The following is a 229,139-nucleotide window of genomic DNA, read 5'->3' as shown; positions in this document are numbered from 1 at the left end:
GCTGGATTCACGCATCAGCAGGCCGTAAATCAGGCCGCCGACCATGGAATCCCCTGCGCCAACGGTGCTAACCACTTCCATTGACGGCGGTTTGGCGATCCACTCCCCGGAGGCGTTAACCCACAGCGCGCCTTCTGCGCCGAGAGAAATCACCACGTGAGCGATGCCCTGCTCGCGCAGCGCGTGCGCCGCTTCAATCACGTCGCTTAATTCTGGCAGCTTACGGCCGGCCCAGATCTCCAGCTCGCGGCGGTTAGGCTTCACCAGCCAAGGCGCGGCTTTCAGACCGGCGACCAGCGCGTCGCGGCTGCTGTCGAAGATAATGCACGGACACTGGCTGCGCAGGCGGGTCATCCAGTCGGTGAATGCTTCCGGGCTGACGCCGGACGGCAGGCTGCCGCTCACGCACACCATGTCGAACTGGCCCAGCCAGCTCAGGGAGTCCGTCACAAAACGCTCCCAGTCGGCAGGCGTAACTTCAAAGCCGGAGAAGTTCAGGTCGGTCACTTCACCGTCTTTTTCCGTCAGCTTGACGTTGATACGGGTACGGCCCTGCACCACCTGGAAACGGTTGGCAATGCCCAGCTCGCTGAACAGCTGCTGAAATCCGTCCTGGTTGTCTTTACCGAGGAAACCGCCCACGGTGACGTCGATGCCCAGATCCTTCAGCACCTTGGCGACGTTAATCCCTTTACCGGCGGCGTGCAGGCCGGTGGTGCGCACGAGGTTAACCTCACCGCGCTCAATTTCGGGGCAAAAGCCGACCAGGTCATAGGCCGGGTTCAGCGTAATGGTCGCGACGCGTCTGCTCATTATGCGCCCTCCCCTAAGCCTGCCGTGATGGCATCGCCAATCGCTTTCAGCGCCTGTTCAGCATCTGCACCCTGCGCGGTGAAGCGCAGGCGGTGGCCTTTCTTCACGCCCAGCGCAACGACTTTCATCAGGCTGCGGCCGTTGGCCGGCTTGCCCGAACCATCCAGGTTGGTCACGGTGATCTCGCTTTCAAATTGTTTAATGGTATTGACCAGCATGGTGCCCGGACGCGCGTGCAGCCCGTGCTCGTTGCGCACCACGTACTCGGCGCTGAGCAGGTCATCGGTCAGCGCGTCGTCGCTGGTCAGCAGCGCCAGCACGGTCGCCGCGTCGGCGTTCAGCAGTTTTTCAGCTTTATTCTCTAACAGCAGCTCGCTCAGGCGCTTCAGCACCGCGACGGGCTGGTCGTCGGCCATCGCGACGGTCACCAGCAGCGCGGCGCGCTCACCGTCAACCTCAAACGCGGTTGCCGCACGGCTGACGGCGATGGCGCTGCGCAGGTTGCCTTCCGCGCTGTCGTTCAGCCAGATGCCCTGACCCAAGTTCAGCGGCTTGTCGTTGATCGCACGCGCAACAAATGCGGCCTCGACGGCGCCCGCCTCTTTGAGACGCGCGGCGTTCAGCGCCTGCAGCGTCACCAGATCGCCCGCGGCGACGTCCAGCGTCAGCGTGTCGTTATCCAGCTTCAGCGCATCGCTCTGCTTTTCGCCCATCAGCAGGGCGCGCAGCTCTTCCGCCGTCGTGGCGGACTTCAGCTGTTCAGCCACAGCGTCATCGCTCAACACGTGCGTCAGTTGACGCAGCAGGCCTAAGTGCTCATCGCTGCTGGCGGCAATACCAATTGCCACGTACGCTACCTGGCCTTCGCCCCACGTTACGCCCTGCGGGAACTGATAAACCTTAACGCCGGTCTTAAGCACCTGGTCACGCGTATCGGTGGTGCCGTGCGGAATGGCGATGCCGTTGCCGAGGAACGTGGAGGTTTGCAGCTCGCGCGCGAGCATGCCGTCAACGTAGCCTTCCGCCACGTTACCCGCGGCGACAAGCGCGGCGGCAACCTGGCGAATGGCCTCTTCTTTGTTTCCGGCCTGTGCGCCCGGGTGAATATCCTGAACAGATAACTGGAACATGGCTCTCCTCTCCTGCTGAACGTGAATCGTTTCAGCTTTAATGAGAAAAAATGCGCTAACCTGTCCGTCAGTTAAAACAAGCGAGCGCTGAAACGTTTCAATGATTCTTGCCCTTTTCCGCAAAATGTTGCAAGAAAAGTTACATTTCTCGTTTCAGAAGTTAGATATGCAGCACATTTCTTTGTCGTTCAGCAGTCAGCTGCTGAAGTTCAGCAAGCCACTTCAGCAGACTGCACTCCTGCGTATAAACTGAAATGCCATTTTGATTTTTTGTAGCAAAACGCCCTGCCCTGGCTGTTCATTTTCTGACAGGCGGCGTAAACTCCGCGTCTCTCTTAGACACCGCTGATAGTGAATCATGCATAACACCCCCGCAGCCGCCTCGCCAAAGCCCTTTGACCTGACGTCATCGGCGTTTTTGATCGTGGCCTTTCTCACCGGCATTGCCGGCGCGCTACAGACCCCCACGCTGAGCCTGTTTCTGACGAACGAAGTCCACGTGCGACCGGCGATGGTCGGCTTCTTCTTTACCGGGAGCGCGATCATCGGCATCTTCGTCAGCCAGTTTCTCGCGGGCCGCTCCGACAGAAAAGGCGACCGCAAAAGCCTGATCGTCTTCTGCTGCCTGCTGGGCGTGTTTGCCTGCCTGCTGTTTGCCTGGAACCGCAACTACTTCATCCTGCTGTTCGTCGGCGTCTTCCTGAGCAGCTTCGGCTCCACCGCTAACCCGCAGATGTTCGCCCTGGCGCGCGAGCACGCCGACCGGACCGGCCGCGAAGCGGTCATGTTCAGCTCGATTCTTCGCGCGCAGGTCTCTCTGGCGTGGGTGATTGGTCCGCCGCTCGCCTACGCGCTGGCGATGGGATTTGGCTTTACGATGATGTACCTGAGCGCGGCCATTGCGTTTGTGGTGTGCGGCGCGATGGTGTGGTTCTTCCTGCCGTCGATGCGCAAAGAGCCAAAGCTTGCGACGGGCGTGCTTGAGGCCCCGCGCCGTAACCGCCGCGACGCGCTGCTGCTGTTTATCGTCTGCACGCTGATGTGGGGCACCAACAGCCTTTACATCATTAATATGCCGCTGTTTATCATCGACGAGCTGCATCTGCCGGAAAAACTGGCGGGGATTATGATGGGAACCGCCGCCGGGCTGGAGATCCCGACCATGCTGATCGCGGGCTACTACGCGAAGCGCTTCGGGAAGCGGTTTTTGATGCGCGTGGCCGCCGCCGCGGGGCTGCTGTTTTATATCGGCATGCTGACGGCGCACAGCCCGGCACTGCTGCTGGCTTTACAGCTGCTGAACGCCATCTACATCGGCATTCTGGCCGGGATCGGCATGCTCTACTTCCAGGATCTGATGCCGGGCCAGGCAGGTTCTGCGACCACCCTTTATACTAATACCACGCGCGTGGGCTGGATTATCGCGGGCTCCATGGCGGGCGTTGTGGCCGAGCTGTGGAACTATCACACGGTATTCTGGATAGCGCTGGCGATGTGCGTTATGACGATTGGCTGCCTGACGCGGATTAAGGACGTCTAGGGCGCGGTGAGCGCTTCGAGCTCAAGAAGATAGGTTATCGCCTGCGCGCGCGAGCTGCCGCACATTTCGGCCGCGGGCTGAAGCCCGGAGCAGACCTTCGGGCGCAGGGGCGAGCCGAAGATCAGGCACAGATTGTTTTCCGAAAGCTGGACACAGCGGGTATTCGCCGGCTTGCCCTGGGGCATTCCTGGAATGGGGCTTGAAATAGACGGTGCGGTACAGCATGCGCCGCAGTCTGGACGACAATCCATAAATGCTCTCTTTCGCTGATGAATACCCACGCAATCGGGCATCGCGCGCACAGTAACACCTTTTATGTATTGATAGCAAAAGCCGCGAATTCCGCTTGCCTGAAAGGCCGCGCGCGAGTAATTTGGCGCGATATTTTTTACCTCCCGTAGACAGGATTGAAGCAATGCCAAGAGCGAACGAAATTAAGAAAGGTATGGTACTGAATTACAACGGCAAGCTGCTGATTGTGAAAGATATCGATATTCAGGCCCCGAGCGCCCGCGGTGCCGCAACGCTCTACAAAATGCGTTTCGCCGACGTGCGTACCGGCCTGAAGGTGGAAGAGCGCTTTAAAGGCGACGATATCGTGGATACCGTGACCCTGACCCGCCGCTACGTTGATTTTTCTTACATCGACGGCAACGAATACGTGTTCATGGATAAAGAAGATTACACCCCGTACATCTTCACCAAGGACCAGATTGAAGAAGAGCTGCTGTTCATCCCTGAAGGCGGTATGCCTGACATGCAGGTGCTGACCTGGGACGGCGTGCTGCTGGCGCTCGAGCTGCCGCAGACCGTCGATCTGGAAATCGTCGACACGGCGCCAGGCATCAAAGGCGCATCCGCCAGCGCCCGCAACAAGCCCGCTACACTGACCACCGGCCTGGTTGTTCAGGTGCCAGAATACCTGTCCGCCGGTGAGAAAATCCGCATCCATATTGAAGAAAAACGCTATATGGGTCGCGCTGACTGATTGCGGCGTTTGTCGGGTGGCGCTACGCTTACCCGACCTACGAAAAAACCGGCCCTGAAGCCGGTTTTTGTGTTTTTGTAGGCCGGGTAAGGCGAAGCCGCCACCCGGCAATTCCGGTTACAGAAGCTCAGGATACTTCATCATCTTCAGCGTCAGCTCAACGCCGCGCACTTCCGCCATCCCCTTCAGGCGGCCAATCGCCGAATAGCCCGGGTTGGTTTTCTTACGCAGATCGTCCAGCATCTGGTGACCGTGATCCGGACGGAACGGAATTGGACGCAAATCCCCGGCGCGCTTGCGGCGCGCTTCTTCCGCCAGAATCGCATCCACCACCGCAACCATATTCACATCGCCGCCCAGGTGGGCCGCCTCGTGGAAGGTTTTTGGATTATCTTCACGGCAGGTGGCGCGCAGGTGCGTAAAGTGAATGCGATCGCCAAAGGCCTCAATCATCTGCACCAGGTCGTTATCCGCGCGCACGCCGTAGGAGCCGGTGCACATCGTAAAGCCGTTATAGATGCTGTTGACCGTCTCCTTAAGCCACTGCATGTCCTCGATGGTCGAGACGATGCGCGGCAGGCCGAGGATAGGACGCGGAGGATCGTCCGGGTGAACCGCCAGGCGAACGCCCGCCTCTTCGGCAACCGGCACGATAGCGCGCAGGAAGTGGGCCATGTTTTCACGCAGCTGGTTTTTATCGATAGCACCGTATTCCGCCAGGCGCGCGCGGAACTGATCCAGCGTGTAGCCCTCTTCGGCTCCCGGCAGCCCGGCGATGATGTTGCGGGTCAGCTTTTCGATATCCGCTTCGCTTGCCGCGTTAAACCACTGCTGCGCCTGCAGCTGCTCTTCGGGGGTGTAGTCCACCTCTGCGCCGGGACGCTTCAGGATATGCATCTCGAACGCCGCAAACGCGATCTGGTCGAAGCGCAGCGCCTTCGAGCCGTCGGCCATCTGGTATTCCAGATCGGTACGCGTCCAGTCGAGGATCGGCATAAAGTTGTAGCAGACCGTATCAATGCCGCAGGCCGCCAGGTTACGGATGCTCTGCTGATAGTTCGCAATCCAGGTGTCGCACTGGCCGGAGCGAGTTTTGATCTCTTCATGCACCGGAATGCTTTCCACAACGGACCAGGTTAAGCCCTTTTCCGCCAGCAGCGCCTGACGCTGTTGAATTTCCTCAACCGGCCACACCTGGCCGTTCGGAATATGGTGCAGCGCCGTCACCACGCCCGTCGCGCCGGCCTGACGCACGTCATCAAGAGATACCGGATCGTTCGGCCCGTACCAACGCCAGGTTTGTTCCATTGTCCTGCCCTCGCAAGTTGTTATACCAATATTCGTTAACGCAATGACGACTACCATACATGTTTAGCGGGAAGGGTCAATACGGTGCGCCGTTATTGATTGATCAAACTCACAGAACGGGGATATTTACGGCTCACCAATTTTATTTGTTGTCATATAACTTTACACTGCCATTGTTAATTAATGGTTAATCAGGTGTGTACTTCATGAAGACTATAGCCTCCGCCGCGCTTCCTGCCCGCGTTCAGCAGCCTCGCTACGACCGCACGCGCTTACGCTCGCGCATCGTCCACTTTGGCTTTGGCGCGTTTCACCGCGCGCATCAGGCGCTGTTAACCGATCGCGTGCTCAACGTTAAGGGCGGCGACTGGGGAATATGTGAAATCAGCCTGTTCAGCGGCGACGTGCTGATGAGCCAGCTTCGCGCCCAGGATCACCTTTTCACCGTGCTGGAGAAAGGCGCGGAGGGCAACCAGCCGATTATCGTCGGCGCGGTACACGAGTGCCTGAACGCAAAGCTGGACTCGCTTGCGGCCATTATTGAGAAATTCTGCGAGCCGCAGGTGGCGATCGTTTCGCTAACCATCACCGAAAAAGGCTACTGCATCGATCCGGCGACCGGCAGGCTTGACCTGCACAACGACCGCATTCTTCACGATCTGGAAAATCCGACGGAACCGCATTCCGCGCCGGGCATTCTGGTAGAGGCCCTGCACCGCCGCCGCGCGCGTGGCCTGCCCGCCTTCACCGTTCTCTCCTGCGACAATATCCCGGACAACGGCCACGTGGTGAAAAATGCCGTACTCGGCATGGCGATCAAGCGGTCCGCTGAGCTTGCGGACTGGATTGAAGCTCACGTCAGCTTCCCCGGCACCATGGTCGACCGCATCGTCCCGGCGGCCACCGACGCCTCGCTGGCGGAAATTACGCAGGCGCTGGGCGTTGAAGACCCGTGCGCCATCAGCTGTGAACCGTTCATTCAGTGGGTGGTGGAAGATAATTTTGTCGCCGGACGCCCCGAGTGGGAAGCCGCGGGCGTGCAGATGGTGCGGGATGTGCTGCCGTGGGAGCAGATGAAGCTGCGCATGCTCAACGGCAGCCATTCGTTCCTGGCCTACCTGGGGTACCTCGCCGGGTATGCGCATATTAATGAGTGCATGGAAGACGCCGATTTCCGCCGCGCCGCGCGTCGGCTGATGCTGGACGAGCAGGCACCGACGCTGCGCATCACCGACGTTGACCTCACGGCCTACGCCGACAGCCTGATCGACCGTTTCGCCAACCCGGCGCTGCAACACCGGACCTGGCAAATTGCGATGGACGGCAGCCAGAAATTGCCGCAGCGCATGCTGGACGGTATCCGCGTTCATCTCGAGCGTAAAAGCGCATGGCCGCTGCTGGCGCTGGGCGTCGCGGGCTGGATGCGCTACGTCAGCGGCGTGGACGACGGGGGGAAGCCAATTGACGTGCGCGACCCGCTGGTTACTAAAATTGGCGCACTTGTCGCCTCCACCACCGACGAGGATCGCGTTGCCGCGCTGCTGGGGCTGAGCGAGATTTTTGGTCACGAGCTTGCGCGCGACGGCGCGTTCGTCGACGCCGTGAATCAGGCCTACCAGCGCATCGTGCGTCAAGGCGCGCGCCGGGCTGTTATCGAAACGTTAAATCTTTAGCGATTCTTGCCCTTAAGGCGAACGGTATCCGTCTCCGTTCGCCGCCCCTCTTCTCATTACCGCTTTTTTTCGCCAGGATAAGTGATAATTGTTACATCATTACATTTCCCTGGAGCGCATGTGACCAAAACCAACCTGATTACCGGTTTTCTCGGCAGCGGTAAAACCACCTCAATTCTGCACCTGCTGGCGAACAAAGATCCGGCCGAAAAATGGGCCGTGCTGGTCAATGAATTTGGCGAGGTGGGGATTGACGGGGCGCTGCTGGCGGACAGCGGCGCGCTGGTTAAGGAGATACCGGGCGGATGCATGTGCTGCGTAAACGGCCTGCCGATGCAGGTGGGGCTCAACACCCTGCTGCGCCAGGGAAAGCCGGACCGGCTGCTGATCGAACCCACCGGCCTGGGCCATCCTAAGCAAATCCTCGATTTACTCACCGCGCCGGTTTACGAGCCGTGGATCGACCTGCGCGCCACGCTGTGCGTTCTCGACCCGCGCCAGCTGCTGGATGAGAAAGCGGTGAGCAACGAGAACTTCCGCGACCAGCTCGCCTCGGCGGGTATCATCGTGGCAAATAAAGAGGATCGCGCCACGCCGGAAAGCCGCGCCGCCTTTGACGCCTGGTGGCAGCTGAACGGCGGCGAGCGCCAGCGCCTTTACGCGACGCAGGGGCAGATTGACGGCGCGCTGCTCGATTCTCCCCGTCGAAACGTGGCGGAGCTGCCCGCCAGCGCCGCGCATGTCCACCAGCACGGCGCAAAGCAGGGCCTGGCGGCGTTAAGCCTGCCGGAGCATCAGCGCTGGCGGCGCAGCCTCAACAACGGTCAGGGCTACCAGGCCTGCGGATGGATTTTTGATGCGGACACCGTTTTTGATACCATTGGTATACTTGAATGGGCGAGGCTTGCGCCGGTCGATCGCGTTAAGGGGATCATGCGCACGCCTGACGGTTTAGTGCGTATCAACCGCCAGGGGGAGGATTTCTTTATCGAAACGCAGAACGTGGCGCCGCCCGACAGCCGAATAGAGCTGATTAGTGCGGTTAACGCCGACTGGAACACGCTTCAGTCGAGCCTGTTGAAGCTTCGTTTAACTTTCTGAGGCTAACGTTGCCCCTGTTTTTACACTTTGCGGAACGATGATGACAACCCGACTTCCCCTGATTTTGCTGTTGAACGCTCTCGGTCTGGCGATCTTTTTTTCCTGGTATCTGCCGGTAAACCACGGTTTTTGGTTCCCGCTCGATTCCGGGCTGTTCCACTTTTTTAACCAGGAACTGGTCAAAAGCCGGGCATTTTTGTGGCTGGTCGCCATCACCAATAATCGCGCCTTCGACGCCATTTCGCTGCTGGCCATGGGCTGCCTGATGCTCTCATTCTGGCTGAAAGAAGATAAATCCGGCCGCCGTCATATTCTTATTATGGGCCTGGTGATGCTGCTGACCGCCGTCATCATTAACCAGCTGGCGCAGCATCTGATGCCGGTTAAGCGCGCAAGCCCTACGCTCTACTTCACGGATATTTATCGCGTCAGCGAACTGCTGCATATTCCGACCAAGGATGCGTCTAAAGACAGTTTCCCAGGCGATCACGGCATGATGCTGCTTATTTTTTCAGCGTTCATGCTGCGCTATTTTGGCAAAAAAGCCTTCGGCATTGCCCTGATTATTGTTGTGGTGTTTATCTTCCCGCGCGTGATGATTGGCGCCCACTGGCTGACCGATATTGTGGTGGGATCGCTGACTGCGGTATTGATTGGTTTACCCTGGTGCCTGATGACGCCGCTGACCGATCGCCTGATTGCGATTTTCGATCGTTATCTCCCCGGCAATGGCAACAAAATAAAAACAAACTCCTAACGTAAATTAACCACATCCATCAGGGATCGTTCTCGATCCCTGATGATTTCCCCTCGCATTTGTTTTCTGCTGTCATCATTTCGTCATAACATTCATGTTAGAAATGAATCAATTACATGATATAGCGAGAACTTTGGCGCTATTTTAACCGATTGCACAAATTTACTTTCTGTATCACAAATTCTTATAAAAAAGAGGGTATTTTTACTCGCATTGCCCCTTGCAATCAGTTAATCTCAGACTCGTTTTGCCTCACAGAGATAATTATTAACGCGGTGAATAAATTTGTGCGCTGTGCCACAGATTTGGCCTTAAGGAATTGTCTCATTGTGCGCAGGTTATTAGTCTCGTCACGTTTGGCATTTTTATAACGATTTTATCGTTAAGGACTTCAAGGGAAAATAAACAAAATGGTCAAATCTCAACCGATTTTGAGATATATCTTACGGGGCATCCCGGCGATTGCAGTTGCGGTTCTGCTTTCGGCATGTAGCACAACGAACACCGCCAAGAATATGCATCCTGAGACGCGTGTTGTGGGAATAGAAGATTCCTCGTCACTGCAAGCCTCTCAGGATGAATTTGAAAATATGGTACGTAATCTGGACGTGAAGTCCCGCATTATGGACCAGTATGCTGACTGGAAGGGCGTGCGTTATCGTCTGGGCGGCAGCACCAAGAAAGGCATTGACTGTTCCAGCTTCGTACAACGTACCTTCCGCGAACAGTTTGGGTTAGACCTTCCGCGTTCCACGTATGAACAGCAGGAAGTGGGTAAATCGATTTCACGCACGAAGCTGCGTACAGGTGATTTAGTCCTGTTCCGCGCGGGCTCTACCGGTCGACACGTTGGCATTTATATCGGCAACGACCAGTTTGTTCACGCGTCCACCAGCAGCGGTGTGACAATCTCCAGCATGAACGAGCCATACTGGAAGAAGCGCTACAACGAAGGGCGCCGCGTTTTAACCCGCAGTTGATATGACTGTCGTATCGCTGGTTATCCCTTGGCTAGCGATATGAAGAAGAAAGCACTGCTTCGGCAGTGTTTTTTTTTGCCTGCTCATCGGCATACGCCCCGCCCGATTCCAGGCTATAGTCTTGTAATTACGTAAGTTTGGCCGCCCTGTAGATATTCACGGCTTTCCAGGAACAACGACGTCTATGTTCACCCGCTATTTCTCCAGCCACCGGAAAATACTCTTTCTCAGTATTATGACCGGATTAATCGTTGCCCTGCTGCTGGGCACTCTGCAATTTTTCTGGAGCTACCACAAGCGGGAAGTCAAATTCGATACGCTGATTACGGATTTGAGCGTCTATATGGAAAGCTATTTTGACGAGCTTAAAACCTCCATCGATGCGCTCCAGCCGCTCACCCTGGGAAGCTGCCGTGACGTCAGCGCAGAGCTAACGTCGCGCGCGGCGTTCAGCATTAACGTGCGCGCGTTTTTGCTGGTGAGAGACAAAAATGCCTTTTGCTCATCCGCCACGGGGCCGCTACATGCGCCGATGGAAGAACTTATTCCCCAGCTACACATCAGTAAACCCGTGGATATCGTCCTTCTGGAAGGTACGCCCATGCTGCCCGACAGGCCCGCCATTGCCATCTGGTATCGCAATCCGCTGGTGAAGGACGGCGGCGTTTTTACGTCGGTCAATATCAACCTGACGCCCTATATGTTTTACTCGTCGCGCCAGGAAGAGTTTGCCGGCATCGCGGTGATAGTCGGCAATCGGGCGCTAACCACCCTGTCCGGCACGCTGGTTAACGCGCAGGATCTGCATGAAAAACCCGCGCGCAGCGCGACGCTCAGGCACATTCCGCTGACCATCAATCTGTACGCCGAGACCTGGACCAAGGATGAGCTGCTGCTCGCGCTGCTGTTCGGGCTGGTGTGCGGGATCGCGGCCGGTTCGCTCAATTTCTATATCCTGACCATCCGCATAAACCCCGGAAAAGAGATTTTAACCGCCATCAAGCTCGGCCAGTTTTACGTGGTGTATCAGCCGGTCGTGGATGCGAAAGAGCTCAAAATGCGCGGCGCCGAAGTGCTGATGCGCTGGAAGCACCCGACGATGGGGGAGATCCCGCCGGATGCCTTCATCAATTTTGCCGAGGCGCAGAAGCTGATCGTACCGCTCACGCTGCATCTTTTTGATCTGATCATCCGCGACGCGCCGATGCTCCAGTCCGTGCTGCCGCCGGGCGCCAAGCTCGGCATCAACATCGCGCCCGGGCACCTGCACGCCGAAAGCTTCAAGGATGACATGCGCACGTTTAGCGCCTCGCTGCCGCCCGACCATTTCCAGACCGTGCTGGAGATCACCGAGCGCGATATGATTAACCAGCATGAAGCCAGCCCGCTGTTTGACTGGCTGCACGATGAAGGCTTTGAGATTGCGATAGACGACTTCGGCACCGGGCACAGCGCCCTCATCTATTTAGAGCGCTTCACCATGGACTACATCAAAATCGATCGCGGCTTCGTCAACGCGATTGGTACCGAAACCGTGACGTCACCGGTGCTCGACGCGGTGCTGACGCTGGCGAGACGCCTGAACATGTCGACCGTTGCGGAAGGCGTTGAAACGCCGGAGCAGGCGGCCTGGCTGCGCAAGCATGGCGTCAACTTCCTGCAGGGCTACTGGATAAGCCGCCCCATGCCGCTGGAGAAGTTCTGCCAGTGGCAGCCGGATATGCCGCAAGCCAGTGAATAATTTCACAATGCTGCCCGTCTCACTTATTATTCGCACAGCAGAATAAAAGCAGGAATCGCCGGGAGATGTTTATGCGCATCGTGTTAATGCTGTTGACGTTACTATGCCTGCCCGCACTGGCCCAGGACATAAAGGAAAACACCGCGTTCGCCGTTATCGGCGAGCCGAAGTATGCCATTAACTTCACCCACTTCGATTACGCTAACCCCGCGGCCCCGAAGGGCGGAAACGTCACGCTCGCGGCCATCGGCACGTTTGACAATTTCAACCGCTACGCCCTGCGCGGCGTGGCGGCGGCGCGCACCGAATCGCTTTACGACACCCTTTTTGTCACGTCCGACGATGAGCCCGGCAGCTACTATCCCCTGATCGCCGAGAACGTGCGCTATGCGTCCAACTTCGCCTGGGCCGAGGTGTCGATAAATCCGCGCGCGCGCTTTCACGACGGGACGCCCGTCCAGGCCAGCGACGTGGCGTTCACCTTCCACAAGTTCATGACCGAAGGCGTGCCCCAGTTCCGCCTGGTTTATAAAGGCACCACGATGAAAGCCATTGCGCCGCTGACCGTGCGCATTGAGCTTGGCGAGCCGAACAAGGAGAACATGCTGAGCCTGTTCTCGTTGCCCGTCATGCCGGAAGCGTTCTGGAAAAACCACAAGCTAAGCGATCCCCTCTCTACCCCGCCGCTGGCGGGCGGGCCGTACCGCATAACGGCCTGGCGCATGGGCCAGTACGTGACCTATTCCCGGGTCAAGGACTATTGGGCGGCGGACCTGCCGGTGAACCGGGGCCGCTGGAACTTTGACACCCTGCGCTACGACTATTACCTCGACGATAACGTGGCGTTCGAAGCCTTTAAGGCTGGCGCGTTCGACCTGCGCGTAGAGAACGACGCCAAAAACTGGGCCACCCGCTATATCGGCAAAAACTTCGCGAACCATTTGATCATCAAGGACGAGCATAAAAACGAATCGGCGCAGAACACCCGCTGGCTGGCGTTTAATATTCAGCGCCCGGTGTTTGCCGACCGCCGCGTGCGGGAAGCCATCACCCTGGCGTTTGATTTCGAATGGATGAACAAAGCCCTGTTCTACGGTGCCTACAGCCGCGCGAACAGCTATTTCCAGAACACGGAATACGCGGCGCGCGACTACCCCAACGCTGACGAGCTAGTGCTGCTCGCGCCGATGAAGGCGGAACTGCCGCCGGAGGTCTTTACCAGCATATTTGAACCGCCGGTGTCCGACGGCAAGGGGTTCGACCGCAGCAACCTGCTCAAAGCCAGCGGCCTGCTGGACGACGCGGGCTGGGTGCTGAAAAATCAAAAGCGGGTCAACGCCAAAACGGGCGCGCCGCTCAGCTTTGAGCTGCTGCTCTCTTCCGGAGCCAATAACCAGTGGGTGCTGCCGTTCCAGCAGAACCTTAGCCGCCTCGGCATTACCCTGAACATTCGCCAGGTTGATAACGCGCAAATCACCAACCGGATGCGCAGCCGCGATTACGATATGATGCCGAGCCTGTGGTCCGCGCAGCCGTGGCCAAGCTCGGACCTGCAGATTTCGTGGGCGTCCAGCTACATTAACTCCAGCTATAACGCCCCCGGCGTAAAAAGCCCGGTGATCGACGCCCTGATAGCTAAAATCGTGGCGGCGGAGGGCGATAAGGCGAAGCTGCTCCCGCTTGGCCGCGCGCTTGACCGGGTGCTGACGTGGAATTACTACATGCTCCCCATGTGGTACATGGGCGAAGATCGCATTGCGCGATGGGATAAATTCTCGCAGCCCGCGGTGCGCCCCATCTATTCACTGGGTTTTGAAACCTGGTGGTATGACGTCAACAAAGCTGCCAGGCTGCCCCCCGAGCGGCGCTAAGGAAAACCCATGGGTGCATATCTGATACGCCGTCTGCTGCTGATTATCCCGACGCTGTGGGCCATTATCACCATCAACTTTTTTATCGTGCAAATCGCCCCGGGTGGCCCGGTCGATCAGGCCATTGCGGCGATTGAGTTCGGCCACGCCAGCGGCATGCCGGGCGGCGGCGGTGAAAGCATGGGCGCAAGCCACGCCAGAACCGGCGTGGGCAACATCAGCGACAGCCACTACCGCGGCGGGCGCGGGCTCGATCCCGAGGTGATCGCCGAGATCACCCACCGCTACGGCTTTGATAAGCCGCTCCACGAGCGCTATTTCAAGATGCTGTGGGATTACGTGCGCTTTGATTTTGGCGATAGCCTGTTCCGCAGCGCCTCGGTGCTGACGCTGATCAAGCAGAGCCTGCCGGTGTCCGTCACGCTGGGGCTGTGGGGCACGCTGATCATCTACCTGGTGTCGATTCCGCTGGGCATCCGCAAGGCGGTTCACAACGGCAGCCGTTTTGATATCTGGAGCAGCACGTTCATTATCATCGGCTACGCCATTCCGGCGTTTCTGTTTGCGGTGCTGCTGATCGTCTTTTTCGCCGGCGGCAGCTATTTCGATATTTTCCCGCTGCGGGGATTGGTTTCAGCCGATTTCAGCACCCTGCCGTGGTACAAAAAAATCACCGACTACTTCTGGCACATCACCCTACCGGTGCTGGCAACGGTGATCGGCGGCTTTGCGGCCCTGACCATGCTCACCAAGAACGCCTTTCTGGATGAGATCCGCAAGCAGTACGTGGTGACCGCCCGGGCCAAAGGCGTAAGCGAAAAGCAGATCATGTGGAAGCACGTGTTTCGCAACGCCATGCTGCTGGTCATCGCCGGCTTTCCCGCCACCTTTATCAGCATGTTTTTCACCGGCTCGCTGCTTATCGAGGTGATGTTCTCCCTCAACGGACTCGGACTGCTGGGCTATGAGGCCACCGTATCGCGGGATTATCCGGTGATGTTTGGCACACTCTATATTTTCACCCTGATTGGCCTGCTGCTGAATATCATCAGCGATATCAGCTATACGCTGGTCGATCCCCGAATCGACTTTGAGGGACGCTGATGCCGCGTTTAAGCTCCGTCAATCAGGCCCGCTGGGCGCGCTTTCGCCACAACCGCCGCGGCTATTGGTCCCTGTGGATCTTTGCCGTTCTGTTTGTCTTAAGCATGTGCGCAGAGCTGATTGCCAACGACAAGCCTCTGCTGGTGCACTTTAACGACCGCTGGTACATGCCCGTGCTGATGAACTACAGCGAAAGCGACTTCGGCGGCCCGTTCGCCACCCCGGCGGTTTATCAGGATCCGTGGCTACGTGACCAGATTGACCAGTACGGCTGGGCGCTCTGGGCGCCGATTCGCTTTGGCGCGAACAGCATTAACTACGCGACAACCGCCCCCTTCCCCTCCCCGCCCTCGACGCAAAACTGGCTGGGGACGGACGCCAACGGCGGCGACGTGCTGGCGCGCATTCTTTACGGCACGCGGATCTCGCTGCTCTTCGGCATCATGCTGACGCTCTTTTCCAGCGTGATGGGCGTGGTGGCGGGCGCGATTCAGGGCTACTACGGCGGGAAGATCGATCTGTGGGGCCAGCGCTTCATTGAGGTTTGGTCCGGCATGCCGACGCTGTTTTTAATCATTCTGCTGTCGAGCGTGGTGCAGCCCGGCTTCTGGTGGCTGCTGGGGATCACCGTGATCTTCGGCTGGATGGCGCTCGTGGGCGTGGTGCGCGCGGAGTTTCTGCGCACCCGCAACTTTGACTACATCCGCGCCGCGCAGGCGCTCGGCGTCAGCGACCGCGGGATCATCTTCCGCCACATGCTGCCGAACGCGGTGGTGGCGACGCTCACCTTCCTGCCCTTCATTTTGTGCAGCTCCATCACCACGCTCACCTCGCTGGACTTCCTCGGCTTCGGCCTGCCGCTGGGTTCCCCCTCGCTCGGCGAACTGCTGCTGCAGGGCAAAAACAACCTGCAGGCGCCCTGGCTCGGCATCACCGCCTTCCTCTCCGTGGCGGTGCTGCTTTCACTGTTGATTTTTATTGGCGAAGCCGTCCGCGATGCCTTCGATCCCAACAAGGCGGTATAAGATGACGCAGCCTCTTCTGAGTATTGAAAATCTGTCGATTGCGTTTTCGAAGCAGGGCGAGACGCGCACGGTGGTGAGTGATTTATCGCTGCACATCCAGCGCGGCGAAACGCTGGCGCTGGTGGGGGAATCCGGTTCCGGCAAGAGCGTCTCGGCGCTCTCGATATTACGCCTGCTCCCCTCCCCGCCGGTGAGCTATCCGCAGGGCGATATCCTGTTTCACGGCAGCTCGCTTCTGCACGCCAGTGAGCAGACCCTGCGCGGAATACGCGGCAACAGGATTGCGATGATCTTCCAGGAGCCGATGGTCTCGCTCAACCCGCTGCACACGCTGGAAAAGCAGCTCTACGAAGTGCTGTCGCTCCACCGGGGCATGCGCAAAGAGGCGGCCAGAGGCGAAATCCTGGACTGCCTGGAGCGCACCGGCATTCGCCATGCGGCTAAGCGCCTGTCGGATTTCCCGCATCAGCTTTCCGGCGGCGAGCGCCAGCGCGTGATGATCGCCATGGCCCTGCTCACGCGCCCCGAGCTGCTGATCGCCGATGAGCCAACAACCGCACTGGACGTCACCGTGCAGGCGCAAATCCTGCAGCTTCTGCGCGAGCTGCGCGACGAGCTGGACATGAGCCTGCTGTTTATCACCCACAACCTCAGCATCGTCAGAAAGCTGGCCGACAGCGTGGCGGTGATGCAGAACGGGCGCTGCGTTGAGAAAAATGCGGCCTCCGCACTGCTGGCGGCCCCTCAGCATCCCTATACCCAAAGGCTGCTCGACAGCGAGCCCGCGGGCGATCCGGTTCCCCTGCCCGCGAACGGCGCGCCGCTGCTGAAGGTTGACGGGCTGTCGGTTTCGTTTCCGGTCCGTAAAGGGATCCTGCGCCGCGTGGTCGATCGCAATACCGTGCTTAGCAATATCAGCTTCACGCTGCGCCCCGGGGAGTCGCTCGGGCTGGTTGGGGAATCCGGTTCGGGGAAAAGCACCACGGGGCTTGCGCTGCTGCGCCTGATCGCCTCGCAGGGGCAGATTGTGTTTGACGGCATGGCGCTGCACGACCGGAATCGCCGACAGATGCTGCCCGTTCGCCCCCGCATGCAGGTGGTGTTTCAGGATCCTAACTCCTCGCTCAATCCGCGGCTCAGCGTATTGCAAATCGTCGAAGAGGGATTGCGCGTCCACCAGCCCGGCCTGTCGGCGCGCCAGCGGGAAGATGAGGTAATACGGGTCATGGCGGAGGTGGGCCTTGAGCCGGAGATGCGCCATCGCTACCCGGCCGAGTTCTCTGGCGGACAACGTCAGCGCATCGCCATCGCCCGCGCGCTGATCCTCAAACCCGAGCTGATCGTGCTTGATGAGCCCACGTCGTCGCTGGACAGAACCGTACAGGCGCAAATTCTGGCGCTGCTTAAAGGATTACAGGAAAAACACCGGCTGGCGTATATCTTTATCAGCCACGATTTGCAGGTTGTCCGCGCGCTGTGCCATCAGGTGATTGTGTTGCGACAGGGAGAAGTGGTCGAGCAGGGAGAGTGCCAGCGCGTCTTTGCTGCGCCAGCGCAGAGCTACACGCGGCAGCTGTTATCGGCTGACTAGCACTCAGAAGGGGTATTGACCGGAGAAAGGCTCCGCAATCGCCACGCCGAAGTTTTTCAGGCGGCAGGTGGCGGCAAATTCGTCCTGGCTTTTCACAAACAGGCACGGCTCGCCTTCGCACTCCAGCACGGAGCTATCCACTTCGATATCGGTCAGCGCCTGGCTGAGGCGCTCCATGACCGGCCACGCCTCTCCGTCGTTCGGGCTCAGCAGCTTCAGCGCAACCAGGCAATTCTCACCGCCCGCTCCGCTTTGCGGAATCGGTTCAACCTTCGAGCCTGCAAAACCCGCCGACCAGCGATAGCTCTGGGGCAAGCGATGGACAATGGAGAGTTGTAATGTATTCACGTTCGTTCCCCGGAAGCAAAATTACTTCACAATTTATTTACATTTATAGTAACACATCACGGCTAACCTGCCCTGTTTTTGCGCGGTTAACGCGCTAAGCCGCATCATGCGGGCTATTGCGCCTTATTTATCAGGGCTTTTTTAGATGAGTGACAGGTTCGCGTCGGCGCTATATGTACCCGTTTCTGCGATCTAACTCAACCTTTTTAACTACAGTGATGTGACTTTTTACATAAATATATTTTACATAAAAGAAACAAACAAGGGGTAAACGAACGCCATTTTGGTTGATATGCGTCAACAAAAAGGCCCTTTTCGGGCCTTTGCGCGCCTAGCGTGCCGTTTTGCGGGGCCGGCTGGCGTAGAGGTAGAACAGAATGGAGCAGGTTGCGCACAGCGCGATGGCCCACAGCATTGGCCAGGCTGTGCTGAACGTGGCAAGCGACAGCAGCGCCCCCACCACGGCACCGATGCCGAAGCGGAACGTCCCCGCCAGCGACGAGGCGGTGCCCGCCATGTGCGGGAACTCGTCGAGGATCACCGCCATGCCGTTGGACGAGACCATCGACACGCAGCCCACAAACGCGGCAACGCCGACCACCAGCGCCCAGAAGCCGACGCCGAGGAACGCCGTCACCACCAGCCAAATCGCCATCACAAACTGGATCCACAGCCCGGCGCGGAACATATTGAGCGCCCCGACCCGCCGTACGAACCGGCTGTTAATGATGGTCATGACGAACAGAAACACGATGTTCAGGGCAAAGTAGTAGCCGAAGTGCTGCGGCGAGACGTGGTTCAGCTCGATGTAGACAAACGGCCCGGCGCTGAGGAACGAGAACATCCCAGCAAAGCTGAAGCCGCTGGCCAGCATGTAGCTCAGCACGCGCTTGTGGCGAAACAGCGAGGCGAAGTTGCCAAGCGTGGTGCGAATGTGGAATTTCTGGCGACGCTCAGCGGGCAGCGTTTCATCAATAAAGAAGAAGATCATCGCCGACGCCAGCAGCGCCGCCACGGCCAGGATCCAGAAGATGACGTGCCAGCTAAACCACACCAGCACCGCGCCCCCCGCCATCGGCGCAATAAGCGGCGCGATGGTGGTCACCAGCATGACGAACGACATCATGCGGGAGAACTCTTCCTTCGGGTAGACGTCGCGCATCAGGGCATTGATCACCACGCTCGCCGCCGCGGCCGCCAGGCCGTGCAAGAAGCGCATAAAGATGAGCTGGTCAATGGTCTGCGCCAGCGCACACGCCACGGCCGCGGCCGCGAAAATCAGCGTCCCGCCGAGGATCACCGGCTTGCGCCCGAGGCTGTCCGCCATCGGGCCATACAGAAGCTGGCCGATGGCAAAACCGAGAATATAGGTGCTGAGCGTCATCTGCGCGCTGCCCGCCGGTACGCCAAACTGCGCGGAAATCACCGGCAGCGCGGGCAGATACATATCGATAGACAGCGGCATCAGCATGGCCAGCAGGCCAAGAATAAAGACGATTTTAAACGACGAGTGTGGCCTGGTGGTCACAGGGTTCTCCTGAAATTAGCGCGAAGGCAGGCCGACGCTGGCGATCTCTTCCGCCGTTAACGGACGGTATTCGCCGGGAGCCAGCTCCGGGTCAAGCGCGATCGCGCCGATACGCTCACGGTGCAGGCCGACAACGTGGTTGCCTACCGCGGCAAACATGCGTTTGACCTGGTGGTAACGCCCTTCGCTGATGGTGAGACGGACCTCGGTTGGGGTGATCACTTCCAGCACCGCCGGTTTGGTCAGATCTTTTTCATTATGCAGCTGAACGCCTTTGGTAAATTGTTCTGCCGTGTCATCGGCAACCGGCGATTCCAGGGTCACCAGATAGGTTTTCTCGCAATGGTGGCGCGGAGAGGTAATGCGGTGCGACCACTGACCGTCGTCGGTCATCAGCACCAGGCCGGTGGTGTCGATATCCAGACGCCCCGCGGCGTGCAGCTTGTGCGCCACCGGCTCGTCGAGGAAATAGAGCACCGTCGGGTGATCCGGGTCGTCCGTTGAGCAGACGTAGCCTTCCGGCTTGTTGAGCATGAAATAGCGCGGGCCATGCTGCTGGGTCAGCGGGTTACCGTCGTACTCGACCTGGTGTTCAGGCTGGAGTTTGAACGCGGTATCTTTCACAATCTCGCCATCCACGGTAACGCGGGTGGCGCGGATTTCACGCCCGGCAATAGCGCGGCTTACGCCAAGCTGCTGAGCGATAAATTTATCAAGTCGCATGAAATCTAATTAGCCTTTAGGGTGCTGGAAGTCGGACAACGCGTCCGAAAAAGAAGCAGTCAAGAACGGATCAGTATAATGGTCTGGTTGCGCCACTCAAGGGAAAAAGTTTCGTGGCATACTATGTGTGAGTTAATCAATCTGAGAGCCCATGACTTTTACACTTCGTCCCTACCAGCAGGAAGCCGTCGACGCGACCCTCGCCTGGTTTCGCAAACACCAAAAGCCTGCCGCTATCGTGCTGCCGACCGGGGCAGGAAAAAGTCTGGTCATCGCCGAGCTGGCCCGCCTGGCGCGCGGGCGCGTGCTGGTGCTCGCCCACGTTAAAGAGCTGGTGGCGCAGAACCACGCCAAGTATTGCGCCCTCGGGCTTGAGGCCGATATTTTCGCCGCCGGACTAAAACGCAAGGAGAGCCACGGAAAAGTGGTGTTTGGCAGCGTGCAGTCGGTCGCCCGCAACCTGAATCAGTTTCGCAGCGAGTTTTCGCTGCTGATCGTCGATGAATGCCACCGCATCAGCGATGACGACGACAGCCAGTATCAGCAGATCCTCAATCATCTGAAAGAGGTGAATCCTCACTTACGCCTGCTCGGCCTGACGGCGACGCCGTTCCGCCTGGGCAAAGGCTGGATCTACCGCTTCCACTATCACGGCATGGTTCGCGGTGACGAAAAGGCGCTGTTCAGCGACTGCATCTACGAGCTGCCGCTACGCTACATGATTAAGCACGGCTATCTGACGCCGCCTGAACGCCTGGATATGCCGGTGGTACAGTATGACTTCAGCCGCCTGCAGGCGCAGAGCAACGGCCTGTTCAGCGAGGCTGACCTGAACCTTGAGCTGAAAAAGCAGAAGCGCATTACGCCGCACATCATTAGCCAGATTGAGGAGTTTGCGCAGACGCGCAAAGGGGTGATGATCTTTGCCGCCACGGTTGAGCACGCCCGGGAAATCACCGGGCTGCTGCCAGCGGACGACGCGGCGCTGATCACTGGTGAAACGCCCGGCCCCGAGCGCGACAGGCTGATTGAGGCGTTTAAAGCGCAGCAGTTCCGCTACCTGGTCAACGTTTCGGTATTAACCACCGGCTTTGACGCTCCGCACGTCGATCTGATCGCCATTTTGCGCCCCACCGAATCCGTCAGCCTTTATCAGCAAATTGTCGGACGCGGCCTGCGCCTTGCGCCCGGAAAGACCGACTGCCTGATTCTGGACTATGCGGGAAACCCGCACGATCTCTACTCTCCCGAGGTCGGGACGCCGAAAGGCAAAAGCGACAACGTGCCGGTACAAGTGTTTTGCCCTGCCTGCGGCTTTGCCAACACCTTCTGGGGCAAAACCACCGCCGACGGCACGCTGATCGAGCATTTTGGCCGCCGCTGCCAGGGCTGGTTTGAGGACGACGACGGGCACCGCGAGCAGTGCGATTTTCGCTTCCGCTTCAAAAACTGCCCCCAGTGCAACGCCGAAAATGATATTGCCGCCCGCCGCTGCCGGGAGTGCGACGCGGTGCTGGTCGATCCCGACGATATGCTCAAGGCGGCGCTGAAGCTGAAGGACGCGCTGGTGCTGCGCTGCTCGGGCATGGCGCTCCAGCCCGGCGCGGATGAAAAAGGCGAGTGGCTTAAGATCACCTACTACGACGAGGACGGCGCGGACGTTAGCGAGCGCTTCAGGGTCCATACTCCGGCCCAGCGCACGGCGTTTGAGCAGCTATTTATGCGTCCGCACACCCGCACGCCCGGCGTGCCCCTGCGCTGGATAACGGTGGCGGATATCGTTCACCAGCAGGCGCTGCTGCGCCATCCGGACTTCGTTGTTGCCCGCAGGAAAGGCCAGTTCTGGCAGGTACGCGAGAAGGTCTTTGACTATGAAGGCCGCTTTCGTCGGGCAAATGAATTACGCGGCTAGCGGGACTTTTCATTGATGTGAGGGGCAATTGAGTATAAAATGCCGCCCGCTTCACATCCGTGAGGCAGAACACTCACCTGCTGCTGGGTCGCCTGTAGTAGGGTTTTAAATACAGAGAGAAATCAATGTTCACTATCGAAGCAGAAGTACGTAACGTGCAGGGTAAGGGTGCGAGCCGCCGCCTGCGTAACGCTAACAAGTTCCCGGCTATCGTTTACGGTGGCGAAGCTGCTCCAGTTGCAATCGAACTGGATCACGACAAAGTGTGGAACATGCAGACTAAGCCTGAGTTCTACGGCGAAGTTTTGACCATCGTTGTTGGCGGTAAAGAAGAAAAAGTGAAGGTTCAGGCCGTTCAGCGTCACGCGTTCAAGCCAAAACTGACTCACATCGACTTCGTTCGCGCGTAATCGCAAACCGGTCGTAAAAAACCCCGCTTCGGCGGGGTTTTTTTATGCCTGCTATTTACCGCCGGTCGTGCGGCGCTGCAGCTGATCGCGCAGGTTCGGCGGCGTGCCTTTGATCGTCAGCGTATCGGTGGCCGGGTCCCAGAAGATGCGCTCGCCCAGCAGCATGGCGTCGAAGTTGACCGTCAGGCCCCCGCCGCTGCCGGCAAATTTCGTGAGCTGACGCAGCGTGCTGCGGTCCGCCGGGAAGCTCTCTTCCAGCTCGTAGCCTTTCTCCGCGGTAAACGCCTGGAAGCTGACCTCGCTGACGCCCGCCAGCTCTTTTGACAGCGACTCCAGCTCGATCTCCTCGCCCGCCTGAAGCTGCTCGCTGCAGTAGCTGTAAACCTGCTGACGCACGGTCTGGCGCTCGGATTTATCCAGCTGCGCTTCAGCGGTGAAATCATCCACCGCCTGCAGCAGCCCTTTATTCTGCGCCTTGGCGTTGAGGCCCTCGCTGGCACCGAGGAAGTCCATAAAGAAATCGGCCACTTTGCGGCCCACGCGGCCTTTGAGGAACGTCAGGTAGCGGGTGGATTCCGGGTTGGTTTCCCATTCGGTCAGGTCGATGCGCGCCACGATATCGGCGTGGTTGATATCCAGATAGTGCGTCGAGCTGATGTCCAGCTGCTCGTTCACGCGCATGCTGCTCAGGTTGTTGAGCACCGTCACCAGCAGATATTCCACGGCCAGATAGCGATAGTGGCAAAACAGCACGATGCCGCCGTCGGCAAACGGGTATTTCGCCAGCTCGTCGCGCAGGCGGCCGGTGGCGGCGCGGCTGAAGGCCAGGAAATCTTCCTCGCCCTGACGCTGCAGGCGCAGGCTGTCGGCCAGCTCGCTCTCGTCGTTGAACAGGCCGTAGGCTTTATTTTTCGCGCTGTAGACGCGGTGTAGCTCCGCCATCATCTCCACAACGGTAGGCGTTGGTTCCAGTAATGAATCGCGCAGCACCACTTCAAGGGTTTGCTCATCACGCTTGATAAGCTGGTGCAAGGCAATCTGGTTGATTTCCAGACTCATGATAAACTCTCCTTTTAGACCGGGCGGTATTCAACCACCACCAACGCATGTGTGCAACAGAAGATAAAAAAGGGGGAAAAAAAGCTGTTGCTACGGTAATATGTTGCCCTTTCATCAACAAACTGATTTTGAGTTATGCCACAACATTCCCGCTACAGTGACGAACACGTAGAACAGCTGCTTAGTGAGCTGGTCAACGTGCTGGAAAAACATAAAACGCCGACCGATCTTTCCCTGATGGTGTTGGGAAACATGGTCACCAACCTGATCAATACCAGCGTTGCTCCGGCTCAGCGTCAGGCGATCGCCAAATCTTTCGCCCAGGCTTTGCAGTCATCCGTGAGCGACGACAAGGCCCACTAAGGGAAACGAACTACAGTTTATGGTGACGAACCGTCAGCGCTACCGCGAAAAAGTCTCCCAGATGGTCAGCTGGGGGCACTGGTTTGCCCTGTTCAACATGCTGCTGGCCATGGTGCTCGGCAGCCGCTATCTGTTTGTGGCAGACTGGCCTACCACGCTCATCGGGCGTATTTACTCCTGGATCAGCGTCGTTGGGCATTTTAGCTTTCTGGTTTTCGCCACCTATCTGCTGATCCTGTTCCCGCTGACGTTTATCGTCATGTCACAGCGTCTGATGCGGTTCTTATCCGCTATCCTCGCCACCGCGGGGATGACGCTGCTGCTTATCGACAGCGAAGTCTTTACCCGTTTTCACCTGCATCTTAATCCCATCGTCTGGGAACTGGTGATTAACCCCGACCAGAACGAAACCGCACGCGACTGGCAGCTGATGTTTATCAGCGTGCCGGTGATCCTGCTAATTGAGATGCTGTTCGCGACGTGGAGCTGGCAAAAACTCCGCAGCCTGACCCGACGCCGCCACTACGCGAAGCCCGTCGCGGCGCTCTTTTTTGTCTCCTTTATCAGTTCGCACATTATGTACATCTGGGCCGATGCGAACTTCTACCGCCCGGTGACGATGCAGCGCGCTAATCTGCCGCTGTCGTACCCGATGACCGCCCGTCGCTTCCTTGAAAAACACGGCCTGCTGGATGCGCAGGAGTATCAGCGCCGCCTGGTCGAGCAGGGCAACCCGGAGGCGGTCAGCGTGCAGTATCCGCTGAGCGACCTGCGCTACCGCGACATGGGCCGCGGGCAGAACGTTCTGCTGATCACCGTCGATGGCCTGAACTATTCGCGCTTTGAGAAGCAGATGCCAGCCCTGGCTGAATTTGCGGATAAAAATATCGCCTTCACGCAGCACATGAGCTCGGGCAACTCCACGGACGCGGGCATTTTTGGCCTGTTCTACGGGATCTCGCCAGGTTACATGGACGGGGTGCTCTCCGCGCGCATCCCTGCGGCGCTGATTACCGGGCTGAACCAGCAGGGCTACCAGCTGGGGCTGTTCTCATCAGACGGCTTTAACAGTTCGCTCTACCGTCAGGCGCTGCTGTCCGACTTCTCGCTGCCTGCGGCGCAAAGCCAGTCGGACGACCGAACCGCGAATCAGTGGATAAACTGGCTGCAGAACTACGCGCAGGAAGATAACCGCTGGTTCTCATGGGTGGCCTTTAACGGCACCACCCTGGACGACAGCAATCAGAAAGGCTTTGCGCGCCGATATGCGCGCGCGGCGGGCGATGTCGATGCGCAGATTGGTCGCGTGCTGAATGCCCTGCGCGACGCCGGCAAGCTGGAGAATACCGTCGTCATTATTACCGCGGGCCACGGCGTACCGCTGGGTGATGAGAAGAACGACATGGAGTGGTCGCGGCCAAACCTTCACGTTCCGCTCGTCGTTCACTGGCCGGGCACGCCGGCGCAGCGCATCAACATGCTCACCGAGCACAAAGACGTGATGACCACGCTGATGCAGCGCCTGCTGCACGTCAGCACCCCGGCAAATGAATACTCTCAGGGGCAAGACCTGTTTAGCGCAACGCGTCGCCACAACTGGGTGACGGCAGCGGGCAACAACACGCTGGTCGTGAATACGCCGAAGCTGACGCTGGTGCTGAACGGCAACGGAAAATACCAGACCTATAATCTGCAGGGCGAGAAGCTGAAGGATCAAAAACCACAGCTTAGCCTGCTGCTGCAGGTGCTGACGGATGAGAAGCGCTTTATCGCTAACTGATTAATTGTAAACCAGTTAGCGTTCGCTTCCCCTTGCATTCAGCGGGGAATCGAGTACTATCTTTTTATGCGTCGGCACGTAGCGCAGCCTGGTAGCGCACCGTCATGGGGTGTCGGGGGTCGGAGGTTCAAATCCTCTCGTGCCGACCAACTTTTCATATAAAGGACAACAGTTTACGTTGTCCTTTTTCGTATCTGCGATACGCAGACTCTTCGCAAAATGTTTCACAATTTACTCTTTAAATCTCACCGTTTACTGCTAATTATCTTTGGCGGATCCCAACCATTTTTTATCTGATGCCAAATTTACATTCTGCTTATCGAGCAAAAATGTTGTGGCTTTGATATTTAATTTATCAAGTGTAACTTTCCGTTCAGCGCTATGCACATCAACTAAAGCTTTGGATTGCTGTAATTGCTTTGGCACCGCGCAGCTGCAAAGAAGCAGTGTAAACGCCTATGCGAAGAATATTTTATACATTATATTTTGCCTCGCCGTTAATTATTATTACTGCCTAAGCTTTGAGAGCTTAATATTGTTTTTTGAATTTACGGATTGCTGGCACAAGAGTATGTTGCAAACCTACGTAACAGGCTTCAGGAAGGGACTTGTATGTTGCAAGGACGGCTTATACTCAATGACGCAGACTATTCACCCTTTACTCTCGATGGAGTAGGTGTCTTCATGGCATTCTCTGGGAACGGTATTTATCGTAACCACGGTGGATGCAGTGTAATTCCAGACAATGGTCCAATTCCACCTGGGAGGTATTGGGTAGTTGAAAGAGGCCAGGGTGGTCCACTAAGCAGAGCTAACGCTTTTGTTAGAGATAGCATAAATAAGACTTTCTATGATGCAGAATTTAAGCATTCGGAATGGTTTGCACTCTACAGGGATGATTGGGGAATTGACGATGGTACATGGGTCAATGATGTTCATAGAGGTTTATTCAGACTTCACCCTGGAAGGGTTTCAAAAGGATGCATCACCATTGTTCATAATTCAGATTATGCTCTGATACGAAATGCTCTTTTACGAGAGAAGCCTGAGCCAGTCCCATGTATGCGTTCACTAACTGCGAGAGGTCTTATTGAGGTGGCAACTTATGGCACAACATGCCCTTAAAAAGTGGTTGTTGCGATTACTGAAATTTATTCTCTTCATTACATTATTTGTATTAATCGGTAAAACGTTAGGTAACCCTTACAAATGGGTTCCAGAGTCTTTAGCCGATAAAGTGTCTAACCTCCTGTATGGTTATGGCAATGTTGGAGGCGAAGAGATAGACAATGCCTATTTCTACATAGATATAATTACCGTTTTTATACTAACCACCGCAATTTATATTTTGACAGTAAAGTTGATTAATTTTACAAGGAGTAAATGACATGCCTATACCTCCATATCTGTGGCTTAAAGACGATGGTGGCGCTGATATTAAAGGATCTGTTGATGTTACGGACCGGGAAGGTTCGATAGAGATTGTTGGACTGAGCCATGGGATTAATCTGCCCGTAGATACAGCTAATGGCAAAATAACCGGGACTCGAACTCACTCATCTTTCAGATTTGAAAAGGAAGTAGATAATTCAACCCCGTATCTTTATAAAGCAGCTGCTACAGGACAGAACCTGAAGAGTGCTGAGGTACGCTTCTACCATATCAATGACGCAGGACAGGAAGTTTGTTACTACATTGTCCTCATGGAGAATGTCAAAATCACAGGCGTTAACTGTGGCGTTGCGAACTGCAAACTTCCGGGCAATGATAAATTGAATCACATGGAATCCGTCTCCTTGCAGTATGAGAAAATCACATGGCACGTCGTAGATGGGAACATCAAGTTTTCAGATTCATGGAAAGAAAGAAACGCTGAAACGAAGATGTGAGTGCAGTGGGCAGTAAGCCCCTTCATTTATGCTGAGAGAAAATCATTTTTTTTCAGCCCCATGCCGCTACAGCCGCTCTGTCCATTTGCTTATCCGCGACTGCGGTTTGCCGCTGGCGTCAATGGCGCGCCCGTCCGGCAGCCAGCGCTCCGCGTCTCCTTTCATCATCCCCTTTTCATAAACCTGACGCGCTGCCCGCGCGCCGTCCGGGTAGAACTGCTCGCTGACCGCGTGCCGCAATCCATGCTGCCACTGCTCGTGCATCTGTAACTGCCCGGAAGGGTAAAAGCTGCGGCATTCACCGTGCAGCTGGCCGTCGAGCCAGTTTTCTTCGCGGAGCAACGCGCCTTCGCTTGAAAAGTAGCGGGCCACACCGTTTCGCCTGCCGTCGCGATACGCCTGCTGCACGGCAAGCTGACCGTGAGGATGCCAGCACTCCATCACGCCGTTTAGTAAGCCCTGCTGATAGCGCAGCACCGACAGCAGGCGACCGTGTTCTTCGATGCGCATTTCGCCGTTAAGCAGACCGTCCGAGAGCTCCGCCTGAAGCCGGGTGCTCTCCTGCTGATGTTCCAGCACCTCGCGCATCAGTTGATCTTCACCATCCCGCCCTTGATGGTCAGCATCCCGCCGCCGTCCACGGTTTGGGTGGCGCTGGCCTTGCTGGTGAGCGTGGCTTTCGCTTCGTGGGTTATGGTTGCGGCTTTTTGCGTCAGCGAGGCTTTCGCTTCGCTGGCGATGTTCGCGCCGTTAAGCTTAAGGTCGCTGGTCGCACTGGCGTTCAGCGCTGCCCCGCTCTTCACGTTCAGGGTTTTGCCGCTTTCCAGCGTTAGCGTGCCGCTAACCTTGATGGTCAGATTGCCGTCGACGTTGAGCGTATAATCCCCCTTCACCTTGTGCGTCTCGTCGCCGCCTACTGAGTATTCCTGATCGCCCTTCACCGTCACGCTGCGTTTGTCTTTCACCTCCAGCGTGTCGCTGCCCTTCTCGATTTTCACCGTGCGGTTGCCCTTTTTCAGGGTGACGGTTTCGTTGCCCTCTTCAACGGTACGCGTGCGATCGTTTTTGACGCTGTGGATCTCGTCGTGGCTAATCGTCTTTTTACTGTCGTTCAACACCGTAAGCTGGAAATCTTTCTGCGCCTGCATCGCCAGCAGCTCAGCGTCTTTTTTGTCGTCGAAGCGCAGCTCGTTAAAGCCTTTTTCGCTTTTGGTTTTAATGCCGGACTGGGTCTGATTCGCCGGAAGCGCGTACGGCAGGGCATTCGCACCGTTGTACACGCAGCCGGTAATGAGCGGTTTATCCGGGTCGCCGTCGATAAAGCTCACCACCACCTCCTGGCCGATGCGCGGGATAAACTGCGCGCCAAAGCCGTTGCCGCTCCAGGCGGTGGCGACCCGCAGCCAACAGGAGCTGGTTTCGTCGTTTTTCCCCTCTCTGTCCCACGGGAACTGCGCCTTCACCCGCCCGAGCATATCGGTCCAGACCTCTTCGCCGCTTTTGCCGACGACCGCCGCCGTTTGGGTGTGCATAAACGGTTTTGGCGTGCTGCTCTGCGGGCGATACGGCGTGGCTTTCGGGATGGCGGTAAAACGGTTGCGATAGCGCTTTCCGTCGTACTCGTGGCTGACCGCGACGATCAGCCAGTCAATATTTAATGCTTTGTCATCGTGATCGGTCAAAGTAAACCAGTGCCCGGCGGCCAGCGCCGCGCAGTCGCTTTCGCCAACCAGCCGTTTCGCCTGCGCCTTCAGGGCGTTAACTTTCCACGCCGCCAGCGCGTCGCCCTGCGCTTTTTCACTGAATCCGCCGGGATGTGGAGAGTGCATTCCGCCTTTCTTCTCACCCGCCTGGGCAAACAGCGCCGCTTTTGGCTGCTCGTAGTTAAAGTCGCTGCTCTGGAAACCCTGCGAAGTCGCCTGCAAACGCAGCTCCACTGAGCGGATCGCGCCGGTTTCCCGCTCGCCGCTCTGTGCCGCCTGATACGCCACCTTTTTCTCGCCCGTTATCGGCGGGAAGGCGCTGTTGTCATCCGCCAGCACCAGCGTGTGCTTGCCTGCTGCGTGGGTAAAGAACCAGAAAATTCCCTCCTGTTCCAGCAGCCGCGAGACAAAATTAAAATCGCTTTCGTTGTATTGCAGGCAGTATTCGCGCTTTTCTGATTTGGTTTTGAGTTTGAACTGATAGTCGGTAAATCCGGCGTCCTTAAACACCTTCTCGACGATCTCCTGCGCGCTGAGGTTCTGAAACACGCGGTTGTTGCTGGAAAGCGTCAACCACCACAGCCACGGGCGCAGCACAAACTGGTAGCGATCGGCATTGCCGGTCGCCGGAAGCTGGTGCGCCTCGGCAATCAGCCCGTCGTAGTCGGCGTTGTTGATGGTGGCGGTTAGATGGGTCGCCAGCACAGCATCGAGCGTTAACGGCGCGGAGGTGGTTGCCGCGACGGTGGCGGTGGTCAGGCCGTTAAGCGCCGATTCGGTTTGCGCGGTGGTGGCGGTAAGACCGGTCAGGGCTGGGGCGGTGAGTTTTAATACCTTAAAATCAGCCATAAGTTTCTCATTTCTCAATATTTACCAGATAACAATGAATATAATTAATAGGTGAAATGCTTAATCCTATCATCTATTCTTTCCATCTCCATTCATTAACATTCTTAAGAAAGCCTTTTGTTTCTTCAAAACTGGCACCAACTTTTGTTTCATAACAATATTTTCCAAGAGGGCTGCAATCAGCATGGCAATATACTATAACCTTAGTCCCTACTTTAATTCCGGCCCTCCGCATCAATATGGGAACCTGATATGCACACCCGCTATATTCAGATAAGCAAGGGAATAATTTGCAATCGATAACTATATATGCTTTGTCTGATAAAGAAGTTCTCAGTCTTCTTTGCTCCCAAAATAATTGATCAGGATGCTTACCTTTTTTACGTTCTAAACCAGCCCCATCACACTCTTCTGCTATTTTTATCGCGACTTGATCATTTATCCAATGCGCTATATATGCCATTTTTTCATTGTATGAATTCACATTCCCAAAAATAACCATATTTTTATCTCTAACCACTATTGACATAAGATTACCTCTGATTATTTTCCATCACTTCCCCAACCACCAGATTATCAACATCTCTGGCCCCTACTCCCTTACATTTCTCCATTACTCTTTTCACTAAATCACCTTCAATATTTAACCTCTCTCCCGTCGCCACTAAATACCGCTGTGCTAATTTCTCCAGTTTAGCCAGCACAATCCCTTTTAATATTTCCTCATCCAAAGCCCGATACGCCACCGTAGTCATCCGCGCTAAAAACGCCGGGCGGAAATTTTTTAATAACTCCTCGCGCAATGCCTCGTTAAACCGCTCGCTGTTTAATTCAGCCGTAGGCGTGTCGAGAATCAGCTCCGCGCCGACGTTGCTGGTCGCCAGCATCACCGTATTTTTGAAATCGACAATCAGCCCGGTGCCGTCCTCCATTACGCCTTTGTCAAACACGTTATAAAACGCCTCCAGCACGTCCGGGTGCGCTTTTTCGATTTCGTCGAGCAGCACCACGGAATAGGGCCGACGGCGCACTGCTTCGGTTAACGCTCCACCGCTGCCGTAGCCAACGTAGCCCGGCGGCGCGCCTTTAAGCTGGCTGACGGTGTGCGCTTCCTGATATTCGGAAAGATTAATGGTGATCAGATTGCGTTCGCCGCCGTAGAGGGCATCGGCCAGCGCATACGCGGTTTCGGTTTTACCGACGCCGGTTGGCCCCACCAGCAGGAACACGCCGACCGGCTTTTGCGGATCGGTCAGGCCGCTGCGATAGGCGCGCAGGCGTTGGGCGATGGTCTCCAGCGCCGCCTGCTGCCCCATCACCCGCTCGCTCATCCGTTCGACCAGCGTGCGCAGGGCGTGGGCTTCGTCGGTGAGCATCTGCCCGAGCGGAATGCCCGTCCAGCCGCCGATCACCGCCGCGACGGTCGCAGGATCCACGCAGTCCGGCACCAGCGGTACTTCGTCGCGCAATTGCGCGGCGGCGGTTTCCAGCTTGCCGATCAGCGCCGCGCACTCCACCAGCTCCTGCTCAAGCTCGTCGTCGTCGTCCAGCCGCTCGCTAAGATCCAGCATCCGCTGGCGCGCCGCCAGCAGTTCGCCGACGCGCTGACGCTCGTCCTGCCAGCGGCCTTCCACTTCCCGCGCCTGAAGCTGGAGTTTCTCCGCCTGCGCTTCCAGTTCGCACAGCCTGTCGTGATGATCGACGCCCACCAGCAGTTCACGATTCAGACGCTCGCTCTCTTCTTCTATCGCTGCCTGCTGCTGACGAATTTCCTCCAGCGCAGGCGGCACGTCATGCTGCGCCAGCGCCACCCGCGCGCAGGCGGTGTCGAGCACGCTAATAGCTTTGTCCGGCAGCTGACGCCCGGAGATATAGCGCTGCGAAAGGCGCACCGCCTCGCGGATCGCGGTATCCAGAATTTGCACGCCGTGATGCGCCTCCAGCTTGTCGGCCACCGCCCGCAGCATGATCACGGCGCTCGCTTCGTCCGGCTCTTCAATCTGGATGCGCTGAAAACGCCGGTCCAGCGCCGGATCCTTCTCAAAATACTTTTTATATTCCTGCCAGGTGGTGGCGGCGACGGTGCGCAGTTCCCCGCGCGCCAGCGCCGGTTTCAGCAGGTTGGCGGCGTCGCTGCCGCCCTCGGCGCCGCCCGCGCCAATCAGCGTGTGGGCTTCGTCGATAAACAGAATGATTGGCTGTGAGGATTTTTTTACCGCATCGATGACGCCTTTTAGCCGCTGCTCAAACTCGCCCTTCACGCCCGCGCCCGCCTGCAGCAGGCCGAGATCGAGCGACAGCAGCGCCACGTCGCGCAGCGGCGGCGGCACGCTCCCTTCGGCAATGCGTCGCGCCAGCCCTTCGGCCACCGCGGTTTTGCCGACGCCGGGCGCGCCCACCAGAATCGGGTTGTTCTGCCTGCGGCGCAGCAGGATGTCGATGCACTGGCGAATTTCCCCGTCGCGCCCGATGATCGGGTCGATACGCCCTTCTCGCGCGTCGCGGGTCAGATCGTGGGTGTATTGCTCCAGCACCCCGCCGCTATGCGTCGGCGCATCGCCGGACGCGGCATCGCGCTGTTCTTCAACGGAACTGAGGCACCAGTTCCGCCACTGGCTTTCCAACGTTTCCGCGGAGAGCCTCAGCAGCGACGGCATTCCCTGCGCCAGCTGCGCGCGCAGCCGCTCGCGGGTGAGCAGCGTCAGCAGCAGCAGCGCCGAACGCAGCTGCGCACTGCTCTGAAAGACCGCCAGCAGGATCGCGCCTTCCAGCAGTTCGACCAGTTGGACGGAGAAGACCGGCATCCGCGTGCAGCCGGTTTTAAACTGCGCCTGCGCCCGACGGATCTCCTCGCGCAATGCGTCAGCAGCGATCGCCGCGCCGTTCAGGCAGCACGCAACGTCGCCGCGTTCCTCATCCAGCAGCGCCAGCAGCAGATGCTCGGGCTCCACAAACCAGTGTCCCTGCGCCCGGCTGCGTTCGGCGGCCTGTTCCAGCGCCCGCAGGCAGATCGGGTTAAGGCGTTGTACCAGCGCTTTTAAATCCATGTGTTGTTCTCCTGAAGCGACTGTTGGCAGCGAAACGACGCGGGCCTGCGCCCCGTCAGCTGTGCGGTAAAGCCCAGGCGCGGCGGCGCGGCGCGTCTTAAACGATTGTCCAGCGTCAGCGTGCCGTGCATCATCAGCTCAAGCGCTATCCCCGCGCCAAACCAGAGATAACCAAGCCAGGTAAGCTGAATAAACCCAGGCTCGCCGGGCAAAAATGTCCGCCACCGCGCGGCGTCTTTGGCATGCAGATGCACCCGCAGCGCCGCGTGCTGGTTCCAGACCCGCCGTCCGGCCACGCTGTTGCGCCCGAGCCGGCAGCCGGTGCGGCTCTGAGACGCCAGCGGCAAAGGCTGCCAGCGTCCGACAAACTCTTCAGGCTCCACGGTAATGCCGAGCACCTCCGCCACCAGCGCGACAAATCCCGCCGTTGAGCGCCTGCGGTTGATAAGCCCCGCGCAATGCATCAGCGCAGCCTCATGCTTTTTCATCGCCTCCACGTCGAAGCCGCACAGCGCCCGCATCACCGCCAGCCCCGGCGCGTCCTCGCGGCGAGCGTAGGGCGTCGCCAGCCGATACAAACTCAGGCTGCGGCAGTGATGCTGAATAAAGCGCTGTTCAAACAGGTGGATAAAATCCTGCGGCGCGCGGTTTTTATCCTGCGTCGCCTGCTGCAGCCACTCCAGCCAGCCGTAGGGCAGCACGCCGTCCGCGCCGCCCGGCCCCAGGCTGCGCACCTGAAGAGCGTCCTCCTCCAGCGAACTCACTTCTGCCGGACTAAACGCCAGCCCCAGATCGCCCCGCAGCTCGGGCGCTTCACCCGCCGCCTCCAGAATGCGGACGCACTGCTCCAGCGAGAAGCGCCACGGCTCGCGCCTCAGCTGCGCCATTACGCTATCAGCGCGGTTCGGTCGGCTTCTGTCCATAGCGACAGCTCCTCTCCTTCGTCCTGCAATACCGTATGCACAAAACCGTTCGCGGTGGCATTGCGCGCCAGAAAGCGGGCGATAATGCCGGCAAACAGCAGGCGGCAGCTGCCGGTAAATGCCTGCGGATCGAGCTCCAGCGTCACCCGGATACCGTTTCGCCAGCCGCGCCAGGCGTCCCGCCCGCGGTGTTCGCTCACCCGCTGACAGCGCATCCCGCAGATGCCGTTGATGTGCTGCCAGATAGCGGGTGAAGCGGCAGAAGGGGCATACAGCGCCAGCTGCTCCTTCAGCGTCTCCAGCGCCGCTTCCCCTTCCGTCAGCGACAGATGGTTGAGCGCCAGCGTTGAGAGCAGCTTCCAGCGCGCTTCCCGCCGGGAGGCCGGTGCAGAAGGCGCCGTCGGCGTGCCGAGCAGGCAAACCTGCGCCACCGGGCCGGGCTGTTCAAAGGTCAGCGCGGCTCCCGCGCAAAGCTGCGCCGCGCTGTCGCCGTTGGTACACCACAGCTTTGCCGTCAGGCTGGTTTCCTCCGCGCGTTCAAACGGATCGAACCGGCTGTCCACCAGCGTAAGCCACAGTTCGTTCCCCTGAAGGCGATTGCGCCTTACGTGCCAGAACCAGCGGGCATTGCTGTGCCCGCGCGCCGAATAGTACGGCGGGACGCGCCAGGCCTTCTCGCGGCGGCTCATCCACAGCTCCTGCAGACGATAGATCTGCACGTTGCTGTCGTGATGGTCCGCCACCAGCCGATGCTCGCTGCGGGTGTGTTCGGCCAGCAGCGGTTCAGCGGTGCGGGTGAAAAGGTTCACCACCGGCGTGCAGCCCAGGCGGATATCGCCGGGCTGAACGTGCTGCGCGGCCTGCGGCGCCCTGTCGAACGGGATGCAAAGCGTCAGCGTGTCGCCGTCGCCCGTCTCGGGGAGCGGCAGGTCGAAGTACATCAGCGCCTGCGGACAGTTCATCCACGCGCTCAGCGCCAGCGCGCTGGACTCCACGCCCGGTTCGCTGGGCAAAATCTCCCCGGCATTCATTAGCCCCACCGGCAGCGGACGACGCGGGCCCGTTGCGTGGGCGTACAGCAGGTCAAACAGCGCGGCGTTGACTTGCGGCGATCCGCAGAGATGGATCCGCAGGCGGTCTATCGCCAGCGTCGAAAACCGATGCGGCGGCAGGCAGCGCAGCGTGATGCGAAGCGCACCGCGCGCCTGCGGCAGCCCGCTCAGCTGCCGGGCCTGAGCGGCGTCGCACCAGGCAACATCGTCGATAGCCAGCGGCCACAGGGTGTGGGCAAGCGCCGTGCGCCACCAGAGGGTTTCCCCGCCGGCCTTTAGCGCGTAGAGCGGCGTCCCGGCGGGGATCGGATAGCCCTGGCTGAGATCGCCCGCCAGCGGATCGGGGGTAAAACAGGCGGTCGCGCAGGCGGGGAAAGGACGCATGGCGTGAGGAGAGAGCTGCTCCAGCAGCGATTCGCACAGCTCGCCAAAGCCGTCGTCAAGGCGCTGATGCAGCCGGGCGCTTTGCAGCGCAAAGCCTTCCAGCAGCCGCTCGACGTGGGGATCGGGGCAATCGAACTCGCTCAGCCGCAGGCGGGCCGCGACGTGCGGGTGCCGACGGGCGAACTCGCCGCTGGCGGCGCGCAGCCATTTGAGCTCCTGCATATAATCTTCAAGCAATCGATCGTCCATTGATCTTCTCCCGCGGAGGTTACCGCCAGCTGCCGTGCAGATAGGTCAAGTTCAGCGTCAGCGGCCTGTCGTCGTTGTGCAGCATGACGTCGAGATGCAGCGTCAGCGTCTGATGATGCGCCTCTCCGGCACGCACCGTGAGCGCCTGGATGCGCGGCTCATAGCGTAAGATGGCGGCGCGAAGCTGGCGGCAGAACCAGTCAAGCACCCGCTCATCGCCCCCGTTCAGGCCGTGCCACTCCGGCACGCCCCAAGCGAGCAGCGGCGGTAGCGCGTCGGCATCCGCCGGGGCGCGGGAGTTGAACAGTCGGCTCAGCTCCCGGCGCACCGATTCTCGCGGGGCGATCTCCTCATCCTGTAGCCTGTCAAACAGCGCGACCGGGATGGAGGATTTGATCATTTCTTATTCATCGCCATATCCCAGACGGAAGAAACATTGCCCTCTTTCTGCCCCCCCAGTTTCTGAGCGGTGATTTCCCATTTTATTTTGGTGAAGTTCAGCGACATGGTTTCGACCGGTTTACCGCCGGAACCACCGCTAACGCTCAGATGCGAGATAATCACGTTATCCAGGGTGTAAACGATAAATGGCAGCATTTTGGCGTCATCATTACGACATAGCGTCAGCACAGCTGTTTTCACCATCTTTCCGCTACAGCAGTATTCATTCAGTTTCGGCGTGGCAAGATCGACAAACTTAGTCAGTGACATTTCTCCGACATGCGCCCGTCCGGAGGTGCGTTCAGTGTTGCTGACGTCGTTGGTAACCTGCATCGCCACGTTATGGCTGAAGGACATAATTTCGATTTGGTCATTAAATCCTTCAACCTGACTTTCACCTTTAACATCATCGAGCTTTAAAAAAATCGCATCCATGGTTTATTTTCCTTTTTTATCATGCTGTTGCTGGCGGCGGCAGTTCAGCAACCAGGCGGATAGAGGTCGTCAACTCTTCCAGTTGGAAGTGCGGGCGCAGGAACACGACTGCGCGATAAACGCCCGGTTTACCAGGCACTTCACTCACGTCCACCCGCGCTTCGCGCAGCGGATAACGCGCTTTGATCTCCTGCGGGGCGCTGTCAGTCAGTAATACATAATCTGCAATCCAGTTGTTGAGATAGCGATCCACGTCATCGCGGCTCATAAAGCTGCCGACCTTGTCGCGCATAATCACCTTCAGATAGTGCGCAAAGCGGGACGCGGCAAGGATGTACGGCAGCATTGCCGAGATCCGCGCGTTGGCGTTGGCCTCCGGCGTGTTGTAAATCCTGGCCTGATTGGTGGTCTGCCCGCCAAAGAACGCGGCGGTGTTGGTATTTTTCTTATGGCACAGCGCGATAAACCCGAGATCGTTAAGCTCTTTCTCACGGCGGTCGGTGATGGCGATCTCCGTCGGGCAGCGCAGGCTGATGTCGCCGGACGGCGTGGCGAAGGTGTGCGCGGGAAGGCTTTCCACCAGGCCGCCCCCCTCCGCGCCGCGGATCGCCGCACACCAGCCGTACAGGGCAAAGGCTTCGGTAATGCGGTTGGCCAGCACCCAGGCGGCGTTGCCCCACAGGTATTTGCTGGCATCGAGGCCGTCTACGTCCTCAACAAAGTTGACGCCCTCCACCGGCACCGTATCCGGGCCGTACGGCAGGCGCTGCAGGACGTGCGGCAGCACCAGCGATACATAGCGGGAATCGTCGCTCTCGCGGAACGCCCGCCATTTGATTAGCTCGGTGCTCTCGAAGATCTTCGCCAGATCGCGCGGCACGTTCAGCTCGGCAAACGAGCCCATATCAAACAGGCGCGGGCTGGCAGAAGCGATAAACGGCGCATGGGCCGCCGCCGCAACCTGGGAAATTTTCTCCAGCAGCGCCACGTCCTGCGGATGGCGGCCAAACTCAAAATCCCCCACCAGCACGCTGTACGGATTGCCGCCAAAGGTGCCGTACTCGTCCTCATACAGCTTTTTAAACAGCGTGCTCTGGTCGAACTCCACCGCTTTTTCCAGATCGTCCTGAAGCTCTTTGCGCGAAACGTTCAGCAGGCGCAGCTTCAGCCGCGTGCTGGTTTCGGTGTTCATGACAAACTGATGCAGGCCGCGCCAAGAGGCCTCCAGCTTCTGCATATCGGGATGGTGCAGCACTTCATTAAGCTGGTCGCTGATAAGCGCATCGATCTGCGCGATACGGTGGTTAATCATCGCCACGGTGTCGCTCTCTATCGCCATCCCCTCGTCGAGGATCTGCGTCGCCAGCTCTTCCAGCATGTCGCGCGCGTAGGTCTGCTGCAGCTCATCGCGCGCCATTCTTCCTTCCTGGATAATGCGATCCAGCACGCTCAGCGTGACCGTCTGCCCGCCGGTTTCAGCTTGTTCCTGAACATTGTCCATTGCGCTTCTCCTTTCCGTTACGCGTTTTCGGCTGGTTTTTCTTCGGCTGCGAGTCTTAACGTCTGAAGCTCAGCGTTATCGTTGACCACCTGCTGCAACAACGCGTCCAAATCGTCGTTGCCGTCCAGCTTAGTCAGCAGATCGCGCAGGCGCTGCCTGGCCTGCAGCAGACGCTGAAGCGGCTTCACCTGGTTGATGATATTGAGGGGGGAGAAGTCATCAAATTCGCCAAAGTGCAGCTCAATGTTGAGCTTGCTGCCGTCGTTAGCGAGCCGATTTTCAACCTGCACGGCCAGGCGTGGAGAGAGGGACGAGAGCACATCATCAAAATTATCACGATCGATTTCGACAAAACGGCGCTCGCGTAATTTTTCAGGCGGCGATGCGGGCTGCCCGGATAAATCCGCTAAAATTCCCACGACAAGAGGAAGTTCTTTTTTCTCAATCGCGCCGCCCGTTTCAACATCATAGGTTATTTGCACGCGCGGTGGCCTAATACGGTTGAGTTTATGCTGAATGCTCTCTGCCATATTCAATCCTTTTTTAAAGCAATAGTATCCCTGGTGCTAAACCGGCAGCACCATTATTCGAAAACACGGTTTTTCTGAATAACTACGGCTAATATAAAAAACACAGCCAAAAATAAATATCAATCTAATTTTTTACTTTTTACACAAACTAAATCCATTTGATAAAAATCAATTAACTAAAAATTAACCATTAAATTTCAATGAGATATACGCAAACTTACCAACAAAGTTATATTTTCAGCTGAAATCATTCACCCCGCAAATGCTTTATTCTTAACATTTGCTTTCCGGAATATGCAGTGAATAATGATTTGCATCAAAAAACAAAGCGCCGTCATTAATTATCTTTTTTGAAAAGATATATACCCTAATCGACGCTGACAGAGGAATTGTTGGTAATTAACGCATGCCTCATATGAACTATGGCGGGTATAAAAGGATTTTATATGGCAATGGGTCAACGTCATGTAGCCAGATTAATATTCTGCGGTTTCTTAATTTTTCTGAATAGCGGCTGTTCGTTCTGGCAAAACCGGGTTGAATTCAAGGCTGTCGTAATTGAAACCGTTCCAGATGCAAATGATAACGCTCCAGTTGCGGTGGACATTGTCGCCGTTTCCGACCGCGCGCTGATCCCCACCGTGCAGGCGCTTACCGCAGCGCAGTGGTTCAACGCCAGATCGCAGCTGCTGCGCGACGCGCCGGACGGGCTCCGCGTCTGGTCGCTGGAGCTGGTGCCGGGTTCCCGCTTCGTTGCCAATGAAAATCCGCTGCAGGGCGTCCAGGCAGACGCGATCCTGCTGTTTGCCCGCTACCGCAGCGAAGGTGAGCACCGGCTACGCCTGGATAATGCCAATGCTCTGCACCTGTTACTGATGACCGATGAGGCCGTCCTCGCGCCCTGAACAAGGAAGATACGATGAGCACAATTCCGGCAATGGTCTGCTGGTATGAAGGAATGGCAATGCTGCCCCAGCATTTCCAGCTGCAGGCATTGCGTAATGAAACCCTTTCCGCCGCGCTTGCGCACAGCGCCAATCCCTGGTTCTGGGGCGTAAAACGGCTGCAGATCGATGAGGCGGCGCTATGCGCTGGCGTGCTGCGCATACTGCATCTGGAGGCCATCATGCCCGACGGTACGCCGCTCGATTACCGCATCGACGGCGATCCCCCGCTGGAGTTCGACTGCTCGCGCCTGCTCCCGGCGGCGCCGGACAGCGAGCATCGGCTCTGGCTGGCGCTGGCGCCGCACAGCCGCGCCGGAGAGTGGCAGCAGATGAGCACCCGCAACCGCTCCATTAACAGCGCGCCGCTGCCGGACCTGTGCAGCGGTGAATTTCCAGAAAGCATCCCCCTCTGGCAGCCCGCGCCGCGCCTGCTGATGTCGCACGAGCGCGCCGATTTCGTCTGCCTGCCGCTGCTGCAGGTGGTCTACACCGAAGGCGGTTTTCGTCAAAGCGAATGGTTTCCCCCCTCGCCCCGCATCAGCGAAGCGAGCTATCTCAGCCGCCACGCGCGCCAGATATGCCTGCAGGCGAGAGAGAAAATTCTGTTCCTGAGCCGGGAGATGCAGCTGGCGCAGCAAAATCAGCGCGGCGACGACTGGCTGTGGCTGACGCTGTCGCTACAGAGCATTCAGGGAACGCTGCCGCTGCTGGAAACGCTGGTCAACGGCGGTGAGCCGCATCCGCAGGATCTCTGGCGCGCGCTGTGCCTGTTCGTAGGACAGACGGCGATTCTGACCCAGGACAAAACGCTGCCCCTGCTGCCCGCCTTCGATTACCAGAACATGCATCCCGGCTTTGCCACGCTCTTTTCACTGCTGAGCGCACAGCTGGCGCACGTTCATCGCCGCTACCTCCGGCTCAGCTTCAGCAGAGTGGATAGCCACTTTTCCCTGCCGCTTCCGGCGGATGTGCACGCCGGGGAAGAGGTTGTCATCGGCATTCTGATGCCCAACGGCGACGCCGCCCGGGCCGAAGCGTGGCTCCAGCGCAGCCTGATTGCCAGCCAGCCCTTTTTGCCCATCCTGCGCCGTCAGCGAATGCACGGCATGCCTTTCGTCCCGCTGGCGCCACAAAAGCGCGGCGACTGGGAGACCGACGGCAGCATCGCGCTGTTCACCCTGACGCTGGCCCCCCAGTGGTTTGAAAAAGAGGCGCCGCTGGTGGTCGCGCCGCTCCATGAAACGGACGCGATGCCGCAGCAAGTGATGCTTTACCGACAGGAGGATCGCCATGACGCCCGCGGCTCCTGACATGCCCGCCAGCCGGCTGTTTGATGACGCCTTCTCCCGCTGGCTGGTGCAGTTCGACGGCTGGAAAAGCTGCACGCTGCCGCCCGATGCGCTGCATCTTCAGGCGTTTGAATACGCGAATCATCTCGTGGCGGAATACGGCCGACGCCTGACGCGCGAGCTGGGCTCGCCCTTTCAGCAGCAGATTGATGACGCCATTTACGCGCTGGTGGCGCTGATCGATGAAACGGTTCTTTACAGCGACTGGCCCGCGCTCGGCCTGTGGCAAAGCTGTCCGCTGGAATATCATCTGTGGCAAACCCACAGCGCGGGGGATCGGATCCCGCGCAAGATTGACAGCGTGCTCAGCGAGCGTCACCCGGGGCAGCGCGATGTCGCCGCGGTCTGGTTACGCTGCCTGACGCTCGGATTCGGCTCCCGTCGCGAGGATTTTAACGCCTCGTCCCGCCAGGAAACCTGCCGCCTGCTCTGGCTTTTCGCCTTCCAGTGCGACGCGCAGGCCGATGATATCGCCGAGCGCATGGCCTCGGCGTCGCTGGGCTCGCCCCTGCAGCTCCCGGCGCGCCGCCGCCTGCCGGACAATTCACAGCTGCACCTCATCGCCATTATCGTGCTGCTGGCGCTGCTGCTGCTGAGCCAGCGCCTGTGGTTCAGCATTGAAGAGGCGATTGGCGTCAACACGCTGCCGGATTTTCCGATCACCCAGTCCTGCCCGGGGGATGAAAAGTGACGCAACCCTGGCTGACGCTGTTGATTATCGTGCTGGTATTGCTGGCCCTTACGCTCTGGTGCGTCTGGTGGCAGTGGGAGTATCGCAACAATACCTTTATCCGCGCGCAAAAGGAGATCCAGCGCGCCTGCGGCGAACAGGATCCCTATGACGCTATGCGCATCCTGATGCTCGGCAACGAAGAGGACAACCGCCTGCTCTGCCGCAGCTGGTCGCTGACCGACGGCGCGGAAAACTGGTTCGGGCAGTGGTGGTTTAACCCGCAGTGCAGCCTGCTTTGCGTGCCGCAGGCGTTACAAACCGCCGGGAAAAAACGGCTTATCCGCCAGAGTGACTGGCAAAAACTGCTGGCCGCGCTGGTAAAAAGCCGCCCTCAGCGTCCGCTCGATGCCCTGGTTATCACCCTGCCGCTGGAGGCGCTGAACGGCGATGATGTCGCCCGCGCCAGCCTGCTGAACCACTGTCAGCAGATCCAGCAGGTATGCGGGCTGAGCCTGCCCATCTACCTTCTCATCAGCGGCATGGAATCGCTGGACGGCACCGCCGCGCTGCTGGCGCAGCTCCCGCCGGAGGCACGCCGCAGCCCTGTCGGCAGCGCGATCCCCGCGGCGAGGGAAGCGGTCTGGAAGCCGCAGTGGATCGACGATGCGCTGGACAACACCCGGGCTGCGCTGCGCCAGACCGTTACCGAGCTCGGCGCGCTGCAGGGAAATACGCCGCCAGCGCTGTTCCGGCTGCCGGAGTCTATTCCGCCGCTCGCCGCGCCGCTCCACGACTATTTTGACACGCTGTTTAACAGCAACGCCCGCGACGAGCCGCCGCTGCTCAGGGGGATCTGGTTTGTCGCCAGAACCCTGACGGAGGACAAACCGCAGATGCAGTTTTGCCAGGCGCTGCTCGCTGGAAAAATCGCCGCGGAGCGCGGGCTCGCCCTGCCCGTACGCCGCCTGCTGCGCCTGAACCTGCGCCGCCATTTTATTACCCTCGCCTGCTACAGCTGCCTTTGCGTCGCGTGGCTTATCGCCATGATCCTGAGCTGGCGATACCAGTATCCTAACGCCCAGCTGCTGCACGACCGCCTGCAGATACTCGCGGCGCAAACCGTCCGTGCCGATGCCCCCGGCGAGCGCTCCGCCGCCCTGTACTGGCGCGTGCTAAACGCGATCCCGCAATGGCAGTTTCGCTCCGTCGTCTGGCCCGGCTCGCTGTTCAGCCGTACCGATACCAGGCTGCGGGAAACCTTCAACAGCGCCACCCTCAGCAGCCTGCTAGTGCCCGCGACCAACGGCATTTGCCTGCAAAATCAGGAAAACGACGACCGGGACGGGGACGATCTGCTGCCGGAAGAACGCTACCGGCAGATCCAGCACCTTCTGGCTCAGGTAAAGCAGATGGAGTCGCGCTATCTGCCCTTGCTGCAGCTGATGCAGGTAAAAAAACCTACCGTGCAGACGCTTGCGACCGTCAGCGACAGCGTCTGGGGCGTAAGGGTCGACGCCGACTCGCTGCCCTCGCAGGAGGCGCTGAACGCGATGTTCGCGACGCTTAACCTTTCTCGCCTGCGGTTGCCCGATGCCAGCGAACTGACCCAGCGCAACAGCGCGCTGTTTTCCCGCGAAACCCTGCGCTGGCTGGAGCAGAACTATGGCAACACCAGCCTTGATGCCAATGAAGAGCAGCTCGAGCAGCTGCTGACGCTGTTCAGCAACGGCACGCGCGTCACCCCGCTGTTCGTGCGTTCGCTGGTCCGCCAGGTGAGCCGCCTGCAGGGCACGCTGACGACGATCAACAACCTCAGCCGCGACGCCACGCACACGCCGATCCGCCTGCCGCTGGACGAGCTGCTGGCCCAGGCCCGCGCGCTGCGGCTGATCGACAACGGCGTGATTGGGGCGGTACTGCGTCACGAAGCCCTGCTGCGCCAGCGCTTTCTGGCGCAGGTCGACGGCTCCCGGCTGCACTTTTCCTCCCTGACCGAGCAAACGCCGGAAGGCGATTTCAACGTGTCGCCGGATATTCTGGCGCTGCAAAAAAGCCTGCGCGATCTGCTGAATCAGCCCTTCTGGCAGCAGGGCGTTAACCCGGATACGGAACCTGACGCCGGATATCCTGGCAACCTGCAGCTTCAGCAGGCGCAGGCGCTGTACGCCGGGTATGAGCGCTTTATGCAGCAGCTTCCGGACAGCGTCTGGCGCCCGAGGCTGGCCCAGCTGGCGCAGCAGGCGGCGGAAAACGCCATGCGCCAGGCGCTCTACGCGGGCGCGGCCAGCGTGGCGCAAAGCAACGCTATCAGCACCGCCAGCGCGGACCGGGTTATTGACGCGTTCGGCCAGCTTAATCGCCCTCAGGCCGCCGACGCGCTGCGCAGGCAAATTGCCGCCCAGGTGATAGCCCGGGTGCGCCAGGACGGCAGCGCGCTGCTTCCGGCGGTGGATCCCCCGGCCGTCAGCTACGCCACCGCCGAACAGGCGCAGGCCAGCGGGCAGAAGGCGGCAGGCTGGGCCGCCGCGCAGGCGGAGCAAATCACCGCGGCGTTGACCCGCTATCAGCAGGACATTGACTGGCTCGACAGGCAGCGCGGCTGGCTCGCGCCGGAGGAGAATCAGCCGATCGCCCGCTGGAGCAGCTCGCTTCGGGCCATGCGGCGCATGCAGGAGCAGGATCCGGGGAGCCCGCCGGCCCAGATGAACGCCCTTGCCGCCGCGCTCCCGACGATGAGCGCGCAAAACTGCCGGGACGAACTGGCGCAGTACGGCGCGTCCGGCGGCAATGATTTTTACAGCCAGTCGCTGAACGCGCTGGTTAACGCCTCGCAGCAAAAGTGCCGTCAGCTGCGCCAGCAGGCGAGCATCGGCGCGACGCAGAAAATTTTCACGCTCTACAACGTCTGGCTGTCGGGGCGGTTTCCCTTCACCGCCGTGCCGCACGCGCCGGATGCGGACGTCGACCGGGTGCGAGAGCTGAACGAGCTGCTCGCACAGCTTCCGGCGGAGGCGCTATCCGAACAGCCGCCGCTGATTCAGCAGCTGGCGGCGGCACGGCCGCTGCTCGCCGCGCTGGTTGCGCCCGAAGGGGTGACCGTGCGGGTTATCTGGCGAACCTCGCGCCAGCGCGAAAGCGGCGCGGACCAGATAGCCGACTGGCGGCTGAGCGGCAATCAGCAAAGTATCAGCTATCCGGGGGGAGCAACCGATCTCCAGTGGCGCAGCGGCGATGGCCTGAGCTTCAGCCTGCGCTGGGCCGCGAACTCCGCCTGGCGGCCACTGCCGGGCAGCGCGCAAGCCAGCGTGACGGTAAGCGGAGATACGGGCCGCTGGCGCTGGCAGGGGGCGTGGTCGCTGCTGAGAATGATTGGGGAACAGCGCGTGGGCGGCGCGCTGGCGCAGCCTCTGCCGCTGCGCTTTACGCTTCCGGTGGGCGAGGGTCATCAGCAGATGCAGGCGACCGTCTTTTTGCAGATCGCCCTGCTGGATAGCAAAGAAAAGACGCCGCTACCGTGGATCCCCCTAACCGAACAGGGATTATCAGGAGGACAATGATGGAACATATCGAGGCGCTGCTGGCGCCCATTGCGGCAGATAACCGCTGCGGAGATCCAATCCGCTACTCGCCGGCGTTCGACAGGCTGGTCGCCGCCCGGCAGCAGGATGACGAAACGCTGCCCACCGGCGTCTGGCAGAGCACGCCGCGGCGCGCCGACTGGGAGAACGTTGCGAGCATCGCCGTTGAGCTGACCGAAACGCTGAGTAAGGATCTGGTGATTATGGGCTGGCTGGGCGAAGCGTGGATCCGAACGCGCGGGCTGACCGCCCTGCCCGACGCGCTGGCGCTGGCGACGCTGGCGCTTGAACGCTACCCGGAGGAGCTGCATCCGCAGATCAAAGAGGGGGATTACGACTATCGCGCCGCGCCCCTGCGCTGGATGGCGCAGCACTACGCCGCGCTGATTGCCGAGGCTCCGCTCTTTTGCGTCAACGGGGAAAACGTCTCGTTAGCGCAGTGGCAGCAGGGCAAGGTTGCGGCGATCCCACTGCCCGGCGCAGACGCCGCGCAGGTTCAGGCGTTGACGGAAAGCCTGGGGTGGCTTACGCGCCTTAATGCCGTATGCCAGAGCTGGCCCGCCGCCTCGGCCCCCTCCTTCAGCGCGCTGGAGCAAAAAATCAAAACGGGCCTGCAGGCGCTGGGGAGCGCTGCGCCGCAAGCCCCACCGCCGCTGGCAACGGAGACGCCGCCCGCGGCCAGCGAGGTTATAGCGTTTGCGGATCGGGAACAGGCCTATCGGGTGATGAAGCAGGTGGCGGATTACCTGGCGCGCACCGAACCGCACAGCCCGGTACCCTATTTGCTGTACCGCGCCTTTGCCTGGGGGCATATGCCTCTGCCGGAGCTGCTTTCGGAACTGATTAACAGCGATGAATCCGCCCGCCGACTGTGGCGGCAAATGGGGGTGTTACCATGAGTTGTCCAGGAGTCTGTACCGGCGCAGTCATGCAGTGTTCATTCGGCGTCGCGCCCGCCACGCTGAACGTCCTGCCGGTCAGCCGAACCATCGTCAACAACATGCCGATGGCAAATATTATGGATAACAAGCCGTTTATCAATATTTTGCCCTTCGGGATGTGCAACAGCATCGCCAACCCGACCGTAGCCGCGGCCACCGCGGCGGCGCTTGGGGTTCTGACGCCGATGCCGTGTATTCCATCGACCGTTGCGCCCTGGATGCCGGGCTCGCCAACGATAGTGGTGGGCAATGCGCCCGCCCTCACCGCGCAGTCACAGCTAATATGCATGTGGGGCGGCGTGATTCAGATAAGCTTCCCGGGGCAGGTCACGACGGTGGTGGCGTAGACGAGGTGCCGACGCTCTTCAGGGGTGAAAGGCGTCGGCGTCGTTCAATACGCTCAGTGCTTGTCGCGCCCGCCGAGGAAGAAGATGCCCAGCGGAATGGCAAGAAGAACGGTGAAGACCAGGCTGTAAACAAAGATCATCGCGGATTGCAGCACGAACATGCTGGTCGTCCACTGCGACAGCGGAATGTTGTACTGTTCAATCACGCCAACGATGGTTGCCCGGCCAACGCACGCTGCGGCAATCATAAAGACCACCAGCAGAGCGAGGAGAAATTTGCGCCCTTCGGGCGTTTTCAGTTTTTCGCGAACCATGTCTCAATTCCCTTTACAGATGAATAACAATATCTGGCGCTTAAAATAACACGATCCTTCCCCTGACTCCACATCAGCACAAACCACCAAACAACGCCATGACAGGCAGTGCATCACGCTATTCATTTCGAAAATATAAGTAAATCACTCCAATCATTCATATGGGTTATGCTAGTCTGAATCCGTTCGTTTTAACAAAAAGGAATAACTGTGAAAAACGCCCCTAAATTTGCCATTGCCCTGATTGCCGCTGCCGTGAGCGTCAGCGCGTTTGCTAATGACGCTCAGAAAGAGCAGCCGCTGGAAAAGGTCGCGCCGTATCCGCAGGCGGAGAAAGGCATGAAGCGCCAGGTGATTCAGCTGCCCGCTCAGCAGGACGAAGGGAACTTCAAGGTCGAGCTGCTGATCGGGCAAACGCTTGAAGTGGACTGCAACCAGCACCGCCTGGGCGGCCAGCTGGAAAGCAAAACCCTGGAAGGCTGGGGTTATGACTACTACGTCTTCGACAAAGTGACGTCTCCGGTCTCCACCATGATGGCCTGCCCGGACGGCAAAAAAGAGAAGAAATTCGTGACCGCGTACCTGGGCGACAATAGCCTGCTTCGCTACAACAGCAAGCTGCCGATCGTGGTGTATACGCCGGAAAACGTGGACGTGAAGTATCGCGTGTGGAAGGCGGACGAGACGGTCGGTCAAGCGGAAGTACGTTAAGAATAAGTCGGGTGGCGGCTTCGCCGGGCCCTCACCCAACGCTCTCCCACCGGGAGAGGGAGAAAACACTAAAAACGGTAACGGATGTTACCGTTTTTCTTTTACCCTACAGCGCGATATCCGCCACCGGCTTGTTTTCCGGCTGAGGCTTCAGCTCCGCTTTTGGCGCAGCGTCTGCCGCCTGCGGCTTGATGTACTGCAGCTGCAGAACGCGGCTGGTATACTCCAGCTCCTGCTCCGTGGCGTCGACGTTGCCGTTCAGCTTCGTGCCGTAAGACGGAATAATGGTTTTCAGCTTCGCCTGCCACTCCGGGCTGGCAACTTTATCTTTAAACACTTTTTCCATCAGGTGCAGCATGATTGGCGCAGCGGTTGACGCGCCCGGTGACGCGCCCAGCAGCGCGGCAATGGTGCCATCCTTATCGCTCACCACTTCCGTACCCAGACGCAGCACGCCGCCCTCTTTCGGATCGCGCTTGATGATCTGCACGCGCTGGCCCGCCTGCCACAAACGCCAGTCCTCTTTCTTCGCCTGCGGATAGTACTCTTTCAGCGCCGCAAAGCGGTCGTCGTCAGAGAGCATCACCTGGCTAATCAGGTATTTCACCAGATCGAAGTTATCCAGACCCACGTCCACCATCGGCTTGAAGTTGGAGGTGGTGGTCGCGCTCAGCAGGTCGAACAGCGAGCCGTTTTTCAGGAACTTCGTTGAGAAGGTGGCGAACGGCCCAAACAGCACCACGCGCTTGCCGTCCAGCATGCGGGTATCGATATGCGGTACGGACATCGGCGGCGCGCCGACGGAGGCCTGGCCGTAGACTTTTGCCAGATGGCGGTTCACCACTTCCGGGTTTTCAGACACCAGGAACTGGCCGCCCACCGGGAAGCCCGCGTAGTCGTCAGCTTCAGGAATACCGGTCTCCTGCAGCAGCTTCAGCGCCGCGCCGCCCGCACCGATAAAGACAAACTTCGCCTTGATGACGCGCTCGGCATCGTTGTTTTTCAGATCGGCAACGGTCACGCTCCAGCTGTTGTCCGCATTGCGCTTGAATCCGCGCACCTCGGTGCTGAGCTGCAGGTTGAAGTTCTCTTTCTTCTTCAGAGCGCCCACCAGCTGGCGGGTGATTTCACCGTAGTTCACGTCGGTGCCGATTTCGGTACGCGTGGCGGCCACCTTCTGGTTCGGATCGCGTCCTTCCATGACCAGCGGCGCCCACTCTTTGATCTGCGCGTGATCTTCAGAATACTTCATGCCGCGGAACAGGGTGCTCTGCTGCAGGGCCGCGTAGCGCGCGCGCAGGAAGTTAACGTTCTGGTCGCCCCACACAAAGCTCATGTGCGGCACGGTGTTGATGAAGGAGTGCGGATCGTGCATCACGCCGCTGTTCACCTGGTGAGACCAGAACTGGCGGGAGATCTGGAAGGCTTCGTTAATTTCAACCGCCTTTTCGATACTAATGGAACCGTCCTTTTTCTGCGGCGTATAGTTCAGTTCCATGAGTGCCGAATGGCCGGTACCGGCGTTGTTCCAGCCGTTAGAACTCTCCTGCGCCACGCCGTCGAGGCGCTCGACCATGGTCATCGACCAGTCCGGCTGCAGCTCTTGCAGATAGGTTCCCAGAGTAGCGCTCATGATGCCGCCACCGATTAAAAGGACGTCCGTTTCCTGCTCTTTTGGCGTTTCCGCTTTTGCCGCCATGGAGACGGCGTTCAGCCCCACGGCCAGGGTAAAGAGCATGGCAGTCATTTTTTTCATAATTTATGCCTTCGTTGAAATGTACTTGTGCGTGGAAATTGCAGGTGAAAAAAACTGCGGGGGCAACGGTAGCAACTTTTAAATATTGTTTAAAGGTTACGAAATTATTGTAATTGTGAAATTTAATGGTGGAATGTTTGTGTGGCATTCCGCCTGCGGGTAGTAAAGCGCGCGGATTGTGGCTACTATGCTGCACTTTGTGATCGCGCGCACGGAAGCCTGCCCTAACCTGCGAACTGCTATGCCTTTAACTCAATCTCAAGATCGCGTTGCCAACGTGATTCGTTCCCCTTCTCGCCTGATGCGCGAAACGCTGGCGGGCGTAATTACCGCCCTCGCCCTGATCCCGGAAGTGATTTCGTTTTCGGTGGTCGCGGGCGTCGACCCGAAGGTCAGCCTGGTTGCCTCCGTGGTGCTCTGCTTTGCGCTCTCCGTGCTGGGCGGCCGCCCGGCGATGGTAACCGCGGCCGCGGGCTCCGTCGCGCTGGTCATCGGGCCGATGGTGCACCAGCACGGCGTTCAGTACATTCTTCCCGCCGTGATGATGGCGGGCGTCATTCAGATCCTGTTCGGCGCGCTGGGAATGGCGCGGCTGATGCGCTTTGTGCCTCAGCCGGTGATGACCGGGTTTGTTAACGCGCTGGGGATCCTGATTTTCTTCGCCCAGGTTCCGCATTTCTGGAGCCGCAGCCCGCTAATTCTCGGGCTGTTCGTCCTGACGCTGCTGATCGTGCTGTGGGTGCCGCGCTACGTTAAAAGCGTGCCGTCGCCGCTGATCGCCATCGTGGTATTAACCCTGTTCACCGTCACCACCGGGCAGGTTCTGCCGACCGTGGGCGACGAAGGCTCCATGAGCGGCGGCCTGCCGGGGCTGACGGAGCTGCTGGTGCCGCTCAACCTTGAAACGCTGAGCATCATCTGGCCCTGCGCGCTGAGCATCGCGTTTGTCGGCCTGCTCGAATCGCTGCTGACCGCGAAGCTGGTGGACGAGCTGACCGCCACGCCGTCAAGCAAGCGTCGCGAGAGCATTGGGCTGGGCGTCGGGAATATTCTGGCCGGATTTTACGGCGGCATTGCGGGCTGCGCGATGATCGGGCAAACCATCGTCAACGTGGAGATGGGCAAAGGCCGCAGCCGCGTCTCCACGATCGCCGCCGCCGCCGTGCTGCTGGTGCTGGTCACGGCGCTGAGCGAGGTGATGGCAAAAATTCCGATGGCCGTGCTGGCCGGGATTATGGCCATCGTAGCGGTGAAAACGTTCAGCTGGCACAGCGTTCAGCCCGCGGCCCTCAAGCATGCGCCCATAGCCGAAACGCTGGTGATGCTGGTGACGGTGGCCGCCACCGTCTCAACCGGTAACCTGGCGATTGGGGTGCTGGGCGGGATCGTGGTGATGGTCATTCTCCCCGCCCGGCTCAGGCGCGCGCGCCTGGCTAAAGAAGAAACACCGTCGCCAGACCAAGGAAAATAAAGAAGCCGCCGGTGTCGGTAATGGCGGTGATCATCACGCTCGACCCCACCGCGGGGTCGCGCTTCAGCTTAGTCATCGTCAGCGGGATGATGACCCCCATCATCGACGCCACCAGCAGGTTCAGCACCATCGCCAGCATCATCACGCCGCCCAGCGCCATATCGTCGTACAGCCACCAGGTGATGCCGCCCATGATCCCGCCCCACACGAGGCCGTTAATCAGCGCCACGCCCATCTCCCTGAAGATCAGGAAGGCAAAGTTGCCGGGCTGAATGTTCTCCAGCGCGAGGGCGCGAACGATCATGGTGATGGTCTGGTTGCCGGTGTTGCCGCCAATGCCCGCCACGATCGGCATCAGCGAGGCCAGTGCCACCAGCTGGGAGATGGTGTGCTCAAACCCGTCGATGACGCGCGAGGCGATAAACGCGGTGCAGAGGTTGATCGCCAGCCACGCCCAGCGGGTTTTCACCGCCTTGCCCACCGAGGCGTGTACGTCATCTTCCGCGCTGATCCCGCCGAGGGCGCGCAGGTCGTTGTCGGTTTCTTCGTAGACCACGTCCACGATCTCGTCGATGGTCAGACGCCCCATCAGCTTGCCGACGGAGTCCACCACCGCGGCGCTGACCAGGTCATCACGTTCGAAGGTACGGGCCGCTTTCTCAGCGTCATCTTCCGGGGAGAAGACCATCGGCTCGGTTTCCATCACCTCGCTCACCCGCCGCTGCGCGCTGTTGAGCAAGATGGTTTTCAGCTCCAGCTCGCCGAGCAGGGTTTTGTCCCGCGAGGTGACGAACAGCTTATCGGTGTTGTCCGGCATCTTGCCCAGCCGGCGCAGGTAGCGCTGCACGGTGCCGAGCGTGACGTCCGGACGCACCATGATGACGCCGAACTCCATGATCGCGCCGACGCTGTTTTTCTCGTAGTGCATCACCTGGCGCACGCGGGCGCGCTCGTCGGCCGGCAGCGAGGCCAGCAGGCGTCCCGTCAGGTTTCGCGGCAGGTGCTGCACGAGGTAAATCTGCTCGTCGATGTCGAGCGTCTGAACCGCATCGAGGATGTCGCGGTCGCTCATCTCGTCGATCAGGTCGTCCCAGACGTTTTCAGAGGCTTCGAGCAGAACCTGCCCGCGCTCGTGGTCCTGCACCAGGCGCCACAGGGCGTGACGCTCCTCGGACGGCAGGGCTTCAAGCGTATCCGCCAGATCGGGCGGCGGCAAATGGGCGACCAGCGCACCTACCTCAGCAATATCGTCGGCTAACGTGCCGACATCATATTGCTCAGCCAGGGTCAGTTTGCCCAGTAGCGAAGAGGTGACCGCTTTATCGGTCGTGAGGAGCCAGATGAGGCGCGCACGCTCCTGATCGCGCAACCTTGCGCTGTTTTTTTTCAATACCGACATTAATCATAAATCCATGAAATGAGATGGCACTAAGCATAGCGCGGAGATATGTAAATAAGAATAAACAACGGCGGGAGATGGAGAAAAAAACGGCATACGGACCGCAATTTGTTCCCTCTCCCGATGGGGTGAGGGATTCCCACAAATTTCAGCCAGGCACAGAATACACCCTCTCCATTCAGGGAGAGGGTTGGGGTGAGGGCTTCAGGCCGTGCGCGCCACCGCATCACGCGACGCGGCGTCGCGCTCGTCACCGGTCAGCTCGCTCAGCCTGCCGTCGCGCATCTCCAGCAGTCGATCGGCATGGATGAAGTAGTGGTCGTCGTGGCTGATGGCAAAGATGGTCTTGCCCATCTCCTTCATCAGCGGCAGCAGCACCTGATAGAACTCGCGGCGGAAGTGCGGGTCCTGATCCGCCGCCCATTCGTCCAGCAGGATGATATCGCGCTCCTCAGCCAGGGCCAGCAGCAGCGCCACGCGCTTCTTCTGCCCTTTAGAGAGCTTAAGATTGAGGATCCTGCCGTCCTGCAGCTCCAGCTTGTGCGACATCTGCAGATGCGCCAGCCACTTCTCCACCAGCGCCGGATTGGCCTCCTGCCCTTCCGGGCCGAGCAGCCTGTCGAAGAGCCAGACGTCCGTGAACACCGCCGAGAACAGCTTGCGGTAGTCCTCCGGTTTCTCCGCGCTCAGCGCCTTGCCGTCGAGCAGAATTTCCCCCGACTGCGGCTGATACAGCCCGGTCAGCAGCATCGCCAGCGTCGATTTTCCGCTGCCGTTGCCGCCAATCAGGAACAGCAGCTCGCCGCGGTGCAGGGTCAAATTAATCGGCCCCACCGAGAAGGCGTTGTCCTGGTAGCGGAAGGTCACGTCGCGCAGCTCAAGGGTTTGCCAGTTCGGGAACGCCTGCGGGCGCGGGAACTCGGCCCTGAACGGCGCGAGGTCAAACTTCCTGAGCTTGTTAAAGGCCACCTGGGCGCTGAGCAGCGTGGGCAGCGCGCCGACGGCGGACAGCAGCGGCGTGCGCAGGAACAGCAGCGTCAGCGAGTAGGTCGCCGCAACGTTGGTATCGGCCCAGCCGAGGCTGTTTGCCATCCAGAACACCAGCCCGATGGCGCCGAGCATCATAATGTTCGACCAGTTCACCGCGCTCAGGTGGAACGTATCGGCGCGAATAATGTGGTGACGGTATTCGCGCGCGTCCGGGATGTAGAGGTGGTTATAAATATGCTCGGCGCGCTCGCGGTTCAGCGTCAGCTCCTTGCGCCCTTCCAGCACCGTCTGATAGTCGTTATAGAGCTTATCTTCCGTTTCCCGCAGCACCGCCATGTGCTTATAGACGCGCGACACCAGCAGGAATCCGCCCCAGATGGTGATGACAATCCACAGCGCGGTCACGGCCAGCATTTTCGTGGAGAGCCAGGCCAGATAGGCCGCGGAGCCGAAGGTCAGAATGATCCCCTGCACCAGCTCCGGCAGGCGCACGAACGCAATGGTGATGGCGCGCACGTCGCTGGTCAGCCCCGCCAGAAGGGAGGCGCTGCCGAGCTGCTCGATCCGCTCTACCTGGGTATCGAGGATCCGTTTGATAAACTCGCCGCGCAGGCGGAAAACGAAGTGGTGGCCCAGCGCGGTCAGGGCGAGCTGCGAGCCGAGCGTCACGGCCATCAGCAGCAGGAGCAGCCCAAGAAACTCCGGCAGAACGGAGAGCGAGGTGTCGACCATTTCGATAAGCCGCACGTTGATAAACGCAATCAGCCCAATACCCAACGCCGCGCTGGCGAGGCTGAGCGCCATCACCGCGATAAATGGCCAGCGGTACTGACGCCAGACAAGAAGAAGTAGTTGCATGCAAAGCAATCCGAACAGGAAAAAACAGCCAGCAGTGTAAACTGCCTTACGCGCACATCAAGAATAATTCTTATTTTTATTCGCTATTCCCGCCTGGCGGAACGTCAGGTTATAGCGGAACTCGCCCGTCAGGGGGTGATCGCCGGGCTTAAGCGGCTGAATACCGTGGTAATACAGCCGCGACTCCCGGCCCCAGACCACCACGTCACCGTGCTCCAGCATCAGGCGCTTCAGCGGATCGTTACGCCGCAGGCCGCCAAACTGGAAGACGGCAGGCAGGCCGAGCGAGACGGAGACGATCGGCGCGTGCAGGTCCGGCTCGTCTTTGTCCTGGTGCAGCGAGAGCTTCGCGCCCACCGCGTAGCGGTTGATAAGGCAGGCGTCCGGCTGAAAATCAGGGTAGCCCGCCTCAACCGCCGCGTCATGGCACAGCGCCGCAAACAGCGATGGGATCGGCGGCCAGGGCCTGTCGGTCACGGGGTCGGTTTCGGCGTAGACGTAGCCGCGCGCGTCCGTCGCCCAGCCCAGCGTGCCGCAGTTGGTCATCGCAACCGACATGGTGTAGCCTCCCGGCGTCACCATATGGCGAAAAGGCGAGACCGCCGCGACCGACGCGATCGCGTCAAACAGCGCCGCCGCGCGCGACAGCGCAAAGCGGCGCAGGATTGTCGCCCCCGGCGCGAGCGGTTCCTGCCAGGGTTCGGCGTCGGCAAAGAGATCGAGCATTAGTCCTCCTGCGTTTTGGCTTCGCGCCGTAAAAGCTGCGCTTTACGCGCCGTTCCCCAGCGGTAGCCGGACAGCGCCCCGTCGTTTCTGACTACGCGATGGCACGGAATAACAATCGCCAGCGTATTTGCCGCGCATGCGCCCGCTACCGCGCGCACGGCGTTCGGTTTGCCGATGCTGCGCGCCACCTGCTGGTAGCTTGCCGTCTCGCCGCAGGGGATCGCCCGCAGCGCCTGCCAGACCTGCTGCTGAAAGGCCGTTCCGCGGATATCCAGCGGCAGCGTCAGGGGCACGCCTCGGCCGTCGATGCTGGCGATAACCCGTTCAATCCGCTGGGCAAATTCCCCCAGAACCGGCTCAGGCCGCGCGTGGGGGAACACCGACGCCAGTTCATTTATTAACGCGCTGTCGTCGTCACCCAACAGTATCGCGCAGATCCCACGCTCGCTTTCCCCCACCAGGCAGCGGCCCAGCGAGCAGTCACCGATGGCGTAACGCACGGCAGCGTCGCCCTTGCGATACTGTTTTGCGGTCATCCCCAGCGCGGCGTCCGCTCTGCGATAGTAGCTGCTGCTGTCCGGAAACCCCGCCGCCAGCACGGCATCGGTAACGTTGTCACCGTGCGCGAGCGCGCTGCGCAGGCGTTTTTCCCGCGCCGCCTGCTGCCAGGCTTTGGGCGTCATGCCGGTGATGGATTTAAACAGGCGGTGGAAGTGGAAGGGACTCATGGCCACCTGCCGGGCCAGCCGTTCCAGCGTCAGGGTTGGATCGTCTTCCAGCAGGCGGCAGGCCTGCTCCACCTTCGCCAGCTTTTGCTCCTGCGGATCGATTTTGTCCGGCATGCAGCGCTTGCACGGCCTGAACCCGGCCTCGATTGCGCGCTGCGCATCGGGATAAAACCGGACGTTTTTGCGCAGCGCGTGGCGGGCGCGGCAGGACGGGCGGCAGAAAATGCCGGTCGTTTGCACGGCAAAGACAAACTGATTATCCGCGTGCGGATCGCGGGCCAGCACGGCCAGCCAACGATCCTCATCGGTACTCAAGGCTACATGTTTCATCATCGACTCCTCCTACAAGCATATGCATACCTTGCCCGAGCGCCAGCGAAGAAAAACCCGCAACCTTGCTTTTTAATTTTTATCGCTCACCAGGAAGCTCTGAAACTGCGGCGAGCGCCAGGTTTTAAACCCGTCCGCCTCTTTAGTGATCATATAGACCGCCAGCCCCTCCTGGCGCACCACTTCCTTGGCTTTTTCCGTTCCCAGCACCATCAGCCCGGTATCCCAGGCATCCGCTTCCAGCGCCGTCGGCGCGATAACCGTTACGGAAACCAGATTATGCTCGATAGGGCGACCCGTCTGGGGGTCGATCACGTGCGAAATGCGCTTTCCGTCAAGCTCGTAGTAGTTGCGGTAGCTGCCCGAGGTGCTGATGCCGTGACCGTTAATGTCCACCACCGCCTGCACCGCGTTTTGCCGATCGGTAGGCTGCTGGATCGCCACCCGCCACGGCTTGCCGCTGGCGTTCATGCCGCGGCTGACTAGCGCGCCGCCAACGGACACCAGATAGCGTGAGATCCCCTCTTCTGCCATCAGCGCGGCTAAGTGGTCTGCGGCATATCCTTCCCCTACGGTCGAGAGATCGACAAACAGGTCGGGAATGTCTTTTTGCAGATACTGCTGGCCGTACTGGTTGATTACCGTCAGGTGCTGCAGGCCCGTGCGGGCGCGGGCATCGTCAATGGCGGCCTGGTCGGGGGTTTTGACCGGCTGCCTGTTGGGGCCAAACCCCCAGAGGTTCACCAGCGGACCAACGGTGACGTCCATCGCGCCGTGCGTTTTATACCCCACGCGCATGGATTCGGTCACGATGTCCGCCATGGCCTCGCTCACCGGCCACAGCGAGGTGCTTTTCGAGAGGTTGAAGCGCATCAGCGCGGAGTCGTTTTTATAGGTCGAAAGCAGCTGATCGTCCGCGTCCAGCTGCGCCTGAATTTTGTCGCGCAGCTCGCTAGCCCGCGCGCCGTCGAGGTTCATCACGCTGACGCGCCAGAAGGTCCCCATGGTTTTCCCTTCCAGCACCGTCGCGGCGGGCGCGTCGGTATTAGCGGTTTGCGTGGAAGAGTCGCACGCGGTCAGGAAAAAAAGCGTTGCCAGAAGGCTGGCGCGTAAAAAAGTCATGTCCATTCGTTATTATCCTCATGCCAGGGCGGCAAGAGTACACCAAAAAAGAGGTTTTTAAGACGCTAAAAGGCATGAAAAAAGGGGCCAAATGGCCCCTTGCAATACTGTGTAACGAATTAGAACTGGTAAACCAGACCCAGCGCTACGATGTCATCAGTACCGATGCCCGCCTGACGGGTGAACTCGTTTTCATCAACCAGGTTGATTTTGTAATCAACGTAGGTAGACATGTTTTTGTTGAAGTAGTAGGTCGCGCCAACGTCAACATATTTCAGCAGGTCCTGGTCGCCGTAGCCGTTGTCCAGGTCTTTACCTTTAGACTGCAAATACGCCACGGATGGACGCAGGCCGAAGTCGAACTGGTACTGAGCAACCACTTCGAAGTTCTGCGCTTTGTTGGCCCAGCCCAGGTTACCGGCGCGAGTTGCGTTGTAGGTCTGGGTGTACTGCGCTGCCAGGTAGATGTTGTTCGCGTCGTATTTCAGACCGCCGGTGTAGGTTTCAGCGCGGTCGCCGTTGCCGTAGGCCAGGTTGTTCTGCGCGTCAGTACGCTTGGAGCTGGTGATAGCCGTACCGATACCGAAGCCTTCGCCCAGATCGTAAGTGATAGAACCGCCGTAGCCGTCGCCGTTCTGACGCAGTTCGTCACGGCCGTTGTTGGTCTGGCCTTCACCGCTGGCGCTGCCGTTTTTACCCTGATACTGCAGAGCAAAGTTCAGGCCGTCCACCAGACCGAAGAAGTCGGTGTTACGGTAGGTTGCCACGCCGTTTGCACGGGACTGCATGAAGTTGTCAGAACCGTAGGTGTCGCCGCCGAATTCTGGCAGAACGTCGGTCCAGGAGGTCACGTCGTACACAACGCCATAGTTACGACCGTAGTCGAAAGAACCGGCATCGCCGAATTTCAGACCGGCAAACGCCACACGGGTCCAGGAGTTGTTTTCGTTTTCTGCGGAGTTACCCTGAATCTGGTATTCCCACTGGCCGTAACCGGTCAGCTGATCGTTAACCTGCGTTTCGCCTTTGAAGCCCAGACGCATGTAGGTCTGGTCGCCGTCTGCGCTCTTGTCATCAGAGAAATAGTGCAGACCATCAACTTTGCCGTACAGATCTAATTTGTTGCCGTCTTTGTTGTAAATTTCAGCCGCATTCGCTGCGCCTGCTACCAGCAAAGCTGGTACCAGGAGGGACAGTACTTTAACTTTCATTTTTTAACCCTCTGTTATATGCCTTATTATTTACCACTGCTTACTGGTCAACCCTCTTAACCAGTCGGCGTTTTCATTGTCCTTAAAAATACAGAATAATCCAACAGGAATATGATACGAAAACTTTGAAGATGTTTCATTTATCCATAAACATGTTTCCAATTGTAAATTTGAGGGAACTTTCACAAAGCACGCAAGGATTAAAAATACCGCACGGATAATCAATAAAATTAAAAAAACCTTTAATATCAATATAATGTAAGGCGCAATTTTAGAGCACTGAATGACAAAACAAAATCGCTTGATTTCTCTAAAATAACTCTCGCTATCATCATTAACTTTATTTATTACCGTCATTCAGTTTTGAATGTCTGTTTATCCCTAATTGAGCCGAATGCCCTGCATTCGGTTTTTTTTTACGCTTCTTTACGTAAAATGACTTTTTTTATGCTACAGCGATGAAATTATAATGACTATTAACTAAATCACTCCCCCGCGCGGTTCGTGATTAAAAGTTTGCCAGAAAACTTAATTTCTTGTTTATTCGTGCTATTCCTACCCCTTGATTGCCAATTATTTGTACGGTTAAGCCGCCGTTGTACACATTTAAACCGCTGTGGAAGCAGCATAATTCCTGCGGAAAAAGTCCTGAGTCACCCACTATGGCGCTGGAATTTCAGGTATTACCCTTTATACTGCCGTATCCCCTTACCGCGCGGCCACTATGGGTTAAACATATCAATGAGTCAGACTGAAACTCCCGCTCCGGGCAAATTCTCTCTTTTACCGGGAAGTATTACCCGTTTCTTTCTTCTATTGATCGTGGTGCTGCTCGTCACAATGGGGGTGATGGTCCAGAGCGCGGTGAACGCGTGGCTCAAGGATAAGAGTTATCAAATTGTCGATATCACCCATGCGGTGCACAAGCGCATCGACACGTGGCGCTATGCCACCTGGCAGATTTACGACACTATCGCCGCCGCGCCCGCTACGGCGTCCGGAGATGGCCTGCAGGAGACGCGCCTGAAGCAGGACGTCTATTACCTCGAAAAGCCTCAGCGCAAGACGGAAGCCCTGATTTTTGGCTCGCACGACAGCGCAACGCTTGAGATGACGCAGCGTATGTCCTCGTATCTCGACACCCTGTGGGGCGCAGAGACGGTGCCGTGGTCGATGTATTATCTCAACGGTCAGGACAACAGCATGATCCTGATCTCCACCCTGCCGCTGAAAGACCTGTCGTCCGGCTTTAAGGAAACGACCATCGGCAGCATCGTGGATTCCCGCAGAGCGGAAATGCTGCAGCAGGCGAACGCGCTGGACGAGCGCGAAAGCTTTTCTTCCCTGCGCCGTCTCGCCTGGCAAAACGGGCACTATTTTACGCTGCGCACCACCTTTAACCAGCCGGGACATCTGGCGACGGTCGTCGCGTTTGACCTGCCGATTAACGACCTGATCCCGCCGGATATGCAGCTGGACAGCTTCCGCCTGGATCCTGACAACACCACGCAGAATATGCGCACGCCGCCAGATAAAGAGGGCGCGGAAAGCGTTTCGATTTCCTTTAACGGCTCGAAGATTGAAATTTCGTCCTCGCTAAACTCAACCGGCATGCGCCTGGTGTGGCAGGTACCATTCGGCACCCTGCTGCTCGACACGCTGCAAAACATCCTGCTGCCGCTGCTGCTGAATATCGGCCTGCTGGCGCTGGCGCTGTTTGGCTACAGCACGTTTCGTTTCCAGACGGGGCGTCAAAACGAATCCTCGTCGGTATCCACCGGCACCAGCAACGAGTTGCGCGTGCTGCGCGCGCTTAATGAAGAGATTATCTCCGCGCTGCCGCTGGGCGTTCTGGTCCACGATCAGGAGGCCAACCGCACGGTGATGAGCAATAAAATCGCCGATCACCTTCTTCCGCACCTGAATCTGCAAAACATCACCACCATGGCGGATCAGCACCAGGGCGTGATTCAGGCGACGATCAACAATGAACTGTACGAAATCCGCCAGTTCCGCAGCCAGGTCGCGTCGCGCACGCAAATCTTCGTCATCCGCGATCAGGACCGCGAGGTGCTGGTGAATAAAAAGCTTAAGCAGGCGCAGCGGCTGTACGAGAAGAACCAGCAGGGCCGCGCCGCGTTTATGCAAAATATCGGCGACGCCTTCAAGCAGCCGCTTAAGGCGCTTGCCGAGCGCGCCGCCGCCCTGAGCACGCCGGAAGGCCATCAGCTGGCTAACCAGGCTGACTCCCTGGTTCGTCTGGTGGACGAAGTTCAGCTCGCCAACCAGCTAGAAAACGACGGCTGGAAGGGAACGCCTACCCTGTTCTCGATTCAGGATCTGATCGACGAAGTGGTGCCTGAAGTGCTGCCCGTCACCCGCCGTAAAGGGCTGCAGCTGCTGATCAACAACCATTTATCCGCCACCGATGAACGCCACGGCGATCGCGAAGCGCTGCGGCGGATCTTGCTCATGCTGATCCAGTACGCGGTGATCACCACCCAGATAGGCAAGATCACGCTGGAAGTCAGCACCGATGAGTCTGCGGAAGATCGCCTGACGTTCCGCATTCTGGACACCGGCGAAGGCGTGACCGTCAGCGAGATCGATAACCTGCACTTCCCGTTCCTGAACGACACGCAGAGCGACCGCTACGGCAAGGCCAACGCCCTCACCTTCTGGCTGTGCGATCAGCTGGCCCGCAAGCTTGGCGGCCACCTGAACATCAAGACCCGCGAGTCGCTCGGCACCCGCTATTCTCTGCACGTGAAAATGGCCGCCAACCCGCAGGAAGAAGACGAAGAGCGTCTGCTGGACGACGTGGTCGTGATGGTTGACGTCACCTCGAATGAGATTCGTCATATCGTGGTACGTCAGTTAGAAAACTGGGGCGCGGCCTGTATCACCCCGGACGAAAGGCTATCAAGTCAACAATTTGATCTGTTTTTAACGGATAATCCGTCTAATCTTACTGCCTCGGGCTTGCTTTTAAGCGATGATGAGCCAGGCGTGCGAAAAATCGGCCCCGGCCAGATGCGCGTCAACTTTAATATGAGCAATGCGATGCAGGACGCTGTACTCCAACTGATAGAGGAACAGCTGGCGCAGGAAGAGATTCTGGAGTCTCCGTTAGGCGGCGATGAAAATGCCGAGCTCCATGCCAGCGGATACTATTCACTCTTTGTTGATACAGTTCCAGATGATGTTAAGCGGTTGTATACTGAGTCCGCCGCGAATGATTTTGCGGCGCTGGCACAGACAGCACACCGGCTTAAAGGGGTGTTTGCCATGCTTAATCTGGTTCCCGGCAAGCAGTTATGTGAAACGCTGGAACATCTAATTCGTGAGAAAGATGCCTCTGGCATTGAAAAATACATCAGCGACATTGACGCCTACGTCAAAAGCTTGCTGTAGCAAGGTAGCCTTATACATGAACAATATGAACGTAATTATTGCCGATGACCATCCGATTGTACTGTTCGGTATTCGCAAATCACTTGAACAGATCGAGTGGGTGAATGTAGTCGGTGAATTTGAAGACTCAACAGCACTTATCAATAACCTCCCAAAACTAGACGCACACGTGCTCATTACCGACCTCTCCATGCCTGGAGACAAGTACGGTGATGGGATTACGCTTATTAAATACATTAAGCGCCATTTCCCGGACATCTCGATCATTGTTCTGACCATGAACAATAACCCGGCGATTTTGAGCGCCGTACTGGATCTGGATATCGAAGGGATCGTCCTCAAGCAGGGCGCGCCGACAGACCTGCCAAAAGCGCTGGCCGCGCTGCAGAAAGGTAAGAAGTTCACGCCGGAAAGCGTTTCCCGCCTGCTGGAAAAAATCAGCGCTGGCGGTTACGGCGACAAACGTCTCTCTCCGAAAGAGAGTGAAGTGCTGCGCCTGTTCGCTGAAGGGTTCCTGGTAACCGAAATTGCCAAGAAGCTGAACCGCAGTATCAAGACCATCAGTAGCCAGAAGAAGTCAGCCATGATGAAGCTGGGCGTGGATAACGATATTGCGCTGCTGAACTACCTCTCCTCCGTAACGCTGAGCGCGACGGACAAGGATTGATCCCCACTGTAAATGCCGGGTGGCGCTCGCGCTTACCCGGCCTACAAAACCCGTAGGCCCGCGCAAGCGCAGCGCCGCCGGGCAAATAAAAAGGCCCTTCCGGGCCTTTTTTATATCCGCGTTTTCCTCACGCGATCCGCGTAGACAGACAATGTTTGCTTCAGCACGTCCAGCGTAACCGGTTTAGACAGGCAGCTGTCCATGCCCGATTCAATACACCGCTGCTTTTCTTCCGCCAGCGCGTTTGCCGTTACCCCAACAACCGGAAGCGTCAGGCCCAGCTGGCGAATGCGCTGCGTCAGGCGGTAGCCGTCCATATTTGGCATGTTGACGTCGCTCAGGACGATATCAATGTGGTTCTTGCTCAGCACGTTAAGAGCGTCTACGCCGTCATTCGCCGTCTTGCACTGGTAGCCCAGCGAGCCAAGCTGATCCGCCAGCAGCCGACGGTTAATCGGATGGTCATCCACCACCAGGATCATCATGTCGTCGTTAACCGAAGCCAGCGATTCCGGAGAAGGCAGCGCCGCCGCGCCCTCGCCTTCGTCAAGCGCCACGCTGTAAATGCGTGCCAGCAGCCCCAGCAGCTCGTGCGGGTTGGCCACGCTGTGAACCCATTCACCCGGTGAACGCTCAACGGGGATCCCAATGTGGCGGCGGCAGAAACGCACCACGCCCCGTCCGGCCCACGCCTGCTCCAGCTCCGCGTCGGTGATAAGCATATCGTCAACGTCCGGGGTCTGACCTTCATAGCGCGATACGCGAAGGCCGCTTTGGCCGAGCAGAGACGTCAGGAAATCAAACAGGGACGCATTGTTCACCGCCAGCCAGCAGCGTTTATCGCTCAGCCCTTCCACCGTTGCTTTCGCCGGATACTGCGCCGAGTATAGCGGAATGCGGATGGTGAACTGGCTGCCCATGCCGGGCTCCGTGTCCACGCAGATATCGCCGTCCATCATGCTGATGAGCTTTTCACAAATCGCCAGGCCCAGGCCGGTGCCCTGGAAGTTGCGCTGCACGCCGGTGCCGACCTGGAAGAACGGATCGAACAGGCGAACGACCTCTTTCGCCGGTATCCCTACGCCCGTATCCCGCACGCGAATGCTCAGGTAATCCCCGGCGCGGCAAACGTGCAGAACGATACAGCCGGTGTCGGTAAATTTAATCGCGTTGCTGAGCAGGTTTGAAATGACCTGCTGCAGTCGCATCGGATCGCCGTGCAGCGTGAGCGGCACGTCCGGCTCGATAAAGCAGTAAAGCCCAAGCTGCTTGCGCACCACCAGCGGCAGATAGTTGGCGCTGATGTGGTTCATCACTTCGCGCGGCGCGAACTCGCGCGGCTCAATTTTCAGCTGTTCCGACTCAATCTTCGAGAAATCAAGAATATCGCTGATGATTTTCAGCAGCAGGCTGGACGAGTTGTTCATCGCCGTCACCAGGCGATCGACCCCTTTCGGCAGCTCTTTGGTCTGCAGCAGATCGAGGTTACCGATAATCCCGTACAGCGGGGTGCGCAGCTCGTGGCTGACGGTGGCCAGGAACATGGATTTCGACTGGCTGGCCTGCTCCGCCGCCTGCGCCATCTCCTGCAGCGACTCTTCCATCTTCACGCGCGCCGACACGTCCACCAGCACGCAAATCGCCACGTTCTCGTTGCGATAGCGCGAGTGGACAAAGCTAATTTGCAGGTTGGTGTGGGTGCTGGTCAGCACGTCAACGAAGTTAACCTGCTGCCCGCAGATAATCTGCGTCAGCCGCTGCCTGTCCTCATGCGTCAGCATATTCAGATAGTTATGCGCCAGCTCGTTGCTGAGGATGTTGGTGCCGTCCTGGGTGCGCAGGATGCAGATCCCCACCGGCGCGGAGGCGACGATTTTACGGTTAAACTGCTCGTGCTCTTCCAGCCGCTGGGCGTCGCTTTCGGCTGGAATAAAAATCCGGCGCTCGTACATGCGCGCCAGCATAAACAGCGCAACGCCCACCAGCACGTTCAGCAAGATGGCGTTGAGGATAAGAATGCGGATCCGCTCCAGCACCATGTCCACCGGCACCGAATAGACAATGCTGAGCGAGGACGGCGGCAGGCTTTTTTTCAGCACCAGCTCGTGGAAACCCGACGTGTAGCCAAACCACGAGCGCTCCTGCATCCAGCGCGGATCAACCTTCAGGCGGTTATCCGGCCCGGCCAGTGAAATCAGCGGGTGGCCGTTTTCATCCAGCACGGTCACGCCCATCGGCAGGCTTCCCGGCGTGAAGAAATTCTCCATGCGCAGCGTTTGCTCAACCCCCAGCAGCGCCTGCAGACGGTTGCCAAGATAGACCGGCGTCAGCGCGTAGAAGTAGCCCACGCCCATGCGCGGCCCCTGGCTTATCCAGAACAGATTATTGCCGCGCTCGTCCTGCGGGGCATTGCGGTATTTCAGAATGCGCTCGTGCAGGCTTTTCAGCGCGTCGTCGCGCTCGACGGGCATATCGCGCAGGCCGAAATCGGCCATGCAGAGGTTTTCGCTGCCGATGAGGAATACGCGGTTGAGATCGTAAGCCGCAGAAAAGTTGTCTCGCCAGTAGCGCATAAACCAGGCGAGCGATTCCAGCGAACCGCGCCAGGCGCTGCCCATCGCAGAGCAATCGGAGTCCGGGAACAGCGGCTCGAAGTCCGGCACGTCGGTTTTATCGTTACGACCGCGCAGGGCAAGTACGCCGTTTTCCGCGCTCAGGCGGTTTTCGGCAATGTACTTGAGCTCTTTCATGACGTCAGACGTGCGCTGAATGTAGCGCTGGGCCTGATCGGAGCTGAGATTAAACTCCTGGCGGATCTCCGATTCTTTCTGGTGCAGCGCATTAACGATGTAAAACACCGAGAAGAGCGCAACCAGCAGCCAAAGCAGCAGCGCCAGCGCCCGAAACAGATAGCGAGAAACTTTTAGCGTGGTACGAAAGGAGACGAGGTATTTCAAAGGGGCGAGGCTCCGCCGTCGGGGTCAAAAGAATGTGGTTAAGGTAGCGGTAAACGCGGCTTGCCGCAACGTTCACTTGTCTGCTTCTGAAAATGAAAAGGGCCGGAAACCGGCCCTTTTGACGTCAGGAGACGTTACTCGTCAGCGTCATCCGCGACGTCATCGTCGGTGTCCGCTTCCGGCGCGATTTCATCATCACCTTCCGCGACGCTGCCGTCGATAGAGTCGAGCTCTTCGTCATCAACCGGCTCGGCAACGCGCTGCAGGCCCACCACGTTTTCATCTTCCGCAGTACGGATGAGGATAACGCCCTGGGTGTTACGACCCACCACGCTGATCTCGGACACGCGGGTACGCACCAGCGTACCGGCATCGGTGATCATCATGATCTGGTCGGCATCGTCTACCTGCACCGCGCCAACAACGGAACCGTTGCGCTCGGTCACTTTGATAGAGATAACGCCCTGCGTGCCGCGCGACTTGGTCGGGTATTCGCTTTCCGCCGTACGTTTGCCGTAGCCGTTCTGCGTCACGGTCAGGATTGCACCTTCGCCGCGCGGAACGATCAGGGAAACCACAACGTCTTCACCCGCCAGCTTGATGCCGCGAACGCCGGTCGCCGTACGACCCATTGCGCGCACCGCGTTCTCTTTAAAGCGCACCACTTTACCGGCGGCAGAGAACAGCATCACTTCGTCAGAACCGGAGGTCAGATCCACGCCGATCAGCTCGTCGCCTTCGTTCAGGTTGACGGCAATGATACCGGCAGAACGTGGGCGGCTGAACTCGGTCAGCGCGGTTTTCTTCACGGTACCGCTGGCGGTCGCCATAAAGACGTTCACGCCCTCTTCGTACTCGCGCACCGGCAGGATGGCGGTGATACGTTCATTCGCTTCCAGCGGCAGCAGGTTAACGATTGGACGACCACGCGCGCCGCGGCTTGCTTCCGGCAGCTGATAGACCTTCATCCAGTAGAGACGACCGCGGCTTGAGAAGCAGAGGATCGTGTCGTGGGTGTTGGCCACCAGCAGGCGGTCGATAAAGTCTTCTTCTTTAATACGCGCGGCAGATTTGCCTTTACCGCCACGACGCTGTGCTTCGTAGTCGGTGAGCGGCTGATACTTCACATAGCCCTGGTGAGACAGGGTGACCACCACGTCTTCGCGGTTGATCAGATCTTCGATGTTGATATCAGAGCTGTTCGCGGTGATTTCGGTGCGACGCTCGTCGCCGAACTGATCGCGGACCAGCTCCAGCTCTTCGCGGATCACTTCCATCAGGCGATCGGCGCTGCCCAGAATGTGCAGCAGTTCAGCAATCTGTTCCAGCAGCTCTTTGTACTCGTCGAGCAGTTTTTCGTGCTCAAGGCCGGTCAGCTTCTGCAGACGCAGATCCAGAATCGCCTGGGCCTGCTGTTCAGTCAGGTAGTACTGACCGTCGCGCACGCCAAATTCAGGGTCCAGCCACTCGGGACGCGCGGCGTCATCGCCCGCACGTTCGAGCATCGCAGCAACGTTGCCCAGCGCCCACGGTTGAGCAACCAGGCCGGCTTTTGCTTCTGCCGGGGTCGGCGCGCGGCGGATCAGCTCGATAATCGGGTCGATGTTCGCCAGCGCAACGGCCAGTGCTTCAAGGATATGCGCACGATCGCGCGCTTTGCGCAGCTCAAAGATGGTACGACGGGTCACCACTTCGCGGCGGTGGCGCACGAACGCGCTCAGGATCTCTTTCAGGTTCATGATCTTCGGCTGGCCATGGTGCAGCGCAACCATGTTGATGCCGAAGGAGACCTGAAGCTGAGTCTGGGAGTACAGGTTGTTCAGCACAACCTCGCCCACCGCGTCGCGTTTGATTTCAATCACGATGCGCATGCCGTCTTTGTCAGACTCGTCGCGCAGCGCGCTGATGCCTTCAACGCGTTTTTCTTTTACCAGCTCGGCGATTTTTTCAATCAGACGCGCCTTGTTCACCTGATACGGGATCTCGTGAACAATGATGGTTTCGCGGCCGGATTTGGCGTCCGCTTCCACTTCCGCGCGGGCGCGAATGTAAATCTTGCCGCGTCCGGTGCGGTACGCTTCTTCGATACCACGACGACCGTTGATGATCGCCGCCGTTGGGAAGTCCGGGCCCGGGATGTGTTCCATCAGCCCTTCAATGCTGATCTCTTCATCGTCGATATAGGCCAGACAGCCGTTAATCACTTCGGTGATGTTGTGTGGCGGAATATTGGTTGCCATACCGACCGCGATGCCCGACGAACCGTTAACCAGCAGGTTCGGGATCTTGGTTGGCATAACGTCAGGGATGCGTTCGGTGCCGTCGTAGTTATCGACGAAATCAACGGTCTCTTTTTCCAGGTCGGCCATCAGCTCGTGGGCGATTTTCGACATACGGATTTCCGTATAACGCATCGCCGCCGCGGAGTCACCGTCAACAGAACCAAAGTTACCCTGACCATCTACCAGCATGTAACGCAAGGAGAATGGCTGCGCCATACGCACGATGGTGTCGTACACGGCGGTATCACCATGCGGGTGATATTTACCGATGACGTCACCTACGACACGGGCAGATTTTTTATAGGCTTTATTCCAGTCATTGCCCAATACGTTCATGGCGTATAGTACGCGACGGTGTACCGGCTTAAGGCCATCGCGGACGTCCGGCAGCGCACGGCCAACAATGACCGACATCGCATAGTCCAGATAGGAGCTCTTCAGCTCTTCCTCGATGTTAACCGGTGTAATTTCTCTCGCAAGGTCGCTCATCTAACCGCTATCCCTCTACTGTATCCCGGATTCAAAGGTCGCAAATTATAACACAGCCGCGATGAGAGAGGTAAACCAATACCGTTTATTCATGCCAGTCTGCTGATATACTCCTAAGTCATGCTAAATAAGGAGTAAAAGCGCCCATGAATGCCGAAAAATCCCCGGTGGCTCATAACGTTGACCACGAAGAGATTGCCAAATTTGAAGCGGTGGCCTCCCGCTGGTGGGATCTCGAAGGTGAATTTAAGCCCCTGCACCGTATCAACCCGCTGCGTCTGGGCTATATCGCCGAGCGTTCCGGCGGCCTGTTCGGCAAAAAGGTGCTCGACGTCGGCTGCGGCGGCGGCATCCTCGCTGAAAGCATGGCGCGCGAAGGGGCAACCGTTACGGGCCTGGACATGGGCTTTGAACCGCTGCAGGTTGCGCGCCTGCACGCGCTGGAATCCGGTATTCAGGTCGAATACGTGCAGGAAACCGTTGAAGAGCACGCCGCGAAGCACGCGCATCAGTACGACGTAGTGACCTGCATGGAGATGCTTGAGCACGTGCCCGACCCGCAGTCGGTAGTCAACGCCTGCGCAAAGCTGGTCAAGCCCGGCGGCCAGGTCTTCTTCTCGACCATCAACCGCAACGGCAAAGCCTGGCTGATGGCGGTGGTTGGCGCGGAATACGTGCTGCGCATGGTGCCAAAAGGCACGCACGACGTGAAGAAATTCATCAAGCCGGCCGAGCTGCTGGGCTGGGTGGATCAGACGTGGCTCAAAGAGCAGCACATCACCGGCCTGCATTACAATCCGTTAACAGATAAATACAAGCTTGCGCCGGGCGTGGATGTTAACTACATGTTGCATACCACTGCCAAAAAAGACTAACGTCATCGATTATTCTTATAAAGATTGCGCGACATCACGTTGCGCAATTTTCCCCGCCCGTTGAAGAAATCAGCACTCGATCAAATTTTGAATTTTTTTTCTAGATTATTGACATCTCTTCCAGGCCTTACAGCATGAGGACTTAGGCTTTTTTACCCATTCACAACCTCAATTTAACGTCAAAATCAACCCTTGTGCTGAAATGATTCGATACTAGAATACTCACCATATAGCGTTTCTCTTATCGCAAACCCCCTATATGTAGTATTTATCCACAGAGTTAGTCACAAGACCGATCTGTGGATAAGCGGGGGATATTTTTTATTTCACGGACAGGTAAAACCCACATGAATCAGAGTCTGCTGGTGACAAAGCGCGACGGTACCACCGAGCGTATCAATCTGGACAAAATCCATCGAGTTCTCGACTGGGCAGCAGAAGGCCTGAACAACGTTTCGATTTCCCAGGTTGAGCTGCGCTCTCACATCCAGTTCTACGACGGCATTAAAACGTCTGATATTCATGAAACCATCATCAAGGCCGCGGCAGACCTGATCTCTCGCGACGCGCCGGACTATCAGTACCTCGCCGCGCGCCTGGCCATTTTCCACCTGCGTAAAAAAGCCTACGGCCAGTTTGAGCCGCCGAAGCTGTACGATCACGTGGTGAAAATGGTTGAGCTGGGCAAATACGACACGCATCTGCTGGAAGACTATACGGAAGAAGAGTTCGAGCAGATGAACGGGTTTATCGATCACTGGCGCGACATGAACTTCTCCTACGCGGCGGTGAAGCAGCTCGAAGGCAAATACCTGGTCCAGAACCGCGTGACCGGTGAGATCTACGAAAGCGCGCAGTTCCTGTATATTCTGGTCGCCGCCTGCCTGTTCTCCAACTACCCGCGCGATACACGCCTGGAATACGTCAAGCGTTTCTACGATGCGGTGTCGACGTTCAAAATTTCTCTGCCAACGCCAATCATGTCCGGCGTGCGCACCCCAACCCGCCAGTTCAGCTCCTGCGTGCTGATCGAGTGCGGCGACAGCCTGGATTCCATCAACGCCACCTCCAGCGCGATTGTGAAGTACGTCTCCCAGCGTGCCGGTATCGGCATTAACGCGGGCCGCATCCGCGCCCTGGGCAGCCCAATTCGCGGCGGTGAAGCGTTCCACACCGGCTGTATCCCGTTCTACAAGCACTTCCAGACCGCGGTGAAGTCCTGCTCTCAGGGCGGCGTGCGCGGCGGTGCTGCCACTCTGTTCTACCCAATGTGGCACCTGGAAGTAGAAAGCCTGCTGGTGCTGAAAAACAACCGCGGCGTGGAAGGCAACCGCGTGCGTCACATGGACTACGGCGTACAGATCAACAAGCTGATGTACACCCGCCTGCTGAAAGGTGAAGACATCACCCTGTTCAGCCCGTCCGACGTCCCGGGCCTGTACGACGCGTTCTTCGCCGATCAGGACGAGTTCGAGCGTCTGTACACCAAATACGAAAAAGACGACAGCATCCGCAAGCAGCGCGTGAAGGCGGTCGATCTGTTCTCCCTGATGATGCAGGAGCGTGCCTCTACCGGCCGTATCTACATCCAGAACGTTGACCACTGCAACACCCACAGCCCGTTCGACCCGGTGGTTGCGCCGGTGCGCCAGTCCAACCTGTGCCTGGAAATCGCCCTGCCGACCAAACCGCTGGAAGACGTGAACGACGAAAACGGCGAAATCGCGCTGTGTACGCTCTCCGCCTTCAACCTGGGCGCGATCAAGAGCCTGGACGAGCTGGAAGAGCTGGCCGTGCTGGCGGTTCGCGCGCTCGACGCCCTGCTGGACTACCAGGATTACCCAATCCCGGCGGCAAAACGCGGCGCCATGGGCCGTCGCACGTTAGGTATCGGCGTGATCAACTTCGCCTACTGGCTGGCGAAGAACGGCAAACGCTACTCCGACGGCAGCGCCAACAACCTGACGCACCAGACCTTTGAAGCCATTCAGTTTTACCTGATGAAGGCCTCCAACGAGCTGGCGAAAGAGCAAGGCGCGTGCCCGTGGTTCAACGAAACCACCTACGCGAAAGGCATTCTGCCGATCGACACCTACAAGAAAGACCTGGACGGGATCGTCAGCGAGCCGCTGCACCTCGACTGGGAAGGCCTGCGCGAGTCGATTAAAACCCACGGCCTGCGTAACTCCACGCTCTCTGCCCTGATGCCGTCCGAGACCTCCTCGCAGATCTCCAACGCCACCAACGGCATCGAGCCGCCGCGCGGCCACGTCAGCATCAAGGCGTCGAAAGACGGCGTGCTGCGTCAGGTGGTGCCGGATTACGAAACGCTGGGCAACAACTACGAGCTGCTGTGGGAAATGCCGAACAACGACGGCTACCTCCAGCTGGTGGGTATCATGCAGAAGTTTATCGACCAGTCGATCTCTGCCAATACCAACTATGACCCGACGCGCTTCCCGTCCGGCAAGGTGCCGATGCAGCAGCTGCTGAAAGACCTGCTCACCGCCTATAAATTTGGCGTGAAAACCCTGTACTATCACAACACCCGTGACGGTGCAGAAGACGCGCAGGACGACATGGTACCGTCAATTCAGGACGACGGCTGCGAAAGCGGCGCATGTAAGATCTAATAATACGCCCCCTCACCCCGACCCTCTCCCCACAGGGGCGAGGGTGAAAAAATGGCTCCGAACGGTTCCCTCTCCCCTTAGGGGAGAGGGTTAGGGTGAGGGGGAAAATAACACCACAGGACACACTCATGGCATATACCACCTTTTCACAGACGAAAAACGACCAGCTCAAAGAGCCGATGTTCTTCGGCCAGCCGGTCAACGTGGCGCGCTACGATCAGCAAAAATATGACATCTTCGAAAAGCTGATTGAAAAGCAACTCTCCTTCTTCTGGCGTCCGGAAGAAGTGGACGTCTCCCGCGACCGCATTGACTACCAGTCGCTGCCGGATCACGAGAAGCACATCTTCATCAGCAACCTGAAGTACCAGACGCTGCTGGACTCCATTCAGGGCCGCAGCCCGAACGTGGCGCTGCTGCCGCTGATCTCCATTCCAGAGCTGGAAACCTGGGTCGAGACCTGGGCGTTCTCCGAGACGATCCACTCCCGCTCTTACACCCACATCATCCGCAACATCGTCAACGATCCGGCGGTGGTGTTTGACGATATCGTCACCAACGAGCAGATCCAGAAGCGCGCGGAAGGCATCGCGCACTACTACGACGCGCTGATCGAGATGACCAGCTACTGGCACCTGCTGGGCGAAGGCACCCACACCGTGAACGGCAAAACCGTCACCGTGAACCTGCGCGCGCTGAAAAAGCAGCTGTACCTCTGCCTGATGAGCGTTAACGCCCTGGAAGCGATCCGCTTCTACGTCAGCTTCGCCTGCTCCTTCGCCTTTGCCGAGCGCAAGCTGATGGAAGGCAACGCCAAAATCATCCGCCTGATCGCCCGCGACGAAGCCCTGCACCTGACCGGCACCCAGCACATGCTGAACCTGCTGCGCAGCGGCACGGATGACCCGGAGATGGCGGAGATCGCCAAAGAGTGCGAGAAAGAGTGCTACGACCTGTTCGTGCTGGCCGCGCAGCAGGAGAAAGAGTGGGCAGACTATCTGTTCCGCGACGGCTCCATGATCGGCCTGAACAAAGACATTCTGTGCCAGTACGTTGAGTACATTACCAACATCCGCATGCAGGCCGTGGGCCTGGACCTGCCGTTCCAGACGCGCTCTAACCCAATCCCGTGGATCAACACCTGGCTGGTGTCCGATAACGTGCAGGTTGCTCCGCAGGAGGTTGAAGTCAGCTCTTACCTGGTCGGCCAGATTGATTCTGAAGTCAACACCGACGACCTGAGCGACTTCCAGCTCTGATGAGCCGCGTCACGCTTAGCCTTTCCGGCACGCAGGTGCTGTGCCGGGAAGAGCATCCCTCCCTGCTGGTGGCGCTTGAAGCGCACCAGGTAGAAGTTGAATACCAGTGTCGTTCGGGCTATTGCGGCTCCTGCCGCTGCCGTCTGGTCGCAGGCCAGGTGGACTGGCTGACCGAACCGCTGGCCTTTATCAACGACGGTGAAATTTTGCCCTGCTGCTGCCGGGCAAAAGGGGATATTGAGATCGAGATGTAGCGCTGATTGCGTCACGGCGGCAGCAGGCCGCGCAGGCGCAATCGTCTTTCCCACTCCGGCTCCGCGCCAAGATGCTCCCCAATGCAGTTAACCAGCGCCTGAATCATTGGCGAATCCCGCCGCGTCTTGCGGTACAGGGCAACGATATTCCCGCCGTCGGGGCGCCACTCCGGCAGGATCACCTTGAGCTCACCGTTTAAAATCGCCTCCGCGCCTAAAAAAAGCGGCAGCACCATGATGCCCAGCCCGGCCTTGGCGGCCGCCAGCAGGCTGAAGGCGTTGTCGGAGCGCAGGCGGCTGCGCACGCGCCACGGCTGCACGTCGCCGTGATGATTAAGCTGCCAGACCCCGCCGGGCGCGCGGTGGCTGTAGAGCAGCCCCTCGTGTTGCGCCAGCTCTTCCGGGTGCGACGGCGTGCCGCAGCGCTGCAGGTAGGCCGGGCTGGCGGATAAAAAGGTCAGGTTGCGCGCCAGCCGTCGGGCGATCAGGGTAGAGTCCGGCAGCGGGCCAAGGCGGATCGCCACGTCGAAGTCGGGCTGATGCATATTGACGTGGCGATCTTCGGTGACGATATCCAGCGCGATCTGCGGATAGGCAACGGCAAAGTCGGCGAGAATGGGCGAAAGATGCGTGCACATAAAGGTGTGCGAGGTGGTCATCCGCAGCCTGCCGCACACGTCGGCGCGCGCGGGCGTGACCGCCTCTTCCGCCAGGCTCACCGCGTCCAGAATGTGCAGGCACTCGCGGTAAAACAGCAGCCCCTGCTCCGTCAGGCTCACGCTCGACCCGCGCTCCAGCAGGCTTACGCCAAGGCGCTTCTCCAGCCCCTTTACGCGCTGGCTCACCACCGATTTCGTTGTGCCCAGCTTCTGCGACGCGCCGACAAAGCTCAGCGCGTCCACCACCGCAACAAAGGTGCTCATCTCCACGAATTTGTTCATCTGCTTTTCCGTCCGGGCGCGTCCTTTTACTATGGCCCACTGCCGGAGGCGACGAAACGACTGACAATATATTCTGCTGCCATGATCACATCCGGATTGGTCGCCTGGGAGGGAACGTCCGGGAAGATTGACGCATCGGCAACGTACAGCCCCTCAATGCCAAACACCCTGCCCCGCTGGTCCACCACCGCCTGCGGATCGGTCTCCAGCCCCATTGGCGCGGTCGCGGACAGGTGAAGATTGCTCTTGACCGTCTCGTGCTGCTCTTTCACCTTTTGCAGCGTCGTCACCGCCAGCCTGCCGCCCTTCACGCCAGGCACTTCCTCGGTCACCAGCTCGCGCAGCGGCGTCTCCTTGACCAGCGCGCGCGACAGCGCCATCGCCTCCAGCATGCGCGTAACGTCCCGCTCGTCGTCGAGCAGATTCAGATCGATATTTGGCTTCAGCAGCGGGTTCCGGCTGGTAAGCGTCAGCGAACCGCGCGACCAGGGCCGGGAGACGGTATAAAACAGCTGAAAGCCCGCCCCCTGCGGAAACAGCGCCGGGTCAACAAAATGGTTATTGCTGATGTAAATATCCAGCTCTCCGGGCTCTGCGAGGGTGGAGCGGGTCCAGAGCGTGGTGCCGATGGGCGGATGGTCGGCCAGTCCGGGCCGCGTGGCGAGCATAATGCCGTTCACCGGCTGCTCCTGAAGGTTCTGCCCGACCGGCAGATCCTGATGAACAGGAATGTCGAGATCGCGCAAATCGCTCCCCGGCCCGACGCCGGAGCGGAGCAGGATGGCGGGCGTTCCCGCCGCGCCGGCGCAGAGGAAAATCGTCCCGGCGTGCAGCCGCGCGCCGTCGGCCAGCTGCACCCCCTCGGCCCGGCCTTTGCCGAGCAGAATTTTGTCAACGGTGGCCATGCCCGCGATATCCAGATTAGGCCTGGCGCGGACCTGCGCGCTCAGGTAAACCATGCCGGTATTCTGCCTGACGCCCGCCACCACGTTCAGCGGATAGACGGCTACGCCATGCTGATGCGCGCCGTTGACGTCTGCAATTTCCGCAAAGCCGTGCGCGCGGCAGGCGTAATAAAACGCCTGGCTGGCGGGGCTGAGCGACGCCAGCGTCGGCAGCCTGACGGGCACGGGGCCGTTGCGCCCGTGCCAGCCGTCGTCACCGTAGTCGGCGCTCTCCAGCGCCTTAAACCACGGCAACACCTTTTCGAATGACCAGTCCGTCAGGCCGCGCCTGACCCAGCGGTCGAAATCAGACTTCGGCGCCCTCACGAAGGCCCCGGCGTTGATCGCCGATCCTCCGCCCAGCACCTTCGCGCGAAGGTGTTCTGCGGTATGGTCGGTTCCGGTCGACGCGCCCTGCTCCCAGACGTAGTCTCCGCCGCCCACGCTATCGCTTTTCGCCAGCGCGGGCGGGTAGCCGTCCGGCGCAAAAATCGGCCCCGCCTCAAGCAGCAGCACGCGCCTGTCGGGGTTTTCGCTCAGCCGCGCGGCCACCGCCGCGCCGCCTGAACCGCCGCCGACCACAATCACGTCCCAGCGGCGATCGGTGAGATCGCCCCTGTCCGCCATCGTCGTACCCATACCGTTCTCCTCTCTCTCGCTACCGCCAGCACACCGCCGCGCGGGGTATAGAAAAAGAATATGTGAGGCAAACGGCGCTGAACAGAGGGCCTGACGCGAACCGGCGTTCGTAAAAATTAAACAAAAAAAGACCCGCCGAAGCGGGTCCGTCATCGGGCTGAACGCGCTAGCGGGGCGCGTTCAGGAACTGCACCGCCTTGTCCGGGAAGTCGGTAAACAGCCCGTCCACGCCCGCCTGGTGATACAGCACGTCATAAAGCTGATTCACGTCCGTGGCGTAGTCCGGCAGCTGGTCGGCTCGCACCGTATACGGATGCACCTGCATCTTGCTGGCATGCGCCTCTTTGACCATCGCCGTCAGCTTCACGTGGCCCGGCGCAGAGCCTTCCGCCACCAGCATGTGGTAGTCCGGCCCGATGCCGTCGGCGTACTGCGCAATCTGCTTCATCGCACCCGGCTTAAACATCCAGTCGTAGCTGTAGTTCACCCACGTGCCGTCGGGCCGCTTCTCCTGGGTTTCGTTCCAGTCGGTGTAGGCAATCAGCTGCACCAGGTTTAGGTTCATCCCCCGCTTCGGCTCCAGCTCGGTTTTGATGCGCTTAAGCTCGGCGGCGTCGAAGCACTGCAGGTAAACCTTGTCCTTTTTGCTGGTGTAGCCGTACTGCTTCAGCACGTCCAGCGTCTTCGCGGCGATGTCCTTCCCTTCCTGATGGTGGAACCACGGCGCTTTGATTTCCGGGTAGATGCCGATGTTTTTACCGGTAGAGTGGTTCAGCCCCTGCACGAACTCAATCTCCTCCTCGAAGGTATGAATGCGGAAGTCGGATTTGCCCATCGGGAAGCGCCCCGGATAGACCTGCACCTTCTTGCCGTTCTCAATCTCGAAGCCTTCGGTAAACTTCAGCGAGCGGATCTCGTCGAGCGTAAAGTCGATGGCGTAGTAGCGGCCGTCCTTACGGGCGCGGTCCGGGAAGCGCTCGGCCACGTCCGTGACGCGGTCAAGATAGTGGTCGTGCAGGACAACCAAATGGTCGTCCCTGGTCATCACCAGATCCTGCTCCAGATAGTCCGCACCCTGCGCGTAGGCCATCGCTTTTGCGGGAAGCGTGTGCTCCGGCAGATAGCCGCTCGCGCCGCGGTGGGCGATAATGATTTTATCCGCCGCCAGCGCGGAGCCGGTCATCAGCCCCGCCAGCAGCAGGCCGGTCGCCATGTGGGTTAATTTCATCATCCTGCTCCTTATTGACGACGCGCCTGCACGTCGGCGTGGTGGCGTTTTTCACCAATCATGACAACGATCAGCAGCAGTACCGCCAGAACGCTGCCGCCGATCATCACCATAAAGCCGCCGTCCCAGCCGAAGAAGTCAACGGTGTAGCCAACGATGGCGCTCGCCGCGACCGAACCGCCCAGGTAGCCGAACAGGCCGGTAAAGCCCGCCGCCGTCCCTGCCGCTTTTTTCGGCGCCAGCTCCAGCGCGTGCAGGCCGATCAGCATCACCGGGCCGTAAATCAGGAAGCCGATCACGATCATGCAGGCCATGTCTACTGACGGATTGCCCGGCGGGTTAAGCCAGTAAACAACGGTGGCGATGGTCACCAGGGTCATAAAGAACACGCCCGTCGCGCCGCGGTTGCCGCGGAACACCTTGTCCGACATCCAGCCGCAGAGCAGCGTGCCCGGGATCCCAGCGTATTCATACAGGAAATAGGCCCAGGAGGACTTATCCAGCGCGAAGTGCTTCACCTCTTTCAGGTAGGTCGGCGACCAGTCGAGAATGCCGTAGCGCAGCAGGTAAACGAAGACGTTCGCCACCGCGATGTACCACAGCAGCTTGTTCGGCAGGACGTACTTCATGAAGATCTGCTTTGCGGTCAGCTCTTCTTCGTGCTCCTTGCTGTAATCATCCGGATAATCGTTTTTGTACTCTTCAATTGGCGGCAGGCCGCAGGACTGCGGCGTATCGCGCATCAGCGCGAAGGCAATAATCGCCACCAGGATCGCCCCAAACGCAGGCATATACAGCGCGGCCTTCCAGTCGTTGAACCAGGCCATACCGAGCAGGAACAGCAGAGGCGGAATACCGCCGCCAACGTTATGCGCGCAGTTCCACACCGACACGATGCCGCCGCGCTCCTTCTGCGACCACCAGTGCACCATGGTGCGCCCGCACGGCGGCCATCCCATCCCCTGGAACCAGCCGCAGAGGAACAGCAGCACGAACATAATCGCGATGCTGGAGGTGGCCCACGGCACAAAGCCCATGAACAGCATCACCGCCGCCGCAAGAATCAGGCCAGCGGGCAGGAACACGCGCGGATTCGAGCGATCCGACACCGAGCCCATGATGAACTTAGAGAAGCCGTAGGCGATAGAGATCCCCGACAGCGCAAACCCGAGGTCACCGCGCGAGAAGCCCTGCTCCACCAGATACGGCATGGCGAGGGCAAAGTTTTTACGCACCAGGTAGTACGCCGCATAGCCGAAGAAGATCCCCAGGAAGATTTGCCAGCGCAGGCGGCGGTAGAGCGGATCGATCTCCGCCTCTGGCAGGCGCGCCCGATGCGGCGCAGGTTTAAAAATACTCAGCATGACAGCCTCCGTGGCCAGGTGTTGAATTTTCAGGGGGGTCTTGTGCCCCAAACTCCAGAGAGGCGGCGATGTTAAGAAATCACGCTGATTGTTACTGTGAATCAACGCACAGATTGTTACAGAAATATGACAATATGCGCAAAATAGCGCATGAAATCACGTTTCATTTTCGAATAATGCTCGATTATGTTCGAAATCAAACAAACCACACTTTTAATGTGTCTAAATGGTAAAAAAACGAACATGAGGGAAGACAATGACAATTCACAATCCTCGCTACAGCGATGTGATTATCATTGGCGGTGGCGCAACCGGAGCCGGGATCGCCCGCGACTGCGCGCTCAGGGGCCTGAGCGTGACCCTGCTGGAGCGCCACGACATTGCCACGGGCGCAACCGGCCGCAACCACGGCCTGCTGCACAGCGGCGCGCGCTACGCGGTGACGGACGGCGAGTCCGCGCGCGAGTGCATCGCGGAAAACCAGATCCTCAAGCGCATTGCCCGCCACTGCGTTGAGCCGACGGACGGCCTGTTCATCACCCTTCCCGAAGACGACCTCGCGTTTCAGCAAACCTTTATCCACGCCTGCCGGGCGGCGGGCATTAGCGCAGAAGCCATCGATCCTGCCCTTGCGCGCCAGATCGAGCCTTCCGTTAACCCGGCGCTGATAGGCGCGGTGAAAGTCCCCGACGGCACCGTCGATCCGTTTCGCCTCACCGCCGCCAACATGCTGGACGCCCGCGAGCACGGCGCGCGCATCCTGACCGGGCACGAGGTCACCGGGCTTATCCGCGAGGGCAGCACCGTTCGCGGCGTCCGGGTATTCGATACGCGCTATCGCGAACACGGCGAGCTGTATGCCAGCGTCGTCATCAACGCGGCGGGGATCTGGGGGCAGCGCATCGCGGAGTATGCCGAACTGTCGGTCCGCATGTTCCCGGCGAAAGGGTCGCTGCTTATCCTCGACCACCGCATCAACAATCACGTCATCAACCGCTGCCGCAGGCCGTCGGACGCGGACATTCTGGTTCCCGGCGATACCATTTCGCTTATCGGCACCACGTCCACCCACGTTGACTACAGCGAGATCGACTACAACCGCGTGACCGCCGAAGAGGTCGATATCCTGCTGCGCGAGGGCGAAAAGCTCGCGCCCGTGATGGCGCAAACGCGCATTCTGCGCGCCTACGCGGGCGTGCGCCCGCTGGTGGCGAGCGATAACGATCCGAGCGGGCGCAGCGTCAGCCGCGGCATCGTGCTGCTCGACCACGCGGAGCGCGACGGCATGGACGGCTTTATCACCATTACCGGCGGCAAGCTGATGACCTACCGCCTGATGGCCGAGTGGGCGACCGATGCCGTCTGCCGCAAGCTCGGCAACAGCGAACCGTGCGTCACGGCGGAGCAGCCGCTGCCCGGCTCGCGCCAGTCCACCGAAAAAACGCTGCAGAAAATCATCTCGCTCCCCGCCCCGCTGCGCGGTTCGGCGGTTTATCGCCACGGGGACAGAACGCCGACGTGGCTCGGCGACGGGCGGCTGAGCCGCAGCCTGGTGTGCGAATGCGAGGCCGTCACCGCGGGGGAAGTGCAGTACGCCGTAGAAAACCTGACGGTCAATACGCTGCTCGACCTGCGCCGCCGCACGCGCGTCGGGATGGGCACCTGTCAGGGCGAGCTGTGCGCCTGCCGCGCCGCGGGGCTGCTGCAGCGCTTTAACGTCACCACCTCGGCCCAGTCCCTCGACCAGCTCAGCGATTTCCTGAACGAGCGCTGGAAAGGGATCCAGCCGATTGCCTGGGGCGACGCGCTGCGCGAAAGCGAGTTCACCCGCTGGGTCTACCAGGGGCTGTGCGGCCTGGAGAAGGAGACACACCGTGAAATTTGATTCCGTGATTATCGGCGGCGGCCTGGCGGGGCTGCTGTGCGGGCTTAAGCTCACCGAGCGGGGGCTGCGCTGCGCCATCGTCAGCCGGGGCCAGAGCGCCCTGCACTTCTCCTCCGGCTCGCTGGATCTGCTGGACGGACGGGTCGTCGACGCGCTGGGGCCAGAGCATCCCTATCGACTGATCGGCAGCGAAAATATGGCCAGGCTGGCGCATGAAACCGAAGCCCTGCTGGCGCGCTGCGGCGCGCGGATGCAGGGCAGCGCGGAGCACAATCACCGGCGCGTGACGCCGCTCGGCACCCTGCGATCCGCGTGGCTCAGCCCGGAAGAGGTGCCCGTCGCGCCGCTTAACGCCGGGCGCGTGCTGGTCGTGGGCATCAGCGGCTTTCTGGATTTTCAGGCGCATCTGGCCGCGGCGTCCCTGAGCCAGCGGGGAGTATGCGCCGAGGCGGCGGAGATCGATCTGCCCGAACTCGACGTGCTGCGGGATAACCCGAGCGAATTTCGGGCGGTGAACATCGCCCGGCTGCTGGATAAGCAGGAGAGCTGGCCGCGGCTGCTGGAGGCGCTAAGCCCGCTCGCCGAGCGCTGCGACGCGCTGTTTATGCCCGCCTGCTTCGGCCTGACGGACAATCGGCTCTGGCGCTGGCTGTCGGATCGCCTGCCCTGCTCGCTGGGCCTGCTGCCCACGCTGCCGCCTTCCGTACCGGGCATTCGCCTGCATACCCTGCTTCAGCGGCAGTTTATTGCCCAGGGCGGCGTGTGGATGGCGGGAGACGAGGTGAAAAAAATGACGATGACCGACAATAACGTGAGCGAAATCTGGACGCGCAACCATGAGGATATCCCGCTGCGCGCGCGCTATGCGGTGCTGGCAAGCGGCAGCTTCTTCAGCAACGGGCTGCTCAGCAGCCGCGAGGGCGTCCGCGAGGCCATTCTTGGGCTGGACGTGCGCCAGAGCGCGTCCCGCGCGGACTGGTATCAGAGTGACTTTTTCACCCCTCAGCCCTGGCAGCAGTTCGGGGTGATTGTCGATGGTCAGCTGCGCCCGCAGCGTGGCGGGACTCCGCTTAATAACCTCTACGCGATCGGCTCCCTGCTGGGCGGATACGATCCTGTCGCGCAGGGCTGCGGCGGCGGCGTCTGCGCGCTCACCGCGCTCTACGTCGCGGAACAGATTTGCCAGCGCGCGGAGGCGGAACAATGAACGAGACCCGTTTTGAAAACTGCATCAAGTGCACGGTTTGCACCACGGTATGCCCGGTCAGCGGCGTGAACCCGCGCTATCCCGGCCCTAAGCAGGCCGGGCCGGACGGCGAGCGTCTGCGCCTGAAGGACGGCGCGCTGTACGACGAGGCGCTGAAATACTGCATCAACTGCAAGCGCTGCGAGGTGGCCTGCCCGTCCGACGTCAACATCGGCGATATCATCCAGCGCGCCCGCGCGCGCTACGGCAAGAACAAGCCGACGCTGCGCGACGCCATTCTCAGCCATACCGACCTGATGGGCAGCGTCTCGACGCCCTTCGCGCCGCTGGTCAACGCCGCCACCTCGCTGAAGCCGGTGCGCAGGCTGCTGGACGCGACGCTCAAAATCGACCACCACCGCAGCCTGCCGAAGTACTCCCACGGCACCTTCCGCCGCTGGTACAAAACCGTGGCGGCAGAGCAGGCGCGCTTTGCCGACCAGGTCGCCTTCTTCCACGGCTGCTACGTGAACTACAACCACCCGCAGCTGGGGAAAGATCTGCTGAAGGTGCTGAACGCCATGGGCACCGGCGTGCAGCTGCTTAGCAAAGAGAAGTGCTGCGGCGTGCCGCTGATTGCCAACGGCTTCACGGAAAAGGCGCGCAGGCAGGCGAAAAGCAACGTCACGTCGCTGCGCGAGGCGATTGTCGACAGGGGCATTCCGGTGCTGGCAACGTCGTCCACCTGCACCTTTACCCTGCGCGATGAGTATCCGCACCTGCTGGACGTGGATAACAGCGGGCTGCGGGAACATATCGAGCTGGCAACGCGCTTTTTGTGGCGCAGGCTGGACGCCGGACAGGCGCTGCCGCTGAAGGCCCTGCCGCTAAAAGTGGTGTATCACACGCCGTGCCATATGGAGAAAATGGGCTGGTCGCTTTACACGCTGGAGCTGCTGCGGCTGATCCCGGGGCTGGAGCTGACGGTGCTGGACTCGCGCTGCTGCGGGATTGCGGGCACCTACGGCTTCAAGCGTGAAAACTACGAAACGTCGCAGTCCATCGGCGCTCCGCTGTTCCAGCAGATTGAGGAGAGCGGCGCGGACCTGGTGGTGACGGACTGCGAAACCTGCAAGTGGCAGATTGAGATGTCTACCAGCAAGCGCTGCGAACACCCCATCACCCTGCTGGCGAAGGCGCTGGCGTAAGCATTGCCGGGGTAAAGCGCCCCGGCAAACGCCTCATTCGACGAACAGCGATTCCACGACGTTAATCCAGCCGTGCTCGCTGGCCACCTCTTTGCCGCTGAGCCAGCGGCGCAGCATGTTGAGCGCCATCATCGCGCAGACCTCCTGGCGCACCGCCAGGCTATGGCGCGTAATGCTCATCCTGACCCGCAGCGCGTGGGTGCCCTCCGGCGTTGCCAGCGCAAAGTTAAGATGCTCGTCGTCCAGCCCGCCCACGAACAGCGCCAGCCCGGCAAAGTGCTTCACCCGGCGCTCGGACGCCCAGCGCGCGGTCTGCGCCAGCGTCTCCTGCTGGAACGGCACCACTTCGCTGGCCAGCAGCGGCGCAGCGGCGCGGGAAAGCTGGAGCGCCAGCAGCCCGCCGGTAAACTGTTCGCTGAGCGTCACGCTGAGCTGGCGGGCCTGAAGCGTCTGGGAAATCTGCGCGGGCAAGCCCTCCGTGCCTTCGAAGATCAGGCTCTCCCCGGCAACGCGCTGCACTTCCGGCCACAGCGCCAGCATCGCGGCCTTCTCGGTCGCGGGGCCGGTCAGCTTCAGCTCGATGATCGGCATCGAGGAGCGATAGCCCATGGAAACGCCGGGCGGCAGCTTCAGGTGGTCAAGGCTCTGGGCCAGATCGCTTTCCGAGCGGCCAAAGGTGGTCAGGCGCAGGCACAGCGGCGGTTCCGGCAGGGTAAAACGCGCGCGCAGGCGCGGGAGAATTTGCTGCTCGACCATCACCTTAAATTCAGACGGCACGCCCGGGGTGAAGAACATCAGGCAGCGGTTAAGCTGAACGGCAAACCCGCAGGCGGTGCCGACGGGGTTATCCACCAGCTCGGCGCTGGCGGGGATTTCCGCCTGCTTGCGGTTACTGGGCGCCATCACGCGGCCGCGCTCGGTGAAGAAGCGCTCCATCTGCGCCAGCCACGCCTCGTGGAGTACCAGCCCTTCGCCCTTCGCCGTTGCGGCGGCCAGCGCGCTGAGGTCGTCGCTGGTCGGGCCAAGCCCGCCGTTCACAATCAGCACGTCAGCGTGTTCGCTGCGCTCGCGCAGAATGTTCACCAGCGACTCAAGATTGTCGCCGACCGTGTTGCGGCGCGTTAGCGGTAATCCCTGCTCAAAGAATACGTCGGCAAGCCAGGCGGCATTGGTATCAATAATTTGACCGTGCAGCACTTCGTCGCCCGTGGATAGCATTTCCACATTAATCATTGTGTTCTCCCACTTCTATGGTCAAAACACTATAGCGCAATCGGGGAAGGGAGAAGCGATAAACTGGCGCGGCAGGCCGCCGCGCCGAAGCGATTAGAAACCGGCGCTCACGCCCACGTACGGGCCGTCGGCCAGCGCGTTGTCGCGGTTGCCGTCTTTACCCGCCAGGTTCAGATAGCGATAGCCCGCTTCGATAGTGATCGGACGCATGATGGTCCAGCGCGCGCCGGCGTTGGCTTCTTCATAGCTGTCGATGCCGCTGGAGAGCGAATCAGGCGAGTAGTAGTACTCGCCGAACAGGCCGAAGCTGTCGCCAAGCTTCCACTGCAGGCCGCCGCCCACTGCCGCCGCGTAGCCTTCGTCACCGTCGTTCGGGTTGGTGTAGATCCCTTTCCCGCCCACGGTCGCCAGGAACGGCCCCAGCGGAACGTTCAGGCCGAGGCCGAGGCTTGCCGCGTCGCCGTCGTCATCGTTATGCGTCCAGCCGCCGGTCATCGCCAGGCCGGAGGTTTCTGTGCCCATGCCAAAGCCCAGATGGGTGTAATCCTGGCCCGCCGAGCCGTTGAAGGAGATTGCGTTTGCCGCCGCCGACGCAAACATCAGGCCTAAGCCCAGTAATGCCACTTTTTTCATTGTCGTGTTCCCGCACAATAGAGAGAGAAATGTCCCAAAACCGCGAGATTTTAACCTGAGCCGTCAGGGGATCAAGCTCTCCGCGTGCGGCTGGCGATTTGATTGTAACGATTTGATTCTGTCCGCCTTATTCACTCTTCAGCACCCGCAGCGTGACGCACAGGCCGCCCAGCGTTTCGCTGCGCGAAAGCTGCAAATGGCTCCGGTGAAGCCGGGCGATGTCGCTCGCCAGCGCCAGACCAATGCCCGAGCCGGGCGCGTCGCCCACGTTATCCAGCCGGTGGAACGGCTGCATGGCCTGGTGCATCAGCGCCTCGTCGATGCCGGGGCCGCTGTCCTCCACGCGAAGCTCAACGGCATTGCCATCGGCGCGCAGGAAGACCGTCACCACGCCGTGCTCTGGGGTGTATTTGATGGCGTTCTCCAGCAGGTTGGCGCACAGTTCGCCCAGCAAAACCTCATCGCCCTCGATCGTCACGGGCCGCTGAGCGCCGTCGTAGCCGAGATCGATCTCCTTGCTGCGCGCCTGCGCCAGCCGGGAAAAGCAGCCGTTCTGCACCACCTGAACCAGGTCGACGGGCGCAAACTGTTTCTCGCCCTGCTCCTTGCGCTTGACCGCGGAAAGCTGCAGCAGGCGCTCGGTTAACAGAATGGTGTTATCGAGCGTGACGTTGATCGCCCGCAGGCTCTCCTGCCAAAGCGCGGGGTCGTTGCGCGTCAGGGCGACGGAGACCTGCGTTTTCAGCACCGCCAGCGGCGTTTTCAGCTGGTGAGACGCGTCCGCGCTAAAGCGCGCCTGGCGGGATAAGACGCCGCGCAGCCTGTCGATATAGCGGTTAAAGGCCACAATCAGCAGCCGCGTTTCGGACCACGGCAGCAGCTCCGGCAGCGGCGCCAGCAGCCCCGGCTCGCGGCGTACCATCAGTGACGAGAGCTGGCGCATCGGGCGCAGCACGCGCCGCAGCAGCCAGGCGGTGAGAATCAGCGTCAGCAGCACCAGCAGGCCTTGAGACACCCACGACGAAAAGAGCAGCTGGCTGGCAAGATAGCGGCGAGACTGCAGGGTTTCCGCGACGTAGATTTCCGCCATGCCGACAATATTCCCCTCGTTGATCGGCTGAAGCAGCCTGGCGACGCGGATGGCCTGCCCGCGGTACTCGGTGTGATAAAACCACGCCAGCGCCGGGTAGAGGGCGGTGCGCGAGGTGGAGGGCGGCATTTTCGGCAGATCGTCAAAGCCGGAAATCACGCGGCCTTCCGGATCAACCACCTTGTAGTAGAGCCGATCGTTCATGTTCAGCTCGAAGCTGTCGAGCACCACCCAGGGTACGTTCACCTCCAGCCTGCCGTTGTGAACCACCAGCCGCTCAGACACCGTTCGCGCCGACGAGAGCAGCGTGCGGTCGTAGGCCTGCGTCGCCGCCTGCAGCGCGCTGACGTAGCTGTTAAACGTCGATAATCCCCAAAGCAGGAGCAGCGGCAGCCCCAGAAAGAGCAGCAGCTGCATATACAGCGACTGCGGCTTAGCCCACCTCATCGCCGCACTCCAGCACGTATCCCAGGCCGCGCAGCGTGGTAATGCGCACCCCGCTGCCGCTCAGCTTTTTGCGCAGGCGGTGGATATAGAGATCGATGCTCTCCGGGCTTACGTCGTCGTTAAGGCTAAACACCTGGTCGAAAAGCTGCTGGCGCGACACCGGGCGCGTCCGGCGGTGCATCAGCACCCTGAGCAGCGACAGCTCGCGCGGGGTCAGCGAAAGCGGCTCGTCGCGCAGGAGAAAAAAGCCGTCGTCATCGTACTCCAGCTCGCCCAGCCGCTGGCGCTCCTGGGTGCGCCCTTCGCTTCTGCGCAGCAGCGCGCGCAGGCGGGCGTCCAGCTCCTCCAGCTCAAACGGCTTCGGAAGATAGTCATCCGCCCCCGCGTTGAGCCCTTTCACCCTGTCCGCCACGTTGCTGCGGGCGGTCAGAAACAGCACGGGCAGCGTCTGCCCGCGCTTTCGCAGGCGCTGCACCACCTCCAGCCCGTCAAAGCCGGGCATGCCGATATCCAGAATCGCGACCGCGTAGTCCTCGCTCTGCAGCAGACGATCGGCCCCGCGCCCGTCGCTCACGCAGTCCACGGCAAAGCCGCCCTGCACCAGCGCTTTCTCAAGCCAGTGCGCCAGCTCGCGATTATCTTCCGCAAGTAAAAGACGCATTCTGTTGCATCCTCCTGTTTTTAGTCCTTTTAAGGCTGCGATCGACCGGCTCAGGGCGGGTTAAACGTCAGGCTCTGCTCACAGGAAAAGAATGCCTTTATGTTACATTTTTGCAACATGCCGCACTGGGTTCTGCGGACGGCTTAACACAAAACCGCATCGGACAAGCGGCCATACGCCCAAAATTCTTCCTCGCGGCTTAAGAACGGGCGTGAAACCGTCGCTCTTGTTCGCCATACGTTCCCGGAATAATTCAGATGAAAATTTATACTTATTGGGTGGATCGCGACGCTGTCGGCATGCCCGCCTATATCAAAATGTGCATGCACACCTGGCAGTTAAAAGCGCCAGGCGTCAGCGTAGAAATCATTAACCACGGAAATATTCATCAGTATCTTCCTCCCGGCCTGCTGACGCCCTCCTTTTATCAGCTCTCGCTGCCCATGCAGTCAGACGTGGTGTCCGTTTGGGTGCTTCTTTCACGAGGCGGACTCTTTATGGATGCCGATACCCTCATGACGCGCGATCTTTTTAGCGACGCCATATTCCCGACGAATGCGTTTTCGGCCTTTGGCTATCCGCAGAAAAAAAGTATCCACCTGGCGGTCATGTCTTCGCCCGAGCCGAATAACCCGCTCCTGGCCCACTGGGCAGAGCGCATCGCCAGACGCCTGGCGCAGCCGCTTCCCGAGCCGCTGCCGTGGGACTACGTCGGCAACGGTATTGTCGACGCGCTGCTGAAGGATGAGCAGTACGCCAACGCTCACCGCATTATTGATGCCGCCACCAGCGGCAATATTCTTGAGATAACCAACGCAAAAGAAACGGCCTACTATCGATATCTGGATTTTTACTTTTCCGAGCCAAAAGAGGATGTTGAGCATATCCTCAGCGGCGCCCGGTGCGGTTTGATTTCACTGCACAATTCCTGGACGCCGGACGCGTATAAAAAAGCGGGCGTGGCCGACATAGCCAGCACGAAAGAGACGCTGCTGCTCTCTACGATCCTGATGCACCTGTGTGAAATCGATCGCTAAATAGCCGCGCCTCGCCAGACGATAAGCGACGCACATCACATCCTGTAAACCTCATCCGGCATTGAAAGGGAAATGAAAGGTTGACGCGTTAACAATCACGCAACGGAATCACTACAAGGTGATTCACATAATCAGACTGTCGATCTGAACCCGTAGCGTGAGGAACAACGATGAAAACGCCTTTACTCTCTACCCTTGCTGCAGCCCTACTGATGATGGGCGCGCCCGCCGCCCTGGCGCAGGACGCGCCGTCGCGCACCGAATGTATCGCCCCCGCCAAGCCGGGCGGCGGCTTCGACCTTACCTGCAAGCTGATTCAGGTCAGCCTGCTCGAAACCGGCGCTATCGAAAAACCGATGCGCGTCACCTACATGCCCGGCGGCGTGGGGGCGGTGGCCTATAACGCCATCGTGGCGCAGCGCCCTGCGGAAGCGGGCACGGTGGTCGCCTTTTCCGGCGGCTCGCTGCTGAACCTCTCGCAGGGCAAATTTGGCCGCTACGGCGTGGACGACGTGCGCTGGCTGGCCACCGTCGGCACCGACTACGGCATGATCGCCGTGCGCGCCGACTCGCCCTGGAAATCCCTGAAGGACCTGCTGACCGCGATGGAAAAAGATCCAAACAGCGTGGTGATTGGCGCGGGCGCCTCCATCGGCAGCCAGGACTGGATGAAGGCGGCGCTGCTGGCGCAGCAGGCGAAGGTCGATCCGCACAAGATGCGCTACGTGGCGTTTGAGGGCGGCGGCGAGCCGGTGACGGCGCTGATGGGCAACCACGTTCAGGCGGTCTCCGGCGACCTCAGCGAAATGGTGCCGTACCTGAGCGGCGATAAAATTCGCGTGCTGGCGGTCTTCGCGGATGAACGCCTGCCGGGCGCGCTGGCGAACGTCCCTACCGCCAAAGAGCAGGGCTACAACCTGGTCTGGCCGATTATTCGCGGCTTCTTCGTCGGGCCAAAGGTGACCGACGCGGAATACCAGTGGTGGGTGGACGAATTCACCAAGCTTCAGCAGACCGACAACTTCAAAAAGCAGCGCGAGCTGCGCGGCCTGTTTGAATTTAACCTCAACGGCAAGCCGCTTGATGAGTACGTCAAAAAACAGGTGAGCGATTACCGTGAGCAGGCAAAAGCCTTTGGTCTGGCGAAATAAGCGGAGGCACGATGAGCGATCGTATTTTTGCCGGGATCTGGCTTTTGCTGTGCATTGGCGGGCTGTTCATCGCCTGGCAAATCCACAGCGAATACAGCTACGAACCCGTGGGGCCTCGCCCCTTTCCGATGGGCATTGTTGGCCTGATGCTGCTCTGCGCTGTCGCCCTGCTGCTGCGCCATCCCGACACCGTTGAGTGGCCGCCGAAGCGCATCCTTCAGCGCCTGCTGGTGATGGTCATCATTCTCCTGATGTACGCGTGGGGCTTCGAGTGGCTCGGCTTTCCGGTGGCGACCGCCGTTCTGACCGTGGTCATCGGCATGCTGTTTAACGCGACCCTGCCCGCGGCGGGGATCTCGGGCGCGGTGCTGGGGCTTTTGCTGTGGTACGCCTTCGATCGCCTGCTGGACGTAACGCTGCCTCTCGGCGCATGGCTTAACTAACGGAGTTCGCTATGGATACCTGGATCTACCTCTCTCAGGGGTTCGCCGTGGCGATGACCCCGGAAAACCTGGTCATCGCGCTGATCGGCTGCTTCGTCGGCACGATCGTCGGCCTGCTGCCCGGCCTCGGGCCCATCAACGGCGTGGCGATTCTGCTCCCGCTGGCGTTCGCCCTGCACCTGCCCGCGGAGTCCGCGCTGATCCTGCTGGCAACGGTCTATATCGGCTGCGAGTACGGCGGGCGCATCTCGTCGATCCTGCTCAACGTGCCCGGCGACGCGGCGGCGATCATGACCGCGCTGGACGGCTACCCGATGGCGCAGCAGGGGCGCGGCGGCGTGGCGCTTTCCATTTCTGCCGTCAGCTCGTTTTTCGGCTCGCTAATCGCGATCGGCGGCATCATCCTGTTTGCCCCCGCGCTGGCCGAGTGGTCGCTGGCGTTTGGTCCGGCGGAATATTTTGCACTGATGGTTTTCGCCATTGCCTGCCTCGGCAGCATGATGGCGCAAAACCCGCTGAAGTCGTTCTTGTCCGCGCTGATTGGCTTAGGGTTAGCCACCGTCGGCGTGGATGCTAACACCGGGGTTTATCGCTTTACCTTTGACAGCGTTCACCTGTCCGACGGCGTGCAGTTTATCGTCGTGGTGATTGGGCTGTTCTCCGTCTCAGAAATACTACTGATGCTGGAACATACCAGCAGCGGGCAGACGCTGGTGCGTAAGACCGGCCGAATGCTCTTTAACGTTAAGGAGGGGGCGCAGTGCGTGGGCGCGACCCTGCGCTCGTCGGTGATTGGCTTCTTCGTCGGCGTGCTGCCCGGCGCGGGGGCGACCATCGCCAGCGCCATCACCTACATGACCGAGAAAAAGCTGAGCGGCAACAGCGACAGCTTCGGCAAAGGCGATATCCGCGGCGTGGCGGCACCGGAGGCGGCGAATAACGCGTCGGCCTGCGGCTCGTTCATTCCGATGCTGACGCTGGGCGTGCCGGGTTCCGGCACCACGGCGGTGATGATGGGCGCGCTGACGCTCTACAACATCACGCCGGGCCCGGCGATGTTCACCGAGCAGCCGGATATCGTCTGGGGCCTGATCGCCGCGCTGCTGATTGCCAACGTGATGCTGCTGGTGATGAACATCCCGCTGATTGGGCTGTTTACCCGCATGCTGACCATTCCGCTGTGGTTCCTTGTACCGGCCATTGCGGCGGTCTCGGCGGTGGGGGTGTATGCGGTTCACAGCACCACCTTCGACCTGGTGCTGATGGTGCTGCTCGGCGTGCTGGGCTATATCCTGCGCAAGATGCACTTCCCGATGTCGCCGCTGATTTTAGGATTCGTGCTGGGGGAAATGCTGGAGCAGAACCTGCGCCGCGCGCTCTCGATCAGCAACGGCAATATGTCGATTCTGTGGCAGAGCGGCGTGACGAAGGTGCTGCTGGGAATGGCGATTATGGTGATCGTGGTGCCGCCGGTGCTGCGCCTGCTGCGTCGCCGCCAGCGTAGGGCGCAGCCCGACATCGGCTAGCTAGCCTTTCAGCTGCGCATTAACCCACTGCCTTAACGCCTGGCGGGAGATTTTAATCCCGCCGGTTTTCAATTCCGGGGGCAGCACCAGCCAGCGCACCGGCTGCTGAAAGCGCGCCAGCTTATCCTTGACCCACTCCGGCAGCCGCGCAACGTCCGCTCCCGGCTCGCATTCCACCACCGCCACCGGGCGCTGGCCAAATTCGGCGTCGTCCAGCGGAACGATAAAGACCTGGCTAATCTGCGGGTGCGCGGCAATCACGCGCTCCAGCGCTTCGGGCTGAATGCCCTCTCCTCCGCTGAAGAACAGATTGTCCATGCGTCCGAGCACCGTCAGGCGGCCGCCGTGAAGCTCGCCGCGATCGCGGGTGGCAAACCAGCCTTCGGCGTTCACCAGCGGCAGCAGCGCGCCGTCCCGCCAGTAGCCCGCGGCCATGCTTTTCGCCTTCAGCCAGATTTCGCCTTCCACGATCCGCACCTCCCTGCCCGGCAGCGCCGCGCCGACGTCGGCCTCACCGTCCGCCTCTTTGGCGCACACCGTCGAGGCAAACTCGGTCAGGCCGTAGCCGCAGAACGTGCGAACGCCCTTCTCCCGCGCCGCAAGGGTCAATTCGACGGGAATCGCCGCTCCGCCAAGCAGCACCGCGCCGAGCGCAAGCGGGCAGTCGGCGTTCAGCAGGCGCCAGAGCTGCGTCGGCACCAGCGACGCGTGCGTACAGCCGCGCAATGCCTGCTCCAGCGGCTGCTTCTCGCGCACGGTTAAGCGCGCTCCCGCCCGCAGCCAGCGCCACAAAATGCCCTGGCCGGAGACGTGAAACAGCGGCAGCGACAGCAGCCAGTCGTCATCGGGACCGTACGGCATCAGCGCCAGCACGCCCTCTGCGCTGGCAAGGTGAGCGGCACAGGTATGCACCGCCGCCTTGGGCAGGCCGGTGGAGCCGGAGGTTAACGTCATGGAGGCGAGGCGATCGGGGTTCCACTCCGCGCCGTGCGCGCCGGAGGCCGCGCTCAGCGACAGCGCCGCAAGCCCGTCGAACGCGCCGTCCAGCACCAGCGCAAAGCGCAGCGTCATCTGCGGGAGCAGCACGTCCAGCAGCGGGCGCGGAAGCTGCGGGTTTACCGGAAGAATGCGCGCCCCGCACTGGAGCAGCGCCAGCCACGCCAGCAGCGCGCGCGGATGGTTGTGGGCGAGCAGCATCACGCCGTCGCCCTCCCTCACGCCCTGCTGGTGAAAGCCGCGTGCGAGGCCGTCAATCCGCTCGCACAACTGCTGCCAGGTGAGCGTTTCATCGCCTAGCCGCAGCGCGGGTTTCTCCGCCCGCCGCGCGCGCCAGTGCCGCCAGGGCCAGTCGGTAAAGCTCATAGCAGCGGCTCCAGCGCCTCGGCGTTAAGACAGGGGAGCGCGCTCTCAGGCCAGCGGCGAACCAGCTGCGCCTGCATCAGGCTCAGCGTGTCGAGGCCCGGAACGGTATCCGGCGTGAGCCACGCGGCGACGCGCGCCAGCTGCGTGAGCCCGAGGCTGGATTCGATAGACGAGCTGATCACCGCCGTCATCCCCAGCGCGTGCGCAGCGGCAACCTGCTCGCGCACCTTCTGAAGGCTGCCGGTGAGGGTCGGCTTGATGACCACCGCGCTCACGCCCGGCTCGGCGACAAACTCAAAGTCGGCCTCGCGCAGGCTTTCATCCCAGGCAATCGCAATCCCCGTTTCGCGGGCAAAGGCGCGGGACGCTTCGCGCGTTTTGCACGGCTCTTCGAGAAACGCGATGCGGCTGCGGTACGCGGGAATGACGTATTTCGCGAACTGCTGCGCCTTGAGCGGCGTCCAGGCGCGGTTCGCGTCCAGGCGCAGGCGCAGGTCCGGAATGGCTTCGAGCAGCAGGTTAGCCACCATGCCGTCGCGAACGGCTTCGTAGAGGCCGACCTTGATTTTCGCCACCTTCTCGCCGGGCATGGCGGAAAGCAGCGCAAACAGCTCGTCCGGATCGCCCGTGCAGAGCGGCGCGGCGCGATAGTTCGCCGCATCAGGCAGCGTACCGTCCAGCTCCGCCAGCGCGCAGCTGATGCCGAAGGCAGTGGAAGGCAGGCCCGGCAGCGCTGGATTAACACCCTCTCGCCACGCGCTCGCCCAGGCGAGCAGCGCCGCCTGAGCGTCATCCAGCGACTCCAGGCTGAAGCCCGGAAGGGGCGAAACCTCGCCCCAGCCTTCCCGCTCGCCCACCTGAAGATGGACAAAGAGTCCGTCACGGGTTTTTAACCGCCGATCGCGCAGCACCACGCCCGCGTCCATCGGTATCTGCCAGCGGTAAACCTGCGCGCGACGCATTACGGGTTACGCTTGTATTTGCTGAAGTCCGGCTGGCGCTTTTCGTTGAACGCGTTGCGCCCTTCCTGACCCTCTTCGGTCATGTAGAACAGCATGGTGGCGTTACCCGCCAGCTCCTGCAGGCCTGCCTGGCCGTCGCAGTCCGCGTTCAGGGCCGCCTTCAGGCAGCGCAGCGCCATTGGGCTGTTTTGCAGCATTTCGCGGCACCAGCGCACGGTCTCTTTTTCAAGATCGGCAATCGGCACCACGGTGTTGACCAGGCCCATGTCCAGCGCTTCCTGAGCGTTGTACTGGCGGCACAGGAACCAGATTTCGCGGGCTTTTTTCTGCCCGACGATGCGCGCCATGTAGGACGCACCCCAGCCGCCGTCGAAGGAGCCGACTTTCGGCCCGGTCTGGCCGAAGATGGCGTTTTCCGCTGCGATGGTCAGGTCGCACATCATGTGCAGCACGTGGCCGCCGCCGATGGAGTAGCCTGCCACCATCGCCACAACCGGTTTTGGACAGGTGCGGATCTGGCGCTGGAAGTCGAGCACGTTCAGGTGATGCGTACCGGCATCGTCCTGGTATCCGCCGTAGTCGCCGCGCACCTTCTGGTCGCCGCCGGAGCAGAACGCCTTATCGCCTTCGCCGGTCAGGACGATGACGCCGATATTGTCGTCGTAGCGCGCGTCCGCCAGCGCCTGGATCATCTCCTTCACGGTCAGCGGACGGAACGCGTTGCGCACCTGCGGACGGTTAATGGTGATTTTGGCAATGCCGTCGGCAGATTTGTGATAGCGAATATCGGTGTAGCCTTCGGAGCAGTCTTGCCATTCAACCGGGGCGTAAAGCATGTGTTCATCAGGATAGATCATAGAGTGTCCTTTATTCGAAGACGCAGTATCTGAGCCAGACAGGACGCGACCGCTTCGGGGTTTTCCCGATGGGCGTTGTGTCCGGCGTGAGGAATAACATGGCGAGTGGCGTTCAGCTCCGCGGCGATTGCCGCAAACTTTTCGTCACGCTCACCGTACAAATAATCGAAGTCCCGCCCCCACAGCGCGGGGCGTAAATCGGGCTGAGCGCCGAGCGACGTCGCTTCCAGCATATCGGCCAGATGCGCGCCGCTGTTCAGGCTGCGCAGGGCAATCAGCTCCCGGCGCTGGGCCTCGGTGAGCGAGGCGAAAACCGGCTGCTGGTACCAGTCGGCGAAAACGTCGGCCAGCGGTTCGGTGCGAAAGCGCGCTGCCCAGCGGCGGTCAGAGGCCAGGCGAGCCTGACGCGAAGCCTCATCCGTCAGGCCGGGATGACCGCCTTCAACAACCCAACCGCACAGCCCCATCGGGCGCTGGCAGGCGTGAACCATAGCTATGCGGCCGCCGAGGGAGTACCCCACCAGCCAATAGTTAAGTATGTTGTAAATAAGCAGGGTTCTGGCAAGCAGATCGCTCACCGCATCGAACCCGCTTGCGCTAATCCCCGCAGAGGCACCGTGCCCCGGCAGGTCGAGATACAGCCGGGGATAATCGCTCAGCGACGCCCCAACCGTCTGCCATTCGCGGCAGTCGCCGGAAAAGCCGTGCAGAAAAACCAGCCAGGGGTAGCCCGGCTTTCCGCGCTGCTGCACGCCCCCGAGGATCACAGGTGGCTCACCTGCGCCAGCAGGTTTTGCAGGGTCTGCGCGCCGTCGGCCTCGTTCACCACCAGTTCGATCAGCGTGGCGCCGGGCTGACGCCAGGCGCTGGCCATGGCGGCGTCCAGGTCGTCCCAGCTTTCCGGGCGGTGATACTTCAGGTTAAACATCGCCGCCGCGTGCTCGAACTGCACGTTCTGCGGCATCAGGTAGAAGCGCTCGCGCTCGCTTTGCGGCGTCGGCAGCAGGGAGAAAATCTGCCCGCCATTGTTATTCACCACGATCAGCACAAACGGTGCCGAAACCTGGCGCAGCAGCGCCAGCGCGTTGAGGTCGTACAGGGCGGAGAGGTCGCCCACGATCGCCAGCGTCGATTTCGCGCTGCCGCGCTGAACGCCCGCCGCGGTAGAGAGGAGCCCGTCAATGCCGCTCGCGCCGCGGTTGCTGTACACCGGATAGCCGGCAGGCAGCTTCGAGAAGGCGTCAATCAGGCGAACCACCAGGCTGTTGCCGACGAACAGCTGTCCCTGCTCCGGCAGGTAGTGACGAATGCGGTGCGCCAGCTCCGCCTCGCCGAAGCCGTCGCAGTGTGCTTTGGTCAGCTCCCACGCCTGGCGAGAAAGTTCAGGCACGTCGACCGCCCACGGGCTGCGTTTTTCAGCCGGATGCAGCTCAAGCCAGCTTTCGATGTTGCTGACCAGGCGGCGGCCGCGATGGTGCGCCGGGTCGAGCCGTCCTTCCAGCGGATCGACCAGCCAGTACTCCTCCGGCGCGCAGGTCGCCTGCCACTGGAGCAGACGCTTGCCGGTGAGGCTTGAGCCAAGCTGGACCACAATCTGCGCCTGCGCGAGTTCCGTTACCGCCTTCGCGTTCCCCAGCCAGAGGTCGGCGCACGGCAGCGGTTGGCCGGTCTGTGAAAGCACGTCGCCAATCAGCGGCCAGCCCAGCGTTTTCGCCCACTCCGCGGCCAGCCTGCCCTCCGCGGCGCTCATGCGCCCGGCAATCACCACGCCGCGCTTTTGACGCCAGAAGAACCAGTCGCGCTGCTTCGCGCTTTCAAGATGCGTGTGTTCGCGCAGCCACGGCTTTTCGCTCTGCCACCAGTCGCCGAGGGCGTTCTGCCACGCCAGCCCGGTGTCGTCCATCTCGCCATACAGCGGCTCGGCAAACGGGCAGTTAACGTGCAGCGCGCCGCTGCGCAGCGATCCCATAGCGTGATCGAGCGTCGAAACAAGCCAGCTTGCGGGAATGTCCTGCGTCGGGCGCGGAAGCGAAACGGTCTCTGAGGGGTGCGTCGCGAAGATGCCCGGCTGGCGAATCGCCTGGTTGGCGCCGCAGTCAATCAGTTCGGGCGGGCGATCGGCGGTGAGCAGGATCAGCTTTTCGCCGGTTAATCCGGCTTCGATGATCGCGGGATACAGGTTCGCCACCGCCGTGCCGGAGGTGACAATCACCGCCACCGGCGCTCTGCTGACCTTTGCCAGCCCGAGAGCCAGATGGCCGAGGCCGCGCTCGTCAAAATGGGTGTGGTGAATAAATGCCTTGTTCTCCGCCGCCGCCAGGGTGAGTGGCGTGGAGCGAGAGCCCGGCGCAATGCACACGTGCCTGACGCCATGGCGGGTCAGGGCTTCAAGGATCACCGTCGCCCAGCGTCGGTTAAACGAACTTACTGACATGAGATTGTCCAGTATCAAGAATACGACACAGTATAAATAATAGAAAAAATGGGTATTTTGATATGAATCGGGAATGCGCGATTCAGTATTAATCCCTAAGGAGCAATGAACGCAGGCCCGCGGCTTTATTTTCGATCTCCTGCCACTCCTGTTCGGGGTCGGAACCGCTCACGATCCCCGCCCCCGCATACAGGCGCAGCGCCGCGTCGCGCACGCGCGCCGAGCGCAGGGCCACGCAGAACTCGCTTTGTTGGCGCGACAGGTACCCGGCCGATCCGGCGTACCACTCCCGATCGAACGGTTCGTGGCGCTGGATAAATTCCCGCGCGGGCTGGCGCGGCAGGCCCGCGACCGCCGCGGTCGGCTGCAGCATGTGCAGGCACAGCTCGTCGTCGGGCTGCCGGAGCTCGGTCCAGATGCAGCGGCGCAAATGCTGCACCTTGCGCAGGCGCATCACCTGCGCGGGCAGCACTTCCAGCGTCCGGGTATGCTGCTGCAGGCGCTGGCAGATATCCTCTACCACCAGCATGTTTTCCCGCTGGTTTTTATCATCGTTCATTAGCCAGTCGCCGAGGCGCTGGGCCTGGCTATCGTCGCTGTGGCTGGCGACGGTGCCCGCCAGCGCTTCAGTGCGCAGCAGCGTGCCGCGCCTGCGCCACAGGCGCTCCGGCGTGGAGCCTAAAAACGCGTTTCCGGCGTCAAACGCCATGCAGAAATGATAGCAGTTAACGTTCAGCGCGCGGCTGGCCGCCATCAGCGAGACGGCATTTATCGGATGATTGAAGTGCAGATCGGTGGCGCGGGCCAGCACGACCTTTTCAAAATCGCCCTGGGCAATGGCGTCCGTGGCCCGGCGTATCAGGTCGAGCCATTCAGGGCGCTGCGGCAGATGCGTTTCGCGCTGCACCTGCACCGACAGCGCAGGAACAGGCCTGGCGTCGAGAAGCTGCGCCAGGAATGCCAGCGCGCGGCGCGCGTCGTCCTGCAGGGAGGTGTCGCTCCACAGCTGCAGGCGCAGCGTGGCGACGCCTGCCGTGCGCTGCCACAGCAGGCGCGGCAGGAAAAGATTGCCCTGTTCAGGATTAAACGCGTTAAGCCCGCAGATGCGGGTGCTGTCAGGCGCGTCGTGGGAGTGCAGAAAACGGGAGGCGTCGGCCAGGGAGCCGAAGTGCGCGACGGCACCGAGCCCGGCAAGTTCTTCATCGCCATTGCGCTGCTGCCAGTAAAACTGCGGGTAGCAGGCCTGTGAGCCGAGCCAGGCCAGCGGGTCGAAGGCGTCGTTTAACGGGAAAGAGACATCGAAATGATGCAAACCGGGTAAAGCGGGCAACGCTTGCGCAAGCTGGCTGCGCAGGCGTTCCAGCGCGATGGACATCGAAAGCACGCGGACCTCTCCCTGTAAAACCTCGCATTATACGGGGTACTGACCATAAAAAGCAGTACCCACGTATAGGGAGTGGTTAACCTTGCGCCATCGCCTAGCGGCGGGCCAGCAGCAACCCTAACACCAGACCGACGGCGGCTCCGGCGCCAATGCCCTGCCACGGTTTTTCATGCACGTAGTCATCGGCGCGATACACTGCTTTTTTGGCGCGATAGTAGTAGTTGTCGGACGCGTGGCTGACGCGGTTTTTCACCTCGTGCAGCGCATTTTCTGCGCGCGCTTTCAGCTCAATGTATTTTTGGTCGGCAGGATCGCCGGAGGAACGCAGCACCTCTTCCAGCGTTTCGCTCAGCAGCGCCAGGTCGTCATCGATGCGGGTATCCCATGATTGAAATGACATATTTTTCTCCATGATTGTTTACCAGTTCGCTAACTATAGACAACGACAGCGGTTTACGCCTGCTTCGCTTCCCGCGCCATGCCCACGTGCGGAATGCCGTCTTCGTCGTAAACGTCCGTTACCGGGCTAAAGCCAAAGTGGGCGTAAAAACCCTGCAGATGCGCCTGCGCGCCGAGGTATAACGCCTTGTCCGGCCACTGTTTTTCGCAGGCTTCCAGCGTTTTCTCCATCAGCTGATAGCCCAGCTTTTCGCCGCGCGCCCTGCCGCTGATAATTACGCGGCCAATGACCACGGGCTCGACGTCGCTGTCGCTTTTCAGAATCCTCGCATACGCCACCAGCTCGCCATCTTTCCAGCCGAGGATATGGCGGTTATCACCGACCAGATCGTCGCCGTCGATGTCCTGATACGGGCAGGTTTGCTCAACGACAAACACCTCGCAGCGCAGCCTGAGGAGCGCGTAAAGGGACGGTACGGTCAGCTCGCTATGGTGTAAATTTTGCCACTCGATCATGTCGGTCTCCTTCCTGGGGTTCACCACGTTATACTAAACACCTTCCTGTTCGGCAAAGGGCTGATTGCATTATGGAACTGATTTTTCTGGGGACGTCCGCCGGCGTGCCAACCCGCTCGCGCAACGTGACCGCCATGCTGCTGGATTTACAGCATCCGACGCGGGCAGGCCTGTGGCTGTTCGACTGCGGCGAGGGCACGCAGCACCAGCTGCTGCGCACCGCCTGGCATCCCGGCAAGCTGGATAAAATATTTATTACCCATCTGCACGGCGATCACCTGTTCGGCCTGCCGGGCCTGCTGTGCAGCCGCTCGATGGCAGGGATTGCGCATCCGCTGACGATCTACGGTCCGCAGGGCATCGCGGAATTTGTTGAAACCACGCTGCGCCTCAGCGGCTCGTGGACCGATTACCCGCTCGAGGTGGTGGAGATTGGCGAAGGCCTGGTCTTTGAGGACGAGTGCTACAGGGTGACCGCCCGGCAGCTCAATCATCTCGTTGAGTGCTACGGCTACCGTATCGAAGAGCATGACCGACCCGGCGCGCTCGACGCCGCTGCGCTTATCGCCGACGGCGTCAGGCCGGGGCCGCTGTTCCAGCGCCTCAAGCAGGGCGAGACCGTGACGCTGGAGGACGGGCGCGTCGTCAACGGGCGAGACTATCTTTCCCCACCGCAGGCGGGCAAAAAGCTGGCTATTTTTGGCGATACCGCCCCCTGCCCGTCGGCCCTGCTGCTCGCGCAGGGCGTGGACGTGGCGGTGCATGAAGCCACGCTCGAAGCAGCAATGGAGGAGAAGGCCAACGGCCGCGGGCACAGCTCAACCCATCAGGCCGCGCAGCTGGCGCGCGACGCGGGCGTGGGGAAATTGATCGTGACTCACGTGAGCTCGCGCTACGACGCGCGGGGCGGCGAAAGCCTGCTGGCGGAGTGCCGGGCGGTGTTCGACAACTGCATGCTGGCTGAAGATTTTACCCAGGTCAGCGTTTAGCCCTTCATTTTTCCCCCGGAATGCCGATAACGATTAAAAGGGCAGCATTTCACTTGAGGGTAGAATGGATAATTTCCAGAAAGATATTGATGACAGGGCGAATCTGACCCTGTCGAACCGTTTTGAGCTGTTGCTGTTCCGTCTCGGCACCTCGTTGAACGAAAACAAATCCGAGCTGTTTGGCATTAACGTGTTTAAGCTGCGCGAGATCGTACCGATGCCGGAGTTCACGAAGCCTGCGGGCATGAAGTCTCCGCTGATGGGCATGGTGAACATTCGCGACCAGGTGATCCCGGTGATTGACCTCGCCGCCGTCGCCGGATGCAAACCGACGACCGGGCTGAACATTCTGCTGATCACCGAATACGCGCGCAGCGTACAGGCGTTCGCCGTGGAATCCGTTGAGAACATCATGCGTCTGGACTGGAAGCAGGTTCACGCGGCGGAGACGGCGGTCAGCGGGCGCTACATCACCAGCATCGCCTGTCTGGACGAAAAGACCGATACCAACGATCTGGCGATGGTGCTGGACGTCGAGCAGATCCTGTATGACATCACCCCGGCGAACCACGATCTGCACGCCACGAATCTGCAAACCACCCAGTTCAACATCAAGCCGGGCGCGGTCGCCATCGTGGCGGAAGATTCTAAAGTCGCGCGCTCGATGCTGGAGAAAGGCCTGGAAGCGATGTCTATTCCGGCGCAGCTGCACATCACCGGCAAAGACGCGTGGGAAAAAATTGGCGTGCTGGCCGCGCAGGCGCAGGCGGAAGGGGTGCCGATTACCGATAAAATCGCGCTGGTGCTGACCGACCTCGAAATGCCGGAGATGGACGGTTTTACGCTGACGCGCAAGATTAAGTCTGACCCGGTGCTGAAGGATATTCCGGTGGTGATCCACTCTTCCCTTTCCGGCAACGCCAACGAAGACCATATTCGCAAGGTGAAGGCCGACGGCTACGTGGCGAAGTTTGAGCTGAACGAGCTGTCGTCGGTGATTGGAGAGGTGCTGGACCGTTCGATGAAGAGGATTGACGGGCCGTTAATTAGCAGGAAGCAGCTGGCCTAGGTTTGTGCGGGCTGGTGCCCTCACCCCGGCCCTCTCCCACGGGGAGAGGGAGAAAACAAAAAAAACCCGCCGAGGCGGGTTTTTTATTTTTACATCAGCGGCATCGCTCGCTGCACGATATCAATCAGCGGCTGCGGATAGATACCGAAGATCAGCACCAGCAGCGCGGAGATCAGCACCACGATACCGCCCGCGCTGTACTGCCAGTTGGACGGCGCATCGCGGTTGAGCTGCTGAGGCGCGCTCAGGTACAGGCTCACGGCAACGCGCAGGTAGTAGTACAGACCAATCGCGGAGCCGATCACCACACCGGCGGTCAGCCACCACAGGCCCGCGTGCACACCGACGGCCAGCACGTAGAACTTACCGATAAAGCCCAGCGTCATCGGGATACCCGCCAGAGAGAGCATCATCACGGTCATCACCGCAGACAGAATCGGACGGTGCCAGAACAGGCCGCGGTAGGAGAACAGCGAGTCTGCGTCCGGGCCACGGTACGGGCTGGACATCAGGCTCACCACGCCGAACGCGCCGAGGCTGCTGAACAGGTAACCGGCCAGATAGACGCCTACGGCTTCCATCGACATTTCACCGCTCTGCAGCGCAATCAGCGCCACCAGCAGGTAGCCCAGATGGGAAACGGACGAGTAGCCCAGCAGACGCTTGATGTTGGTCTGGCTCAGCGCCATCAGGTTACCGAAGATGATGGAGACGAACGCGATGATGCCCAGCACCACGCGAACCGCTTCGCTATCGCCCACCGGCGCGTACAGGAACAGACGCATCACCACGCCGAAGATGGCGATTTTACTCGCCGTCGCCAGGAAGGTAGAGACCGGCGCAGGCGCGCCCTGGTATACGTCTGGCGTCCACAGGTGGAACGGCACCAGAGAGAGCTTGAAGCCGAGGCCCACAATCATCATGCCCAGACCCGCCAGCAGCAGCGGCTCGTGCAGCATGCCATCGCCGAGGCTCTTGCCAATGGCCAGGAACGACAGGTTACCCGTCTGCGCGTACAGCAGCGCGATACCGAACAGCAGGAACGACGACGCGGCGGCGGACAGAATGGTGTACTTGATGGCCGCTTCCAGAGAGCGCTTCTGACGGAAGGCGTAGCCAATCAGGCCGAACAGCGGCAGAGAGATAAGCTCAATGCCGAGGAACAGCGCGGCCAGATGGTTCGCATTCGCCAGCAGAATGCCGCCCAGCGCGGCAATCAGTACCAGCAGGTAAAACTCTTCTTTGTTGTCGTTGTAGCCTTCAAGCCACGGGTACGCAAAGGTGCAGGTTGCCAGGCTCGCCAGCAGAACCAGACCGGTATACAGCATGGCATAGCCGTCAACGCGCATCAGCGGGGTGACGTCCATCGCGCCCGCCTGGCCAACAAACCAGAGGGACACCAGCGCAGCGTTCAGACCCAAAACGGACAGGGTCGCATTCAGGAAGTGATTGCGTCGCCACGCAATGGAGAGCATCACAACCACCACCGTCAATCCGACGATCAGCAGCGGTAGCAGCGCGATCAGTTGTTGTGGAGTTATTGTCATGGCGAATTACGGCCTTGTAGTAGAAGCAGAATTAACAAACCACTGCTGGATGTTACCCATCGCGGAATGCGAGGTATCCAGAATCGGCTGCGGATAGAAGCCCAGCAGCACCAGCAGTACGACCAGCAGCAGGATGATGAACAGCTCGCGCAGCGACATCCCCGGCAGTTCTTGTGCAGCAATTTCGCTCTTCGCTTTACCGAAGTAGGCGCGATGCAGCATCGCCAGCGAGTAGACGGAGGCGAACACCAGGCCAAAGGTGGAGATGACGGTAATCATCGGAACCACTTTGAAGCTGCCGAACAGAATCATAAATTCGCCGACGAAGTTACCGGTACCCGGCATACCCAGCGTCGCCACTGCGAAGAACATGGAGAGCGCTGGCAGCCATTTCATCTTGCCCCACAGGCCGCCCATCATGCGCATGTCGCGGGTGTGCAGACGCTCGTACAGCTGGCCGCACAGGATGAAGAGACCGGCAGCGGACAGGCCGTGTGCAATCATCTGGATCACCGCGCCCTGGTACGCCAGCTGGCTGCCGGTGTAGATAGCAATCAGCACGAAGCCCATGTGGGAAACGGAGGTGTAGGCAATCAGACGCTTGATGTCGTACTGCGTGAAGGCCATCCACGCGCCGTAGAAGATACCGATCACGCCCAGCCACATGGCAATCGGCGCAAACTCTGCGGACGCGTTCGGGAACAGCGGCAGCGCGAAGCGCAGCAGGCCGTAGGCCGCGGTTTTCAGCAGGATGCCCGCCAGGTCAACGGAACCCGCCGTTGGCGCCTGAGAGTGCGCGTCCGGCAGCCAGCCGTGCAGCGGAACCACCGGCATTTTCACCGCAAAGGCGATGAAGAAGCCGAGCATCAGCAGGTATTCAACGCCGTGCGACATCGGGGTGTTCAGCAGGTCTTCGTAGTTGAAGGTCCAGACGCCCGTGGCGTTGTGGTGTACGAACACCAGCGCCAGAATCGCAATCAGCATCACCAGACCGCTCGCCTGGGTGTAGATGAAGAACTTGGTTGCCGCCGTGATGCGCGTTTTACCGTCGGACGCCTTATGGCCCCACAGCGCGATCAGGAAGTACATCGGCACCAGCATCATCTCCCAGAAGAAGAAGAACAGGAACATGTCGATGGCAAGGAACACGCCGATCACGCCGCCCAGGATCCACATCAGGTTCAGGTGGAAGAAGCCCTGGTATTTTTCGATTTCTCGCCAGGAGCAAAGCACCGCCAGAACGCCGAGCAGGCCGGTCAGCACCACCATCAGCAGCGACAGACCGTCGATAGCCAGGTGGATCGTAATGCCGAAGCGCGGGATCCACGGCAGGATGAACTCTGACTGCCACTGCGGAATGCCCGCAGACTGGGTCAGAGAATAGCCACCCTGCAACCACAGTTGCAGGCCAAGCGCGAGCGTCAATCCCATGGTGATCAGCGCGATCCAGCGCGGCATCTTCACGCCAAAGCGTTCAGTCTGCCAGCACAGGAAGCCGCCGATGAAGGGAATTAATATTAGCCAGGGTAGTAACATGGCGATTTTTATTCCTTGTTAAAGTCCTTTAGGGACCGATTTTCAACAAATTCACGCATTAGTGCGGTATGTGGTGTCGGGTGGCGCTCACGCGTACCCGACCTACGGTCTCGTAGGCCCGGTAAGCGCAGCGCCACCGGGCAAAACCACTATCGCAATACCATCAGCAGCGCCAGCACGACAACCGCGCCGATGCTCATGGACGCCACATACCAGCGCAGGTAGCCGTTCTCGCTGTACAGCAGGCCTTTACCTGCAAAGCGGGAAAGGATCGCCGGGATGTTCATCAGGCTGTTCAGCGGATCGCGCTTCAGCAGCCACGCGATGCCCAGGAACGGCTTAACGAAGATCATGTCGTACAGCCAGTCGAAGCCCCACGCGTTGTACCACCAGGTGCCCAGCAGGCGGCCCGGCGCGCTGTTGGCAACGGCGGTCACCAGCGTGCGTTTGCCCAGCCACAGCCATGCTGCGATCAGGATGCCCGCGATAGCGACAACGCCGGAGGTGATTTCAAGCGTCAGAACGCGACCGTGCTCAAGCTCGGTGGTGGCCGGCAGTACGCCCTGCAGCGGTGGCACAATCATCGCGCCAACGAAGGTGGACAGTACCAGCAGCACAATCAGCGGCAGGTGGTGAGTAATCCCCTTCCCTGCGTGAGCGTGAATTTGTTCTTTACCGTGGAAGACGATGAAAATCATACGGAAGGTATAAAGAGAGGTCATGAACGCACCGACCAGACCCGCAACCATCAGATTGATATGACCATTCGCCATGGCGCCCGCAAGGATTTCGTCCTTACTGAAGAAGCCCGCGGTAATGAGCGGCAGCGCCGCCAGCGCCGCGCCGCCTACCAGGAAGCAGGCATACACCAGTGGGATGGACTTACGCAGTCCGCCCATCTTGAAGATGTTCTGCTCGTGGTGGCAGGCCAGAATTACCGAACCGGATGAGAGGAACAGCAGCGCTTTAAAGAACGCGTGCGTCATCAGGTGGAAAATGGCCGCATCCCACGCCTGAACGCCCAGCGCCAGGAACATGTAGCCAATCTGGCTCATGGTGGAGTACGCGAGAACGCGCTTGATGTCGGTCTGAACCAGCGCGGCAAAGCCTGCCAGCACCAGCGTCACCGCACCGACGATACCCACCAGATGCAGAATTTCCGGGGTCATCAGGAACAGGCCGTGGGTACGCGCAACCAGGTAAACGCCCGCGGTCACCATGGTCGCGGCGTGGATCAGCGCGGAGACAGGGGTTGGACCCGCCATCGCGTCGGCCAGCCACGTTTGCAGAGGCAGCTGCGCGGATTTACCCACGGCGCCGCCCAGCAGCATCAGCGTTGCCCACCACAGCATGTCGTTGCCTGCAGCGAAGTGTGCTGGCGCCAGCTCCACCATTTCGCGGAAGTTCAGCGTGCCCAGTTCGTTGTAGAGAATGAACAGCGCGAAGGCGAGGAAGACGTCACCCACGCGGGTCACGACGAACGCTTTCATGGCCGCTGCGCCATTCTTCGGATCGGTATAGTAGAAGCCGATCAGCAGGTAAGAACACAGACCCACGCCTTCCCAGCCGAGATACATCAGCAGCAGGTTATCGGCCAGCACCAGAACCACCATGCTGGCGATAAACAGGTTGGTGTAGGCGAAGAAGCGGGAGTAACCCTCTTCACCGCGCATATACCAGGAGGCGAACATGTGGATCAGGAAGCCGACGCCGGTCACCACGGAGAGCATGGTCAGGGAAAGACCATCCAGCACCAGGTTAAAACCGATGTTGAAATCACCGACTGACATCCAGGTCCACAGCGGCACGCTGAAGGCCTGACGTCCATTGTTAAAGAAGTCGATACCCGCATACGCCGTGACCAGCGCAGACAGGCCGATTGAGCCGATGCCGACGGTTGCAGACAGATTCTCGGACCAGCGGCCGCGAGAAAACGCCAGCAGCACGAAGCCAATCAGCGGAAAAATAATGGTTAAGGCAAGCATGTTCATCCACGCAACTCACTTACTGAATCGATGTTCAGGTTCTGGCGGCGACGATGGAGCTGCAGCAACAGCGCCAGGCCAATACTCGCTTCGGCAGCCGCGAGGCTGATGGCGAGAATGTACATCACCTGACCGTCGGCCTGGCCCCAGTAGCTCCCGGCGACCACGAAGGCCAGCGCGGAGGCGTTAATCATGATTTCCAGACCGATCAGCATAAACAGCAGATTGCGGCGGATAACCAGACCGGTTAAGCCCAGGACGAACAAAATCGCAGCGAGGATCAGTCCATGTGTTAAGGGGATCATGCGCGCTCCTCCGTTTTTCTTTTCGCGCGGTCGTCAGTGCGGTTGCTCAGCACCTCGCCGACACGCTCTTCGCGGCCAACGTGGAAGGCAACAACCAGGCCCGCCAGCAGCAGCATTGACGCCAGTTCAACCGCCAGAACGTACGGGCCGAACAGGGCAATACCTACCGTTTTGGCGCTGATCGGCGTGCCGTCGATGCCCTGATCGTTTACGCCCAAAATGGCGTACACAATCACCACCAGCATGATGGCCGACAGAATCGCCGGGCCAATCCACACCTGCGGTTTCAACCACTGGCGTTCCTGCTCAATTTCAGAGCCGCCGAGGTTCAGCATCATCACCACGAAGACGAACAGCACCATGATGGCCCCGGCGTAAACGATGATTTCCAGCGCACCGGCGAAGTGCGCGCCGAGCGCGAAGAACACGCCCGAAATGGCCAGCAGCGAAATGATTAAATAGAGCAGCGCATGCACCGGGTTGGTGTGCGTAATCACTCGCAGCGTAGCCAGGATGGCGATAAGGCCACAGATATAAAAAGCGAATTCCATTGCCCTCTCCTTACGGTAACAGGCTCTTGACGTCGATAGGCTTAGCTTCGTTCTCTGCTTCGCCCTTATCTTTGCCGTCGATTGCCATACCCGCCATCCGGTAGAAGTTATATTCCGGGTATTTGCCCGGACCGGAAATCAGCAGATCCTCTTTCTCGTACACCAGGTCCTGACGCTTGTACTCACCCAGTTCGAAGTCTGGAGTCAGCTGAATCGCCGTGGTTGGGCACGCTTCTTCGCACAGGCCGCAGAAGATGCAGCGTGAGAAGTTGATGCGGAAGAACTCAGGGTACCAGCGGCCGTCTACCGTCTCTGCTTTCTGCAGGGAGATACAGCCAACCGGGCACGCTACCGCACACAGGTTACAGGCAACGCAGCGCTCCGAACCGTCCGGATCGCGCGTCAGCACGATGCGGCCACGGTAGCGCGGCGGCAGATATACCGGCTCTTCCGGATACATCTGGGTTTCGCGTTTGGCAAACGCGTGCAGGCCGATCATCCAGATACTGCGTACCTGGGTGCCGAAGCCTACCAATAATTCTTTTAAGGTCATGGTCTATAGCCCCTTATGGCTGCTGCCAGAGAATGACAGCCGCCGTTACCAGCAAGTTGACGAGCGTCAGCGGCAGGCAAATTTTCCAGCCGAAGGACATTACCTGGTCATAACGAGGACGCGGTAACGACGCACGAATCAAAATGAACATCATCATGAAGAACGCGGTTTTCAGCGCGAACCAGATGAACGGCGGTAAGAACGGGCCATGCCAGCCACCAAAGAACAGCGTTACCATCAACGCGGAAATGGTGACGATACCGATGTATTCGCCCACGAAGAACAGGCCGAACTTCATGCCGGAATATTCAATGTGGTAACCGTCGGCCAGTTCCTGCTCGGCTTCTGGCTGGTCAAACGGATGGCGGTGACACACCGCCACGCCCGCGATAGCAAAGGTAATAAAACCAAAGAACTGTGGAATCACGTTCCAGATGTCGGCCTGGTTGTTGACGATGTCGGTCATGTTGAATGAACCGGCCTGAGCCACCACGCCCATCAGGGAGAGCCCCAGGAACACTTCGTAGCTCAGCGTCTGCGCGGAAGCACGCATCGCACCCAGCAGCGAGTATTTGTTGTTACTGGACCAGCCTGCGAACAGCACCGCGTAAACCGCGAGGCCTGCCATCATCAGGAAGAACAGAATGCCGATGTTCAGGTCAGCCACAACCCAGGTCGGGCTGACGGGAACGATCGCAAACGCCAGCAGCAGCGAGGTGAAGGCGATCATCGGGGCCAGAGTAAAGATCACGCGGTCCGAGAAGCGCGGGATCCAGTCCTCTTTAAAGAACATCTTGATCATGTCCGCCACCAGCTGGAGTGAACCACCCCAGCCCACGCGGTTCGGCCCGTAACGGTTCTGGAACAGGCCGAGCAGACGACGTTCACCAAAGCTCATGAACGCGCCGCAGGTGACCACCACCAGCAGGATAACGACTGCTTTCAGAATGCTCAGCAGGATGTCGATAAGATCCGGCGTTAACCAACTCATGCTTTTGCCTCCTGCAGGTTATCAAGACGCGCACCCGCCAGTACCGGCGCGATGCCAGGCATACCCATCGGCAGACCCACCTGCCCTGCCGTCAGGCTTTCAGAGACGATCAGCGGCAGGCTGATCGTCTGGCCGTCGTAGCTAAAGGCCACGTTCGCGCCCGCGTTGACGCCAAGCTTCGCGGCGTCCGCCGGGTTAAGCTTGATGTACGGCTGCGGCATACGGGTCTGGAAGACCGGAGAACGCTGGGACAGCTCGTCGCTACCGAACAGATGGTAGTAAGGCGCAATGCGCCAGCTTCCTTCCTGAGCCTCAAAGCTCGCCGGTACGCTGGTGAAGAAGTCCAGGCCGGTTTCGGTCGCTTCAATCAGGCGCACGCCCGGATCGCCGTGGCGCAGAGAACCGCCCACTTCGGCCTGGAATTTGTTCCATGCCTGCGGGGAGTTCCAGCCCGGAGCCCATGCGAATGGAACCTGTGAGCGCGGCGCAGACGGCTGGTTGTTCCCTTCCATTGAGAAGGCAAACATGGTGTCTTTGTCCTGCGGCTGACGAGGCTCATGCACGCTGATGTTGGCGCGCATCGCGGTACGACCGCTGTAGCGGTGCGGCTCACGCGCCAGTTTCTGACCGCGAATGCGGAAGCTTGCGTCAGGCGCGGCGTCTTTGATACCCGCCAGCTGAGGCAGTTTTTCGACTACCGCGTCGATAACGTGATCGAGCTGCGTCCAGTCCACCTCGCGGCTCTGCACGGTGCTGTGCAGGGAGTGCAGCCAGCGCCAGCTTTCCAGCATCACGGTGTTGCTGTCGTAGTAGGCCGGGTCATACACCTGGAAGAAGCGCTGCGCGCGGCCTTCGTTGTTGATAACCGTTCCGTCGCTTTCGGCGAAGCTTGCCGCAGAGAGCACCAGGTGCGCTTTGTCCATAATCGCGGTGCGCTGATGGTCGATAACCATCACCAGCGGCGCCCTTGAGAGCGCGGCGTCAACGCGCGCGGCAGAGGCGTGGCGATGCAGGTCGTTTTCCAGCACTACGACGGCGTCAGCAGAACCGGACTCCAGCTCGCTTAACGCGTCTTCCAGCGAACCGCCGCCAATCATGCCCAGACCGATGCTGTTTACCGCGCGGGCGATCATGGTGATCCCCACGTCCGCGCCGCGGCCCTTCAGGGCTTTAGCAACGTTTGCTGCGGCCTGAACGATCTCCGCGCTGCCGGCGTTGGTACCGGAAATAATCAGCGGTTTCTTCGCGCCCGCAAGCGCCTGAACGATCACGTCGACCTTGCTTTGCAGGTCGCGATCCAGCTCAACGGCCGGCGCGCTGTTGTCCAGGGCGTGGGCAATCGCAAAGCCGAGACGCGCCTGATCTTCAACCGGCGCGCAGTAGGTCCACGCGGCGATGTCGTCCAGACGGGTGTTGTCGACGTTGGTCACAAACAGAGGATGCTTCGCGCGCTGGCCGATGTTGAGGATTGCCGCAATCTGCCAGTCAGCCACTTTCTGCGCCGCTGCCATTTCACGCGCTTTGCCTTTCACCGCCTGGCGAACCGCCAGAGCCGCGCGAGCGCCGGTCTGCGTCAGGTCTTCACCCAGCACCAGGACCGCATCATAAGATTCGATTTCGCGCAGCGCAGGGGTATGAATACCGCCTTCACGCAGCACTTTCAGCACCAGCTGCAGACGTTCCTGCTCGCCCTGGGCGATACCGGTGTAGAAGTTTTCCGCCCCAACCAGCTCGCGCAGCGCGAAGTTGCTTTCGATGCTGGCGCGCGGAGAGCCGATGCCGATGACTTTCTTCGACTGGCGCAGAATATCCGCCGCGCCCTGCATCGCCTGCTCGGCGTTCAGGGTGATCACGTCATCGCCACGGCGCTGAACCGGCTGACGCGGACGGTCTTTCAGGTTCACATAGCCATAGCCGAAACGACCGCGGTCGCAGAGGAAGTAGTGGTTAACGGTACCGTTGTAGCGGTTTTCGATACGGCGCAGTTCGCCGTAACGCTCGCCCGGGCTGGTGTTACAGCCGAGGGAACACTGCTGGCAGATGCTTGGCGCAAACTGCATGTCCCACTTACGGTTGTAGCGCTCGGAGTGAGTTTTATCCGTGAAGACGCCGGTCGGGCAGATTTCTACCAGGTTACCGGAGAATTCGCTTTCCAGCACGCCGTCTTCAGGACGTCCGAAGTAGACGTTGTCATGCGCGCCATACACGCCCAGATCCTGACCGTCCGCGTAGTCTTTGTAGTAACGCACGCAGCGGTAGCAGGCGATGCAGCGGTTCATTTCGTGAGAGATGAACGGCCCCAGGTCCTGGTTACGGTGGGTACGCTTGGTAAAGCGATAGCGACGGAAGCTGTGGCCGGTCATCACGGTCATATCCTGAAGGTGGCAGTTGCCGCCTTCTTCACAAACCGGACAGTCGTGCGGGTGGTTAGTCATCAACCACTCGACCACGCTTTCGCGGAACTGTTTGGCTTCTTCGTCATCAATCGAAATAAAGGTGCCTTCGGTGGCTGGCGTCATACAGGACATCACCAGGCGACCACGCGTGTCTTCCGCGTTTTGATATTGCTTCACCGCACACTGGCGGCAAGCACCGACGCTGCCCAGCGCCGGATGCCAGCAAAAATACGGAATATCAAGGCCGAGCGACAGACAAGCTTCTAGCAGGTTGTCCGCCCCGTTGACCTCGTATTCTTTGCCGTCTACATGAATCGTAGCCATTAGCATGCTTCCAGTTGGCTCGAATTGCTCCGAGCGTTAATCAAAATTCTGTTTTACCAGCGCGCTTTCAGCAGGTTCGGCTGAATCCCATTGATGGCATGGGTATTGCTGAACGGCTGCTTGATGCCTGCTTCAAATTCTTCGCGGAAATATTTAATCGCGCTCTGCAGCGGCTCAACGGCGCCCGGTGCGTGGGCACAGAAGGTTTTGCCCGGCCCTAAGAATCGACACAGTTGCTCAAGTGTTTCGATATCCCCAGGCTGGCCTTCGCCACGTTCAAGCGCGCGCAGGATCTTCACGCTCCACGGCAGACCGTCGCGGCACGGCGTGCACCAGCCGCAGGACTCGCGGGCAAAGAACTCTTCCAGGTTACGCACCAGCGGGACCATGCCGATCTCGTGGTCGACGGCCATCGCCAGCGCGGTACCCAGACGGCTGCCCGCTTTGCCGATGCTTTCAAATTCCATCGGCAGGTCAAGGTGGGATTCGGTCAGGAAGTCTGTCCCTGCCCCGCCCGGCTGCCAGGCTTTGAACTTCAGGCCATCGCGCATGCCGCCCGCGTAGTCTTCAAGAATTTCGCGCGCGGTGGTACCGAACGGCAGTTCCCAGACGCCAGGATTTTTTACGCGACCGGAGAAGCCCATCAGCTTGGTACCGGCATCTTTGCTTGAGGAGATGCCCTGATACCACTCCACGCCGTTAGCGAGGATCGCCGGAACGTTACACAGGGTTTCGACGTTGTTTACACAGGTCGGTTTACCCCATACGCCGGAGCTTGCCGGGAACGGTGGCTTAGAACGCGGGTTCGCGCGGCGGCCTTCGAGGGAGTTAATCAGCGCGGTTTCTTCACCGCAGATGTAACGCCCTGCCCCGGTGTGCACGAACAGTTCGAAATCAAAACCGGTGCCCAGAATGTTTTTGCCCAGCAGGCCCGCTTCGGTAGCTTCCGCAATCGCGCGACGCAGGTTTTCCGCCGCTTCGATGTATTCGCCGCGCAGGAAGATGTAGCCACGGTAGGCTTTCAGCGCGAACGCGGAGATCAGCATGCCTTCTACCAGCAGGTGCGGCAGCTGTTCCATCAGCAGGCGGTCTTTATAGGTGCCCGGCTCCATTTCATCGGCGTTACACAGCAGGTAACGGATGTTCATGGATTCGTCTTTTGGCATCAGGCTCCACTTCAGGCCGGTGGAGAAGCCCGCGCCGCCGCGCCCTTTCAGGCCAGCGTCTTTAACCGCGTTAACGATCTCATCCGGTGCCATGCCGCCCAGCGCTTTACGCGCGCCGGCATAGCCATTTTTCGCCTGATACTCTTCCAGCCACACCGGCTGCTTGTCGTCGCGAAGACGCCAGGTCAGCGGATGGGTTTCAGGAGTCAGAATAATATTTTTCATTATTTATACTGCTCCAACAGGTCAGGAATCGCTTCCGGCGTCAGATGGCTGTGAGTGTCCTCATCAATCATCATGGTCGGCCCCTTGTCGCAGTTACCCAGGCAGCAGGTTGGCAGCAGGGTAAAGCGCCCGTCGAACGTCGTCTGGCCCGGCTTGATATTGAGCTTCTTCTCAATGGCGGCCTGAATGCCCTGGTAGCCGGTGATGTGGCAGACCACGCTGTCGCAGTAGCGGATCACGTGGCGGCCGACCGGCTGGCGGAAGATCTGGCTGTAGAACGTTGCCACGCCTTCCACGTCGCTTGCCGGAATGCCCAGCACCTTTGCGATCTCGTAGATCGCGCCATCGGGCACCCAGCCACGCTGTTTCTGTACGATTTTCAGCGCTTCAATGGACGCCGCACGCGGGTCTTCGTAGTGGTGCATCTCGTGCTCAATGGCGGCACGCTCTGCTTCACTCAGCTCAAAAGCCTCGGTTTGTTGTTGTTGATTCTCGTGCATAATTAGCGGTCCACGTCTGACATAACAAAATCGATACTACCCAGATACACAATCAGGTCAGAGACCAGGCTGCCGCGAATGGCCGCCGGGATCTGCTGCAGGTGCGCATAGCTCGGCGTACGAATGCGCGTACGATAGCTCATGGTACTGCCGTCACTGGTCAGGTAGTAACTGTTAATACCCTTGGTCGCTTCAACCATCTGGAAGGATTCTTGCGCCGGCATGACCGGACCCCAGGAAACCTGCAGGAAGTGGGTGATCAGGGTTTCGATATGTTGCAGCGTGCGCTCTTTCGGCGGCGGCGTCGTCAGCGGATGATCCGCCTTGAACGGGCCTTCCGGCATGTTGTCGAGGCACTGCTGGAGAATGCGCAGGCTCTGGCGCAGCTCTTCCACCTTCAGCATCACGCGGGTGTAGCAGTCAGAAACGCCGCCGCCAACCGGGACCTCAAAGTCGAAGTTCTCATAGCCAGAGTAAGGACGGGCTTTACGCACGTCGAAATCAATACCCGCGGCGCGCAGGCCCGCCCCCGTAGTGCCCCACTCCAGCGCTTCTTTTGCGTTGTACGCGGCGACGCCCTGAGAACGGCCTTTGAGGATGGTGTTACGCAGCGCGGCTTTCTCGTAAGAATCCAGACGCTTCGGCATCCACTCCAGGAACTCGCGCAGCAGGCGGTCCCAGCCGCGCGGCAGATCGTGCGCCACGCCGCCGATGCGGAACCAGGCCGGGTGCATACGGAAACCGGTGATCGCTTCGACCAGATCGTAGATTTTCTGACGATCCGTAAAGGCAAAGAAGACCGGCGTCATCGCGCCAACGTCCTGAATAAACGTGGAGATGTACAGCAGGTGGCTGTTGATACGGAACAGTTCGGACAGCATGACGCGGATTACGTTAACGCGATCCGGAGTCACGATACCCGCCAGCTTTTCAACGGCCAGCACGTATGGCATCTCGTTAACGCAGCCGCCGAGGTACTCGATACGGTCGGTATACGGAATGTAGCTGTGCCAGGACTGACGCTCGCCCATCTTCTCGGCGCCACGGTGGTGGTAGCCGATATCAGGCACGCAGTCGACAATCTCTTCGCCATCAAGCTGGAGAATAATACGGAACGCACCGTGCGCAGACGGGTGGTTTGGACCGAGGTTGAGGAACATGAAGTCCTCGTTTTCGGTGCCGCGCTTCATGCCCCAGTCTTCCGGTTTGAAGGTCAGCGCTTCCATCTCCAGATCCTGCTTGGCTTTGGTCAGCTCAAACGGATCGAATTCGGTGGCGCGTGCCGGGTAGTCTTTACGCAGCGGGTGACCGGTCCAGGTCTGCGGCATCATAATGCGCGTCAGGTGCGGGTGGCCGTCGAAGGTCATACCGAACATTTCCCAGGTTTCACGCTCATACCAGTTGGCGTTCGGGAAAAGTTTAGTGATCGTCGGCAGGTGCATGTCGTTTTCAGACAACGCCACCTTGAGCATAATATCCGTGTTGCGGTCTATTGAGATCAGGTGGTAGAAAACGGAAAAATCCGCAGCAGGGAGACCCTGGCGGTGCGTGCGAAGACGTTCATCCATGCCGTGTAAGTCAAACAGCATGACGTACGGTTTTGGCAATTTCTTGAGGAAATCGACCACTTCCAGTAATTGTTCACGCTTGACCCAAACAACGGGTACCCCGGTGCGGGTAGCCTGAACAGTAAAGGCATCCGGCCCAAAACGGTTGCGCAGTTCGCCAATAACTGGGTCATCGAGATGATCCCGTGTTTGCCAGGCGGCTTCTTGCGCGGTTAAGTCGGTCATATTGTTCACCATTGCAAATGGTCCGTGGTGACTGTTAAGCCTGGCTTCGCGCTATTTGAGTAGTGATATGCGAAGGTATTCTCCAGGCCCACAGGCGCAAATTAAATTTCGTCAGGCGTACGCAGGTTGGTGACTGCAATACGTTCTCCGCGTTTACGCTCGCGCTCAGACGGCATATTGGCGCGGTATACACCCTGATCGCCTACCACCCAGGAGAGCGGACGACGTTCTTTGCCAATAGACTCTTGCAGCAGCATCAGGGCCTGCATGTACGCTTCAGGACGCGGCGGGCAGCCAGGAATGTAAACATCCACCGGGATGAACTTATCAACGCCCTGAACGACAGAGTAAATGTCGTACATACCGCCAGAGTTTGCACACGCGCCCATGGAAATCACCCATTTCGGCTCAAGCATCTGGTCATAGAGACGCTGAATAACGGGCGCCATTTTGGTAAAGCACGTACCGGCCACCACCATCAGGTCAGCCTGACGCGGAGACGCACGCAGTACCTCTGCCCCAAAACGCGCAACGTCATGCACCGCAGTGAATGACGTCACCATTTCAACGTAGCAGCAAGAAAGGCCAAAGTTGTAAGGCCAGATGGAGTTCTTACGACCCCAGTTGACCATATCGTGCATGGCATGTTCGAGCTTGCCCATGTACACGCTTTTGTTGACTTCTTGCTCCAGGGGGTCGGTTACGATCTCCTGTTTTTGCAGGGGGTAACGGTCATTCTCACCGTTAGGATCTATGCGGGTGAGCGTATAATCCATCTTATTGCCTCGCTGTTACTGCTGACGATTAGAGTTACTGTTTTCCGGGTTGACGAGTTCACGACGTGAACGCGCAGGCGTCCAGTCAAGTGCGCCAATACGCACCAGATAAACCAGACCGGCCAGTAGCACTAAAATGAAAATTGCGGCCTCGACAAAGCCCACCCAACCACTTTCGCGGATGGACGTAGACCATGCGAAAAGGTAAAGCGCTTCCACGTCGAAGATGACGAAGAACATGGCTACCAGGTAGAACTTGGCAGACAGGCGTAAGCGAGCGGTACCTACGGAATCAATACCTGATTCGAAAGGTGTGTTTTTGTGCCTTGCGCGGGCGCGACCGCCCAGGAACCAGCCGCCGACTAACATCAGGCAGCACAGGCCAATGGCTACAATAAGAAAGATTGCGAATGCCCAGTGATGAGCGATGACTTCTGTGGATGTTGACATACTCATTGCTTACTCATCAAAAGTGATACCGACGACACTGCTCTTGCTGGCAGATAGGCATCACATCGATTCATGGGGAGGAACAAAAAAACCTTACACTAACTGTCGGAAATGAGACATAGACAGCAAAATGATGGGGTTTTTTACTCCTTTCTATAACCTTTTGTCAACTTTAACAAAGGTTTCTTCACATTAAATTACATCGTTCGATTCTCATTAACAATTCATGCCCTTTAACCCTGGTGGTTACCTGACTTTACGTCAAATGCATGCTGTTGAATCGTGTCCGTTTTGGAAGTAAAAAAAATAACCCTCCTATTTTGACAGGATTTGCCAACGATTCCTCCCCCTAAATAGGAGTATTTTCTTGATCTGAGACACGCTTTTGTTAATTCACTCAAAAAAACGGCAACATATATCCCGCTTTTTTAACATAAGGGGGATATGAAGGAACTTAGAACCAAATGCGTATAATAAATAAACGAAATCATTTACCACATTGATAATACGAGGTTATTTTATAATCCCTTTTGGCCCCAAGGGTTATTTTTGACAAAAAAAAACCACTTCACGAAAAGTTCACGCGAGTGGCTCTTTTTTGCACTTACATTTTGTTACGAGAATTTTGAGCTTTCGGTCACTCAAAATCCCCTTCAACGATCAGGGAATCATCCCCCCCTTCGGAGGTAACCTGCTCGTACTGCCAGGGATTATGGTAGTTTTCCATGGCTTCGAACACCACTTTGGCCAGCTCGTTATTGCTGGCGGCGTTGTGGCAAAGCAGATATTCCGTCTCCGGCAGCGCGGGAAGTCCATCGCTTTTACCCAGCACGCGAAGGTCCGGGCTCATCATTTCGACCGGACGCGCCGTCACGCCCAGCCCCGCCTTCACGGCCGCACGCACGGCGGGCAGGGTCGACGCCACATAGGCGAGACGCCACGGAATATTGGCCTTATTGAGCACCGTTAGCACCATGTCGCGGAACGGACTCGGATCGTCCAGCAGCACCAGCGGGATCGGCTCGCCTTTTTGCAGCACATACTCTGCGGCGCAATACCAGTGCGTGGGCGATGTGCGCAGCGTCAGGCAGTCGAACTGGCCCGGCCGGTGCGTGGTCACGACCAGATCCACTTCATTCTCTTTCAGCATCTCAATCATAAAGGCGTTTCGCTTAACGCTAACGTCCAGCGCAAGCTTCGGATAAACCGAACTCACGCGGTTGAGGAGAAAGGGCAATATGGTGTCTGCTGACTCGTCAGATGCCCCTAACGTTAGCACCCCCTGAAGGTTGCTAAACATTAGTGACATACATGCTTCATCATTAAAACGCAGTATCTTTCTGGCATACCCCAGAAGCTGAATACCGTGCTCGGTCAAAAGCTTGTTGCGGCCATGGCGCGCAAACAGCTCTTTCCCGACCAGCTGCTCCAGCCGCTGCATCTGTTGGCTGACGGCAGACTGGGTACGGCAAACGGCAGCAGCTGCTGCTGCAAAAGTATTGAGATCGGCGACCGCAACAAACGTTCTCAGCAGATCGAGGTCGAGATTCATTATCGGACGATTTGCATTTATCATATTTTTTCACTTTCAGGTTGCTCGTATGGAGCTGCCCGGGTTGAAGCTGTGTGTAACAGGTAAACAATTCCTTCTGAAGATTTTTCGCATCCCGGCCCGGCAGACTGCCTGACAGATAGTTATTGTGCTGCATTATTTCAACCGTCAGAAAGCACGTTTCATGAGGTCATTTTTATTCTTTTAAACGATAAGAATTATTAGATGTGTACAGGTTTAAGTAAATCCCATTAAAGGTAGAACCTGTTTTCTGCCATCTTTAGCGCAGCGCTGTCAACGTAGCAGGATGTGGCCAGCACAGCCCAGCCATATACAATATTAACAATAACAATCAGTTAGATAAGAAAAGTGGGTAAGAAAATGAAACTATCCCCTTCTTATCCAGACTTTGCCTTAGGTCATCTTAACCCAAATCCACTTTATTTATAAGTCTTAATGCATTATCAGGATTTAACGAGGGTTAGCCACGGCTAAATTCATTTTATTAAAATTAACGAAAGTTGCATATTCGTCGTTAATAATAAATAAACTTAATTTAGATTAGGACTATTCATTAATAACACTTAACATTAATTTCACATGAGTAACGCTTATTCCTGAGACCCCAATTAAGGTATCAGATGCCTGAACATTCATGTTTTACGAATCATTACCTCACGTGACAACAGTGCTCGCAGCATTAGCATTTTATTTATTTCAGCATAATATCCAATAAAAAATAAATTTTAAAACATAAAAAACCAAAAATGACGTTGAACATGCAACTTTAAGAAACAAAAAGCGAGCTCATCCAGCTGAATAGATTGCATAACCTTTCGCGCATTACGCAAAATCTTCCACTGCCAACCCTTCAAAACGCAGCGGTGTGGGAGTACATTGTTCCATGCTAGCTTCCACGGCAGGGAGTGGCAATAATAGCGAAAAGGTTAAAAGTTCATGTCCCCTATCGAAAAATCCAGCAAGCTTGATAACGTCTGTTATGACATCCGCGGCCCGGTTCTTAAAGAGGCGAAACGCCTTGAAGAAGAAGGCAATAAGGTTCTGAAACTCAACATTGGTAACCCAGCGCCATTTGGTTTTGAAGCGCCGGATGAGATTCTGGTTGACGTGATCCGTAACCTGCCCACCGCTCAAGGCTATTGCGACTCCAAAGGACTTTACTCCGCGCGTAAAGCCATCATGCAGCACTATCAGGCGCGCGGCATGCGCGACGTTACCGTTGAGGATATCTACATTGGTAACGGCGTTTCTGAGCTTATCGTGCAGGCTATGCAGGCGCTGCTGAACAGCGGTGACGAGATGCTGGTCCCGGCGCCGGACTATCCGCTCTGGACGGCGGCCGTTTCGCTTTCAAGCGGAAAAGCGGTCCACTATCTGTGCGATGAATCGTCCGACTGGTTCCCCGATCTCGACGACATTCGCGCTAAAATCACCCCGCGCACCCGCGGCATCGTGATCATCAACCCGAACAACCCAACCGGTGCGGTTTACTCCAAAGAGCTGCTGCTGGAGATCGTTGAGCTCGCCCGCCAGCACAACCTGATCATCTTTGCCGATGAGATTTACGACAAGATCCTGTACGACGCGGCGCAGCACCACTCGATCGCCGCCCTCGCGCCGGACCTGCTGACGGTGACCTTCAACGGCCTGTCTAAAACCTATCGCGTAGCCGGTTTCCGCCAGGGCTGGATGGTGCTGAACGGACCGAAAAAGCACGCTAAAGGCTATATTGAGGGGCTTGAAATGCTGGCCTCAATGCGCCTGTGCGCCAACGTTCCGGCGCAGCATGCGATCCAGACCGCGCTCGGTGGCTACCAGAGCATCAGCGAGTTTATCGTGCCGGGCGGTCGCCTGTACGAACAGCGCAACCGCGCGTGGGAGCTGATCAACGACATTCCGGGCGTCTCCTGCGTTAAGCCGAACGGCGCGCTGTATATGTTCCCGAAAATTGACGCCAAGCGCTTCAATATTCACGACGACCAGAAAATGGTGCTGGACTTCCTGCTGCAGGAAAAAGTGCTGCTGGTTCAGGGCACCGCGTTTAACTGGCCGTGGCCGGATCATGTCCGTATCGTGACCCTGCCGCGCGAGGACGACCTTGAAATGGCGATTACTCGCTTCGGTCGTTTCCTCTCCGGGTATCACCAATAATTAGCATTGCCTTTCTGCCGGGCGGCGCTGCGCCTTCCCGGCCTGCAAAATCCGCAGATTTGCATCTTCCCGCCCCTCCCCGCACAATGAAGTCTGTCGCAGTGAAGACAAAAGGTAACCTATGAGTCAGAGTCATTTCTTTGCCCACCTCTCCCGCCTTAAGCTTATCAACCGCTGGCCGCTGATGCGCAACGTGCGCACGGAGAACGTGTCGGAGCACAGCCTTCAGGTGGCCATGGTCGCCCACGCGCTGGCGGCGATTAAAAACCGCAAATTTAACGGCCAGGTCAACGCCGAGCGTATCGCGCTGCTGGCGATGTATCACGATGCGTCAGAAGTGCTGACCGGTGACTTACCCACGCCGGTTAAATACTTCAACTCGCAGATTGCCCAGGAATATAAGGCGATTGAGAAAATCGCCCAGCAGAAGCTGATCGATATGGTGCCTGACGAACTCCGCGATATTTTTGAGCCGCTCATTGACGAGCATCAGTACACCGAGGATGAGACGTCGCTGGTGAAGCAGGCGGACGCGCTGTGCGCTTATCTGAAGTGTCTTGAAGAATTGTCTGCCGGGAACAACGAGTTTTTGCTGGCCAAAACGCGCCTGGAGAAAACGCTTGAGTCCCGCCGCAGCGAAGAGATGGATTACTTTATGCAGGTGTTTGTGCCGAGCTTCCATTTGTCTCTGGATGAGATCAGTCAGGATTCGCCGCTGTAATTTTTGCCGGGTGGCGGCTTCGCCTTACCCGGCCTACGTTTCTACCCTCACGTTTAAAACGGGAACAGGACCGGAATCAACACCACGCACACCACCATTACCAGCACGGTGAAGGGTACGCCAATCTTTACAAAATCGCTAAACCTGTAGTTTCCCGGCCCCAGCACCAGCGTATTCACCGGTGAAGAGACCGGCGTCATGAACGCCGCAGAGGCGGCCATCGCTACCATCATCGCGAACGGATAGGGTGAAACGCCCATCGATTTAGCCATCGCCAGCGCGATAGGCGCCATCAGCACCGCCGTCGCCGTATTGGAGATAAACAGCCCGATAGATGCGCACATCACGAACAGGCAAATCAGCATCATATAGGGGCCGTAGCCCCCGCCGATATCCATCAGCCCCTTCACGACCAAATCGACGCCGCCCGTTTTCTGCAGCGCCATCGCGCTTCAGGCCGACCACGTTCAGGCCGTAGCGGGTACGAAAACCGATTTCGCGCACCGTTTTGCCCAGCAGCTCCGACTCCGGGATCAGCGACACTTCTGCCATGCCCACGTCCAGCGCCTGGTCTGAAAAATACTCGCCGCGCAGCACCATTGGATCCAGCAGCTGTTCGCTGCAAAACTCGCGCAGGTCCACGTCCGCCGTGGACATGTCGATCAGCAGAACGTCACGCGCGCGAAATTCCGATACCCCGTTAACGTTGACGATGACCCGACGAAAGCGCCGCCAGCGCTCCACGCCGATGACGTTCGCCCCGTAGCGCTCGCGCAGCCTGAGATCGTCCAGCCGCTGGCCTATCAGCGGCGAACCCGGGCGAATCGCCAGCCGGCGCGCGCGGCCCGTGAGGCGATACTCTTTAATCAGATCGCGAAACGTGCGCCGCTTCCAGCCGTCCTTGTTTTTATCCTGCTTTTCCCCCTTCAGGGCAAAGCGGGTCAGCAGCATGTAGAAAATGCCCAACACCAGGATCACCAGCCCGAGCGGCGTGACGCTGAAAAAGCTGAAGCCCTCCAGGCCTTCGCGGATCAGCTCGCTGTTGACGACGAGGTTCGGCGGCGTGGCGACCAGAGTCATCATGCCGCTGATAAGCCCCGCGAAGCTCAGCGGCATCATCAGGCGCGACGGCGAGGTTTGCATGCGCATGGAGACGCTGAGCACCACCGGTATGAAGATGGCGACGACGCCGGTCGAGCTCATAAACGCGCCCAGCCCTGCCACCGTCAGCATCAGGTAGACCAGCATTTTGGTTTCGCTGCTGCCCGCCACCTTCACCAGCCAGGTGCCCATCACGGTCGCAACGCCGGTACGGACCAGGCCGTCGCCGATAATAAACAGGGCGGCAATCAGAATGACGTTGGGATCGCTAAAGCCGGAAAAGGCTTCTGAAAGCGTGAGCGTGCCGCTCAGCACAAACGCGACGATCACGAACAGGGCGACGGCATCCATGCGCACCTTGCCCGTGGCAAAAAGAATGATTGCGATAAAAAGCAGGCAGAGGACCCAAATCAGTTCACCGTTCACAACGTATCCTTGTCAGGGAGAAGAGATAAAATGTTGCCATAAAAAAGCCCCAGCAGCGTGGGGCTAAATCATGGGATCAGGCTTTTAGCGAGACGGTTACCGTTCCGTCGGACGCCTTCGTGACCGCAATCGCCGCCAGCGAGCTAATCACCAGATCAGCTTCATTGAGGCGAGGCGCGTCTGGCGGAACGTTGACTGCAATAACGTGGCTTCCGGCGTTTAGCCCGGCCAGCACGCCCGCGGCAGCGTCTTCCACCACCACGCACGCCTGCGGCGCCAGGCCCAGCTCTTCAGCGCCGAGTAAAAACGCATCCGGCTCCGGTTTGCCGCGCTTCACGCGCTCGGCGGTGATGAACACCTCCGGCGTCGGTAAGCCTGCCGCCCGGTGGCGCGCGTGGGCAACCGGAATTGAGCCGGAGGTGACGATGGCCCATGGGATCTGCGCTTCGTTCAGATGCTCCAGCAGCTCGCGTGCCCCCGGCAGCGCGGTGATGCCGTTCGTATCCGTAGCCTCAATCTGCTCAAGATACGAAAACTCTGACTGGATCTCTTCCTCAGAGCGCCCGGCCAGAAAGTGTCTCAGTGAGGTAATGGCCTGTTTGCCATGGATAAAATCCAGTACCTCCTGATGGTCGATGCCGTGCCTGTCGGCCCAATGGCACCATGAGCGCTCCACTACCGGCAGCGAGTCCACCAGCGTACCGTCCAGATCAAACAGAAAACCTTTACACTGCACACGCACCTCCGTCAGGCATTAATGATTTGTTGAATTTCGTTGCTGCTGAGATGGTACTGACGCGGGCAGGAGTGCCACACGCTCAGCATGCGCTGGTATTTATCCCACATCGGCGTCTGGGCGTTGAAACCGTGCGTGCCCGCATCGAAGTGGGTATAGCGCCCTTCGGTGTTCACCATAAAGCGCACATAGCTCAGGTAGCGCGCTTCCGTTGCGGCATCAAAGCCCAGGAAGGTCACGCGACGCTCGTCGATGGACTGCGCGTCCTTCAGATTGGTCCAGGACACGTGCAGCGCGTGGTACATCTCCATGATGTCGATAACGATGCGGCAGGTTTCTTCTTTTAGCTCGCCGAACTCGCGATCCAGCTCGCGCATCTGCAGGCCAAACCCGCGTTCGACGATGGTCTGCAAGCGGCTGTAGCGCTCAGCGTTGTCGGGATCAAGCATAGTCATCATTTTGTACTGATTGGACAAAATCAGACGTTGAGCATGGGTCATTTCCATCTTTCGACTCCTGTAGCGCATTGCACTTGAAAAAAAAGACACGGTAACAGGGGGTTACTGTGCCTTCTTTTATTCATCGTTTCGATGATCAATCACAAATCATCGAGGAATGTTTTATCAAGCTGCTTAAAAGCCCGCTTGAGCGTATCGGCCAGCGCCTGATAATCCGGCTTGCCCTCAACGGGTGCCAGCGCCTGCCCGGCTTCCTCAAGTTTACCGCGCACTTCGTAAAACCAGTGTAAAATAGAAGGCGGGAGTGGCGTAACTGAACGCTTGCCTAACCACCAGAGCCCCTGCATCGGCAGGCTGAGCGCAAACAGCGCGGTAGCCACGGCGGGGCCGAGCTGACCGCCCAGCGCGATTTGCCAGCACAGGGTAAAGATCGCCACGGGGGGCATAAAGCGGATCGCATAGCGCGTGGCGCGAATAACGCGGTTATCAATGAACATCGGCGCGAGGCGCTTTTCCATCGGCCACGTCTTTGAATAATGCTGCCCCCGGCGAAACAGGCTAAAGAAATTCACGGGCGGGATTTCGGGTGTCGACATGGCTGTACCTCAACTTCACGTATAAAAATTAAAATTTTTCTGCAAAACCGCAACGGGCTATGACAACGTTCAAAATATTTTGTCATCGATACCACGTATCGGGTATCCTGTGCCAGCCGATGCGGCCTTTAGACGAAGATCCTTAACTCGTCAAATTATCGCATATTATGCCATTGCCTGAAAAATGTTCAAAATGGCATAAAATCATATGTATTTCTTCCATCGTGCCAGAAAGTTTGCCTGGCATGATGTTAATCATAAATGTCTGGGTCATCATGCGTTACGCTTTTAGACTCACTGACGTTTTTTTAGCCACGTATCAATAATAGGTACTTCCATGTCGAGTAAGTTAGTACTGGTTCTGAACTGCGGTAGTTCTTCCCTCAAATTTGCCATCATCGATGCGCTGAACGGCGAAGAGTACCTCTCTGGTTTGGCCGAATGTTTCCATCTGCCTGAAGCACGTATCAAGTGGAAGATGGACGGCAGCAAACAAGAAGCGGCTTTAGGTGCAGGCGCCGCTCACAGTGAAGCGCTGAACTTTATCGTTAACACTATTCTGGCACAAAAACCAGAACTGTCTGCTCAGCTGACGTCGATTGGTCACCGTATCGTCCACGGCGGCGAGAAATACACCAAATCCGTTATCATTGACGAAACCGTGATCCAGGGTATCAAAGATGCTGCGCCATTTGCGCCACTGCACAACCCTGCTCACCTGATCGGTATCACTGAAGCGCTGAAATCCTTCCCGAATCTGAAAGACAAGAACGTTGCCGTGTTCGACACCGCGTTCCATCAGACCATGCCGGAAGAGTCTTACCTCTACGCCCTGCCGTACAACCTGTATAAAGAGCACGGCGTTCGTCGCTACGGCTTCCACGGTACCAGCCACTACTACGTGACGCAGGAAGCCGCTAAAGTCCTGAACAAACCGGTTGAAGAGCTGAACATCATCACCTGCCACCTGGGCAACGGTGGTTCTGTTTCTGCTATCCGCAACGGCGAATGCGTTGACACGTCAATGGGTCTGACCCCGCTGGAAGGCCTGGTGATGGGTACTCGTACCGGCGACATCGATCCGGCAATCATCTTCTTCCTGCACGACAACCTGGGCATGAGCGTTGACGACATCAACAAAATGCTGACCAAAGAGTCTGGCCTACTGGGTCTGACCGAAGTCACCAGCGACTGCCGTTACGTTGAAGACAACTACGACAGCAAAGCTGACGCTAAGCGTGCAATGGACGTTTACTGCCACCGTCTGGCGAAATACATCGGCTCCTACACCGCGCTGATGGACGGTCGTCTGGATGCGGTTGTCTTCACCGGCGGTATCGGTGAAAACGCGGCGATGGTTCGTGAACTGTCCCTGGGCAAACTGGGCGTGCTGGGCTTTGAAGTTGATCACGAGCGTAACCTGGCTGCCCGCTTCGGCAAGTCTGGCTTCATCAACAAAGAAGGCACCCGTCCTGCGCTGGTTATCCCAACCAACGAAGAGCTGGTCATCGCGCAAGACGCGAATCGCCTGACTGCCTGATTCCACACCGCCAGCAATGCTGGCGGTGCTGTTTTGTAGCCCGCCCCGTTTGGCGGTAACGAAAGAGGATAAACCGTGTCCCGTACAATTATGCTGATCCCTACCGGAACCAGCGTCGGCCTGACCAGCGTCAGCCTTGGCGTGATCCGTGCTATGGAACGCAAAGGCGTTCGTCTGAGCGTCTTTAAGCCTATCGCCCAGCCTCGTGCCGGTGGCGATGCGCCAGACCAGACCACTTCCATCGTTCGCAAGAACTCCAGTCTGCCAGCGGCTGAACCGCTGAAGATGAGCCACGTTGAATCTCTGCTGTCCAGCAACCAGAAAGACGTGCTGATGGAAGAGATCATCGCCAACTACCACGCGAATGCACAAGATGCAGAAGTGGTGCTGGTTGAAGGCCTCGTGCCGACCCGCAAACACCAGTTTGCCCAGTCTCTGAACTTTGAAATCGCGAAAACGCTGAACGCAGAAATCGTCTTCGTGATGTCCCAGGGTACTGATACCCAGGAACAGCTGAAAGAGCGTATCGAGCTGACCCGCAGCAGCTTCGGCGGCGCGAAAAACACCAACATCACCGGCGTTATCGTCAACAAGCTGAACGCGCCTGTTGATGAGCAAGGCCGTACTCGCCCTGACCTGTCCGAGATCTTCGACGACTCGTCTAAAGCGAAAGTGGTTAAAGTGGATCCGGCTAAACTGCAGGATGCCAGCCCGCTGCCTGTGCTGGGCGCGGTGCCGTGGAGCTTCGATCTGATTGCGACCCGTGCAATCGATATGGCGCGCCACCTGAACGCTACCGTAGTGAACGAAGGCGACATCAACACCCGCCGCGTGAAGTCCGTGACCTTCTGCGCGCGCAGCATCCCGCACATGCTGGAACACTTCCGCGCAGGCTCTCTGCTGGTGACCTCCGCTGACCGTCCTGACGTGCTGGTTGCAGCGTGCCTGGCCGCGATGAACGGCGTTGAAATCGGCGCCATCCTGCTGACCGGCGCGTACGAGATGGATCCGCGCGTGAGCAAGCTGTGCGAACGCGCGTTTGCGACCGGCCTGCCGGTCTTCATGGTGAACACCAACACCTGGCAGACCTCCCTGAGCCTGCAGAGCTTCAACCTGGAAGTGCCGGTTGACGACCACGAGCGTATCGAAAAAGTTCAGGAATACGTTGCGGGCTACATCAACGCAGACTGGATCGAATCCCTGACCGCGACCTCCGAGCGTAGCCGTCGTCTGTCTCCGCCAGCCTTCCGTTACCAGCTGACCGAGCTGGCGCGCAAAGCGGGCAAACGCGTTGTTCTGCCAGAAGGCGACGAACCGCGTACCGTTAAAGCAGCGGCTATCTGCGCAGAGCGCGGCATCGCGACCTGCGTGCTGCTGGGCAACCCGGACGAGATCAACCGCGTGGCGGCCTCTCAGGGCGTTGAGCTGGGCGCTGGCATCGAAATCGTTGACCCTGAAGTGGTTCGCGAAAGCTACGTTGCGCGTCTGGTTGAGCTGCGTAAGAGCAAGGGCATGACCGAAGCCGTTGCGCGCGAGCAGCTGGAAGACAACGTTGTTCTGGGCACGCTGATGCTTGAGCAGGACGAAGTTGACGGCCTGGTTTCCGGTGCGGTTCACACCACCGCGAACACCATCCGTCCACCGCTGCAGCTGATCAAAACCGCACCGGGCAGCTCTCTGGTTTCATCCGTGTTCTTCATGCTGCTGCCTGAACAGGTTTACGTGTACGGCGACTGCGCGATCAACCCGGATCCAACCGCAGAACAGCTGGCTGAAATTGCTATCCAGTCCGCAGACTCCGCGATTGCCTTCGGTATCGAACCGCGCGTAGCGATGCTCTCCTACTCCACCGGCACCTCCGGCGCGGGCAGCGACGTAGAGAAAGTGCGTGAAGCAACCCGTCTGGCGCAGGAAAAACGTCCTGACCTGATGATCGACGGCCCGCTGCAGTACGATGCCGCCGTCATGGCTGACGTTGCGAAATCTAAAGCGCCGAACTCGCCTGTTGCAGGTCGCGCGACCGTGTTCATCTTCCCGGATCTGAACACCGGTAACACCACCTACAAAGCGGTACAGCGTTCTGCAGACCTGATCTCCATCGGGCCAATGCTGCAGGGTATGCGCAAGCCGGTGAACGACCTGTCCCGCGGTGCGCTGGTAGACGATATCGTTTATACCATTGCACTGACCGCGATTCAGTCTTCACAGCAGCAGTAAGCTAAAAAGCCCGGTGGCGCTCGCGCTTACCGGGCCTACGGTTTTGCAGGCCGAATCCGGCACAAAAAAGGCGACCACTTAACGGGTCGCCTTTTTTATTTCCAGCCAGCGTTCAGACCTACTCGGCCTCTTCCTCTTTCTCAGGCTTCGTCGATTCGTTTTTCGCGTTACGCGTCATCCACAGCGCCAGCGCTTTTAAGGAATCCGGGGTGAACTCATCGCAGCGCGCGGTGATCTCTTCCGGCGTCATCCAGCTCACTTCGCTGACCTCTTCTTCCTGCAGCGCGAAAGGCCCGTGGGAGACGCAGCTAAACAGCCCGCCCCAGACGCGGCAGTGTTCATCTTCAAAATAGAACTGCCCGTGCTCGGCGAACGGCACGCCGGCAATGCCTAACTCTTCTTCGGCTTCACGGCGCGCGGAGTCCAGCAGCACTTCATCCGCCTGCACCACGCCGCCCGCGGTGGCGTCCAGCATGCCGGGAAGAAAATCTTTGGTGTCCGTGCGGCGCTGAACCAGGATCTTGCCCATGCCGTCATGCACCACAATGTAGGTCGCGCGATGGCGCAGGCGCTCTGCGCGCATCTGCTCGCGGCTGGCCTGCGCGATCACTTCATTTTCTTCGCTGACAATGTCAACCCACTCTGTACTCGCCAAATGACTCTGCTCCACCATCGGGAAACCTTCTCTTTCTAAGCGCTCTTTTGGCGCGTTTGCAGTTGAGGTGTAACTTACGGATTAATCGCTACCTGCGCAATAACTTGCTGATCATTAAGTGCGATAACGCGTAATGAATTATCAACGAGCATGCCATAACTTGCGGGATAGCCCCCTTTTGGAATGCTGACCGAGCCGGGGTTAAAGTGATAAATCTCACCGCGTTTTTCCGCCACCGGAATATGAGTATGACCGTAAACCAGGACATCGCCAGCCGCGAGAGGCGGCAGGTTGTCGGGGCCAAAAAGGTGACCGTGAGTCAAAAAGAGGCGGCACGTTTCCAGCAGCGCCTGCTGCCACGGTGCGGTAATGGGGAATTGCAGCAGCATCTGGTCGACTTCGCTGTCGCAGTTGCCGCGTACGGCAATAATGCGGGACGCGTACGGGTTAAGCTTTTCCGCCACCTGCGCGGGATCGTAGCCCTCCGGCAGCGCGTTGCGCGGGCCGTGGTTTAATACGTCGCCGAGTATCACCAGCCACCGGGCGTCGCTTTGGTCAAACAGCGAGAGGACGCGTTCGGTCGCGGGCAGCGATCCGTGGATATCCGATGCAAACATCAGTTTCATCAGTCACTCCTTGAGAAAACAGACTGCCCTTATTATACCGTAAGCGCCCGGATGGATCAGCCCGCGCGCTTCGCCGAGAGTGCGACAAAACGCTGCACCGATGCGCGCTGCCACTGGAATGCGGCGTAGTCCACCAGCAGCTGCGGCACGGCGTCGCCGTTGAGGATCAGCCGGTTGAGCATCAGCGCCAGGTCGGTGTCCGCAATGCACCATTCGCCAAAGAGATTAGGCTTCCCGTGCTCCAGCAGCGAGGTGGCGGTGTCCATCAGCTTTTGCGCGCTCGCCAGCCCCTCCGCGCTTAACGCCGGTTTCTTGACGCCAGCAAACACCACGTCGGTAGAGCGCTCCACGCGGAGCGGCACCAGATCGCTGCGCAGCCACGCCTGGATCTGTCGCGCGCGGGCGCGCTTTTGCAGATCGTGGGGATAGATTCGCTCCCACTCCGGCGGCGCAAAGCGATCTTCCAGATACTCATCGATCGCCGAGGATTCACTCAACTCAAAGCCTTCAATATCCAGCATCGGTACGCGTCGGGTCAGGGCATAGCCCCGCCACTGCGGCTGCAGATGCTCACCGCGGTCCAGATCGACGCTCTTCAGGGTAAACGACAGCCCCTTCTCGGCCAGCGCCACGTACGCGCTCAAAACATAAGGTGAAAAGAAGTTGGCATCGGACCACAGGGTAATGGCAGGCTGGTTCATAACATCCTCATCGGCTGATCGGTTTTTACTCAACATATAATCTCTTCGCTCCGCTGTCACCTGATGAAAACTCACGACCTGCGACAAGCACCTATACTCGTTTTATGGCATCACTTTTTGCACTGACAGGAGTTGAGAATGATAGACCTCTATTATGCCCCTACCCCTAACGGCCATAAAATCACCCTTTTCCTGGAGGAAGCCGAGCTGGATTACCGCATCATCCGCGTCGATATCAGCAAAGGCGACCAGTTCAGGCCCCCGTTTTTGGCGATCTCCCCAAACAATAAAATTCCCGCCATCGTCGATCATCTTCCGGCCGACGGCGGCAGGCCGCTGAGCCTGTTTGAATCCGGTGAAATCCTGCTCTATCTCGCCGAGAAAACGGGCAAGCTGCTGAGCGGGGAGCTGCGCGAGCGCCACCACACCCTGCAATGGCTTTTCTGGCAGTCGAGCGGGCTGGGGCCAATGCTGGGGCAAAACCTCCACTTCACCGCCCACGCGCCGCAGCCTATCCCCTACGCCATTGAACGCTTTCAGGTCGAAACCCAGCGGCTGTACGGCGTGATAAACCGCCAGCTGGAGAAAACGCCGTGGCTGGGCGGCGACCACTACAGCATCGCCGATATCGCCTGCTGGCCGTGGATCGCTGCGCACGAGCGCCACCGCATCGACCTGGCGTCCTATCCTGCGGTCAATAACTGGTTCGAGCGCATCCGCACGCGCCCGGCCACCGGGCGGGCGATGCAGAAAATTCAGCAGGATTAGCGTGATGGGCGAGGATTATTTCCTCATGTATCATGGAGGAAATAATGACATGGAGAAGACCTGCAATGTCGCAGCCTGATGCAATTATTCGCATTAAAAACTTACGCTTACGGACCTTTATTGGCATTAAAGACGAAGAGATCGCCAACCGTCAGGACATTGTGATTAACGTGGCGATCCGCTACCCGGCGGACAAGGCGCGCGCCAGCGAAGACATCAACGACGCGCTGAACTACCGCACCATAACCAAAAGCATCATCCGGTACGTTGAGAACAACCGTTTCTACCTGCTGGAAAAATTAACTCAGGATGTGCTCGACATCGCACGTGAACATCACTGGGTCACTTATGCTGAAGTTGAGATCGATAAACTGCACGCCCTGCGCTACGCCGACTCCGTCTCGATGACGTTAAGCTGGCGGCGCGAGGCGTAAACCGGAGGTCGTATGAAGATTTTGCTGACCGGTGGCACGGGCCTGATTGGACGCCACCTTGTTCCTCGCCTGCAGGCGCTGCACCACGATATCACCGTGGTGACGCGCAGCCCGGAAAAAGCGCGTCAGGCGCTGGGAGCGGGTATCGACATCTGGAAAGGGCTGGCCGAGCAGCAGAATCTTAACGGCTTCGATGCCGTCATCAACCTTGCGGGCGAGCCGATTGCCGACAAGCGCTGGACCGAGGAGCAAAAGCAGCGCCTGTGCCACAGCCGGTGGAACATCACCGAGAAGCTGGTTGAGCTTATCCGCAACAGCGACGCGCCGCCGTCGGTGCTCATTTCCGGCTCGGCGGCGGGCTATTACGGCGATCTCGGCGAAGTGGTGGTGACCGAAGAAGAGCCGCCGCACAACGAATTTACCCACAAGCTCTGCGCCCGCTGGGAGCAAATCGCCAGCGCCGCGCAGAGCGACAACACGCGCGTCTGCCTGCTGCGCACCGGCGTCGTCCTCGCCCCCAAGGGCGGCATCCTGAGCAAAATGCTTCCCGCCTTTAAGATGGGGCTTGGCGGGCCCATCGGCAACGGACGCCAGTATCTTGCCTGGATACATATCGACGATATGGTAAACGGCATCATCTGGCTGCTGGATAACGACCTTCGCGGGCCGTTCAATATGGTTTCCCCCTACCCGGTGCGCAACGAACAGTTTGCCCACGCGCTCGGCCACGCCCTGCATCGCCCGGCGATTTTGCGCGTGCCCGCCACGGCGATCCGCCTGCTGATGGGCGAATCGTCGGTGCTGGTGCTGGGTGGACAGCGCGCGCTGCCGAAACGGCTGGAGGCCGCGGGGTTTGCGTTTCGCTGGTATGACTTAGAAGAGGCGCTGGGGGATGTGGTGCGGTGAATATGTTACAGTGATACGCCATGTTCAGATGAAATGGCGTAACAATGGCAACCATCACTACCCCTCGGCTTTATCTCGCTCCTTTCGAACCCTCTGACTGGGCGTTCTTCCGCACGCTGCGCGAAGACCGCCGTATCATGCGCTATATGGCCGCCATTGCGCCGGAAAAAGAGACTCGACGCGTGTTTGCCGCGCGCCTGATGGCGGAGCACGTCTTTGTGATTCGCCTGCGCGACGACGCCACGCCGCTCGGTGATATCGGGCTGCAAATCAGCGCGGAAAACCGCGAGGAAGCGGATATCGGCTATACGGTTGTGCCCGCCGCGCAGGGAAAAGGGATTGCCAGCGAGGCGCTGCGCGCGGTATGCGACTACGCATTTAGCCAGGCGGGCGTGAAGGCGATCAACGCTTACGTGCTGGCGGATAACGGCGGATCGGTGCGGGTACTGGAGAAAGCGGGTTTTGTCCGCACGCAGGTGCTGGAAAAAGCCTACGAGATCGACGGCGTGCGGTATGACGACTGGGCGTATCGGCTTGAGCGTGGTGCGGTCTGATGCCCTCACCCCAGCCCTCTCCCACGGGGAGAGAGAGAACACCCATCCAGTAGGCCCGGTAAGCGCAGCGCCACCGGGCAAGAAAGTTACTTCAGCGATCCTTTCAGGAACTGCTGCAAGCGCGGGCTCTGCGGATTCGCTAACACCTCGTCCGGGTGCCCCTGCTCCTCGATTTTCCCCTGATGCAGGAAAATGACGTGGTTAGAGACGTTGCGGGCGAAGCCCATCTCGTGCGTGACGACCACCATGGTTTTGCCCTCTTCGGCCAGCTTCTGCATGATGCGCAGCACTTCGCCGACGAGTTCCGGGTCCAGCGCCGAGGTCGGTTCGTCGAACAGCAGCACTTCCGGCTCCATCGCCAGCGCGCGAGCAATTGAGACGCGCTGCTGCTGACCGCCGGAGAGATGCACCGGGTATTTGATCTGCTGGCGCTCGTCAATACCGACTTTCGCCAGGTATTTCACCGCGCGCTCGCGGGCTTCCTGCTTGCTTAAGCCCAGCACCTGAATCGGCGCTTCCATCACGTTTTCCAGCACCGTCATGTGGCTCCAGAGGTTAAAGTGCTGGAAGACCATCGTCAGGCGGGTGCGCAGCAGGCGCAGCTGGTTTTTGTCCGCCACCTTCAGCTGCCCGTCCTTATCCCGCACCAGGTTAATATTCTGCCCGCTCACCACAATCGTCCCTTCGCTCGGCTTTTCGAGGAAGTTGATGCAGCGAAGGAAGGTACTTTTACCTGAACCGGACGAACCGATAATGCTGATCACGTCCCCCGCGTTCGCCTGCAGCGAGACCCCTTTCAGCACTTCGTGTTCGCCGTAGCGTTTGTGCAAATCAATAACGTTTAATTTGTTCTCAGCCATCATAGTTCTCAGTGCGTCGAAGAAGGTTTTATGTGCTGCAACCAGCGTTTTTCCGCCTTGCGGAACAGGCTGATCAGGACGTAAGAAATGATCAGATAAAGCACCGCCGCAATGCCGAAGGCGGTAAACGGCTGATAGGTCGCGGAGTTGATGTCGCGGGCAATCTTAAGCAGGTCAGGCACCGTCGCGGTAAAGGCCAGCGCGGTAGAGTGAAGCATTAAAATCACTTCATTGCTGTAGGCGGGCAGCGCGATGCGCAGCGCCGACGGCAGAATGATGCAGCGATACAGCTTTACCGACGAGAAGCCGTACGCGCGCGCCGCTTCGATCTCGCCGTACGGCACGGAGCGAATGGCCCCGGCGAAAATCTCGGTGGTATAGGCGCAGGTGTTGAGCGTGAGCGCCAGCACCGTGCAGTTCAGGCCGCTGCGGAAGAAGGCGTTGAGCATTTCCGTGCCTTTCACGATCTCCAGCGTGTACATGCCCGAATAGAACACCAGCAGCTGCACGTACAGCGGCGTGCCGCGAAACACGTAGGTAAACAGCCAGATGGGGAACTGGATAAATTTATTGTTCGACACGCGCCCGATGGCCAAAAACACCGCCAGAATGCCACCCATCACCACCGAGGAGATCAGCAGCCAGAGGGTGATCGCCACGCCCGTAAAGCGGTAGCCATCGGTCCACAGCAGCGATTTCCAGTATTCCTGAAGTATCTCAATCACAGGTCAGCCCTCTTCACACCCACGGAGTAGCGACGTTCGAGCAGAAGCAGCACACCATTGGAGACGGTCGTAAAGACCAGATAAATCACGCCGCAGACGACGGCAAAATAGAAGGGTTCCCAGGTGCTCTTCCCGGCGAGCTGGGTGGCTTTCACCACGTCTTCCAGGCCGAGCAGCGAGACCAGCGCCGTCGCCTTGAGGATCACCTGCCAGTTGTTGCCGATGCCCGGCAGCGCGTAGCGCATCATGGCCGGGAACATAATCCGGCGAAACGTCTGCGAGGAGGTAAAGCCGAAGGCGGTCGCCGCTTCGATATGGCCCTTCGGCACCGCCATATAGGCGCCGCGGAAGGTTTCGGTGAAGTATGCGCCGTAGATGAAGCCGAGGGTGATAATACCGGCCACCATCGGGTCGATATCAATCTGGTCCATGCCAACCGCATCCGTGACGCTGTTTAAGGCAATCTGCAGACCGTAAAAAATCAGCAGCATCAGCACCAGGTCGGGAACGCCGCGGATCAGCGTGGTGTAGCCTTCAAAAATCAGCGCCAACGGTTTGTTAGCCGATAGCTTCGCCCCCGCGCCTGCCAGCCCTATCAGCACCGCCAGTACCACGGAGCTGATAGCCAGCTCAAGGGTGACAAGCGCGCCCTGTAGAATAACGCCCGAAAATCCGTACAGCATACCGCCTGCCCTGTCGTGTCGTGAGTGGTAACCCGTGTCTTTTCCCCTCCCTTACGGGAGGGGCCGCACGTTATTTGACGGGGCGGTTAGCCGCCGTAAACGTTGAAATCAAAGTATTTTTTCGCCAGTTTGTCGTACGTGCCGTCCGCGCGCATCTCGGCAAACGCCTTGTTCAGCGCTTCGCGCAGCTCGTTATCCTCTTTACGCAGGCCCATGCCGGTGCCGACGCCGAAGAGCTTCTCGTCCTTAATGGACGGACCGCCAAACTTATAGTCTTTACCAACCGGCTGCTTCAGGAAGCCTTCGCTCGCGGCGACTTCGTCCTGGAACGCGGCATCAATGCGGCCCGCGGTCAGGTCTGCGTAGATATTTTCCTGTCCCTGATAGGAGACGATTTCAATCCCTTTCGGCGCCCAGTGCTCGTTGCCGTAGGTTTCCTGCGTGGTACCCTGCAGCACGCCCACGCGCTTGCCTTTGAGCGACTCGAGCCGTGGCTGGATATCAGAGGATTTCGCCACCACCAGGCGTGAATCTGCCGCATAGAGTTTGTCGGTAAAGGCAATCTCCTGCTGGCGTTTTTCGGTGATGGAAAGCGAGGACATGATGACGTCGATTTTTTTCGCTTTCAGGGACGGGATCAGCGCGTCCAGCGGGTTCTCAACGTAGGTACATTGCGCTTTGATGCGTTTGCATAGCTCGTTTGCCAGATCGATATCAAAACCGACCAGCTCGCCTTTCGCATTCTTTGATTCGAACGGCGCATAAGTTGGATCGGTACCAATACGAATTTTTTGCGGAATTGCTGCGAACGCCGCGGTGGCGCTGGAAAAGGCCAGAACCAGAGAAAGAGACAACACCAGTTTTTTCATATCTATCCTCAACAAACTGTCTTCATACGGATTTTTACGACGACGGGGTGCTGTTAATGTGCCATTAATTCCCTGCGTCAGGCAAAGAATAATGCCTTTCATGCGGAATTTTTTGCATTTTTAGTGCTTAACTATGCACGCTGCGTTCCAATACGGTGCAGGGCATGCACCATATTGGATCGTTTAGCCCCTCAACGCACCATAACGGGGCGTTGCGTCGAACGTTAGTCGCCGTAGACGTTGAAGTCGAAATATTTTTTCGCCAGTTTGTCGTACGTTCCGTCTTTGCGCAGCTCGGTAAAGGCTTTGTCGAAGGCCGCTTTCAGCTCGGCATCGTCTTTACGCAGGCCAATACCGGTGCCGTCGCCAAAGTATTTCTTATCCTTAACCGACGGCCCCGCAAAGGCGTACTCTTTGCCCGCAGGCTGCTTCAGGAAGCCTTCGCTTGCGGCTACTTCATCCTGGAACGCCGCGTCGAGGCGTCCGGCAGTGAGGTCAGAGTAAATCAGATCCTGGTTCTGATAAGGCACAACGTCTACGCCCTTCTCGCGCCAGTTTGCGTTGGCATAGCCTTCCTGCGTCGAGCCCTGAAGCACGCCCACGTGCTTGCCCTTCAGCGAATCGATGGTGGGCTTAATCGGAGAACCTTTTGCCGCAATCAGGCGCGAGTCCGCCGCGTACAGCTTGTCAGAGAAGGCGATCTCCTGCTGACGCTTTTCGGTGATGGAGAGAGAGGAGATGATGGCGTCAATCTTCTTGGCCTTCAGCGACGGGATTAACGCGTCAAAGTCGCTGCCCACCCACGTGCATTTTACCTGCATACGTTTGCACATCTCATTGCCCAGATCGATATCAAACCCAACGAACTCCCCCTTCGCATCTTTTGATGAGAAAGGCGCGTAGGTTGCGTCCGTACCGATGCGTACCGTCTGTGGAAGCGCCGCGTAGCTGCCTGCCGCCGCGCTTAACCCCACGAGCAAAGACAGAGCCAGAACCGTCTTCTTCATACATTTACCCTCAAGAACCGTGATTTTATTATGGTTTGCGTTGTGTGTTGTGTTGCAGGGCTGTCTTGCAGGTCTTATGCCACATCTTCGTCTGATGAAAAAATCGACGTTAAATATGTTAATAAAACGTTGCGATATTGCCTTAATGGTGAAAGATAGCAGGTCTGCCGAACGAACCGGAGAGGGATAAAGGGAAAAAACGAATTAAATGTCGAGGATATGATCGCGGTTGCAGTTTTGCCCCATGACAGGGCAGGTTGTCTTTTCATGCACTCAGACTGTGCACTGCCCTATGCCCCCTGCCAGCGCGTAAAGAGATCTTCAGGCAGGTCAATATCAAACTGATCGAGCACGCGGTTAACGGTCTGGTTTATCACGTCATCCAGCGTCTGAGGGCGATGGTAGAACGCCGGTACCGGCGGCATAATCACCGCGCCAAGCTCGGCGGCCTGGGTCATCAGGCGCAGGTGGCCAAGGTGCAGCGGCGTCTCGCGCACGCACAGCACGAGCGGACGACGCTCTTTCAGCACCACGTCCGCGGCGCGCGTCACCAGCGAGTCGGTATAGCTGTTTACGATGCCGGAAAGCGTTTTGACTGAACAGGGCAGGATCACCATCCCGGCCGTTTTAAACGAGCCCGAGGAGATGCTGGCGGCGATATCGCGGGCATCGTGCACCACGTCGGCCAGCGCCTGAACGTCGCGCAGGGAGAAGTCGGTTTCAAGGGAGAGGGTTTGGCGCGCCGCCTGGCTCATCACCAAATGGGTTTCTACGTCTTTAACGTCACGCAGCACCTGGAGCAGCCGGACGCCGTAAATCGCGCCGCTGGCACCGCTGATCCCTACAATAAGTCTTTTCATGATTTCGCCCTTGCTGATTACAGGGCTGACTGTGCAGGATTTTGTGCGGAGTTGCAAGTGAGGGCGGCCGCCCTCACCTGCTCAGGCCTTAGCCTTCGTTGTGCATCTCTAAGCTTTCCAAATCGTTCTGCAGCTGGACGGCCTTAGCGTCGTCGTTGCGCAGCGAATCCAGATAGTCGAGATACTGCTGATCCACGTCTTTGGTCACGTAGACGCCGTTGAACACCGAGCATTCGAACTGCTGAATGTCCGGGTTCTCGGCGCGCACCGCGTCGATCAGGTCGTTCAGATCCTGGAAAATCAGGCCGTCGGCGCCGATGATCTGACGGATTTCGTCCACTTCGCGGCCGTGCGCAATCAGCTCGTTCGCGGTCGGCATATCGATGCCGTAGACGTTCGGGAAGCGAATTTCCGGTGCCGCAGACGCGAGGTACACTTTCTTCGCCCCGGCTTCGCGCGCCATCTCGATAATCTGCTCGGAGGTGGTGCCGCGCACGATGGAGTCATCCACCAGCAGGACGTTTTTATCGCGGAACTCGGCGCGGTTGGCGTTCAGCTTGCGGCGCACGGACTTACGGCGCAGCTGCTGGCCCGGCATGATGAAGGTGCGGCCAACGTAGCGGTTTTTCACGAAGCCCTGGCGGTACGGTTTATCCAGAATGCGGGCAATCTCCAGCGCGATGTCGCAGGAGGTTTCCGGGATAGGAATGACGACGTCGATATCCAGGTCGTCCCACTCGCGGGCAATCTTCTCGCCGAGCTTCGTGCCCATGTTCACGCGGGCGCTGTAGACGGAGATTTTGTCGATAAACGAGTCAGGACGCGCAAAGTAGACGTATTCGAACAGGCATGGGTTGCTGACCGGGTTGTCGGCACACTGGCGGGTGAACAGCTGGCCCTTTTCAGTAATGTAGACCGCTTCGCCCGGCGCGACGTCGCGCAAAAATTCAAAGCCGAGGGTGTCCAGCGCCACGCTTTCAGAGGCAACCATGTACTCCGTGCGCCCGTCGCCGAGATCGCGCTTGCCGAGCACCAGCGGACGAATACCGTTCGGATCGCGGAAGGCGACCATGCCGTGGCCGATAATCATCGCCACGCAGGCGTACGCGCCGCGGATTTGACGATTGGTTGCGGCAACCGCAGCAAAAATGTTGTCGGCTTCCAGCGGATAGTGGCGGAAGTTATCCAGCTCGCTGGCGAAGATATTGAGCAGGATTTCAGAATCAGAGGTGGTGTTAATGTGGCGACGTTTCTCTTCGAACAGCTTTCTGCGCAGCTCGTGCGCATTGGTCAGGTTGCCGTTGTGGGCAAGCGTGATGCCGTACGGTGAGTTGACGTAGAAAGGCTGAGCCTCGGAGGCGCTGGAGCTGCCAGCAGTAGGATAACGAACGTGACCAATCCCCATATTACCTTGCAGACGCTGCATATGGCGGGCTTCAAACACATCGTTTACCAGGCCGTTCGCCTTGCGTAAACGGAAGCAGTTGTTTGCATCAATGGTGATGATACCCGCAGCATCCTGCCCTCGGTGCTGAAGCACCGATAACGCGTCATAAATCGACTGGTTAACCGGCATGAAACCGGCGATACCGACAATACCGCACATTCGTCTTTTCCTCGTTAAGCCACATCTCAGAGCGCATTACGCTCTGGGCAAGAAACTCGACGAGCTTTGCAGATAGTCAAAGAACCACCTGATGATGAAGCTGAACTCTGGAATGAGCTGCGATTTTTGCCAGTCTTCACTTTTTGAGAAACCGGTAAAGGTATCAAGGAAGAACAGTATCGCGGCTACAATCAGCACGCCTCGCAGCGCCCCAAAACAGATCCCGAGCACCCTGTCCGTTCCCGACAGACCGGTTTTCTCGACCAGCTGACCTATCACAAAGTTCACGATAGCGCCGACTATCAGCGTTGCGATAAACAGCACAGCGATAGCAATTCCATTTCGGACCAGTTCATCTTCAAAGCCCGTGAACCAGACAGACAGGTAAGTGTAGTAGTGACTGGCAACAAAGAAAGCACAACCCCATGTCACCAGCGATAACGCTTCACGTACAAAGCCACGGATCAGGCTTACCAGACAGGAAAAACCAATCACCGCAATGATGGCGTAATCAATCCAGACCATAAATGTCCCACGATTTTACGCCCTGTCATCCAGTTCGGGGCGCATTCTAACAGAAAAAGAAAACGTTTGCGTAGGGATTTCCTTCCCACGCGTAAATAAAAAAGGCGCTGAAAAAATGCTCAACGCCCCTCACCCTAACCCTCTCCCCAGAGGGGAGAGGGAACTGTACGATGCAGTATGTTACACACGCGCTCGGTGCGATTTTCACCCTCTCCCCTTTGGGGAGAGGGCCGGGGTGAGGGGGGTGAGATCTTACTAGTTCGCGCTGTAGTTCATCACCACGCCGCTCAGGCCGGAGATCTGCTTCAGCTCGCCCAACGAGCCTTTCAGCTTATCTTTCGATGCCTCAGGCCCCACCAGAATGCGGGTGATTTTACCCTGCACCGGCGTCGAAGGTGAAGTGTAAACGCGGTATCCCGCGCCGCGAAGCTTGCCGACCAGCTCGTTGACCTTGTCGGCGTTCTTCAGCGCGCCAAGCTGCACGACGTAGGCTTTGCCCGTCGGCGCGGCGTCCTGCTGAGTCGGTTTCGCTGGCGGCGTTTCGGACGCCGCAGCAAGCCGCTCGGCCGTGTTATCCCGCTGCGGCTTCGGCTGAGGCTTCTCAACCGGCTTCGGTTTTTCTACCGGCTTGTACTGCTCAACCGGAACCGGATCGATATCGTTACTGCTGCTCGCCGCCAGGCGCGACGGATCGAGCGACGGCGCGGCCGCATCGCCAGCGCGTACCTCTTCCGCAGCCCCTTCCGGCGGCTGTGCAGGAAGCGCCTGCGTCGCGGCCGGAAGCATATCGGGCTCGTCGCGATCCCCCGGCTTTGGCACCAGCGGAATGGCCGCAAACTCGTCCTGATAATGTTTTTTCTGCCCGTCGAGCAGCCCTGGGAGGATAATCACCCCCAGCGCCACCAGGACAATCGTGCCTGTTAAACGGTTCTGAAACTTACTTGCCACCGGTTCTCCCCGCCTCCATCACTTCCATGACATGTGCCACGGTGTGGAACGACCCACACACCAGCACGGTATCTTCTGGTTTCGCATCCGCCATCGCGGCACGCCACGCCTGGGCCACGCTCTCAAAGATAGCGCCTTTGCCGAGATGTTCCATCAGCTGTTCGGCCGTTGCGCCGCGCGGCCCCTCAAGAGGAGCACAATACCAGCTATCGACCACACTCTCCATGCAGGCCAGCGTGCCGGCAATGTCTTTATCATGAAGCATACCTATAACCGCCAGCACGCGCCCGGTTTTTGGCAGGGATTTGAGACGTCCCGCGAGATAGGCCGCCGCATGCGGATTGTGCGCGACGTCGAGAATGAGCCGCGGTGATTCGCCCACCGTCTGGAAGCGGCCCGGAAGGAGCGCGTTTTGAATGCCTTCACGAACGGCCTGCTCGCTGACCTGTAATCCGCTCGCGCGCAGCGCCGCCAGCGCGGTGGCTGCGTTAGGCTGAGGAACCTGCGGCAGCGGCAGGTTTTCCAGCGCGCCCTGCGCATCGCTGAACCGCCACCCGCCGTCCTGAACCTCAAACTGCCAGTCAACGCCGCGACGCAGCAGCCGTGCGCCCTTTTCGTGCGCCACGTCGGCAATGGTATGCGGCATATCCGGCTCGCCGACCACGGCAGGCTTACCAGCGCGGAAGATCCCCGCCTTCTCGCGGCCAATGCTTTCGCGATCCGGCCCCAGCCAGTCGGTGTGGTCAAGCGCGATGCTGGTCACCACAGCGACGTCCGCGTCCACCATGTTGGTGGCGTCCAGACGCCCGCCCAGCCCTACTTCCAGAATCACTACGTCCAGCTGCGCCTGCTTAAACAGCCACAGCGCGGAAAGGGTGCCGTACTCAAAGTAGGTTAACGAGATGTCACCGCGCGCGGCTTCGATTTCCGCAAACGACGCCGTATGGGCCGACTCCGCCAGCTCGGCGTTCTGCACGCGCACGCGCTCGGTATAGCGCACCAGATGCGGAGAGCTGTAAACGCCCACCCTGTAGCCCGCCGCCATGAGCATGGATTCTAGCGTGCGGCAGGTGGTGCCTTTACCGTTAGTGCCCGCGACGGTGAAGACGAAAGGCGCAGGCTTGAGCACGTCCAGACGCGCGGCGACCTCGCTGACGCGCTCAAGCCCCATATCGATGGTTTTACTGTGCAGGTTTTCCAGATAAGAAAGCCACGCGGCCAGGGGCGACGTGGCTTGTGGAATGCGTTTATTTTCCATAATGCCCGGCTGTCATTAACGGTGAGAAAGCAAAAGGGCAGCGCCAACCGGCCCTGCCCTTTTCAGTTATCAGGCCTCGGGTTCCTGATGCGGTACGACCACGCCTTCACGCGGCTCATCAGGCTGTGGCGACGGCAGATTCATCAGCTTCGCCAGGATGCTTGCCAGCTTCAGGCGCATCTCCGGGCGGCGAACGATCATGTCGATAGCGCCTTTCTCGATGAGGAACTCGCTGCGCTGGAAGCCCGGCGGCAGCTTTTCACGCACGGTCTGTTCGATAACGCGAGGACCGGCAAAGCCGATCAGCGCTTTCGGCTCAGCGACGTTCAGGTCGCCCAGCATCGCGAAGCTTGCAGAGACGCCGCCCATGGTTGGGTCGGTCAGCACGGAGATGTACGGCAGACCGCGCTCCTGCATTTTTGCCAGCGCAGCAGAGGTTTTCGCCATCTGCATCAGGGACATCAGCGCTTCCTGCATACGCGCGCCACCAGAGGCGGAGAAGCAGATCAGCGGGCAGTTGTCTTCCAGCGCCTGCTCAACGGCACGCACGAAACGCGCACCGACCACGGAGCCCATCGAGCCGCCCATAAAGGAGAACTCAAACGCAGCGGCAACAACCGGCATCTCGTGCAGGGTGCCTTTCATGACGACCAGCGCGTCTTTCTCGCCGGTCTCTTTCTGCGCAGAGGCCAGACGATCTTTGTATTTTTTGGAGTCGCGGAACTTCAGCACGTCTTTTGGCTCAAGCTCGCTGCCCAGTTCTACCAGAGAACCTTCGTCCAGCAGGCTATGCAGGCGGTTGCGCGCCGACATACGCATGTGGTGGTCACACTTCGGACACACCTCAAGATTGCGCTCCAGCTCTGCGCGATACAGAACCTGGCCGCAGCTATCACACTTCGTCCATACCCCTTCAGGAATGCTCGCTTTGCGCGTCGGGGTAATGTTGCTTTTAATTCGTTCAATCCAGCTCATTGATAACCTTTCTGCCTGAACCTGGTCGGATGCCAGTTTTGCTGTAAGAGGCGAATAATGCCATTTTTGCCTCCAACAGACCATGAATGTTGCACATTAAAACATAACAGCCCGAAACTTTGGATAAAAAAGTGGTCGAACCGCCAGCGTGCATTTACTTCGCTTGTTTCGCTGCCGCACGCCTGTGGCGAACGATCTCAATCACGCCGGGCAATATGGAAACCACAATTATCCCTACGATCAGTAACTTAAGATTCTCCTGAATCAACGGAATGGTTCCGAAGAAGTAACCGGCGTAGGTAAACAGCAGCACCCACAATAATGCGCCAATGACGTTATAGGCCGCGAAGTGACGATAAGACATATGCCCCATCCCCGCCACAAACGGTGCAAACGTTCTGACAATGGGGACAAAGCGCGCCAGGATAATGGTCTTGCCGCCGTGTTTTTCGTAAAACGCGTGCGTTTTATCGAGATAGCTGCGTCGGAAAATCTTCGAGTTCGGGTTGCTGAACAATCGCTCGCCGAACAGCCGCCCTATAGTGTAGTTCACCGCATCACCCACGATAGCGGCAATTAACATCAGCACCACCATCAGGTGCACGTTGAGATCGTTGGTCTCCAGAGACGCCAGCGCTCCCGCGACGAACAGCAGAGAATCGCCCGGCAGGAACGGCGTGACCACCAGCCCGGTTTCGCAGAACAGAATGAGGAACAAAATGGCATACACCCAGACGCCATACTGCGCGACCAGCTCTGCCAGGTGAACATCAATATGCAGGATGAAATCAATCAGAAATCGTACTAAGTCCATATTATCTAAGCCTTAATTGCACCGAAGGTTAGTCCAGCAAAAAGAGCGGACCCATAGGCGGTTTTGGCAGGTCGAACCGTTCCGGGTAATCTACCGAAACCAGGTACAGTCCTTCCGCTTTCGCCGTGGCTGCTGCAAGCGTTCTGTCCTTCGCCGCCAGCAGTTCTGCAATCCAGCTCTCCGGCTGGTGTCCGGCGCCTACTTCCATCAGGCTGCCTACAATATTCCGCACCATATGATGTACAAAGGCATTGGCTTTGATATCCACCACCACATACGCGCCAAAACGGCTGACGTTTATGTGCATGACGTTACGCCACGGCGTGCGGGACTGGCACTGCACCGCACGAAACGACGTAAAGTCATTCTCTCCAATCAGGCACTGCGCCGCGCGCTGCATGCGTGCTGCATCCAGCGGCTCGTAGTAGTGCGTCACGCCCTGGCCGAGGATTGCCGGGCGAAGGCGCTGGTTGTAGATGATATAGCGGTAGCGACGCGCGGTGGCGCTGAAGCGCGCGTGAAAATCATCGGGCACATCTTTTACCCAACGCACCGCGATGTCACCAGGCAAATTCGCATTTACGCCCAGCGTCCACGCGGCGTCCTTGCGAACGGCGGTGGTTTCAAAATGCACCACCTGCCCCGTCCCGTGAACGCCAGCGTCCGTGCGCCCGGCGCAGAACACGCTTATCGGTTCGTTCGCCACCTGAGTGAGCGCTTTTTCCAGCTTTTCCTGGACGCTGCGCACCTCGTTCTGACGCTGCCAGCCATAATACTTACTGCCATCATACTCAATGCCGAGGGCAATTTTATGGACCGGCTTTAATTCCACTTCGGACATCAGTACAGATACTCCTGCACCAGCTTCTCGGCGATTTTGACCGCCATCAGCGCGCCGCCAAAGCGAACGTTGTCGGCAACCGACCAGAACTGAACCTGCTCCGGCATGCCGTAGTCGTTGCGCACGCAGCCCACGGAGAGATGCGCGCTGCCGCTGGCATCGCCCACCTGCGTCGGGAACTCGCTCTCTTCAGAAAGCACGATATCCTCGCCGCGGCCAAACGCATCGCGCGCCTCTTCTGCGGCCAGCGGTCGCAGCGCCTCAAAGCCCACCATCTGCGCGTGGCCATAAAATACCGGAGACTGCACGCAGCTGGCGGAAATCATCAGGCCGTCATCCTGCATGATCTTGCGAGCTTCATCGACAATCCGGCGCTCTTCACGCACGGAGCCTTCGCGATCGGGCAGCAGCGGCAGGATGTTGAACGCCAGCTGGCGGCCAAAGAAATCGTCTTCATCAATCGGAATGCCGTTGAGCAGCTTCGCGCTCTGGCCCGCCAGCGCGTCAACCGCCTTCTTGCCATGGGCGGAGGCGGACAGCAGGCTGGTCACGGTGATGCGCGACAGGCCACCGTCGTCGATCAGCGGCTTCAGCGCGGTCAGCAGCTGGCTGGTCAGGCTGTTCGGTACGGCAATGATATTGCGGTTGCGGTAGTCGGCCAGCACGAACGGGTTCACGTCCGGCACCACCAGCGGCACGTCCGGCTCCAGGGCGAACAGGCCGCTCAGATCGATAACCAGACAGCCCGCGTTGGTGGCGTCTTCAACGTAAGATGCCGTCGCTTCCGCACCCGCGGCAAAAAAGGCCAGCTGCGCCTGCGTCCAGTCGAACTCGGCCGCATCCTGAACCATGACGGATTTGCCCGCAAAGCGCAGGTGTTCACCCGCGCTGTCGGTGCGCGCCAGCGCGTAAATCTCGCCCACCGGGAACTGACGCTCGGCAAGGGTTTCGAGCAGGGCTTCGCCCACGGCGCCCGTGGCACCTAAAATGGCAATGTTCCAGCCTTCAGACATGGTGGTTTACTCCAGAAATAAAAAAGCGTCCCTGTCGGAGTATCCAACAGGGAGCATTAAGAAGACATTAACGTGCCGGATGATGAACGGCGTTAAACCCCAGCTTGTGCAGCAGCGCCGCAGCGTTTGCGTCGTTGCACATCACATACAGGGAAGACCATTCGCGGCGTTCAAGATAGTGCTTACGCAGCTTATCAAACTCACCCGGAATACCCGCCGCTTTATGCAGCAGCGCGTCATCGCGGCGCACATCATACACTAAATGCACCAGCCGTTTCAGCGTTGCCTGATCGAGCGGCCCGTGCAGGGTAATGCGGCCAAACTCGGGGGCCGGTAGCAGGGTGTCGAGCGCGACCTGCTGCGGGTGGCCGATAAAAGCGCTATAGGCTTCAAAGACCTGGGTCGTGCCGCGCGCTTTGCCTTCGAGGGTGTAACCGGCGATATGCGCGGTACCCACATCCACCTTATTCAGCAGCGCGACGTTGAGATCCGGCTCCGGCTCCCAGACGTCCAGCACCACGCTCAGATCTTGCCCTGCTTCCAGACATTTTAGCAGCGCGGCGTTATCCACCACCGGGCCGCGGCAGGCGTTGATTAAAATCGTGCCGGGCTTCAGCCGACGGATCAGCGCCTCATCGGCAAGATGAAGTGACCTGTAGGGACCATCCTTAAACAGCGGCGTGTGGAACGTCAGGACATCGCACTGCGCGACCAGCTCGTCCAGGGGGCGGAAATCACCCGCGTCGCCGTTATCCTTGCGCGGCGGATCGCACAGCAGCGTGCGGATCCCCAGGGCTTCAAGACGTTTTTGCAGACGCCCGCCCACGTTGCCGACGCCGACAATACCGACCGTGCGGTCTTTCAGCGCAAACCCGTCGCGCTCGGCCAGCATCAGCAGAGAGGAAAAGACGTATTCCACGACGGCAATGGCGTTACAGCCCGGCGCGGCCGAGAAGCCGATGCCCGTCTGCTCGAGCCATTTGTCATCCACATGATCGGTCCCGGCCGTGGCGGTGCCGACAAATTTGATCGCTTTACCGGCGAGCAGCGCCTCATTTACCCTGGTCACCGAGCGCACCATCAGCGCGTCTGCATCGTCCAGTTCATCGACCGGGATCGGGCGACCGGGGACAGCCTTCACCTCACCCAGGCGGCTAAACAGCTCGCGGGCGTAAGGCATATTTTCATCAACGAGGATTTTCACGTCTGAGTACCTGTTTGAGAGGAAGTAAACCTGCCAAGTGTGCCATAATCTCGCAGCCAGGCATATCACTATGCCGGGTTTACGCCGAGTATGACTTTAAGGATTTTTGACGATGCAGCCCATTTCAGGTACGCCGCCTCGCCCTCCGGGTGAAGGCCCCGTAACGCCCAACGTCGCAGGTGAACAACCGCTCTCCACGCAGCAGCGCACCGTGCTCGAGCGACTGATCACCCGCCTGATCGCACTCACTTCCCAGCAAAATGCGGAAGTGTGGGCCGGAATGAAGCATGACCTGGGGCTACGGAACGACGCGCCCCTGCAGTCGCGCCACTTCCCTGCAGCCGAGCAAAATCTGAATCAGCGCCTGAACGCGGCGCAGCTTAATCACAACACGCGCCAGATTATGTCCCAACTGACCGAACTGCTGGGCCAGGGGAATAACCGCCAGGCCGTGAGCGATTTTATTCGCCAGCAGTTTGGCCAAACCGCCCTGAGCCAGCTGACTCCGGAACAGCTGAAAACCGTACTGACCCTGCTGCAAAGCAACCAGCTGTCGATTCCTCAGCCGCAGCAGCGCCCGGCCACGGAGCGCCCGCTGCAGCCAGCGGAACATAACACGCTCAACCAGATGGTGAGCAAGCTTGCCGCCGCCACCGGCGAGTCAACAAAGCTTATCTGGCAGTCCATGCTGGAGCTGTCCGGCGTGAAGGCGGGAGAGTTAATTCCGGCAAAACAGTTTACCCATCTGGTCACCTGGCTACAGGCACGCCAGACGCTTAGCGCGCAGAGCGCCCCAACGCTCAATACGCTCCAGGCCGCGCTCAAGCAGCCGCTGGAGCCGCGCGAATTCGACGCGATCCGCGATTACGCCCAGCAGACATGGCAGGCTACGCCGCAGTCGGTGCTGACCACCGCGCAGGTGCAGGATCTGCTCAATCAGATATTTATCCGCCGCGCCGAGCGCGACGCGGGCGTGCCGGAGGCGCGCAACGTTCAGCCGATATACAGCCCGCTGTTTGCACCGGTCGTGGAAACGTTCAAAAGCCTGTCGGCCCGCCCGGGGCTGATGTTTATTGCGCTGATGATTGCGCTCGCGATTTTCTGGCTGGTTGCATAAGATTGTGCCCGGTGGCGCTACGCTTACCGGGCCTACAACGGCTCGAACCGTAGGCCGGGCAAGGCGCAGCCGCCCCCGGCAACAGCAACTCAGGCCCGGCGAAACGCCACCAGCGTCACCACGATCCCGACCACCGCTGAAACCGCCCCCGCCAGGAATACCGACGGATAGCCAAACGACGTGGCAAGCAGTCCCGCCAGCGGCCCGGTCACGCCGTATGAGATATCCTGAAACGCCGCGTAGCCGCCGAGCGCCGTGCCGCGCACCTGCGGGGCTACGCGCTTCACAACCTCAACGCCCAGCGCCGGGAAGATCAGGGAACAGCCGCAGCCGGTGAGCGCCGCGCCCAGCAGCGCAACGGAGGCTGTTGGCGCGTACCACAGCAGCAGCAGGCCAACGGTTTCAATCACCAGCGACGCCACGGCGACCTTTACGCCGCCAAAACGATCCGGCATCCAGCCGAACAGCACGCGCATCAGCACAAACGCGCCGCCAAACGCGGTGAGCGTAAAGCCGGCCATGGCCCAGCCGCGGCTCATAAAGTACAGCGAGACGAAGGTGCCGATGACCGCAAACCCGACGCCCTGCAGCGCCAGGCCGAGCCCCGGCTGCCAGATTTGCCCAACGACGCTCCAGAGGGAAGGTCGTTCCCCCTTGTGTGCAGGCACTTTACGCACCGTGCCGTTAAACGCCCACGCCACCAGCGGCAGCACCATGGTCGTCCCCGCCAGCGCGGCGAAGCCAAACTGGCTGTGGATCAGCAGCCCGAGCGGCGCACCGGCCGCCAGCGCGCCGTAAATCGCCATCCCGTTCCAGGACATCACCTTGCCCGAGCGGGCCGGGCCCACCAGCCCCATGCCCCACGTCAGCGTACCGGTCAGCAGTTGGCTTTCGCCAAAGCCGAGGATCAGGCGTCCGACCACCAGCAGCGCAAATTTCACCATCGGCTCTACGGGAAGCAGCGCCGCCAGCAGCCACGCGCCGCCCGCCAGCCCGCAGGCAAACATGCCCTGCAGGGCCGAGCGCTTCGCGCCGTGCTGATCCGCCAGGCGTCCGGCGTAGCCGCGGGTCAAGACGGTGGCTAAAAACTGAATGCCCACGGCGATGCCGACCATCGTGTTGCCGTAGCCCAGCTCCTGGTGAACGAAAAGCGGAATGACCGGCAGCGGCAGGCCCACGGTCATGTAGGTCAGGAACACCGCGAAAGCGATGCGAAACAGCGAAACATTCGCAGAGGAGGGCTTCTCTGCAGGGGTAACAACCGTCATGCGTAGCTCCGAATAAGCACAAAAAAGGGAGCCCTAAGGCTCCCTTCTACTATACATTCAAAAACTTATGCTTTCAGCTTGCGCATCACCAGCGTGGCGTTGGTGCCGCCGAAGCCGAAGCTGTTGGACATCACGGTGGTCAGCGTCGCTTCCGTTGGTTTGGTCACGATGTTCAGGCCAGCCGCCTGCTCGTCCATCTCGTCAATGTTGATGCTTGGGGCGATAAAGCCGTTTTCCAGCATCAGCAGCGAGTAGATCGCTTCCTGCACGCCCGCAGCGCCCAGGGAGTGGCCGGTCATCGCTTTGGTCGCGGAGATAGCCGGGCTGTTGTCGCCGAAGACTTCGCGGATCGCGCCCAGTTCCTTCACGTCGCCTACCGGCGTAGAAGTACCGTGGGAGTTCAGGTAGTCGATTGGGGTGTCAACGCCGTGCATCGCCATCTTCATGCAGCGCACCGCGCCTTCGCCGGATGGTGCAACCATGTCTGCGCCGTCGGACGTTGCGCCGTAGCCAACGATTTCTGCGTAGATGTGCGCACCGCGCGCCAGAGCGTGCTCCAGCTCTTCAACCACAACCATACCGCCGCCGCCAGCGATGATGAAACCATCACGGTGCGCGTCATAGGTACGGGAGGCTTTTTCAGGCGTTTCGTTGTACTTGGTGGACAGAGCGCCCATCGCGTCGAATTCGCAGGCCATTTCCCAGCCCAGCTCTTCGCCGCCGCCAGCAAACACGATGTCCTGTTTGCCCAGCTGGATCTGCTCTACCGCGTTACCGATGCAGTGTGCGGAGGTCGCGCAGGCAGAACTGATGGAGTAGTTCACGCCGTGGATTTTGAACGGGGTTGCCAGGCAGGCAGATACCGCTGAGCCCATCGCTTTGGTCACAACGTAAGGGCCCACGGCTTTCAGGCCGCGCGGGCTGCGCATCGCGTCAGCACCGAATACCTGTGCTTTAGACGAACCGCCGGAACCGGCAATCAGGCCAACGCGCGGGTTGTTCTGATACGTCTCTTCGCTCAGGCCGGAATCTTTGATCGCTTCCTGCATTGAAAGATAGGCGTAGATAGAGGCATCGTTCATGAAACGAACCACTTTACGGTCAATCAAACCGGTGGTGTCCAGTTTGACGTTACCCCATACGTGGCTACGCATTCCAGAATCTTTAAACTCTTCAGAGAAAGTGATCCCGGAGCGTCCTTCACGCAGAGATGCCAGGACTTCCTGCTGGTTATTACCGATGCTGGAAACGATGCCCAGGCCAGTAATCACTGCACGTTTCATTCAATACCTCTGTCAGTCGCACTATAGTAAGTTTCGAGTCGCACAATAGCGTACACTTGTACGCCGAACAAGTCCGATCAGCCATTTTCTGCGGAAATTTGCACCAATGGACCCACATCGTTAAGATCGTGCCACTGCCTGTCGGACGAGTAACTTACGTGAAACAAAACGCTATACAACCCGCCAACCTCGAATTTAACGCTGAGGGTACACCTGTTTCCCGAGATTTTGATGACGTCTATTTTTCTAATGATAACGGACTGGAGGAAACCCGCTATGTTTTCCTCGACGGAAATCATCTCAGCGCCCGGTTTCCTGAACATCCCCGCAGCCTGTTTGTGGTGGCGGAAAGCGGCTTTGGTACCGGCCTCAACTTCCTGACCCTCTGGCAGGCGTTTGACCAGTTTCGAGCCCAACACCCAAAGGCTACGCTGCAAAGATTACATTTCGTCAGTTTCGAAAAATTTCCGCTCACCGCGCACGATCTGCGGCTTGCGCATCAGCGCTGGCCCGAGCTCTCGCAGTGGGCGGAGCAGCTGCAGGCCCAGTGGCCGCAGGCCATCGGCGGCTGCCATCGCCTTATTTTGGACGGCGGGCGCGTCACGCTCGATCTGTGGCTCGGCGACATTAACGTGCTCACGGACGCGCTTGACGATTCGATGAATCAAAAGGTGGACGCTTGGTTCCTGGACGGCTTTGCCCCCGCCAAAAACCCGGACATGTGGAGCGACCATCTTTTTGCCGCCATGGCAAGGCTGGCGCGTCCCGGTGCCACGCTCGCCACCTTTACCTCCGCCGGATTCGTGCGGCGCGGGCTGCAGGCGGCGGGATTCACGATGAAAAAGACCAAGGGCTTTGGCCGCAAGCGCGACATGCTGGTCGGCGTTATGGAGCAAACCCTGGCGATCCCCGCGCAGGCTCCGTGGTTTGCCCGTCGCGCCAGCGCGTCCCGCGAGGTGGCGATCGTTGGCGGCGGGATTGCCAGCGCCCTGCTCTCGCTCGCCCTTCTGCACCGCGGCTGGCAGGTTACGCTGTACTGCGAGGACGAGGCTCCGGCCAAGGGCGCATCGGGCAACCGCCAGGGCGCGCTTTACCCGCTCCTGAGCGCGCACGATCCCGCGCTGTTTCAGTTCTTCCCGGCGGCATTTACCTTTGCCCGCCGCGCGTATGACGCCCTGCCGGTCGCGTTTGCCCACGACTGGTGCGGCGTCACGCAGCTCGGCTGGGATGAGAAGAGCCAGCAGAAAATAAACCAAATGCTGTCCCTGGGGCTGCCAGAGGCTATCGCCCACGCGGTGAGCGCCGGGCAGGCCGCTGAAACCGTCGGGGTTGCGACCGGCTGCGGCGGTATTCAGTACCCGCTCGGCGGCTGGCTGTGCCCGGCCGAACTGACCGCCGCGGCGATTACCCTCGCGCAGTCCCGCGGGCTGACGGTGCACTATTCCCACAGGGTCGACGCGCTTAACCACTCGGAGCGCTGGAACCTCGATTTTGCCAATGGCAAACGGGCGCAGCACGCCGCGGTGGTACTGGCGAACGGCCATCACATCAGCCGGTTCACGCAGACGGAAGCGCTGCCGGTTTATCCAGTCGGCGGCCAGGTCAGCCATGTTCCGACCGCGCCGGTGCTGGGAAACCTGCGCCAGGTGCTGTGCTACGACGGCTACCTGACGCCGCAAAACCCGGCTAACGGCCATCACTGCATCGGCGCCAGCTATCGTCGCGGCCAGGCTGACGTGGCCTACAGCGAGGACGATCAGCAGCAAAACCGCCAGCGCCTGATCGACTGCTTCCCGGACGCGGCGTGGGCGAAAGAGGTTGACGTGAGTGAGGGAGAAGCGCGCTGTGGGGTACGCTGCGCCACGCGGGACCATTTGCCAATGGCGGGCAACGTGCCGGACTATGAAGCTACGCTTGAGGTCTATCAGAACCTCGCAGAAACCAGGGATAGCGCGGTAAATGCCCCGGTTTATCCGGAACTGTTTATGCTGGGCGGGCTGGGATCGCGCGGGCTGTGCTCCGCACCGCTGCTGGCGGAAGCGTTAGCCTCGCAGATGAGCGACGAGCCGATACCGCTGGACAGAACGACGCTTGCGGGGCTGAATCCGAATCGCTTGTGGGTGCGGAAATTGCTGAAGGGGAAAATGGTTAAGTAGGGTGCGGTCTGGTGCCCTCACCCCGGCCCTCTCCCACTTGGAGAGGGCGATGACGCACTTACTTAGCGTTTAGCCTGCTGGAACAGGTTGTCCCACATGCCCAGCACCAGAGACTGGTCGCGCGGAGAGAGTTCCCCGGCCAGAATGGCTTTCTCCAGGCTACGGGTCACTTCATCATGCACCGCTTCGGCAGAGTGATCGTCCCCCGCTTCCAGCTCGGCGACGGCCAGCGTCAGGTGACCGCGCAGATAGCCGCTGGCGAAAAGCTCGTCATCGCTGGCGTGTTCCACCATGTCATCAATTAGTGCCAGAATGCGTGATTCAAATTCTGCGATCATCTTCTTTCCTCAGTTAAATATCTTCCGGCCAGGGGAAGCATTCCGCCGTGATCTCCGGCGTGTGGTAATAATCTTGTAACGCCTTGATAAAGCGCGCCGGACGTTCCGGGATGCCTTTCTCAAGATATTCCATCACCTGCGCGTGGACGCGGCGCTGGAAGACAATACGGTCTGGCTCAAAGTCGCCTTCGAGGTTATCGCAGCTGACGTTGAACGGGTAACCCGCCGCCACGCAGAAAAGCCAGTCGAACGCCTGGGGCTTTACTTCCACATCTTCGAACTGGCCTTGCGTAGCCGCATCGCGACCGTCCGGGCAGTACCAGTAGCCGAAGTCCACCAGCTCGCGGCGCGCTTTGCCCGCGATGCACCAGTGGGAAATCTCATGCAGCCCGCTGGCGTAAAAGCCGTGCGCGAACACGATGCGGTTATAAGGAACCTCTGCATCTGCAGGAAGATAGATCGGTTCGTCGTCGCCTTTAATCAGACGGGTATTAAAATCGTCGGCAAAGCAGCCGTTAAAAATCTCAATGAGCTGTTCGTAGTTATGCGTAGTGTTCATTAGTTCATCCCCATCCAGTGGAGGATCTCCTGTCCGTGGCTGTCATAAAGAAGCTTGGCGCTCATCACCGCCGAGACCACGACGATCATCGGGCGGATCAGCTTCTGTCCCTTGCTTAAGACCAGACGCGAGCCCGCGCGCGCGCCTAAAAATTGTCCTGCCATCATCACGAATCCGGTTGCCCAGATAACCTTGCCGCCGATGATAAACAGCAGCAGGCCGCCAACGTTAGAGGTGGCGTTTAATACCTTCGCGTGCGCCGTGGATTTCGCGAGGTTAAAACCGGCGAGCGTGACGAAGGCCAGCGCGTAAAACGAGCCTGCCCCCGGCCCGAAAAAGCCATCGTAAAAGCCGACGCAGCCTCCGGCAATCAGCGCAAACGGCAGGCCGTACAGACGGCGCTGCCGGTCCTCTTCGCCAAGCTTCGGCATCAGCAGGAAGTACAGGCCAATGCAGATCACCAGAATCGGCAGGATCTGGCGCAGAATGTCTGACTGAACGTGCTGAACCAGCAGCGCACCGGAGGTGGAGCCGATAAAGGTCATCAGAATATTGAGCTTTTGGTCGGCGAGGTTAACCACCTTGCGGCGGATAAAGTAGAGCGACGCCGAGAGCGAACCGCCGCAGGCCTGCAGCTTATTGGTCGCCAGCGCCTGAGCCGGGTTCATGCCAACCGCCAGCAGCGCCGGAACGGTCAGCAGGCCACCGCCACCCGCCAGCGCGTCGATAAATCCGGCCAGCATCGCAACAAAAAAAAGCACCGCCAGCAGCAGCGGTGACACCATAAACAGATCGACGAAATTATCCATTACAGTACGTGCTCATCCAGTAGCGCCTGGCAGGAAGGCGGCAGCGGAGGCGGTGTCTTCTTCTCAGGCTTAGTGGTCCCAGGCTTGGCTGGCTCAAACCAGCTTTGCAGTTCATAACCGCAGCCATCGCCAGGCGGCGGAAGCGGCTGATCTTCACATTCGAGGCTGTTCGCCGGGCAGCGCAGGCGCACGTGCATGTGCGCGCGATGCTGGAACCACGGACGCACCTTGCGCAGCCAGTCGCGGTCGGTTCCCGCATCCATGCAAAGCTGCTGCTTGATGGCCGGGTTGACGAAAATCCGCGTCACGTCGTTGTCTTTAGCCGCCAGCTTGATCATCGCCGACACATCCTGTGACCAGAGCGAAGGCACGACGCTTTTGCCATCGCGCGCGACCAGGTCCAGCGCCTGCGGTTTCAGCAGCTGCGCCGAACTCCAGCGCGCTTTCGGCAGCTGCAGGAAGATATCCACGTCCAGACCGGTCTGGTGGCTGGCGTGGCCGCCGTTGAAGCGGCCCCCGGCGGGCATGCCCATATCGCCAATCAGCATCGTGCCTAGCCCCAGGTTATGCACCTGATTCCCCAGGCGCTGGATAAACAGCACCAGATCGGGGTGGCCGAAATAGCGGCGCTGATCGGTGCGCATCACCTGATAGGTATCGGACTGCAGCGGAAGCTCCTGCGCCCCTACGATACAGCCGTTGGAAAATGCGCCAATTGACTGCGCGCTGCCCGCCACCGGATGGGTGATTTTCTGCCACGGCGTGGCGGCCAGGCTGGCTCCACTGGCGAGCAGCGCCAGCAGGGCAATTGCGGTTTTTTTCATGTTTACCAGCGTGGAATGGTGGTCGTCACGTCCGCATTCTGCGCGCGCTGGCGCAGGAAGTGATCCATCAGCACGATCGCCAGCATCGCCTCGGCGATCGGCACCGCGCGGATCCCCACGCACGGATCGTGACGTCCTTTGGTGATCATCTCAACCTCTTCGCCATCGCGGTTAATGGTGTGGCCCGGCACGGTAATGCTGGAGGTTGGCTTCAGCGCGATGTTCGCCATAATCTGCTGCCCGCTGCTGATACCGCCCAGAATGCCGCCCGCGTGGTTGCTCTGAAAGCCCGCCTTTGTGATTTCGTCACGGTTCTGGCTGCCGCGAAGCTGAACCACGTCAAAACCGTCGCCGATTTCCACGCCCTTCACCGCGTTGATGCTCATTAGCGCGTGGGCGATGTCCGCATCGAGGCGGTCAAACACCGGCTCGCCCCAGCCCGCAGGTACGCCGTCAGCGACCACGGTTACTTTCGCGCCGATGGAGTCGCCCTCTTTTTTCAGGCCGCGCATCAGCTCGTCCAGCGCGTCAATTTTGTCGGCATCCGCGCAGAAGAACGGGTTTTGCTCGACCAGATCCCAGTCCTTGATCGCCAGCGGTATGTCGCCCATCTGGGTCAGACAGCCGCGGATGACGATGCCGAACTTTTGCTGCAGATATTTTTTGGCAATGGCTCCGGCCGCCACGCGCATCGCGGTTTCACGCGCGGAAGAGCGTCCGCCGCCGCGATAGTCGCGAAAGCCGTACTTTTGCTCGTAGGTGTAGTCGGCGTGCCCCGGACGGAAGACATCCTTGATGGCGCCGTAATCCTGGGAGCGCTGGTCGGTGTTTTCGATCAGCAGGCCGATGCTGGTGCCGGTGGTGCGGCCTTCGAACACGCCGGAGAGAATTTTCACCTGGTCCGGCTCGCGACGCTGCGTGGTGTAGCGAGAGGTGCCAGGGCGACGACGGTCAAGGTCGTGCTGTAAATCGGCTTCGGTCAGCTCGATGCCCGGCGGTACGCCGTCCACGATGCAACCCAGTGCCAGACCGTGCGACTCACCAAAGGTGGTCACGCGGAAGAGTTGTCCAATACTGTTTCCTGCCATCACGGCTCCGATGTCGTTATTTGTGTGTGAGCGTTGTGAAACGGGCCGAAGCCCGCTGGATTAATCTTTATAAATGCTGAAGTGCTCGCGCGCGTCGAGCAGCTGTGCTTTGGTCAGCATAAAGACGCCGTCACCGCCGTTGTCAAACTCAAGCCAGGTGAACGGCACGTCCGGGTACTGCTCTATCAGATGTACCATGCTGTTACCTACTTCACAAATCAGAACGCCGTCGTCGGTGAGATAATCCGGCGCGCAGGCCAGAATGCGGCGGGTCAGCTTCAGGCCGTCAGATCCTGACGCCAGGCCCAGCTCCGGTTCATGGCGATACTCATTCGGCAGATCTGACATGTCTTCCGCATCGACGTACGGCGGGTTGGTGACGATCAGATCGTACTGCAGCGTCGGCAGGTCGCGGAACAGATCGGAACGAATCGGCGTGACGTGATGGATCAGGCCGTGCTCTTCAATGTTGTGCTCGGTGACGGCCAGCGCGTCGTTGGAGATATCGACAGCGTCAACTTCCGCGTCCGGGAAGGCGTAAGCGCAGGCGATCGCGATGCAGCCGCTGCCGGTGCACATATCCAGGATGTGCTGCGGCTGATGGTTAATCAGGCCGTCAAAGTGATTGTTAATCAGCTCGCCAATCGGTGAACGCGGGACCAGCACGCGCTCATCAACGTAGAATTCGTGGCCGCAGAACCAGGCTTTGTTGGTCAGATAGGCGACCGGGATACGCTCGTTCACGCGGCGGATCACGCGCTCAACGATGCGGTGCTTTTCGCTGGAGGTCAGGCGCGCGGTGCGCATGTCTTCCGGAATATCCAGCGGCAGGTAAAGAGACGGCAGCACCAGCTGAACGGCCTCGTCCCACGGGTTATCGGTACCGTGACCGTACCAGATATTAGCGGCGCTGAAGCGGCTAACCGACCAGCGCAACATGTCCTGTATGGTATGCAGCTCGTTTACTGCTTCATCGACAAATATTTTATCCACTTTTCCCTCCAGGGCATGCTCGCATAATTTTCGGCGGCTAGTTTGCCATGAAGACGGCGATAAATCAGCAATGACGCATCCCGCTTGAGGTTAAAAAATGCATTTAGTCAGGTACACTATCGGAAATAAGAGATGAGACAGGCCAATGAAAAAGAAAACGTCGCTTAACGAGGAGGATCAGGCTCTCTTCCGACAGCTCATGACGGGGACGCGCCAAATTAAGCAGGACACCATCGTCCACCGTCCTCAGCGTAAAAAAATCAGCGAAGTGCCGGTCAAACGCCTGCTTCAGGAACAGGCTGATAACAGCCACTATTTTTCAGACGAATTTCAGCCGCTGCTTAATACCCAGGGCGCCGTGAAGTACGTGCGCGAAGACGTTAGCCACTTTGAGCTGAAGAAGTTACGTCGTGGTGATTACTCGCCGGAGCTGTTTCTCGACCTGCACGGGTTAACGCAGATGCAGGCGAAGCAGGAGCTGGGGGCGCTCATTGCCGCCTGCCGTCGCGAACACGTCTTCTGCGCGTGCGTCATGCACGGGCACGGAAAACATATTCTTAAGCAGCAGACGCCGCTGTGGCTGGCCCAGCATCCGCACGTGATGGCTTTCCATCAGGCACCGAAAGAGTACGGCGGAGATGCCGCATTGCTGGTGTTGATTGAGGTTGAGGAGTGGCAGCCGCCGGAGCTGCCCTGACAGAATGGCGGGAAGCAGCTTTGCACCCCGCCCTGTCACGCGTCACATCAGATAGCCTTCGCCATCTTCAGATTGCACGGGCTCATCTGCCAGTTGAAGACCCCTTTGCCGGATTCGTCGAGCGTGACGTTGGCAATGGCAGACGTCGTGAACATCGGCGGCGTTTCACCCGGGCACAGCTCGGAGACCAGGTAGCCAACCAGCGGCAGGTGGGAGATCACCAGTGCGGAGGCGACACCTTCATTGCACAGCGCCTGAAGATAGGCGCTGACAAGGCCGACATCGCCGCATGGCGTCAGTTCAGGAAGCACGTCCACGCTGCCGGGCAGGGTCATACACTCCCCCACCACGCCCAGCGTCTGTTCCGCACGCAGGAACGGACTCACCAGAACGCGTTCGATATCCACTTTTTGGCCTTTGAGCCAGGTCGCCATCAGACGGGATTCGTCGCAGCCACAGACTGTCAAAGGACGTACTGAGTCACTGGCGGCATCGAGTGCCGCGTCGCCGTGACGCATGATAAAAACTTGCATATTGCACCGCTTTTGTTAACCAGAATCACCGGCGTTGACTACCCGCGATAACTGCAAAGAGGTAGAAAACCCGATGGCCGGGCATTGTGCCTGATCCATTCGGTGAATGAAACGCTGTTTTTTACCTCAATGGCGTAAGTATAGTCAATCTCTGTTTACAAAATCGCCAGAACAGGTTCATTCACCGAGGATTTACCCTTCTTTGACTTCAGTTTACGAAGTCAGTTTCCTTTGTGGGCCAAAATGTCTGGCCCCGCTCCGCCCGCTGCAATAATTCGTCACACGGTGTAAATCGCGGACCGTACTGCGCGGCAAGGCGTTGCAGAATAGCAACCACTTCACTCGCCCCAAGCGTATCCATGTACCGGAACGGGCCGCCAAGAAACGGCGGGAAGCCAATACCAAACACGGCCCCGATATCGCCATCGCGCGCGCTTTTGACTACCTGCTCGTCAAAGCAGCGCGCCGCTTCATTCAGCATCATCATCACGCAGCGCTCGGCGCACTGAACCGCGGAAAGTTTTCCCTGGCCGGTAACCGAAATAAGCCCATAAACCGAAGGGTCGACCTGTTTCTTGCTTTTACGCCCTTTTGCCTCGTAAAGATAGAAACCGCGGCCATTTTTTCTGCCTTTGCGATCGTCCTTCAAGATTGCAGAAACAATGTTTGCAGGCGGGCTAAAACGATCGCCATAGGCCGCTTCCAGCACGGGTATAATTTTAGTCCCGGTGTCAATTCCCACCTCATCCAAAAGTTGGATTGGCCCCACCGGGAAACCAAACTTCACCAGCGCTTCATCAACGTGCTCGATCTTTTCCCCCTCCGTCAGCAGGCGCATCGCTTCATTGATATACGGCGCGAGAATACGGTTGACGTAAAAACCCGCCTTATCGGCGACGACAATCGGCGTTTTTCCCTGCTTTTTGGCGAGCTTCACGACGGTTGCGACGGTTTGCGGACTGGTTGCGGCGTGCGGAATGACCTCCACCAGCGGCATTTTTTCGACCGGACTGAAGAAATGCAGCCCAATGACATTCTGCGGACGCGCGGCGTTGGCGGCGATATCGCCAATCGGCAACGACGAGGTGTTAGAGGCAAAAATCGTATGCGGCGCGCAGCGCTGCTCGACGTCCGCCACCATCTGCTGCTTGAGCGCCAGATCTTCAAAGACCGCCTCAATCACCAGGTCGCGATGCGCAAAGCCGCTGTAGTCCGTCGTGCCGGTGATCGTCGCCAGCGTTTTATCACGCTCGCTGGCCTTGATATGGCGGCGTTTGACCTTTTGATCAAGGTTCTGCCAGCTGTACTGCAGCGCGTGGTTAATCCCTTTCGGGTTGATGTCTTTGATACGCACGGGCAATTTGCCTTTGCTGGCGGTGACAAAGGCGATCCCGCCGCCCATTAGCCCCCCGCCCAGCACGCCGACCGAGCGCAGCGGCGCAGGCTCGGCGTCGCTGCCCGGATCTTTTTTCACGTCCGTGCTGGCAAAGAAAATATTGCGTAGCGCCCGCGACTCGGGGCTCATCGCCAGTTCGCCAAAGGCTTTTGCTTCCGCCGCATAGCCGCTGCTGCTCCCCTGCGCCAGGCCGGTTTCAATCACGTTTAAAATCCGCTTCGCCGCGGGATAGTTGCCTTTGGTTTTTTGTTCGGTTTTTTTGCTCACCGTGCTGAAAAGCAGCGCGCGGCCAAGCGGCCCGGCAAGAATGCGTTCCCGCACCGGCAGGTGACGCCTTGCCTGACGCCCCTGCAGCGCCCGTTCGACTGCCGCATCAAGCAGAATGGAATGCGGCACGACCTCGTCGACCAGCCCGACCTTCAGCGCCTGGCGGGCGCGAAGCTGCTTGCCGGTTAACATCATCTCCAGCGCCGTGCTCACGCCCACCAGGCGCGGCAGGCGCTGCGTCCCGCCGGAGCCCGGCAGCAGGCCCAGCTGCACTTCCGGCAGGCCCAGCACCGTTTTTGCATCGTCCGTACAGATTCGGCTGTGGCACGCCAGCGCCAGCTCAAGCCCGCCGCCCAGGCACGCGCCGTGGATCGCCGCTACAACCGGAACCGACAGGGCGTGGATTTCAGCCATCACCTGCTGACCCTGACGGGCGAGACCTTCGGCTTCCTGAGCGCTTTGCGCTCGGGCGATCATGTTGATATCCGCCCCGGCAATAAAGTTATCCGGCTTGGCCGAGATAAACACCAGCCCGCGAATCGCTTTATTTTCGCGAATCTGCTTTAGCATCGCGCGAACCTGAACGCCAAATTCGGCCTTCAGGGTATTCATTTTTTCATCAGGAACATCAATGGTAATCACGGCCACGTTATCGAGGCGTACCGTCAAATTAAATGCGGATTGCAGATCCATTATTCAGCCTCCAGAACCATTGCTGCGCCAAGCCCGCCCGCCGCACAGGCAGTGACGAGTCCAAAGCCTCCGCCGCGGCGGCGTAATTCATGTAGCGTTTGCGTAATCATCCGCGCGCCCGTCGCGGCAAACGGGTGGCCGTAGGCAATAGAGCCGCCCAGCACGTTGAATTTGCTCTGATCGACTTCGCCCGTGGCATGGGCGCGCCCCAGCACGTCCCTGGCAAAACGCTCGCTCGCCAGCAGCTGAATGTTTGCCAGCGTTTGCGCGGCGAACGCTTCGTGCATATCGATCAGGGTCAGATCGGCGAGCGTTAGCCCCGCGCGCTCCAGCGCCAGCGGCGTGGACCAGGCGGGACCGAGCAGCATGTCCTGCCAGACGTCGATCGCCGTAAAGGCATAGCTGCGCAGATAGCCCAGCGGCGTAATGCCCAGCTCTTTTGCGCGCGATTCCGTCATCAGAATGACCGCCGCCGCGCCGTCCGTCAGCGGCGTGCTGTTGGCCGCCGTGACCGTGCCGTGCCTGCGGTCAAATGCCGGGCGCAGCTTTGCGTAATCCGCCAGCGTCGACGCGCCGCGAATATTGTTGTCTTCAACAAGCGGCTCGCGATAGGGAGGGATATAGGCGGTCATCACCTCGTCGGCGAGCCGGCCTTCCGACCAGGCCTTCGCGGCAAGCTGGTGCGAGCGGTGCGCCAGCGCGTCCTGCTGCTCGCGGGTGATGCCGTAGGTTTTTGCCATCTGCTCGGCGGTGTCACCCATGCGCAGGCCGGTCGAATACTCGGCCACGGCGGGCGGAACGGGCATCAGGTCGCGCAGGCGCAAACGGGAGAAGAGCTTTAGCTTTTGTCCGGCGGTGCGCGCTTTGTTGGCGTCCACCAGAATCCGCGCCAGCTTTTTGCTAACGCCAATCGGCAGTACCGAAGAGGAGTCCGCCCCGCCCGCGATCCCGGCGCGAATCGTGCCCGCCATCAGGCTTTCCGCCACGTTGGCCACCGCCTGAAAGCTGGTCGCGCAGGCGCGGCTGACGCTGTAGGCGTCGGTGTGAACGTTCATTCCGGTGCCCAGCACGATTTCACGCGCGATGTTTGGCGCTTCGGGCATCTGAACCACCTGGCCGAAAACCAGCTGTTCAATTACCTCCGGCGGTATTTCGCTGCGAGCCAGCATCTCCCCCACGACCATTTTGCCCAGATCGACGGCAGGTATGCCGTGGTAGGCCGTCGCCTGACGCGCGAACGGCGTGCGCAATCCGCTGACAATGGCAATGCGGTCACCCTGTCGGGTGGTAAGCGGTAATGCCTGACTCATAACACTCCCCTGTAAAAATTTTTGCGCTAGCGCCAAAGTGGTCTGACCTGATAAGTAGTCTTAACCATTTTTTTACATTGAGCCAATCGGTGAGACGAAAAAGTGGGAGCTAAGACACAGAGAAGAAAAAGAAAATGCCCCTGCAGAGCAGAGGCATTGATGCGGTGTGTTTGCGCCCTCTCCCACGGGAGAGGCTTGGGGTGAGGGCACCAGCCCGCAGGAATTAACGCAGGCCCAGCTGGAAAATCAGCGTTTCGGCTTCGCAGGCAAACACGAAGTCGATATCCAGCTTCACGCCGCCTTCCACTTCCGTGAAGGTGGACTTGATTTCGCACGGGTCGGATTCAACATCGCGCGCGCGCTGGGTCAGCGCCGCCAGCGTTTCGTCTGCTTCTGCGCGATTGGTGAATACACGGCTGTAAGACGCGGTGCAATCGGTGTTGTCCATGATGGTACCAACATCCATACAGCAGCAAACCGGGGTTTCATCAGCACTGCATTTACTCATAGCTCAATTTCCTCTGTATTCGCGCCCTGCGCGAGATAAACACGATGCTGATATTTTACGCCCCAGCGAATGCTCTCTCCAGCCGTTAATGGCGCAAAATCGGATAAGTGACCAATATCACACTAAAAAATGATCTAAAACAAAATTCACCCTTTTGAGTGAAGTGGCCTGGTCACAATTTTGCCAGCCAGATCTCGTTTCAAGAAACATGTTTGAAAATATTAATAAACATACTTGCAACATTCCGGCTGGTCGGACCTATACTCACGCCACTGGTCTGATTTGTATGTAATACCGCAGACCCTACACTTCGCGCTCCTGTTACGGTATGTAACAATTATTGAATAAAAATAACTCAATGAGGTTATGGTCATGAGCCAGAAAACCCTGTTCAAAAAGACTGCGCTGGCAGTCGCAGTGGCAATCGTCTCAACGTCCGCCTGGTCTGCGGGCTTCCAGTTAAACGAATTTTCTTCCTCTGGCCTTGGCCGCGCGTATTCCGGGGAAGGGGCTATCGCTGATGACGCAGGTAACGCCAGTCGTAACCCTGCGCTGATCATGATGTTCGATCGCCCAACCTTCTCCGCGGGTGCCGTTTATATCGATCCTGATGTCAACATTTCAGGCAAATCGCCGTTCACGGGCGCGAGCCTGAAGGCAGACAACATTGCGCCAACGGCGTGGGTGCCAAACCTGCACTTCGTTGCGCCTATTAATGAACAGTTTGGTTGGGGGGCCTCCGTGACCTCTAACTATGGTCTGGCAACCGAGTTCTCGGACAGCTACCCGGCTGGCGAATACGGCGGTAAAACCGACCTGACCACGCTGAACCTGAACCTGAGCGGCGCCTACCGTCTGAACGACAGCTGGAGCTTTGGTCTGGGCTTCGATGCGGTTTATGCCGATGCGAAAATCGAGCGTTATTCCGGCGAGCAAACTGCGGCCCTGCCGAAAAACAGTAACAAGATAGCCAGCCTGAAGGGCGATGAGTGGGGCTACGGCTGGAACGCCGGCATCCTTTACGAGCTGGATAAAAATAACCGCTGGGGTCTGACCTATCGTTCAGAAGTTAAAATCGACTTCGACGGCGATTACAAAAGCGGCATCCTGAGCCCGGTTAACGGCCTGGTTCCGGGCGCAGGCACCACTATTCCTTGGGGCACGTCTAACCAAACCGTTCCTGGCTCCCTGTCTCTGCATCTGCCAGAAATGTGGGAAATCTCCGGTTATAACCGCGTTGCGCCACAGTGGGCGATCCACTACAGCCTGGCGTACACCAGCTGGAGCCAGTTCCAGGAGCTGAAAGCCACCGGCAGCAACGGCCAGACGCTGTTCTATAAAGACGAAAGCTTCCACGATGCGTACCGCATCGCGCTGGGCACCACTTACTATATGGATAAAAACTGGACGTTCCGTACCGGTATCGCGTTTGACGATAGCCCGGTTCCGGCTGACAAACGCTCCATATCTATTCCTGACCAGGATCGCTTCTGGATCAGTGCGGGCACGACCTACGCCTTTAATGACGACGCGTCCGTTGACGTAGGCGTGTCTTACATGCACGGCCAGAAGGTTAACTTCCAGGAAGGTCCGTACGAGTTCTCCTCTGAAGGGAAAGCCTGGCTGTTCGGCACCAACTTCAACTACGCGTTCTAATCGCGGCGGGATCAAAAAAGGTGAGCATTGCTCACCTTTTTCATTTATTCCGAGTCGATATCTTTTAATTCGTTCTCGATAGCTTTAGCGTTCGGGTTCTCTTCCGGCTTCAGCTTGCCGCCGTTGGCAATGAAGTCATGGTTCTGGAAGTAGGCTTCACGCACGAGGATATACGGGTCAGACGACTGACGCAGCAGGCCGTCAGAATCAAGCAGCTGCGCGCGGGTTTCGATCCCTTCGACGGTCCATTTACCAATCGACAGCGGCCAGGTCAGCCAGGACAGCACCGGATAGAGCGTATCTACCATATCACCGCCGTCTTCACGCACCGTGAAGCTGCCGTAGAACGGAAGCTGAACGTATGGGCCGTAGCCTACGCCGTAATGGCCGAGCGTGCTGCCGAAGCGGTGCGGCTGCTCGCGCTGCAGTTTCGGGTTCGCCATGCCGGCAACGTCAATAAAGCCGCCCATCCCCAGCAGGGAGTTCAGGAAGAAGCGGGTGAAATGCACCATACCCTGATACGGATCCCCCTGAAGGAAATAGTTCACCATCACCGCAGGCTCTTCCAGGTTACTGGTGAAATTGCTTAAGCCGTTGCGCGCGGGCTGCGGAACGTAATCACGCCATGCAACCGCAACCGGGCGAACCACGTAGGGATCCAGCACGTTGTAGTTGAAGTTGTACATCGAGCGGTTGAACCCTTCCAGAGGATCGGAACGTCCGGTTTGCTCACCAGAGCTTGCACAGCCCACAAGCATCGTTGTGCCAAGCGCAAGCGCCGACAGCCGAAATTTCATAAAAATCTCCCTGTTGAGTATGGCCATCGTTGATTGCCATCCGTAACGGAGCGTTTGCCACCCCGTCTGAAATATGCAAGTGATTGTAACAGCACGCTTCAGGATGTCTATGAGCACGGTGACGCTCAGCAATTAACGTCACCTAATCTCAGCATAGCCTGTCTTTTAAAATTCGTTTCGTCCCGAATTTTACAATGGCTCACCGCATGATGTGTCACCTTTATTGTCATTGCCGCCAATTTAAGAGCAACCCCACGGGAATTTCGCTGAAAGCCGCTACGCTTAGATGAGGGTCCCATTAGTTTGGAGTGGTTATGAAGGAAATAAAAGAAGAAAACATTGGCGGGCAGGATGATGAGGTGGAAGTTGAAAGCGAGGAGAAAAGCCGCGGGGAAGAAATAGAGATTGATGAGGACCGACTCCCCTCCCGCGCGATGGCGATTCATGAGCATATCCGTCAGGATGGCGAGAAAGAGATGGAGCGCGACGCAATGGCCCTGCTGTGGTCAGCCATTGCAGCCGGGCTATCCATGGGGGCATCGCTGCTGGCAAAAGGGATATTTCACGTGCAGCTTGAGGGCATACCCGGCGGATTTCTTATTGAAAATCTCGGCTATACCTTCGGCTTTATTATTGTAATTATGGCGCGCCAGCAGCTCTTTACCGAAAACACGGTCACCGCGGTACTGCCCGTGATGCAAAACCCGACGCTCGTGAATTTCGGTTTACTGATGCGCCTGTGGAGCGTGGTATTGCTGGGGAACCTTATCGGCACGGGGATAGCCGCGTGGGCGTTTGAGTATATGCCGATCTTTGACGAGCCCACCCGGGATGCGTTTGTGAAAATCGGCATGGACGTCATGAAAAATACGCCATTAGAGATGTTTTCCAACGCCATCATCTCCGGCTGGATCATCGCCACCATGGTCTGGATGTTTCCGTCAGCCGGTAGCGCAAAGATCGTGGTGATTATTTTGATGACCTGGCTCATCGCCCTGGCGGATACCACGCACATTGTGGTCGGCACCGTTGAAATACTCTACCTGGTCTTTAACGGCACGCTGCACTGGAGCGACTTTTTCTGGCCCTTTGCCCTGCCCACGCTGGCCGGCAATATCTGCGGCGGTACCTTTATCTTCGCCCTGCTGAGCCATGCGCAGATCCGCAACGATATGTCGAACAAGCGCAAGGCTGAACTCAAGGCACAGGCTGAAAAGGAGAAATCCGCTGCTAAATCAGCGTAAATGGTGACTCTTTGAGCAGTCAGGCGGCGATACGCTTAACGCAAAGTGTAAATAGCGCTATACTCTTGCCGCCTCGTCCCCTTAGTTAAATGGATATAACGAGCCCCTCCTAAGGGCTAGTTGCAGGTTCGATTCCTGCAGGGGACACCATTTATCCGCCGTCAATTAACTGTCTGTTTTTACGCCAAATCTTCCCAAATTCTGAATTTCATTCTCTTCGTGATTAATATATTCAGGTAAATCAAGCCCCTCCGAAAGTGCCGCTTTTTTAATCAAAACAAGCGTTAGGACAAAGCATATAACGGTGCTACATTACGCCGCCCACGCAACGTCAGCAGTAGCCAGGCAACGCCGTAAAGTTCGGTAAAGCCTGCAACCATGACCTTGTCCTACGGTCTAATTTGCATGCGGTATCGCGAAAGTTGCGCTACTTTCACCGGCTTTACATAGGTCTCCTTAATTTGTCTCACTCCACATTTAAAAGCGCGTTCCTGCATCCGCGCTACTGGTTTACATGGTTCGGTCTTGGCGTGCTTTGGCTGTTAGTGCAACTTCCCTACCCGGTGCTGCGTTTCCTGGGATCGAAGCTGGGCAGCACCTCCCGCCACTTCCTCAAGCGTCGCGAATCGATTGCACGTAAAAATATTGAGCTTTGCTTCCCACACTATAATGAAGCGCAGCGCGAAAAACTGATTTCTGAAAACTTCAAATCCATCGGCATGGCCCTGCTCGAAACCGGTATGGCCTGGTTTTGGCCTGACGAGCGCGTCCGCAAATGGTTTGACGTGGAAGGTTTAGACAACCTTAAGCGCGCGCAAATGCAAAATCGCGGCGTGATGGTGGTGGGCGTTCACTTTATGTCGCTCGAACTGGGGGGCCGCGTAATGGGGCTCTGTCAGCCGATGATGGCAACCTACCGCCCACACAACAGCCCGGTGATGGAATGGGTGCAAACGCGTGGCCGCATGCGCTCGAATAAAGCCATGATCAGTCGCAACAACCTGCGCGGCATGGTCGGAGCGCTGAAAAAAGGTGAAGCCGTCTGGTTTGCGCCCGATCAGGACTACGGGCGTAAAGGAAGCAGCTTCGCGCCGTTCTTTGCGGTTAAAGACGTTGCGACAACAAACGGTACCTTTGTGATCTCACGCCTGTCCGGCGCGGCAATGCTGACCGTAACCATGGTCAGAAAGGCGGACAAATCAGGCTACCGTCTGCATATCTCTCCGGAGATGGCGAACTACCCTGAAAAAGAGTGTGAAGCTGCCGCCTTTATTAACCGGGTTATCGAGCAAGAGATCATGCGCGCACCGGAACAGTATCTGTGGATGCATCGCCGCTTTAAAACGCGTCCGGCGGGCGAAGCGTCTCTCTATATTTAGTCCTGGTAAAAGGTTAATTTCCCGGTGAGATTAACCTTTTCAATCACCTATAGTCACCCAGAGTAACTGCTTTTTTGTTCCGTCGCTCAGTCGAATTTTATTGCGTCCTGCAATCAAACTGTCGCCGTTCCACGACACTCGTAAGTTACGGAAATTATTTAAAAAATTCTCGCTTGCCACCCTAATTTTTTAGGCGTACATTAGCGCCGTCTGGCAACATGAAAGCACAGAATTCCGAGCTGAAGCCGGGGCCGAAGGGGCAAAATGCCCGGTTCCTGCTTACCGTGACTTCAACTCTCTTTACTCAGGTGGACTCAGTTTTTTAATGCGGATCAGAAGATACGCGGAGTGATGAAACGTGAAATATTTCTTTATGGGCATTTCGGTCATTGTATTGGTTTGGGCCGGCACTTTTGCCCTGATGATTTAGTCGAGCAATGCATAAAGCAAACAGGAGCCAATGGCTCCTGTTTGTTTATCCGCTATGCCTCAGGCTGTTGCTCGGCAGCGCTTCGGGAGGCAAGCACGCCGTCCGCTCTGAACATGCTCTTAATACCCCTCACCGCCTGGCGAATACGATCGCTGTTTTCAATCAGCGCAAAGCGCACGTGCGTGTCGCCGTAATCGCCAAAGCCAATCCCCGGAGAGACGCATACCTTCGCGTCCTGCAGCAGCTTTTTGGCAAACTCCAGCGATCCCATTGCGGCATACGGTTCCGGGATTTTTGCCCAGACGTACATTGAGGCCTTCGGCATCTCGACCATCCAGCCGGCTTCATGAAGCCCTTTCACCAGCACGTCGCGGCGGCGCTTATACTGCGCGGCAATGTCATGAACGCACTGCTGATCCCCTTCCAGCGCGGCGATAGCGGCCACCTGCAGCGGCGTAAACGTGCCGTAATCGTGATAGCTTTTGATACGCGCCAGCGCATTTACCAGCGTTTTATTCCCCACCATAAAGCCAATGCGCCAGCCGGCCATGTTATAGCTTTTGGAGAGCGTGAAAAACTCAACCGCGACGTCGCGCGCGCCGGGCACCTGCATGATGGAAGGGGCTTTCCAGCCGTCATACACAATGTCCGCGTACGCCAAATCATGCACCACCAGCACGTCGTAGCGTTTGGCCAGGGCCACCACTTTCTCGAAGAAATCGAGCTCAACGCACTGGGCCGTCGGGTTTGACGGGAAGCCGAGGATCATCATTTTCGGTTTCGGGTAGCTTTCGCGGATGGCGCGCTCCAGCTCGTTGAAGAAGTCGACGCCTTCTACCAGCGGCACGGAGCGAACCTGCGCGCCCGCAATCACCGCGCCGTAGATGTGAATCGGATAGCTTGGGTTTGGCACCAGAACCGTATCGCCGTGATCGAGGGTCGCCAGCATCAGGTGCGCCAGCCCCTCTTTCGAACCGATGGTGACGATGGCTTCGCTTTCAGGATCGATATCGACCTGATAACGGTCCTGATACCAGCGCGAGATGGCACGGCGCAAACGGGGAATGCCGCGAGACGTGGAGTAGCCGTGCGTGTCCGGGCGCTGGGCAACCGTACAGAGTTTTTCAACGATATGCGGCGGCGTGGGGCCGTCAGGGTTACCCATGCTGAAATCAATAATGTCCTCGCCGCGCCGACGCGCAGCCATTTTCAGTTCAGCAGTGATATTAAAAACATAAGGGGGAAGACGATCGATACGCGTGAAACGGCGCTCAGGACTGAACTCAGCCATAGATTCCTCAGATTAACGTTAGCGCCCGGACCGTCCGAGCGACGCTGCCACCGATGTGGCACGTCTTGAAAATAACCTGAACAAAAACCTGCTGTCGAGAGGGCGGATAAAATAAATATATCGCATCAAAAGAGGAAATGAGCTGACGTTAAACAGGCAACGGATTTCCTGCATACTGATTAAGCCCTTACATTTGTTAACGCACTGATAGCAAAATAATTACCTGAAGCTCTTGGGCAGAGAAAACGTCAGTAAAAATCAACCGCCCCCACATAATCCCCTTTGGAAATTATGGTTTTTCCTCATTTGATAAACGAGCTTGATAGCTGGCGATCCGGCGTCAGGTTTTTTATGATAGCTTTTTCCCGCTTTGCCAGGTTCCCTCGTGCACGAAATCTTCAATATGCTTCTCGCCGTGTTTGACCGCGCGGCACTCATGCTGATCTGCCTTTTCTTCCTGATTCGCATCCGCCTGTTTCGCGAGCTTCTGCATAAATCGGCCCACTCACCGAAGGAGCTGCTGGCCGTCACGGCGATCTTCTCGCTGTTTGCCCTGTTCAGCACCTGGTCGGGCGTGCCGGTTGAAGGTTCGCTGGTAAACGTACGTATTATCGCCGTGATGTCCGGCGGGATTTTATTCGGTCCGTGGGTCGGCATTATCACGGGAATTATCGCCGGTACGCACCGCTATCTGATTGATATCGGCGGCGTAACGGCAATTCCGTGCTTTATCACCAGCATTATTGCCGGGGTGCTGTCCGGCTGGATTAACCGCAAAATCCCGAAAAAGCAGCACTGGCGAGCGGGCATTGCTGCGGGCATGCTTTGCGAAACGCTGACCATGATCCTGGTGGTGATCTGGGCTCCGTCCACCGCGCTGGGGCTCGATATCGTGTCTAAAATCGGCATACCGATGATCCTCGGCAGCGTGTGCATTGGCTTTATCGTGCTGCTGGTGCAAAGCGTTGAGGGTGAAAAAGAGGCCAGCGCGGCGCGCCAGGCGAAGCTGGCGCTGGATATTGCCAATAAAACGCTGCCGCTGTTCCGCCACGTGAATGCCGAATCGCTGCGCCAGGTGTGCGATATCATCCGCCGCGACATTCACGCCGATGCCGTTGCCATCACCAACATCGACCACGTGCTGGCCTACGTCGGCGTGGGTGAGCACAACTATCGCGACAACGATGACACCATCAGCCCAACCACCCGCCAGGCAATCAACTACGGTAAAATCATCATTAAAAATAATGATGAAGCGCACAGAACGCCGGAGATCCACTCCATGCTGGTGATCCCGCTATGGGAGAAAGGCGTGGTGACGGGCACGCTGAAAATTTACTACTGCCACGCCCACCAGATCACCTCCTCGCTGCAGGAGATGGCTATCGGCCTGTCGCAGATTATCTCCACCCAGCTCGAAGTGTCGCGCGCGGAGCAGCTGCGCGAGATGGCAAATAAGGCAGAGCTGCGCGCGCTGCAAAGCAAAATAAATCCCCATTTCCTGTTCAACGCGCTGAACGCCATTTCCTCGTCCATTCGCCTGAATCCGGACACCGCCCGCCAGCTGATTTTCAATCTCTCACGCTACCTGCGCTACAACATTGAGCTGAAGGACGACGAGCAGATCGATATCAAAAAAGAGCTGTACCAGATAAAGGATTACATCGCGATTGAGCAGGCCCGCTTTGGCGACAAGCTCACCGTGATTTACGATATCGATGAAGAGGTTAACTGCGTGATCCCCAGCCTTCTCATTCAGCCGCTGGTCGAAAACGCGATTGTTCACGGCATTCAGCCGTGCAAAGGTAAGGGCGTGGTCACCATTAGCGTCACCGAAAGCGGTAACCGCGTGCGCATCTCCGTGCGCGATACGGGGCACGGTATCGATCCTAAAGTGATTGAGCGGGTAGAATCGAACGAAATGCCGGGCAACAAAATTGGCCTGCTCAACGTGCATCACCGCGTTAAGCTGCTGTACGGCGACGGGCTGCATATTCGCCGCCTCGAGCCCGGCACCGAGATTGCCTTTTACGTCCCGAACGAACGCGCATCCGCGCTTGCGCCAACATCCCTGCTGCCCTAGGCCGGAGTAACCTATGAAAGTCATCATCGTGGAAGATGAAATTCTGGCTCAACAAGAGCTGAGCTGGCTTATCAAAACGCACAGCCAGATGGAGATTGTGGGGACGTTTGACGACGGGCTGGACGTGCTGAAGTTTCTCCAGCACAACCGGGTCGACGCCATTTTTCTGGATATCAACATCCCCTCTCTGGACGGCGTTCTGCTGGCGCAAAACATTAATCAGTTCGCCCACAAGCCGTTCATCGTTTTTGTCACCGCCTGGAAAGAGCATGCGGTTGAGGCGTTCGAGCTGGAGGCCTTTGACTACATACTTAAACCCTACCAGGAGTCGCGCATCATCAGCATGCTGAAAAAGCTCGAGACGGCCTGGCAGCAGCAGGCGACGCCGGTGGGCGCCAGCCCGACGGCGCGGGAAAACGACACCATTAATCTGGTCAAAGACGAGCGGATCATCGTCACGCCCATCGACGACATCTACTACGCCGAAGCGCACGAGAAGATGACGTTTGTCTATACGCGACGCGAGTCCTACGTGATGGCGATGAACATTACGGAGTTTTGCAGCAAGCTGCCCGCCGCGCACTTCTTCCGCTGCCACCGTTCGTTTTGCGTGAATTTGAACAAGATCCGCGAGATCGAACCCTGGTTTAACAACACCTATATTTTGCGCCTGAAGGATCTGGATTTTCAGGTGCCGGTAAGCCGTAGCAGAGTGAAAGAGTTCCGCCAGCTCATGCACCTGTAAGAAGCGCCCCTCCCCGACCGGAGAGGGGATATTGCCTTAGAGTATTTGTCCCAGCACCTGGCGCAGATGCGCGCCGGAGCCGAGCAGCCCCGGGTTATCGTGCACGATCAGGTAAACGGGGATGTCCTGCACGTAGCTTCTGAAGCGCCCTTTATCTTCAAACCCGCCGCGGAACCCGGACGCCTTAAAGAACTCAAGGAAGCGCGGCACTATTCCGCCCGCAATATACACGCCGCCGAAGGTGCCCAGGTTCAGCGCCAGGTTGCCGCCAAAGCGCCCCATGATGACGCAGAACAGCGACAGCGCGCGACGGCAGTCGGTGCAGCTGTCCGCCAGCGCGCGCTCGGTCACGTCTTTTGGCTGGAGGTTTTCCGGCAGACGGCCGTCCGATTTCACAATCGCGCGGTAGAGGTTTACAAGCCCCGGGCCCGACAGGACGCGCTCGGCGGAAACGTGGCCGATTTCGGCGCGCAGCTCCTCAAGAATAATGCCCTCTTCCTCGCTGTTTGGCGCGAAATCAACGTGACCGCCCTCGCCCGGCAGGCTGACCCAGCGCTTGTCAACGTGCACCAGATGCGCCACGCCGAGGCCGGTTCCCGCGCCGTAAACGGCGATCGGCTTACCTTCGACCGGCGCGGTGCCGCCAAACTGCGTCAGATGCTCGGGCTTGAGCATCGGGATCGCCATCGACACCGCGGTGAAGTCGTTAATAATTTCCAGATGGGAAAAGCCGAGGTTTTTCTTCATTTCAGCAATGGAGAATGCCCAGGTATGGTTGGTCATCGCCACCCAGTCGCCGGTGATCGGGCAGGCGATAGCGATACAACCGTCCTCAACGTCCAGCTTATGCTCGTCAAGATAGACGCGAACAACGGCCTCAAGGCTTGGGTAATCCAGCCCGGAGTAGGTCTTCACCCGTGAAAGTTCGCCGGTCTGCACATCGCACAGGGCGAGACGCGCGTTTGTGCCGCCTACATCACCTACTAAAGCATACTTTGTCATTCTTCTACTGCTCCGCTAAAGTCAGAATAAATCTTTGGGACACTGTAAGTTCAAGGCGTGATAACAACAACGGCCGGAAGGTGAATGCCCCAGGATTGTCGATCTTCGTCACAGAATAACTTTACCGTTTCAGCACCTTTTGCACTATTTCCCTTACGCTGAATATGCAAAGTACCGTCACGCGATTTTGTACAAGGAAATCATCATGCTCCATCCGCGAGCCAGAAACATGCTGCTGCTGGCACCGCCCGCGCTGATTATCGGCGTGGCGTCCAGCCTGATTTTAATTATCGTGATGAAAGTGGCTGCCGTTCTGCAGTCGGTGCTGTGGAATACTCTTCCCGTGCAGCTGGGCGTCTCTTTAGATTCTCCAGCGTGGACCATCCTGATGCTGACGCTGACCGGTATCGCGGTTGGGCTGGTCATTCGATTTAGCCCGGGGCACGCCGGGCCCGACCCGGCCCAGGAGCCGCTTATCGGCGAGCCCGTTGTGCCGTCCGCGCTGCCGGGCCTGCTGATTGCGCTAATCGTTGGCCTGGCCGGCGGCGTAAGCCTGGGTCCGGAACACCCGATTATGGCCGTTAATATCGCGCTGGCGGTCTATCTGGGCGGGCGGGTGTTCCCGCGCGTGGGGGCGCTGGACTGGACGATTCTGGCCTCTGCGGGCACCATTGGCGCGCTATTCGGCACGCCGGTTGCGGCAGCGCTGATCTTCTCGCAAACCCTCAGCGGCAATAACGATGTTCCGCTTTGGGACCGCCTGTTTGCCCCGCTGATGGCCGCAGCCGCGGGGGCGTTAACTACCAGCCTTTTCTTCCATCCCCACTTTTCGCTGCCCATCTCCCATTACGGACAGATGCAGATTGCGGATATCTTCAGCGGCGCCATCGTGGCGGCAATCGCCATCGCGCTGGGCATGGTTGCCGTGTGGTGCCTGCCGCGCATGCATCGCCTGATGCATAAGCTTAAGCACCCGGTGCTCATTCTGGGCGTGGGCGGGTTCATCCTGGGCATTCTGGGCGCCATCGGCGGCCGTATCACCCTGTTTAAGGGGCTCGATGAAATGCAGCAGATGGCCTTCAGCCAGGTCTTCACGGTTTCCGACTATATGCTGTTTGCGCTGATCAAGCTGGCCGCCGTGGTGGTCGCCGCGGCCTGCGGCTTCCGGGGCGGACGCATCTTCCCGGCGGTGTTTATCGGCGTGGCGCTGGGGCTGATGCTGCACGAGCACGTGGAGGCCGTCCCTGCGGCGATTACCGTTTCCTGCTCGATTCTGGGGCTGGTGCTGGTGGTGACGCGCGACGCGTGGCTGAGCCTGTTCATGGCGGCAGCAGTGGTGCCTGATGCCACCCTGATCCCGCTGCTTTGCATCGTGATGTTGCCCGCCTGGCTCCTGCTGGCGGGCAAACCGATGATGATGGTTTCAGGAAAGGATAAGTAATCAGGCGTTATTACGCGCTTCCAGCGCTTTGGTTATCGCCCCCAGCAGCGGCGGAATATCGGCTTTTGGCAGCATCACCTCGATCAGCGACAGCCGCTCGTGGTGCGCCACTTTTTCGAGCACCTCCGCCAGCTGCTCTGCCTCACTGACGCGCCAGCACTCGGCCTGCGGATCCAGGCTGAGCGCCTGCGGGATCTGCGTCCAGTTCCACAGCGCGATGTCGTTATAGCGCTGCTCCGGCCCGTGGATCGCGCGCTCAACCGTGTACCCTTCGTTATTCAGCACCAGAATGATCGGACTCTGTTTATCGCGCAGCATCGAGCCAAGCTCCTGAATGGTCAGCTGCGCCGCGCCGTCGCCCGTGAGCACAATCACCCGGCGATCCGGGCACGCCGTTTGCGCGCCATAGGCCGCGGCAAGCGTGTAGCCAATCGATCCCCACAGCGGCTGCACGATAAAATTCACGTCCGCAGGCAGGCGGAGATCGATCGCCCCGAAGGCCGACGTTCCCTGATCCGCGAGAATAATATCGCCGGGACGAATAAACGTCTGCAGCGTGTTCCAGAAGCTTTCCTGGGTCAGCGCGCCGTCCTGCGGCGTCCAGGAAATGCCGTCGCGCGATGAGGGCATAAACGCGTCGTGAACATGCTGTTTGCACAACTCCGCCAGCGTCTCAATGGCCTGCTGCATCGGGATGCCGGTAAACCAGACGTCCCCTACGCGCGCGGCGTGGGGCTGAACTTCGATAGTCTGAGAGAGGCTCAGCTGATGGGTGAACCCGGCGGTCAGGGTATCGGTAAAGCGCGTTCCGATGCAGAGCACCGTATCAGCGCCTTCGATGGCTTCCCTGGCGGCGTCAACGCTGGCGGAACCGCTGTAGGTGCCGTAAAAACCGGGCTGACGTTCATCAAAGATCCCCTTACCCATCAGCATCGTAGCGTGCGCCATCGGCGTCTCTTTCATCCATTTTTGCAGCGCCTGCTTCAGGCCGTGGCGAAGCACGAGGAAATCGGCCAGTAGCGCCGTGCGCTTGCCCGCGGCAAGCCGGGCCTGCGCGGCGTCGCGAAATGCCTGCAGGCACGCATTGTCAGCATGAAGGGGTCTGGCGGGGAGCGACGCGACGGGCGGCGTCGCGGGCTTTTTGGCGACGTCCGCGGGCAGCATCAGATAGCCGGGGCGTCGCTCACGCAGCATCGTCGTGAGCACCCGGTCGATCTCGAAGCACGCATTCTGCTCGGTCAGGATCGCCTGCGCGACGGTTATCGGCTCGCTCATGTGGTAAAAGTGCTTAAACTCTCCGTCACCCAGCGTATGGTGTAATAATTCTCCGCGCTGCTGCGCCGGCATCCCCGGCGCGCCGACGATGTGTAATACCGGCACATGCTCGGCGTAGCTGCCGGCAATACCGTTCATGGCGCTAAGCTCTCCGACCCCAAACGTGGTCAGCAGGGCAGCAAAGCCTTTGCATCGGGCATAGCCGTCGGCGGCGTAGGAGGCGTTGAGCTCGTTTGCACAGCCAACCCAGCAGATGTCCGGGCTGTCGATAACGTGGTCGAGAAACTGCAGGTTGTAGTCGCCCGGCACGCCAAACAGGTGATCGGCACCACAGTCGGTAAGACGGTCCAGCAGGTAATCAGCGACGCAATAGGGGGTACGCATAACAGGTGTCCTTCTGACGTTGACCTCACCTTGAGTATTAGAGAAGCCCGAAAGGTGTCCAGAAAGAGCCAGTAGATGAGTATGGAAAGAATCATTTACAAATAATTCACCATTTCATTACATGAGTGTAAGCGTATACACTTCCTTTTCTTATCAGCGCCTGAGGATATGAGAATGGTTTACCAGCCGGAAAAAAATCGTTATCAGACAATGCAGTATCGCCGCTGCGGGCAGAGCGGACTGAAGTTACCCGCCCTCTCGCTTGGCCTGTGGCACAACTTTGGCGATACCACGCTGGTCGAAAACAGCCGCCAGCTTTTACACCGCGCCTTCGATCTGGGCATCACACACTTTGATCTGGCTAACAATTATGGGCCTCCTCCGGGCTCGGCAGAACGTCATTTTGGCCGGATTTTGCAGGAAGATTTTTTACCCTGGCGCGACGAGCTGATTATTTCGACCAAGGCGGGCTACACCATGTGGGAGGGTCCCTACGGAGACTGGGGCTCGCGTAAATATCTGATCTCAAGCCTCGACCAGAGCCTGAAGCGCATGGGCCTGGAATATGTTGATATCTTCTATCACCATCGTCCCGACCCGGAAACGCCGCTGCAGGAGACGATGAAGGCGCTGGACCACGTCGTGCGCCAGGGCAAGGCGCTTTATGTCGGCTTGTCCAACTATCCTCCTGAACTGGCGCGCCAGGCCATCGACATGCTTAACGACCTCGGCACGCCCTGCCTTATCCACCAGCCTAAATACTCCATGTTTGAGCGCGCCCCGGAAGACGGGCTGCTGGATGTCCTGCAGGAAAAAGGGGTGGGCTGTATTCCGTTCTCGCCGCTGGCGGGCGGCCAGCTGACCAACCGCTACCTGAACGGTATTCCCGCTGACTCGCGCGCGGCCAGCGGCAGCAAGTTCCTTAACCCCGAGCAGCTCACGGATGAAAAGCTGGACAAGGTTCGGCGGCTAAACGCCATAGCCGAGCGCCGCGGGCAGAAGCTCTCGCAGATGGCGCTGGCGTGGATCTTACGCCATCGCGCCGTGACCTCCGTGCTGATCGGCGCCAGCAAGGTTTCGCAAATCGATGATGCGGTGGGCATGCTCGATAATTGCCAGTTCACGCAGGACGAGCTGGCCTCCATCGACCATATTCTGCGTAGCACAAATTCGCGTCATCTTTAGCAAAAAGTGCGCTCCTCCATCAATTCGGAGTTGAGGCGATGAAACGAGGCTTTACCACCTCGTAATATTGCGTTAACAGGCCGGGCAACGGCCCCGATCGTGAAGGAGAAAAACATGTTCAGGTCACTGATTCTTGCAGCGGTATTGTTGGCTTCAGCCCCGCTGGTCGCCACTGCTGGCGAAATCACCCTGTTGCCATCGGTAAAACTTAGCATCGGCGATCGTGACAACTATGGCAGATACTGGGACGGCGGCTACTGGCGCGACCGTGACTACTGGCATCGTCACTATCAATGGCGCGGAGACCGCTGGTGGAAGCATGACAATGGCCGTCATCGCGGCTGGGACAATCGCAAAGCGTACGAGCGCGGATACCGCGAAGGCTGGCGCGATCGTGATGACCGCCGCGGCGGCTGGGGCGGCCCCGGCAGAGGCCACGGTCACGGCCATCACCACTAACAGCAAGAAAGGAGCCTCCCGGCTCCTTTCTCTTTTACAGCCCTAACGCCGTACCGACCAGCAGCCACAGGTTTAGCGCAACGACCACCGCCACGATAATCCACCCGGCCCTTTTGACCAGCGTCGTATTGACCAGCTCGCCCATTAGCGATTTATCGCTGGTGAAAATCAGCAGCGGCACCAGCGCAAGCGCAATACCGAAGCTGAGCAGCACCTGGCTCATCACCAGAATACGCGTAGGATCCAGCCCCATTAATATGACGATGAATGACGGCAGCATCGTCACGGCCCGGCGCACCCACAGCGGAATGTGGAAGCGCACAAAACCCTGCATCACCACCTGCCCTGCCAGCGTCCCGACGACCGTCGAAGAGAGGCCCGCGGCCACGAGGCTCAGGCCAAAAATCGTCGCGGCGGCGTGGCTCAGCAGCGGTTCCAGGGTCAGATAGGCCTGATCGAGATCGGCGACGCCGGTATGGCCATTGAAGTGGAAAGCTGCCGCTGCGGTAGCCATCATCGCCAGGTTCACGAAGCCGGCAATGGTCATGGCGATCGCCACGTCCCATTTCGTTGCTGAATAGCGCTCTTTCCGCGTCCCGCCGTGCAGATCCTGCGTTAAGGAAGAGTGCAGGTAGATAACGTGCGGCATGATGGTCGCTCCCAGCACGCCCGCGGCGAGAAATACCGCTTCGGACGTTGGCAGGCTCGGGATGACCATCCCTTTACCCAGCTGAACCATATTCGGCTGGGAGAAAACCAGCTCAACGATATAGGCGGCCGCGACAAACAGCAGCAGCCCGCCAATCACCTTTTCCAGCGGCTTTTGCCCGCGGCGCTGAAGCATCAGGATCAGGAAAGTGGCGATCCCGGTGAGCACCGCCCCCTGCAGCAAGGAGACGCCGAGTATCAGCTTGAAGCCGATGGCCGCGCCGATAAATTCCGCAAGGTCGGTCGCCATGGCGATAATTTCGGCCTGCACCCAGTACAGCCACACCGCCGGGCGCGGATAGTGATCGCGAATTTGCTCCGCCAGGTTTTTACCGGTGGCGATACCGAGCTTGGCAGACAGCATTTGGATCAGCATCGCCATCAGGTTAGCCCAGACGACGACCCACAGCAGCGTATAGCCGAAGCTGGCCCCGGCCTGAATGTTGGTCGCAAAATTACCCGGATCGATGTAGCCAATAGCGGCAATGAAAGCGGGTCCCATCAGTGCGAACCGCAGCTTCCTGGCGGCCCTGCCGCTGCTACCCTCTACGCGACTGTTTGTCATGTCTGCCTCTGGAAATATAGCCTTTGCTATGTTTCATGCTATCAAAATGATAATGATTATCAAGTTCATTTAAGTGGTTAAAAATGATTTCTCTGATAGCCAGGAACAATAGAAGGGCAGGTGGAGCAACATCACAGAATGTGAAAATGCGCAGCTATTTGTGAAGGGTAGCACACAAACTTAACTTTTCACTCATTTACCTAACATAACAAAAATGTATTGTTGATCACTATTTTTGAGACTCGTCACAGGACGTAACTATAGTGTGCCCTTGATCTCGTTTTCTTTGCGCTTGTTACATAGAATGTGCACGGAAATTAAACCTGCCTCATATTTGGAGCAAATATGGACCGCGTCCTTCACTTTGTCCTGGCACTTGTTGTCGTTGCTGCGCTTGCGCTGCTGGTTAGTCATGACCGCAAAAAAATCCGCATTCGCTATGTTATTCAGCTTCTGGTTATCGAAGTTTTACTCGCGTGGTTCTTCCTGAACTCCAACGTGGGCCTCGGCTTCGTTAAAGGCTTCTCCGAAATGTTTGAAAAACTGCTCGGATTCGCCAACGAAGGGACCAATTTCGTCTTCGGTAATATGAACGATCAGGGCCTGGCGTTCTTCTTCCTGAAGGTTCTGTGCCCTATCGTCTTTATCTCTGCGCTGATCGGTATTTTGCAGCATATCCGCATCCTGCCAATCGTCATTCGCGCCATCGGTACCGTACTTTCTAAAGTGAACGGCATGGGCAAACTGGAATCTTTCAACGCTGTCAGCTCCCTGATCCTGGGTCAGTCTGAGAACTTCATCGCGTATAAAGATATCCTCGGCAAAATGTCCCGCAACCGCATGTACACCATGGCGGCCACGGCGATGTCTACCGTTTCCATGTCTATCGTGGGCGCGTACATGACCATGCTTGATCCTAAGTTCGTGGTTGCCGCGCTGGTCCTGAACATGTTCAGCACCTTTATCGTTCTGTCTATTATCAACCCGTACCGCGTAGATGAAGGCGAAGAGAACCTGCAGATGGCGAATCTGCATGAAGGTCAGAGCTTCTTCGAAATGCTGGGCGAATACATTCTGGCAGGCTTTAAGGTGGCAATTATCGTTGCCGCCATGCTGATCGGTTTTATCGCGCTGATTTCCGCCCTGAATGCGCTGTTCGCCGCGGTGCTCGGTATCTCCTTCCAGGGCATCCTGGGCTACATCTTCTACCCTGTTGCCTGGGTGATGGGTGTTCCGGCCAGCGAAGCGCTGCAGGTGGGCAGTATCATGGCGACCAAACTGGTCTCTAACGAATTTGTTGCGATGATGGATCTGCAGAAAATTGCCAGCACGCTCTCCCCGCGCGCGGAAGGCATCCTGTCCGTGTTCCTGGTCTCCTTCGCGAACTTCTCCTCCATCGGTATTATTGCCGGTGCGATCAAGGGCCTGAACGAAGAGCAGGGTAACGTTGTTTCACGCTTCGGCCTGAAGCTGGTTTACGGTTCAACGCTGGTTAGCGTGCTCTCTGCTTCTATCGCAGCGCTGGTTCTGTAATTCGGATCGCATAATTGAAAACCGGGAGCAACGCTCCCGGTTTTTTTATGCCTGCAGTTCAGCAAGCGGAGCAGGTTTACCTATCAGGTAGCCCTGCAGATAGTCCACGCCAAAACGCAGCAGCATCTCGCGCTGTTCCTCTGTTTCCACGTACTCCGCCACCACGCAGAGCGACTTCGTTTTTGCCAGATTGCAAATGGACTGCACGATCATTGCGTCCATGCTGTCGCTGCAAATATCCTTCACGAAACAGCCGTCGATCTTAATGATGTCTGCCTGCAGGCGCTTAAGGCGCTCGTAGTTGGCATAACCGGTGCCAAAATCATCGATGGCGATGCGGAATCCGTAGTCGCGGAGCTGCTGTATGTTGTTGATGCTGGCTCCAGAATTGGAGAATGCCTGCTCTTCCGTGATTTCAATGACCACGTCGCCAGGCGCAACGGCATACCGCTCAAAGAGCTGAATAATCTCGGTGGCAGCATCTTTCTGAATCAGCGTAAACGGCATCAGATTCACGGAGAAGCGGGTGTCAGCCTGCGGCAGCGGATGATCCCGAAGCCATTCCAGCAGCTTTTCAACCACGCTTAAATCGAACCGGTGGCTGAGGTTAAACTGGGCAATCAGCGGAATAAAGCGATCCGGCGTGATAATCTCGCCATCGCTTTCCAGACGGGCCAAAATTTCATAATAGCCCTTCCCCTGCGCGTTACGGATGGGCTGCGCGTAGAGGCGTAGACCGCCCTCATCAAGAGCCCGCTTGACGCGGCCCAGCATCAGTACCCGATCGGTAGTTTGGCCAGACACCGTCGCCAGACTGTTCGTTAACCCCAGCGCGTTATGGGTTGCGCAGGCTTGTTCAGACAGCCAGCTCAGCTGCCCCAGCGTATGGTGCAGATTCTCACCGTTTTCAACCTCACCCCACGCCGCGCCGAACTCTATATCCAGCGGCGTTTTGTTCCATACGATCTTGCGGCTGTTTAAATAGTCAACCATGTGCTGCAGACGTTCGGAGATCTCTGGCCCCAGCAGCACCACGACGAGCTCGCTGCCGGGAAGCTGGAACAGCTTTTCGTCTTTTTGCAGGAAAGGCTGAAGTGACGTGGTGATCATCCGCTTGCAGTGGACGCGCATGAGAATGCCGTAATGGCGGCTCAGGAACTCGAGGTTATCCATGCGCAAACAGCACACTTTCGCCGCGGGATGCTCCTGCAGGAAATCCTCCAGCGCGCGAATGTTGGGGAGGCCCGTCAGCGGGTCGGTAAGCGCCCTTTCCTGCCAGCCCTGCTTCATCCATTCGCTGCGGCGATAAATCTTCGACATATAAAGCAGGCAAATCGCGAAAGAAATGAGCACCGACAGAATAAATGCGAGCGTGTAGCCCGACTCGACGCCGCTGAGGAAATTGTTGTTATAGGTTAAAAGCAGAAACGCCGATGCCGCCCACAGCAGCGAGATGAGCGCATAGCTCATGCGGCTAATCCCGAGGGTGAAAAGGATAAAGATTATCGGCATTAAATAACCGGCAATAATCGTTGACCTGAAGGGGACACACAAAATCGCCACCAGAATGGCCAAAAGCATGAGCCATCCTAATATAAAAAAGGGTTTCCTGTTAAAAATGAAAGGTTTCAGGCTTCGTAGCCAAAACGCTCTGGCATAGCGGGGATTCACAATCATTCTTAAAGGGTAATAGAACATCATCGTGAAAATCAGTGCGGCACAGATTAAACTTTGAATGTCCACTACATTATATATAGCCGTACCTTCACCGAAGAAGTTAGAAATCGAAACAGGAAAGTCAAATAAATAGCCGGCAAGATACATTGAAAGCTTGATGCCGAGCGGCACCATGAAGCCCAGCCAAAAAATGCGTATACCAATGTACTTATTAGGCACGCTGTAGCGCCAGCGACTGCCGATCAGCAGCCGCGCAATGCCGCACATCGCGAAGACCGCTAAGGTCTGGCATGCGACCATGACGACATGCTGCACAGGGGTTAGCTGAAAATAATAAACATTAGTAATAATGAAACTTAACAGAACGGGAATAATTGCCCGACGGCCAAACAATAACATTATTGCCAGCATAACGCTCAATGGCAGCCATGCCAGATAAACCTCATTCCCATTTATGATTGCGCGCGGTGATATATAACGAGAAAAGGGAACCGCCAGCATGCATAACAGAAATGCAGTAATAAATATCTTTACATTATAACCGTATTTTCTTTTCATTAAGATAAATAATCTATTAACTTACTTAAATCATTGACCTGACAAATAATAAGTTCATTATTTGCGCGAAGCAAGTTCAAGTCCAAAAAGAGCCCGATTTATTGATTTGAGTTTAGGGAAAGTATAGAAAAAAACCATCTTAACAACAAAAAGTGTTGAAGGATGTAACAGAGGCATAAAAAAACCCCCGTCTTGCGACGAGGGTTCAAATTTTGGTGGAGCTAAGCGGGATCGAACCGCTGACCTCCTGCATGCCATGCAGGCGCTCTCCCAGCTGAGCTATAGCCCCACATGTCACTTTACACACCGCACTCTGTTGGGTTCAAAGTTTGGTGGAGCTAAGCGGGATCGAACCGCTGACCTCCTGCATGCCATGCAGGCGCTCTCCCAGCTGAGCTATAGCCCCATCGTAAAGCTGTCATGTTGACGGGCGGCATAATATGAATTCCGCCGCTGGGTGTCAACGGCAAAATCAACGCCAGCCGTTCAACCGTCGAAAAATCATGCAAATGAATCTCTTTGCGAGGATGCTCGCAGTCAGGAGTTAAGCCTGTCACGTTTTCACGTAAATCGGTGCTATAAGATGAACCACTAATTAACCCTACGAAGAATCAGGAAATTGCATGATCAAGGAACGAATGACACCAGAAGAGTTGGCCGTGCTCACTGGCTATAGCCGTCAGACCATCAATAAATGGGTTCGTAAAGAGGGGTGGATTACGTCGCCTAAACCAGGGGTTCAGGGTGGCAAAGCGCGTCTGGTGCATGTGAATGCAAAGGTAAGAGAATTTATCTGCAGCGCACGCAGGGCGACAGAATCGCCGGATATGCCCGAAGGGGCTTATCTTGACGGCACACTTCACGCCTTGCTTCTGACCTTGGCCAATGAAATGACGCCGGATGAGCAAAAGCAGATGAAATCTCTGTTACTGCGGGAAGGGATTACCGGATTGTTGCAACGCTTAGACATACGCGACCAGAACTGACATGAAAAGATTACGCAGCAAAATGACCACAGAGGAGCTGTCGGAAAGTTTAGGCGTGACTAAACAGACCGTTAACCGCTGGATACGCCAGCAGAAATGGAACACCGAAAAAATGAATGGCGTAAAAGGCGGACGCGCACGGTGGATTCATCTCGACGCGCGAGTGAAGAAGCACATTATGAGCCTTCCTGCCGTCCGTAATCGCCAGGCGGTTTATCAGCTGGCAGAAGCGCCGTCTTTCTACGGAGAACCCACCTCTCCTCCCCTGCTCACGCAGATTGTTGACGCGCTGGAGATCATGACGCCCGCAGAACAGGTGCGCCTGCATGTCCTGCTGGCACGTGAAGGCGTACAGGGTTTTATGACGCGGCTCGGCATCGCTGAATCTGACGCATAAAAAAACGGCAGGTTTCCCTGCCGTTTTACTAGCCGAAGCGGATTACTGCTGGCTTTCGCGCTGGGCAATAAAATCCAGAGCCTTATTGATTCGCGCCACGCTGCGAGATTTACCGATTGCATGAACGGTAACATCCAGCGCTGGAGACTGGCCTGCGCCGGTTACGGCAACGCGCAGCGGCATGCCCACTTTACCCATGCCAACTTCCAGCTCATCTGCAGTGGCCTGAATGGCGTGATGCACATTTTCTGCGGTCCACTCCGTCAGAGCAGCCAGCTTGTCGCGCACCACTTCCAGCGGCTGACGAGCGACCGGACGCAGATGTTTCTTCGCCGCGTCGGCATCAAACTCATCAAACTCTTCATAGAAGTAGCGGCAGCTCTCGGCGATCTCTTTCAGCGTTTTGCAGCGTTCGCCGAGCAGCTTGACCAGATCCGCCAGTTCAGGACCGGTGCGCGTATCGATGTTCGCCTGCTCAATGTGCCACTGCAGATAGGTCGCAACATATTCTGGCGGCATGGTGTTGATGTAGTGGTGGTTAAGCCACTGCAGTTTTTCGGTATTGAACGCACTGGCTGATTTGCTTACAGAGCTCAGAGAGAACAGCGCGATCATCTCTTCACGGCTGAAGATTTCCTGATCCCCATGAGCCCAGCCCAGGCGTACCAGATAGTTCAGCAGCGCTTCCGGCAGATAGCCATCGTCGCGATACTGCATCACGCTCACCGCGCCGTGGCGCTTAGACAGCTTTTTGCCGTCATCGCCGTTGATCATGGAGACGTGCGCGTAAACAGGCACTGGCGCATTCAGCGCTTTCAGGATGTTAATTTGACGCGGCGTGTTGTTGATATGGTCTTCGCCACGCACAACGTGGGTGATTTCCATATCCCAGTCATCCACAACAACGCAGAAGTTATAGGTCGGGGAACCGTCGGTACGGCGAATAATCAGGTCGTCCAGCTCCTGGTTGCTGAATTCGATCGGGCCGCGGATTTGGTCATCAAAGATAACGGAGCCGTCCTGCGGGTTGGCAAAACGCACAACGCAAGGCTCGTCCGCCGCGTGTTCGCTGTGATCGTGTCGGCAGCGGCCGTCATAGCGCGGCTTTTCACCGTTTGCCATTTGCTCTTCACGCAGCGCATCCAGACGCTCTTTCGAGCAGTAGCATTTATAGGCCGTACCCGCTACCAGCATGTCGTCAATGACAGCGTTGTAGCGGTCAAAACGTTTGGTCTGGAAGTACGGGCCTTCATCCCACTCCAGATTCAGCCAGTTCATGCCATCCATAATGGCTTCGATTGCTTCCGGCGTGGAGCGCTCAAGATCGGTATCTTCGATGCGCAGCACGAACTCACCTTTATTATGGCGAGCAAAAAGCCAGGAATAGAGAGCAGTACGTGCTCCACCAACGTGCAGATAGCCTGTCGGGCTGGGCGCGAAGCGAGTTTTGATTTTCATGAAATGGCCTTACGTTATACAGATGCCGCTCACCGGCAAATCCGGGGGAAAAAACAATGGGCAATATTCTATCACCGTGCGGCGATTCCTCAATGTAGTTCCCTTTATCAGGGGCGAGTTTACTCTTTTTGTTTAGAAATCATGCGCGATAGCCCATTCCGCGATCGTTTTGTTTAATTTTACGACGAACGAATAAAAACTTTAGAAAATGCGTTGACTCATTTTCAACTCTCCCTATAATGCGACTCCACACAGCGGGGGTGATTAGCTCAGTTGGTAGAGCATCTCCTTTACACGGAGGGGGTCGGCGGTTCGAGCCCGTCATCACCCACCATCTACTTCGGTAGACTCGCAGTGTAGATAAGAATTGAGATTGGGCGATTAGCTCAGTTGGTAGAGCATCTCCTTTACACGGAGGGGGTCGGCGGTTCGAGCCCGTCATCGCCCACCATTCTCACCTTATCGAAAGCAGTTCCGAAATGGGCGATTAGCTCAGTTGGTAGAGCATCTCCTTTACACGGAGGGGGTCGGCGGTTCGAGCCCGTCATCGCCCACCATTTCGGGTCGTTAGCTCAGTTGGTAGAGCAGTTGACTTTTAATCAATTGGTCGCAGGTTCGAATCCTGCACGACCCACCAATGTAAAAAGGCGCCCTAAAGGCGCCTTTTTGCTATCTGCGATATTGATGATTCGAACCTGCTGCAGGTTCGAGCCGAACGCAGTGAGGCAACGGAGCCGTTTACGGCGACGGCCCGAAGGGCGAGCGGAGCGAGTCATCCTGCACGACCCACCAATGTAAAAAGGCGCCCTAAAGGCGCCTTTTTGCTATCTGCAATATGGATGATTCGAACTGCCCCCCCTATTCCTCTTTTCCTCACTCAAGCTAATTCCCGATCTGCCGATACCTCTTTTTTACGGCAAAAGGAAATCGCATGACGACCATTCAAGCTTCAACTACCCAAATTCAAACCGGCGGCAGCGGCGCCAGCACCGGAAACGATATTCCGTCGCAGATTAGCCGCATCATGACGAAAATCAACAAGCTCACGCAGCAGTTAAAAGAGCTGGCTAACAGCCCCATCAGCGTTGACGAAAAGAAAAAGCAGCAGGAGCTCATCCAGACGCAGCTCAAAGTGCTGCAGGCACAGCTGGCGCAGCTGCAGCGCCAGCAGGCAGAGGAGGCCCAGAAAAAGCAGGATTTAAAGCAGGGCAAAATTGAAGGCGTGAATATGCCCTCCGACGACCATAAGGTCGATGTCTATATCTAACGTTTAAATGTGTTAAAAAGCGGGTCGCGTATGCGGGCTTCGGTAAGCCTCTGGGCCTGGATACGCACCCCGTCCCAGATAGCCTGCGCCGCGCCCGACAGGGAACGGTTTTTACGTCGCACCAGCATCAGCTTTCTCTCAATCGCCGGAGTAAAACGCTTCACCGTCAGGTGGCTTCCCTGCGGCAGCGGCAGCGCCAGTGCGGGTAAAACGCTGATACCAATACCCGCCTCCACCATCGGGAACAGGGTCGCAGGATGGCCAATCTCCTGCACGATCTGCGCGCTGATGTTCTGCGCGGCAAGCGCGGCGTCAATAAGCGGACGGCTGCCCGACGCATAGTCCTGCAGCACAAGGTTCATGCCCTGCAGCGCCTGCCAGGGCACCTCAGGAAGCGCCGCCAGCGGGTCGTCCTCACGGCATAACAGCAAAAACGGCTCTGAAAGCACGATCTCGCTCGCCAGATCGCTCACCGGCCCAGGATCGATAACAATGCCGAAATCCACATCGCCCTGCCGAATACTCTCCAGCACCCACTGCTGCGGTCGGTCGTGCAGGACGAAATCGATCTCCGGAAAGCGGTGGTTGCTTTCAGCTATGCACTGTGGAATGAGGTGCGCGGAAATCGTCTGGCTGGCCGCCACGCGCACGGTGCCGGAAAGCTGTTGCCCAAGACGCCCCACGTCGCGCAGGGTGGTGTGCAGCTCATCCAGCAGTCTTTCAAGCCGCGAGGCCAGCTGATGGCCCGCTTCGGTGAGCACCACTTCGCGCGTGGTGCGGTCCAGCAGCTTTACGCCCGTCTGGTTTTCCAGCTCTTTAACGCTGTGGCTAACGGCCGACTGGCTGAGACCGATGATCTCCCCTGCCCGGCTAAAGCTGCGGGCATGGGCGACGGTGACAAAAACGCGAAGCTGACGTAGCGAGTAATTCATCTGTTTATTTCATGAATGAATGCAATAAATCAATTTTATTTCTCAAACGTAAGAAAGCACAATAGCGATATCTGATTTCAGGAGTCATTATGAAACTCTTTCGCATCCTTGATCCTTTTACGCTCACACTCATCGTCACCGTTCTGCTGGCCTCTTTCTTTCCTGCCCAGGGCGGTTTTGTGCCGTTTTTCGAGGGGCTGACCACGGCGGCTATCGCGCTGCTGTTCTTCATGCATGGTGCAAAACTCTCACGAGAGGCCATCATTGCAGGCGGTAGCCACTGGCGGCTGCACCTGTGGGTGATGTGCAGCACGTTCATTCTGTTCCCGATCCTCGGCGTGCTGTTTGCCTGGTGGGCGCCGGTCAACGTCGATCCGACGCTGTATGATGGCTTCCTGTATCTGTGCATCTTGCCCGCGACCGTGCAGTCTGCGATTGCATTCACGTCGCTGGCTGGAGGAAACGTTGCGGCGGCCGTCTGCTCAGCCTCGGCCTCCAGCCTGCTCGGGATATTCGTCTCGCCGCTGCTGGTCGGGATGCTGATGAATATGCACGGCGCGGAAGGCAGCCTGGAACAGGTAGGGAAAATCTGCCTGCAACTGCTGCTGCCGTTCGTCCTGGGGCATCTCTCGCGCCCGTGGACCGGCGCGTTTGTCGCTAAGCACAAGAAGTGGATCTCGAAAACCGACCAGACCTCGATTCTGCTGGTCGTTTATTCCGCGTTCAGCGAGGCGGTGGTCAACGGCATCTGGCATAAGGTGGGCGCAGGCTCGCTGCTGTTTATCGTGGTGGTCAGCATCGTGCTGCTGGCGATTGTGATCGCGGTAAACGTTTTTGTGGCGCGCAAATGCGGCTTTAACAAAGCCGATGAAATTACGATTGTGTTCTGCGGGTCGAAGAAAAGCCTGGCGAACGGTATCCCAATGGCCAACATTCTGTTCCCAACGTCGGTGATAGGCATGATGGTGCTGCCGCTGATGATTTTCCATCAGATCCAGCTAATGGTTTGTGCCGTGCTGGCGCGTCGCTACAGGGCGCAGACGGAAAAGCTGGCGCAGGAAGAGACCCGCGCCGCAAAAGTCTAAGGGCGCTTCAGGGGCTGAACCAGCTGGGTCAGCCCTTCTGTTTTAATCAGTAGCGTAATCGCCATCAGCTCGCCAAGCCGCCCGGCGGGAAATTCATCCTTTCGGGCGAACCACAGCAGATACTCCTCCGGCAAATCAATCAGCCTGCGGCCCTTATACTTGCCGAACGGCATCTCGGTATTAGCAATTTCAACGAGCTGCTCTTTCTCCACGTTACTCTCCCAGCAGGCGCAGCATCTCGGCTTCATCGATTACGTCGATGCCCAGCTCCTGCGCTTTGGCAAGCTTGGAGCCTGCGGCCTCACCGGCAATCACTAGGTCGGTTTTCTTCGACACGCTGCCCGCCACCTTAGCGCCCAGCGCGACCAGCCGCGCCTTCGCATCGTCACGTGAAAGCTGGCTCAGGCTGCCGGTCAGCACCACCGTTTTACCCGCAAACGGGCTGTCGATCTCTTCGGCATTCACCACAACCGGTGCAGGCCATTTGACACCTTCAGCCAGAAGCTGGCCGATGACCTCGCGGTTGCTTTCTTCTGCGAAGAAGTTGAAGACGTGGGTGGCGACCACAATGCCCACATCAGGGACTTTCTGCAGCTCGTCAATGCTGGCTTTTTCCAGCGCGTCCAGCGAGCCAAAGTACGCCGCCAGCCCTGCGGCCGTCGCCTCGCCTACTTCGCGAATGCCCAGCGCGTAGAGGAAGCGGGCAAAGGTGGTTTCCTTCGCCGCTTCCAGGGCGTTAACCACGTTTTGCGCCGACTTCGGCCCCATGCGGTCAAGGCCCGTCAGCTTGCCCGCCGTCAGCCTGAACAAATCCGCAGGCGTGTGGACGTACTCTTTCTCGACCAGCTGATCGATAATTTTGTCGCCCATGCCGTCAACGTCCATCGCGCGGCGAGAAACGAAGTGCTTAAGCGCCTCTTTACGCTGCGCGCCGCAGATTAACCCGCCCGTGCAGCGGGTTACCGCTTCGCCTTCAACGCGCTCAACGTCAGAGCCGCACACGGGGCAATGGGTCGGGAAGACGATCTCGCGCGTATCGTCAGGGCGTTCTGACTCCACCACGTTCACCACCTGCGGGATCACGTCCCCCGCGCGGCGGATCACGACCTTATCGCCGATGCGCAGGCCCAGGCGCGCGATTTCATCCGCGTTGTGCAGCGTGGCGTTGCTCACCAGCACGCCTGCAACCTGCACCGGCTCAAGGCGCGCAACCGGGGTGATGGCCCCCGTGCGCCCTACCTGGAACTCCACGTCGCGTACGAAGGTCATCTGCTCCTGCGCCGGGAACTTGAACGCCACCGCCCAGCGCGGCGCGCGCGCGACAAAGCCCAGCTGCTCCTGCAGGGCAAGAGAGTTGACCTTAATCACCACGCCGTCGATATCAAAACCGAGCGTCGGGCGGTCCTCTTCAACCTTGCGATAGAACGCCAGCACGTCCTCCGGAGAGTCGCAAAGCTGAACGCGGTCGCTAACCGGTAAACCCCAGGCCTTGAACTGCAACAGACGGCCCAGATGCGTATCCGGCAGCTCGCCGCCTTCCAGGATCCCCACGCCATAGCAGAAGAAAGTAAGCGGTCGCTTCGCGGTAATGCGCGGGTCGAGCTGGCGCAAGGAGCCCGCCGCCGCGTTACGCGGGTTCGCGAAGACCTTTCCGCCGGTGCGGCGCGCTTCTTCATTGATTTTCTCAAAGCCCGCCTGCGGCAGGAACACCTCGCCGCGCACTTCCAGGCGCGCAGGAATATTGTCCCCGCGCAGCTTCAGCGGGATGGCACGAATGGTGCGCACGTTAGTGGTAATGTCCTCACCCGTGGTGCCATCGCCGCGCGTTGCGGCACGCACCAGCACGCCGTTTTCATAGAGAATACTGACCGCCAGACCGTCGAGCTTCAGCTCGCAGCACCAGCTCAGCGACTCGCTGCTTTTGAGGCGATCCTGCACGCGCTTGTTAAATGCCAGGAAACTTTCCTCGTCAAAAACGTTGTCCAGCGACAGCATGGGCACTTCGTGGCGCACCTGGCTGAACGCGCCCAGCGGCTCTGCGCCGACGCGCTGGGTCGGTGAATCTGGAGTAATAAGCTCGGGATGCTGCGCCTCCAGCTCGCGCAGCTCGCGCATCAGGCGATCGTACTCCGCATCCGGCACTTCCGGCGCGTCCATAACATGATACAGATATTCATGATGGCGAAGCGTGGTTCGCAGTTCAGTGAGTTTTTGTTCGATTGAGTCCATATCGCACCATCAATGAGAAAAAACCCCCGACAGGCGGGGGTTGAGGAGGAGTTGAAAATAACGCGACGATTACGCGTTAGCTTCCTTAACTTCGCGGATGCGGTCCTGATACTCGCGCAGCTTCTGCGGCGTCATCATGCGACGCTGATCGTCGAGCACCACGCCGCCCACTTCGTCGGCAATGTGCTGAGCAGACTGCAGCATCAGCTTGAAGTTCTGCAGCTCATCGCCGTAGGACGGCACTTGCATAAAGATTGTCACGCCTGGCGTCACGAAATCACCGGTCATTTCCGGATCGAAGGTGCCGGGATTAACCATGTTAGCCAGGCTGAACAGCGCCGGACCGCTTCCGTCCGGGCTAAGATGGCGATGGAAAATGTTCATATCGCCAAACTTAAAGCCGGCCTGTTGAATGCTGTTAAGCAGCACGTCACCGTTGAGATGGGTGCCATGATGCGCGGCCACGTTCATGATAATCACCGCTTCTTTGCGCTGCGGTTTTTCGACAACCGGCTCTGGCTCTACAACGGGCTCAGGCTCAACGTGCGGCGCTGGAACCGGCTCAGGCGCAGGCTGCGCGTGAACGGGCTGCGGCTGCGGCTGGTGTACCGGCTGCACGGGTTGCTGCACCGACTGCTGCTGAACAGGTTGTTGAACGGGCTGTGGCGCAGCAGGCTGATGATGCACAGGCTGCTGAGGCGGCTGGCGCACCGGTTCTTCCACTGGCTGAGGCGCTGGCTGGCGCGGCTGGGCGGAAGCATACGGCGGCTGATACTGATGCTGCACAGGACGGGGCGCTTCATGCTCCCCATGGCCTGCGCCGGGCGCAGTATTGACCCGATGAACACGGACTTCACCCACGCCGTCGTCGTCAAATCCTTCGATGTCGTCTTCGCCGTCATCGTCATCTCGACTGGACTTCATGCGCTTCAGTGGGCGATCGCGAAACATAGAAGAGCGCTCTTTACGGCTGGTCCAAAAACCATGCACCAGTAAAGCAATTATGGCGATCGCGCCAACAATGATTAATATCAGACGCAAATCCTGCATCATTATATTCTCTGTTGTTCTAACACCTTGCCACCACGGCAAACATTTACTTACTAAGAGTATTTGCCGTTGACGTCAAGTGCAAGTGCGTGCAGAGCATTCACAGCATAAAGATGAACGAAATCGTGCTTTTTGCTGTTTTTTCGAACATTTCCTAACTGGTCATTCGCCCGCAACTGGATAATATAGGCGTGCAAATCCACTGGTTGTGTAAAAAGGAGTACAGCCTGGTTATGGTTTCATCCTCTTCATCGGCCCCGCGCAGCGGCGTCTGGTATTTCTCTCAGGGCTGGAAGCTTGTCTCCCTGCCGGGCATCCGACGCTTTGTCATTCTGCCTCTGCTCATTAACATCCTCCTGATGGGCGGTGCCTTCTGGTGGCTTTTTACCCGGCTGGAAAGCTGGGTTCCATCCTTAATGAGCTACGTGCCGGACTGGCTGCAGTGGCTGAGCTACCTGCTGTGGCCGATTGCGGTCATTTCTTTGCTGCTGGTCTTCGGCTATTTTTTCTCGACGATTGCTAACTGGATTGCCGCCCCGTTCAACGGCCTGCTGGCCGAACAGCTGGAAGCGCGGCTTACCGGCGCGACTCCACCCGACACCGGCGTGCTGGGGATCATGAAAGACCTGCCGCGCATCATGAAGCGCGAATGGCAGAAGTTTGCCTGGTATTTGCCGCGCGCCATTGTGCTGCTGGTGCTCTACTTTATCCCCGGCATTGGGCAAACGGTGGCGCCGGTGCTGTGGTTCCTGTTCAGCGCATGGATGCTGGCGATTCAGTATTGCGACTACCCTTTCGATAACCATAAGGTGCCGTTTAAGGAGATGCGCACGGCGCTTCGTACGCAGAAGGTCGCCAATATGCAGTTCGGCGCGCTGACCAGCCTGTTCACGATGATCCCTTTCCTTAATTTGTTCATCATGCCGGTTGCCGTCTGCGGCGCGACGGCAATGTGGGTCGACTGCTACCGTGCTAAGCACGCGTTATGGAAATAATGCAAAAATGTGTAAAGAGGGAGTAGCTTATGCTCTCCCTTATTCCATACTGATCCCCATTATTTCCTTGCAGCATATAGATATGCTAATTCCTTACTTCCCCATACTTATTCAACAGGTATGCTGAGTCGGTATCCCAATTTCATACAGTTAAGGACAGGCCATGAGTAAGATTTATGAAGACAACTCGCTGACTATCGGTCATACGCCCCTGGTTCGACTGAACCGTATCGGTAATGGACGCATTCTGGCGAAGGTCGAATCCCGTAACCCAAGCTTCAGCGTGAAATGCCGCATCGGTGCAAATATGATTTGGGATGCTGAAAAACGCGGCGTTCTGAAGCCGGGCGTTGAGCTGGTTGAACCTACCAGCGGGAACACCGGCATCGCGCTGGCATACGTCGCTGCGGCTCGTGGCTACAAGCTGACGCTGACCATGCCTGAAACCATGAGTATCGAGCGTCGTAAGCTGCTGAAAGCGCTGGGCGCGAACCTGGTGCTGACCGAAGGCGCGAAGGGCATGAAAGGTGCCATTCAGAAAGCCGAAGAGATTGTGGCCAGCGATCCGGCGAAATATCTGCTGCTGCAGCAGTTCAGCAACCCGGCTAACCCGGAAATCCACGAGAAGACTACTGGCCCGGAGATCTGGGAAGATACCGACGGACAGGTTGACGTGTTCATCTCCGGCGTGGGCACCGGCGGTACGCTGACCGGCGTGAGCCGCTACATTAAAGGTACAAAAGGAAAAAAAGACCTGATCACCGTTGCCGTTGAGCCGACCGACTCCCCCGTCATCGCTCAGGCGCTGGCAGGCGAAGAGCTTAAGCCTGGCCCGCATAAAATTCAGGGAATTGGCGCGGGCTTCATCCCGGGTAACCTGGACCTGAAGCTGATCGACAAAGTTGTCGCCATTACTAATGAAGAAGCGATTTCCACCGCGCGTCGTCTGATGGACGAAGAGGGTATTCTGGCAGGCATCTCCTCCGGTGCTGCCGTTGCGGCGGCGCTCAAACTTCAGGAAGATGAGACCTTTACCAATAAGAATATTGTGGTTATCCTACCGTCCTCAGGTGAGCGTTACTTAAGCACAGCACTGTTTGCCGATCTCTTTACAGAGAAAGAACTGCAACAGTGATGCCAGCATGTTTAAAACGCGTAAAAAAGCACCTTTTCAGGTGCTTTTTTGTGGCCTGCTTCAAAGTTTTACTCCACCTGCCATTGATTCACCCCGTTGGGTCTGGTATTTAAACCAGCAATTATTTTGAAGCGCGAAATTAATCAGATCACGAAATAGCCTTGCTGAATCGATTTTATGATTTGGTTCAAGTCTTGCTTTCGCTGCATAATGTTTAATGACGATCGAAACGTCAGCGCTAACAATACAGGCTAAAGTTCAGTCGCCAGGCTAGACTTTAGTTCCACAACACTAAACCTATAAGTTGGGGAAATACAATGTTCCAGCAAGAAGTTACCATTACCGCTCCGAACGGTCTGCACACCCGCCCTGCTGCTCAGTTTGTTAAAGAAGCGAAAGGCTTCACTTCTGAAATCACTGTGACTTCTAACGGCAAAAGCGCGAGCGCCAAAAGCCTGTTCAAACTGCAAACTCTGGGCCTGACTCAGGGTACCGTTGTTACCATCTCTGCAGAAGGCGAAGACGAGCAGAAAGCAGTTGAGCATCTGGTTAAACTGATGGCTGAGCTCGAGTAAGTATCCGGGTTCTTTTCAATATCAGTCACAAGTAAGGTAGGGTTATGATTTCAGGCATTTTAGCATCCCCGGGTATCGCTTTCGGCAAAGCACTTCTGCTGAAGGAAGACGAAATCGTCATTGACCGGAAAAAAATTTCTGCCGACAAGGTTGATCAGGAAGTTGAACGTTTTCTGAGCGGTCGTGCCAAGGCATCTGCGCAACTGGAAGCGATCAAAACTAAAGCTGGCGAAACTTTCGGTGAAGAAAAAGAAGCCATCTTCGAAGGGCACATCATGCTGCTCGAAGATGAGGAGCTGGAGCAGGAAATCATAGCCCTGATTAAAGATAAAGGCATGACGGCCGATGCGGCAGCTCATGAAGTTATCGAAGGTCAGGCAACTGCCCTGGAAGAACTGGATGATGAATACCTGAAGGAACGTGCGGCTGACGTGCGCGACATCGGTAAGCGCCTGCTGCGCAACATCCTGGGTCTGGCCATTATTGACCTGAGCGCGATTCAGGACGAAGTTATCCTGGTGGCTGCTGACCTCACCCCGTCCGAAACTGCACAGCTGAACCTGAACAAGGTGCTGGGTTTCATCACTGACGCGGGTGGCCGTACGTCCCACACCTCTATCATGGCGCGTTCTCTGGAACTGCCTGCCATTGTGGGTACCGGTAGCGTTACCTCTCAGGTGAAAAACGACGACTATCTGATTCTGGATGCCGTAAACAACGTGGTTTACGTCAACCCAACCAACGAAGAGATCGAGCAGCTGCGCGCCGTTCAGGAGCAGGTGGCTTCTGAGAAAGCGGAACTCGCAAAACTGAAAGACCTGCCGGCCATCACGCTGGACGGTCATCAGGTTGAAGTGTGCGCAAACATCGGTACCGTTCGCGACGTCGAAGGCGCTGAGCGCAACGGTGCGGAAGGTGTAGGTCTGTATCGTACTGAATTCCTGTTCATGGACCGCGACGCGCTGCCAACTGAAGAAGAACAGTTTGCTGCTTACAAAGCCGTTGCTGAAGCCTGCGGCTCTCAGGCGGTCATCGTCCGCACCATGGACATCGGTGGCGACAAAGAGCTGCCGTACATGAACTTCCCGAAAGAAGAGAACCCGTTCCTGGGCTGGCGTGCGGTGCGTATCGCGATGGATCGTAAAGAGATCCTGCGCGACCAGGTACGCGCTATCCTGCGCGCGTCTGCTTTCGGCAAGCTGCGCATCATGTTCCCGATGATCATCTCTGTTGAAGAAGTGCGTGCACTGAAGAAAGAGATCGAAATCTACAAACAGGAACTGCGCGACGAAGGTAAAGCGTTTGACGAGACAATTGAAATCGGCGTGATGGTGGAAACACCTGCGGCGGCGACTATTGCGCGTCATTTAGCCAAAGAAGTTGATTTCTTTAGTATCGGCACCAATGATTTAACGCAGTACACCCTGGCAGTTGACCGTGGTAATGATATGATTTCACATCTCTACCAGCCAATGTCACCGTCCGTACTGAACTTGATCAAGCAAGTTATTGATGCTTCTCATGCAGAAGGTAAATGGACTGGCATGTGTGGTGAGCTTGCAGGCGACGAACGTGCTACACTTCTGTTGCTGGGTATGGGTCTGGACGAATTCTCTATGAGCGCCATTTCCATCCCTCGCATTAAGAAGATTATTCGTAACACGAACTTCGAAGATGCGAAGGTATTAGCAGAGCAGGCTCTTGCTCAACCGACAACGGACGAGTTAATGACGCTGGTTAACAAGTTCATTGAAGAAAAAACAATCTGCTAATCCACGAGATGCGGCCCAATTTACTGCTTAGGAGAAGATCATGGGTTTGTTCGATAAACTGAAATCTCTGGTTTCTGATGACAAGAAAGACTCCGGAACTATTGAGATTGTTGCTCCGCTCTCCGGCGAGATCGTCAACATCGAAGACGTGCCGGATGTAGTGTTTGCTGAGAAAATCGTTGGTGATGGCATTGCTATCAAACCAACTGGCAACAAAATGGTTGCTCCAGTTGACGGCACCATCGGTAAAATTTTTGAAACCAACCATGCGTTCTCTATCGAATCTGATAGCGGTATCGAGCTGTTCGTTCACTTCGGTATTGATACCGTTGAGCTGAAAGGCGAAGGCTTCAAGCGTATCGCTGAAGAAGGCCAGCGTGTTAAAGTTGGCGACCCGGTGATTGAATTCGATCTGCCACTGCTGGAAGAAAAAGCGAAGTCTACCCTGACTCCGGTTGTTATCTCCAACATGGACGAAATCAAAGAACTGATCAAACTGTCTGGCAGCGTTACCGTGGGTGAAACTCCGGTTATCCGCATCAAGAAGTAATTCTTGCCGCACAGAAAAATGGCGCCTTCGGGCGCCATTTTTGTTTATGCGGGCAGGATAAGCTCGTCGAAGCCTTTCGACTGGGTATAAAGCATCACGTCAGTCACCCGGTCGCCAGCCATGCGGATCGCATCGGCAACGGTTTTCCCCTCAACAATCCCGCTGACCAGCTCCGAACAGAACAGATCGCCCGTCCCTTTCAGGTCGGTTTTTACGCGCGGATGCGCGCTCACGGTCACGCCCTCATGCGTCACCAGCACCACGTGGATGTTTTGCGGGTCGTCAGCCACCGGCGCGCTGGTAATCGCCACCCACTTCAGCGTCTCAGAAAGCAGCCCCTGTGCGGCCTCTATGGCGCTTTCCGGCGTGCGGCATGGCCTGCCGCTGAGCACCTCCAGCTCATAGACGTTTGGTGTAATCCCCTGCGCTAGCGGCAGCAGGTGCTCGCGATACGCTTCGGGGATCTCGGGCTTCACGTACGTTCCGCTGTCGATATCGCCGATAACCGGGTCGACCAGCACCAGCAGGTCGGGATGCTGCACCTTAATAGCCTTAAGCCACTGCGCCAGAAGCTGAATCTGGCTGGCGCTGCCCATATAGCCGGTGGTCACCGCCTTCAGTTCGCGTAAAATCTCGCGCTCTTCCAGCGCCTTCAGGTAGCCGCTGAACCACTCGTCGGGTATCACACCGCCGTAAAAGGTGTCGTAGTGCGGCGTGTTGCTAAATAGCACCGTCGGGACCGCCGTCACGTTCAGACGGTGCGTTCTGATATTGGGCACCGCAATGCTGTTTCCCACGCTGCCGTACACCACCTGCGACTGCACCGCGACAATATCGGTTTGCTGCGCTCGGGTTTTATCCCGAAATAAAATCATCTCCATGACGCTTAAATTCCCGCCCCCTGCGAATAGCTCTCTTCACCAAATACGCCAGTAGAGAGGTAACGATCGCCGCGATCGCAAATAATCGCCACGACAACCGCGCCCGGCGTGGACTGCGCCACCCGAATCGCACCCGCTACGGCACCGCCCGAGCTGACGCCGCAGAAGATGCCTTCGCGCAGGGCCAGCTCGCGCATGGTATTCTCCGCCTCGCGCTGATGAATATCCAGCACCTGGTCCACAAGCTGCGCATTAAAGATGCCCGGCATGTATTCCTCAGGCCAGCGGCGAATGCCGGGAATGCTGCTCCCCTCTTCCGGCTGCAGGCCGACAATGGTCACCGCTTTTTCCTGCTCGCGCAGAAAACGCGACACGCCGGTAATCGTGCCGGTGGTGCCCATGCTGGAAACGAAATGGCTGATGCGCCCGTCGGTCTGCTGCCAGATCTCCGGGCCGGTTGTAGTGTAATGTGCGTAAGGGTTATCCGGATTATTGAACTGGTCGAGCAGCGTGCCCTCACCGCGTTCGGCCATCTCGAGCGCCAGGTCGCGCGCGCCTTCCATCCCCTGCTCTTTGGTCACCAGAATCAGCTCTGCGCCGTAGGCGCGCATGGCGGCGCGGCGCTCCTGGCTCATGTTGTCCGGCATCAGGAGCTTCATGCGGTAGCCCTTCAGCGCGGCAATCATCGCCAGCGCAATGCCCGTGTTGCCGCTGGTGGCTTCGATCAGCACGTCACCGGGCTTAATCTCACCGCGCTTTTCGGCCTGGACAATCATCGACAGCGCCGCGCGGTCCTTCACCGACCCTGCCGGGTTGTTGCCCTCAAGCTTGACCCAGATTTCGCTGCCGTTGTCCGGCCCCATGCGCTGAAGCTTGACCAGAGGAGTGTTGCCGATGGTGTGTTCGAGTGTATTCACGATTTTTACTCAATAAAAAAGCCGGGTGGCGCTTCGCTTACCCGGCCTACAAGACGCAGTGATAACTGTAGGCCCGGTAAGCGCAGCGCCACCGGGCGATAAACATCCTAATAACCTATCAGGCTGACTCCGCCAGAGCAACATCCTCGCGCGTCTCGATGCGCTCGTTGCCGTCGTAAATGCGCGCATGCTGCAGGCCGACGAACAGGCGCTCGCCGCGGCTCGGCGGCACGTCATCGCGCATCACCACCGTCAATGGTTCGGTGTACCAGCCCAGCGGCTGTACCACCAATTGGGTGTAGTGACCTTTAGGGCTAGCCTCCAGCACCTGCACCGGCAGCGGTGAATCCAGGCTGGTACGACGGCTGACGTCCACTTCCCACGGGCGCAGGAACAGATCGACCGGCCCCTGGTGCGCGGAGGTATAGCCCAGCGGCCAGCGGTGCGCGCCCACGTGGAACTGCCCGCCGCGAATGGTGCCCTGCAGGCGGTTCACTTCGCCCATAAACTCGAGCACGAAACGGGTCGCCGGTTCGCGCCAGAGCTGCTCCGGCTCGTCAACCTGCTCGATATTCCCTTGGCTCATCACCACCACCCGGTCGGCCACTTCCATTGCCTCTTCCTGATCGTGGGTCACGAAGACGCTGGTGAATTTCAACTCTTCATGCAGCTGGCGCAGCCAGCGGCGGAGCTCTTTGCGCACCTGCGCATCCAGCGCGCCGAACGGTTCGTCCAGCAGCAGGATTTGCGGCTCAACGGCCAGGGCGCGCGCCAGCGCCACGCGCTGCTTCTGCCCGCCGGAGAGCTGCGCCGGGAAACGGTCAGCCAGGTGAGCGAGCTGCACCATCTCCAGCAGTTTCGTCACTTTCGCCTTGATCGTGGCCGCATTCGGGCGCTCACGCCGCGGCAGCACGGTCAGGCCAAAGGCGATGTTGTCGAACACGGTCATGTGGCGGAACAGCGCGTAGTGCTGGAACACAAACCCAACCTTGCGGTCGCGGGCGTGCAGGCGGCTAACGTCGGTGCCGTGAAAGCGGATATGCCCGCTGGTCTGATGCTCAAGCCCGGCGATAATGCGCAGCAGCGTCGTTTTGCCGGAGCCGGACGGCCCCAGCAGCGCCACCATCTGTCCGGAAGGGATATCCAGTGAGATATCGTTCAGCACCTGGGTGCGACCAAAAGACTTCTTAATATTGGCAATCTCAATGCTCATGATTTCCCTCCTGATGCTGACGTTTTTCCTGATTCTCTAAACGCCACTGCACCACACTCTTCAAAAACAGGGTCAAAATCGCCATCAGCGTCAGCAGCGCTGCGGCAGTAAAGGAACCGACGGTGTTGTAGTCCTGTTCCAGAAGTTCAATCTGCAGCGGCAGCGACAGCGTTTCACCGCGAATCGAGCCGGAGACCACCGACACCGCGCCAAACTCGCCGATCGCGCGCGCGTTGGTCAGCACCACGCCGTAAAGCAGCGCCCAGCGGATGTTTGGCAGCGTGACGCGGCGGAACATCTGCCAGCCGGATGCGCCCAGCAGCACCGCCGCTTCGTCCTCGTGGCTGCCCTGGCTTAGCATCACCGGCACCAGCTCGCGCACCACAAACGGACAGGTAACAAAGACCGTCACCAGCACCATGCCCGGCCAGGCGAACATGATCTGCAGATTATGCTCGTCCAGCCAGCCGCCCAGCGGGCCGTTGGAGCCGTAAAACAGCAGGTAAACCAGGCCCGCCACCACCGGCGAAACCGCAAACGGAATATCCAGCAGGGTCAGCAGCAGCTGGCGCCCGGGGAAGTTAAAGCGCGTCACCAGCCAGGCCAGCAGCGTACCGAACACCAGGTTTACCGGAACGGTAATCAGCGCAATCAGCACGGTCAGCCAGATGGCGTGCAGCATATCCGGGTTCGCCAGGTTTTCCAGCGCGGGCATCAGCCCCTTGCTGAACGCCTGGACGAAGATGTAAATCATCGGCACGACGAGAATGAACGCCGAGACCAGCACGCCCGTCCCGATCAGGAACCATTTACCCCAGTTAATGCGGGGCGCGTCATAGCGTTTCAATTGAGTAACTTCCGCCATCAGTGACCTACCACGCGTCGACCAAAGCGACTTTGCAAGGTGTTAATTGAGAACAGCAGCAGCAGCGACGCCGCCAGGATCACCGAGGCAATCGCGCTCGCGGCCGGATAGTCGAACTCCTGCAGGCGCACAAAAATCATCAGCGAGGTCACTTCCGTTTTCCATGCGATGTTTCCGGCGATAAAGATCACCGCGCCAAACTCGCCCAGGCTACGGGTAAACGACAGCGCTACGCCCGCCAGCAGCGCGGGGGACAGCTCCGGCAGCACGACCTTGCGGAAGCTCTGCCAGCGCGTGGCGCCAAGCGTTTCCGCCGCCTCTTCATATTCCGGACCTAGCTCTTCCAGCACCGGCTGCACGGTACGCACCACGAACGGGATGCTGGTAAAGGCCATCGCCACCGCGATGCCGAGCCACGTATAGGTCACTTTGATATCAAACTTCGCCAGCCATTCGCCATAAAACCCGTTGACCGAGAAAAGCGACGCCAGCGTCAGGCCGGCAACGGCGGTCGGCAGCGCAAACGGCAGATCCATCAGCGCGTCGAGCAGCGTGCGGCCCGGGAAACGGTAGCGGGTTAAAATCCACGCCATCAGCAGGCCGAATACGCCGTTAAAAATCGAGGCCACGAACGCCGACAGCAGCGTGACCTTATAGGCCGCTACCACCTGCGGGTTGGTAATCACTTCCCAGTACTGGGACCAGCTCATCTCAGAAAGCTGCATTACCAGCGCGCTGAGCGGCAGCAGTAAAATCAGGCAGACAAACAGCAGGCTGGTGCCGAGGCTCAGGGTAAAGCCCGGCAGCACGCGTCTGGAAGAGACAGCAAACATTACTTACGCCCCGCCGCCAGCAGTTTGTCTAGCTCACCGCCGCTGGCAAAATGGGTTTTCATCACCTCAGGCCACGAGCCGAAATGGTCCTCCACGCGGAACAGGTCGGTCTGCGGGAATTTGTCCTTCAGCGCGTTCATCACCTGCGGGTTATTCACGCGGTAGTAGTAATCCGTGATGATGGTTTGCGCCTGCGGACTGTACAGGTAGTTAAGGTAGGCTTTCGCCGCCTTCTCGGTTCCGTTGGCCTTCACGTTTTTATCGACCCACGCCACAGGGAACTCCGCCAGAATATTGGTTTTCGGGATCACCACCTCGAAGCCCTGCGCTTCGTACTGTTTGCGAATGTTGTTCACTTCCGATTCAAAGCTGATCAGCACATCGCCCAGCCCGCGCTCGGCGAAGGTGGTGGTCGCGCCGCGCCCGCCGGTATCAAACACTTCGACGTTTTTCAGGAACTGGGTCATAAACTGCTCGGTTTTCGCCTTGTCGTTACCGTCAGCTTTGTCCGCCGCGCCCCACGCCGCCAGATAGGTGTAGCGGGCGTTGCCGGAGGTTTTTGGGTTCGGGAAAATCAGCTTTACGTCAGAACGCACGAGGTCGTTCCAGTCGTGGATATTCTTCGGGTTGCCCTTGCGCACCAGGAAGCCCATGGTGGAGTAGAACGGCGAGCTGTTGTTCGGCAGGCGGGTTTGCCAGTCCGCCGGGATCAGCTTGCCCTTGTCGTGCAGGATCTGCACGTCAGTCACCTGGTTGTAGGTCACCACATCCGCTTTCAGCCCCTGCAGGATCGCCAGCGCCTGCTTTGAAGAGCCCGCGTGAGACTGCTTAATGGTCAGCTTGTCGCCGTTATTGTCTTTCGCCCACTGCTGTTCGAACGCCGGGTTAAGCGCGGAAAAAAGCTCGCGGGAAACGTCATAGGAACTGTTCAGCAGCTCGGTTGCCTGCGCCTGTGCCACCAGCAGTAAACCTGCCAGCGCCAGCGTCCCTTTTTTCAGTACAGTAACGGCCATTGCGCACCCTTATAAATGTGATGACTATCTTATAGTCATAATATTTATAACGAGCGTGAAAGGAGTAACGGTTTTATATACCGTTTGGTGATTTGGAAGCAGAAAAGGGAATAAGGGGTGCGGGGAAAATTGCCGGGTGGCGCTAACGCTTACCCGGCCTACGTATGGAGAGCGGTTTACAGCGCCAGCAGGCGCTCCACGGACGGCGCAAAGTAGTAGCCGCCGGTCACCGGCCTGGTGAAGCGCAGCATCGCGTCGCGCTTGCCGTCGGTGTCGCCAAACATGCTCAGCAGTTGCTGTTCGATGTTGTGCAGGCGCGCGCAGTAGGCGCAGAAGTAAAGGCCGTGCGTGCCGCTCGCGGTGCCGTACGGCAGGCTCTGACGAACGATTTTCAGCCCCTTGCCGTCCTCTTTAAGGTCAACGCGGGTCAGGTGAGACGTTACCGGGCGATCGTCGCCGTCGATCTCTTCGTTGGCCTCTTTGGTACGGCCAATCATCATCTCCTGGTCGTGCACGCTCATGCGGTTAAGCTGCTTGAGGTTATGCTCCCAGCGCTGCACGAACACGTAGCTGCCGCCCGCGTCCACGCCGTCTTTGATGACCGCCACGTCGCGACGGATCGCTTCGCCCGCCGGGTTTTCGGTCCCGTCGACGAAGCCGCTCAGATCGCGCTCTTCCACCCAGCGGAAGCCGTGAACCTCTTCCTGAACGTCAATGCTGTCGCCAAACGCCTCAACCGCCGCCTGGGCAACGGAGAAGTTCACGTCGTGACGGAGGGAGAGAATGTGGATCAGCACGTCGTACTGGGTCGCGGGGGCCAGGCCTTTGCCGTAAGGTATAAAGTCCTTCAGCTCTTCAGCGCCTTCGCCCCCGCTCAGCTGGCGCCAGACGGTGTTGCCGAAGGCGACAACCGCGCCGAGGTGCGCGTCAGGGAATTGGTGCTCGAAGGTGGCAAGCTTATCGATAAAAATCTTACTGGCCGCACGCAGGGCATCCACATCCCCTTTAAGATTGGCTTCAATCCAAATCGCCGCACGGCAATGTTCTGGCAAAATGCCGCTCTGAACCTGAGACATCGCTCCTCCTGAAATAAAGATGCCACGTCAGCGTGGCATTGATGGCGGCTATTATACCGATATTTCAGCGAGGCGGTTTGTTCAGGCGCAAATTACTGCTGCCAGATAATTTTGCTCACTTTCCAGTTTTTCAGCGTGTCGTCAGACGGCATCAGCCCTTCCGGCCCGCTCCACTCGCCGGTGAAGAGGTAGCGTATATGCTGGCTTCCTTGCGCCTTACACTCCACCGCCACGCGCTCGTCGGAAGGCACGCTGGTGCAGTTGCCGAAGGCTTTTTTATAGATCTCGCTGAACGGCGTGCCGACCGTCACGCCGCTGGCCGTGGGGATCTCTTCATCCATCACCGCCACGCGGTTTACCGTGCCCTTATCGCCGTTAATCACCAGCGCCAGCTTGTCGCCTTTCAGCGCTTCGAAATAGCGCACGATGTTGCCATTTTCGGTTTTCATGCCGCTGCGCAGGCGGTAGTCGCTGCCCAGAGCGTCCTGGATAGCGTCCTGCTCCAGCGCCGTGGCGGCGGTAATTTTTCCCACGCCCTGCTCGGTCACTTCCGTTGAAGAGCCAAACCAGTTCCACGGATACGCGGCAGACCAGTTGATGGAGGAGAGCGTGGAACAGCCGGTTAGCGCCAGCGGAAGCGCGCATAAAACTAAACGCAGCGATTTCATTGAAACGTCCTTTCTTGTTAATTCAACGCTTGTTGGAGTGCGGCATCGGCAAAAAGTGCCGCTTAATCTTTTTCAGGCTGAAAACAGGCGCGCAGACGAGGGTTGGTCAGCAGCCACAGCAGCGCCACAATATCCGCCACCACCAGCGCGATCCCGATGCCGCTGAGCGGTTCACCGTACAGCCACAGCACCGGCTGCCAGCACAGCAGCGCAATCTGGGCGAGGATCAGCAGCCAGCGCAGCGCGGCCCACAGCCGTGGAATGACCTGCCGCCGACCGCTGCACAAAAACGCCAGCACCGCGGGCACGCCCGGCAGCAGGCCCAGCCAAAACGCGTCATGATCGGGGTAAAACAGATTGAGCAGGGTATCGCCCTGCCCGCGCGACGCGCCGGCCATCACGAACAGCACCCAGGTTCGCGCCTGCAGCAGGAGAACGCACCAGAACAAAAACGGCAGGCGAAGACGGCCGTGGCCGTCATAATCGCCGGGATGAAACTCAGTACTCTTCATCTTCGATCAGGCGCTTTCCTAAACTCAGCACGTCAGAATGCTCGTAGCCCAGGCGCTCGTACATGCCCAGCACCACGTCGTTATCTTCGCGCACCATGATCTGAATTTTCGGGCAGCCGCGGGCAATCAGCTTCTTCTCCAGACGGTTAAGCAGCGCGTTGGCAATGCCGCGCCCGCGAAACTCCGGGTGCACGCCCAGATAATAGGCCGAGCCGCGATGGCCGTCGTAGCCGCCCATCACCGTCCCCACCACTTCGCCGTTCACCTCAGCGACCAGGAACAGGCTGACGTCGTGGTTCAGCTTGCGCTCAATGTCCATTTCCGGATCGTTCCACGGACGCAGCAGATCGCAGCGCTCCCAAAGGGTGATCACCTCTTCGAAATCTTCCTGGCGAAAAACGCGTATCTCCATGGTCTTAACCGCCTTTTCGGGTTTAAAAACAGTGATTATGGCGTGAACGGCGCGTTTAGCCAATAACCGGGGAAAAACTCGCCAAAATTTGGCATAATGTCACTTTGTCACGTATTGAAATGAAAAGTAAAACAATTCTCAATCAGGACTGTCGTAACGCTAAACGCGATACGATATAACACCAGGACCCCAATTTTTACAATTCAGGCCGCATGAGCACATTCAAACCATTAAAAGCACTCACATCGCGTCGTCAGGTTCTCAAAGCGGGGCTGGCGGCCTTAACGTTAACGGGCATCGCACAGCAGGCGCAGGCTAAAGAAGAGGCCACGCTGAAAACCAGCAACGGGCACAGCAAGCCCAAGGCCAAAAAAGCGGGCGCAAAGCGGATTGTGATGCTCGACCCGGGCCACGGCGGGATAGATACGGGTGCTATCGGGCGCAACGGCTCAAAAGAAAAACACGTCGTGCTGGCGATTGCAAAAAACGTCCGGGCGATTTTACGCAGCAACGGCATTGACGCCCGCCTGACGCGCTCCGGCGATACGTTCATTCCCCTGTACGACCGCGTAGAGATCGCCCACCAGCACGGCGCGGATCTGTTTATGTCGATTCACGCCGACGGCTTCACCAACCCTTCCGCGGCGGGCGCATCGGTGTTTGCGCTTTCCAACCGCGGTGCCAGTAGCGCCATGGCAAAATACCTCTCCGACCGTGAAAACCGCGCGGATGAAGTGGCCGGTAAAAAAGCCACCGACAAAGACCATCTGCTGCAGCAGGTGCTGTTCGACCTTGTGCAGACCGACACCATCAAGAACAGCCTCACGCTCGGCTCGCACATCCTGAAGCGCATTAAGCCCGTGCACCGCCTGCACAGTAAAAGCACGGAGCAGGCCGCGTTTGTGGTGCTGAAATCGCCGTCGATTCCGTCGGTGCTGGTGGAAACGTCGTTTATCACCAATCCTGAAGAAGAGCGCCTGCTCGGCACGACCGCCTTCCGCCAGAAGATTGCCAACGCGATTGCCTCCGGGGTAATCAGCTATTTCAACTGGTTCGATAACCAAAAAGCGCACTCCAGGAAACGTTAATGAAACCGAATGCACAGCGGGTAAAAGCGTTCCTGCTACAGCTGCAGGATGAGATTTGCCAAAAGCTGACCGCACTGGACGGCGGTGAGTTTCAGGAGGACAGCTGGCAGCGCGAAGCGGGCGGCGGCGGGCGCAGCCGTGTGCTGCGCAACGGCGGCATCTTTGAGCAGGCTGGCGTGAATTTTTCCCACGTTCACGGCGACGCCATGCCCGCGTCGGCGACCGCTCATCGGCCCGAACTCGCGGGCCGCAGCTTCGAGGCGATGGGCGTCTCGCTGGTTGTGCATCCGCACAACCCGTTCGTGCCCACCAGCCACGCCAACGTGCGTTTCTTCATCGCCGAAAAGCCGGGAGCCGATCCGGTGTGGTGGTTTGGCGGCGGGTTCGACCTCACGCCCTACTACGGCTTCGAAGAGGACGCGGTGCACTGGCACACCACCGCGCGCGACCTCTGCCTGCCGTTCGGTGAAGACGTTTACCCAAAATACAAAAAGTGGTGCGACGACTATTTCTACCTTAAGCACCGCGACGAGCAGCGCGGCATCGGCGGGCTATTCTTTGACGACCTGAATACCCCGGATTTTGATACCGCGTTCGGCTTTATGCGGGCGGTGGGTGAAGGTTTTACCGACGCCTACCTGCCGATTGTCGAGCGTCGTAAAAATACCGACTACGGCGTGCGCGAGCGCGAGTTCCAGCTCTACCGCCGCGGGCGCTACGTGGAGTTCAACCTGGTGTGGGATCGCGGGACGCTGTTCGGCCTGCAGACCGGCGGTCGCACGGAGTCGATTCTGATGTCGATGCCGCCGCTGGTGCGCTGGGAGTACTGCTACGAAGCAAAAGAAGGCAGCCCGGAGGCTGCCCTGAGTGAGTTTATTAAGGTTCGCGACTGGATTTAAATAAACCTGACCCCTCACCCCTGCCCTCTCCCCATAGGGGCGAGGGTGAAAAGACGGCTCAGTGCAGTCCCCTCTCCCCTATGGGGAGAGGGTTAGGGTGAGGGGTAAGGACGTTACAGCGGCTGCGTCTGCGCCTCTACCACCGCCAGCGCCACCATGTTCACAATGCGGCGCACGGAGGCAATCGGCGTTAACACATGCACCGGTTTCGCCACGCCCATCAGCACCGGCCCCACGGTCACCCCTTCAGAGCTGGAGACGCGCAGCAGGTTGTAGCTGATACGCGCCGCTTCCACGTTTGGCATAATCAGCACGTTTGCGGAGCCCTTCAGCGGGCTGTCCGGCATCCGCTCGGTGCGGATGCTCTCCACCAGCGCGGCGTCGCCGTGCATCTCGCCGTCAATCATCAGCTCCGGCGCGCGCTCGCGCACCAGCTCCAGCGTCTGGCGCATTTTGCAGGCCGCAGGCGATTTAGACGATCCGAAGTTAGAGTGCGACAGCAGCGCCACCTTCGGCTCGATGCCAAAGCGGCGCACGGTTTCCGCCGCCATCACCGTAATCTCCGCCAGCTGTTCCGGCGTCGGATCGTCGTTGACGTAGGTATCGGCGATAAAGGTGTTGCCGCTCGGCAGCAGCAGCGCGTTCATCGCCCCGGCGGCATGTACGCCGTCGCGATAGCCGAAGATCTCCTGCACCACGCTGAAGTGCTCGTGATAGTCCCCGATGGTGCCGCAGATCAGCGCATCCGCTTCACCGCGATGCACCATGATCGCGCCGATCACCGTGGTATTGCTTATCACCGCCTTCTGCGCCTGCTCCTGGGTTACCCCGCGACGCTTCATGATCGCGTAGTACTCGTTCCAGTACTCCTTGAAGCGCGGATCGGATTCGTTATTGACGATCTCAAAATCGACGCCCGGTTTAATCTGCAGCCCCAGCTTCTGAATGCGCATCTCGATCACGCTCGGACGCCCGATCAGGATCGGCTTCGCCAGCCCCAGGCTCACCAGCTCCTGAGTAGCGTGCAGGACGCGCGCCTCTTCCCCTTCCGCCAGCACCACGCGCTTCGCGTCGGCGCGCGCCTGGGAGAAGATCGGCTTCATAAAAAGGTTGGTTTTGTAAACGAACTCGGTGAGCTTATCGACGTAAGCGTCGAAATCCTCAATCGGACGCGTCGCCACGCCGGAGTCCATCGCCGCTTTCGCCACCGCGGGCGCGATCTTCACAATCAGGCGCGGGTCGAACGGTTTTGGAATGATGTAGTCCGGGCCGAAGCTCAGATCCTGATCGCCATAGGCGGACGCCACCACTTCGCTCTGCTCGGCGTGGGCCAGCTCGGCAATCGCGTGCACCGCCGCCAGCTTCATCTCTTCGTTGATTGCCGTTGCGCCCACGTCCAGCGCGCCGCGGAAGATGAACGGGAAGCAGAGCACGTTGTTGACCTGGTTAGGGTAGTCCGAGCGCCCGGTGCAGATGATCGCGTCTTCACGCACCGCTTTCGCCAGCGGCGGCAGAATTTCCGGCTCGGGGTTCGCCAGCGCGAGGATCATCGGCGCGCGCGCCATCTTCTTCACCATCTCCTGGGTCAGCACTTTCGGGCCGGAGCAGCCGAGGAAAATGTCCGCGCCGTCGATGACGTCCTCAAGCGTGCGCTTGCCGTCGTCTTCGACCGCGTAGGCAGCTTTGGTTTCCGCCATGTTTGGCTCGCGGCCTTTGTAGATCACGCCCTTGGAGTCGCAGACCACAATGTTGTGCTTCTGCATGCCGAGCGCCACCAGCAGGTTCATACAGGCGATAGCCGCCGCGCCCGCGCCAGAGACCACCATGCGCACGTCGGAGAGGTTTTTCTCCACCACGCGCAGGCCGTTCAGAATGGCCGCGGTGCTGATGATCGCCGTACCGTGCTGGTCGTCATGGAACACCGGAATGTTCATCCGCTCGCGCAGCTTCTGCTCAATGTAGAAACATTCCGGCGCCTTGATGTCTTCCAGGTTGATGCCGCCGAAGGTCGGCTCCAGCGCGGCCACCACGTTGATGAATTTATCGGGATCAAGCTCGTCAACTTCGATATCGAACACGTCGATACCGGCGAATTTCTTGAACAGTACGCCCTTGCCTTCCATCACCGGCTTGCCGGCGAGCGCGCCGATGTTGCCCAGGCCCAGCACCGCCGTGCCGTTGGAGATCACGGCCACGAGGTTGCCGCGCGCGGTGTATTTGTAGGCCGCCAGCGGATCTTTTTCGATCTCAAGGCACGGAGCCGCAACGCCCGGCGAATAGGCCAGCGCCAGGTCACGCTGGGTTGCCAGCGGTTTGGTCGGGGAGACCTGAATTTTGCCCGGGACAGGAAACTCGTGAAAATCGAGGGCACTTTGCTTCAACTGCTCATCCATCTTGTTATTCCTTTCTCGTATCGGTCAAAAAAGGGTGAGATTTAGATCCAGATGCACACCCTGGAGTGCCGCATAGTATCGCCGCAGGCAGCCGCCTAAACTTTGAAGGCTGCCAAACTCTCACCATCGCGAAATAAAAATTGTTATCAATTTATAACAGGCATGTTACCCGTCTCAGAAAGCAATGCCTCCCCCGTCTGCTATGCTTTTTTGTTAAGTCCATCATGATTTTTCCAGAAGTGTGAACTAACGCACTCGGCTAACTCTTTTATTTCCAAGGAGTAATAACTTATGAACCAACTTGACGGCATCAAACAATTCACCACCGTGGTCGCAGACAGCGGCGATATCGAGTCGATTCGCCACTATCAGCCGGAAGACGCGACCACCAACCCCTCGCTGCTGCTGAAAGCGGCGGGGCTTTCCCATTTTAGCCACCTGATTGACGACGCCATCGCCTACGGCAAGCAGCGCGGCAGGACGCAGGAGCAGCAGGTTGCCGAGGCGAGCGACAAGCTGGCGGTTAATTTCGGTGCGGAAATTCTGAAAAGCATACCGGGGCGCGTCTCAACCGAGGTGGATGCCCGCCTCTCGTTCGACAAGGAAAAAAGCATCGCCAAGGCGCGCCGCCTGGTTGAGCTTTATCAGGAGCAGGGAATCGACAAATCGCGCATCCTGATCAAGCTCGCCTCCACCTGGGAAGGGATCCGCGCCGCCGAGGTGCTGGAGAAAGAGGGAATCAACTGCAACCTGACGCTGCTGTTCTCCTTCGCCCAGGCGCGCGCCTGCGCCGAAGCGGGCGTGTTCCTTATCTCGCCGTTCGTCGGGCGCATCTACGACTGGTATCAGGCGAAGCAGCCGATGGACCCGTACGTGGTGGATGAAGATCCGGGCGTGAAGTCGGTCCGCAATATCTACGACTATTTCAAACAGCACCGCTACGAAACCATCGTGATGGGCGCCAGCTTCCGCCGCACCGAGCAGATCCTCGCCCTGGCGGGCTGCGACCGCCTGACAATCTCCCCTGACCTGCTGAAAAAGCTGCAGGAAAGCGAAGAGACGGTGATCCGCAAGCTGGTGCCTACCTCCACCGTGTTACCGAAACCCAAAGCGATGACCGAAGCGGAGTTCCGCTGGGAGCACAATCAGGATCCAATGGCCGTCGAGAAGCTGGCGGACGGCATCCGCCAGTTCGCCGTTGACCAGCGCAAGCTGGAAGACCTTCTCGCCGCCAAACTTTAACCTTGCCACGGAGTGAACTATGTCCCGTAAAGAGCTCGCCAACGCCATTCGCGCCCTGAGCATGGATGCCGTACAAAAAGCCAATTCCGGCCACCCTGGCGCCCCCATGGGCATGGCCGATATTGCCGAAGTGCTATGGAACGACTTCCTCAAGCACAACCCGAACGACCCGACGTGGTACGACCGCGACCGCTTTATTCTCTCGAACGGCCACGCCTCGATGCTGCTCTACAGCCTGCTGCACCTCACCGGCTACGATTTGCCGCTTGAGGAGATCAAAAATTTCCGCCAGCTGCACTCGAAAACGCCTGGCCACCCGGAGATTGGCTACACGCCGGGCGTGGAAACCACAACCGGGCCGCTCGGCCAGGGGCTGGCCAACGCCGTCGGCCTGGCGATTGCCGAGCGCACGCTGGGCGCACAGTTTAACCAGCCGGACCACGACATCGTCGATCACTACACCTACGTATTTATGGGCGACGGCTGCCTGATGGAGGGGATTTCGCACGAGGTCTGCTCGCTGGCGGGCACGCTGGGGCTCGGCAAGCTGATCGGTTTTTACGATCACAACGGCATCTCGATCGACGGGGAGACCAAGGGCTGGTTTACCGACGATACGGCGAAGCGCTTCGAGGCCTACCACTGGCACGTGGTGCACGAAATTGACGGCCACGATCCGGAGGCGGTGAAAAAAGCGATTCAGGAAGCGCAGAGCGTGAAGGATAAGCCGTCGCTGATTATCTGCCGCACCACCATCGGCTTCGGCTCGCCGAACAAGGCGGGCAAAGAAGAGGCGCACGGCGCGGCGCTGGGCGAAGAAGAGGTGGCGCTGACCCGCCAGAAGCTGGGCTGGAAATATCCGGCGTTCGAAATCCCGAAAGAGATTTACCGGGCGTGGGACGCGCGCGAAGCGGGTGAAGAGGCGCAGCACGCCTGGAACGACAAGTTTGCCGCGTACAAAAAAGCGTATCCGGAGCTCGCCGCCGAGTTTACCCGCCGCATGAGCGGTGGCCTGCCGGAGGACTGGGAGGCGAAAACCCAGGCGCTGATTGAAGAGCTGCAGTCTAATCCGGCGAAGATCGCCACCCGCAAGGCGTCGCAAAACACCCTGAACGTTATCGGGCCGCTCCTGCCCGAGCTGCTGGGCGGCTCGGCCGATCTGGCACCGAGCAACCTGACCATCTGGTCCGGCTCGACGTCCCTTAAAGAAGACGTTGCCGGGAACTACATTCACTACGGCGTGCGCGAGTTCGGAATGACCGCCATTGCCAACGGCATCGCCCACCACGGCGGCTTTGTGCCCTATACCGCCACCTTCCTGATGTTTGTCGAATACGCCCGCAACGCGGCGCGCATGGCGGCGCTGATGAAGGCGCGGCAGATCATGGTTTACACCCACGATTCGATTGGTCTTGGCGAAGATGGGCCCACGCACCAGGCGGTCGAGCAGCTGGCGAGCCTGCGCCTGACGCCAAACTTCAGCACCTGGCGGCCGTGCGATCAGGTAGAGGCCGCCGTCGGCTGGAAGCTGGCGGTTGAACGTCACAACGGGCCGACGGCGCTGATCCTGTCGCGTCAGAACCTGGCGCAGATTGAGCGTACGCCGGAGCAGGTGAAAAACATCGCCCGCGGCGGGTACGTTCTGAAGGACAGCGGCGGCAAGCCGGACGTGATCCTGATTGCCACCGGGTCAGAAATCGAAATTACGGTGAAAGCCGCCGAGAAGCTGACCGCCGAAGGCCATGCCGTGCGCGTGGTCTCTCTGCCCTCAACGGATATCTTTGACGCGCAGGACGAGGCGTACCGGGAATCGGTCCTGCCGTCCAGCGTCGCGACGCGCGTGGCGGTTGAGGCGGGCATCGCGGACTACTGGTACAAGTACGTTGGCCTGAAGGGGGCGATCGTCGGGATGCGCGGTTACGGTGAGTCGGCCCCTGCCGATAAGCTGTTCCCGTACTTCGGCTTTACGGTTGAAAACGTGGTAGAGAAGGCGTTGAGCGTGCTTTAGTGCGGTCTTCGTTGCCGGGTGGCGGCTACGCCTTACCCGGCCTACAAAGTCACCAGGTCGCAGGCCGGGTAAGCGACAGCACCACCCGGCAAAACGCCGCCAAATCGTAGGCCGGGTAAGCGGCAGCGCCACCCGGCAAAACGCCATCAAATCGTAGGCCGGGTAAGCGACAGCGCCACCCGGCAAAAACTACCGCGTGATCCACAGCGTGGGCCACGCGTCTGGCCCGTTCCAGCCGTCGCAGCTGGGCTCCTCGGCATACCTCACCAGGCGAAAGCGCTGGCCGTCAAAGCGCCAGCGCGTCTGGATCCCGCAGTCGCCGATGCCGCGCCCCAGCGCAAGCGTGGTTAACTCACGCGTTTTCTCATCAAAGCTGGCGTTCATCAGCTCCATTTCACTCTCCCCGCTGGCGGGCGTAAAGGGCAGGCGCAGCCTGACGCTGCGCGCTGAGAGCGGCTTTTCACGCGACACCACCCAGGCCAGATCGACGGTGTTGTAGGCTCCCGCCTCGCAGCTGACGATCAGCAGCGCCTTATCATCCGTCAGCGCGGTCACGCGTACTTCCCGACGGTTCGGATCGAGCGAGCACTGGCTGTTGTTCATCCGCCAGCTGCCGTAGTCCAGCAGCGCGTTGAGCTCCTCGTGGGTGAGCGGCGTGGGCGTCGGGTTGACGACCGCGACCTTTTTCAGCGCCGGGGCCGGCGGCACGCTCAGGGGCGGCTCAACGCCTTTTTTTATCCACGCCGTTTCGCTGCCGACGCGCTTTTGCTGCGCGTCAATAAACAGCAGCGCGGCCTTCAGGCCGTTCAGCGAGACGATTTGCCTGCCGCCGCGCAGGGTCAGCGCCTGCCCCTCCTGAATCGTTTTCAGGAAGGTGCCGATTGTCGCCGCGTCGTCCGTTTTGAGGTGCCACGGGGTGATTTGCCAGCGCTTCGCATCAAGCCTGAGGGGAGCGCCGTCCAGCAAAAGGCGCGGCGCGATCGCGGGCTCTTTCACCGGCGGCGCGGAAAGCCCGTCGAGGTCGATACGCAGCGTGGCGTCCGTTTTCGCCCCGGCGCTTCGGCTGAGCGACATCACTAAACCGTGGTGCTCTCCGGTGTTGCGGGCAACGCAGAAATTCTGGTTATTGCAGGTGACCTGCCAGTCGGTGAAGCCCTGCTGGGCAGGCGCGGCCTGCGCCCACGTGGCGGGGAACAGGCATGAAAGCAGGAGAATAAAGAGGCAGTGGCGCATGGAAGGCACGATCCCGGAACAAAAATGCAAATCTGGGCGGTATCTTCGTAGCACATCCGGGCCCGCTCAATCGGATTTATCGGATAGATTTATCCGAAACATAACGTCTTATCGTTCGAAAGCGCCGTTCATCAGGCCGGTCGTCTGGAGATACTGCAGTAAAATCACCGCCTTACCGTCCCGGATCTCCCCGCTTTTCACCATCTCCAGCGCGCGGGAGAAGGGTAGCTCCAGCACCTCGATATCTTCATCCTCCACGCCGCCGCCGCGATTAACGCGCTGGGCGTCGTGGTACTCCGCGATGAAGAAGTGCACGATCTCCGTCACGCCGCCGGGGGACATAAACAGCTCGAAGACTTTTTTGACCTCGCCCACCTCAAAGCCGGTCTCTTCCACGGCCTCTTTGCGGATGCACACTTCCGGCTCGTCGTCGTCGAGCAGCCCCGCGCAGGTTTCAATCAGCCGGCCGTCGGGATTGCCGTTCACCCAGGTCGCAATGCGAAACTGACGAATCAACACCACGCTCTGCTTTTCGCGGTTGTAGAGCAGGATGGTAGCGCCGTTTCCGCGGTCATAAACCTCGCGCCTGTGGCGAATGACCTCGCCGTTCTGACGCGCTAAATCGTAGGTAATATTGCGCAGGACAAAGTAGTTTTCGGAGAGGATTTTGTCTTTGATTACGTCAATTTTCAAGGTCATACGGGCTCCACGGCGAAATGAGTGCCTGTAGTCTACGCCGTGAAGCCCGCCTTGTCGCCCGTCGACGCGCTAATGCCCTTTCGGCTGCTCTACCCCGAGCCAGTCCATTATGCCCCGCGCGGCATGACGCCCTTCCGCCATTGCGGTCACCACCAGATCCGCGCCGCGCACCGCGTCGCCGCCCGCGAAGATTTGCGGGTTGGTTGTCTGGTAGCGATAGCGGCTTTCCACGGAGGCAACGATCCGCCCCCACGCGTCGGTATCGACGCCCTCGGCCTGAAGCCAGGGCATCGCGTGCGGGTTAAAGCCAAACGCCATAATCACCGCATCCGCGGGCATCACAAACTCGCTGCCCGCCACCGGCACGGGACGCCGCCGCCCCTGCGCGTCCGCGTTACCCAGCTCGGTGCGCAGCATCCGAATGCCGCTGACGCGCCCGTCCGGGGCAAGTACGAGCTCAACGGGCTGGACGTTAAACTCAAAGCTCGCCCCCTCCTCCTTCGCGTTCTTCACCTCTTTTTTCGAGCCGGGCATGTTGGCCTCGTCCCGGCGGTAGGCGCAGGTGACGTTCGCCGCGCCGTGGCGCAGCGCGGTGCGCACGCAGTCCATGGCGGTGTCACCTCCGCCGAGCACCACCACGTTCAGCCCTTCGGTATGGATAAACGGCTCTCCGTCAGCGGGCGCGAGCCCCATGACGTTGCGGGTGTTCGCCGCCAGAAACGGCAGCGCGTCGTACACGCCCGGCGCGTCCTCGTTTGGAATACCGGCCTTCATGGAGCGGTAGGTGCCCACGCCGATAAACAGGGCGTCGTAGTCGCGCCGCAGCTGAGAGAGCGGTACGTCTTTACCGACCTCGCAGCTCAGCGCAAAGTTGATGCCCATGGCGGTAAAGATCTCCCTGCGCCGCGCCAGCAGGGATTTGTCCAGCTTGAAGGCCGGAATGCCGAACGTCAGCAGGCCGCCAATTTCCGGATGACGATCGTAAACCGTCACGCTCACGCCGTGGCGCACCAGCAGGTCGGCGCACGCCAGCCCGGCGGGGCCCGCCCCGACGATAGCCACCTTTTTATCCACCGGCCGGACGCCGCGCATGTCCGGCATCCAGCCGCTCGCCAGCGCCCTATCCGAGATATAGCGCTCAATATTGCCGATGGTCACCGAGCCGGACGCATCGCGAAGCGTGCAGGCCCCTTCGCATAATCGGTCCTGCGGGCAGACGCGCCCGGTAATTTCCGGTAAACAGTTGGTCTGGTGAGACAGCTCAACCGCGCCCGCAATGTCGCCCACCTTCACGCGATCGATCCACTGCGGAATGTGGTTATGCAGCGGACAGGTCCACTCGCAGATGCTGTGCTCGCCGCAGGTCAGGCAGCGCGAGGCTTCGCGCTGGGCCTGCTCTGCGCGAAACGGCAGGTAAATTTCGTTGAAATGGCAGGCGCGCTCGGCGGCCGCCAGCTTGTCCGGCTCGCCGCGGGTTGGGGTCAGGCGCATCTGCTGCCGCTTGGTTTGCGGCTCATCGCGCTTTACCGCCGCGCCGTGCCAGGGCTGCGCTTCTGAACAGGCCGCACGCTGGCGGCGGGATTTTGCCAGCGCGTCCAGCGCCGCGGGGGTGGCCAGCGTAAGGACGTCCGCCGGACAGTTTTCAATGCAGGCGGGCCCCTGCGGGCGCGTCAGGCAGAGATCGCACTTGTGCGCCGTGGCCTTCACGCTGTCGTTTTCCAGAGGCGTGACGATAATTTCCAGGGTGCCAAACGGGCACGCCACCGCGCAGGCCTTGCAGCCAATGCACTTCTGCTGGTTTACCTGTACGCTGTCGTCGCGCCTCGCAATCGCGCCGTTGGGGCAGCTTTGCGCGCAGGGGGCATTTTCGCAGTGGCGGCAGGTGACGGGATGATTCTTCGCGCCCGAACGCAGGACCGTAATGCGCGGATGAAAATGCTCCTCGCTCAGAACGTGCGCTTCGCCGCTGTGCGCCATTACGCAGGCGACCTCGCAGGCGCGACATCCGATGCATTGCTCACTATCGGCCATAATAAAACGATTCATAATGACACCTGTTTTTGGTTCAATAACCTTATTCTTTGTATGAATACCGTATTAAACCGGGGTGACCTCCTCTGGCAATGTTCAAATGCCCAGAATGGCTCACTTTTCGCAGTGAACCTGTGGCAGATCAATTTTATTCAGGAAGCCGTTTGTGACCGTAAAACGACCCGTTTCAGGGAGCCTGGCCCGGGCTTTCTTTTCGATTATTGTGCTGTCCGTTTTGACCAGCGCCATTGCGCTGCTCACCCTTGCCAGCAGCCAGCGCGATGCGGAAGCGATTAACGTTGCCGGCTCGCTGCGCATGCAAAGCTACCGCCTGGGATATGAAATGCAGCGCGCCAGCCCGGCCATTGCGTCGCACCGTGAAAGCTGGCAGCAGGCCCTTAGCGCCCCGGCGCTGCGGGGGCTGAACCGCTGGTACGTGCCGGAGGACGTTAAGCAGCGCTACCAGCAGCTGCATCTGGCCTGGCAGGAGATGGACGCGCACATCGCCCGCGGGGATATCGACTGGTATCAGAACCACATTGAGGACTTTGTTGGCCGCATTGACGCCTTCGTCCTCGCGCTGCAGCACTATTCCGAGCATAAAATGCAGCGCGTGCTCCTGATCTCCCTGGCGGGAGGGGCGGGAATTTTGCTGCTTACGCTGCTCACGCTGCGGGCGATACGCCGCACGGTCGTTGCGCCGCTCAATCACCTCGTCGCGGCCAGCGAGCGCATTGAGCAGGGACAGTTCGACACGCCCGCGCCGGACACCGCGCTCCCCAACGAGCTGGGCCAGCTGTCCCGCGCGTTCAACCATATGTCCTCCGAGCTTCACACCCTCTACCGCTCGCTGGAGCAGTCGGTGGCCGAGAAGACGCAGCATCTGAACGAGGCCCACCAGCAGCTGGAAATGCTTTTTACTTGTTCGCAGGCGCTGAATACCGGCCAGATAGACGGCCACTGCTTCCGGCATATCCTGCAGATTGTCCATGAATACACCCGGATGAGCTATCTGGAGCTGCGCACCCGCGACGACTGGCGGATCGCGGAAGGCACCGCGCGGCCCGGCGCGCCGATGCAGAGCCTGCCGGTGCTGATGCAGGACACCCTGTACGGCGAGCTGCGCTGGCAGAGCGACGCGGGCGAGGCCCTTGAGCCGCTGATGAAAAGCGTGGCGACCATGCTCGGGCGCGGGCTCTATTTCAACGAAGCCCAAAAGCACTACCAGCAGCTGCTGCTGATGGAGGAGCGCGCCACGATTGCCCGCGAGCTGCACGATTCCCTGGCGCAGGTGCTGTCTTACCTGCGCATTCAGCTTACGTTACTGAAACGCGCCGTGCCGGAGGATAACGCCCCGGCGCAGGCCATCATCACCGACTTTTCCCGCGAGCTGAACAACGCGTGGCGTCAGCTTCGCGAGCTGCTGACCACCTTCCGCCTGACGCTCAACCACGCCAACCTGCCGGCCGCGCTCCAGGAGTCGCTCGATAATCTGCAAAGCCAGACGCAGGCCAAACTTCGGCTCGACTGCCGCCTGTCGTCGCTGGCGCTGGACGCGCAAAAGCAGGTTCATCTGCTACAGATTGTCCGCGAAGCGGTGCTGAATGCCATTAAGCACGCCGGGGCGAGCGAAATCACCGTGAGCGGGATCACCGCCGCCGACGGCACGCACACGGTAGCCATCCGCGATGACGGGATCGGCATCGGCGAGGCCAGCGAGCCGCCGGGGCACTACGGGCTGAACATCATGCGCGAACGCGCGGAGCGGCTTGGCGGCACGCTGCGCTTTTCGCAGCCGGAAACGGGTGGAACAGAGGTCAGCGTCACGTTCTGCACGCCCGTGCCGGAAGAAGGAAAGGCAGGATAATTTACACTATCTCCTTTATTTCTCCACGTTTGGCCCTGGTCTTGCCGCTAAAGTTAGGCGAGCAATAGACAATAACGATATGCAGCAAAACGAGGTCACTTTTACATGGCGAATTTTTTCATCGATCGCCCCATTTTTGCCTGGGTGCTGGCCATCCTGTTGTGCCTGACCGGCGTCCTGGCAATTACGTCTCTTCCCGTTGAGCAATATCCCGATCTGGCACCGCCGAACGTGCGGATCACGGCAAACTATCCCGGCGCCTCGGCGCAGACGTTGGAAAACACCGTTACCCAGGTCATCGAGCAGAACATGACGGGGCTCGACAACCTGATGTACATGTCCTCCCAGAGCAGCGCGACCGGCCAGGCGACGGTTACGCTGAGCTTCACTGCGGGTACGGATCCTGACGAGGCCGTCCAGCAGGTGCAAAACCAGCTTCAGTCCGCGCTGCGCAAGCTGCCGCAGGCGGTGCAGAACCAGGGCGTGACGGTGCGTAAAACCGGCGATACCAACATTCTGACCATCGCGTTCGTCTCCACCGACGGCTCAATGGATAAGCAGGATATTTCGGACTACGTCGCCAGTAACATTCAGGATCCGCTCAGCCGCATTAACGGCGTCGGGGACATCGACGCCTACGGCTCGCAGTACTCCATGCGCATCTGGCTTGATCCCAACAAGCTGAACAGCGTGCAGATGACGGCCAAAGACGTCACCGACGCTATTGAATCACAGAACGCGCAGATCGCCGTGGGCCAGCTCGGCGGCACTCCGTCCGTGGACAACCAGGCGCTGAACGCGACCATTAACTCGCAGTCGCTGCTCCAGACGCCGGAACAGTTCCGCAATATCACCCTACGGGTAAATCAGGACGGCTCCGAGGTGCGCCTGGGCGACGTCGCGACCGTGGAGATGGGCGCGGAAAAATATGATTACCTCAGCCGCTTCAACGGCAATCAGGCCTCCGGCCTGGGGGTTAAGCTGGCGTCCGGCGCCAACGAAATGGCCACCGCCGAGCGCGTGCTGAGCCGGCTGGACGAGCTGTCGCACTTCTTTCCGCACGGGCTGGAGTACAAGGTCGCCTACGAGACCACCTCCTTCGTCAAGGCGTCCATTGAGGACGTGGTGAAAACCCTGCTCGAAGCGATTGCGCTGGTGTTCCTGGTCATGTACCTGTTCCTGCAAAACTTCCGCGCCACGCTGATTCCGACCATCGCCGTTCCGGTTGTGCTGCTCGGCACCTTCGCCGTGCTGTATGCCTTTGGCTACAGCATCAACACCCTGACCATGTTCGCGATGGTGCTGGCGATCGGCCTGCTGGTGGATGACGCCATCGTGGTGGTGGAAAACGTCGAGCGCATCATGAGCGAGGAAGGGCTTTCGCCGCGCGAGGCGACGCGAAAATCGATGGGGCAAATCCAGGGGGCGCTGGTCGGCATCGCCATGGTGCTCTCCGCGGTGTTTATCCCGATGGCGTTCTTCGGCGGCACCACCGGCGCGATCTACCGCCAGTTCTCCATCACCATCGTCTCGGCGATGGTGCTCTCCGTGCTGGTGGCGATGATCCTCACCCCTGCCCTGTGCACAACCCTTCTCAAACCGCTGCACAAGGGCGAGCACCACGGCCAGAAGGGCTTCTTCGGCTGGTTTAACCGCATGTTCAACCGCAACGCCGCGCGCTACGAAGCGGGCGTTGGCAGAGTGTTGCACCGCAGCGTGCGCTGGATGGTGGTCTACGTGCTGCTACTGGGCGGCATGGTCTTCCTGTTCCTGCGCCTGCCCACGTCGTTCCTGCCGCTGGAGGACCGCGGCATGTTCATCACCTCCGTGCAGCTGCCGAGCGGCTCAACCCAGCAGCAGACGCTGAAGGTGGTGCAGAAGGTCGAAAACTACTTCCACACCCAGGAAAAGGATAACGTGGTCTCCGTGTTCTCCACCGTCGGCTCCGGCCCCGGGGGCAACGGCCAAAACGTGGCGCGCATGTTCGTGCGCCTGAAGGACTGGGATCAGCGCAACGCCGATACGGGCTCCTCGTTTGCCATCATCGAGCGCGCCACCAAAGCTTTTAGCCAGATCAAGGAAGCGCGCGTCTTTGCCAGCAGCCCTCCGGCGATCAGCGGCATGGGCAGCTCGGCCGGGTTTGACATGGAACTGCAGGATCACGCCGGAGCCGGGCACGATGCGCTGATGGCCGCGCGCGACAAGCTGCTCGATTTAGCCGGAAAAGATCCGCAGCTCACCCGCGTGCGCCACAACGGCCTGGACGATAGCCCGCAGTTGCAGGTGGATATCGACCAGCGCAAAGCGCAGGCGCTGGGCGTTTCCATCGACGACATCAACGACACGCTGCAAACGGCCTGGGGCTCAAGCTACGTGAATGACTTTATGGATCGCGGCCGCGTGAAGAAGGTTTACGTGCAGTCCGCGGCGAAGTACCGCATGCTGCCGGACGATATCAACCGCTGGTACGTGCGAAATAACGCCGGTGGCATGGTGCCGTTCTCCGCGTTTGCCACGTCGCGCTGGGAAACCGGCTCGCCTCGCCTGGAGCGCTACAACGGCTACTCGGCGCTGGAGATCGTGGGTGAAGCCGCGCCCGGCGTGAGTACCGGCACGGCGATGGACATTATGGAAAGGCTGGTCCAGCAGCTGCCGTCCGGGTTCGGCCTGGAGTGGACGGCGATGTCCTATCAGGAGCGGCTCTCCGGCGCACAGGCTCCGGCGCTGTACGCGCTGTCGCTGCTGGTAGTGTTCCTCTGCCTGGCCGCGCTGTATGAGAGCTGGTCGGTGCCGTTCTCGGTTATGCTGGTGGTGCCGCTTGGCGTCATCGGGGCGCTGCTCGCCACCTGGATGCGCGGCCTGGAAAACGACGTTTACTTCCAGGTTGGGCTACTTACCGTCATCGGCCTGTCGGCGAAGAACGCGATTTTGATCGTCGAGTTTGCCAACGAGATGAACGCCAAAGGGCACGATCTGATGGCCGCCACGCTGCACGCCTGCCGCCAGCGCCTGCGTCCGATTCTGATGACCTCGCTGGCGTTTGTCTTCGGCGTGCTGCCGATGGCGACCAGCACCGGCGCGGGCTCCAGCAGCCAGCATGCCGTCGGGACGGGCGTAATGGGAGGGATGATCTCGGCAACGGTGCTGGCCATCTATTTCGTGCCGCTGTTCTTCGTGCTGGTACGCCGCCGCTTCCCGCTGAAGCCAAAGCCCGAATAACGGCGTGAAATAAAAAAAGGCGGCCTTCGTAGCCGCCTTTTTACTGTGTGATTGTTTCACATTATGGTTATTTTACTTATTTAAGTGCTTCTGCATTTCCTGCTGAATGTCATTTACGAAGCATGTCTTCGATAAAATCTTTCCAGTTCCCCAGTTCACGTTCAATCATAACAGCCTCTCTTATTATTATGCGCATTCTACAAAACCCCATCATCATTGTGAAGACAATTTGACCAATTGCTGCGATTCTTCACGCCTCCCACGCTGTTGATGCGCTAAATATGCGCGTAACGCTTTAAATTTTATGTGACGCATAGCAATAATTTGAAATACCCCTGCGGGTCAGTGAGACATTATTTTCACACCCACTTACATGCCATTTAAACATTTTGGACATCTATGCTTAAATAGTGAGAGCTTATTCGGCGTACATATGTATGCTGAATTAATGTCCAGAATAAATTAAGCGAAAAGCCGGATGTGTTATATTTCACTTAAGGATATATCCTCGAAATTATTGAACATTCAGGCCTCACAGGAACAAAAGGATTCATCATGGTTGTGATGTACGGCATTAAAAATTGCGACACCATCAAAAAAGCCCGCCGCTGGCTTGAAGCCCACAACGTTGAGTATCGTTTCCACGATTATCGCGCCGACGGCCTGGATGCAGAATTTCTGCATAGCGCCATCGGCGAGCTGGGCTGGGAAGCGCTGCTGAACACCCGCGGCACCACCTGGCGCAAGCTGGATGAGTCCCTGCGCGCCGGCATCAATAATGCGGACAGCGCGGCAAACCTCATGCTCGAAATGCCGGCAATCATCAAACGCCCATTGCTCTGCGCGCCAGGGCGTCCTATGCTGCTGGGTTTCAGTGAAACCCTTTATTCAGACTATTTCGTTGAGGTGTAGTGTATGTCATGCCCGGTCATTGAGCTGACTCAGCAGCTTATTCGCCGCCCTTCCCTTAGCCCGGACGACGCGGGCTGTCAGGCGCTCATGATTGATCGCCTGCGCGCCATCGGCTTTACCGTAGAGCATATGGATTTTGGCGACACGCAGAACTTCTGGGCATGGCGCGGCCAGGGCGAGACGCTCGCGTTTGCCGGGCATACCGACGTGGTTCCGGCTGGCGACGCGGACCGCTGGATTAACCCGCCGTTCGAACCCACCATCCGCGACGGCATGCTGTTTGGCCGCGGCGCGGCCGACATGAAAGGCTCGCTGGCGGCGATGGTGGTAGCGGCCGAGCGGTTTGTGGCCCAGCATCCCAACCATAAAAACCGCCTCGCGTTTCTGATCACCTCCGATGAAGAGGCCAGCGCGCACAACGGCACGGTGAAGGTTGTCGAAGCCCTGATGGCGCGCAACGAGCGCCTGGACTACTGCCTGGTGGGCGAGCCGTCCAGCACCGAAGTGGTGGGTGACGTGGTGAAAAACGGCCGTCGCGGCTCGCTGACCTGCAACCTGACCGTTCACGGCGTGCAGGGGCACGTTGCTTATCCTCATCTGGCGGATAACCCGGTACACCGCGCGGCGCCGATGCTCAACGAGCTGGTGGGCATCGAGTGGGATAAAGGCAATGAATACTTCCCGCCAACCAGCATGCAGATTGCCAACGTGAAGGCCGGTACCGGCAGCAACAACGTGATCCCAGGCGATTTGTTCGTCCAGTTCAACTTCCGCTTCAGCACCGAGCTGACCGACGAAACGATCAAAGCGCGCGTCGTTGCGCTGCTGGAAAAATACCAGCTGCGCTACACCGTAGACTGGTGGCTTTCCGGCCAGCCGTTCCTGACGCAGCGCGGAAAGCTGGTGGATGCGGTGGTGAACGCTATCGCGCACTATAATGAAATTAAGCCACAGCTGCTGACAACCGGCGGCACCTCAGACGGACGCTTTATTGCCCGCATGGGCGCACAGGTTGTCGAACTGGGTCCGGTAAACGCCACCATTCATAAAATCAATGAGTGCGTCAACGCGGCGGATTTACAACTCCTGGCCCGCATGTATCAACGTATAATGGAGCAGCTCGTCGCCTGACGGCTGCTTAAGAGGAAAAGCGAATGGATTGGCTGACAAAATACTGGTGGATTCTGGTGTTGGTATTTCTGGTAGGCGTGCTGCTTAACGTGATTAAAGATCTTAAGCGCGTTGACCACAAAAAGTTTCTCGCCAACAAGCCGGATCTGCCTCCGCACCGTGACTTCAACGACAAGTGGGACGATGACGACGACTGGCCGAACAAGGACCAGAAGAAGTAATCTATTCCCCCTCACCCTGACCCTCTCCCCATAGGGGAGAGGGAACTGTCTGGTGCGGTCTTAAGCCCTTACCACTCGCCTTTTCACTCACATAAACTCAACGATATCATCATCATTCGGCTTGCCGCCGCTGAGCGCTTCGTCGAAGTAATGCTTCGGTACGGTGTAGCGCAGATGGTCGAGCGCGAACTGCATGCTGCGGTCGTCAATCGCGTGACCGAGATCGTCAACAATATCCAGCGTCACGTCTCCGCCAGCGCGTATCAGGGCTTCCTGCGCGGCAACCGCATGCGACAGCTCAATCACCCGGTCCTCACCGCCGTGAATCAGGTGGATCGTGGTCTGGGTGGTGGCGCTTGTCGGGAGCGTCCCAAAGCGGCCGTTAAAGGCAATCACGCGCGAGACCAGCCCTGGCTGCGCTTTTACGCTCTCCAGAGACATGATTGATCCCTGCGAAAAGCCGATCAGCGCGGTAGCGTCAGCGCCAACGCCGCTCTGCTTTTGCCAGTAGCGAACCGTGTCGATAAACGCGGGCATAACGGCATCGATGCGCGCCTGGCGGGTCTCTTCCGTCACGCCCTGCACGGAAAACCACTGCCGCCCGTTTGGGCCGCAAGGCTCTACGCCGCCGATGCTGACGATCAGCGCGTCCGGAAAGAGGGGCGCAAACCAGCTGCCAATCTGCCCCATGTTCACGGCATTATCGCCAACGCCATGAAACAGAAGCAGCAGCTGTTTTGCCGGTTTGTCGGGGCTTTGAACAACAAAATGGTCGTGTTTCATGGCGGTCTCCTTAATTGATGACCTGGATTTTACGCCTCTCGGGGGTAATGACCATGCCACTTTACTGAAGAAGTCATTGAAAAAATTGCCATTGCAAAATGTCGGCGCTGAGCCGACGGCTGCGCTTCGCGTCCAGCGTTTCCAGCGCTTCACCCGCCTCCCGGCGAAGCGCGGCAAGCAGGGCCTTTCGCCCCGCAAGCCCCAATTCCCCACAAAGGCGGGCATCATCTTTACGCACCTCGGTTTTCCCGCGCAGGGCGGGAAGCGGCAGGCTAACCGCAAGCAGCAGGCGCGTTAGCGCCGCAACGGACGTCGAAAACGGCCGGTGCGCGCAGGCGAACCCGGCAAGCTCCAGCCAGTCATCATCATTAAGGGTAGCTTCCCAGGCGTCGTCAACGGGGATCTTTTCGTCGTTCCACGCCGAAAGCACGCGCGCGTCGCGGCACAGGCGGCGGTGCTCCTGCTCGCACAGCGCGTGGCCCGCCTCGCTGAGCGGCAGCAGCGCCATCGCCGTAAAGCAGCCGCTGCTGGCCTCGCGGTGGCTGCCCATGCGCACCATCGTAAAGCCGCACCGCTGCCAGAAATGCCACAGCGCGTCGGTATAGCCGAAGCTGACCGAAAGATAGTCCTGGCCGCGGGCGCTCTGTATCAGCGCCTGCCCGATCCCCTCCCGCTGGCGGTGGGGATGCACGGCGATGCGCGTCACCCTGCGCCCCCAAAGCGTCGCCGCAAGGGGCGATCCGCCGTGCGCCGCTAAAGACTGCGCCACCAGGTTTCCGCGCGGGCGTCGAAAACCGGCCCACACCGCGCGGCTGAGATCTGCGCTCAGGCCCCCCTCCTCCACCAGCCACAGCGCGCCCGCAGGCGACGTCCGCGCCTGCGCGATGGAAAAGTGCTGGCCCGGCGCGTCCATCAACCGGCGTAAATCCAGCGGCGACGTGCGGTAATGCGCCGCGCACAGCAGTTCATACACGCTGGCGATGCGCGCGGGGTCGCTTTCCCACGCCTGCTGCTCGAGCGCGGTGAACTGCACCTCGCCTTCAGGCCGGTGGTCAATCAGCGTATCGTCAAAGAGCAGCGCGTTATCCACCACCCGCTCAAGCGGACAGTCCGCCGCCCAGCGAACGGGCGCGGACAATGTATAGCGCCGCAGGCCGTCGAAGCGGGCGCAAAACTTCAGCAGGAATCCCCTGCCCGTGCCTTCATAGCCCTGCACGGTCGTGGTGAACAGCACGCGCGGAAATCGCCGCACAAGCTGCTCAAGCAGCGGACCGGGGATCGCCGCCGCTTCATCGACAATCAGCCAGTCGGCGGTGATTGATGACGCGAGCAGCGCGTCCGGGGCCACAAAGCGGTATTTCTCACCGGCAAAATGGGCAATCACGTCCGTCGCCCCCTTTGCCGGACCGGTGACGATAGCGCTGCGCGGCGTGCGGTTCAGCAGCATGCCGGCAAGGGCCGATTTTCCGCGCCCGCGCGGCGCCGTCACGGCGGCAACGCCGGGCGGCATGCCCAGCAGCGCATCCAGAATGGCGGTCTGCTCGCGCTGCGGCTCACCGGTTGCCGGATGCCAGGCTGGCGCGTCAGAAAGGGAAAGAAGAGGTTGAGCCTGGTGCTGTTGCCACACGATCGCATCTGGATCGGCGGCGATCGTCCGACAAAAGTGGTGAACAAAACGGGGGGTGGCGATCGGCTCAGCGCTGTCGCTCCAGCGCACGGAGTCCGCGTCCGGGCGCTGCGCCCATTCATCAAGCGGTGGGACCAGCAGTACCAGCAGGCTTCCGGCGCGCAGCGTGCCGCTCAGCGCGGCGAAGGCGGTGACGTCAAACCCGACGCGCGCGTCGAAGACGGCGTGGGTAAACTCCCGCCCCAGCAGCCCGCTAACCGTTTTTGAGGCGTTGCCATCCAGCCAGAGCCAGTCGCCCGTAAGACTATCGCGCAGCGCCTGCGCGCGTGAGTCCCCCCACGCGCCATCGCCGCTGAGAACAATCAGCCGACGATGGCCGGTGTGCTGCAGGTGGTTTACCAGGCGTTCAAACGACGCCATCACATGGCTTTGCCGAAGGTATTACACTGCGCCGGATCGCCGCTGTCGAAGCCGCGCTTGAACCACGTGTAGCGCTGTTCGGACGTCCCGTGCGTAAAGCTGTCCGGCACCACGCGTCCCTGGCTCTGCTGCTGGAGCCGATCGTCGCCGATGGCCTGCGCCGCGTTCAGCGCCTCTTCCAGATCGCCGGCTTCAAGCACGCCCTGCTTCTGCATGCTGTTGCCCCACACGCCCGCGAAGCAGTCCGCCTGCAGCTCCATGCGCACCGAGAGACGGTTGACTTCCGCCTGAGAGGCGTTCTGCTGCATCTGGCGCACCTTAGGCTCGATGCCCAGCAGCTTTTGCACGTGGTGGCCCACTTCGTGCGCGATCACGTAGCCCTGGGCAAAATCGCCGTCGGCGCCCAGCTTGCGCTTCATGTCATCATAGAAAGAGAGATCGATATAGACGGTGCCGTCGGCCGGGCAGTAGAACGGCCCCATCACCGACTGGCCGGTGCCGCAGCCCGTGCGCGTTGCGCCGCGGTACATCACAAGCTTAGGCTGCTGATAGGTGCGCCCCATCTTCTCGAACTGCTGGCCCCAGGTATCTTCCGTGGTCGCGAGGATCACGGAGGTGAATTTAGCCGCTTCGTCTTCATTCGGGCTAATGGAGCGCGAGGATTGCTGCTGCTGTTGCAGAGGTTCACCGGTCATCAGGCCGGTTAAATCGACGCCGTAGTAGCCCGCCACCAGCACTACGATAAGCAGAATAATACCGCCCTTTCCGCTCGGTAAGCGAAAGCCCGGGCCGCCCATTGACGGGCCGCCGCCGCTACTGCTGCGTCTGTCTTCTACATTGTCACTTTCACGACGCCCTTGCCAGCGCATAACCACCTCGAAACGATTTCATTATTAATAGCTATGATCGTAGGCGGTTAACGACAAGATTACCATAGTAAACAACGGTAAAACGCCGGAGGAGATGAACCGCCTCCGGCAAGGGGGGAGATTAGTCGAGCTTAACGCCCAAACGGTGCGCAACGGCTTCATAGGCTTCGATCAGCCCGCCCAGGCTCTGGCGGAAACGGTCTTTGTCCATTTTATCCAGCGTTTCTTTATCCCACAGGCGGCTGCCGTCCGGGGAGAACTCGTCGCCCAGCACCACTTCGCCTTTGTACAGGCCGAACTCCAGCTTGAAGTCCACCAGGATCAGGCCCGCATCATCAAACAGCTTTTTCAGCACGTCGTTCGCTTTATAGGTCAGCTCCTGCATGCGCGCCAGGTTCTCTTTGCTCACCCAGCCGAAGGTTTCGCAGTAGGATTCGTTGACCATCGGGTCGTGCATGGCGTCGTTTTTCAGGAACAGATCGAACAGCGGCGGGTTGAGCTCAATCCCTTCTTCGATACCCAGACGCTTCACCAGAGAGCCGGCGGCGCGGTTACGAATGACGCATTCAACCGGCACCATATCCAGCTTTTTCACCAGACATTCCGTATCGGACAGCAATGCTTCCATCTGGGTTGGGATACCCGCTTCGGCCAGCTTGGTCATAATGAAGTGGTTGAACTTGTTGTTCACCATGCCTTTACGATCGAACTGCTCAATGCGCGCGCCGTCCCCTGCTGACGTATCATTGCGGAACTCGAGCACCAACAGATCCGGGTTCTCCGTGCTGTAAACGGTTTTCGCTTTGCCACGATACAACTCAGCTTGCTTCTGCATCTTCATTACTCCTGGTGTGAAATGGGTGTTCAAAACGGGGAATATTATGCCACGCACACGTTTGCGTAGCACGAAAATAAAAAGGGCTGGATTAACCAGCCCTCACATTTATTTGTTGAACGCAGCCTGGAAGACCGCCACCAGCGCATCGTTCTGCGACTGGGTCAACGTGTGGCCTTTTGGATCGATGAACTGCAGGCTACTGCGGTTATCGAGGTCGCCGACCTGAATTTTGTAGTCGCCGGAGGCCAGTTTCGGATCGCTTGCACCCAGCTCCTGCCACGCGCTGTCGGACAGCGGCTTGTAGGTGGCCGTGATGCTACCCGTAGAACGCGTGGTATCGGACACCTTCATGCCCACTTTTTCCAGCGTCGCAGGCAGCTTCTGCCAGGTCTGGTTAAACGGTGCACGCACCACCAGCATTGGCAGGCCGGTATCGTCGGCCGCGCTCTGGACATCAAACGTCGTCCCGCTGCGGTTCTGGGCCGCGTTCGCGGCGTCGGTAGCATTCTTATCGAGACCGG

General features: G+C 58.6%; 202 protein-coding genes, 8 tRNA genes, 1 other RNA gene and 1 pseudogene (2 of these 212 cut by a window edge). 87 read left to right on the top strand and 125 right to left on the bottom strand.

The window, feature by feature from the left end; all coding sequences use genetic code 11:
• Both fruK and fruB read right to left on the bottom strand, forming a co-directional pair.
• Positions 1-813: the 5' portion of a 1-phosphofructokinase gene (gene fruK, locus AB8804_RS04375; protein WP_112012562.1), read on the bottom strand. It extends 126 nt beyond the left edge of the window; the window shows 813 of its 939 coding nt (coding positions 1-813); its start codon is at positions 811-813; its stop codon lies off the left edge, out of view.
• Positions 813-1,943, bottom strand: a complete 1,131-nt coding sequence (gene fruB / locus AB8804_RS04370; protein WP_371183441.1) for a fused PTS fructose transporter subunit IIA/HPr protein — start codon at positions 1,941-1,943, stop codon at positions 813-815. The genes fruK and fruB overlap by 1 nt, the downstream gene beginning before the upstream one ends.
• 358 nt (positions 1,944-2,301) lie before the next feature.
• Between fruB and setB the strand changes: the two genes are divergently transcribed.
• Positions 2,302-3,483 (top strand): sugar efflux transporter SetB, encoded by a 1,182-nt coding sequence (gene setB / locus AB8804_RS04365; protein WP_371183439.1) that lies wholly within the window; start codon positions 2,302-2,304, stop codon positions 3,481-3,483.
• Here setB and AB8804_RS04360 read toward each other — a convergent pair.
• Entirely contained in the window at positions 3,480-3,734 is a 255-nt protein-coding gene (locus AB8804_RS04360; RefSeq protein ID WP_112012565.1) for a YkgJ family cysteine cluster protein, read from the bottom strand. The two genes, setB and AB8804_RS04360, sit on opposite strands and share 4 nt — an antisense overlap.
• Positions 3,735-3,898: 164 nt before the next feature.
• Here AB8804_RS04360 and yeiP point away from each other — a divergent pair, with 164 nt between their 5' ends.
• On the top strand, positions 3,899-4,471 hold the full coding sequence (gene yeiP / locus AB8804_RS04355; RefSeq protein WP_006176435.1) for an elongation factor P-like protein YeiP: 573 nt from the start codon (positions 3,899-3,901) through the stop codon (positions 4,469-4,471).
• A 117-nt stretch (positions 4,472-4,588) separates the two neighbouring features.
• On the opposite strand, the gene uxuA is transcribed toward yeiP, so the two are convergent.
• Positions 4,589-5,779 (bottom strand): mannonate dehydratase, encoded by a 1,191-nt coding sequence (gene uxuA, locus AB8804_RS04350; protein WP_371183436.1) that lies wholly within the window; start codon positions 5,777-5,779, stop codon positions 4,589-4,591.
• Positions 5,780-5,985: 206 nt separating this feature from the next.
• On the opposite strand from uxuA, the gene AB8804_RS04345 reads away from it, so the two are divergent.
• The 9 genes from AB8804_RS04345 to yejF all read left to right on the top strand — a co-directional run bounded on the left by AB8804_RS04345 (position 5,986) and on the right by yejF (position 17,622).
• Positions 5,986-7,452 (top strand): mannitol dehydrogenase family protein, encoded by a 1,467-nt coding sequence (locus AB8804_RS04345; protein WP_371183434.1) that lies wholly within the window; start codon positions 5,986-5,988, stop codon positions 7,450-7,452.
• 120 nt (positions 7,453-7,572) lie between these two features.
• On the top strand, positions 7,573-8,553 hold the full coding sequence (locus AB8804_RS04340) for a GTP-binding protein (protein ID WP_371183432.1): 981 nt from the start codon (positions 7,573-7,575) through the stop codon (positions 8,551-8,553).
• Between the two features lie 40 nt (positions 8,554-8,593).
• The gene (locus tag AB8804_RS04335) at positions 8,594-9,310 is read left to right on the top strand and encodes a phosphatase PAP2 family protein (protein ID WP_371183512.1); all 717 of its coding nucleotides are present in this window, start codon (positions 8,594-8,596) and stop codon (positions 9,308-9,310) included.
• A gap of 410 nt (positions 9,311-9,720) precedes the next feature.
• Positions 9,721-10,290: a bifunctional murein DD-endopeptidase/murein LD-carboxypeptidase gene (gene mepS / locus AB8804_RS04330; RefSeq protein ID WP_371183430.1), complete on the top strand. Its 570-nt coding sequence runs from the start codon at positions 9,721-9,723 to the stop codon at positions 10,288-10,290.
• 184 nt (positions 10,291-10,474) lie between these two features.
• Positions 10,475-12,031: a cyclic di-GMP phosphodiesterase gene (locus AB8804_RS04325; protein WP_371183428.1), complete on the top strand. Its 1,557-nt coding sequence runs from the start codon at positions 10,475-10,477 to the stop codon at positions 12,029-12,031.
• Positions 12,032-12,096: 65 nt separating this feature from the next.
• Positions 12,097-13,902, top strand: coding sequence for an extracellular solute-binding protein (locus AB8804_RS04320; protein WP_371183426.1), 1,806 nt, complete (start codon positions 12,097-12,099; stop codon positions 13,900-13,902).
• Positions 13,903-13,911: 9 nt separating this feature from the next.
• A complete protein-coding gene (locus tag AB8804_RS04315) occupies positions 13,912-15,006 on the top strand; it encodes a microcin C ABC transporter permease YejB (RefSeq protein ID WP_371183424.1) in 1,095 nt (364 codons plus the stop codon).
• Positions 15,006-16,031 (top strand): ABC transporter permease, encoded by a 1,026-nt coding sequence (locus AB8804_RS04310; RefSeq protein WP_371183423.1) that lies wholly within the window; start codon positions 15,006-15,008, stop codon positions 16,029-16,031. The genes AB8804_RS04315 and AB8804_RS04310 overlap by 1 nt, the downstream gene beginning before the upstream one ends.
• Before the next feature lies 1 nt (position 16,032).
• Positions 16,033-17,622, top strand: a complete 1,590-nt coding sequence (yejF, locus tag AB8804_RS04305) for a microcin C ABC transporter ATP-binding protein YejF (RefSeq protein ID WP_371183421.1) — start codon at positions 16,033-16,035, stop codon at positions 17,620-17,622.
• 3 nt (positions 17,623-17,625) lie between these two features.
• Here the strand turns inward: yejF and AB8804_RS04300 are convergent, their stop codons facing one another.
• From AB8804_RS04300 to rsuA, 3 genes are all read right to left on the bottom strand, one after another.
• A complete protein-coding gene (locus AB8804_RS04300; RefSeq protein WP_371183419.1) occupies positions 17,626-17,970 on the bottom strand; it encodes a YejG family protein in 345 nt (114 codons plus the stop codon).
• 331 nt (positions 17,971-18,301) lie between these two features.
• The gene (locus AB8804_RS04295; RefSeq protein ID WP_371183417.1) at positions 18,302-19,498 is read right to left on the bottom strand and encodes a Bcr/CflA family multidrug efflux MFS transporter; all 1,197 of its coding nucleotides are present in this window, start codon (positions 19,496-19,498) and stop codon (positions 18,302-18,304) included.
• 15 nt (positions 19,499-19,513) lie between these two features.
• Positions 19,514-20,221 carry a 16S rRNA pseudouridine(516) synthase RsuA gene (gene rsuA, locus AB8804_RS04290; RefSeq protein WP_371183415.1) on the bottom strand — a complete coding sequence of 236 codons (708 nt, stop codon included), beginning with the start codon at positions 20,219-20,221 and terminating at the stop codon, positions 19,514-19,516.
• A 151-nt stretch (positions 20,222-20,372) separates the two neighbouring features.
• Between rsuA and AB8804_RS04285 the strand changes: the two genes are divergently transcribed.
• On the top strand, positions 20,373-22,133 hold the full coding sequence (locus AB8804_RS04285; protein ID WP_371183413.1) for a DEAD/DEAH box helicase: 1,761 nt from the start codon (positions 20,373-20,375) through the stop codon (positions 22,131-22,133).
• A 125-nt stretch (positions 22,134-22,258) separates the two neighbouring features.
• Positions 22,259-22,543 (top strand): 50S ribosomal protein L25, encoded by a 285-nt coding sequence (gene rplY / locus AB8804_RS04280; protein ID WP_112012580.1) that lies wholly within the window; start codon positions 22,259-22,261, stop codon positions 22,541-22,543.
• Between the two features lie 51 nt (positions 22,544-22,594).
• Here the strand turns inward: rplY and yejK are convergent, their stop codons facing one another.
• A complete protein-coding gene (gene yejK, locus AB8804_RS04275) occupies positions 22,595-23,602 on the bottom strand; it encodes a nucleoid-associated protein YejK (RefSeq protein ID WP_371183411.1) in 1,008 nt (335 codons plus the stop codon).
• Between the two features lie 135 nt (positions 23,603-23,737).
• Between yejK and AB8804_RS04270 the strand changes: the two genes are divergently transcribed.
• From AB8804_RS04270 to AB8804_RS04245, 6 genes are all read left to right on the top strand, one after another.
• Positions 23,738-23,965, top strand: a complete 228-nt coding sequence (locus tag AB8804_RS04270) for a YejL family protein (RefSeq protein WP_112012582.1) — start codon at positions 23,738-23,740, stop codon at positions 23,963-23,965.
• A 19-nt stretch (positions 23,966-23,984) separates the two neighbouring features.
• Positions 23,985-25,745: an LPS biosynthesis-modulating metalloenzyme YejM gene (gene yejM, locus AB8804_RS04265; protein WP_371183409.1), complete on the top strand. Its 1,761-nt coding sequence runs from the start codon at positions 23,985-23,987 to the stop codon at positions 25,743-25,745.
• Positions 25,746-25,817: 72 nt separating this feature from the next.
• Positions 25,818-25,894 (top strand) — tRNA-Pro (locus AB8804_RS04260).
• A 463-nt stretch (positions 25,895-26,357) separates the two neighbouring features.
• Positions 26,358-26,870: a DUF2778 domain-containing protein gene (locus tag AB8804_RS04255; RefSeq protein WP_371183407.1), complete on the top strand. Its 513-nt coding sequence runs from the start codon at positions 26,358-26,360 to the stop codon at positions 26,868-26,870.
• Complete coding sequence (locus AB8804_RS04250) at positions 26,851-27,132, top strand: hypothetical protein (RefSeq protein ID WP_371183405.1); 282 nt, start codon at positions 26,851-26,853, stop codon at positions 27,130-27,132. Before AB8804_RS04255 ends, AB8804_RS04250 begins: the two co-directional genes overlap by 20 nt.
• Position 27,133: 1 nt before the next feature.
• Positions 27,134-27,634, top strand: a complete 501-nt coding sequence (locus tag AB8804_RS04245) for an Hcp family type VI secretion system effector (protein ID WP_371183403.1) — start codon at positions 27,134-27,136, stop codon at positions 27,632-27,634.
• Positions 27,635-27,700: 66 nt separating this feature from the next.
• On the opposite strand, the gene AB8804_RS04240 is transcribed toward AB8804_RS04245, so the two are convergent.
• The 10 genes from AB8804_RS04240 to tssB form a co-directional block, all read right to left on the bottom strand.
• Positions 27,701-28,222 (bottom strand): toxin-antitoxin system YwqK family antitoxin, encoded by a 522-nt coding sequence (locus AB8804_RS04240; RefSeq protein WP_371183401.1) that lies wholly within the window; start codon positions 28,220-28,222, stop codon positions 27,701-27,703.
• On the bottom strand, positions 28,222-30,186 hold the full coding sequence (locus tag AB8804_RS04235; protein ID WP_371183399.1) for a type VI secretion system Vgr family protein: 1,965 nt from the start codon (positions 30,184-30,186) through the stop codon (positions 28,222-28,224). Before AB8804_RS04235 ends, AB8804_RS04240 begins: the two co-directional genes overlap by 1 nt.
• Positions 30,187-30,259: 73 nt before the next feature.
• Entirely contained in the window at positions 30,260-30,715 is a 456-nt protein-coding gene (locus AB8804_RS04230) for a hypothetical protein (RefSeq protein WP_371183397.1), read from the bottom strand.
• Between the two features lie 4 nt (positions 30,716-30,719).
• On the bottom strand, positions 30,720-33,233 hold the full coding sequence (tssH, locus tag AB8804_RS04225) for a type VI secretion system ATPase TssH (protein WP_371183395.1): 2,514 nt from the start codon (positions 33,231-33,233) through the stop codon (positions 30,720-30,722).
• Positions 33,224-34,156: a type VI secretion system baseplate subunit TssG gene (tssG, locus tag AB8804_RS04220; protein ID WP_371183393.1), complete on the bottom strand. Its 933-nt coding sequence runs from the start codon at positions 34,154-34,156 to the stop codon at positions 33,224-33,226. Before tssG ends, tssH begins: the two co-directional genes overlap by 10 nt.
• Positions 34,120-35,841: a type VI secretion system baseplate subunit TssF gene (gene tssF, locus AB8804_RS04215; RefSeq protein ID WP_371183391.1), complete on the bottom strand. Its 1,722-nt coding sequence runs from the start codon at positions 35,839-35,841 to the stop codon at positions 34,120-34,122. Before tssF ends, tssG begins: the two co-directional genes overlap by 37 nt.
• A gap of 19 nt (positions 35,842-35,860) precedes the next feature.
• Positions 35,861-36,241 (bottom strand): type VI secretion system baseplate subunit TssE, encoded by a 381-nt coding sequence (tssE, locus tag AB8804_RS04210; RefSeq protein ID WP_371183389.1) that lies wholly within the window; start codon positions 36,239-36,241, stop codon positions 35,861-35,863.
• Entirely contained in the window at positions 36,238-36,717 is a 480-nt protein-coding gene (locus AB8804_RS04205) for an Hcp family type VI secretion system effector (RefSeq protein WP_371183387.1), read from the bottom strand. Before AB8804_RS04205 ends, tssE begins: the two co-directional genes overlap by 4 nt.
• Positions 36,718-36,736: 19 nt before the next feature.
• Positions 36,737-38,218 (bottom strand): type VI secretion system contractile sheath large subunit, encoded by a 1,482-nt coding sequence (gene tssC / locus AB8804_RS04200; protein WP_112010408.1) that lies wholly within the window; start codon positions 38,216-38,218, stop codon positions 36,737-36,739.
• Between the two features lie 17 nt (positions 38,219-38,235).
• The gene (gene tssB / locus AB8804_RS04195; RefSeq protein ID WP_371183384.1) at positions 38,236-38,748 is read right to left on the bottom strand and encodes a type VI secretion system contractile sheath small subunit; all 513 of its coding nucleotides are present in this window, start codon (positions 38,746-38,748) and stop codon (positions 38,236-38,238) included.
• 599 nt (positions 38,749-39,347) lie between these two features.
• On the opposite strand from tssB, the gene AB8804_RS04190 reads away from it, so the two are divergent.
• Genes AB8804_RS04190 through AB8804_RS04165 form a run of 6 tightly spaced genes read left to right on the top strand, consistent with a single transcriptional unit; the run spans position 39,348 to position 46,583 of the window.
• Positions 39,348-39,653: a hypothetical protein gene (locus AB8804_RS04190; protein WP_371183382.1), complete on the top strand. Its 306-nt coding sequence runs from the start codon at positions 39,348-39,350 to the stop codon at positions 39,651-39,653.
• Positions 39,654-39,667: 14 nt separating this feature from the next.
• Positions 39,668-41,005 carry a type VI secretion system baseplate subunit TssK gene (tssK, locus tag AB8804_RS04185; protein WP_371183380.1) on the top strand — a complete coding sequence of 446 codons (1,338 nt, stop codon included), beginning with the start codon at positions 39,668-39,670 and terminating at the stop codon, positions 41,003-41,005.
• A complete protein-coding gene (locus AB8804_RS04180; RefSeq protein WP_371183378.1) occupies positions 40,986-41,735 on the top strand; it encodes a DotU family type IV/VI secretion system protein in 750 nt (249 codons plus the stop codon). Before tssK ends, AB8804_RS04180 begins: the two co-directional genes overlap by 20 nt.
• A complete protein-coding gene (locus AB8804_RS04175; protein ID WP_371183376.1) occupies positions 41,732-45,274 on the top strand; it encodes a type VI secretion system protein in 3,543 nt (1,180 codons plus the stop codon). Before AB8804_RS04180 ends, AB8804_RS04175 begins: the two co-directional genes overlap by 4 nt.
• Positions 45,271-46,194 (top strand): ImpA family type VI secretion system protein, encoded by a 924-nt coding sequence (locus AB8804_RS04170; RefSeq protein ID WP_371183374.1) that lies wholly within the window; start codon positions 45,271-45,273, stop codon positions 46,192-46,194. The genes AB8804_RS04175 and AB8804_RS04170 overlap by 4 nt, the downstream gene beginning before the upstream one ends.
• Positions 46,191-46,583 (top strand): DUF4280 domain-containing protein, encoded by a 393-nt coding sequence (locus AB8804_RS04165; RefSeq protein ID WP_371183372.1) that lies wholly within the window; start codon positions 46,191-46,193, stop codon positions 46,581-46,583. Before AB8804_RS04170 ends, AB8804_RS04165 begins: the two co-directional genes overlap by 4 nt.
• 53 nt (positions 46,584-46,636) lie before the next feature.
• Here AB8804_RS04165 and AB8804_RS04160 read toward each other — a convergent pair whose 3' ends face one another.
• Positions 46,637-46,897, bottom strand: a complete 261-nt coding sequence (locus AB8804_RS04160) for a DUF2534 family protein (protein ID WP_112010401.1) — start codon at positions 46,895-46,897, stop codon at positions 46,637-46,639.
• 210 nt (positions 46,898-47,107) lie between these two features.
• Here AB8804_RS04160 and eco point away from each other — a divergent pair, with 210 nt between their 5' ends.
• Positions 47,108-47,608 (top strand): serine protease inhibitor ecotin, encoded by a 501-nt coding sequence (eco, locus tag AB8804_RS04155; protein WP_371183369.1) that lies wholly within the window; start codon positions 47,108-47,110, stop codon positions 47,606-47,608.
• Positions 47,609-47,714: 106 nt separating this feature from the next.
• Here the strand turns inward: eco and mqo are convergent, their stop codons facing one another.
• Positions 47,715-49,364, bottom strand: coding sequence for a malate dehydrogenase (quinone) (gene mqo / locus AB8804_RS04150; RefSeq protein ID WP_371183367.1), 1,650 nt, complete (start codon positions 49,362-49,364; stop codon positions 47,715-47,717).
• Between the two features lie 187 nt (positions 49,365-49,551).
• Between mqo and AB8804_RS04145 the strand changes: the two genes are divergently transcribed.
• Entirely contained in the window at positions 49,552-50,835 is a 1,284-nt protein-coding gene (locus AB8804_RS04145) for a SulP family inorganic anion transporter (RefSeq protein ID WP_371183509.1), read from the top strand.
• On the opposite strand, the gene mgtE is transcribed toward AB8804_RS04145, so the two are convergent.
• The 6 genes from mgtE to AB8804_RS04115 all read right to left on the bottom strand — a co-directional run bounded on the left by mgtE (position 50,798) and on the right by AB8804_RS04115 (position 58,199).
• The gene (mgtE, locus tag AB8804_RS04140) at positions 50,798-52,234 is read right to left on the bottom strand and encodes a magnesium transporter (protein ID WP_371183364.1); all 1,437 of its coding nucleotides are present in this window, start codon (positions 52,232-52,234) and stop codon (positions 50,798-50,800) included. The two genes, AB8804_RS04145 and mgtE, sit on opposite strands and share 38 nt — an antisense overlap.
• A 204-nt stretch (positions 52,235-52,438) precedes the next feature.
• A complete protein-coding gene (locus AB8804_RS04135) occupies positions 52,439-54,082 on the bottom strand; it encodes a multidrug ABC transporter permease/ATP-binding protein (RefSeq protein WP_371183362.1) in 1,644 nt (547 codons plus the stop codon).
• 57 nt (positions 54,083-54,139) lie between these two features.
• On the bottom strand, positions 54,140-54,808 hold the full coding sequence (alkB, locus tag AB8804_RS04130) for a DNA oxidative demethylase AlkB (RefSeq protein ID WP_371183360.1): 669 nt from the start codon (positions 54,806-54,808) through the stop codon (positions 54,140-54,142).
• Positions 54,808-55,866 (bottom strand): bifunctional DNA-binding transcriptional regulator/O6-methylguanine-DNA methyltransferase Ada, encoded by a 1,059-nt coding sequence (gene ada / locus AB8804_RS04125; protein WP_371183505.1) that lies wholly within the window; start codon positions 55,864-55,866, stop codon positions 54,808-54,810. Before ada ends, alkB begins: the two co-directional genes overlap by 1 nt.
• Before the next feature lie 72 nt (positions 55,867-55,938).
• Entirely contained in the window at positions 55,939-56,994 is a 1,056-nt protein-coding gene (apbE, locus tag AB8804_RS04120; protein WP_371183358.1) for an FAD:protein FMN transferase ApbE, read from the bottom strand.
• 113 nt (positions 56,995-57,107) lie between these two features.
• On the bottom strand, positions 57,108-58,199 hold the full coding sequence (locus AB8804_RS04115) for a porin OmpC (RefSeq protein ID WP_371183356.1): 1,092 nt from the start codon (positions 58,197-58,199) through the stop codon (positions 57,108-57,110).
• A gap of 741 nt (positions 58,200-58,940) precedes the next feature.
• On the opposite strand from AB8804_RS04115, the gene rcsD reads away from it, so the two are divergent.
• Both rcsD and rcsB read left to right on the top strand, forming a co-directional pair.
• Positions 58,941-61,613, top strand: coding sequence for a phosphotransferase RcsD (gene rcsD / locus AB8804_RS04110; RefSeq protein WP_371183354.1), 2,673 nt, complete (start codon positions 58,941-58,943; stop codon positions 61,611-61,613).
• A gap of 16 nt (positions 61,614-61,629) precedes the next feature.
• Positions 61,630-62,280, top strand: coding sequence for a response regulator transcription factor RcsB (rcsB, locus tag AB8804_RS04105; protein ID WP_003859405.1), 651 nt, complete (start codon positions 61,630-61,632; stop codon positions 62,278-62,280).
• A gap of 110 nt (positions 62,281-62,390) precedes the next feature.
• On the opposite strand, the gene rcsC is transcribed toward rcsB, so the two are convergent.
• Positions 62,391-65,237, bottom strand: a complete 2,847-nt coding sequence (gene rcsC / locus AB8804_RS04100; RefSeq protein ID WP_371183341.1) for a two-component system sensor histidine kinase RcsC — start codon at positions 65,235-65,237, stop codon at positions 62,391-62,393.
• Between the two features lie 134 nt (positions 65,238-65,371).
• The gene (gene gyrA, locus AB8804_RS04095; protein WP_371183339.1) at positions 65,372-68,008 is read right to left on the bottom strand and encodes a DNA topoisomerase (ATP-hydrolyzing) subunit A; all 2,637 of its coding nucleotides are present in this window, start codon (positions 68,006-68,008) and stop codon (positions 65,372-65,374) included.
• A gap of 146 nt (positions 68,009-68,154) precedes the next feature.
• Here gyrA and ubiG point away from each other — a divergent pair, with 146 nt between their 5' ends.
• The 4 genes from ubiG (at position 68,155) to yfaE (ending at position 73,029) form a co-directional block, all read left to right on the top strand.
• Positions 68,155-68,883, top strand: a complete 729-nt coding sequence (gene ubiG / locus AB8804_RS04090) for a bifunctional 2-polyprenyl-6-hydroxyphenol methylase/3-demethylubiquinol 3-O-methyltransferase UbiG (protein WP_371183336.1) — start codon at positions 68,155-68,157, stop codon at positions 68,881-68,883.
• 347 nt (positions 68,884-69,230) lie between these two features.
• Positions 69,231-71,516 (top strand): class 1a ribonucleoside-diphosphate reductase subunit alpha, encoded by a 2,286-nt coding sequence (nrdA, locus tag AB8804_RS04085; RefSeq protein WP_371183334.1) that lies wholly within the window; start codon positions 69,231-69,233, stop codon positions 71,514-71,516.
• Between the two features lie 128 nt (positions 71,517-71,644).
• Positions 71,645-72,775, top strand: coding sequence for a class Ia ribonucleoside-diphosphate reductase subunit beta (gene nrdB, locus AB8804_RS04080; RefSeq protein ID WP_371183332.1), 1,131 nt, complete (start codon positions 71,645-71,647; stop codon positions 72,773-72,775).
• Positions 72,775-73,029 (top strand): class I ribonucleotide reductase maintenance protein YfaE, encoded by a 255-nt coding sequence (gene yfaE, locus AB8804_RS04075; RefSeq protein WP_371183330.1) that lies wholly within the window; start codon positions 72,775-72,777, stop codon positions 73,027-73,029. Before nrdB ends, yfaE begins: the two co-directional genes overlap by 1 nt.
• Positions 73,030-73,040: 11 nt before the next feature.
• On the opposite strand, the gene AB8804_RS04070 is transcribed toward yfaE, so the two are convergent.
• The 4 genes from AB8804_RS04070 to glpT form a co-directional block, all read right to left on the bottom strand.
• The gene (locus tag AB8804_RS04070) at positions 73,041-73,970 is read right to left on the bottom strand and encodes a LysR family transcriptional regulator (protein ID WP_371183328.1); all 930 of its coding nucleotides are present in this window, start codon (positions 73,968-73,970) and stop codon (positions 73,041-73,043) included.
• 29 nt (positions 73,971-73,999) lie between these two features.
• Positions 74,000-75,553 (bottom strand): GMC family oxidoreductase, encoded by a 1,554-nt coding sequence (locus tag AB8804_RS04065; protein ID WP_371183326.1) that lies wholly within the window; start codon positions 75,551-75,553, stop codon positions 74,000-74,002.
• 166 nt (positions 75,554-75,719) lie between these two features.
• Positions 75,720-76,781: a glycerophosphodiester phosphodiesterase gene (gene glpQ, locus AB8804_RS04060; protein WP_371183503.1), complete on the bottom strand. Its 1,062-nt coding sequence runs from the start codon at positions 76,779-76,781 to the stop codon at positions 75,720-75,722.
• 11 nt (positions 76,782-76,792) lie between these two features.
• Positions 76,793-78,145, bottom strand: a complete 1,353-nt coding sequence (gene glpT, locus AB8804_RS04055; protein ID WP_371183324.1) for a glycerol-3-phosphate transporter — start codon at positions 78,143-78,145, stop codon at positions 76,793-76,795.
• Positions 78,146-78,401: 256 nt separating this feature from the next.
• Between glpT and glpA the strand changes: the two genes are divergently transcribed.
• The 3 genes from glpA to glpC are packed head-to-tail and all read left to right on the top strand — an operon-like array spanning position 78,402 to position 82,424.
• Positions 78,402-80,030: an anaerobic glycerol-3-phosphate dehydrogenase subunit A gene (gene glpA / locus AB8804_RS04050; protein WP_371183322.1), complete on the top strand. Its 1,629-nt coding sequence runs from the start codon at positions 78,402-78,404 to the stop codon at positions 80,028-80,030.
• The gene (gene glpB / locus AB8804_RS04045; protein WP_371183320.1) at positions 80,020-81,237 is read left to right on the top strand and encodes a glycerol-3-phosphate dehydrogenase subunit GlpB; all 1,218 of its coding nucleotides are present in this window, start codon (positions 80,020-80,022) and stop codon (positions 81,235-81,237) included. The genes glpA and glpB overlap by 11 nt, the downstream gene beginning before the upstream one ends.
• On the top strand, positions 81,234-82,424 hold the full coding sequence (gene glpC, locus AB8804_RS04040) for an anaerobic glycerol-3-phosphate dehydrogenase subunit GlpC (RefSeq protein WP_371183318.1): 1,191 nt from the start codon (positions 81,234-81,236) through the stop codon (positions 82,422-82,424). The genes glpB and glpC overlap by 4 nt, the downstream gene beginning before the upstream one ends.
• Before the next feature lie 33 nt (positions 82,425-82,457).
• Here the strand turns inward: glpC and AB8804_RS04035 are convergent, their stop codons facing one another.
• The 4 genes from AB8804_RS04035 to tctD form a co-directional block, all read right to left on the bottom strand.
• Complete coding sequence (locus AB8804_RS04035) at positions 82,458-83,657, bottom strand: nicotinamide mononucleotide deamidase-related protein YfaY (RefSeq protein WP_371183316.1); 1,200 nt, start codon at positions 83,655-83,657, stop codon at positions 82,458-82,460.
• Positions 83,658-83,750: 93 nt separating this feature from the next.
• Complete coding sequence (locus AB8804_RS04030) at positions 83,751-84,290, bottom strand: YfaZ family outer membrane protein (RefSeq protein WP_371183314.1); 540 nt, start codon at positions 84,288-84,290, stop codon at positions 83,751-83,753.
• A gap of 127 nt (positions 84,291-84,417) precedes the next feature.
• A complete protein-coding gene (locus tag AB8804_RS04025) occupies positions 84,418-85,827 on the bottom strand; it encodes a sensor histidine kinase (RefSeq protein WP_371183312.1) in 1,410 nt (469 codons plus the stop codon).
• Positions 85,814-86,488: a transcriptional regulator TctD gene (gene tctD / locus AB8804_RS04020; RefSeq protein ID WP_371183311.1), complete on the bottom strand. Its 675-nt coding sequence runs from the start codon at positions 86,486-86,488 to the stop codon at positions 85,814-85,816. Before tctD ends, AB8804_RS04025 begins: the two co-directional genes overlap by 14 nt.
• 257 nt (positions 86,489-86,745) lie before the next feature.
• On the opposite strand from tctD, the gene AB8804_RS04015 reads away from it, so the two are divergent.
• From AB8804_RS04015 to AB8804_RS04000, 4 genes are all read left to right on the top strand, one after another.
• Positions 86,746-87,525, top strand: a complete 780-nt coding sequence (locus AB8804_RS04015) for a capsular polysaccharide synthesis protein (protein WP_371183309.1) — start codon at positions 86,746-86,748, stop codon at positions 87,523-87,525.
• Positions 87,526-87,695: 170 nt separating this feature from the next.
• Entirely contained in the window at positions 87,696-88,676 is a 981-nt protein-coding gene (locus AB8804_RS04010; protein WP_371183307.1) for a Bug family tripartite tricarboxylate transporter substrate binding protein, read from the top strand.
• An 11-nt stretch (positions 88,677-88,687) separates the two neighbouring features.
• Complete coding sequence (locus AB8804_RS04005; RefSeq protein WP_371183305.1) at positions 88,688-89,119, top strand: tripartite tricarboxylate transporter TctB family protein; 432 nt, start codon at positions 88,688-88,690, stop codon at positions 89,117-89,119.
• An 11-nt stretch (positions 89,120-89,130) separates the two neighbouring features.
• Positions 89,131-90,645, top strand: coding sequence for a tripartite tricarboxylate transporter permease (locus AB8804_RS04000; RefSeq protein ID WP_371183303.1), 1,515 nt, complete (start codon positions 89,131-89,133; stop codon positions 90,643-90,645).
• On the opposite strand, the gene menE is transcribed toward AB8804_RS04000, so the two are convergent.
• The 8 genes from menE to AB8804_RS03960 all read right to left on the bottom strand — a co-directional run bounded on the left by menE (position 90,646) and on the right by AB8804_RS03960 (position 98,559).
• On the bottom strand, positions 90,646-92,007 hold the full coding sequence (gene menE / locus AB8804_RS03995; RefSeq protein ID WP_371183301.1) for an o-succinylbenzoate--CoA ligase: 1,362 nt from the start codon (positions 92,005-92,007) through the stop codon (positions 90,646-90,648). It lies immediately after the preceding gene.
• On the bottom strand, positions 92,004-92,969 hold the full coding sequence (gene menC / locus AB8804_RS03990; protein WP_371183299.1) for an o-succinylbenzoate synthase: 966 nt from the start codon (positions 92,967-92,969) through the stop codon (positions 92,004-92,006). Before menC ends, menE begins: the two co-directional genes overlap by 4 nt.
• Positions 92,969-93,826 carry a 1,4-dihydroxy-2-naphthoyl-CoA synthase gene (gene menB, locus AB8804_RS03985; RefSeq protein ID WP_080328564.1) on the bottom strand — a complete coding sequence of 286 codons (858 nt, stop codon included), beginning with the start codon at positions 93,824-93,826 and terminating at the stop codon, positions 92,969-92,971. Before menB ends, menC begins: the two co-directional genes overlap by 1 nt.
• Positions 93,823-94,593: a 2-succinyl-6-hydroxy-2,4-cyclohexadiene-1-carboxylate synthase gene (gene menH, locus AB8804_RS03980; protein WP_371183297.1), complete on the bottom strand. Its 771-nt coding sequence runs from the start codon at positions 94,591-94,593 to the stop codon at positions 93,823-93,825. Before menH ends, menB begins: the two co-directional genes overlap by 4 nt.
• The gene (gene menD, locus AB8804_RS03975; protein ID WP_371183295.1) at positions 94,590-96,260 is read right to left on the bottom strand and encodes a 2-succinyl-5-enolpyruvyl-6-hydroxy-3-cyclohexene-1-carboxylic-acid synthase; all 1,671 of its coding nucleotides are present in this window, start codon (positions 96,258-96,260) and stop codon (positions 94,590-94,592) included. Before menD ends, menH begins: the two co-directional genes overlap by 4 nt.
• Before the next feature lie 88 nt (positions 96,261-96,348).
• Positions 96,349-97,635, bottom strand: coding sequence for an isochorismate synthase MenF (gene menF, locus AB8804_RS03970; RefSeq protein WP_371183501.1), 1,287 nt, complete (start codon positions 97,633-97,635; stop codon positions 96,349-96,351).
• Positions 97,636-97,738: 103 nt separating this feature from the next.
• A complete protein-coding gene (elaB, locus tag AB8804_RS03965) occupies positions 97,739-98,044 on the bottom strand; it encodes a stress response protein ElaB (RefSeq protein WP_112010369.1) in 306 nt (101 codons plus the stop codon).
• Between the two features lie 53 nt (positions 98,045-98,097).
• Complete coding sequence (locus AB8804_RS03960; protein WP_371183292.1) at positions 98,098-98,559, bottom strand: GNAT family N-acetyltransferase; 462 nt, start codon at positions 98,557-98,559, stop codon at positions 98,098-98,100.
• A gap of 71 nt (positions 98,560-98,630) precedes the next feature.
• Between AB8804_RS03960 and rnz the strand changes: the two genes are divergently transcribed.
• Positions 98,631-99,548: a ribonuclease Z gene (gene rnz / locus AB8804_RS03955; RefSeq protein WP_371183290.1), complete on the top strand. Its 918-nt coding sequence runs from the start codon at positions 98,631-98,633 to the stop codon at positions 99,546-99,548.
• A 64-nt stretch (positions 99,549-99,612) separates the two neighbouring features.
• Positions 99,613-100,617 carry a chemotaxis protein gene (locus tag AB8804_RS03950; RefSeq protein WP_371183289.1) on the top strand — a complete coding sequence of 335 codons (1,005 nt, stop codon included), beginning with the start codon at positions 99,613-99,615 and terminating at the stop codon, positions 100,615-100,617.
• 89 nt (positions 100,618-100,706) lie between these two features.
• Here AB8804_RS03950 and nuoN read toward each other — a convergent pair whose 3' ends face one another.
• The 14 genes from nuoN to lrhA all read right to left on the bottom strand — a co-directional run bounded on the left by nuoN (position 100,707) and on the right by lrhA (position 117,291).
• Positions 100,707-102,164, bottom strand: a complete 1,458-nt coding sequence (gene nuoN, locus AB8804_RS03945) for an NADH-quinone oxidoreductase subunit NuoN (protein WP_371183287.1) — start codon at positions 102,162-102,164, stop codon at positions 100,707-100,709.
• Between the two features lie 6 nt (positions 102,165-102,170).
• Entirely contained in the window at positions 102,171-103,700 is a 1,530-nt protein-coding gene (nuoM, locus tag AB8804_RS03940) for an NADH-quinone oxidoreductase subunit M (protein ID WP_371183285.1), read from the bottom strand.
• 149 nt (positions 103,701-103,849) lie between these two features.
• Complete coding sequence (gene nuoL / locus AB8804_RS03935) at positions 103,850-105,691, bottom strand: NADH-quinone oxidoreductase subunit L (protein WP_371183283.1); 1,842 nt, start codon at positions 105,689-105,691, stop codon at positions 103,850-103,852.
• A complete protein-coding gene (nuoK, locus tag AB8804_RS03930; RefSeq protein ID WP_006176506.1) occupies positions 105,688-105,990 on the bottom strand; it encodes an NADH-quinone oxidoreductase subunit NuoK in 303 nt (100 codons plus the stop codon). Before nuoK ends, nuoL begins: the two co-directional genes overlap by 4 nt.
• A complete protein-coding gene (gene nuoJ, locus AB8804_RS03925) occupies positions 105,987-106,541 on the bottom strand; it encodes an NADH-quinone oxidoreductase subunit J (protein ID WP_010433354.1) in 555 nt (184 codons plus the stop codon). The genes nuoK and nuoJ overlap by 4 nt, the downstream gene beginning before the upstream one ends.
• A 10-nt stretch (positions 106,542-106,551) precedes the next feature.
• Positions 106,552-107,094 carry an NADH-quinone oxidoreductase subunit NuoI gene (nuoI, locus tag AB8804_RS03920; RefSeq protein ID WP_010433353.1) on the bottom strand — a complete coding sequence of 181 codons (543 nt, stop codon included), beginning with the start codon at positions 107,092-107,094 and terminating at the stop codon, positions 106,552-106,554.
• A 13-nt stretch (positions 107,095-107,107) separates the two neighbouring features.
• A complete protein-coding gene (nuoH, locus tag AB8804_RS03915) occupies positions 107,108-108,085 on the bottom strand; it encodes an NADH-quinone oxidoreductase subunit NuoH (protein WP_112010361.1) in 978 nt (325 codons plus the stop codon).
• Positions 108,082-110,805: an NADH-quinone oxidoreductase subunit NuoG gene (nuoG, locus tag AB8804_RS03910; protein WP_371183278.1), complete on the bottom strand. Its 2,724-nt coding sequence runs from the start codon at positions 110,803-110,805 to the stop codon at positions 108,082-108,084. The genes nuoH and nuoG overlap by 4 nt, the downstream gene beginning before the upstream one ends.
• Positions 110,806-110,858: 53 nt before the next feature.
• Positions 110,859-112,196 carry an NADH-quinone oxidoreductase subunit NuoF gene (gene nuoF, locus AB8804_RS03905; protein WP_371183276.1) on the bottom strand — a complete coding sequence of 446 codons (1,338 nt, stop codon included), beginning with the start codon at positions 112,194-112,196 and terminating at the stop codon, positions 110,859-110,861.
• Entirely contained in the window at positions 112,196-112,696 is a 501-nt protein-coding gene (nuoE, locus tag AB8804_RS03900) for an NADH-quinone oxidoreductase subunit NuoE (RefSeq protein WP_371183274.1), read from the bottom strand. The genes nuoF and nuoE overlap by 1 nt, the downstream gene beginning before the upstream one ends.
• Positions 112,697-112,698: 2 nt before the next feature.
• Positions 112,699-114,501, bottom strand: coding sequence for an NADH-quinone oxidoreductase subunit C/D (gene nuoC / locus AB8804_RS03895; protein WP_371183272.1), 1,803 nt, complete (start codon positions 114,499-114,501; stop codon positions 112,699-112,701).
• 89 nt (positions 114,502-114,590) lie between these two features.
• Positions 114,591-115,265 (bottom strand): NADH-quinone oxidoreductase subunit NuoB, encoded by a 675-nt coding sequence (gene nuoB, locus AB8804_RS03890; RefSeq protein ID WP_006176515.1) that lies wholly within the window; start codon positions 115,263-115,265, stop codon positions 114,591-114,593.
• Between the two features lie 15 nt (positions 115,266-115,280).
• On the bottom strand, positions 115,281-115,721 hold the full coding sequence (nuoA, locus tag AB8804_RS03885) for an NADH-quinone oxidoreductase subunit NuoA (protein ID WP_371183269.1): 441 nt from the start codon (positions 115,719-115,721) through the stop codon (positions 115,281-115,283).
• A 631-nt stretch (positions 115,722-116,352) separates the two neighbouring features.
• Positions 116,353-117,291: a transcriptional regulator LrhA gene (lrhA, locus tag AB8804_RS03880; RefSeq protein ID WP_371183267.1), complete on the bottom strand. Its 939-nt coding sequence runs from the start codon at positions 117,289-117,291 to the stop codon at positions 116,353-116,355.
• 933 nt (positions 117,292-118,224) lie between these two features.
• Here lrhA and alaA point away from each other — a divergent pair.
• Both alaA and yfbR read left to right on the top strand, forming a co-directional pair.
• Entirely contained in the window at positions 118,225-119,439 is a 1,215-nt protein-coding gene (gene alaA / locus AB8804_RS03875; protein WP_371183265.1) for an alanine transaminase AlaA, read from the top strand.
• Between the two features lie 121 nt (positions 119,440-119,560).
• Positions 119,561-120,160 (top strand): 5'-deoxynucleotidase, encoded by a 600-nt coding sequence (gene yfbR, locus AB8804_RS03870; protein ID WP_371183262.1) that lies wholly within the window; start codon positions 119,561-119,563, stop codon positions 120,158-120,160.
• A 53-nt stretch (positions 120,161-120,213) separates the two neighbouring features.
• Here yfbR and AB8804_RS03865 read toward each other — a convergent pair.
• The 4 genes and pseudogenes from AB8804_RS03865 to yfbV all read right to left on the bottom strand — a co-directional run bounded on the left by AB8804_RS03865 (position 120,214) and on the right by yfbV (position 123,477).
• A pseudogene (locus AB8804_RS03865) lies at positions 120,214-121,687 on the bottom strand (SLC13 family permease).
• A gap of 76 nt (positions 121,688-121,763) precedes the next feature.
• On the bottom strand, positions 121,764-122,423 hold the full coding sequence (locus tag AB8804_RS03860; protein ID WP_371183260.1) for a sugar phosphatase: 660 nt from the start codon (positions 122,421-122,423) through the stop codon (positions 121,764-121,766).
• 11 nt (positions 122,424-122,434) lie between these two features.
• Positions 122,435-122,929, bottom strand: coding sequence for a YfbU family protein (locus AB8804_RS03855; RefSeq protein ID WP_371183258.1), 495 nt, complete (start codon positions 122,927-122,929; stop codon positions 122,435-122,437).
• Positions 122,930-123,021: 92 nt separating this feature from the next.
• Positions 123,022-123,477, bottom strand: a complete 456-nt coding sequence (gene yfbV / locus AB8804_RS03850; RefSeq protein WP_371183256.1) for a terminus macrodomain insulation protein YfbV — start codon at positions 123,475-123,477, stop codon at positions 123,022-123,024.
• Between the two features lie 337 nt (positions 123,478-123,814).
• On the opposite strand from yfbV, the gene ackA reads away from it, so the two are divergent.
• A complete protein-coding gene (gene ackA, locus AB8804_RS03845) occupies positions 123,815-125,017 on the top strand; it encodes an acetate kinase (protein WP_371183254.1) in 1,203 nt (400 codons plus the stop codon).
• A 75-nt stretch (positions 125,018-125,092) separates the two neighbouring features.
• Positions 125,093-127,234 (top strand): phosphate acetyltransferase, encoded by a 2,142-nt coding sequence (gene pta / locus AB8804_RS03840; protein WP_371183251.1) that lies wholly within the window; start codon positions 125,093-125,095, stop codon positions 127,232-127,234.
• Between the two features lie 118 nt (positions 127,235-127,352).
• On the opposite strand, the gene yfcD is transcribed toward pta, so the two are convergent.
• Genes yfcD through yfcF form a run of 3 tightly spaced genes read right to left on the bottom strand, consistent with a single transcriptional unit; the run spans position 127,353 to position 129,216 of the window.
• Positions 127,353-127,907 (bottom strand): NUDIX hydrolase YfcD, encoded by a 555-nt coding sequence (yfcD, locus tag AB8804_RS03835; RefSeq protein WP_371183249.1) that lies wholly within the window; start codon positions 127,905-127,907, stop codon positions 127,353-127,355.
• 56 nt (positions 127,908-127,963) lie between these two features.
• A complete protein-coding gene (gene yfcE, locus AB8804_RS03830) occupies positions 127,964-128,515 on the bottom strand; it encodes a phosphodiesterase (RefSeq protein WP_371183247.1) in 552 nt (183 codons plus the stop codon).
• 56 nt (positions 128,516-128,571) lie between these two features.
• Positions 128,572-129,216 (bottom strand): glutathione transferase, encoded by a 645-nt coding sequence (gene yfcF, locus AB8804_RS03825; protein WP_371183245.1) that lies wholly within the window; start codon positions 129,214-129,216, stop codon positions 128,572-128,574.
• 138 nt (positions 129,217-129,354) lie between these two features.
• Here yfcF and yfcG point away from each other — a divergent pair, with 138 nt between their 5' ends.
• The 4 genes from yfcG (at position 129,355) to AB8804_RS03805 (ending at position 131,878) form a co-directional block, all read left to right on the top strand.
• A complete protein-coding gene (yfcG, locus tag AB8804_RS03820) occupies positions 129,355-129,984 on the top strand; it encodes a GSH-dependent disulfide bond oxidoreductase (protein ID WP_371183243.1) in 630 nt (209 codons plus the stop codon).
• 65 nt (positions 129,985-130,049) lie between these two features.
• Positions 130,050-130,418: a dihydroneopterin triphosphate 2'-epimerase gene (gene folX, locus AB8804_RS03815; RefSeq protein ID WP_371183242.1), complete on the top strand. Its 369-nt coding sequence runs from the start codon at positions 130,050-130,052 to the stop codon at positions 130,416-130,418.
• Between the two features lie 12 nt (positions 130,419-130,430).
• The gene (locus AB8804_RS03810; RefSeq protein ID WP_371183240.1) at positions 130,431-131,324 is read left to right on the top strand and encodes a TIGR01777 family oxidoreductase; all 894 of its coding nucleotides are present in this window, start codon (positions 130,431-130,433) and stop codon (positions 131,322-131,324) included.
• A gap of 44 nt (positions 131,325-131,368) precedes the next feature.
• Complete coding sequence (locus tag AB8804_RS03805; protein ID WP_371183238.1) at positions 131,369-131,878, top strand: GNAT family N-acetyltransferase; 510 nt, start codon at positions 131,369-131,371, stop codon at positions 131,876-131,878.
• Positions 131,879-131,964: 86 nt separating this feature from the next.
• On the opposite strand, the gene hisP is transcribed toward AB8804_RS03805, so the two are convergent.
• From hisP to pdxB, 15 genes are all read right to left on the bottom strand, one after another.
• Positions 131,965-132,738: a histidine ABC transporter ATP-binding protein HisP gene (gene hisP / locus AB8804_RS03800; RefSeq protein ID WP_112010341.1), complete on the bottom strand. Its 774-nt coding sequence runs from the start codon at positions 132,736-132,738 to the stop codon at positions 131,965-131,967.
• 8 nt (positions 132,739-132,746) lie between these two features.
• The gene (locus tag AB8804_RS03795) at positions 132,747-133,463 is read right to left on the bottom strand and encodes an ABC transporter permease (RefSeq protein ID WP_371183236.1); all 717 of its coding nucleotides are present in this window, start codon (positions 133,461-133,463) and stop codon (positions 132,747-132,749) included.
• Positions 133,460-134,146, bottom strand: coding sequence for a histidine ABC transporter permease HisQ (locus AB8804_RS03790; protein WP_371183234.1), 687 nt, complete (start codon positions 134,144-134,146; stop codon positions 133,460-133,462). Before AB8804_RS03790 ends, AB8804_RS03795 begins: the two co-directional genes overlap by 4 nt.
• A gap of 86 nt (positions 134,147-134,232) precedes the next feature.
• Positions 134,233-135,015, bottom strand: coding sequence for a histidine ABC transporter substrate-binding protein HisJ (gene hisJ / locus AB8804_RS03785; protein WP_371183232.1), 783 nt, complete (start codon positions 135,013-135,015; stop codon positions 134,233-134,235).
• 224 nt (positions 135,016-135,239) lie between these two features.
• Positions 135,240-136,022, bottom strand: a complete 783-nt coding sequence (gene argT, locus AB8804_RS03780; RefSeq protein WP_371183230.1) for a lysine/arginine/ornithine ABC transporter substrate-binding protein ArgT — start codon at positions 136,020-136,022, stop codon at positions 135,240-135,242.
• Between the two features lie 290 nt (positions 136,023-136,312).
• Positions 136,313-136,882: a UbiX family flavin prenyltransferase gene (locus AB8804_RS03775; RefSeq protein ID WP_371183228.1), complete on the bottom strand. Its 570-nt coding sequence runs from the start codon at positions 136,880-136,882 to the stop codon at positions 136,313-136,315.
• 88 nt (positions 136,883-136,970) lie between these two features.
• The gene (gene purF, locus AB8804_RS03770; protein WP_297122222.1) at positions 136,971-138,488 is read right to left on the bottom strand and encodes an amidophosphoribosyltransferase; all 1,518 of its coding nucleotides are present in this window, start codon (positions 138,486-138,488) and stop codon (positions 136,971-136,973) included.
• Positions 138,489-138,524: 36 nt separating this feature from the next.
• Positions 138,525-139,013, bottom strand: coding sequence for a colicin V production protein (gene cvpA / locus AB8804_RS03765; protein WP_045327894.1), 489 nt, complete (start codon positions 139,011-139,013; stop codon positions 138,525-138,527).
• Positions 139,014-139,268: 255 nt separating this feature from the next.
• On the bottom strand, positions 139,269-139,961 hold the full coding sequence (dedD, locus tag AB8804_RS03760; protein WP_371183225.1) for a cell division protein DedD: 693 nt from the start codon (positions 139,959-139,961) through the stop codon (positions 139,269-139,271).
• Entirely contained in the window at positions 139,951-141,219 is a 1,269-nt protein-coding gene (folC, locus tag AB8804_RS03755) for a bifunctional tetrahydrofolate synthase/dihydrofolate synthase (RefSeq protein WP_371183223.1), read from the bottom strand. Before folC ends, dedD begins: the two co-directional genes overlap by 11 nt.
• A gap of 69 nt (positions 141,220-141,288) precedes the next feature.
• The gene (gene accD / locus AB8804_RS03750; protein WP_112010334.1) at positions 141,289-142,194 is read right to left on the bottom strand and encodes an acetyl-CoA carboxylase, carboxyltransferase subunit beta; all 906 of its coding nucleotides are present in this window, start codon (positions 142,192-142,194) and stop codon (positions 141,289-141,291) included.
• A 154-nt stretch (positions 142,195-142,348) separates the two neighbouring features.
• Positions 142,349-143,008 carry a DedA family protein gene (locus AB8804_RS03745; RefSeq protein ID WP_371183221.1) on the bottom strand — a complete coding sequence of 220 codons (660 nt, stop codon included), beginning with the start codon at positions 143,006-143,008 and terminating at the stop codon, positions 142,349-142,351.
• A 28-nt stretch (positions 143,009-143,036) separates the two neighbouring features.
• Entirely contained in the window at positions 143,037-143,849 is an 813-nt protein-coding gene (gene truA / locus AB8804_RS03740) for a tRNA pseudouridine(38-40) synthase TruA (protein WP_371183219.1), read from the bottom strand.
• Positions 143,849-144,862 carry an aspartate-semialdehyde dehydrogenase gene (locus AB8804_RS03735; RefSeq protein WP_371183217.1) on the bottom strand — a complete coding sequence of 338 codons (1,014 nt, stop codon included), beginning with the start codon at positions 144,860-144,862 and terminating at the stop codon, positions 143,849-143,851. The genes truA and AB8804_RS03735 overlap by 1 nt, the downstream gene beginning before the upstream one ends.
• Before the next feature lie 67 nt (positions 144,863-144,929).
• Positions 144,930-146,066, bottom strand: coding sequence for a 4-phosphoerythronate dehydrogenase PdxB (gene pdxB / locus AB8804_RS03730; protein WP_371183215.1), 1,137 nt, complete (start codon positions 146,064-146,066; stop codon positions 144,930-144,932).
• A gap of 112 nt (positions 146,067-146,178) precedes the next feature.
• On the opposite strand from pdxB, the gene flk reads away from it, so the two are divergent.
• A complete protein-coding gene (gene flk / locus AB8804_RS03725) occupies positions 146,179-147,183 on the top strand; it encodes a flagella biosynthesis regulator Flk (RefSeq protein ID WP_371183213.1) in 1,005 nt (334 codons plus the stop codon).
• Positions 147,184-147,272: 89 nt separating this feature from the next.
• On the opposite strand, the gene AB8804_RS03720 is transcribed toward flk, so the two are convergent.
• Both AB8804_RS03720 and fabB read right to left on the bottom strand, forming a co-directional pair.
• Positions 147,273-148,451 carry an MFS transporter gene (locus AB8804_RS03720; protein ID WP_371183211.1) on the bottom strand — a complete coding sequence of 393 codons (1,179 nt, stop codon included), beginning with the start codon at positions 148,449-148,451 and terminating at the stop codon, positions 147,273-147,275.
• Positions 148,452-148,516: 65 nt separating this feature from the next.
• Entirely contained in the window at positions 148,517-149,734 is a 1,218-nt protein-coding gene (gene fabB, locus AB8804_RS03715; RefSeq protein ID WP_112010327.1) for a beta-ketoacyl-ACP synthase I, read from the bottom strand.
• A gap of 158 nt (positions 149,735-149,892) precedes the next feature.
• Here fabB and mnmC point away from each other — a divergent pair, with 158 nt between their 5' ends.
• Complete coding sequence (gene mnmC, locus AB8804_RS03710) at positions 149,893-151,890, top strand: bifunctional tRNA (5-methylaminomethyl-2-thiouridine)(34)-methyltransferase MnmD/FAD-dependent 5-carboxymethylaminomethyl-2-thiouridine(34) oxidoreductase MnmC (protein WP_371183209.1); 1,998 nt, start codon at positions 149,893-149,895, stop codon at positions 151,888-151,890.
• 62 nt (positions 151,891-151,952) lie between these two features.
• On the opposite strand, the gene AB8804_RS03705 is transcribed toward mnmC, so the two are convergent.
• Genes AB8804_RS03705 through prmB form a run of 6 tightly spaced genes read right to left on the bottom strand, consistent with a single transcriptional unit; the run spans position 151,953 to position 156,501 of the window.
• The gene (locus AB8804_RS03705) at positions 151,953-152,228 is read right to left on the bottom strand and encodes a YfcL family protein (protein ID WP_371183207.1); all 276 of its coding nucleotides are present in this window, start codon (positions 152,226-152,228) and stop codon (positions 151,953-151,955) included.
• A gap of 13 nt (positions 152,229-152,241) precedes the next feature.
• Positions 152,242-152,787: an elongation factor P hydroxylase gene (locus tag AB8804_RS03700; protein ID WP_371183205.1), complete on the bottom strand. Its 546-nt coding sequence runs from the start codon at positions 152,785-152,787 to the stop codon at positions 152,242-152,244.
• Positions 152,787-153,596, bottom strand: a complete 810-nt coding sequence (locus AB8804_RS03695) for a sulfite exporter TauE/SafE family protein (RefSeq protein WP_371183203.1) — start codon at positions 153,594-153,596, stop codon at positions 152,787-152,789. Before AB8804_RS03695 ends, AB8804_RS03700 begins: the two co-directional genes overlap by 1 nt.
• Complete coding sequence (mepA, locus tag AB8804_RS03690; RefSeq protein WP_371183201.1) at positions 153,596-154,420, bottom strand: penicillin-insensitive murein endopeptidase; 825 nt, start codon at positions 154,418-154,420, stop codon at positions 153,596-153,598. Before mepA ends, AB8804_RS03695 begins: the two co-directional genes overlap by 1 nt.
• 2 nt (positions 154,421-154,422) lie before the next feature.
• Complete coding sequence (aroC, locus tag AB8804_RS03685; protein ID WP_371183199.1) at positions 154,423-155,508, bottom strand: chorismate synthase; 1,086 nt, start codon at positions 155,506-155,508, stop codon at positions 154,423-154,425.
• Between the two features lie 60 nt (positions 155,509-155,568).
• Positions 155,569-156,501, bottom strand: coding sequence for a 50S ribosomal protein L3 N(5)-glutamine methyltransferase (gene prmB, locus AB8804_RS03680; protein WP_371183197.1), 933 nt, complete (start codon positions 156,499-156,501; stop codon positions 155,569-155,571).
• 145 nt (positions 156,502-156,646) lie between these two features.
• Between prmB and smrB the strand changes: the two genes are divergently transcribed.
• On the top strand, positions 156,647-157,198 hold the full coding sequence (gene smrB, locus AB8804_RS03675) for an endonuclease SmrB (protein ID WP_371183195.1): 552 nt from the start codon (positions 156,647-156,649) through the stop codon (positions 157,196-157,198).
• Between the two features lie 47 nt (positions 157,199-157,245).
• Here the strand turns inward: smrB and sixA are convergent, their stop codons facing one another.
• The 4 genes from sixA to AB8804_RS03655 all read right to left on the bottom strand — a co-directional run bounded on the left by sixA (position 157,246) and on the right by AB8804_RS03655 (position 161,905).
• A complete protein-coding gene (gene sixA, locus AB8804_RS03670) occupies positions 157,246-157,731 on the bottom strand; it encodes a phosphohistidine phosphatase SixA (protein ID WP_371183193.1) in 486 nt (161 codons plus the stop codon).
• Between the two features lie 208 nt (positions 157,732-157,939).
• Positions 157,940-160,087 (bottom strand): fatty acid oxidation complex subunit alpha FadJ, encoded by a 2,148-nt coding sequence (fadJ, locus tag AB8804_RS03665; protein WP_371183191.1) that lies wholly within the window; start codon positions 160,085-160,087, stop codon positions 157,940-157,942.
• Positions 160,087-161,397, bottom strand: coding sequence for an acetyl-CoA C-acyltransferase FadI (gene fadI / locus AB8804_RS03660; RefSeq protein WP_371183189.1), 1,311 nt, complete (start codon positions 161,395-161,397; stop codon positions 160,087-160,089). The genes fadJ and fadI overlap by 1 nt, the downstream gene beginning before the upstream one ends.
• Before the next feature lie 223 nt (positions 161,398-161,620).
• Positions 161,621-161,905 carry a YfcZ/YiiS family protein gene (locus tag AB8804_RS03655; protein ID WP_371183187.1) on the bottom strand — a complete coding sequence of 95 codons (285 nt, stop codon included), beginning with the start codon at positions 161,903-161,905 and terminating at the stop codon, positions 161,621-161,623.
• Between the two features lie 372 nt (positions 161,906-162,277).
• Between AB8804_RS03655 and fadL the strand changes: the two genes are divergently transcribed.
• On the top strand, positions 162,278-163,561 hold the full coding sequence (gene fadL, locus AB8804_RS03650; RefSeq protein ID WP_371183185.1) for a long-chain fatty acid transporter FadL: 1,284 nt from the start codon (positions 162,278-162,280) through the stop codon (positions 163,559-163,561).
• Positions 163,562-163,605: 44 nt separating this feature from the next.
• On the opposite strand, the gene mlaA is transcribed toward fadL, so the two are convergent.
• Positions 163,606-164,358, bottom strand: coding sequence for a phospholipid-binding lipoprotein MlaA (gene mlaA / locus AB8804_RS03645; RefSeq protein ID WP_371183183.1), 753 nt, complete (start codon positions 164,356-164,358; stop codon positions 163,606-163,608).
• Positions 164,359-164,672: 314 nt separating this feature from the next.
• Here mlaA and AB8804_RS03640 point away from each other — a divergent pair, with 314 nt between their 5' ends.
• From AB8804_RS03640 to ypdK, 4 genes are all read left to right on the top strand, one after another.
• The gene (locus tag AB8804_RS03640; RefSeq protein WP_371183181.1) at positions 164,673-165,602 is read left to right on the top strand and encodes a formate/nitrite transporter family protein; all 930 of its coding nucleotides are present in this window, start codon (positions 164,673-164,675) and stop codon (positions 165,600-165,602) included.
• Positions 165,603-165,677: 75 nt separating this feature from the next.
• Positions 165,678-165,752, top strand: a tRNA-Arg gene (locus AB8804_RS03635).
• Between the two features lie 311 nt (positions 165,753-166,063).
• On the top strand, positions 166,064-166,981 hold the full coding sequence (lpxP, locus tag AB8804_RS03630) for a kdo(2)-lipid IV(A) palmitoleoyltransferase (protein ID WP_371183178.1): 918 nt from the start codon (positions 166,064-166,066) through the stop codon (positions 166,979-166,981).
• Positions 166,982-167,339: 358 nt separating this feature from the next.
• Positions 167,340-167,411: a membrane protein YpdK gene (gene ypdK, locus AB8804_RS03625; protein ID WP_099458937.1), complete on the top strand. Its 72-nt coding sequence runs from the start codon at positions 167,340-167,342 to the stop codon at positions 167,409-167,411.
• A gap of 52 nt (positions 167,412-167,463) precedes the next feature.
• Here the strand turns inward: ypdK and alaC are convergent, their stop codons facing one another.
• The gene (gene alaC / locus AB8804_RS03620) at positions 167,464-168,702 is read right to left on the bottom strand and encodes an alanine transaminase (RefSeq protein WP_371183176.1); all 1,239 of its coding nucleotides are present in this window, start codon (positions 168,700-168,702) and stop codon (positions 167,464-167,466) included.
• Between the two features lie 385 nt (positions 168,703-169,087).
• On the opposite strand from alaC, the gene AB8804_RS03615 reads away from it, so the two are divergent.
• Both AB8804_RS03615 and AB8804_RS03610 read left to right on the top strand, forming a co-directional pair.
• Positions 169,088-170,785, top strand: a complete 1,698-nt coding sequence (locus AB8804_RS03615; protein ID WP_371183174.1) for a LytS/YhcK type 5TM receptor domain-containing protein — start codon at positions 169,088-169,090, stop codon at positions 170,783-170,785.
• A gap of 13 nt (positions 170,786-170,798) precedes the next feature.
• A complete protein-coding gene (locus AB8804_RS03610) occupies positions 170,799-171,530 on the top strand; it encodes a LytR/AlgR family response regulator transcription factor (RefSeq protein ID WP_371183172.1) in 732 nt (243 codons plus the stop codon).
• Between the two features lie 36 nt (positions 171,531-171,566).
• On the opposite strand, the gene glk is transcribed toward AB8804_RS03610, so the two are convergent.
• Positions 171,567-172,532: a glucokinase gene (gene glk, locus AB8804_RS03605; protein ID WP_371183170.1), complete on the bottom strand. Its 966-nt coding sequence runs from the start codon at positions 172,530-172,532 to the stop codon at positions 171,567-171,569.
• 205 nt (positions 172,533-172,737) lie between these two features.
• Here glk and AB8804_RS03600 point away from each other — a divergent pair, with 205 nt between their 5' ends.
• The gene (locus tag AB8804_RS03600; RefSeq protein WP_371183168.1) at positions 172,738-173,973 is read left to right on the top strand and encodes an ion channel protein; all 1,236 of its coding nucleotides are present in this window, start codon (positions 172,738-172,740) and stop codon (positions 173,971-173,973) included.
• Here the strand turns inward: AB8804_RS03600 and ipdC are convergent, their stop codons facing one another.
• Positions 173,974-175,632, bottom strand: a complete 1,659-nt coding sequence (gene ipdC, locus AB8804_RS03595) for an indolepyruvate decarboxylase (protein WP_371183166.1) — start codon at positions 175,630-175,632, stop codon at positions 173,974-173,976.
• 174 nt (positions 175,633-175,806) lie between these two features.
• Between ipdC and mgrA the strand changes: the two genes are divergently transcribed.
• Positions 175,807-176,817 (top strand): L-glyceraldehyde 3-phosphate reductase, encoded by a 1,011-nt coding sequence (gene mgrA, locus AB8804_RS03590; RefSeq protein WP_371183164.1) that lies wholly within the window; start codon positions 175,807-175,809, stop codon positions 176,815-176,817.
• Between the two features lie 114 nt (positions 176,818-176,931).
• Positions 176,932-177,276 (top strand): DUF2502 domain-containing protein, encoded by a 345-nt coding sequence (locus AB8804_RS03585; RefSeq protein WP_371183162.1) that lies wholly within the window; start codon positions 176,932-176,934, stop codon positions 177,274-177,276.
• A 34-nt stretch (positions 177,277-177,310) separates the two neighbouring features.
• Here AB8804_RS03585 and AB8804_RS03580 read toward each other — a convergent pair whose 3' ends face one another.
• Positions 177,311-178,549, bottom strand: a complete 1,239-nt coding sequence (locus AB8804_RS03580) for an Nramp family divalent metal transporter (protein WP_371183159.1) — start codon at positions 178,547-178,549, stop codon at positions 177,311-177,313.
• 345 nt (positions 178,550-178,894) lie between these two features.
• Between AB8804_RS03580 and AB8804_RS03575 the strand changes: the two genes are divergently transcribed.
• Positions 178,895-180,082, top strand: coding sequence for a NupC/NupG family nucleoside CNT transporter (locus AB8804_RS03575; protein WP_371183157.1), 1,188 nt, complete (start codon positions 178,895-178,897; stop codon positions 180,080-180,082).
• Positions 180,083-180,127: 45 nt separating this feature from the next.
• On the opposite strand, the gene AB8804_RS03570 is transcribed toward AB8804_RS03575, so the two are convergent.
• From AB8804_RS03570 to AB8804_RS03560, 3 genes are all read right to left on the bottom strand, one after another.
• Positions 180,128-182,317, bottom strand: a complete 2,190-nt coding sequence (locus AB8804_RS03570; RefSeq protein WP_371183155.1) for an EAL domain-containing protein — start codon at positions 182,315-182,317, stop codon at positions 180,128-180,130.
• 213 nt (positions 182,318-182,530) lie between these two features.
• A tRNA-Ala gene (locus AB8804_RS03565) sits at positions 182,531-182,606 on the bottom strand.
• Between the two features lie 41 nt (positions 182,607-182,647).
• A tRNA-Ala gene (locus tag AB8804_RS03560) sits at positions 182,648-182,723 on the bottom strand.
• Positions 182,724-182,940: 217 nt separating this feature from the next.
• Here AB8804_RS03560 and AB8804_RS03555 point away from each other — a divergent pair.
• Together AB8804_RS03555 and AB8804_RS03550 are read left to right on the top strand one after the other, a co-directional pair.
• Positions 182,941-183,303 carry a YfeC-like transcriptional regulator gene (locus tag AB8804_RS03555; protein ID WP_371183153.1) on the top strand — a complete coding sequence of 121 codons (363 nt, stop codon included), beginning with the start codon at positions 182,941-182,943 and terminating at the stop codon, positions 183,301-183,303.
• 1 nt (position 183,304) lies between these two features.
• A complete protein-coding gene (locus AB8804_RS03550; protein ID WP_371183151.1) occupies positions 183,305-183,700 on the top strand; it encodes a YfeC-like transcriptional regulator in 396 nt (131 codons plus the stop codon).
• A 42-nt stretch (positions 183,701-183,742) separates the two neighbouring features.
• Here AB8804_RS03550 and gltX read toward each other — a convergent pair whose 3' ends face one another.
• On the bottom strand, positions 183,743-185,158 hold the full coding sequence (gene gltX, locus AB8804_RS03545) for a glutamate--tRNA ligase (protein ID WP_371183149.1): 1,416 nt from the start codon (positions 185,156-185,158) through the stop codon (positions 183,743-183,745).
• Positions 185,159-185,416: 258 nt separating this feature from the next.
• On the opposite strand from gltX, the gene AB8804_RS03540 reads away from it, so the two are divergent.
• The 6 genes from AB8804_RS03540 to AB8804_RS03515 all read left to right on the top strand — a co-directional run bounded on the left by AB8804_RS03540 (position 185,417) and on the right by AB8804_RS03515 (position 186,425).
• Positions 185,417-185,492 (top strand) — tRNA-Val (locus tag AB8804_RS03540).
• A 41-nt stretch (positions 185,493-185,533) separates the two neighbouring features.
• Positions 185,534-185,609: transfer RNA gene (locus AB8804_RS03535), tRNA-Val, on the top strand.
• A 30-nt stretch (positions 185,610-185,639) separates the two neighbouring features.
• Positions 185,640-185,715 (top strand) — tRNA-Val (locus AB8804_RS03530).
• Between the two features lie 4 nt (positions 185,716-185,719).
• Positions 185,720-185,795: transfer RNA gene (locus tag AB8804_RS03525), tRNA-Lys, on the top strand.
• A 33-nt stretch (positions 185,796-185,828) separates the two neighbouring features.
• Positions 185,829-185,950, top strand: a non-coding RNA gene (locus tag AB8804_RS03520) — RtT sRNA.
• Between the two features lie 139 nt (positions 185,951-186,089).
• On the top strand, positions 186,090-186,425 hold the full coding sequence (locus tag AB8804_RS03515) for a FlxA-like family protein (protein ID WP_371183147.1): 336 nt from the start codon (positions 186,090-186,092) through the stop codon (positions 186,423-186,425).
• On the opposite strand, the gene AB8804_RS03510 is transcribed toward AB8804_RS03515, so the two are convergent.
• The gene (locus tag AB8804_RS03510) at positions 186,422-187,357 is read right to left on the bottom strand and encodes a LysR family transcriptional regulator (RefSeq protein WP_371183145.1); all 936 of its coding nucleotides are present in this window, start codon (positions 187,355-187,357) and stop codon (positions 186,422-186,424) included. The genes AB8804_RS03515 and AB8804_RS03510 overlap by 4 nt on opposite strands.
• Before the next feature lie 89 nt (positions 187,358-187,446).
• Between AB8804_RS03510 and AB8804_RS03505 the strand changes: the two genes are divergently transcribed.
• The gene (locus tag AB8804_RS03505) at positions 187,447-188,442 is read left to right on the top strand and encodes a bile acid:sodium symporter family protein (RefSeq protein ID WP_371183143.1); all 996 of its coding nucleotides are present in this window, start codon (positions 187,447-187,449) and stop codon (positions 188,440-188,442) included.
• Here the strand turns inward: AB8804_RS03505 and AB8804_RS03500 are convergent.
• The 3 genes from AB8804_RS03500 to zipA form a co-directional block, all read right to left on the bottom strand.
• Entirely contained in the window at positions 188,439-188,654 is a 216-nt protein-coding gene (locus AB8804_RS03500; RefSeq protein ID WP_003861328.1) for a DUF3820 family protein, read from the bottom strand. The two genes, AB8804_RS03505 and AB8804_RS03500, sit on opposite strands and share 4 nt — an antisense overlap.
• A 1-nt stretch (position 188,655) precedes the next feature.
• Positions 188,656-190,671, bottom strand: a complete 2,016-nt coding sequence (gene ligA, locus AB8804_RS03495; RefSeq protein WP_371183139.1) for an NAD-dependent DNA ligase LigA — start codon at positions 190,669-190,671, stop codon at positions 188,656-188,658.
• 69 nt (positions 190,672-190,740) lie between these two features.
• Positions 190,741-191,724: a cell division protein ZipA gene (zipA, locus tag AB8804_RS03490; protein WP_371183137.1), complete on the bottom strand. Its 984-nt coding sequence runs from the start codon at positions 191,722-191,724 to the stop codon at positions 190,741-190,743.
• Between the two features lie 230 nt (positions 191,725-191,954).
• Between zipA and cysZ the strand changes: the two genes are divergently transcribed.
• The 5 genes from cysZ (at position 191,955) to crr (ending at position 196,748) form a co-directional block, all read left to right on the top strand.
• Positions 191,955-192,716 (top strand): sulfate transporter CysZ, encoded by a 762-nt coding sequence (gene cysZ, locus AB8804_RS03485; protein WP_371183135.1) that lies wholly within the window; start codon positions 191,955-191,957, stop codon positions 192,714-192,716.
• Between the two features lie 163 nt (positions 192,717-192,879).
• The gene (gene cysK / locus AB8804_RS03480; protein WP_006176601.1) at positions 192,880-193,851 is read left to right on the top strand and encodes a cysteine synthase A; all 972 of its coding nucleotides are present in this window, start codon (positions 192,880-192,882) and stop codon (positions 193,849-193,851) included.
• A gap of 317 nt (positions 193,852-194,168) precedes the next feature.
• Entirely contained in the window at positions 194,169-194,426 is a 258-nt protein-coding gene (gene ptsH / locus AB8804_RS03475; RefSeq protein ID WP_000487600.1) for a phosphocarrier protein Hpr, read from the top strand.
• A 44-nt stretch (positions 194,427-194,470) separates the two neighbouring features.
• Positions 194,471-196,198 carry a phosphoenolpyruvate-protein phosphotransferase PtsI gene (ptsI, locus tag AB8804_RS03470; RefSeq protein ID WP_371183132.1) on the top strand — a complete coding sequence of 576 codons (1,728 nt, stop codon included), beginning with the start codon at positions 194,471-194,473 and terminating at the stop codon, positions 196,196-196,198.
• Positions 196,199-196,238: 40 nt separating this feature from the next.
• On the top strand, positions 196,239-196,748 hold the full coding sequence (gene crr / locus AB8804_RS03465) for a PTS glucose transporter subunit IIA (protein ID WP_003861316.1): 510 nt from the start codon (positions 196,239-196,241) through the stop codon (positions 196,746-196,748).
• Positions 196,749-196,792: 44 nt separating this feature from the next.
• Here crr and pdxK read toward each other — a convergent pair whose 3' ends face one another.
• From pdxK to AB8804_RS03415, 10 genes are all read right to left on the bottom strand, one after another.
• Complete coding sequence (pdxK, locus tag AB8804_RS03460) at positions 196,793-197,629, bottom strand: pyridoxine/pyridoxal/pyridoxamine kinase (RefSeq protein ID WP_371183128.1); 837 nt, start codon at positions 197,627-197,629, stop codon at positions 196,793-196,795.
• 5 nt (positions 197,630-197,634) lie between these two features.
• On the bottom strand, positions 197,635-198,546 hold the full coding sequence (gene cysM / locus AB8804_RS03455) for a cysteine synthase CysM (RefSeq protein ID WP_371183126.1): 912 nt from the start codon (positions 198,544-198,546) through the stop codon (positions 197,635-197,637).
• Between the two features lie 118 nt (positions 198,547-198,664).
• The gene (cysA, locus tag AB8804_RS03450; protein WP_371183124.1) at positions 198,665-199,759 is read right to left on the bottom strand and encodes a sulfate/thiosulfate ABC transporter ATP-binding protein CysA; all 1,095 of its coding nucleotides are present in this window, start codon (positions 199,757-199,759) and stop codon (positions 198,665-198,667) included.
• Positions 199,749-200,624, bottom strand: coding sequence for a sulfate/thiosulfate ABC transporter permease CysW (cysW, locus tag AB8804_RS03445; protein ID WP_371183121.1), 876 nt, complete (start codon positions 200,622-200,624; stop codon positions 199,749-199,751). Before cysW ends, cysA begins: the two co-directional genes overlap by 11 nt.
• On the bottom strand, positions 200,624-201,457 hold the full coding sequence (gene cysT, locus AB8804_RS03440; RefSeq protein WP_112010283.1) for a sulfate/thiosulfate ABC transporter permease CysT: 834 nt from the start codon (positions 201,455-201,457) through the stop codon (positions 200,624-200,626). Before cysT ends, cysW begins: the two co-directional genes overlap by 1 nt.
• The gene (locus AB8804_RS03435; RefSeq protein ID WP_371183118.1) at positions 201,457-202,470 is read right to left on the bottom strand and encodes a sulfate ABC transporter substrate-binding protein; all 1,014 of its coding nucleotides are present in this window, start codon (positions 202,468-202,470) and stop codon (positions 201,457-201,459) included. Before AB8804_RS03435 ends, cysT begins: the two co-directional genes overlap by 1 nt.
• 176 nt (positions 202,471-202,646) lie before the next feature.
• Positions 202,647-203,546 (bottom strand): Dyp-type peroxidase, encoded by a 900-nt coding sequence (locus AB8804_RS03430; protein ID WP_371183116.1) that lies wholly within the window; start codon positions 203,544-203,546, stop codon positions 202,647-202,649.
• Positions 203,547-203,638: 92 nt separating this feature from the next.
• A complete protein-coding gene (locus tag AB8804_RS03425; protein ID WP_371183115.1) occupies positions 203,639-204,214 on the bottom strand; it encodes an RpoE-regulated lipoprotein in 576 nt (191 codons plus the stop codon).
• Positions 204,215-204,276: 62 nt separating this feature from the next.
• Complete coding sequence (locus AB8804_RS03420; RefSeq protein ID WP_371183113.1) at positions 204,277-204,726, bottom strand: DUF2919 domain-containing protein; 450 nt, start codon at positions 204,724-204,726, stop codon at positions 204,277-204,279.
• Entirely contained in the window at positions 204,713-205,138 is a 426-nt protein-coding gene (locus AB8804_RS03415) for a GNAT family acetyltransferase (protein WP_297122319.1), read from the bottom strand. Before AB8804_RS03415 ends, AB8804_RS03420 begins: the two co-directional genes overlap by 14 nt.
• Positions 205,139-205,350: 212 nt before the next feature.
• Between AB8804_RS03415 and amiA the strand changes: the two genes are divergently transcribed.
• Both amiA and hemF read left to right on the top strand, forming a co-directional pair.
• On the top strand, positions 205,351-206,226 hold the full coding sequence (amiA, locus tag AB8804_RS03410; RefSeq protein WP_371183108.1) for an N-acetylmuramoyl-L-alanine amidase AmiA: 876 nt from the start codon (positions 205,351-205,353) through the stop codon (positions 206,224-206,226).
• Complete coding sequence (hemF, locus tag AB8804_RS03405) at positions 206,226-207,125, top strand: oxygen-dependent coproporphyrinogen oxidase (RefSeq protein WP_371183106.1); 900 nt, start codon at positions 206,226-206,228, stop codon at positions 207,123-207,125. The genes amiA and hemF overlap by 1 nt, the downstream gene beginning before the upstream one ends.
• 113 nt (positions 207,126-207,238) lie before the next feature.
• Here hemF and maeB read toward each other — a convergent pair whose 3' ends face one another.
• Complete coding sequence (maeB, locus tag AB8804_RS03400) at positions 207,239-209,518, bottom strand: NADP-dependent oxaloacetate-decarboxylating malate dehydrogenase (protein WP_371183104.1); 2,280 nt, start codon at positions 209,516-209,518, stop codon at positions 207,239-207,241.
• 291 nt (positions 209,519-209,809) lie between these two features.
• Here maeB and tal point away from each other — a divergent pair, with 291 nt between their 5' ends.
• Complete coding sequence (gene tal / locus AB8804_RS03395; RefSeq protein WP_371183102.1) at positions 209,810-210,760, top strand: transaldolase; 951 nt, start codon at positions 209,810-209,812, stop codon at positions 210,758-210,760.
• A 19-nt stretch (positions 210,761-210,779) separates the two neighbouring features.
• Positions 210,780-212,768 carry a transketolase gene (tkt, locus tag AB8804_RS03390; protein WP_371183100.1) on the top strand — a complete coding sequence of 663 codons (1,989 nt, stop codon included), beginning with the start codon at positions 210,780-210,782 and terminating at the stop codon, positions 212,766-212,768.
• A gap of 189 nt (positions 212,769-212,957) precedes the next feature.
• Here the strand turns inward: tkt and AB8804_RS03385 are convergent, their stop codons facing one another.
• The 3 genes from AB8804_RS03385 to aegA form a co-directional block, all read right to left on the bottom strand.
• Positions 212,958-214,001 carry a DUF1176 domain-containing protein gene (locus AB8804_RS03385; RefSeq protein WP_371183098.1) on the bottom strand — a complete coding sequence of 348 codons (1,044 nt, stop codon included), beginning with the start codon at positions 213,999-214,001 and terminating at the stop codon, positions 212,958-212,960.
• A 108-nt stretch (positions 214,002-214,109) separates the two neighbouring features.
• On the bottom strand, positions 214,110-214,700 hold the full coding sequence (gene nudK, locus AB8804_RS03380; protein ID WP_371183096.1) for a GDP-mannose pyrophosphatase NudK: 591 nt from the start codon (positions 214,698-214,700) through the stop codon (positions 214,110-214,112).
• Between the two features lie 69 nt (positions 214,701-214,769).
• Positions 214,770-216,746, bottom strand: a complete 1,977-nt coding sequence (aegA, locus tag AB8804_RS03375) for a formate-dependent uric acid utilization protein AegA (RefSeq protein WP_371183094.1) — start codon at positions 216,744-216,746, stop codon at positions 214,770-214,772.
• 151 nt (positions 216,747-216,897) lie between these two features.
• Between aegA and narQ the strand changes: the two genes are divergently transcribed.
• Both narQ and acrD read left to right on the top strand, forming a co-directional pair.
• Positions 216,898-218,598 carry a nitrate/nitrite two-component system sensor histidine kinase NarQ gene (gene narQ / locus AB8804_RS03370; RefSeq protein ID WP_371183092.1) on the top strand — a complete coding sequence of 567 codons (1,701 nt, stop codon included), beginning with the start codon at positions 216,898-216,900 and terminating at the stop codon, positions 218,596-218,598.
• Positions 218,599-218,703: 105 nt separating this feature from the next.
• Positions 218,704-221,817, top strand: a complete 3,114-nt coding sequence (gene acrD, locus AB8804_RS03365) for a multidrug efflux RND transporter permease AcrD (RefSeq protein WP_371183090.1) — start codon at positions 218,704-218,706, stop codon at positions 221,815-221,817.
• Positions 221,818-221,926: 109 nt separating this feature from the next.
• Here the strand turns inward: acrD and ypfM are convergent, their stop codons facing one another.
• A complete protein-coding gene (gene ypfM / locus AB8804_RS03360; RefSeq protein WP_100780840.1) occupies positions 221,927-221,986 on the bottom strand; it encodes a protein YpfM in 60 nt (19 codons plus the stop codon).
• 386 nt (positions 221,987-222,372) lie between these two features.
• Between ypfM and AB8804_RS03355 the strand changes: the two genes are divergently transcribed.
• From AB8804_RS03355 to AB8804_RS03345, 3 genes are read left to right on the top strand one after another with little or no spacing between them, the layout of a single operon-like run.
• Complete coding sequence (locus tag AB8804_RS03355; protein WP_371183088.1) at positions 222,373-222,729, top strand: ArsC family reductase; 357 nt, start codon at positions 222,373-222,375, stop codon at positions 222,727-222,729.
• Between the two features lie 3 nt (positions 222,730-222,732).
• Positions 222,733-223,860, top strand: a complete 1,128-nt coding sequence (dapE, locus tag AB8804_RS03350) for a succinyl-diaminopimelate desuccinylase (RefSeq protein WP_371183085.1) — start codon at positions 222,733-222,735, stop codon at positions 223,858-223,860.
• Between the two features lie 23 nt (positions 223,861-223,883).
• Positions 223,884-224,081, top strand: coding sequence for a hypothetical protein (locus AB8804_RS03345; RefSeq protein WP_112010265.1), 198 nt, complete (start codon positions 223,884-223,886; stop codon positions 224,079-224,081).
• Between the two features lie 87 nt (positions 224,082-224,168).
• On the opposite strand, the gene ypfH is transcribed toward AB8804_RS03345, so the two are convergent.
• The 5 genes from ypfH to bamC all read right to left on the bottom strand — a co-directional run.
• On the bottom strand, positions 224,169-224,864 hold the full coding sequence (gene ypfH, locus AB8804_RS03340) for an esterase (RefSeq protein WP_371183082.1): 696 nt from the start codon (positions 224,862-224,864) through the stop codon (positions 224,169-224,171).
• Positions 224,865-224,937: 73 nt separating this feature from the next.
• Positions 224,938-226,911: a tRNA(Met) cytidine acetyltransferase TmcA gene (locus AB8804_RS03335; protein ID WP_371183080.1), complete on the bottom strand. Its 1,974-nt coding sequence runs from the start codon at positions 226,909-226,911 to the stop codon at positions 224,938-224,940.
• Positions 226,911-227,780 (bottom strand): neutral zinc metallopeptidase, encoded by an 870-nt coding sequence (locus tag AB8804_RS03330; RefSeq protein WP_371183078.1) that lies wholly within the window; start codon positions 227,778-227,780, stop codon positions 226,911-226,913. Before AB8804_RS03330 ends, AB8804_RS03335 begins: the two co-directional genes overlap by 1 nt.
• A 121-nt stretch (positions 227,781-227,901) precedes the next feature.
• Positions 227,902-228,615, bottom strand: a complete 714-nt coding sequence (purC, locus tag AB8804_RS03325) for a phosphoribosylaminoimidazolesuccinocarboxamide synthase (protein ID WP_112010261.1) — start codon at positions 228,613-228,615, stop codon at positions 227,902-227,904.
• Between the two features lie 108 nt (positions 228,616-228,723).
• On the bottom strand, positions 228,724-229,139 hold the final stretch of the coding sequence (gene bamC / locus AB8804_RS03320; protein ID WP_371183076.1) for an outer membrane protein assembly factor BamC. It continues 619 nt past the right edge of the window; only the last 416 of its 1,035 coding nucleotides appear in the window; the start codon falls outside the window, past its right edge; it ends in the stop codon at positions 228,724-228,726.

This window comes from Enterobacter sp. KBR-315C3_2022, from assembly GCF_041399425.1.
Taxonomy (GTDB): domain Bacteria; phylum Pseudomonadota; class Gammaproteobacteria; order Enterobacterales; family Enterobacteriaceae; genus Enterobacter.
This window is presented reverse-complemented; position numbering and strand designations above follow the sequence as displayed.

What these genes read in the sequence shown, in the direction of transcription:
- fruB (WP_371183441.1), bottom strand. Translation starts at nt 1,943, where the DNA reads ATGTTCCAGTTATCTGTTCAGGATATTCACCCGGGCGCACAGGCCGGA.
- setB (WP_371183439.1), top strand. Translation starts at nt 2,302, where the DNA reads ATGCATAACACCCCCGCAGCCGCCTCGCCAAAGCCCTTTGACCTGACG.
- AB8804_RS04360 (WP_112012565.1), bottom strand. Translation starts at nt 3,734, where the DNA reads ATGGATTGTCGTCCAGACTGCGGCGCATGCTGTACCGCACCGTCTATT.
- yeiP (WP_006176435.1), top strand. Translation starts at nt 3,899, where the DNA reads ATGCCAAGAGCGAACGAAATTAAGAAAGGTATGGTACTGAATTACAAC.
- uxuA (WP_371183436.1), bottom strand. Translation starts at nt 5,779, where the DNA reads ATGGAACAAACCTGGCGTTGGTACGGGCCGAACGATCCGGTATCTCTT.
- AB8804_RS04345 (WP_371183434.1), top strand. Translation starts at nt 5,986, where the DNA reads ATGAAGACTATAGCCTCCGCCGCGCTTCCTGCCCGCGTTCAGCAGCCT.
- AB8804_RS04335 (WP_371183512.1), top strand. Translation starts at nt 8,594, where the DNA reads ATGACAACCCGACTTCCCCTGATTTTGCTGTTGAACGCTCTCGGTCTG.
- mepS (WP_371183430.1), top strand. Translation starts at nt 9,721, where the DNA reads ATGGTCAAATCTCAACCGATTTTGAGATATATCTTACGGGGCATCCCG.
- AB8804_RS04325 (WP_371183428.1), top strand. Translation starts at nt 10,475, where the DNA reads ATGTTCACCCGCTATTTCTCCAGCCACCGGAAAATACTCTTTCTCAGT.
- AB8804_RS04320 (WP_371183426.1), top strand. Translation starts at nt 12,097, where the DNA reads ATGTTTATGCGCATCGTGTTAATGCTGTTGACGTTACTATGCCTGCCC.
- AB8804_RS04315 (WP_371183424.1), top strand. Translation starts at nt 13,912, where the DNA reads ATGGGTGCATATCTGATACGCCGTCTGCTGCTGATTATCCCGACGCTG.
- AB8804_RS04310 (WP_371183423.1), top strand. Translation starts at nt 15,006, where the DNA reads ATGCCGCGTTTAAGCTCCGTCAATCAGGCCCGCTGGGCGCGCTTTCGC.
- yejF (WP_371183421.1), top strand. Translation starts at nt 16,033, where the DNA reads ATGACGCAGCCTCTTCTGAGTATTGAAAATCTGTCGATTGCGTTTTCG.
- rsuA (WP_371183415.1), bottom strand. Translation starts at nt 20,221, where the DNA reads ATGCGACTTGATAAATTTATCGCTCAGCAGCTTGGCGTAAGCCGCGCT.
- AB8804_RS04285 (WP_371183413.1), top strand. Translation starts at nt 20,373, where the DNA reads ATGACTTTTACACTTCGTCCCTACCAGCAGGAAGCCGTCGACGCGACC.
- rplY (WP_112012580.1), top strand. Translation starts at nt 22,259, where the DNA reads ATGTTCACTATCGAAGCAGAAGTACGTAACGTGCAGGGTAAGGGTGCG.
- yejK (WP_371183411.1), bottom strand. Translation starts at nt 23,602, where the DNA reads ATGAGTCTGGAAATCAACCAGATTGCCTTGCACCAGCTTATCAAGCGT.
- AB8804_RS04270 (WP_112012582.1), top strand. Translation starts at nt 23,738, where the DNA reads ATGCCACAACATTCCCGCTACAGTGACGAACACGTAGAACAGCTGCTT.
- yejM (WP_371183409.1), top strand. Translation starts at nt 23,985, where the DNA reads ATGGTGACGAACCGTCAGCGCTACCGCGAAAAAGTCTCCCAGATGGTC.
- AB8804_RS04255 (WP_371183407.1), top strand. Translation starts at nt 26,358, where the DNA reads ATGTTGCAAGGACGGCTTATACTCAATGACGCAGACTATTCACCCTTT.
- AB8804_RS04250 (WP_371183405.1), top strand. Translation starts at nt 26,851, where the DNA reads ATGGCACAACATGCCCTTAAAAAGTGGTTGTTGCGATTACTGAAATTT.
- AB8804_RS04245 (WP_371183403.1), top strand. Translation starts at nt 27,134, where the DNA reads ATGCCTATACCTCCATATCTGTGGCTTAAAGACGATGGTGGCGCTGAT.
- AB8804_RS04240 (WP_371183401.1), bottom strand. Translation starts at nt 28,222, where the DNA reads ATGCGCGAGGTGCTGGAACATCAGCAGGAGAGCACCCGGCTTCAGGCG.
- AB8804_RS04235 (WP_371183399.1), bottom strand. Translation starts at nt 30,186, where the DNA reads ATGGCTGATTTTAAGGTATTAAAACTCACCGCCCCAGCCCTGACCGGT.
- AB8804_RS04230 (WP_371183397.1), bottom strand. Translation starts at nt 30,715, where the DNA reads ATGTCAATAGTGGTTAGAGATAAAAATATGGTTATTTTTGGGAATGTG.
- tssH (WP_371183395.1), bottom strand. Translation starts at nt 33,233, where the DNA reads ATGGATTTAAAAGCGCTGGTACAACGCCTTAACCCGATCTGCCTGCGG.
- tssG (WP_371183393.1), bottom strand. Translation starts at nt 34,156, where the DNA reads ATGGACAGAAGCCGACCGAACCGCGCTGATAGCGTAATGGCGCAGCTG.
- tssF (WP_371183391.1), bottom strand. Translation starts at nt 35,841, where the DNA reads ATGGACGATCGATTGCTTGAAGATTATATGCAGGAGCTCAAATGGCTG.
- tssE (WP_371183389.1), bottom strand. Translation starts at nt 36,241, where the DNA reads ATGATCAAATCCTCCATCCCGGTCGCGCTGTTTGACAGGCTACAGGAT.
- AB8804_RS04205 (WP_371183387.1), bottom strand. Translation starts at nt 36,717, where the DNA reads ATGGATGCGATTTTTTTAAAGCTCGATGATGTTAAAGGTGAAAGTCAG.
- tssC (WP_112010408.1), bottom strand. Translation starts at nt 38,218, where the DNA reads ATGGACAATGTTCAGGAACAAGCTGAAACCGGCGGGCAGACGGTCACG.
- tssB (WP_371183384.1), bottom strand. Translation starts at nt 38,748, where the DNA reads ATGGCAGAGAGCATTCAGCATAAACTCAACCGTATTAGGCCACCGCGC.
- tssK (WP_371183380.1), top strand. Translation starts at nt 39,668, where the DNA reads ATGAGCACAATTCCGGCAATGGTCTGCTGGTATGAAGGAATGGCAATG.
- AB8804_RS04180 (WP_371183378.1), top strand. Translation starts at nt 40,986, where the DNA reads ATGACGCCCGCGGCTCCTGACATGCCCGCCAGCCGGCTGTTTGATGAC.
- AB8804_RS04170 (WP_371183374.1), top strand. Translation starts at nt 45,271, where the DNA reads ATGATGGAACATATCGAGGCGCTGCTGGCGCCCATTGCGGCAGATAAC.
- AB8804_RS04165 (WP_371183372.1), top strand. Translation starts at nt 46,191, where the DNA reads ATGAGTTGTCCAGGAGTCTGTACCGGCGCAGTCATGCAGTGTTCATTC.
- AB8804_RS04160 (WP_112010401.1), bottom strand. Translation starts at nt 46,897, where the DNA reads ATGGTTCGCGAAAAACTGAAAACGCCCGAAGGGCGCAAATTTCTCCTC.
- mqo (WP_371183367.1), bottom strand. Translation starts at nt 49,364, where the DNA reads ATGAAAAAAATGACTGCCATGCTCTTTACCCTGGCCGTGGGGCTGAAC.
- AB8804_RS04145 (WP_371183509.1), top strand. Translation starts at nt 49,552, where the DNA reads ATGCTGCACTTTGTGATCGCGCGCACGGAAGCCTGCCCTAACCTGCGA.
- mgtE (WP_371183364.1), bottom strand. Translation starts at nt 52,234, where the DNA reads ATGTCGGTATTGAAAAAAAACAGCGCAAGGTTGCGCGATCAGGAGCGT.
- AB8804_RS04135 (WP_371183362.1), bottom strand. Translation starts at nt 54,082, where the DNA reads ATGCAACTACTTCTTCTTGTCTGGCGTCAGTACCGCTGGCCATTTATC.
- alkB (WP_371183360.1), bottom strand. Translation starts at nt 54,808, where the DNA reads ATGCTCGATCTCTTTGCCGACGCCGAACCCTGGCAGGAACCGCTCGCG.
- ada (WP_371183505.1), bottom strand. Translation starts at nt 55,866, where the DNA reads ATGAAACATGTAGCCTTGAGTACCGATGAGGATCGTTGGCTGGCCGTG.
- apbE (WP_371183358.1), bottom strand. Translation starts at nt 56,994, where the DNA reads ATGGACATGACTTTTTTACGCGCCAGCCTTCTGGCAACGCTTTTTTTC.
- AB8804_RS04115 (WP_371183356.1), bottom strand. Translation starts at nt 58,199, where the DNA reads ATGAAAGTTAAAGTACTGTCCCTCCTGGTACCAGCTTTGCTGGTAGCA.
- rcsD (WP_371183354.1), top strand. Translation starts at nt 58,941, where the DNA reads ATGAGTCAGACTGAAACTCCCGCTCCGGGCAAATTCTCTCTTTTACCG.
- rcsB (WP_003859405.1), top strand. Translation starts at nt 61,630, where the DNA reads ATGAACAATATGAACGTAATTATTGCCGATGACCATCCGATTGTACTG.
- gyrA (WP_371183339.1), bottom strand. Translation starts at nt 68,008, where the DNA reads ATGAGCGACCTTGCGAGAGAAATTACACCGGTTAACATCGAGGAAGAG.
- ubiG (WP_371183336.1), top strand. Translation starts at nt 68,155, where the DNA reads ATGAATGCCGAAAAATCCCCGGTGGCTCATAACGTTGACCACGAAGAG.
- nrdA (WP_371183334.1), top strand. Translation starts at nt 69,231, where the DNA reads ATGAATCAGAGTCTGCTGGTGACAAAGCGCGACGGTACCACCGAGCGT.
- nrdB (WP_371183332.1), top strand. Translation starts at nt 71,645, where the DNA reads ATGGCATATACCACCTTTTCACAGACGAAAAACGACCAGCTCAAAGAG.
- yfaE (WP_371183330.1), top strand. Translation starts at nt 72,775, where the DNA reads ATGAGCCGCGTCACGCTTAGCCTTTCCGGCACGCAGGTGCTGTGCCGG.
- AB8804_RS04070 (WP_371183328.1), bottom strand. Translation starts at nt 73,970, where the DNA reads ATGAACAAATTCGTGGAGATGAGCACCTTTGTTGCGGTGGTGGACGCG.
- AB8804_RS04065 (WP_371183326.1), bottom strand. Translation starts at nt 75,553, where the DNA reads ATGGGTACGACGATGGCGGACAGGGGCGATCTCACCGATCGCCGCTGG.
- glpQ (WP_371183503.1), bottom strand. Translation starts at nt 76,781, where the DNA reads ATGAAATTAACCCACATGGCGACCGGCCTGCTGCTGGCGGGGCTGATG.
- glpT (WP_371183324.1), bottom strand. Translation starts at nt 78,145, where the DNA reads ATGCTGAGTATTTTTAAACCTGCGCCGCATCGGGCGCGCCTGCCAGAG.
- glpA (WP_371183322.1), top strand. Translation starts at nt 78,402, where the DNA reads ATGACAATTCACAATCCTCGCTACAGCGATGTGATTATCATTGGCGGT.
- glpC (WP_371183318.1), top strand. Translation starts at nt 81,234, where the DNA reads ATGAACGAGACCCGTTTTGAAAACTGCATCAAGTGCACGGTTTGCACC.
- AB8804_RS04035 (WP_371183316.1), bottom strand. Translation starts at nt 83,657, where the DNA reads ATGATTAATGTGGAAATGCTATCCACGGGCGACGAAGTGCTGCACGGT.
- AB8804_RS04030 (WP_371183314.1), bottom strand. Translation starts at nt 84,290, where the DNA reads ATGAAAAAAGTGGCATTACTGGGCTTAGGCCTGATGTTTGCGTCGGCG.
- AB8804_RS04025 (WP_371183312.1), bottom strand. Translation starts at nt 85,827, where the DNA reads ATGAGGTGGGCTAAGCCGCAGTCGCTGTATATGCAGCTGCTGCTCTTT.
- tctD (WP_371183311.1), bottom strand. Translation starts at nt 86,488, where the DNA reads ATGCGTCTTTTACTTGCGGAAGATAATCGCGAGCTGGCGCACTGGCTT.
- AB8804_RS04015 (WP_371183309.1), top strand. Translation starts at nt 86,746, where the DNA reads ATGAAAATTTATACTTATTGGGTGGATCGCGACGCTGTCGGCATGCCC.
- AB8804_RS04010 (WP_371183307.1), top strand. Translation starts at nt 87,696, where the DNA reads ATGAAAACGCCTTTACTCTCTACCCTTGCTGCAGCCCTACTGATGATG.
- AB8804_RS04005 (WP_371183305.1), top strand. Translation starts at nt 88,688, where the DNA reads ATGAGCGATCGTATTTTTGCCGGGATCTGGCTTTTGCTGTGCATTGGC.
- AB8804_RS04000 (WP_371183303.1), top strand. Translation starts at nt 89,131, where the DNA reads ATGGATACCTGGATCTACCTCTCTCAGGGGTTCGCCGTGGCGATGACC.
- menE (WP_371183301.1), bottom strand. Translation starts at nt 92,007, where the DNA reads ATGAGCTTTACCGACTGGCCCTGGCGGCACTGGCGCGCGCGGCGGGCG.
- menC (WP_371183299.1), bottom strand. Translation starts at nt 92,969, where the DNA reads ATGCGTCGCGCGCAGGTTTACCGCTGGCAGATACCGATGGACGCGGGC.
- menB (WP_080328564.1), bottom strand. Translation starts at nt 93,826, where the DNA reads ATGATCTATCCTGATGAACACATGCTTTACGCCCCGGTTGAATGGCAA.
- menD (WP_371183295.1), bottom strand. Translation starts at nt 96,260, where the DNA reads ATGTCAGTAAGTTCGTTTAACCGACGCTGGGCGACGGTGATCCTTGAA.
- menF (WP_371183501.1), bottom strand. Translation starts at nt 97,635, where the DNA reads ATGTCCATCGCGCTGGAACGCCTGCGCAGCCAGCTTGCGCAAGCGTTG.
- elaB (WP_112010369.1), bottom strand. Translation starts at nt 98,044, where the DNA reads ATGTCATTTCAATCATGGGATACCCGCATCGATGACGACCTGGCGCTG.
- AB8804_RS03960 (WP_371183292.1), bottom strand. Translation starts at nt 98,559, where the DNA reads ATGATCGAGTGGCAAAATTTACACCATAGCGAGCTGACCGTACCGTCC.
- rnz (WP_371183290.1), top strand. Translation starts at nt 98,631, where the DNA reads ATGGAACTGATTTTTCTGGGGACGTCCGCCGGCGTGCCAACCCGCTCG.
- AB8804_RS03950 (WP_371183289.1), top strand. Translation starts at nt 99,613, where the DNA reads ATGGATAATTTCCAGAAAGATATTGATGACAGGGCGAATCTGACCCTG.
- nuoN (WP_371183287.1), bottom strand. Translation starts at nt 102,164, where the DNA reads ATGACAATAACTCCACAACAACTGATCGCGCTGCTACCGCTGCTGATC.
- nuoM (WP_371183285.1), bottom strand. Translation starts at nt 103,700, where the DNA reads ATGTTACTACCCTGGCTAATATTAATTCCCTTCATCGGCGGCTTCCTG.
- nuoL (WP_371183283.1), bottom strand. Translation starts at nt 105,691, where the DNA reads ATGAACATGCTTGCCTTAACCATTATTTTTCCGCTGATTGGCTTCGTG.
- nuoK (WP_006176506.1), bottom strand. Translation starts at nt 105,990, where the DNA reads ATGATCCCCTTAACACATGGACTGATCCTCGCTGCGATTTTGTTCGTC.
- nuoJ (WP_010433354.1), bottom strand. Translation starts at nt 106,541, where the DNA reads ATGGAATTCGCTTTTTATATCTGTGGCCTTATCGCCATCCTGGCTACG.
- nuoI (WP_010433353.1), bottom strand. Translation starts at nt 107,094, where the DNA reads ATGACCTTAAAAGAATTATTGGTAGGCTTCGGCACCCAGGTACGCAGT.
- nuoH (WP_112010361.1), bottom strand. Translation starts at nt 108,085, where the DNA reads ATGAGTTGGTTAACGCCGGATCTTATCGACATCCTGCTGAGCATTCTG.
- nuoG (WP_371183278.1), bottom strand. Translation starts at nt 110,805, where the DNA reads ATGGCTACGATTCATGTAGACGGCAAAGAATACGAGGTCAACGGGGCG.
- nuoF (WP_371183276.1), bottom strand. Translation starts at nt 112,196, where the DNA reads ATGAAAAATATTATTCTGACTCCTGAAACCCATCCGCTGACCTGGCGT.
- nuoE (WP_371183274.1), bottom strand. Translation starts at nt 112,696, where the DNA reads ATGCACGAGAATCAACAACAACAAACCGAGGCTTTTGAGCTGAGTGAA.
- nuoC (WP_371183272.1), bottom strand. Translation starts at nt 114,501, where the DNA reads ATGGTGAACAATATGACCGACTTAACCGCGCAAGAAGCCGCCTGGCAA.
- nuoB (WP_006176515.1), bottom strand. Translation starts at nt 115,265, where the DNA reads ATGGATTATACGCTCACCCGCATAGATCCTAACGGTGAGAATGACCGT.
- nuoA (WP_371183269.1), bottom strand. Translation starts at nt 115,721, where the DNA reads ATGAGTATGTCAACATCCACAGAAGTCATCGCTCATCACTGGGCATTC.
- lrhA (WP_371183267.1), bottom strand. Translation starts at nt 117,291, where the DNA reads ATGATAAATGCAAATCGTCCGATAATGAATCTCGACCTCGATCTGCTG.
- alaA (WP_371183265.1), top strand. Translation starts at nt 118,225, where the DNA reads ATGTCCCCTATCGAAAAATCCAGCAAGCTTGATAACGTCTGTTATGAC.
- yfbR (WP_371183262.1), top strand. Translation starts at nt 119,561, where the DNA reads ATGAGTCAGAGTCATTTCTTTGCCCACCTCTCCCGCCTTAAGCTTATC.
- AB8804_RS03855 (WP_371183258.1), bottom strand. Translation starts at nt 122,929, where the DNA reads ATGGAAATGACCCATGCTCAACGTCTGATTTTGTCCAATCAGTACAAA.
- yfbV (WP_371183256.1), bottom strand. Translation starts at nt 123,477, where the DNA reads ATGTCGACACCCGAAATCCCGCCCGTGAATTTCTTTAGCCTGTTTCGC.
- ackA (WP_371183254.1), top strand. Translation starts at nt 123,815, where the DNA reads ATGTCGAGTAAGTTAGTACTGGTTCTGAACTGCGGTAGTTCTTCCCTC.
- yfcD (WP_371183249.1), bottom strand. Translation starts at nt 127,907, where the DNA reads ATGGTGGAGCAGAGTCATTTGGCGAGTACAGAGTGGGTTGACATTGTC.
- yfcE (WP_371183247.1), bottom strand. Translation starts at nt 128,515, where the DNA reads ATGAAACTGATGTTTGCATCGGATATCCACGGATCGCTGCCCGCGACC.
- yfcF (WP_371183245.1), bottom strand. Translation starts at nt 129,216, where the DNA reads ATGAACCAGCCTGCCATTACCCTGTGGTCCGATGCCAACTTCTTTTCA.
- yfcG (WP_371183243.1), top strand. Translation starts at nt 129,355, where the DNA reads ATGATAGACCTCTATTATGCCCCTACCCCTAACGGCCATAAAATCACC.
- folX (WP_371183242.1), top strand. Translation starts at nt 130,050, where the DNA reads ATGTCGCAGCCTGATGCAATTATTCGCATTAAAAACTTACGCTTACGG.
- AB8804_RS03810 (WP_371183240.1), top strand. Translation starts at nt 130,431, where the DNA reads ATGAAGATTTTGCTGACCGGTGGCACGGGCCTGATTGGACGCCACCTT.
- AB8804_RS03805 (WP_371183238.1), top strand. Translation starts at nt 131,369, where the DNA reads ATGGCAACCATCACTACCCCTCGGCTTTATCTCGCTCCTTTCGAACCC.
- hisP (WP_112010341.1), bottom strand. Translation starts at nt 132,738, where the DNA reads ATGGCTGAGAACAAATTAAACGTTATTGATTTGCACAAACGCTACGGC.
- AB8804_RS03790 (WP_371183234.1), bottom strand. Translation starts at nt 134,146, where the DNA reads ATGCTGTACGGATTTTCGGGCGTTATTCTACAGGGCGCGCTTGTCACC.
- hisJ (WP_371183232.1), bottom strand. Translation starts at nt 135,015, where the DNA reads ATGAAAAAACTGGTGTTGTCTCTTTCTCTGGTTCTGGCCTTTTCCAGC.
- argT (WP_371183230.1), bottom strand. Translation starts at nt 136,022, where the DNA reads ATGAAGAAGACGGTTCTGGCTCTGTCTTTGCTCGTGGGGTTAAGCGCG.
- AB8804_RS03775 (WP_371183228.1), bottom strand. Translation starts at nt 136,882, where the DNA reads ATGAAAAGACTTATTGTAGGGATCAGCGGTGCCAGCGGCGCGATTTAC.
- purF (WP_297122222.1), bottom strand. Translation starts at nt 138,488, where the DNA reads ATGTGCGGTATTGTCGGTATCGCCGGTTTCATGCCGGTTAACCAGTCG.
- cvpA (WP_045327894.1), bottom strand. Translation starts at nt 139,013, where the DNA reads ATGGTCTGGATTGATTACGCCATCATTGCGGTGATTGGTTTTTCCTGT.
- folC (WP_371183223.1), bottom strand. Translation starts at nt 141,219, where the DNA reads ATGGAAAATAAACGCATTCCACAAGCCACGTCGCCCCTGGCCGCGTGG.
- accD (WP_112010334.1), bottom strand. Translation starts at nt 142,194, where the DNA reads ATGAGCTGGATTGAACGAATTAAAAGCAACATTACCCCGACGCGCAAA.
- AB8804_RS03745 (WP_371183221.1), bottom strand. Translation starts at nt 143,008, where the DNA reads ATGGACTTAGTACGATTTCTGATTGATTTCATCCTGCATATTGATGTT.
- truA (WP_371183219.1), bottom strand. Translation starts at nt 143,849, where the DNA reads ATGTCCGAAGTGGAATTAAAGCCGGTCCATAAAATTGCCCTCGGCATT.
- AB8804_RS03735 (WP_371183217.1), bottom strand. Translation starts at nt 144,862, where the DNA reads ATGTCTGAAGGCTGGAACATTGCCATTTTAGGTGCCACGGGCGCCGTG.
- flk (WP_371183213.1), top strand. Translation starts at nt 146,179, where the DNA reads ATGCAGCCCATTTCAGGTACGCCGCCTCGCCCTCCGGGTGAAGGCCCC.
- AB8804_RS03720 (WP_371183211.1), bottom strand. Translation starts at nt 148,451, where the DNA reads ATGACGGTTGTTACCCCTGCAGAGAAGCCCTCCTCTGCGAATGTTTCG.
- fabB (WP_112010327.1), bottom strand. Translation starts at nt 149,734, where the DNA reads ATGAAACGTGCAGTGATTACTGGCCTGGGCATCGTTTCCAGCATCGGT.
- AB8804_RS03705 (WP_371183207.1), bottom strand. Translation starts at nt 152,228, where the DNA reads ATGATCGCAGAATTTGAATCACGCATTCTGGCACTAATTGATGACATG.
- AB8804_RS03700 (WP_371183205.1), bottom strand. Translation starts at nt 152,787, where the DNA reads ATGAACACTACGCATAACTACGAACAGCTCATTGAGATTTTTAACGGC.
- AB8804_RS03695 (WP_371183203.1), bottom strand. Translation starts at nt 153,596, where the DNA reads ATGGATAATTTCGTCGATCTGTTTATGGTGTCACCGCTGCTGCTGGCG.
- mepA (WP_371183201.1), bottom strand. Translation starts at nt 154,420, where the DNA reads ATGAAAAAAACCGCAATTGCCCTGCTGGCGCTGCTCGCCAGTGGAGCC.
- aroC (WP_371183199.1), bottom strand. Translation starts at nt 155,508, where the DNA reads ATGGCAGGAAACAGTATTGGACAACTCTTCCGCGTGACCACCTTTGGT.
- smrB (WP_371183195.1), top strand. Translation starts at nt 156,647, where the DNA reads ATGAAAAAGAAAACGTCGCTTAACGAGGAGGATCAGGCTCTCTTCCGA.
- sixA (WP_371183193.1), bottom strand. Translation starts at nt 157,731, where the DNA reads ATGCAAGTTTTTATCATGCGTCACGGCGACGCGGCACTCGATGCCGCC.
- fadJ (WP_371183191.1), bottom strand. Translation starts at nt 160,087, where the DNA reads ATGGATCTGCAATCCGCATTTAATTTGACGGTACGCCTCGATAACGTG.
- fadI (WP_371183189.1), bottom strand. Translation starts at nt 161,397, where the DNA reads ATGAGTCAGGCATTACCGCTTACCACCCGACAGGGTGACCGCATTGCC.
- AB8804_RS03655 (WP_371183187.1), bottom strand. Translation starts at nt 161,905, where the DNA reads ATGAGTAAATGCAGTGCTGATGAAACCCCGGTTTGCTGCTGTATGGAT.
- fadL (WP_371183185.1), top strand. Translation starts at nt 162,278, where the DNA reads ATGAGCCAGAAAACCCTGTTCAAAAAGACTGCGCTGGCAGTCGCAGTG.
- mlaA (WP_371183183.1), bottom strand. Translation starts at nt 164,358, where the DNA reads ATGAAATTTCGGCTGTCGGCGCTTGCGCTTGGCACAACGATGCTTGTG.
- AB8804_RS03640 (WP_371183181.1), top strand. Translation starts at nt 164,673, where the DNA reads ATGAAGGAAATAAAAGAAGAAAACATTGGCGGGCAGGATGATGAGGTG.
- alaC (WP_371183176.1), bottom strand. Translation starts at nt 168,702, where the DNA reads ATGGCTGAGTTCAGTCCTGAGCGCCGTTTCACGCGTATCGATCGTCTT.
- AB8804_RS03610 (WP_371183172.1), top strand. Translation starts at nt 170,799, where the DNA reads ATGAAAGTCATCATCGTGGAAGATGAAATTCTGGCTCAACAAGAGCTG.
- glk (WP_371183170.1), bottom strand. Translation starts at nt 172,532, where the DNA reads ATGACAAAGTATGCTTTAGTAGGTGATGTAGGCGGCACAAACGCGCGT.
- AB8804_RS03600 (WP_371183168.1), top strand. Translation starts at nt 172,738, where the DNA reads ATGCTCCATCCGCGAGCCAGAAACATGCTGCTGCTGGCACCGCCCGCG.
- ipdC (WP_371183166.1), bottom strand. Translation starts at nt 175,632, where the DNA reads ATGCGTACCCCCTATTGCGTCGCTGATTACCTGCTGGACCGTCTTACC.
- mgrA (WP_371183164.1), top strand. Translation starts at nt 175,807, where the DNA reads ATGGTTTACCAGCCGGAAAAAAATCGTTATCAGACAATGCAGTATCGC.
- AB8804_RS03585 (WP_371183162.1), top strand. Translation starts at nt 176,932, where the DNA reads ATGTTCAGGTCACTGATTCTTGCAGCGGTATTGTTGGCTTCAGCCCCG.
- AB8804_RS03580 (WP_371183159.1), bottom strand. Translation starts at nt 178,549, where the DNA reads ATGACAAACAGTCGCGTAGAGGGTAGCAGCGGCAGGGCCGCCAGGAAG.
- AB8804_RS03575 (WP_371183157.1), top strand. Translation starts at nt 178,895, where the DNA reads ATGGACCGCGTCCTTCACTTTGTCCTGGCACTTGTTGTCGTTGCTGCG.
- AB8804_RS03570 (WP_371183155.1), bottom strand. Translation starts at nt 182,317, where the DNA reads ATGAAAAGAAAATACGGTTATAATGTAAAGATATTTATTACTGCATTT.
- AB8804_RS03555 (WP_371183153.1), top strand. Translation starts at nt 182,941, where the DNA reads ATGATCAAGGAACGAATGACACCAGAAGAGTTGGCCGTGCTCACTGGC.
- AB8804_RS03550 (WP_371183151.1), top strand. Translation starts at nt 183,305, where the DNA reads ATGAAAAGATTACGCAGCAAAATGACCACAGAGGAGCTGTCGGAAAGT.
- gltX (WP_371183149.1), bottom strand. Translation starts at nt 185,158, where the DNA reads ATGAAAATCAAAACTCGCTTCGCGCCCAGCCCGACAGGCTATCTGCAC.
- AB8804_RS03515 (WP_371183147.1), top strand. Translation starts at nt 186,090, where the DNA reads ATGACGACCATTCAAGCTTCAACTACCCAAATTCAAACCGGCGGCAGC.
- AB8804_RS03510 (WP_371183145.1), bottom strand. Translation starts at nt 187,357, where the DNA reads ATGAATTACTCGCTACGTCAGCTTCGCGTTTTTGTCACCGTCGCCCAT.
- AB8804_RS03505 (WP_371183143.1), top strand. Translation starts at nt 187,447, where the DNA reads ATGAAACTCTTTCGCATCCTTGATCCTTTTACGCTCACACTCATCGTC.
- ligA (WP_371183139.1), bottom strand. Translation starts at nt 190,671, where the DNA reads ATGGACTCAATCGAACAAAAACTCACTGAACTGCGAACCACGCTTCGC.
- zipA (WP_371183137.1), bottom strand. Translation starts at nt 191,724, where the DNA reads ATGATGCAGGATTTGCGTCTGATATTAATCATTGTTGGCGCGATCGCC.
- cysZ (WP_371183135.1), top strand. Translation starts at nt 191,955, where the DNA reads ATGGTTTCATCCTCTTCATCGGCCCCGCGCAGCGGCGTCTGGTATTTC.
- cysK (WP_006176601.1), top strand. Translation starts at nt 192,880, where the DNA reads ATGAGTAAGATTTATGAAGACAACTCGCTGACTATCGGTCATACGCCC.
- ptsH (WP_000487600.1), top strand. Translation starts at nt 194,169, where the DNA reads ATGTTCCAGCAAGAAGTTACCATTACCGCTCCGAACGGTCTGCACACC.
- ptsI (WP_371183132.1), top strand. Translation starts at nt 194,471, where the DNA reads ATGATTTCAGGCATTTTAGCATCCCCGGGTATCGCTTTCGGCAAAGCA.
- crr (WP_003861316.1), top strand. Translation starts at nt 196,239, where the DNA reads ATGGGTTTGTTCGATAAACTGAAATCTCTGGTTTCTGATGACAAGAAA.
- pdxK (WP_371183128.1), bottom strand. Translation starts at nt 197,629, where the DNA reads ATGGAGATGATTTTATTTCGGGATAAAACCCGAGCGCAGCAAACCGAT.
- cysA (WP_371183124.1), bottom strand. Translation starts at nt 199,759, where the DNA reads ATGAGCATTGAGATTGCCAATATTAAGAAGTCTTTTGGTCGCACCCAG.
- cysW (WP_371183121.1), bottom strand. Translation starts at nt 200,624, where the DNA reads ATGGCGGAAGTTACTCAATTGAAACGCTATGACGCGCCCCGCATTAAC.
- cysT (WP_112010283.1), bottom strand. Translation starts at nt 201,457, where the DNA reads ATGTTTGCTGTCTCTTCCAGACGCGTGCTGCCGGGCTTTACCCTGAGC.
- AB8804_RS03435 (WP_371183118.1), bottom strand. Translation starts at nt 202,470, where the DNA reads ATGGCCGTTACTGTACTGAAAAAAGGGACGCTGGCGCTGGCAGGTTTA.
- AB8804_RS03430 (WP_371183116.1), bottom strand. Translation starts at nt 203,546, where the DNA reads ATGTCTCAGGTTCAGAGCGGCATTTTGCCAGAACATTGCCGTGCGGCG.
- AB8804_RS03425 (WP_371183115.1), bottom strand. Translation starts at nt 204,214, where the DNA reads ATGAAATCGCTGCGTTTAGTTTTATGCGCGCTTCCGCTGGCGCTAACC.
- AB8804_RS03420 (WP_371183113.1), bottom strand. Translation starts at nt 204,726, where the DNA reads ATGAAGAGTACTGAGTTTCATCCCGGCGATTATGACGGCCACGGCCGT.
- AB8804_RS03415 (WP_297122319.1), bottom strand. Translation starts at nt 205,138, where the DNA reads ATGGAGATACGCGTTTTTCGCCAGGAAGATTTCGAAGAGGTGATCACC.
- amiA (WP_371183108.1), top strand. Translation starts at nt 205,351, where the DNA reads ATGAGCACATTCAAACCATTAAAAGCACTCACATCGCGTCGTCAGGTT.
- hemF (WP_371183106.1), top strand. Translation starts at nt 206,226, where the DNA reads ATGAAACCGAATGCACAGCGGGTAAAAGCGTTCCTGCTACAGCTGCAG.
- maeB (WP_371183104.1), bottom strand. Translation starts at nt 209,518, where the DNA reads ATGGATGAGCAGTTGAAGCAAAGTGCCCTCGATTTTCACGAGTTTCCT.
- tal (WP_371183102.1), top strand. Translation starts at nt 209,810, where the DNA reads ATGAACCAACTTGACGGCATCAAACAATTCACCACCGTGGTCGCAGAC.
- tkt (WP_371183100.1), top strand. Translation starts at nt 210,780, where the DNA reads ATGTCCCGTAAAGAGCTCGCCAACGCCATTCGCGCCCTGAGCATGGAT.
- AB8804_RS03385 (WP_371183098.1), bottom strand. Translation starts at nt 214,001, where the DNA reads ATGCGCCACTGCCTCTTTATTCTCCTGCTTTCATGCCTGTTCCCCGCC.
- nudK (WP_371183096.1), bottom strand. Translation starts at nt 214,700, where the DNA reads ATGACCTTGAAAATTGACGTAATCAAAGACAAAATCCTCTCCGAAAAC.
- aegA (WP_371183094.1), bottom strand. Translation starts at nt 216,746, where the DNA reads ATGAATCGTTTTATTATGGCCGATAGTGAGCAATGCATCGGATGTCGC.
- acrD (WP_371183090.1), top strand. Translation starts at nt 218,704, where the DNA reads ATGGCGAATTTTTTCATCGATCGCCCCATTTTTGCCTGGGTGCTGGCC.
- AB8804_RS03355 (WP_371183088.1), top strand. Translation starts at nt 222,373, where the DNA reads ATGGTTGTGATGTACGGCATTAAAAATTGCGACACCATCAAAAAAGCC.
- dapE (WP_371183085.1), top strand. Translation starts at nt 222,733, where the DNA reads ATGTCATGCCCGGTCATTGAGCTGACTCAGCAGCTTATTCGCCGCCCT.
- AB8804_RS03345 (WP_112010265.1), top strand. Translation starts at nt 223,884, where the DNA reads ATGGATTGGCTGACAAAATACTGGTGGATTCTGGTGTTGGTATTTCTG.
- ypfH (WP_371183082.1), bottom strand. Translation starts at nt 224,864, where the DNA reads ATGAAACACGACCATTTTGTTGTTCAAAGCCCCGACAAACCGGCAAAA.
- AB8804_RS03335 (WP_371183080.1), bottom strand. Translation starts at nt 226,911, where the DNA reads ATGGCGTCGTTTGAACGCCTGGTAAACCACCTGCAGCACACCGGCCAT.
- AB8804_RS03330 (WP_371183078.1), bottom strand. Translation starts at nt 227,780, where the DNA reads ATGCGCTGGCAAGGGCGTCGTGAAAGTGACAATGTAGAAGACAGACGC.
- purC (WP_112010261.1), bottom strand. Translation starts at nt 228,615, where the DNA reads ATGCAGAAGCAAGCTGAGTTGTATCGTGGCAAAGCGAAAACCGTTTAC.